Origin of the sequence: Arthrobacter sp. efr-133-TYG-120, assembly GCF_030209785.1 — a bacterium.
Taxonomy (GTDB): Bacteria; Actinomycetota; Actinomycetes; order Actinomycetales; family Micrococcaceae; genus Arthrobacter.
This window is the reverse complement of sequence record NZ_JARVRI010000014.1, coordinates 1-229,180: the sequence shown is the minus strand read 5'-3', so window position 1 is coordinate 229,180 and position 229,180 is coordinate 1. Positions and strand designations below refer to the sequence as shown.

General features: G+C 62.8%; 225 protein-coding genes, 1 pseudogene and 2 riboswitches (1 of these 228 cut by a window edge). Of the genes and pseudogenes, 89 read left to right on the top strand and 137 right to left on the bottom strand.

Features of this window, described 5'->3' with window-relative positions; translation table 11 throughout:
- The 6 genes from QRN51_RS09335 to QRN51_RS09310 all read right to left on the bottom strand — a co-directional run.
- Positions 1–6: the start of an L-serine ammonia-lyase gene (locus QRN51_RS09335; protein WP_284989608.1), read on the bottom strand. 1,425 nt of this gene lie to the left of the window's left edge; the window shows 6 of its 1,431 coding nt (coding positions 1–6); the start codon lies at positions 4–6; its stop codon lies beyond the left edge, outside the window.
- A gap of 222 nt (positions 7–228) precedes the next feature.
- Positions 229–1,566, bottom strand: a complete 1,338-nt coding sequence (gene glyA / locus QRN51_RS09330) for a serine hydroxymethyltransferase (RefSeq protein WP_284989607.1) — start codon at positions 1,564–1,566, stop codon at positions 229–231.
- Positions 1,563–1,946 (bottom strand): glycine cleavage system protein GcvH, encoded by a 384-nt coding sequence (gene gcvH, locus QRN51_RS09325; RefSeq protein WP_059388212.1) that lies wholly within the window; start codon positions 1,944–1,946, stop codon positions 1,563–1,565. The genes glyA and gcvH overlap by 4 nt, the downstream gene beginning before the upstream one ends.
- Positions 1,947–2,488: 542 nt before the next feature.
- Positions 2,489–3,622, bottom strand: a complete 1,134-nt coding sequence (gcvT, locus tag QRN51_RS09320) for a glycine cleavage system aminomethyltransferase GcvT (protein ID WP_284989606.1) — start codon at positions 3,620–3,622, stop codon at positions 2,489–2,491.
- A gap of 13 nt (positions 3,623–3,635) precedes the next feature.
- Entirely contained in the window at positions 3,636–6,506 is a 2,871-nt protein-coding gene (gene gcvP, locus QRN51_RS09315; RefSeq protein WP_284989605.1) for an aminomethyl-transferring glycine dehydrogenase, read from the bottom strand.
- 51 nt (positions 6,507–6,557) lie between these two features.
- A riboswitch (glycine riboswitch) is annotated at positions 6,558–6,665 on the bottom strand.
- A 1-nt stretch (position 6,666) separates the two neighbouring features.
- A riboswitch (glycine riboswitch) is annotated at positions 6,667–6,764 on the bottom strand.
- 190 nt (positions 6,765–6,954) lie between these two features.
- Positions 6,955–7,503, bottom strand: a complete 549-nt coding sequence (locus tag QRN51_RS09310) for a TetR/AcrR family transcriptional regulator (protein ID WP_284989604.1) — start codon at positions 7,501–7,503, stop codon at positions 6,955–6,957.
- An 82-nt stretch (positions 7,504–7,585) separates the two neighbouring features.
- Here QRN51_RS09310 and QRN51_RS09305 point away from each other — a divergent pair, with 82 nt between their 5' ends.
- Positions 7,586–9,127 carry an MFS transporter gene (locus tag QRN51_RS09305; protein ID WP_284989603.1) on the top strand — a complete coding sequence of 514 codons (1,542 nt, stop codon included), beginning with the start codon at positions 7,586–7,588 and terminating at the stop codon, positions 9,125–9,127.
- A 7-nt stretch (positions 9,128–9,134) separates the two neighbouring features.
- On the opposite strand, the gene QRN51_RS09300 is transcribed toward QRN51_RS09305, so the two are convergent.
- Complete coding sequence (locus QRN51_RS09300; RefSeq protein WP_284989602.1) at positions 9,135–9,968, bottom strand: sigma-70 family RNA polymerase sigma factor; 834 nt, start codon at positions 9,966–9,968, stop codon at positions 9,135–9,137.
- Between the two features lie 176 nt (positions 9,969–10,144).
- Between QRN51_RS09300 and QRN51_RS09295 the strand changes: the two genes are divergently transcribed.
- Complete coding sequence (locus tag QRN51_RS09295) at positions 10,145–10,744, top strand: hypothetical protein (RefSeq protein WP_284989601.1); 600 nt, start codon at positions 10,145–10,147, stop codon at positions 10,742–10,744.
- Positions 10,745–10,752: 8 nt separating this feature from the next.
- On the opposite strand, the gene QRN51_RS09290 is transcribed toward QRN51_RS09295, so the two are convergent.
- From QRN51_RS09290 to QRN51_RS09245, 10 genes are read right to left on the bottom strand one after another with little or no spacing between them, the layout of a single operon-like run.
- Complete coding sequence (locus QRN51_RS09290; RefSeq protein WP_284989600.1) at positions 10,753–11,001, bottom strand: carbon storage regulator; 249 nt, start codon at positions 10,999–11,001, stop codon at positions 10,753–10,755.
- A gap of 4 nt (positions 11,002–11,005) precedes the next feature.
- Complete coding sequence (locus tag QRN51_RS09285) at positions 11,006–12,025, bottom strand: hypothetical protein (RefSeq protein ID WP_284989599.1); 1,020 nt, start codon at positions 12,023–12,025, stop codon at positions 11,006–11,008.
- On the bottom strand, positions 12,003–14,048 hold the full coding sequence (locus QRN51_RS09280; RefSeq protein WP_284989598.1) for a flagellar biosynthesis protein FlhA: 2,046 nt from the start codon (positions 14,046–14,048) through the stop codon (positions 12,003–12,005). Before QRN51_RS09280 ends, QRN51_RS09285 begins: the two co-directional genes overlap by 23 nt.
- Positions 14,045–15,133 carry an EscU/YscU/HrcU family type III secretion system export apparatus switch protein gene (locus QRN51_RS09275; protein WP_284989597.1) on the bottom strand — a complete coding sequence of 363 codons (1,089 nt, stop codon included), beginning with the start codon at positions 15,131–15,133 and terminating at the stop codon, positions 14,045–14,047. Before QRN51_RS09275 ends, QRN51_RS09280 begins: the two co-directional genes overlap by 4 nt.
- Positions 15,133–15,891: a flagellar biosynthetic protein FliR gene (locus QRN51_RS09270; RefSeq protein ID WP_284989596.1), complete on the bottom strand. Its 759-nt coding sequence runs from the start codon at positions 15,889–15,891 to the stop codon at positions 15,133–15,135. The genes QRN51_RS09275 and QRN51_RS09270 overlap by 1 nt, the downstream gene beginning before the upstream one ends.
- 1 nt (position 15,892) lies before the next feature.
- The gene (gene fliQ / locus QRN51_RS09265; RefSeq protein WP_059388219.1) at positions 15,893–16,168 is read right to left on the bottom strand and encodes a flagellar biosynthesis protein FliQ; all 276 of its coding nucleotides are present in this window, start codon (positions 16,166–16,168) and stop codon (positions 15,893–15,895) included.
- The gene (fliP, locus tag QRN51_RS09260; protein ID WP_370872227.1) at positions 16,168–16,995 is read right to left on the bottom strand and encodes a flagellar type III secretion system pore protein FliP; all 828 of its coding nucleotides are present in this window, start codon (positions 16,993–16,995) and stop codon (positions 16,168–16,170) included. Before fliP ends, fliQ begins: the two co-directional genes overlap by 1 nt.
- A 44-nt stretch (positions 16,996–17,039) precedes the next feature.
- Entirely contained in the window at positions 17,040–17,552 is a 513-nt protein-coding gene (gene fliO, locus QRN51_RS09255; RefSeq protein WP_284989594.1) for a flagellar biosynthetic protein FliO, read from the bottom strand.
- The gene (fliN, locus tag QRN51_RS09250; RefSeq protein WP_284989593.1) at positions 17,553–18,296 is read right to left on the bottom strand and encodes a flagellar motor switch protein FliN; all 744 of its coding nucleotides are present in this window, start codon (positions 18,294–18,296) and stop codon (positions 17,553–17,555) included.
- Entirely contained in the window at positions 18,293–19,189 is an 897-nt protein-coding gene (locus QRN51_RS09245) for a flagellar motor switch protein FliM (protein ID WP_284989592.1), read from the bottom strand. Before QRN51_RS09245 ends, fliN begins: the two co-directional genes overlap by 4 nt.
- 150 nt (positions 19,190–19,339) lie before the next feature.
- On the opposite strand from QRN51_RS09245, the gene QRN51_RS09240 reads away from it, so the two are divergent.
- A complete protein-coding gene (locus tag QRN51_RS09240; protein WP_284989591.1) occupies positions 19,340–19,645 on the top strand; it encodes a hypothetical protein in 306 nt (101 codons plus the stop codon).
- Positions 19,646–19,667: 22 nt separating this feature from the next.
- Here QRN51_RS09240 and QRN51_RS09235 read toward each other — a convergent pair whose 3' ends face one another.
- The 10 genes from QRN51_RS09235 to QRN51_RS09190 form a co-directional block, all read right to left on the bottom strand.
- Positions 19,668–20,381, bottom strand: coding sequence for a GAF and ANTAR domain-containing protein (locus tag QRN51_RS09235; RefSeq protein WP_059388224.1), 714 nt, complete (start codon positions 20,379–20,381; stop codon positions 19,668–19,670).
- A gap of 9 nt (positions 20,382–20,390) precedes the next feature.
- Complete coding sequence (locus QRN51_RS09230) at positions 20,391–21,065, bottom strand: GAF and ANTAR domain-containing protein (RefSeq protein WP_059388225.1); 675 nt, start codon at positions 21,063–21,065, stop codon at positions 20,391–20,393.
- Positions 21,066–21,159: 94 nt separating this feature from the next.
- A complete protein-coding gene (locus tag QRN51_RS09225; RefSeq protein ID WP_059388226.1) occupies positions 21,160–21,570 on the bottom strand; it encodes a VOC family protein in 411 nt (136 codons plus the stop codon).
- A 66-nt stretch (positions 21,571–21,636) separates the two neighbouring features.
- On the bottom strand, positions 21,637–22,449 hold the full coding sequence (gene modA / locus QRN51_RS09220; protein WP_284989590.1) for a molybdate ABC transporter substrate-binding protein: 813 nt from the start codon (positions 22,447–22,449) through the stop codon (positions 21,637–21,639).
- Positions 22,446–22,856: a TOBE domain-containing protein gene (locus QRN51_RS09215; RefSeq protein WP_059388228.1), complete on the bottom strand. Its 411-nt coding sequence runs from the start codon at positions 22,854–22,856 to the stop codon at positions 22,446–22,448. Before QRN51_RS09215 ends, modA begins: the two co-directional genes overlap by 4 nt.
- Before the next feature lie 174 nt (positions 22,857–23,030).
- Positions 23,031–23,471 carry a helix-turn-helix transcriptional regulator gene (locus QRN51_RS09210; protein WP_284989589.1) on the bottom strand — a complete coding sequence of 147 codons (441 nt, stop codon included), beginning with the start codon at positions 23,469–23,471 and terminating at the stop codon, positions 23,031–23,033.
- 82 nt (positions 23,472–23,553) lie between these two features.
- Positions 23,554–24,351, bottom strand: coding sequence for an OmpA/MotB family protein (locus QRN51_RS09205; RefSeq protein WP_059388229.1), 798 nt, complete (start codon positions 24,349–24,351; stop codon positions 23,554–23,556).
- Positions 24,348–25,175, bottom strand: a complete 828-nt coding sequence (locus QRN51_RS09200; RefSeq protein WP_059388230.1) for a motility protein A — start codon at positions 25,173–25,175, stop codon at positions 24,348–24,350. The genes QRN51_RS09205 and QRN51_RS09200 overlap by 4 nt, the downstream gene beginning before the upstream one ends.
- Positions 25,176–25,178: 3 nt before the next feature.
- Positions 25,179–25,433, bottom strand: coding sequence for a flagellar FlbD family protein (locus tag QRN51_RS09195; protein WP_059388231.1), 255 nt, complete (start codon positions 25,431–25,433; stop codon positions 25,179–25,181).
- A gap of 89 nt (positions 25,434–25,522) precedes the next feature.
- Positions 25,523–26,272: an ABC transporter permease gene (locus QRN51_RS09190; RefSeq protein ID WP_284989588.1), complete on the bottom strand. Its 750-nt coding sequence runs from the start codon at positions 26,270–26,272 to the stop codon at positions 25,523–25,525.
- 217 nt (positions 26,273–26,489) lie between these two features.
- Here QRN51_RS09190 and QRN51_RS09185 point away from each other — a divergent pair, with 217 nt between their 5' ends.
- From QRN51_RS09185 to QRN51_RS09165, 5 genes are all read left to right on the top strand, one after another.
- On the top strand, positions 26,490–27,548 hold the full coding sequence (locus QRN51_RS09185) for an iron ABC transporter substrate-binding protein (RefSeq protein WP_284989587.1): 1,059 nt from the start codon (positions 26,490–26,492) through the stop codon (positions 27,546–27,548).
- A gap of 4 nt (positions 27,549–27,552) precedes the next feature.
- A complete protein-coding gene (locus QRN51_RS09180) occupies positions 27,553–29,163 on the top strand; it encodes an ABC transporter permease (protein ID WP_284989586.1) in 1,611 nt (536 codons plus the stop codon).
- Entirely contained in the window at positions 29,160–30,314 is a 1,155-nt protein-coding gene (locus QRN51_RS09175; protein ID WP_284989585.1) for an ABC transporter ATP-binding protein, read from the top strand. The genes QRN51_RS09180 and QRN51_RS09175 overlap by 4 nt, the downstream gene beginning before the upstream one ends.
- Before the next feature lie 201 nt (positions 30,315–30,515).
- Positions 30,516–31,430, top strand: coding sequence for a patatin-like phospholipase family protein (locus QRN51_RS09170; protein WP_284989584.1), 915 nt, complete (start codon positions 30,516–30,518; stop codon positions 31,428–31,430).
- Positions 31,431–31,882: 452 nt separating this feature from the next.
- Positions 31,883–32,455, top strand: a complete 573-nt coding sequence (locus QRN51_RS09165) for an MOSC domain-containing protein (RefSeq protein WP_284989583.1) — start codon at positions 31,883–31,885, stop codon at positions 32,453–32,455.
- Between the two features lie 8 nt (positions 32,456–32,463).
- Here the strand turns inward: QRN51_RS09165 and QRN51_RS09160 are convergent, their stop codons facing one another.
- Entirely contained in the window at positions 32,464–33,738 is a 1,275-nt protein-coding gene (locus QRN51_RS09160) for an MFS transporter (protein WP_284989582.1), read from the bottom strand.
- A 320-nt stretch (positions 33,739–34,058) separates the two neighbouring features.
- On the opposite strand from QRN51_RS09160, the gene QRN51_RS09155 reads away from it, so the two are divergent.
- Positions 34,059–35,537, top strand: a complete 1,479-nt coding sequence (locus tag QRN51_RS09155; protein WP_284989581.1) for an HNH endonuclease — start codon at positions 34,059–34,061, stop codon at positions 35,535–35,537.
- Positions 35,538–35,542: 5 nt separating this feature from the next.
- Here the strand turns inward: QRN51_RS09155 and QRN51_RS09150 are convergent, their stop codons facing one another.
- Genes QRN51_RS09150 through QRN51_RS09135 form a run of 4 tightly spaced genes read right to left on the bottom strand, consistent with a single transcriptional unit; the run spans position 35,543 to position 38,727 of the window.
- Positions 35,543–36,574 carry a sensor histidine kinase gene (locus QRN51_RS09150; protein ID WP_284989580.1) on the bottom strand — a complete coding sequence of 344 codons (1,032 nt, stop codon included), beginning with the start codon at positions 36,572–36,574 and terminating at the stop codon, positions 35,543–35,545.
- An 11-nt stretch (positions 36,575–36,585) separates the two neighbouring features.
- Complete coding sequence (locus QRN51_RS09145) at positions 36,586–37,260, bottom strand: response regulator transcription factor (protein ID WP_059388236.1); 675 nt, start codon at positions 37,258–37,260, stop codon at positions 36,586–36,588.
- Between the two features lie 5 nt (positions 37,261–37,265).
- The gene (locus QRN51_RS09140; RefSeq protein ID WP_284989579.1) at positions 37,266–37,919 is read right to left on the bottom strand and encodes a DedA family protein; all 654 of its coding nucleotides are present in this window, start codon (positions 37,917–37,919) and stop codon (positions 37,266–37,268) included.
- Positions 37,920–37,929: 10 nt separating this feature from the next.
- Positions 37,930–38,727 carry a phosphatase PAP2 family protein gene (locus QRN51_RS09135; RefSeq protein WP_284989578.1) on the bottom strand — a complete coding sequence of 266 codons (798 nt, stop codon included), beginning with the start codon at positions 38,725–38,727 and terminating at the stop codon, positions 37,930–37,932.
- 168 nt (positions 38,728–38,895) lie between these two features.
- Here QRN51_RS09135 and QRN51_RS09130 point away from each other — a divergent pair, with 168 nt between their 5' ends.
- Genes QRN51_RS09130 through QRN51_RS09120 form a run of 3 tightly spaced genes read left to right on the top strand, consistent with a single transcriptional unit; the run spans position 38,896 to position 41,489 of the window.
- Positions 38,896–39,681 (top strand): alpha/beta fold hydrolase, encoded by a 786-nt coding sequence (locus QRN51_RS09130; protein WP_284989577.1) that lies wholly within the window; start codon positions 38,896–38,898, stop codon positions 39,679–39,681.
- Positions 39,682–39,700: 19 nt separating this feature from the next.
- Positions 39,701–40,597, top strand: a complete 897-nt coding sequence (locus tag QRN51_RS09125) for a hypothetical protein (RefSeq protein ID WP_284989576.1) — start codon at positions 39,701–39,703, stop codon at positions 40,595–40,597.
- A gap of 49 nt (positions 40,598–40,646) precedes the next feature.
- Entirely contained in the window at positions 40,647–41,489 is an 843-nt protein-coding gene (locus tag QRN51_RS09120) for an IclR family transcriptional regulator (protein WP_084784417.1), read from the top strand.
- 145 nt (positions 41,490–41,634) lie between these two features.
- On the opposite strand, the gene QRN51_RS09115 is transcribed toward QRN51_RS09120, so the two are convergent.
- A complete protein-coding gene (locus QRN51_RS09115) occupies positions 41,635–43,131 on the bottom strand; it encodes a purine-cytosine permease family protein (protein ID WP_284989575.1) in 1,497 nt (498 codons plus the stop codon).
- A 135-nt stretch (positions 43,132–43,266) separates the two neighbouring features.
- A complete protein-coding gene (locus QRN51_RS09110) occupies positions 43,267–44,028 on the bottom strand; it encodes a FadR/GntR family transcriptional regulator (RefSeq protein WP_284989574.1) in 762 nt (253 codons plus the stop codon).
- Positions 44,029–44,121: 93 nt separating this feature from the next.
- Between QRN51_RS09110 and QRN51_RS09105 the strand changes: the two genes are divergently transcribed.
- The 4 genes from QRN51_RS09105 to QRN51_RS09090 all read left to right on the top strand — a co-directional run bounded on the left by QRN51_RS09105 (position 44,122) and on the right by QRN51_RS09090 (position 48,732).
- On the top strand, positions 44,122–45,000 hold the full coding sequence (locus QRN51_RS09105) for a carbon-nitrogen hydrolase family protein (RefSeq protein WP_284989573.1): 879 nt from the start codon (positions 44,122–44,124) through the stop codon (positions 44,998–45,000).
- A 10-nt stretch (positions 45,001–45,010) separates the two neighbouring features.
- Positions 45,011–46,360, top strand: coding sequence for an APC family permease (locus QRN51_RS09100; protein ID WP_284989572.1), 1,350 nt, complete (start codon positions 45,011–45,013; stop codon positions 46,358–46,360).
- Positions 46,361–46,397: 37 nt separating this feature from the next.
- On the top strand, positions 46,398–47,198 hold the full coding sequence (locus tag QRN51_RS09095) for a carbon-nitrogen hydrolase family protein (protein WP_284989571.1): 801 nt from the start codon (positions 46,398–46,400) through the stop codon (positions 47,196–47,198).
- 82 nt (positions 47,199–47,280) lie between these two features.
- A complete protein-coding gene (locus QRN51_RS09090; RefSeq protein ID WP_284989570.1) occupies positions 47,281–48,732 on the top strand; it encodes a purine-cytosine permease family protein in 1,452 nt (483 codons plus the stop codon).
- Between the two features lie 51 nt (positions 48,733–48,783).
- On the opposite strand, the gene QRN51_RS09085 is transcribed toward QRN51_RS09090, so the two are convergent.
- The 4 genes from QRN51_RS09085 to QRN51_RS09070 form a co-directional block, all read right to left on the bottom strand.
- A complete protein-coding gene (locus tag QRN51_RS09085; protein ID WP_284989569.1) occupies positions 48,784–49,641 on the bottom strand; it encodes an aldo/keto reductase in 858 nt (285 codons plus the stop codon).
- A 24-nt stretch (positions 49,642–49,665) separates the two neighbouring features.
- The gene (locus tag QRN51_RS09080) at positions 49,666–50,076 is read right to left on the bottom strand and encodes a (R)-mandelonitrile lyase (protein WP_284989568.1); all 411 of its coding nucleotides are present in this window, start codon (positions 50,074–50,076) and stop codon (positions 49,666–49,668) included.
- Positions 50,077–50,091: 15 nt separating this feature from the next.
- Positions 50,092–51,360, bottom strand: a complete 1,269-nt coding sequence (locus QRN51_RS09075) for an MFS transporter (protein ID WP_284989567.1) — start codon at positions 51,358–51,360, stop codon at positions 50,092–50,094.
- Positions 51,361–51,459: 99 nt separating this feature from the next.
- Positions 51,460–52,512 (bottom strand): NAD(P)-dependent alcohol dehydrogenase, encoded by a 1,053-nt coding sequence (locus QRN51_RS09070; protein WP_284989566.1) that lies wholly within the window; start codon positions 52,510–52,512, stop codon positions 51,460–51,462.
- A gap of 144 nt (positions 52,513–52,656) precedes the next feature.
- Between QRN51_RS09070 and QRN51_RS09065 the strand changes: the two genes are divergently transcribed.
- The 4 genes from QRN51_RS09065 (at position 52,657) to QRN51_RS09050 (ending at position 58,725) form a co-directional block, all read left to right on the top strand.
- Complete coding sequence (locus QRN51_RS09065) at positions 52,657–53,325, top strand: TetR/AcrR family transcriptional regulator (protein WP_284989565.1); 669 nt, start codon at positions 52,657–52,659, stop codon at positions 53,323–53,325.
- A gap of 7 nt (positions 53,326–53,332) precedes the next feature.
- Entirely contained in the window at positions 53,333–54,583 is a 1,251-nt protein-coding gene (locus QRN51_RS09060) for an FAD-dependent oxidoreductase (RefSeq protein ID WP_284989564.1), read from the top strand.
- A 147-nt stretch (positions 54,584–54,730) separates the two neighbouring features.
- On the top strand, positions 54,731–55,957 hold the full coding sequence (locus QRN51_RS09055) for a S53 family peptidase (RefSeq protein WP_284989563.1): 1,227 nt from the start codon (positions 54,731–54,733) through the stop codon (positions 55,955–55,957).
- Positions 55,958–56,556: 599 nt separating this feature from the next.
- Positions 56,557–58,725, top strand: coding sequence for an amylo-alpha-1,6-glucosidase (locus tag QRN51_RS09050; RefSeq protein ID WP_284989562.1), 2,169 nt, complete (start codon positions 56,557–56,559; stop codon positions 58,723–58,725).
- 30 nt (positions 58,726–58,755) lie between these two features.
- On the opposite strand, the gene QRN51_RS09045 is transcribed toward QRN51_RS09050, so the two are convergent.
- A complete protein-coding gene (locus tag QRN51_RS09045) occupies positions 58,756–59,427 on the bottom strand; it encodes an NAD(P)H-binding protein (protein ID WP_284989561.1) in 672 nt (223 codons plus the stop codon).
- Positions 59,428–59,540: 113 nt separating this feature from the next.
- On the opposite strand from QRN51_RS09045, the gene QRN51_RS09040 reads away from it, so the two are divergent.
- Positions 59,541–59,912, top strand: coding sequence for an ArsR/SmtB family transcription factor (locus QRN51_RS09040; RefSeq protein WP_284989560.1), 372 nt, complete (start codon positions 59,541–59,543; stop codon positions 59,910–59,912).
- Positions 59,913–59,971: 59 nt separating this feature from the next.
- Here the strand turns inward: QRN51_RS09040 and QRN51_RS09035 are convergent, their stop codons facing one another.
- The 5 genes from QRN51_RS09035 to QRN51_RS09015 form a co-directional block, all read right to left on the bottom strand.
- Complete coding sequence (locus tag QRN51_RS09035) at positions 59,972–60,847, bottom strand: amino acid ABC transporter permease (RefSeq protein WP_284989559.1); 876 nt, start codon at positions 60,845–60,847, stop codon at positions 59,972–59,974.
- Positions 60,844–61,524, bottom strand: coding sequence for an amino acid ABC transporter permease (locus tag QRN51_RS09030; protein WP_284989558.1), 681 nt, complete (start codon positions 61,522–61,524; stop codon positions 60,844–60,846). The genes QRN51_RS09035 and QRN51_RS09030 overlap by 4 nt, the downstream gene beginning before the upstream one ends.
- A gap of 35 nt (positions 61,525–61,559) precedes the next feature.
- Positions 61,560–62,399 carry a glutamate ABC transporter substrate-binding protein gene (locus QRN51_RS09025; protein WP_502870855.1) on the bottom strand — a complete coding sequence of 280 codons (840 nt, stop codon included), beginning with the start codon at positions 62,397–62,399 and terminating at the stop codon, positions 61,560–61,562.
- A gap of 26 nt (positions 62,400–62,425) precedes the next feature.
- Positions 62,426–63,154, bottom strand: coding sequence for an amino acid ABC transporter ATP-binding protein (locus QRN51_RS09020; RefSeq protein WP_284989556.1), 729 nt, complete (start codon positions 63,152–63,154; stop codon positions 62,426–62,428).
- Between the two features lie 375 nt (positions 63,155–63,529).
- A complete protein-coding gene (locus tag QRN51_RS09015) occupies positions 63,530–64,183 on the bottom strand; it encodes a GntR family transcriptional regulator (RefSeq protein ID WP_284989555.1) in 654 nt (217 codons plus the stop codon).
- 294 nt (positions 64,184–64,477) lie between these two features.
- On the opposite strand from QRN51_RS09015, the gene QRN51_RS09010 reads away from it, so the two are divergent.
- The 7 genes from QRN51_RS09010 (at position 64,478) to QRN51_RS23245 (ending at position 69,960) form a co-directional block, all read left to right on the top strand.
- Positions 64,478–65,695 (top strand): pyridoxal phosphate-dependent aminotransferase, encoded by a 1,218-nt coding sequence (locus QRN51_RS09010; protein WP_284989554.1) that lies wholly within the window; start codon positions 64,478–64,480, stop codon positions 65,693–65,695.
- Between the two features lie 3 nt (positions 65,696–65,698).
- Positions 65,699–66,250, top strand: coding sequence for a thiamine pyrophosphate-binding protein (locus tag QRN51_RS09005; protein ID WP_284989553.1), 552 nt, complete (start codon positions 65,699–65,701; stop codon positions 66,248–66,250).
- Positions 66,247–66,831 (top strand): thiamine pyrophosphate-dependent enzyme, encoded by a 585-nt coding sequence (locus QRN51_RS09000; protein ID WP_284989552.1) that lies wholly within the window; start codon positions 66,247–66,249, stop codon positions 66,829–66,831. The genes QRN51_RS09005 and QRN51_RS09000 overlap by 4 nt, the downstream gene beginning before the upstream one ends.
- A gap of 71 nt (positions 66,832–66,902) precedes the next feature.
- Positions 66,903–68,387, top strand: a complete 1,485-nt coding sequence (locus QRN51_RS08995; RefSeq protein ID WP_284989551.1) for an NAD-dependent succinate-semialdehyde dehydrogenase — start codon at positions 66,903–66,905, stop codon at positions 68,385–68,387.
- Positions 68,388–68,420: 33 nt separating this feature from the next.
- Entirely contained in the window at positions 68,421–68,705 is a 285-nt protein-coding gene (locus QRN51_RS08990; RefSeq protein ID WP_284989550.1) for a hypothetical protein, read from the top strand.
- Between the two features lie 28 nt (positions 68,706–68,733).
- A complete protein-coding gene (locus QRN51_RS08985; protein WP_284989549.1) occupies positions 68,734–69,741 on the top strand; it encodes a homoserine dehydrogenase in 1,008 nt (335 codons plus the stop codon).
- Between the two features lie 78 nt (positions 69,742–69,819).
- A complete protein-coding gene (locus tag QRN51_RS23245) occupies positions 69,820–69,960 on the top strand; it encodes an aldehyde dehydrogenase family protein (RefSeq protein WP_350224968.1) in 141 nt (46 codons plus the stop codon).
- A 306-nt stretch (positions 69,961–70,266) separates the two neighbouring features.
- Here the strand turns inward: QRN51_RS23245 and QRN51_RS08980 are convergent, their stop codons facing one another.
- On the bottom strand, positions 70,267–71,568 hold the full coding sequence (locus tag QRN51_RS08980; protein WP_284989548.1) for a glutamate-cysteine ligase family protein: 1,302 nt from the start codon (positions 71,566–71,568) through the stop codon (positions 70,267–70,269).
- Between the two features lie 169 nt (positions 71,569–71,737).
- Positions 71,738–72,151 carry a GFA family protein gene (locus QRN51_RS08975; RefSeq protein WP_284989547.1) on the bottom strand — a complete coding sequence of 138 codons (414 nt, stop codon included), beginning with the start codon at positions 72,149–72,151 and terminating at the stop codon, positions 71,738–71,740.
- A gap of 390 nt (positions 72,152–72,541) precedes the next feature.
- Here QRN51_RS08975 and QRN51_RS08970 point away from each other — a divergent pair, with 390 nt between their 5' ends.
- The 7 genes from QRN51_RS08970 to QRN51_RS08940 all read left to right on the top strand — a co-directional run bounded on the left by QRN51_RS08970 (position 72,542) and on the right by QRN51_RS08940 (position 80,513).
- A complete protein-coding gene (locus QRN51_RS08970; protein WP_284989546.1) occupies positions 72,542–74,008 on the top strand; it encodes an aldehyde dehydrogenase family protein in 1,467 nt (488 codons plus the stop codon).
- Between the two features lie 68 nt (positions 74,009–74,076).
- The gene (locus QRN51_RS08965; protein WP_284989545.1) at positions 74,077–74,463 is read left to right on the top strand and encodes a nuclear transport factor 2 family protein; all 387 of its coding nucleotides are present in this window, start codon (positions 74,077–74,079) and stop codon (positions 74,461–74,463) included.
- Between the two features lie 626 nt (positions 74,464–75,089).
- The gene (locus tag QRN51_RS08960) at positions 75,090–75,809 is read left to right on the top strand and encodes a TetR/AcrR family transcriptional regulator (RefSeq protein WP_284989544.1); all 720 of its coding nucleotides are present in this window, start codon (positions 75,090–75,092) and stop codon (positions 75,807–75,809) included.
- 439 nt (positions 75,810–76,248) lie between these two features.
- Entirely contained in the window at positions 76,249–77,043 is a 795-nt protein-coding gene (locus QRN51_RS08955; protein WP_284989543.1) for a gamma-glutamyl-gamma-aminobutyrate hydrolase family protein, read from the top strand.
- Positions 77,044–77,779: 736 nt separating this feature from the next.
- On the top strand, positions 77,780–78,661 hold the full coding sequence (locus tag QRN51_RS08950) for an ABC transporter substrate-binding protein (protein ID WP_284989542.1): 882 nt from the start codon (positions 77,780–77,782) through the stop codon (positions 78,659–78,661).
- Positions 78,658–79,770 (top strand): amino acid ABC transporter permease, encoded by a 1,113-nt coding sequence (locus QRN51_RS08945; protein WP_284989541.1) that lies wholly within the window; start codon positions 78,658–78,660, stop codon positions 79,768–79,770. Before QRN51_RS08950 ends, QRN51_RS08945 begins: the two co-directional genes overlap by 4 nt.
- A complete protein-coding gene (locus QRN51_RS08940; RefSeq protein WP_284989731.1) occupies positions 79,770–80,513 on the top strand; it encodes an amino acid ABC transporter ATP-binding protein in 744 nt (247 codons plus the stop codon). The genes QRN51_RS08945 and QRN51_RS08940 overlap by 1 nt, the downstream gene beginning before the upstream one ends.
- A gap of 722 nt (positions 80,514–81,235) precedes the next feature.
- Here the strand turns inward: QRN51_RS08940 and QRN51_RS08930 are convergent.
- The gene (locus tag QRN51_RS08930) at positions 81,236–81,862 is read right to left on the bottom strand and encodes a TetR/AcrR family transcriptional regulator (protein WP_284989540.1); all 627 of its coding nucleotides are present in this window, start codon (positions 81,860–81,862) and stop codon (positions 81,236–81,238) included.
- A gap of 94 nt (positions 81,863–81,956) precedes the next feature.
- On the opposite strand from QRN51_RS08930, the gene QRN51_RS08925 reads away from it, so the two are divergent.
- From QRN51_RS08925 to QRN51_RS08915, 4 genes are all read left to right on the top strand, one after another.
- Positions 81,957–82,340, top strand: a complete 384-nt coding sequence (locus QRN51_RS08925) for a nuclear transport factor 2 family protein (protein ID WP_284989539.1) — start codon at positions 81,957–81,959, stop codon at positions 82,338–82,340.
- 148 nt (positions 82,341–82,488) lie between these two features.
- Positions 82,489–83,568, top strand: a complete 1,080-nt coding sequence (gene namA, locus QRN51_RS08920; RefSeq protein ID WP_284989538.1) for an NADPH dehydrogenase NamA — start codon at positions 82,489–82,491, stop codon at positions 83,566–83,568.
- Between the two features lie 52 nt (positions 83,569–83,620).
- Entirely contained in the window at positions 83,621–84,163 is a 543-nt protein-coding gene (locus QRN51_RS23240; protein ID WP_350224966.1) for a winged helix-turn-helix transcriptional regulator, read from the top strand.
- Positions 84,164–84,187: 24 nt separating this feature from the next.
- Positions 84,188–85,117, top strand: a complete 930-nt coding sequence (locus tag QRN51_RS08915) for an NADP-dependent oxidoreductase (protein WP_284989537.1) — start codon at positions 84,188–84,190, stop codon at positions 85,115–85,117.
- Between the two features lie 550 nt (positions 85,118–85,667).
- Here the strand turns inward: QRN51_RS08915 and QRN51_RS08910 are convergent.
- Both QRN51_RS08910 and QRN51_RS08905 read right to left on the bottom strand, forming a co-directional pair.
- Positions 85,668–87,320: an APC family permease gene (locus QRN51_RS08910; RefSeq protein ID WP_284989536.1), complete on the bottom strand. Its 1,653-nt coding sequence runs from the start codon at positions 87,318–87,320 to the stop codon at positions 85,668–85,670.
- Entirely contained in the window at positions 87,280–87,492 is a 213-nt protein-coding gene (locus QRN51_RS08905) for a gamma-glutamyl-gamma-aminobutyrate hydrolase family protein (protein WP_284989535.1), read from the bottom strand. Before QRN51_RS08905 ends, QRN51_RS08910 begins: the two co-directional genes overlap by 41 nt.
- A gap of 466 nt (positions 87,493–87,958) precedes the next feature.
- Between QRN51_RS08905 and QRN51_RS08900 the strand changes: the two genes are divergently transcribed.
- Positions 87,959–88,189 (top strand): hypothetical protein, encoded by a 231-nt coding sequence (locus QRN51_RS08900; protein ID WP_284989534.1) that lies wholly within the window; start codon positions 87,959–87,961, stop codon positions 88,187–88,189.
- 67 nt (positions 88,190–88,256) lie between these two features.
- Here the strand turns inward: QRN51_RS08900 and QRN51_RS08895 are convergent, their stop codons facing one another.
- The 7 genes from QRN51_RS08895 to QRN51_RS08865 all read right to left on the bottom strand — a co-directional run bounded on the left by QRN51_RS08895 (position 88,257) and on the right by QRN51_RS08865 (position 95,824).
- Positions 88,257–88,943, bottom strand: a complete 687-nt coding sequence (locus QRN51_RS08895; protein ID WP_284989533.1) for a FadR/GntR family transcriptional regulator — start codon at positions 88,941–88,943, stop codon at positions 88,257–88,259.
- A 366-nt stretch (positions 88,944–89,309) separates the two neighbouring features.
- Positions 89,310–90,626, bottom strand: coding sequence for an MFS transporter (locus QRN51_RS08890; protein ID WP_284989532.1), 1,317 nt, complete (start codon positions 90,624–90,626; stop codon positions 89,310–89,312).
- Positions 90,627–90,760: 134 nt separating this feature from the next.
- Complete coding sequence (locus tag QRN51_RS08885; RefSeq protein WP_284989531.1) at positions 90,761–92,254, bottom strand: NAD-dependent succinate-semialdehyde dehydrogenase; 1,494 nt, start codon at positions 92,252–92,254, stop codon at positions 90,761–90,763.
- Complete coding sequence (locus tag QRN51_RS08880) at positions 92,247–93,164, bottom strand: alpha/beta fold hydrolase (protein WP_284989530.1); 918 nt, start codon at positions 93,162–93,164, stop codon at positions 92,247–92,249. Before QRN51_RS08880 ends, QRN51_RS08885 begins: the two co-directional genes overlap by 8 nt.
- Positions 93,151–93,567 (bottom strand): hypothetical protein, encoded by a 417-nt coding sequence (locus QRN51_RS08875; protein ID WP_284989529.1) that lies wholly within the window; start codon positions 93,565–93,567, stop codon positions 93,151–93,153. The genes QRN51_RS08880 and QRN51_RS08875 overlap by 14 nt, the downstream gene beginning before the upstream one ends.
- A 72-nt stretch (positions 93,568–93,639) precedes the next feature.
- Positions 93,640–94,968 carry an MFS transporter gene (locus tag QRN51_RS08870; RefSeq protein WP_284989528.1) on the bottom strand — a complete coding sequence of 443 codons (1,329 nt, stop codon included), beginning with the start codon at positions 94,966–94,968 and terminating at the stop codon, positions 93,640–93,642.
- A 178-nt stretch (positions 94,969–95,146) separates the two neighbouring features.
- On the bottom strand, positions 95,147–95,824 hold the full coding sequence (locus tag QRN51_RS08865) for a GntR family transcriptional regulator (RefSeq protein WP_284989527.1): 678 nt from the start codon (positions 95,822–95,824) through the stop codon (positions 95,147–95,149).
- A 151-nt stretch (positions 95,825–95,975) separates the two neighbouring features.
- Between QRN51_RS08865 and QRN51_RS08860 the strand changes: the two genes are divergently transcribed.
- The 8 genes from QRN51_RS08860 to QRN51_RS08825 are packed head-to-tail and all read left to right on the top strand — an operon-like array spanning position 95,976 to position 101,589.
- Positions 95,976–97,094 (top strand): alcohol dehydrogenase catalytic domain-containing protein, encoded by a 1,119-nt coding sequence (locus tag QRN51_RS08860; RefSeq protein WP_284989526.1) that lies wholly within the window; start codon positions 95,976–95,978, stop codon positions 97,092–97,094.
- Positions 97,091–97,843 (top strand): SDR family oxidoreductase, encoded by a 753-nt coding sequence (locus QRN51_RS08855; RefSeq protein ID WP_284989525.1) that lies wholly within the window; start codon positions 97,091–97,093, stop codon positions 97,841–97,843. Before QRN51_RS08860 ends, QRN51_RS08855 begins: the two co-directional genes overlap by 4 nt.
- Positions 97,837–98,748, top strand: a complete 912-nt coding sequence (locus QRN51_RS08850; RefSeq protein ID WP_284989524.1) for an NAD(P)-dependent oxidoreductase — start codon at positions 97,837–97,839, stop codon at positions 98,746–98,748. The genes QRN51_RS08855 and QRN51_RS08850 overlap by 7 nt, the downstream gene beginning before the upstream one ends.
- Positions 98,749–98,778: 30 nt before the next feature.
- A complete protein-coding gene (locus QRN51_RS08845) occupies positions 98,779–99,216 on the top strand; it encodes a carboxymuconolactone decarboxylase family protein (protein WP_284989523.1) in 438 nt (145 codons plus the stop codon).
- Complete coding sequence (locus QRN51_RS08840; protein WP_284989522.1) at positions 99,203–100,039, top strand: N-acyl homoserine lactonase family protein; 837 nt, start codon at positions 99,203–99,205, stop codon at positions 100,037–100,039. Before QRN51_RS08845 ends, QRN51_RS08840 begins: the two co-directional genes overlap by 14 nt.
- Positions 100,036–100,350, top strand: coding sequence for a putative quinol monooxygenase (locus QRN51_RS08835; RefSeq protein WP_284989521.1), 315 nt, complete (start codon positions 100,036–100,038; stop codon positions 100,348–100,350). Before QRN51_RS08840 ends, QRN51_RS08835 begins: the two co-directional genes overlap by 4 nt.
- A gap of 19 nt (positions 100,351–100,369) precedes the next feature.
- The gene (locus QRN51_RS08830) at positions 100,370–100,591 is read left to right on the top strand and encodes a hypothetical protein (protein ID WP_284989520.1); all 222 of its coding nucleotides are present in this window, start codon (positions 100,370–100,372) and stop codon (positions 100,589–100,591) included.
- A gap of 53 nt (positions 100,592–100,644) precedes the next feature.
- Positions 100,645–101,589, top strand: coding sequence for a zinc-binding dehydrogenase (locus QRN51_RS08825; protein ID WP_284989519.1), 945 nt, complete (start codon positions 100,645–100,647; stop codon positions 101,587–101,589).
- Between the two features lie 10 nt (positions 101,590–101,599).
- Here the strand turns inward: QRN51_RS08825 and QRN51_RS08820 are convergent, their stop codons facing one another.
- Both QRN51_RS08820 and QRN51_RS08815 read right to left on the bottom strand, forming a co-directional pair.
- The gene (locus QRN51_RS08820) at positions 101,600–102,325 is read right to left on the bottom strand and encodes a GntR family transcriptional regulator (protein WP_284989518.1); all 726 of its coding nucleotides are present in this window, start codon (positions 102,323–102,325) and stop codon (positions 101,600–101,602) included.
- 108 nt (positions 102,326–102,433) lie between these two features.
- Positions 102,434–103,486: an aldo/keto reductase gene (locus QRN51_RS08815; RefSeq protein WP_284989517.1), complete on the bottom strand. Its 1,053-nt coding sequence runs from the start codon at positions 103,484–103,486 to the stop codon at positions 102,434–102,436.
- A gap of 284 nt (positions 103,487–103,770) precedes the next feature.
- Between QRN51_RS08815 and QRN51_RS08810 the strand changes: the two genes are divergently transcribed.
- The 7 genes from QRN51_RS08810 to QRN51_RS08780 all read left to right on the top strand — a co-directional run bounded on the left by QRN51_RS08810 (position 103,771) and on the right by QRN51_RS08780 (position 112,909).
- Positions 103,771–105,306, top strand: coding sequence for an FAD-binding protein (locus QRN51_RS08810; protein ID WP_284989516.1), 1,536 nt, complete (start codon positions 103,771–103,773; stop codon positions 105,304–105,306).
- A 93-nt stretch (positions 105,307–105,399) separates the two neighbouring features.
- A complete protein-coding gene (locus tag QRN51_RS08805; protein WP_284989515.1) occupies positions 105,400–106,563 on the top strand; it encodes an iron-containing alcohol dehydrogenase in 1,164 nt (387 codons plus the stop codon).
- A 258-nt stretch (positions 106,564–106,821) separates the two neighbouring features.
- A complete protein-coding gene (locus QRN51_RS08800) occupies positions 106,822–108,351 on the top strand; it encodes an APC family permease (RefSeq protein WP_284989514.1) in 1,530 nt (509 codons plus the stop codon).
- Between the two features lie 559 nt (positions 108,352–108,910).
- Positions 108,911–110,440 (top strand): sugar ABC transporter ATP-binding protein, encoded by a 1,530-nt coding sequence (locus QRN51_RS08795; protein WP_284989513.1) that lies wholly within the window; start codon positions 108,911–108,913, stop codon positions 110,438–110,440.
- A complete protein-coding gene (locus tag QRN51_RS08790) occupies positions 110,437–111,426 on the top strand; it encodes an ABC transporter permease (RefSeq protein ID WP_284989512.1) in 990 nt (329 codons plus the stop codon). Before QRN51_RS08795 ends, QRN51_RS08790 begins: the two co-directional genes overlap by 4 nt.
- On the top strand, positions 111,423–112,442 hold the full coding sequence (locus tag QRN51_RS08785) for an ABC transporter permease (protein ID WP_284989511.1): 1,020 nt from the start codon (positions 111,423–111,425) through the stop codon (positions 112,440–112,442). Before QRN51_RS08790 ends, QRN51_RS08785 begins: the two co-directional genes overlap by 4 nt.
- Before the next feature lie 26 nt (positions 112,443–112,468).
- On the top strand, positions 112,469–112,909 hold the full coding sequence (locus tag QRN51_RS08780; protein ID WP_284989510.1) for a carboxymuconolactone decarboxylase family protein: 441 nt from the start codon (positions 112,469–112,471) through the stop codon (positions 112,907–112,909).
- A 235-nt stretch (positions 112,910–113,144) separates the two neighbouring features.
- Here the strand turns inward: QRN51_RS08780 and QRN51_RS08775 are convergent, their stop codons facing one another.
- Positions 113,145–113,561, bottom strand: coding sequence for an organic hydroperoxide resistance protein (locus QRN51_RS08775; RefSeq protein WP_284989509.1), 417 nt, complete (start codon positions 113,559–113,561; stop codon positions 113,145–113,147).
- Between the two features lie 153 nt (positions 113,562–113,714).
- Positions 113,715–114,977: an ABC transporter substrate-binding protein gene (locus QRN51_RS08770; protein ID WP_284989508.1), complete on the bottom strand. Its 1,263-nt coding sequence runs from the start codon at positions 114,975–114,977 to the stop codon at positions 113,715–113,717.
- Positions 114,978–115,336: 359 nt separating this feature from the next.
- Between QRN51_RS08770 and ahlD the strand changes: the two genes are divergently transcribed.
- Both ahlD and QRN51_RS08760 read left to right on the top strand, forming a co-directional pair.
- Complete coding sequence (ahlD, locus tag QRN51_RS08765; RefSeq protein ID WP_284989507.1) at positions 115,337–116,155, top strand: N-acyl homoserine lactonase AhlD; 819 nt, start codon at positions 115,337–115,339, stop codon at positions 116,153–116,155.
- On the top strand, positions 116,152–116,550 hold the full coding sequence (locus tag QRN51_RS08760) for an FmdB family zinc ribbon protein (RefSeq protein ID WP_284989506.1): 399 nt from the start codon (positions 116,152–116,154) through the stop codon (positions 116,548–116,550). The genes ahlD and QRN51_RS08760 overlap by 4 nt, the downstream gene beginning before the upstream one ends.
- Before the next feature lie 122 nt (positions 116,551–116,672).
- Here QRN51_RS08760 and QRN51_RS08755 read toward each other — a convergent pair whose 3' ends face one another.
- Both QRN51_RS08755 and QRN51_RS08750 read right to left on the bottom strand, forming a co-directional pair.
- Positions 116,673–117,713 carry an NAD(P)-dependent alcohol dehydrogenase gene (locus QRN51_RS08755; protein ID WP_284989505.1) on the bottom strand — a complete coding sequence of 347 codons (1,041 nt, stop codon included), beginning with the start codon at positions 117,711–117,713 and terminating at the stop codon, positions 116,673–116,675.
- A gap of 164 nt (positions 117,714–117,877) precedes the next feature.
- A complete protein-coding gene (locus tag QRN51_RS08750) occupies positions 117,878–118,987 on the bottom strand; it encodes an NADH:flavin oxidoreductase/NADH oxidase (RefSeq protein WP_284989504.1) in 1,110 nt (369 codons plus the stop codon).
- Between the two features lie 25 nt (positions 118,988–119,012).
- On the opposite strand from QRN51_RS08750, the gene QRN51_RS08745 reads away from it, so the two are divergent.
- Positions 119,013–119,519 carry an ArsR/SmtB family transcription factor gene (locus QRN51_RS08745; RefSeq protein WP_350224967.1) on the top strand — a complete coding sequence of 169 codons (507 nt, stop codon included), beginning with the start codon at positions 119,013–119,015 and terminating at the stop codon, positions 119,517–119,519.
- Between the two features lie 521 nt (positions 119,520–120,040).
- Here the strand turns inward: QRN51_RS08745 and QRN51_RS08740 are convergent.
- The gene (locus QRN51_RS08740) at positions 120,041–120,775 is read right to left on the bottom strand and encodes an NUDIX hydrolase (protein WP_284989502.1); all 735 of its coding nucleotides are present in this window, start codon (positions 120,773–120,775) and stop codon (positions 120,041–120,043) included.
- A 106-nt stretch (positions 120,776–120,881) separates the two neighbouring features.
- Between QRN51_RS08740 and QRN51_RS08735 the strand changes: the two genes are divergently transcribed.
- Positions 120,882–121,952 (top strand): SPFH domain-containing protein, encoded by a 1,071-nt coding sequence (locus QRN51_RS08735; protein ID WP_284989501.1) that lies wholly within the window; start codon positions 120,882–120,884, stop codon positions 121,950–121,952.
- Positions 121,953–121,961: 9 nt separating this feature from the next.
- On the top strand, positions 121,962–122,861 hold the full coding sequence (locus QRN51_RS08730; protein ID WP_284989500.1) for a diacylglycerol kinase catalytic domain-containing protein: 900 nt from the start codon (positions 121,962–121,964) through the stop codon (positions 122,859–122,861).
- A gap of 611 nt (positions 122,862–123,472) precedes the next feature.
- Here the strand turns inward: QRN51_RS08730 and QRN51_RS08725 are convergent.
- Together QRN51_RS08725 and QRN51_RS08720 are read right to left on the bottom strand one after the other, a co-directional pair.
- Positions 123,473–123,733: a type II toxin-antitoxin system Phd/YefM family antitoxin gene (locus QRN51_RS08725; protein WP_284989499.1), complete on the bottom strand. Its 261-nt coding sequence runs from the start codon at positions 123,731–123,733 to the stop codon at positions 123,473–123,475.
- A gap of 72 nt (positions 123,734–123,805) precedes the next feature.
- On the bottom strand, positions 123,806–124,069 hold the full coding sequence (locus tag QRN51_RS08720; RefSeq protein WP_284989498.1) for a hypothetical protein: 264 nt from the start codon (positions 124,067–124,069) through the stop codon (positions 123,806–123,808).
- A gap of 393 nt (positions 124,070–124,462) precedes the next feature.
- Here QRN51_RS08720 and QRN51_RS08715 point away from each other — a divergent pair, with 393 nt between their 5' ends.
- Entirely contained in the window at positions 124,463–124,639 is a 177-nt protein-coding gene (locus QRN51_RS08715; protein ID WP_284989497.1) for a hypothetical protein, read from the top strand.
- 118 nt (positions 124,640–124,757) lie between these two features.
- Positions 124,758–125,165 (top strand): hypothetical protein, encoded by a 408-nt coding sequence (locus QRN51_RS08710; protein ID WP_284989496.1) that lies wholly within the window; start codon positions 124,758–124,760, stop codon positions 125,163–125,165.
- A gap of 864 nt (positions 125,166–126,029) precedes the next feature.
- On the opposite strand, the gene QRN51_RS08705 is transcribed toward QRN51_RS08710, so the two are convergent.
- From QRN51_RS08705 to QRN51_RS08580, 27 genes are all read right to left on the bottom strand, one after another.
- Positions 126,030–127,076, bottom strand: coding sequence for a hypothetical protein (locus QRN51_RS08705; RefSeq protein WP_284989495.1), 1,047 nt, complete (start codon positions 127,074–127,076; stop codon positions 126,030–126,032).
- Positions 127,069–129,675 carry a hypothetical protein gene (locus tag QRN51_RS08700; RefSeq protein WP_284989494.1) on the bottom strand — a complete coding sequence of 869 codons (2,607 nt, stop codon included), beginning with the start codon at positions 129,673–129,675 and terminating at the stop codon, positions 127,069–127,071. Before QRN51_RS08700 ends, QRN51_RS08705 begins: the two co-directional genes overlap by 8 nt.
- A gap of 1,059 nt (positions 129,676–130,734) precedes the next feature.
- A complete protein-coding gene (locus QRN51_RS08695) occupies positions 130,735–131,586 on the bottom strand; it encodes a PIN domain-containing protein (protein ID WP_284989493.1) in 852 nt (283 codons plus the stop codon).
- Positions 131,587–131,845: 259 nt separating this feature from the next.
- Positions 131,846–133,189, bottom strand: coding sequence for a reverse transcriptase domain-containing protein (locus QRN51_RS08690; protein ID WP_284989492.1), 1,344 nt, complete (start codon positions 133,187–133,189; stop codon positions 131,846–131,848).
- 31 nt (positions 133,190–133,220) lie between these two features.
- Positions 133,221–133,784, bottom strand: a complete 564-nt coding sequence (locus QRN51_RS08685; protein ID WP_284989491.1) for an SLATT domain-containing protein — start codon at positions 133,782–133,784, stop codon at positions 133,221–133,223.
- A 726-nt stretch (positions 133,785–134,510) separates the two neighbouring features.
- Complete coding sequence (locus QRN51_RS08680) at positions 134,511–135,629, bottom strand: DNA methyltransferase (protein ID WP_284989490.1); 1,119 nt, start codon at positions 135,627–135,629, stop codon at positions 134,511–134,513.
- A 207-nt stretch (positions 135,630–135,836) separates the two neighbouring features.
- Positions 135,837–136,181: a helix-turn-helix domain-containing protein gene (locus tag QRN51_RS23235; RefSeq protein WP_350224965.1), complete on the bottom strand. Its 345-nt coding sequence runs from the start codon at positions 136,179–136,181 to the stop codon at positions 135,837–135,839.
- A gap of 468 nt (positions 136,182–136,649) precedes the next feature.
- Positions 136,650–137,108, bottom strand: coding sequence for a hypothetical protein (locus QRN51_RS08675; RefSeq protein ID WP_284989489.1), 459 nt, complete (start codon positions 137,106–137,108; stop codon positions 136,650–136,652).
- Positions 137,098–139,341: a hypothetical protein gene (locus QRN51_RS08670; RefSeq protein ID WP_284989488.1), complete on the bottom strand. Its 2,244-nt coding sequence runs from the start codon at positions 139,339–139,341 to the stop codon at positions 137,098–137,100. The genes QRN51_RS08675 and QRN51_RS08670 overlap by 11 nt, the downstream gene beginning before the upstream one ends.
- Positions 139,334–141,031 carry a hypothetical protein gene (locus QRN51_RS08665; protein ID WP_284989487.1) on the bottom strand — a complete coding sequence of 566 codons (1,698 nt, stop codon included), beginning with the start codon at positions 141,029–141,031 and terminating at the stop codon, positions 139,334–139,336. Before QRN51_RS08665 ends, QRN51_RS08670 begins: the two co-directional genes overlap by 8 nt.
- Positions 141,031–142,386: a site-specific integrase gene (locus tag QRN51_RS08660; protein ID WP_284989486.1), complete on the bottom strand. Its 1,356-nt coding sequence runs from the start codon at positions 142,384–142,386 to the stop codon at positions 141,031–141,033. The genes QRN51_RS08665 and QRN51_RS08660 overlap by 1 nt, the downstream gene beginning before the upstream one ends.
- 636 nt (positions 142,387–143,022) lie before the next feature.
- The gene (locus QRN51_RS08655; protein WP_284989485.1) at positions 143,023–144,195 is read right to left on the bottom strand and encodes a flagellar hook protein FlgE; all 1,173 of its coding nucleotides are present in this window, start codon (positions 144,193–144,195) and stop codon (positions 143,023–143,025) included.
- 39 nt (positions 144,196–144,234) lie between these two features.
- Complete coding sequence (locus QRN51_RS08650) at positions 144,235–144,660, bottom strand: flagellar hook assembly protein FlgD (protein ID WP_284989484.1); 426 nt, start codon at positions 144,658–144,660, stop codon at positions 144,235–144,237.
- A 16-nt stretch (positions 144,661–144,676) separates the two neighbouring features.
- Entirely contained in the window at positions 144,677–146,119 is a 1,443-nt protein-coding gene (locus QRN51_RS08645; RefSeq protein ID WP_284989483.1) for a flagellar hook-length control protein FliK, read from the bottom strand.
- A complete protein-coding gene (locus QRN51_RS08640; protein ID WP_284989730.1) occupies positions 146,119–146,805 on the bottom strand; it encodes a C40 family peptidase in 687 nt (228 codons plus the stop codon). The genes QRN51_RS08645 and QRN51_RS08640 overlap by 1 nt, the downstream gene beginning before the upstream one ends.
- Before the next feature lie 2 nt (positions 146,806–146,807).
- Complete coding sequence (locus tag QRN51_RS08635) at positions 146,808–147,233, bottom strand: flagellar FliJ family protein (RefSeq protein ID WP_284989482.1); 426 nt, start codon at positions 147,231–147,233, stop codon at positions 146,808–146,810.
- Positions 147,230–148,561 carry a FliI/YscN family ATPase gene (locus tag QRN51_RS08630; RefSeq protein WP_284989481.1) on the bottom strand — a complete coding sequence of 444 codons (1,332 nt, stop codon included), beginning with the start codon at positions 148,559–148,561 and terminating at the stop codon, positions 147,230–147,232. Before QRN51_RS08630 ends, QRN51_RS08635 begins: the two co-directional genes overlap by 4 nt.
- Entirely contained in the window at positions 148,558–149,172 is a 615-nt protein-coding gene (locus QRN51_RS08625) for a FliH/SctL family protein (protein WP_284989480.1), read from the bottom strand. Before QRN51_RS08625 ends, QRN51_RS08630 begins: the two co-directional genes overlap by 4 nt.
- Positions 149,162–150,190 (bottom strand): flagellar motor switch protein FliG, encoded by a 1,029-nt coding sequence (gene fliG / locus QRN51_RS08620; protein ID WP_284989479.1) that lies wholly within the window; start codon positions 150,188–150,190, stop codon positions 149,162–149,164. Before fliG ends, QRN51_RS08625 begins: the two co-directional genes overlap by 11 nt.
- Positions 150,187–151,806, bottom strand: coding sequence for a flagellar basal-body MS-ring/collar protein FliF (gene fliF / locus QRN51_RS08615; RefSeq protein ID WP_284989478.1), 1,620 nt, complete (start codon positions 151,804–151,806; stop codon positions 150,187–150,189). The genes fliG and fliF overlap by 4 nt, the downstream gene beginning before the upstream one ends.
- Positions 151,806–152,147 carry a flagellar hook-basal body complex protein FliE gene (gene fliE, locus QRN51_RS08610; protein ID WP_059388251.1) on the bottom strand — a complete coding sequence of 114 codons (342 nt, stop codon included), beginning with the start codon at positions 152,145–152,147 and terminating at the stop codon, positions 151,806–151,808. Before fliE ends, fliF begins: the two co-directional genes overlap by 1 nt.
- Positions 152,147–152,539 (bottom strand): flagellar basal body rod protein FlgC, encoded by a 393-nt coding sequence (locus tag QRN51_RS08605; protein ID WP_059388252.1) that lies wholly within the window; start codon positions 152,537–152,539, stop codon positions 152,147–152,149. The genes fliE and QRN51_RS08605 overlap by 1 nt, the downstream gene beginning before the upstream one ends.
- The gene (locus tag QRN51_RS08600) at positions 152,539–152,880 is read right to left on the bottom strand and encodes a flagellar basal body rod protein FlgB (RefSeq protein WP_284989477.1); all 342 of its coding nucleotides are present in this window, start codon (positions 152,878–152,880) and stop codon (positions 152,539–152,541) included. Before QRN51_RS08600 ends, QRN51_RS08605 begins: the two co-directional genes overlap by 1 nt.
- A 134-nt stretch (positions 152,881–153,014) precedes the next feature.
- Positions 153,015–153,311: a hypothetical protein gene (locus tag QRN51_RS08595; RefSeq protein ID WP_284989476.1), complete on the bottom strand. Its 297-nt coding sequence runs from the start codon at positions 153,309–153,311 to the stop codon at positions 153,015–153,017.
- A complete protein-coding gene (fliS, locus tag QRN51_RS08590) occupies positions 153,301–153,741 on the bottom strand; it encodes a flagellar export chaperone FliS (protein ID WP_284989475.1) in 441 nt (146 codons plus the stop codon). Before fliS ends, QRN51_RS08595 begins: the two co-directional genes overlap by 11 nt.
- 12 nt (positions 153,742–153,753) lie before the next feature.
- Positions 153,754–155,133 (bottom strand): flagellar filament capping protein FliD, encoded by a 1,380-nt coding sequence (gene fliD / locus QRN51_RS08585; RefSeq protein WP_284989474.1) that lies wholly within the window; start codon positions 155,131–155,133, stop codon positions 153,754–153,756.
- A gap of 117 nt (positions 155,134–155,250) precedes the next feature.
- A complete protein-coding gene (locus QRN51_RS08580; protein ID WP_284989473.1) occupies positions 155,251–156,117 on the bottom strand; it encodes a flagellin N-terminal helical domain-containing protein in 867 nt (288 codons plus the stop codon).
- A 300-nt stretch (positions 156,118–156,417) separates the two neighbouring features.
- On the opposite strand from QRN51_RS08580, the gene QRN51_RS08575 reads away from it, so the two are divergent.
- The 5 genes from QRN51_RS08575 to QRN51_RS08555 all read left to right on the top strand — a co-directional run bounded on the left by QRN51_RS08575 (position 156,418) and on the right by QRN51_RS08555 (position 161,775).
- Positions 156,418–156,918, top strand: a complete 501-nt coding sequence (locus QRN51_RS08575; RefSeq protein ID WP_284989472.1) for a flagellar protein FlgN — start codon at positions 156,418–156,420, stop codon at positions 156,916–156,918.
- Between the two features lie 76 nt (positions 156,919–156,994).
- Positions 156,995–158,434, top strand: a complete 1,440-nt coding sequence (gene flgK / locus QRN51_RS08570) for a flagellar hook-associated protein FlgK (protein WP_284989471.1) — start codon at positions 156,995–156,997, stop codon at positions 158,432–158,434.
- A 3-nt stretch (positions 158,435–158,437) separates the two neighbouring features.
- Complete coding sequence (gene flgL / locus QRN51_RS08565; protein ID WP_284989470.1) at positions 158,438–159,325, top strand: flagellar hook-associated protein FlgL; 888 nt, start codon at positions 158,438–158,440, stop codon at positions 159,323–159,325.
- The gene (locus tag QRN51_RS08560; protein WP_284989469.1) at positions 159,322–159,708 is read left to right on the top strand and encodes a flagellar assembly protein FliW; all 387 of its coding nucleotides are present in this window, start codon (positions 159,322–159,324) and stop codon (positions 159,706–159,708) included. The genes flgL and QRN51_RS08560 overlap by 4 nt, the downstream gene beginning before the upstream one ends.
- Positions 159,709–160,209: 501 nt before the next feature.
- Positions 160,210–161,775 carry an APC family permease gene (locus QRN51_RS08555; protein ID WP_284989468.1) on the top strand — a complete coding sequence of 522 codons (1,566 nt, stop codon included), beginning with the start codon at positions 160,210–160,212 and terminating at the stop codon, positions 161,773–161,775.
- 71 nt (positions 161,776–161,846) lie between these two features.
- On the opposite strand, the gene QRN51_RS08550 is transcribed toward QRN51_RS08555, so the two are convergent.
- From QRN51_RS08550 to QRN51_RS08505, 10 genes are all read right to left on the bottom strand, one after another.
- On the bottom strand, positions 161,847–162,392 hold the full coding sequence (locus tag QRN51_RS08550; RefSeq protein WP_284989467.1) for an AMIN-like domain-containing (lipo)protein: 546 nt from the start codon (positions 162,390–162,392) through the stop codon (positions 161,847–161,849).
- Between the two features lie 371 nt (positions 162,393–162,763).
- A complete protein-coding gene (locus QRN51_RS08545) occupies positions 162,764–163,066 on the bottom strand; it encodes a DUF4193 domain-containing protein (protein WP_059388261.1) in 303 nt (100 codons plus the stop codon).
- A gap of 144 nt (positions 163,067–163,210) precedes the next feature.
- Positions 163,211–163,387, bottom strand: coding sequence for a hypothetical protein (locus QRN51_RS08540; RefSeq protein WP_172465532.1), 177 nt, complete (start codon positions 163,385–163,387; stop codon positions 163,211–163,213).
- 56 nt (positions 163,388–163,443) lie between these two features.
- Positions 163,444–164,292, bottom strand: a complete 849-nt coding sequence (locus tag QRN51_RS08535; RefSeq protein ID WP_284989466.1) for a DUF6454 family protein — start codon at positions 164,290–164,292, stop codon at positions 163,444–163,446.
- A complete protein-coding gene (locus tag QRN51_RS08530) occupies positions 164,273–165,820 on the bottom strand; it encodes an inositol monophosphatase family protein (protein WP_284989465.1) in 1,548 nt (515 codons plus the stop codon). The genes QRN51_RS08535 and QRN51_RS08530 overlap by 20 nt, the downstream gene beginning before the upstream one ends.
- On the bottom strand, positions 165,817–166,896 hold the full coding sequence (locus QRN51_RS08525; RefSeq protein ID WP_284989463.1) for an ABC transporter ATP-binding protein: 1,080 nt from the start codon (positions 166,894–166,896) through the stop codon (positions 165,817–165,819). The genes QRN51_RS08530 and QRN51_RS08525 overlap by 4 nt, the downstream gene beginning before the upstream one ends.
- A gap of 31 nt (positions 166,897–166,927) precedes the next feature.
- Complete coding sequence (locus tag QRN51_RS08520) at positions 166,928–167,791, bottom strand: ABC transporter permease (protein ID WP_284989462.1); 864 nt, start codon at positions 167,789–167,791, stop codon at positions 166,928–166,930.
- Entirely contained in the window at positions 167,791–168,753 is a 963-nt protein-coding gene (locus tag QRN51_RS08515) for an ABC transporter permease (protein ID WP_284989461.1), read from the bottom strand. The genes QRN51_RS08520 and QRN51_RS08515 overlap by 1 nt, the downstream gene beginning before the upstream one ends.
- Positions 168,750–169,910, bottom strand: a complete 1,161-nt coding sequence (locus tag QRN51_RS08510) for an extracellular solute-binding protein (RefSeq protein ID WP_284989460.1) — start codon at positions 169,908–169,910, stop codon at positions 168,750–168,752. Before QRN51_RS08510 ends, QRN51_RS08515 begins: the two co-directional genes overlap by 4 nt.
- Before the next feature lie 172 nt (positions 169,911–170,082).
- Positions 170,083–170,901, bottom strand: a complete 819-nt coding sequence (locus QRN51_RS08505) for a COG4705 family protein (protein WP_284989459.1) — start codon at positions 170,899–170,901, stop codon at positions 170,083–170,085.
- Positions 170,902–171,019: 118 nt separating this feature from the next.
- Here QRN51_RS08505 and QRN51_RS08500 point away from each other — a divergent pair, with 118 nt between their 5' ends.
- A complete protein-coding gene (locus QRN51_RS08500; protein ID WP_284989458.1) occupies positions 171,020–171,334 on the top strand; it encodes a hypothetical protein in 315 nt (104 codons plus the stop codon).
- A 20-nt stretch (positions 171,335–171,354) separates the two neighbouring features.
- Here QRN51_RS08500 and QRN51_RS08495 read toward each other — a convergent pair whose 3' ends face one another.
- From QRN51_RS08495 to QRN51_RS08460, 8 genes are all read right to left on the bottom strand, one after another.
- The gene (locus tag QRN51_RS08495) at positions 171,355–171,672 is read right to left on the bottom strand and encodes an ArsR/SmtB family transcription factor (RefSeq protein WP_284989456.1); all 318 of its coding nucleotides are present in this window, start codon (positions 171,670–171,672) and stop codon (positions 171,355–171,357) included.
- Entirely contained in the window at positions 171,669–172,151 is a 483-nt protein-coding gene (locus QRN51_RS08490) for an SRPBCC family protein (protein WP_284989454.1), read from the bottom strand. Before QRN51_RS08490 ends, QRN51_RS08495 begins: the two co-directional genes overlap by 4 nt.
- Positions 172,152–172,217: 66 nt before the next feature.
- Positions 172,218–173,411 (bottom strand): virginiamycin B lyase family protein, encoded by a 1,194-nt coding sequence (locus tag QRN51_RS08485; protein WP_284989453.1) that lies wholly within the window; start codon positions 173,409–173,411, stop codon positions 172,218–172,220.
- A gap of 88 nt (positions 173,412–173,499) precedes the next feature.
- Complete coding sequence (locus QRN51_RS08480) at positions 173,500–174,171, bottom strand: response regulator (RefSeq protein WP_059388273.1); 672 nt, start codon at positions 174,169–174,171, stop codon at positions 173,500–173,502.
- The gene (locus QRN51_RS08475; protein ID WP_284989451.1) at positions 174,168–175,796 is read right to left on the bottom strand and encodes an ATP-binding protein; all 1,629 of its coding nucleotides are present in this window, start codon (positions 175,794–175,796) and stop codon (positions 174,168–174,170) included. Before QRN51_RS08475 ends, QRN51_RS08480 begins: the two co-directional genes overlap by 4 nt.
- Before the next feature lie 80 nt (positions 175,797–175,876).
- Entirely contained in the window at positions 175,877–177,259 is a 1,383-nt protein-coding gene (locus tag QRN51_RS08470; RefSeq protein ID WP_284989450.1) for an amidase, read from the bottom strand.
- The gene (locus QRN51_RS08465) at positions 177,252–177,428 is read right to left on the bottom strand and encodes a hypothetical protein (protein WP_284989448.1); all 177 of its coding nucleotides are present in this window, start codon (positions 177,426–177,428) and stop codon (positions 177,252–177,254) included. The genes QRN51_RS08470 and QRN51_RS08465 overlap by 8 nt, the downstream gene beginning before the upstream one ends.
- 8 nt (positions 177,429–177,436) lie before the next feature.
- A complete protein-coding gene (locus QRN51_RS08460) occupies positions 177,437–178,825 on the bottom strand; it encodes an amidohydrolase family protein (RefSeq protein WP_284989447.1) in 1,389 nt (462 codons plus the stop codon).
- 81 nt (positions 178,826–178,906) lie between these two features.
- On the opposite strand from QRN51_RS08460, the gene QRN51_RS08455 reads away from it, so the two are divergent.
- Positions 178,907–179,827 (top strand): polysaccharide deacetylase family protein, encoded by a 921-nt coding sequence (locus QRN51_RS08455; RefSeq protein ID WP_284989446.1) that lies wholly within the window; start codon positions 178,907–178,909, stop codon positions 179,825–179,827.
- Here QRN51_RS08455 and QRN51_RS08450 read toward each other — a convergent pair.
- The 15 genes from QRN51_RS08450 to QRN51_RS08380 form a co-directional block, all read right to left on the bottom strand.
- Complete coding sequence (locus QRN51_RS08450; RefSeq protein WP_284989445.1) at positions 179,817–180,506, bottom strand: maleate cis-trans isomerase family protein; 690 nt, start codon at positions 180,504–180,506, stop codon at positions 179,817–179,819. The genes QRN51_RS08455 and QRN51_RS08450 overlap by 11 nt on opposite strands.
- A 41-nt stretch (positions 180,507–180,547) precedes the next feature.
- Positions 180,548–181,165, bottom strand: coding sequence for a helix-turn-helix domain-containing protein (locus tag QRN51_RS08445; RefSeq protein WP_059388278.1), 618 nt, complete (start codon positions 181,163–181,165; stop codon positions 180,548–180,550).
- A 152-nt stretch (positions 181,166–181,317) separates the two neighbouring features.
- A complete protein-coding gene (locus QRN51_RS08440) occupies positions 181,318–182,058 on the bottom strand; it encodes an aldolase/citrate lyase family protein (protein ID WP_284989444.1) in 741 nt (246 codons plus the stop codon).
- Complete coding sequence (locus QRN51_RS08435) at positions 182,058–182,459, bottom strand: cupin domain-containing protein (protein ID WP_284989443.1); 402 nt, start codon at positions 182,457–182,459, stop codon at positions 182,058–182,060. Before QRN51_RS08435 ends, QRN51_RS08440 begins: the two co-directional genes overlap by 1 nt.
- Positions 182,460–182,488: 29 nt before the next feature.
- A complete protein-coding gene (locus QRN51_RS08430; RefSeq protein ID WP_284989442.1) occupies positions 182,489–183,412 on the bottom strand; it encodes a polysaccharide deacetylase family protein in 924 nt (307 codons plus the stop codon).
- 84 nt (positions 183,413–183,496) lie between these two features.
- Entirely contained in the window at positions 183,497–184,321 is an 825-nt protein-coding gene (locus QRN51_RS08425; protein ID WP_284989441.1) for an MBL fold metallo-hydrolase, read from the bottom strand.
- On the bottom strand, positions 184,318–185,058 hold the full coding sequence (locus QRN51_RS08420; RefSeq protein WP_284989440.1) for an MBL fold metallo-hydrolase: 741 nt from the start codon (positions 185,056–185,058) through the stop codon (positions 184,318–184,320). The genes QRN51_RS08425 and QRN51_RS08420 overlap by 4 nt, the downstream gene beginning before the upstream one ends.
- Before the next feature lie 29 nt (positions 185,059–185,087).
- Positions 185,088–185,762 carry a cysteine hydrolase family protein gene (locus QRN51_RS08415; RefSeq protein WP_284989439.1) on the bottom strand — a complete coding sequence of 225 codons (675 nt, stop codon included), beginning with the start codon at positions 185,760–185,762 and terminating at the stop codon, positions 185,088–185,090.
- 105 nt (positions 185,763–185,867) lie between these two features.
- A complete protein-coding gene (locus tag QRN51_RS08410; protein ID WP_284989437.1) occupies positions 185,868–187,460 on the bottom strand; it encodes an ABC transporter substrate-binding protein in 1,593 nt (530 codons plus the stop codon).
- Positions 187,461–187,533: 73 nt separating this feature from the next.
- Complete coding sequence (locus QRN51_RS08405) at positions 187,534–188,349, bottom strand: MBL fold metallo-hydrolase (RefSeq protein ID WP_269994770.1); 816 nt, start codon at positions 188,347–188,349, stop codon at positions 187,534–187,536.
- Between the two features lie 10 nt (positions 188,350–188,359).
- Entirely contained in the window at positions 188,360–189,184 is an 825-nt protein-coding gene (locus QRN51_RS08400) for an MBL fold metallo-hydrolase (RefSeq protein WP_059388287.1), read from the bottom strand.
- Between the two features lie 63 nt (positions 189,185–189,247).
- Positions 189,248–190,309 (bottom strand): ABC transporter permease, encoded by a 1,062-nt coding sequence (locus QRN51_RS08395; protein ID WP_284989436.1) that lies wholly within the window; start codon positions 190,307–190,309, stop codon positions 189,248–189,250.
- Positions 190,306–191,118: an ATP-binding cassette domain-containing protein gene (locus QRN51_RS08390; protein WP_284989435.1), complete on the bottom strand. Its 813-nt coding sequence runs from the start codon at positions 191,116–191,118 to the stop codon at positions 190,306–190,308. The genes QRN51_RS08395 and QRN51_RS08390 overlap by 4 nt, the downstream gene beginning before the upstream one ends.
- 2 nt (positions 191,119–191,120) lie before the next feature.
- Positions 191,121–192,011 (bottom strand): ABC transporter ATP-binding protein, encoded by an 891-nt coding sequence (locus QRN51_RS08385; protein ID WP_284989434.1) that lies wholly within the window; start codon positions 192,009–192,011, stop codon positions 191,121–191,123.
- Complete coding sequence (locus QRN51_RS08380; RefSeq protein WP_148667466.1) at positions 192,008–192,910, bottom strand: ABC transporter permease; 903 nt, start codon at positions 192,908–192,910, stop codon at positions 192,008–192,010. The genes QRN51_RS08385 and QRN51_RS08380 overlap by 4 nt, the downstream gene beginning before the upstream one ends.
- A gap of 272 nt (positions 192,911–193,182) precedes the next feature.
- Between QRN51_RS08380 and QRN51_RS08375 the strand changes: the two genes are divergently transcribed.
- From QRN51_RS08375 to QRN51_RS08355, 5 genes and pseudogenes are all read left to right on the top strand, one after another.
- Positions 193,183–194,160, top strand: a complete 978-nt coding sequence (locus QRN51_RS08375; RefSeq protein ID WP_284989432.1) for a branched-chain amino acid transaminase — start codon at positions 193,183–193,185, stop codon at positions 194,158–194,160.
- A gap of 33 nt (positions 194,161–194,193) precedes the next feature.
- Complete coding sequence (locus QRN51_RS08370; RefSeq protein WP_284989431.1) at positions 194,194–195,099, top strand: acetamidase/formamidase family protein; 906 nt, start codon at positions 194,194–194,196, stop codon at positions 195,097–195,099.
- Positions 195,100–195,132: 33 nt separating this feature from the next.
- Entirely contained in the window at positions 195,133–196,557 is a 1,425-nt protein-coding gene (locus QRN51_RS08365; protein ID WP_284989430.1) for a dihydroorotase, read from the top strand.
- Between the two features lie 185 nt (positions 196,558–196,742).
- On the top strand, positions 196,743–197,741 hold the full coding sequence (locus QRN51_RS08360) for an aldo/keto reductase (protein WP_284989428.1): 999 nt from the start codon (positions 196,743–196,745) through the stop codon (positions 197,739–197,741).
- Positions 197,742–197,977: 236 nt separating this feature from the next.
- Positions 197,978–198,355, top strand: a pseudogene (locus QRN51_RS08355) (MmyB family transcriptional regulator); the annotation flags it as partial.
- Positions 198,356–198,809: 454 nt separating this feature from the next.
- Here the strand turns inward: QRN51_RS08355 and QRN51_RS08350 are convergent.
- Positions 198,810–199,289: an SRPBCC family protein gene (locus tag QRN51_RS08350; RefSeq protein ID WP_284989427.1), complete on the bottom strand. Its 480-nt coding sequence runs from the start codon at positions 199,287–199,289 to the stop codon at positions 198,810–198,812.
- 207 nt (positions 199,290–199,496) lie between these two features.
- Here QRN51_RS08350 and QRN51_RS08345 point away from each other — a divergent pair, with 207 nt between their 5' ends.
- Both QRN51_RS08345 and QRN51_RS08340 read left to right on the top strand, forming a co-directional pair.
- Positions 199,497–200,120: a PadR family transcriptional regulator gene (locus QRN51_RS08345; protein ID WP_284989426.1), complete on the top strand. Its 624-nt coding sequence runs from the start codon at positions 199,497–199,499 to the stop codon at positions 200,118–200,120.
- Positions 200,121–200,272: 152 nt separating this feature from the next.
- Positions 200,273–201,496 (top strand): amidohydrolase, encoded by a 1,224-nt coding sequence (locus QRN51_RS08340; RefSeq protein ID WP_284989425.1) that lies wholly within the window; start codon positions 200,273–200,275, stop codon positions 201,494–201,496.
- A gap of 473 nt (positions 201,497–201,969) precedes the next feature.
- On the opposite strand, the gene QRN51_RS08335 is transcribed toward QRN51_RS08340, so the two are convergent.
- Positions 201,970–203,601 carry a phospholipase D family protein gene (locus QRN51_RS08335; protein ID WP_284989424.1) on the bottom strand — a complete coding sequence of 544 codons (1,632 nt, stop codon included), beginning with the start codon at positions 203,599–203,601 and terminating at the stop codon, positions 201,970–201,972.
- Between the two features lie 108 nt (positions 203,602–203,709).
- On the opposite strand from QRN51_RS08335, the gene QRN51_RS08330 reads away from it, so the two are divergent.
- The 3 genes from QRN51_RS08330 (at position 203,710) to QRN51_RS08320 (ending at position 208,261) form a co-directional block, all read left to right on the top strand.
- On the top strand, positions 203,710–204,567 hold the full coding sequence (locus QRN51_RS08330; protein WP_284989423.1) for a phosphatase PAP2 family protein: 858 nt from the start codon (positions 203,710–203,712) through the stop codon (positions 204,565–204,567).
- A gap of 127 nt (positions 204,568–204,694) precedes the next feature.
- Complete coding sequence (locus QRN51_RS08325; protein WP_284989422.1) at positions 204,695–206,755, top strand: phosphocholine-specific phospholipase C; 2,061 nt, start codon at positions 204,695–204,697, stop codon at positions 206,753–206,755.
- Positions 206,756–206,983: 228 nt separating this feature from the next.
- Positions 206,984–208,261, top strand: coding sequence for a hypothetical protein (locus QRN51_RS08320; protein WP_284989421.1), 1,278 nt, complete (start codon positions 206,984–206,986; stop codon positions 208,259–208,261).
- A gap of 293 nt (positions 208,262–208,554) precedes the next feature.
- Here the strand turns inward: QRN51_RS08320 and QRN51_RS08315 are convergent, their stop codons facing one another.
- A complete protein-coding gene (locus tag QRN51_RS08315) occupies positions 208,555–208,890 on the bottom strand; it encodes a cupin domain-containing protein (RefSeq protein ID WP_284989420.1) in 336 nt (111 codons plus the stop codon).
- A 284-nt stretch (positions 208,891–209,174) separates the two neighbouring features.
- On the opposite strand from QRN51_RS08315, the gene QRN51_RS08310 reads away from it, so the two are divergent.
- Positions 209,175–211,331: an amylo-alpha-1,6-glucosidase gene (locus QRN51_RS08310; RefSeq protein WP_284989418.1), complete on the top strand. Its 2,157-nt coding sequence runs from the start codon at positions 209,175–209,177 to the stop codon at positions 211,329–211,331.
- Positions 211,332–211,416: 85 nt separating this feature from the next.
- Here QRN51_RS08310 and QRN51_RS08305 read toward each other — a convergent pair whose 3' ends face one another.
- The 6 genes from QRN51_RS08305 to QRN51_RS08280 are packed head-to-tail and all read right to left on the bottom strand — an operon-like array spanning position 211,417 to position 218,124.
- Positions 211,417–212,460, bottom strand: a complete 1,044-nt coding sequence (locus tag QRN51_RS08305) for an NAD(P)-dependent alcohol dehydrogenase (protein ID WP_284989417.1) — start codon at positions 212,458–212,460, stop codon at positions 211,417–211,419.
- A 27-nt stretch (positions 212,461–212,487) separates the two neighbouring features.
- Entirely contained in the window at positions 212,488–213,468 is a 981-nt protein-coding gene (locus QRN51_RS08300; RefSeq protein WP_284989416.1) for a D-2-hydroxyacid dehydrogenase, read from the bottom strand.
- On the bottom strand, positions 213,465–214,583 hold the full coding sequence (locus QRN51_RS08295; RefSeq protein ID WP_284989415.1) for a tartrate dehydrogenase: 1,119 nt from the start codon (positions 214,581–214,583) through the stop codon (positions 213,465–213,467). The genes QRN51_RS08300 and QRN51_RS08295 overlap by 4 nt, the downstream gene beginning before the upstream one ends.
- Positions 214,580–216,127: an aldehyde dehydrogenase family protein gene (locus tag QRN51_RS08290; RefSeq protein WP_284989414.1), complete on the bottom strand. Its 1,548-nt coding sequence runs from the start codon at positions 216,125–216,127 to the stop codon at positions 214,580–214,582. The genes QRN51_RS08295 and QRN51_RS08290 overlap by 4 nt, the downstream gene beginning before the upstream one ends.
- Positions 216,128–216,144: 17 nt before the next feature.
- Positions 216,145–217,422 carry an NAD(P)/FAD-dependent oxidoreductase gene (locus tag QRN51_RS08285; protein WP_284989413.1) on the bottom strand — a complete coding sequence of 426 codons (1,278 nt, stop codon included), beginning with the start codon at positions 217,420–217,422 and terminating at the stop codon, positions 216,145–216,147.
- A 27-nt stretch (positions 217,423–217,449) separates the two neighbouring features.
- A complete protein-coding gene (locus QRN51_RS08280; RefSeq protein WP_284989412.1) occupies positions 217,450–218,124 on the bottom strand; it encodes a haloacid dehalogenase type II in 675 nt (224 codons plus the stop codon).
- A gap of 338 nt (positions 218,125–218,462) precedes the next feature.
- Here QRN51_RS08280 and QRN51_RS08275 point away from each other — a divergent pair, with 338 nt between their 5' ends.
- The 7 genes from QRN51_RS08275 (at position 218,463) to QRN51_RS08245 (ending at position 225,782) form a co-directional block, all read left to right on the top strand.
- Complete coding sequence (locus QRN51_RS08275; RefSeq protein WP_284989411.1) at positions 218,463–219,389, top strand: ABC transporter substrate-binding protein; 927 nt, start codon at positions 218,463–218,465, stop codon at positions 219,387–219,389.
- Between the two features lie 13 nt (positions 219,390–219,402).
- Complete coding sequence (locus tag QRN51_RS08270) at positions 219,403–220,335, top strand: amino acid ABC transporter permease (protein ID WP_284989410.1); 933 nt, start codon at positions 219,403–219,405, stop codon at positions 220,333–220,335.
- Positions 220,332–221,099 (top strand): amino acid ABC transporter ATP-binding protein, encoded by a 768-nt coding sequence (locus QRN51_RS08265; protein WP_284989409.1) that lies wholly within the window; start codon positions 220,332–220,334, stop codon positions 221,097–221,099. The genes QRN51_RS08270 and QRN51_RS08265 overlap by 4 nt, the downstream gene beginning before the upstream one ends.
- Positions 221,100–221,102: 3 nt before the next feature.
- Entirely contained in the window at positions 221,103–222,236 is a 1,134-nt protein-coding gene (locus tag QRN51_RS08260) for an FAD-dependent oxidoreductase (protein WP_284989408.1), read from the top strand.
- 79 nt (positions 222,237–222,315) lie between these two features.
- Positions 222,316–223,569 (top strand): aspartate aminotransferase family protein, encoded by a 1,254-nt coding sequence (locus QRN51_RS08255; RefSeq protein ID WP_284989407.1) that lies wholly within the window; start codon positions 222,316–222,318, stop codon positions 223,567–223,569.
- Between the two features lie 26 nt (positions 223,570–223,595).
- Positions 223,596–225,050 (top strand): NAD-dependent succinate-semialdehyde dehydrogenase, encoded by a 1,455-nt coding sequence (locus QRN51_RS08250; protein ID WP_284989406.1) that lies wholly within the window; start codon positions 223,596–223,598, stop codon positions 225,048–225,050.
- A gap of 39 nt (positions 225,051–225,089) precedes the next feature.
- The gene (locus tag QRN51_RS08245; RefSeq protein WP_284989405.1) at positions 225,090–225,782 is read left to right on the top strand and encodes a GntR family transcriptional regulator; all 693 of its coding nucleotides are present in this window, start codon (positions 225,090–225,092) and stop codon (positions 225,780–225,782) included.
- Between the two features lie 90 nt (positions 225,783–225,872).
- Here the strand turns inward: QRN51_RS08245 and QRN51_RS08240 are convergent, their stop codons facing one another.
- Both QRN51_RS08240 and QRN51_RS08235 read right to left on the bottom strand, forming a co-directional pair.
- Complete coding sequence (locus tag QRN51_RS08240; RefSeq protein ID WP_284989404.1) at positions 225,873–226,103, bottom strand: putative quinol monooxygenase; 231 nt, start codon at positions 226,101–226,103, stop codon at positions 225,873–225,875.
- 110 nt (positions 226,104–226,213) lie between these two features.
- Positions 226,214–226,417 (bottom strand): substrate-binding domain-containing protein, encoded by a 204-nt coding sequence (locus QRN51_RS08235; RefSeq protein ID WP_284989403.1) that lies wholly within the window; start codon positions 226,415–226,417, stop codon positions 226,214–226,216.
- Between the two features lie 9 nt (positions 226,418–226,426).
- Here QRN51_RS08235 and QRN51_RS08230 point away from each other — a divergent pair, with 9 nt between their 5' ends.
- Complete coding sequence (locus tag QRN51_RS08230; RefSeq protein WP_306963907.1) at positions 226,427–226,693, top strand: PfkB family carbohydrate kinase; 267 nt, start codon at positions 226,427–226,429, stop codon at positions 226,691–226,693.
- A gap of 604 nt (positions 226,694–227,297) precedes the next feature.
- Here QRN51_RS08230 and QRN51_RS08225 read toward each other — a convergent pair.
- Positions 227,298–227,552 carry a hypothetical protein gene (locus QRN51_RS08225; RefSeq protein WP_284989402.1) on the bottom strand — a complete coding sequence of 85 codons (255 nt, stop codon included), beginning with the start codon at positions 227,550–227,552 and terminating at the stop codon, positions 227,298–227,300.
- 252 nt (positions 227,553–227,804) lie between these two features.
- Between QRN51_RS08225 and QRN51_RS08220 the strand changes: the two genes are divergently transcribed.
- A complete protein-coding gene (locus QRN51_RS08220) occupies positions 227,805–228,848 on the top strand; it encodes a LacI family DNA-binding transcriptional regulator (protein ID WP_284989401.1) in 1,044 nt (347 codons plus the stop codon).
- Positions 228,849–229,180 lie beyond the last annotated feature (332 nt).

Genomic DNA, 229,180 nt, shown 5'->3' with positions numbered 1-229,180 from the left:
AGCCATTGTCGGATTCCTTAGTTAGTTGTGGTCGGGTTGGGGCGGGTGAGCGAAACGGCCGGTCTCTAGGCCTTTTGGGACCGGCATCCGGAAGCGTGCGTCTAAGGGAGCGTCACGTCCGCTCAGCGGGCGTCTTCGCGACCGAGCACGCGGAGGATGTCGGTTCCAACGGCCGGGGGTGAGCTGGCTCCGGAACCAACCCGGACACGGAGCCAGCCCCGGAGAACCTCAGCTGAGGTTCGCGACGCCCGGGTAGAGCGGGTGCGCGGCGGCGAGTGCCTCCACGCGGTGACGCAGGCCGGAGAGGTCCGCGCCGGCGTCGGCGATCAGTGCCTCGGCGATGATGTCCGCAACTTCACGGAACGCCGCTTCACCGAAACCGCGTGTGGCAAGGGCCGGGGTGCCGATCCGCAGACCGGAGGTCACCATCGGCGGGCGCGGGTCGAACGGAACCGCGTTGCGGTTGACGGTGATATCGATCGCGGCGAGGCGGTCCTCGGCCTGCTGGCCGTCGAGCTCGCAGTTGCGCAGGTCCACGAGCACCAGGTGCACGTCCGTGCCGCCGGAAATCACGGAGATCCCCTTGGCCGTGACGTCGGGCTGGACGAGGCGCTCGGCCAGGATCCGGGCACCGGCAAGCACACGTTCCTGGCGTTCCTTGAACTCTTCCGAGCCGGCGATCTTGAAGGCCACGGCCTTGCCGGCGATCACGTGCTCCAACGGGCCGCCCTGCTGGCCCGGGAAGACCGCGGAGTTGATCTTCTTGGCGATGTCGGCGTCGTTGCTCAGGATGATGCCGCCGCGCGGACCGGCGAGGGTCTTGTGCGTCGTCGACGTCGTGACGTGCGCGTGCGGGACCGGGGACGGGTGCAGGCCGGCGGCCACGAGGCCGGCGAAGTGCGCCATGTCCACCATGAGGTACGCGCCCACCAGGTCGGCGATGCGGCGGAACTCGGCGAAGTCCAGCTGGCGGGCATAGGCGGACCAGCCGGCCACGATCAGCGCCGGCTTGTGCTCGAGTGCCAGGCGCTCCACCTCGGCCATGTCGATCCGGTGGTCCTCTTCGCGGACCTGGTACGGGATCACGTTGTACAGGCGGCCGGAGAAGTTGATCCGCATGCCATGGGTCAGGTGCCCGCCGTGTGCCAGGTTCAGGCCCATGATGGTGTCGCCCGGCTTGATGAGGGCGTGCATCACCGAGGCGTTGGCCTGGGCACCGGAGTGCGGCTGCACGTTCGCGTACTCTGCGCCGAAGAGGGCCTTCACGCGGTCGATCGCAAGCTGCTCGATGACGTCCACGTGCTCGCAGCCACCGTAGTAGCGCTTGCCCGGGTAGCCCTCGGCATACTTGTTGGTCAGGACCGAGCCCTGCGCCTGCATGACAGCCACGGCGGTGTGGTTCTCGGACGCGATCATTTCCAGGCCCGAACGCTGACGGTTCAGCTCATCGTCGATCTTCGCCGCAATCTCCGGATCCAGCTCGGACAACACGGTGTCCAGGGACGGCGAAACTACCTGCTCGAACAGGGTGTTATCGGTACCTGCGGCCCCGGTTGCGGCGCTCACAGCTCGCCACCGTTCTTGGAAGCGTATTCCTCCGCGGAAAGCAGCGGACCGTCGGACTCGGCGGCCACCTTGAAGAGCCACCCCGCACCATACGGATCGTTGTTGATCAGTGCGGGATCGTCGACGACGGCGGAGTTCACTTCCGTTACCTCGCCCGTCACCGGGGAGTACAGGTCCGAGACGGACTTGGTGGACTCAACCTCGCCGCAGGTCTCCCCCGCAGTCACAGCGGCACCGACCTCGGGCAAGTCAACGTACACAATGTCGCCGAGGGCGTCGGTGGCCACGGCGGAAATGCCGACAGACACAAGGTTGCCGGCTTCGCGGGCAACCCACTCGTGCTCGTCGGAGTACTGGAGTTCAGGTGCAACTTTTGCCATGTTTTTTCCTTTGCGTTGGTCTAAATCTAATTGTGGTCGGGTTACGCGGCGGGGGCCGCCATCCTCTGCGTGCTGCTCCTTCGTCGCTTTGACGCACGCTGCCGGATGCCGCTCCCCCACCGCTAGAGGCTTGTTCAGTTTTCGGGGCCAACAGTTCCGGAAAAGAACGCTGGCCCTTTCGGGATTAGTAGGTGACCCTGGTTCCAGTAGGCCGATTCAGTTCCAGTGGGCCAACCTGCGGGAGGTAGCCCACCTTCCAAAAACCTAGGGCGATCGAACGCGACAGGTGCAGGTTCGCAACAGAGGCACCAAGGGTGAGCCGAGGTCCATACCGTTCGCCCTTCTGTTCGATAACCACCCATCAGTTCGATAACCAAAGGTGACGAGGACGGCCCCATCGGGACCGGCATCCGGCAGCGGGCGTCTAAGGGAGCGTCACGTCCGCTCAGCGGGCGTCTTTCGCGACCGAGCCCGCAGAGGATGTCGGTCCCGACGGGCAAAACGCAACCACGGTCACGCACCAATCGGAACCGTACCAGTGCCTACTTAGCCCGCTTATAGAACGGCAGGGTGACAACTTCGAACGGCTCGGACTTGCCGCGCAAGTCCACGTCCAGGGCCGTGCCCGGTTCGGCGTGTTCGACGTCGACGTAGGCCAACGCTACGGGGTAGCCGAGGGTGGGGCTGGGCTGGCCGGAGGTGACTTCGCCGACAACTGCGCCGTCCTTGAGGACCGGGTAATGGCTGCGGCCGGCGCGGCGGCCCAAGCCCTTGAGGCCAACCAGCTTGCGGCCGCTGGTGGAACCGGCGCCCTCAGCCTTCAGGGCTTCCAGGGCAGCGCGGCCTACGAAGTCGCTTTCCTTGGCGAGCGAGACAACAGGGCCCAGGCCCGCCGAGAAGGGGTTGCCGTCGCGGGAGAGCTCGTTGCCGTACAGCGGCATCCCGGCTTCGAGGCGCAGGGAGTCGCGTGAGGCCAGGCCGGCGGGGATCAGCTCGCCGTCCTCGGCAACGTCCGCGATTGCTTGCCACAGGGTGGCAGCGGCGTCGTTGTCCACGAAGATTTCGAAGCCGTCCTCGCCCGTGTAACCGGTGCGGGCGAGCAGCAGATCCGTGGTGTTCCCGGCAAAGGTGAAGGGCACCTCAACGGCGGCGTAGTACTTGAGCCCGGTGACGCGGGAGTGCTGTTCGGCCGGGACCAAGCGGAGGAGGATTGCTTCCGCTTTGGGACCCTGGACGGCGATCAGCGAGGTTGCCGCGGAGGCGTCCTCGACGACGACGTCGAAGTTGGCTGCCCGCTGCGCCAGCGCCTCGGCGACAACCTTGGCGTTGCCGGCGTTCGGAACCACCAGGAACTTGGCGTCGCCGCGGCGGTACGTGATGAGGTCGTCGATGATGCCGCCGTCTTCCTGGCAGATCAGCGAGTACTTGGCCTTGCCAACCGACATGGCGGAGATCTTGCCCACCAAGGCGTAGTCCAGGAAAGCCGCGGCTTCCGGGCCGGTGACCCAGACTTCGCCCATGTGGGAAAGGTCGAACAAGCCGGCGGCGTTACGTACTGCGTGGTGCTCGGCGAGTTCCGAGTCGTATTTCAGGGGCATCTGCCAGCCACCGAAATCGGTGAAGGAAGCGCCGAGCTTCTTGTGCTCTTCGTAGAGCGCAGTGTAGTTCTCAGTCATCGTGAGGAGTCCTTTAGTTCTCGAAGGCTTCGATCGGAGGGCAGGAGCAGACCAGGTTGCGGTCGCCTGCGGCGCCGTCGATGCGGCCTACGGGCGGGAAGTACTTGTCCTGCTTGAGGTGGTGGACCGGGAAGACGGCCTGCTCGCGGGAGTACTCACGGTTCCAGTCCGAGGAGACGACGGCGGCCGCGGTGTGCGGTGCGTGGCGCAGCGGGCTGTTCTCCACCGCGAAGTCGCCGTGGGCAACCTGGTCGATTTCCTTGCGAATGGTGATCATGGCTTCGATGAAGCGGTCAATCTCCCCAAGGTCCTCGGACTCCGTGGGCTCCACCATCAGTGTGCCCGCTACCGGGAACGCCAGGGTCGGTGCGTGGAAACCGTAGTCGATGAGGCGCTTGGCCACATCCTCGGCGGTGACGCCTGTCTTGGCCGTCAGTTCGCGCAGGTCAAGGATGCACTCGTGGGCCACGAGTCCACCTTCACCGGTGTAGAGGACCGGGAAGTACTCGTTGAGGCGCGAAGCGATGTAGTTCGCAGCGAGCAGCGCGGACTTCGTGGCCTCGGTGAGGCCTTCGCCGCCCATGAGCTTCACGTAGGCCCAGGAAATCGGCAACACACCCGCGGAGCCGTAACGCGAAGCGGAAATCGCCACGCCATGACCGTCCTCATGGGCTGCCTTGTTGGCATCGCCCGGCATGAAGGGTGCGAGGTGTGCCTTGGCCGCGACCGGGCCGACGCCGGGTCCGCCGCCGCCGTGCGGGATGCAGAAGGTCTTGTGCAGGTTCAGGTGGGAGACGTCGCCGCCGAACTTGCCCGGCTGGGCCAGGCCAACCAGGGCGTTCAGGTTCGCGCCGTCAACGTACACCTGGCCGCCGGCCGCGTGCACCGAGTCGCAGATTTCGCGGACGTCGGCGTCGTACACGCCGTGCGTGGACGGGTAGGTGATCATGATCGCCGAAAGGACATCCTTGTTAGCGTCGATCTTGGCCTGCAGGTCCGCGTGGTCGATCGTGCCATCGGCAGCCGTGGCCACCACGACCACTTTCATGCCGGCCAGCACCGCCGAGGCTGCGTTGGTGCCGTGGGCCGAAGCCGGGATGAGGCAGACGTTGCGCTGCAGGTCCCCGCGGGAGTGGTGGTAGCCGCGGATGGCCAGCAGGCCCGCGAGTTCGCCCTGGGAACCGGCGTTGGGCTGGATGGAGACCTGGTCGTAACCGGTGATCTCCGTCAGGTCAGCTTCCAGATCTTCGATCAGTTCGCGCCAGCCCTCGGTCTGGGAATCCGGGGCGAAGGGGTGGATCGAGGCGAATTCCGGCCAGGAGATGGCTTCCATCTCGGCGGTGGCGTTCAGCTTCATGGTGCACGAACCCAGCGGGATCATGGTGCGGTCCAGCGCCAGGTCACGGTCCGACAGCTTGCGGATGTAGCGCAGCAGCTGGGTCTCGGATCGGTGCGTGTTGAACACCGGGTGCTGCAGGAAGTCCGAAGAACGCTCGACGGCGGCCTCCAGCGCGAAACCCTCACCGGACTCAAGTAGCTCAGCACCAAACACCGCGACGACACCAAAAGCATCAAGGACGCCGCCGACAATTTCCTTCGTAGTGGTCTCGTCAACGGAGACACCAACAGTGTCGGCGTCGATGCCGCGCAGGTTGATGCCCTTGGCCTCGGCGGCTGCAACGATCTCGGCAGCCTTGCCCGGGACCCGGACGGTGACGGTGTCGAAGAAGCTGCCGTGCAGGACCTCAAGGCCCGCGGCCTTGAGGGACGCTGCCAGGGTGCGGGCGTGGTTGTGGGCGGTCTCGGCAATCGCCTTCAGGCCGTCGGGGCCGTGGTAGACGGCGTACATCGAGGACACGATGGCCAACAGTGCCTGCGCGGTGCAGATGTTGGACGTCGCCTTCTCGCGGCGGATGTGCTGCTCACGGGTCTGCAGCGCCAGGCGGTAGGCGGGAGTGCCGGCGTCGTCCTTGGAAACGCCCACCAAGCGGCCCGGCATGGAACGCTCGAGGCCCTTCTGGACCGCCATGTACGCGGCGTGCGGGCCGCCGAAGAACAGCGGCACGCCGAAGCGCTGGGTGGAGCCGACCGCGATGTCGGCACCCTGCTCGCCCGGAGGCGTGATCAGGGTCAGGGCCAGGAGGTCCGCGGCGACGGTAACCAGGGCGCCGCGTTCCTTGGCGGCGGCAATCACGGCGGAGTGGTCGAACACCCGGCCCGAAACGCCCGGCTGCTGCAGCACGATGCCGTTGATGTCGCCCTCGGGCAGGCCCCGGGACAGGTCAGCGATCTCCACCTCAAAGCCCAGCGCCTCGGCGCGGCCCTTCACGATGGCAATCGTCTGCGGGAGGCAATCGGCGTCGAGCACGGTCTTGCCGTCGTGGGCGGTCTTGTTCTTGTTGGCGCGTCGCATCATGAGGACCGCTTCGGCGACGGCGGTGGCTTCGTCCAGGAGGGAAGCGTTGGCGATGGGCAGGCCCACGAGGTCCTGGACCATGGTCTGGAAGTTCAGCAGCGCCTCGAGGCGGCCTTGGGAAATTTCCGGCTGGTACGGGGTGTACGCCGTGTACCAGGCCGGGGATTCGAGGATGTTGCGGCGGATCACCGGCGGAGTGACAGTGTCGTAATAGCCTTGGCCGATCATCTGCACGGCCGTCTTGTTCTTGGCCGCCAGCTTGCGCAGCTCGGCCAGGACCTCGACCTCGCTGAGGGCGTTCTGGAGCGTCAATGCGACATCCTGGCGGATGTCATTGGGAACCGCGGTGTCTACGAGCGAATCGACACTGTCGTAGCCAACAGACTTGAGCATGATGTCAATGTCGGCCTGGCGCCGGGCGCCGATATGCCGGTCAACGAACGTAGTGGAGGTTGAACTAACCGTCACGAAGGAACTCCATTAATAAGGCGGCGTGGGTACGCCACAGCTAATCGGGTTCCTCCCCGCTCTGTATTGGACCTGAGAGTTTCCGCGAAACCGTGCTTGTGGCACTGTTCCGCTTGCACCGTCGGTGAGCACGCGTCAGCGCACTGCTTTCCAGAGTTGCCTTGCCGCGGCGGTGCGTGGGCCTGAGAGATTCCTGGGGAGGATTTGCTCCTACGGCGCCTGCATCACATGCCTGCAGGACTCTCCCGCCGCAGATCAAAGGCGTATTCAGTTGTATGAATCGGATTGTGGTTGCCGGTGACGGCTGCCACAACTCCCAATTGTCCTATGGACTGCCCGCGTCCGCAAATGTGGTCACCGAGCCGACTGACTTTCCCAGCTGACTCGCACTAGATGTCGTTTTGGAGCCTCTAAACGACAACAACTGCGAGCCAGTTGGGCCGCGCCATTAGGCACGGAGGCGGTCGACGGCGGCCAGCAGCGCACCGACGTCGGCGCTCCTCGCGCTGGCCTTGACTTCCGTATCGCCGGCACCGCCTTCGAGCATTGCGTTGAAGTAAAGTCCATCGCCCATGTACCGGACAGCTTTGGCCATCTCGGGCCCCACTTCCTCCGCGAGCACATCGAGCCATTGTTGCTGGATCCCCGCGAAGCGCCTTCGGGTTTCTTCATGGGCTACTTCCGCGAGCCGCGTGGCTGCCACGAACACCCGGTCCAAGGGGGTGTCCGCCCACAGGGAAGACTTGATGAAGAACGCGGCCGCACCTTCGGGGGCCGCCTTCATTGCCGCGATGTCCAGCGCAGCCAGCCCGTCCATGCGTTCGAGCAAGGAGCTGATCATGGCTTCTTTGTTGGGGAAATGGTAGAGCAAACCGCCCTTGGAAACGCCGGCGCGCTTGGCGACGGCATCCAGGGTGGCAGCCCGCTCCCCTACCTCGATCAGCAGGGCTTCAAAGGCATCCAGGACAGCGTCCCGGGCAATAGGTTTTCGCGGCATGGTGTCCATCATCCCTTAGTTCGATGCGGCAGGTCGTTGAGTCAGATTGAAACTATACCGTCCAGACGGTACAGTTATCTTCATGTTCACGCCGTCCACTACCCAGCACCCCCGTACCTCTTCGATCCAATCCGCCCCGTGGCGCGATTGGGCTGCCTTAGCACTCCTGATGTTCCCGGTGCTGCTGGTGGCTGTGGACAATACGGCGCTGACGTTTGCCCTGCCGGAAATCGCCCGGTCGCTGGAAGTCGGGGGCGTGCAGCTGCTGTGGGTCGTGGATGCCTATCCGCTGGTGCTCGCAGCGCTTTTGGTGTCCATGGGAAACCTGGGAGACAGGATCGGCCGCCGCCGCTTGCTGTTGATCGGCAGCACAGGCTTCGCCGCGGTTTCCGCGGCCACCGCGTTCGCGCCGTCGGCTGAGTGGCTCATTGCCGGACGCGCCAGCATGGGCATCTTCGGAGCCATGCTCATGCCGTCCACGCTGTCCTTGATCCGCAACATCTTCCCGGACCCGAACCGCCGCCGGCTCGCCGTGGCCGTGTGGGCAGCGGGATTCTCCGGCGGCGCCGCGCTCGGGCCGATCTTCGGTGGTTGGCTCGTGGAGCATTTCTGGTGGGGAGCCGTGTTCCTGGTTGCCGTGCCACTTTTGCTGCCGCTGCTCGCCTTCGGCCCCTTCCTCATCCCCGAGTCCAAGGACCGCAATCCGGGAAAGCCCGACCTTCCCAGCGTCGTGCTCTCCATCTTCACCATGGCCCCGGTGGTTTATGGCATCAAGGAGGCCGCCGTGCACGGTTTTGGCCCCGGACCCGCGGCATTCATGGCGTTCGGCCTGGCCATGGGAATTGTCTTCGTCCGCAGGCAGCGCTCATTGGCATCGCCTATGTTGGACGTTCGGCTTTTCCGGAACAAGGTCTTCAGCACGGCCATCACGGCCAACGTCTTGTCCTTGTTCTCCATGACCGGCTTCATCTACTTCTTCGCGCAGCACTTGCAGCTCGTGGAAGGCCAATCCCCCATGCAGGCGGGGATCGCGATGGTTCCGGCACTGCTGGCCACCATCGTGGCGGGCCTGGTGGTGGTTCCGCTGGTCAAGCGGATCCGCCCGGGCCTGGTGGTGGCATCGGGCCTGGCACTGAGCGCAGTGGGATACCTGGTGGCCGCCCTGGGCAACCACAGCCAGGGGCCAGGGTACCTTTTGACGGCACTCCTGCTGCTGGCCATCGGGGTCGGCTCAGCGGAGACCATCTCCAATGACCTGATCCTCGGCGCGGTTCCCGCCGATAAAGCGGGTGCTGCATCGGCGATCTCCGAAACGGGTTACGAACTCGGATCACTGCTGGGCACAGCCGTGCTTGGCTCCATCCTGACCGCGTCCTACCAACACCACTTGTTGCTTCCTGGCGAATTGTCCGGCCACGCGGCCGAACGCTCGAGGGAGACGCTCGCCGGAGCCGTGGACGCGGCGGCCACGCTGCCCCAACCATTGGGCGATGCCCTCACCGCGGCGGCACGTGCCGCCTTTGAATCGGGGGTCCACATCACAGCGGCGATCGGGCTCGTCCTGATGGCGGGAGCGGCAGTCCTTGCCGCCGTCGTGCTCCGCCGCGTGCCGACCGCAAAGTAGGCGGAGGCTAGACGGCCCGGTTCAACGCAGCATCAGGCGAGCTGAAACTCCGGGTGATTCCGCCCAGGGTGGCGGTGGCGAGGGTGGAGAGGTAGTCGTGCCGGCGTCGGGCGGTAATGCGCGATTGGGGCTCGAAGGATTGCCCGGGATCGTCCGCGTAATGCGCGGACAGCCCGTCGCGCATGAGGCGGATACCCTCGGCGCGCTGTTGGGAGACCGCGGCGTGGGTGGACCCGAGTTCCTCGGCGAGTTCCTTGACGGTCCGCCCGCCGAAGTAGATCTCCTCGACGACGTAACGCATCTTCTCCGGCAGGGCCTCGACGGCGGCGCGAAGGTACTTGAGTCGCTCATCAGCAAGGACCGAATGCTCCGGGGAGATGGTCTCCGCCGCGACGGTGTCCACGACGACGTCGTCCAGCGGCGACAGGGTCCGCGCGGCATCGGCCAGGGCGGCTTCCACCACGCTTCGTTCGACACCCAGGGCCGATGCGGTCTCGGCGACCGAAGGCGTGCGGCCAAGGACCCCGGAGAGCGTCTCCTGGACCGACATGGTTTCCTTGATGCGTTTGCGCGCTGACCGGGTGGCCCAGTCGCTGGCCCGCATCTCGTCCGCGAAGGCTCCGACGATCCGGCGGCGCGCAAACGCGCCGAAGGGGACTCCGAGGTTCGGATCGAAGGAATCGGCAGACGTTATCAACGCCACGGACCCCACCGACGCGAAATCGTCGCGCGACAAATGAGAAGCTCTCGCGCAGAGCTCCGACACCAAATAGCCAACGAGCGGCAAATGCTGCAGCACCAACTCGTTGCGTTCTTCGCGATTCAAAATTAGTCCCCCCATGAGACCTGTTTATTGAGTTGCCAAGCCTGGTTCCAGGGGCTTCATGGGCAAGCTGCTGAGACGGTGCAACGTGCCGAAGATTACATGGAACAGACATGTATTCAGTGAACATACCATCTGGAAAATAACAATGCGTGTACGCTCATGAAAAAGATAGAAAAACAGGACTCGGAACCATGTTCCGAGTCCAAACCGGGGAATGGGGAACCGTGGGGGCGGATGAGCTTTCGGCGACGCTGTGGCGTGAGCGGAGACAGCTGGAACTGCTGTTGTACCGGCTTGAAACACAGCTGCTGCACGTTCGGGCAGGCAACTGGCATTGGTTGAAGTTCGCTGCCGCTGACGTGGAAAAGGTCCTGGAAAACCTTCGTTTCGACACGCTTGCCCGGAACATCGAATCGTCGGCCGTGGCTATTGAATGGCGGCTGTCGGCCAACGCCACGCTGCCGATGATCGCTTCAGTGGCCCCGCCCGGTGTCTGGCCGGAACTGCTGCAAGAACACCACCGTGAGCTGGTCCTGGTGCTCAAGCAAGTCGAAACAACCGCGGCGGCCAACGTCGAGGCTCTCCAGATGGGGCTGCAAGGGGCCGGGAACCCGCCGCTTGGCTCCGTTCAGCCTGGCGACGCAGCCCCGGCAGCGCCGGGAGCGGTCGCGTGTGCGGACACGGTGGATGACGTGATGCTGCTTGCGGAAAACGCCAATATCGAACGGGCCCTGGCCGTGACCAGGGATTGCTCGCTGCCGCTCCTCAGGGAGTTCCTGGGGCTGGAGTAGTACCCGGCCTAGTCCTTGCCCGGTTTCCGGACAGGCGGACGCAGCCCGGCGACGAGCTCCTCGGCTTCGGGGCCGGCCTGGGCAGCAGCGAGGTTGGCAGCGGCGATCGCCTCGACCACTTCGCGACGCTGGATGGACACCCCTCGGGGTGCCTCGATCCCGATCCGCACGCCGTCGCCGCGGCCTTCCATGACGGTGATGACAATGTCCTCACCAATCATGATCTGTTCGCCCGGCTTGCGTGTCAGTACCAGCATGCTCTCAATCTACCTTTCCGAGCACGGCAACGCGGGCGGGCTTGCCGTCCACCCACCCGATGGGGAGACCCAGCCCGTTGACCGTCTCGGGACTTCCGGTCTCCGACGCGCCGAAAACAGCAAGGGCGTCAACCGTGACTCCCTCGGCGGCAAGGGCTGCGGAGAGCGCCCGGACCCAGGCCGCCGTGTCTTCAGCCTTCCGCCCGGCGTCAACAACCAGCCACAACTGGTCTGCGGCGAGCGCCGCGATGTCCGCCGCATGCGTCACGGTTTCGCCCTGCCGGCCGAGACCGTACGCCACCAGCACGGTTTGGCCGGTGAGCACCGCTTGGGCGCGCGCCGCCGTCGCGCCCTGGCGCCCCGCCACGTGGAGGTGCCCGAAAGCTGTCAACGCTCCGGCTGTCCGGACGTCGGAACCGCCCTCGGCGATGGACACTTCCAGCGCTGGTCCCAACGCGTCGTCGCCGAGGCCAAGCAGGATGATCAGGTTGCCGCTGCCGGTAAGCGGCACGGGTACGGCCACAGGAACGAGGTGCCCGACGGCGGCCGCCGGCAACGCGGTCGGCAACCCTTGCGGTCCGCAAACCGGCGCCTGGAACTCCTTTCCTAACTGCTCCAACATCCCGGCAAAATCCGGGGAGGCCGTTGAAACGGCTGCCTCGGGCCGGTGCAGGTCCATCTCGGCCGCGTCGGCTTGCTCCAGGAGCGCGGCGATCGCGGGCCCCTGCAACGCATGCGCCTCCCCGCCCGCAGGGCCCTCCCCGCCCGCAGGGCCCTCCCAACTAACTCGCAGTTGTTGTCGTTCTGGGCCGTCAGAACGACAACTATTGCTAGCTAGTTGGGATGAACCCGCTGCCGGAACTTCGATCGTGGCCTCGTAGCGATTGGCCGCGAAGAGCCCTGCGATTCCGGGGTTGGTGACCTTCTCGGCGGCGACGATCCGAGCCCCGGGCCCGTACTGCTGCTCGGCTTTTTGGCGGATGGCGTCCAGGGATGCGCCCTTAAGCTTGTATTGCTTCGGCATGGCGGACCACCCCCACGGTTTCGATCTGGATGTTTGCGGACGTCACTTCGCGGTAGGACAACACGGGAACACCGCCGTCGGGAGCTGCCACGAGCCGCCGGACGGCGGGCCGCAGCGCCGGGGCGCACACCAGGACAGCTTGCCGTCCGGCATTTGCCGCGGCCTCCACCGAAGACTGCACAGAGGCCAGGACGGCATCCAGCCGGGCTTGGCTCATCACGATCTGGGTACCCCCTTCGGCCGGACGCATGTCCTCAAGCATGGACTGCTCCAGGAGCGGATCGATCATGATGACATTGAGCACCGTGCCGTCCAGGAACTTGGCCGCGAGCGCCGGGCCGAGGGATTGCCGGGCGGTTTCGACCAGGGCCTCGGGCTCGGTGGAAACCTTGGCACGGAGGGCAAGGGCCTCGTAAATGCGCGGAAGATCGTTGATGGGGACCTGTTCTTCGAGGAGGCCCTGCAGCACCCGCTGCACCTCCGCCAGGGACATCAGTCCCGGAATGAGCTCCTCGACGGCGGCCGGGCTCTGCTTGCGCACGCCTTCCGTCAGCACCCTGACGTCCTCGCGGGTCAGGAGCCTTGCGGCGTTGGCGGACACGATCGACGACAAATGGGTCACCAGCACGGAAACCCGGTCGATCACCGTTGCTCCGGTCATTTCCGCACTGTGGCGCATCTCGGTGGGAATCCACTTGCCGGCCAGCCCGAAGACAGGTTCCACGGTGGAGGTACCCGGCAAGGCGTCAAGGTAATCGCCGAGGGCCAGCAACTTGCCCGACGGCGCCGTGCCGCGTCCCGCTTCCACTCCGGCAATGCGGATGGCATAGGTGGACGGCGGCAGCTCGACGTTGTCGCGCGTGCGGACGGGTGGAATCACGATCCCCAACTCCATGGCGATCTTGTGGCGCAAGGAACGGACGCGGGCCAGGAGGTCGTCCGAGGCGCCGGAGACCATGTCAACAAGGTCCGGAGCCAGCAGGATCTCGACCGGGTGGACACGCATGTCCTGCATGAGCCGCTCGTTGGGGTCTTCTTCGGAGCTTAAGGTGGCCGCTTCCTTGGCGTCCTCCGCCTCGTTGTGCTTCTTCTGCTGCGCCTCGAGGCGCCTCGAGCCGAACAGCAGTGCAGCGCCCACCAGCAGGAAGGGCACGACTGGCATGCCGGGGATGAGCGCCATGGCGACGGCGGCCAGCCCCGCGATGAGCAAGGCGTTGGGCGACTGCATAAGCTGCGAGGAGGCCGTGCGGCCCATGTCTTCCTCGGCATTGGACCGGGTGACGATCATGCCCGTGGACACGGCCATGAGGAGGGCCGGAATCTGGGTGACCAGCCCGTCGCCCATGGTCAAGAGGCCGTAGGAATTCAGCGCGTCGCCGACATTCATGCCGCGCTGCAGCACGCCGATGGCAATGCCACCGACAAAGTTGATGATGATAATGATGATGCCCGCGATCGCATCGCCCTTGACGAATTTCGAGGCACCGTCCATCGCGCCGTAGAAGTCGGCCTCGGCGGAAACCTCGGCACGGCGTTTGCGGGCCTGGGCGTCAGTGATAAGGCCGGCGTTGAGGTCCGCGTCGATGGCCATCTGCTTGCCGGGCATTGCGTCGAGGGTGAACCTGGCTCCCACCTCGGCCACGCGCTCGGCGCCCTTGGTGACCACGACGAACTGGATGACCACCAGGATCAGGAACACCACGGCGCCGATGATCATGGAGCCGCCCACGGTGACCTTGCCGAAAGCGTCGATCACTTGCCCGGCGAATCCTTGTCCCAGCACCAGCCGGGTGGACGCGACGTTGAGCCCCAGCCGGAACAGCGTGGCCACGAGCAGCAACGACGGGAAGACGGAGAAGTCCAAGGGCTTCTTGACGAACATGCTCGTGAGCAGGATCAACAAGGCGAGCAGGATGTTGCAGACGATCAGGAAGTCCAGCAGCGGCGCGGGTACCGGAACAACTAGGAGCAGTACGATGCCCACGATTCCCACCGGCACGGTGAGCCTGGCGAATCTGTTCATGGCTGTGTCCTTTCTTGCGGCAAACGGTGCATTCCGCGTGCCGCTCCCCTGGCCTTGAGTGACATGACGAACGCCAGGACTCCCGCCACGGCCCGGTACAGCTCCACGGGGATTTCCTGGCCCAGCTCGCAGGCCGAGTGCAGTGCCCTCGCCAGCGGGATCTCTTGGACCATCGGAACCGATGTCGCCTCCGCCTCTTCCCTGATGCGGGCAGCGATCACCCCCGCTCCCTTGGCCACGACGCGCGGTGCCGCTTTGCCGGCGTCGTACTTCAGCGCGACGGCGACGTGCGTCGGGTTGACGATCACGACGTCGGCGTCCGCGATCGCGCTGATCATGCGGTTCCGGCTCATGCTCAATTGGCGCGAACGCCGCTGGGACTTGATCAGGGGATCGCCGTCGCTGTTCTTGTTTTCGTCCTTGATTTCTTTCTTGGACATGCGCGTCTTCTTGCGGTTGCGGCGCATGACCACGAAGATGTCCGCGGCAGCTAGGACCAGGCCCGCCAGCACGGCGAACTGGATCAACGAACCGATGCCCCCGACTGCTGCCGAAAGGATGCCGGACACCGGCAGTCCCCCGGCAGTGAGCAGCACCGGGATGAGCCCCTGCACAACGGCGTAAAGGACAAGTCCGACGACGGCGGTCTTGAGGAGCGCTTTCAGGCCGCCCCACAGTGCCTGGGTGCCGAAGATCCGCTTGAGGCCACTGAGGAGGTTGAAGTGCTCGAACTCGGCGCGGAACTTCTTGAAGTGGATGCCGCCCTGCAACGCGGATCCGGCGAGCACCACCACCATGACCACCCCGAACAGGGGCCCCAGCACTTGGGCCAGGGAACCGAACCCGGCGTCGAGCGCCGCGACGGCTTTGCCGGGCTCGGGGTTCGCGATGACTCCGCGGACGGTGAACAGTTGGTCAGCCGCAGCGTTGGAGGCACGCTCGATGGTGGACGGAATCATGGCCGCGGCGGATCCGACGGCGAGCCAGGCGGTGAGGTCCTGCGAGCGGGAAAGCTGCCCTTTGGACCGGACTTCCCGCATCCGTTTGTCCGTGGCTTGCTCGGTTTTCTCTTGTGAATCCGACATCAGCCCACCCCCATCAGTGTGTTCGCCGCTTGCTCGGCGAGCATGGCAACGAGGCGCGGCAGTGCCAGGAACAGGAACCCTGCAAGCCCGAGGGTGATGAGGACCTTGAGCGGGAAGCCCAGGGCAAAAGCATTCAGGGCGGGCGCTACACGGGTGAGGAGCCCCAGCCCGATATCGGCGAGTACCAACACCACAAGGAGCGGCCCGGCGATTTGCACCGCGGAGAGGAACATCCCGGTGACAGCCGAAATCATCGCGTGCACCGGCTGTGCCAAATCCAGTCCTCCAGCCAGCGGCAAGGCCGTGAAACTCCCGGTCAAGCCGCCGATCACCAGCTGGTAGCCGTCCGAGGCGAAAAGCAGGGCCAGGGCGGCCATCTGCATCAACCGGGTGAATTGGGCCCCGTTGATCATCATCTGGGGATCGAAGCCCTGGGCCATCTGGAAGCCGCTGAAGAGGTCTATCAGGCTGCCGGCCGATTGGATGGCCGCGAAGACGAGCAGAACGAGGAAGCCAAGGACCAACCCGGTCACGAGCTCAAGGACCGCGGCCGTGATGAAGCCGGCGGTGTCCTTGGAGGTGTAGCCGGCGGAGAGACGTTGGGAAACGGCCAGCCCCAATCCGATGCCGAGCATCCCTTTGATCCGCAGCGGAATAGTTTGGTGCGAGAAGGGCGGGGCCACCACCAGGAACGCCGTCATCCGGACGGAGGCCAACAAGAGGACCTCAAGCCAGGACTGGTTGAAGGGCAGCTCCACTTCACGCTCCGCCGATCAGCGCGGGTATCCGGGCAAAGAGCTCGTTGGTGAAGGAGACGGCCTCGGTGATCATCCAGTGCCCGCACACCACCAGGGCCACGGCCACGGCGACTGCCTTGGGCACGAAGGAGAGAGTGGCTTCCTGAAGCTGGGTGATGGATTGCAGGAGGGAAATCGCGAGGCCCACCACTAGCGCGGTCACCAAGGCGGGCGCGGCCAGCTTGGCCGCAAGAATCAGGGCCTGGAGGCAAATGTCCAGGACTGCGTTGGTATCCATCAGCCGCTCGAATAGCTCTGGATCAGGGCGGTGATCACCAATCCCCAGCCGTCCACCAGGATGAACAGCAGGATTTTGAAGGGCAACGAGATCATCACCGGCGGAAGCATCATCATGCCCATGGACATCAGCGCGGCCGAGACCACCAGGTCGATCACCAGGAACGGGATGAAAATGACGAAACCGATGATGAACGCTGCCCTGAGCTCGGAGATCATGAACGCGGGGATAAGGGTTTGTAGCGGGACCGATTGCGGGTTGGCCGGGTTATCCAGTTTGGCCGCCCGGGTCATGAGGGCAATGTCTTCTTGGCGGGTGTGGGCCACCATGAAGTGCTGGAGCGGCGCGGACCCCGCCGAAACGGCTCCGTTGAAGTCCAGTGTCCCGTTCAGGTAGGGCTGGATGCCGACGTTGTTGATCTCCGAGATCACGGGCCACATCACGAACAGGGACAGGAAGAGCGCCAGTCCGGCCAGCACTTGGTTGGGCGGGATGGACGGGAGGGACAAGGCGTTGCGGGTCATCGCCAGCACCACGAAGATCTTGGTGAACGAGGTCATCATGAGCAGCAGGGCAGGCGCGACCGAGAGCAGTGTGATCCCGATCAGGGTCACCACCGCTGTGGATGGCTTTCCATCGAGGCCGTTGATATTGATGCTGACGTTGCCGTTCGACGGCTGCGCCGGCGCGGTGGGAACCGCGGGCGCGGTGGGTGGCGTCGGGCTGACCGGTGCCGCATGTCCAATTGACGCGCCCAGCCACAGGAAGAGGGCTGTCAGCACCAGGACACAGAGCACCGCGGGAAGTGTCCTGCGCACGGCCAGCAATATCCTGCCGGTGCGTGGGGCACCGGCAGGCCCAAGAGTCAGGATCAATTCCGGCGTCCCCTGATGGCCTCGGCGGCCTGCCGCCAGGTGGAACCGGCAAGGATGGAGCCGTGCATGGGCTGTGTTTTGTCCGGTTCGCTGCGGCGGTGGATCTCGCTGCGGCGCGTGAGTGCGCTGCCTTGAAATGCAGCGGCTTGAAATGCACCGGCTTGGGGCCCGTTGTCCGCACGTGCCGCGCTACCGGCGTCGCGGAAGATGTCGGCAAAGCTCTCGGGTGCGGGAGCGGTCTCCGGAACCTCCACGGGGACGTCGCTGCTGTGCAGGACGTTGACCGCGTGCTCGGTGACACCCAAAAGGAAACGCTTGTCGCCGGCGTCGACCACCACTACGGAGGCCTTCTGTCCGACACTCTGCCGGCTGACCACCGTCAGCGTGGTGTTGGCCCGGCGTCGGCCCTTGGCCTTTCCTTTGAGAAGGCGGCGCTGCAGGACCCAAATGAACCCCAGCACCGCACCCAAGGCCACGAGCACGCGCAGCCCGAGGATGAGCGAATCCATCTAGTAGATTCCCTCGGCGACGTCCAGGATGCGGGTAATGCGCACGGCATAGTCCTGGTCCACGACGACCACTTCACCGTGGGCAATCAGCCGTCCGTTGAGGAGGACGTCCGCGGGTGCGCCGGCCGAGCGGTCCAGTTCGATCACTTTGCCCGGTTCCAGGGCGAGGGCGTCGCGCACGGACATACGGGTGCGGCCGATTTCCACGGTGAGGGCCATTTCGACGTTGCTGATCAGTCCGAGGCGTGACGAAACGGCACCCACCTGGGCGTTCCGTGCGGCGGCCGCGTCCTGGACGGTCCCGTGTTCGCGGACCCGCACGGCGAACCAGCCGAATGCCTGCCCGCCGTCGGACGCGGGAGATTGACGCAATTCAAAAACAGCGGTTTCGGAGTCGGACAGCAGTCCGGTGGCGTCTTCTTCACGCAACTCCCCCAGCACGCCGGCGTCGAACGCGTCAGCCGCGTGTTCAATCGCGGGGCGCAGTACGTCAACGACGGACACGACTCCGCCGGAGACGACGCCGTTCAACCCGCCGGCAGCGGCAAGGAAGGAACGGTCGGTGAGGATGAGTGCGAAGTCCGCGGTCACGGCGCCGACGAAAGTGGCAGTGATCGCGAGGGGTGCATATGGCGCAGCGGCTTGGGGCGGGACAATCCCGGAGACGCGCAGCGTTGCAAGGGTCGGCAGCTGCATCGCCAAACGCTCGGCCGCGGACTCGTGCAGGGTCAGGGTGATGCTCATCGCTGGTTCTCCTCGATTGTGACGATGACGGCGGCTGCACGGGAGCCGTTGCGGGCCGGTGCTGCGGTGGCCAGGCGGGTGCCGTTGATGGCGACGTCGAACGGCCGGTTCTCCAGGTGCGGCAGCGGAATGACATCCCCGACGGCGAGGCCCAGGATCTGCGCGGGCGTCACCGGGGTGGGGCTCAACTGGATGGCGACGTCCACCGGCACCTGGGTGACCTGGGCGCGGACAAGCGCCTCGGCGTCGCGGCTGTGGACAGTGGGATTCACGTCGCCAAGCCCGGAAAGGAGGATGTCGGCGGGAATCGCGAGGCTGGCTGCGGCAAGGCTTTCGCCCACCTTCACGGTGAAGGAGGCCACGATCATGAGCTCTGCCGGAGCCGCGGCTTGGGCGAACTGGGAGTTGTACTGGATAACGTCCATGCGCACAGGGGTGGTCAGCAGGGCGCCAAGGGAATAGCTCAGGTCCTCGAGTCCGTCTTCCACCATGCGGCTGATGAGGGACTGCTCGATCTGGGTGAACTTACGATCCGGGACCGCCGTCTCGCTGGCCCCGCCCAGCATGCGGGTGACCCAGGACAATGCCGCCGTGGCAGGAAACTGCATGACCAGCCGCGATTCGCTGCCCTCAATGCGGCACAGCACCATCGCCGTGACCGAAGGGAGGGATGCGGCGTATTCGTCGTAGCTCTGCATGATGAGCTGTTCAAGGGTCGCGGTGGACTTCACGCGGACCTTGGCCGTCAGCTGCGTTCCCCATTGGCGGGCGAACGTCTCGAAGGCGACTTCCAGGACGCGGCTGTGCTGTCGCGGCAAGGTGGTGGGCCTGCGGAAGTCATAGACGTCCACGGTGCGCTGCCGTCCCGCCGATTGATCTTCCTGTTCACTCACGGTTGCCACTATCGGCAAGGAAGGTGCAGGGGTAAGGGACTATTTATCAGAGCCTTTCCGCGTGATGGCATGTCGGATAGGCTAAGTGTGTTGCCCTGGACCCTGGCAGCGCCAATCGTCGGCGCACGCTCCAGGAGGACATCACACATCATGCCAGGCGACCCCAGCACCCGCACCTCCCACGCCCGGCGTCCCGCGGCCACAGCAGAGTCCGAAGCTTGGCGGGATTACCCGTTGGCGGAGATCGACGAACTCATCGCGGAGCTAAAAATAAAAGTGGCGCGCTTTACGTTCTTCCGGTCGATCCAATTCGGCGATGAGAATTCGGAACCCGGAAACGGGGCTGCCTTCGAATCGATGATGGATGCTCTCGAGGACATTTCGGCGGCAGCACTGGGCATCGAATTAGCGTCCCACCAGGAATTTCTCCGGATTCGCCCGGTTACCAGACCCTAGCTCGGCGGACGGTCTTTGCCGCCTATAGAGTCAGGGTCCGGTTGATGACACGCGCTGCCGTGTCATGCAGATTCTGGTTGTTGGCGCGTGCAAATGAGCGCAAGCGCCCGAACGCCTCTTCCATGTTGACTCCGGCAGTGTAGGCAATGACCCCCTTGGCCTGTTCGATGAGGACCCGGCTGTTCAGGGCGCGCTGAAGCTGTTCGTTGACAACCGCCGATTCGCGGATGGTGCGTTCCTGCAGGATGCCGATCGTCGCAACGTCCGCCAGCGCTTGGCCGATGGCAACGTCCTCGGGCGTCAGGGCGCCGGACCGTTCGCCGAATAGACCCATGGCTCCGATGGTTCTTCCTTGAACGCGCATCGGTACCGCGTGGACGGAACGGAATCCCTGCGAAAGGGCGGCCGCCCGGAATTCGTCCCATTGGCCGGTCAAGGACGCTATGTCCTCCACGACCACCGGCGTTCCTGTCCGGTAGCACTCAACACAAGGACCGGAGCCCGCCTGCAGCTGGAGTATTTCAACCAGCTGGCTTCGCTCGCTGGTGGAGGCCAGGACTTGCAGCTCGCCGTGAGGATCTGCAAGCAGCAACCCGGCGGCGGCGGCATCGAGCAGATCCACGGATGCCTCGACGAGCGCATGGAGCAAGTCCAGCACGTCGTAGTCAGCGACCAACGTGTTCGTGATCTTTACGAAGGCCGCGCTGACGCGCTCGGCGCGGCTTGTCGTCACCATGTCGCCATATTACTGCAGACCGCCGCTGCCGTGCGCGTCATTCCCCGGGGCAAAACTCAGGCGTCCCTGCAGCACTGCCTCGGCTGTTTCGCGCAATGTCAGCGCATGCGCGAACGCGTGTGCACGCATCAACAAAAGTGCATCGGCAGCGGAACTCCCTGATTGTGCCAGGACCATTCCCGTGGCCTGGTGGATCTCCCGCCGGGACATCAACGCCGCTTCCACGGCGGGGTTTGTGTCGGGCGAGTTCACCGACAGAACCCCTCGCAACAAATGCCATGCCGTTTGGCCGGCAAGGACCGATGCTGTCGCATAATCGGCGTAACTCAGGCTCCCCGGTTTCGTATTGTGGAGCTCCACAACCCCGAGCTCCAAAGCGCCCAGGGTCACCGGGAACACAAACAGCGCCGCAGCTTCGGTCTCCAGGACTGCTTTGCTGAAAACCGGCCACGAGTACGGATGCGAATTTCGCACATCGGGGACAAGAACCGGGAGCTTGGTGCGCAAGGCTTCCCACCTTGGACCTTCCCCCAAATCAAACTGCAGCTCATCAAGCTTGGCCGCCAGTTTGTCGCTAGCGCACACGAGGGTCTCCGACGCGGCCCCGCCGAACATGGACACGGCTGCACCGCTTACTGGTAGCTGGGTCAGAAACGGCGTACAGAGCTCAGCGCCAGCATCCATGGTGAGCCTCAGATCCCCGAATCTTCCTTTGCGGCAGAACCCGGTTGAACGCGGAACCGGAACAGCTGCTCTTCACCGCTAAGAATAGACCAAGCTACGCGGCCGGAGCCTGCGAAATCCTCACCATGTTGCCCGAAGGATCGCGGAAGGCGCAGTCACGGGGACCCCACGGCTGGTCGATCGGCTCCTGCATGACCTCCGCGCCGGACGCCCTGACCTTCTCGAAGAGCGTGTCGACGTCGTCGGAGCGGAAGACGATCGGCCCCAGGACACCCTTGGTGAGCAGCTCCTGGAGGGAGTCGCCGTCGGCCTTGGACCGGCCCGCATGCGGTTCGGATAGCACGATTTCAACACCCGGCTGGTCCTTGCTGCCGAGAGTCACCCACCGGAATCCGCCTTGCGCGACGTCGTTGAGCACCTCAAGGCCGAGGGCGTCCCGGTAGAAGGTGAGCGCTTCGTCGGGATCGTTGACAGTGATATGTGAGTACTGCAATGAAATAGTCATGGCAACGACGTTAGTCCGGGGCGTTGACGAGCGCTTCTTGAATCCTGCTCGCTTCTTTCCGGAGGGTCACGGCGTTCCGAAGCCGGCGTCGCCGAGCACCTTCTTGCCTTCGCTTCCCGTCACCAAGGCGATGAACGCGGCAGCCAGGTCCTTGTTCTTGCTGGTGCCAACGGTGCCGATCGGGTAGGTGTTGAGGGCCTTGTCCGACTCCGGGAAAGTGATGCCCTTGACCTTGTCCCCTGCGCCCTTGACGTCGGTGACGTAGACGAGTCCGGCGTCGGCCTCCCCTGAGGCGACCTTGCCCAGGACGTCAGTCACGGAAGACTCTTCACTGACGGGCTTCAGGGTTGTGCCGGTGGCCTTTTCGATGGTTTGGGCCGCGGAGCCGCAGGGTACCTGGCTGGCGCAGAGCACCACCTTGACGCCCGGCTTGGCGAGGTCCTCGAAGGAACTGATCGACGCCGGGTTGGACGGCGGGACGGCAATGGTCAGGACGTTGGTGGCGAAGTTCTTGGCCGTTCCGTCGAGCAGCTTGGCGTCGGAAAGCTTGCCCATGTTCTTCGTGTCAGCCGAGGCAAAGACGTCCGCCGGAGCGCCTTGGGTGATCTGGGTGACGAGGTCAGAAGACCCGGCGAAGCTCAGGGCCACTTTTGTACCCGGGTTCGCAGCTTCGAATTCGCTGGCCAGCTTGGTGAACGTTGCCTTCAGCGAGGCAGCCGCGTAGACCGTCACCGTGCCGGAGAGCTTTGGTGTTTCGCTTGCGCTGGCGGATCCGCCGTTTGCGGTGCCTGCGGGAGTGCTTGAACCGCAGCCTGTCATGCCGGCCGCGAGGGCGCCGGCGACGAGCACCGCGGCGAAAGGTTTGGGGATGATCCTCATATGGTGCTCTTTCCTTGGGGAGTTTCGATGATGACCGTGGTGGCCTTGACCACGGCTGTGGCGACCGAGCCGAGTTCGAGCCCGAGCTCGCGGACCGCTTCGCTGCTCATGAGGGAGACGACACGGAAGGGACCGCACTGCAGTTCCACTTGTGCCATGACCTTGTCGGCCGTGATGCCGGTGACCAGGCCGACGAAACGGTTGCGCGCCGAGCGGCCCACCCGGGTGGGATCCTCGGGCAGCTGGGCCTGGTCCCGCGCGACGTGGGCAAGTTCCAGCCCATCCACGGCCAGCCTGCCTGAATCATCCTTGACCGGAGTCAGGATGCCGTTCTCGGTCCAACGCCGGACGGTGTCGTCGCTGACGCCGAGGAACCGGGCCGCTTCAGATACTCGAATATTTGGCATGGCTTCAGAATAATCCTCAAATGCGGTGGTGACGCTATGAAACTTCCGCAAATCAAATGTGACTCGTATTTCCGGCGGCGCTCTGCCCGGGTTAGTGGACGTCCCGGACGCAGCAGAGGTCCCGCCCCATCGGGGCGGAACCTCTGCTGAAGTCGTGGCCGGCTACGGCCTGAGTCAGTCTGCGCCGACCGCCAGCGCTTCCAGACGCTTGCTGGCTTCGTTTCGGCTGGGCCGCGTACGTATCTTCGCGACGCACGCGGGCATGGCAGCCACGGCCAGGTGCTCGCGAGCGCGGTATGTGCTCGGCGGCACGCCGACGAGTTCAGTGAACCGCGAGCTGAAGGAGCCAAGTGACGTACAACCGACCTCCATGCACGCGTCGGTGACACTCATTCCGCCGCGCAGGAGCGCCATCGCGCGCTCGATCCGGCGGGTCATGAGGTAATTGTAAGGGGTCTCGCCATAGGCGGCGCGGAACTGCCGCGAAAAGTGCGCCGGTGACATGAACGCATGGCTGGCCATGGTGGGTACGTCGAGAGGCTTGGCGTACTCGCGGTCGATCAGGTCACGGGCCTTGCGCAAGTACGTGAGCCGGGCGATGTCTTCCGGGGTCATGCCACGAGCGTACCTCGGCACGCCCGTCACTTCCATGGTGCCCGACGCCGTCCCGTCACCGCCGCGACAAGCGCACCGGCCGCTATTGGCCGCCGGCCCTCGCCTTGAGCGCCTCGGGGATCAGGGCGCGGACCACTTCGGGCCGGTCCGAGAGGACGACGACGTCGACCCTGCGGTTGAGTTCCATCAGCGCCTCGGTGGAATCATCGTTGACCTGCCTGGCGGATCCGAAGGCAACGGCGCCGATGTGCCCTGGAGAAATTCCTCCATGGTCGACGAGGTACCTGAGGACGTTGACGGAGCGGGCGGAAGAAAGCTCCCACGTAGAGGGGTATGAGGTGACTCCGTTGGCCGCGTGGCCTTCCACCATGATTTCAAGGGCCGCCTTCGCCATGGTCGGGGCGATCATTCCAAGGACCTGGCTCGCGCGGGGCGTCAGTTCCGGCCGGTCGGGTTCGAAGAAGGTCTGCGATCCTACGAGTTTCACGGTGAGTCCGCGTTCGTTGATCTGGAACTGCACATTGGCTCCCAGCCCCGCGGCGTCGAGCTTGGACTTCATGTCGTCGCGCAAAGCGGTGAGCCGGGCCGCTTCCTTGAGTGCGAGGTCCAAGTTGGAGAATCCCTGGGCGTCGGCGCTGGTGTATTCCGGCGGAACGACCGTCCCGCTGGCGGTGTCCACCTTCTGGCTGGCCACCGTGCCGAACCCCGTGGCGAGAGAATTGCGGAGTTTGTCGAATTTGGCCTGGTCCACGGTGGACATTGCGAAGAGCACGATGAACATGCACATGAGCACCGTGACCATGTCCATATAGGAAGCCATCCAGCGTTCGTCGACGTGTTCTTCCGCCGGAGGTGAACCGCGGCGGCGCCGCGACCTCATGCGGCCTTGGACGAAGCGAATTTGCCGGGGCGGGCTTCGTCGTCGTCGCCCTTCTTTGCGGATTTCGCCTTGCCGAGGCGGTCCGGGGGAACCATGGCGCGGAGCCGTTCGGCGAGCAGGAGGGGCTGGGTCCCGTTCTGTACCGCCAGCAGGCCCTCCATCAGGAGGGTCATGCGTTCGATTTCGAGCTCGGACAGTCGCTTGAGCCGCGAACTGAACGGCAGCCAAATGAAGTTCGCGGACAACAAACCCCAAAGCGTGGCCACGAAAGCGGAGGCGATCATTGGTCCCAGATGATCGGGTGAGGAGAGGTTTTCAAGGACGTGGGTCAGCGATACCACGGTGCCGATAATGCCGATGGTCGGCGCGTAGCCGCCCAGGCTCGCGAAGAACTTGGCGGAGACGTGGTCGCTGCGCATCTTGGAATCGATCTCGTCCTCCATGAGGATGCGCAATTCTTCGGCATCGGTGCCGTCGGCGATGTTCTGGAGGGCCCGGGCCACGAACGGATCCTTCTCGTCCGCGGCCGCCTCTTCGAGGGAGAGAAGCCCCTCGCTCCGCGCCTTCTCGGCAAGGCTGATCAGCTGGTCGATACTGTCCTGCGGCTTGTCGGTCTTTCCTTTGAACGCTTTGGGGAGGTCCTTGAACGCCCGCACGGTATCGCGGAACGTGTTCCCGGCAAGACCTACGGCAAGGGTGGCACCGAAAACCAGGACCATGGGCGCGGGAAGCAGGAGGGCCATGAGATTGGCGTCTTCGAGGGTCACCATGGCGACCACCGAGCCGAAGGCCAGGAACAGGCCGATTATTGTTGAGGGATCCATGGCTTACCTTCCGTCCGGGTCCGGTGTGCGCACGAGGCTCAAGGGATAGCCCGTGACGGTGGGGAGGTCCTGTGCCCGCCGAAGAATATAGGCGCGGTAGTTCGCAATTAGTTCCACGACCTCCGCAAGGCTTTCGCGCACAACATAGGTAGCGCCGTCGAGGGTCACCAGATGGGTGTCCGGGCTTTCGTGGATCCGTTCAATGATGTCCGGATTCACGGCAAAGCTGGTGCCGTTCAGGCGGGTGACAACGATCATGGGCCGTTTCTGCTTTAGGTAGGGAGGCGCTTGTAGGAGTGCGGTTCAGTTCCTACTGTCGGCCGGAGGCTCGCTCCCGTTAGGCAGTGTCAGCGCAGCGTCGCTGGGCGCACGCGTACCGGTGCGAGGATTCCGATGATCATGACGGCGGTGATGGAACCTGCCGCCATGATCGCCGCGAGCACCACGATCTGGAAGCGACCTGCCTCAAAGGGAGAAACCCCGCCAAAAATCGCCCCGACGAACGCGCCGGGCAGGGTGACAAGTCCCGTCGTCTTGGTTTGATCGGTTGACGGGATCAGGGCCGAATAGACGCTCCGCCGGGCAAGATCAAGGGTTGCCTGCCTCGGGGTGGCACCGAGCGCGAGCCAACCCTCGACTTCCTCCCAGTGCTCGTAAACGGATTCCTTGAAGCGCCGGCCGGCCAGGACTGCGATGGTCATGCCGTTGCCAATGACGATCCCGCCGATCGCGAGCGCATAGCGGGGAGTGAACGCGATGGCTCCCGTCGCGAAAATGACGGCGAGCGTCATTCCGATGCCAGCGGCCATGGAGCCGCTGACCAAGCCCAAATGATGAAGGCTCCAGCCAATGCGTCGCGTGGCACTCATCGCGGCCACGGCAAACATCACCAGCAGGGCTACTGCGACCCATAGCGGGCTGGTGATCACACCGCCCAGAACAAAACTGATCGTGGCGAGTTGCACGGCTCCGCGAAGGATGGCCAGTGCGGGAGCGAAAGGGTGAGGGGTGCGGAACGCCAAGAGCAGTGCCAACGTGGCCGCCATCAGGACGCCGACGCCGAGGAAGGTCGGCAGGAATTCGGCGAGACCGGGCATGGAGCCAGCTTATCGACTGCCGCAAGGCACTCGCTCAACCGACGACACACCACCTCCGCGCATTAGGTCATGTAAATCTTGCGTAATACATGTGATTCCCGTCACAATGGGGCATTCTGGATGGAAGTTTAGGTATGGCTAACCTAAAGTTTCAAGCTGTGAGCCCGCACTTACTTCCCCCGGGCTCCCTTGGATTTGCTCGCAGAAAGAAGCCCTCATGAAGATCCGCGCACATGCGCTGGCCGGCATCGCACTCGCCGCCACTGCAGCCCTGAGCCTGGCCGCTTGCGGCAACGGCACCGCCTCCTCCGCAGCCCCCGAGTCCGCTGCTACTTCCACTAAAGTGGGTGGCGAAATCACCGTCTACAACGCCCAGCACGACACCCTGACCAAGGAATGGGTGGACGCGTTCACCAAGCAGACCGGCGTCAAGGTCACCATCCGCCAGGGTTCCGACACCGAGCTCTCCAACCAGATCATCCAGGAAGGCGCGGCATCCCCGGCCGACGTCTTCCTCACGGAGAACTCCCCAGCCATGGCCCAGGTTGAGAACGCCGGCCTCTTCGCGGACATCGACAAGGCCACTGTGGACCAGGTCCCGGCCGCATACCGTCCGTCCACCAACAAATGGACCGGCATCGCCGCCCGCTCCACTGTCCTGGTGTACGACAAGACCAAGATCAGCGACGACAAGCTGCCCAAGTCCATGCTGGACCTGGCCAAGCCGGAGTGGAAGGGCAAGTGGGCTGCTTCGCCGTCCGGCGCTGACTTCCAGGCAATCGTTGCCGCCCTGCTCGAACAAAAGGGCGAAGCAGTCACCTCCGAGTGGCTCAAGGGCATGAAGGACAACTTCAAGGCATACAAGGGCAACAGCACCGCCATGAAAGCCGTCAACGCCGGCGAAATCGACGCCGCCTTGATCTACCACTACTACTACTATGGCGACCAGGCGAAGACCGGCGAGAACTCCAAGAACGTCACCCCGTACTTCTTCAAGAACCAGGACCCCGGCGCCTTCCTGTCCGTCTCCGGCGGCGGCGTGCTGAAATCCTCCAAGAACTCCGCAGCTGCCCAGGCCTTCATCAAGTTCGTCACCGGCAAGCAGGGCCAGGAAGTCCTCAAGAACGGGACCTCCTACGAATACGCGATCGCTTCCAACGTCGACTCGAACGCTAAACTCGTTCCCATCAAGGATCTGCAAGCTCCCACGGTGGATCCGGCCAAATTGAACTCCGCAAAGGTCACCGACCTGATGACCAAGGCAGGACTGCTGTAATTCTGTGACCACTGATCTATCGGCTCGCATCTCCCCGGAAGTTCCCGAGGCTTCGGCGAGCGCGACGACGGCGGGCAGGGGCAAGCGCCCCCGCCCGCCTTTCGGCGTTTCTGCAATATCCCTCCTGGCCGTGCTGATCGCACTGTTTTCGCTCATCCCGCTGGGGTACGTCGCTTACATGACGGCCGCGACCGGGTGGGACACCGCCGTCGCACTCATCTTCCGGCCGCGCGTTGGCGAACTGCTCCTGAACACCGTCATGCTGGTGGTCTTCACGGTGCCGATCTGCCTGGTATTGGGAGTCGGTGGCGCGTGGCTCGTGGAGCGGACCAGGCTGCGAGGGCACCGCTGGTGGGCCGTGGCCCTGGCGGCCCCGCTGGCCATCCCGGCGTTCGTCAACAGCTATGCGTGGGTGACCGCCGTGCCCTCGCTGGAGGGCATCTGGTCCGGCGTACTCATCGCCACACTGTCGTATTTCCCGCTTGTCTACATTCCCGCGGCTGCGACCCTGGGGCGTCTCGACCCCGCGATTGAGCAGTCCGCGGCCTCCCTTGGCTTGGGACCGTGGGCCATCTTCTTCCGGGTTGTCCTGCCTCAACTCCGGATCGCGATGACCGGTGGCGCACTCCTGGTGTCGCTGCACCTGCTGGCCGAATACGGCGCGTTCGCGATGATCCGCTTCGACACGTTCACCACCGCGATCATGACCCAGTTCCAATCCACGTTCAACGGCACTGCCGGGAACATGTTGGCAAGCGTCCTGGTGTTCTTCTGCCTCATCCTGCTCCTGGCCGAAGTCAGGAGCCGCGGTAACGCACGCTATGCCCGTATCGGTTCCGGCGCGCAGGCCAAGCCGACCAGGCTTCCCTTGCACCACTACCAGCTTCCCTCCCAGCTCGCCCTGCTTGCGCTCACCGTTTTGGCCTTCGGATTGCCGATCTTTTTTGTCCTGCGCTGGGTAGTGGCCGGTGGCGCCCGCGTCTGGTCGGCCGACGAATTCCTTCCGGCTCTCCTCCAGACCCTCGCTTATGGCACGGTAGGCGCAGCGGCGACTATCGTCGTCGGCTTCCCCATGGCCTATCTGGCCGTGCGGCACCCCAGCTGGTTCAGCAAGATGCTTGAGCTCTCGAATTACGTCACCAGTTCCCTGCCCGGCATCGTGGTGGGCCTTGCCTTCGTCACCGTGAGCATCCGAATGGTCCCGGGCGTGTACCAGACCTCCGGGGTCCTGATTGCAGCCTATGTGCTGCTGTTCCTGCCGCGGGCCCTGGTAAACATCCGCTCCGGGCTGTCCCAGGCTCCCAAGGAGCTCGACGAAGCCGCACAATCGCTCGGCAAGGCCCCCCTGGTGTCCTTCCTGAAAGTGACGCTGCGCCTCACAGCTCCGGCCGCCGCCGGCGGGGCCGCGCTGGTGTTCCTCGCCATCGTCAACGAGCTGACCGCCACGCTGCTGCTGTCCCCCAATGGCACGCACACCCTGGCCACCGAGTTTTGGAGCAAGAGCAGCGAGATCGACTATTCGGGCGCGGCGCCGTATGCCCTGCTCATGATCCTGTTGTCTGCCCCCATGACGTACTTGCTTTTCCAACAGTCCAAGAAAGTAGCCGGACAGTGACCGAACAATCCCCCTCAAGGCTTCCGTCACCCCGCGTGGCGGCTTCGGTGGCCCCCACCACCAACACGCATCTGGACATCGCCGAGGTCACCAAGAACTTCGGCTCCCAGGCTGTACTGAAGGGCGTGAACCTCTCCGTGGCCAAGGGTGGGACCACCGCTATCGTCGGTCCATCCGGATCCGGCAAGACCACCCTGCTGCGCTTGATCGCCGGCTTTGAACACCCGGACACCGGCTCCATCAGCCTCAACGGAAACAAGGTGGCCGGGGACGGGATCTGGGTACCGGCCCACAAGCGGCATGTTGGCTATGTGGCCCAGGACGGCGCGCTCTTCCCGCACCTTACCGTGGGGCAGAACATCGCGTTCGGACTGGACAAATCAGCGCTCGACGGCGGCCGCCGCGCCGTGAAGGCCCGTGTCCAGGAACTGCTCGACATGGTTTCCCTCGATGCGGACATGGCAAAGAGGCGCCCCCACCAGCTTTCGGGAGGCCAGCAGCAACGGGTGGCGCTTGCCCGCGCCCTGGCCCGCGAACCGCAGCTCATGCTGCTCGACGAGCCGTTCTCAGCGCTCGACGCCGGCCTCCGCGTGGCCACGCGGCGCGCCGTGGCGAAGGTGCTGAACGAAGCCGGAGTCACCACCATCCTGGTGACGCACGATCAAGCCGAGGCCCTGTCCTTCGCGGATCAGGTGGCGATCATGCGCGGCGGGAAACTGGCGCAGATCGGCAACCCGTTCGTTGTGTACACCCGTCCCGCGGACCGGGCAACGGCCGAATTCCTCGGCGACGCAGTCATCCTCGACGCGTGGATGGAAGGCTCCCTGGCCACGTGTTCGCTGGGCGGCATACCCGTACGCCGTCCGCCGGCACAGGGCCTCGTGCAGTTGATGCTCCGCCCCGAACAGATCCGGATTGCTCCCGACGGTCCCATCCGCGGAGTCGTGGTCGACACTGACTACTTCGGCCCCGAGACCACCGTGCGGATCAAGCTCGCCCCGCGCGTTGCCGCCGCCGGCGCATCCTTGGCCTACCCGGGAGGTGGCGAAATCATCACCATCCGGCACTGGAACGCTTCCATTACCAAGCCCGGCACGGAACTGTGCCTCCGCGTGGTGGGCGAAGGCGTGGCGTTCCCTGTGGAGGATTAGGGGCGACGGCCGGCGCAGTGCCGGACCGTGGCGCGCCTCGGCGCATGCGTGCTAGCATCGTGGCGATCGTGATCAATCAGCAGGAGGTGAGTCCCATGAACGCAGTATCCGCAATGGGTGCTCCCCTGCAGTCCACGATCGCGCAACTGAACTAGTCGCCACCGGGAGCGCCAAACAGGCAATTCGCGAAAGGCGACTCCCATGAACACAACACCTTCTTTTCCTTTGCACTCCCGCGATCGGGCGCTGGTCCTCGGTGGCGGCGGATCGACAGGCAATGCCTGGCTGATCGGCGTCATCGCCGGCCTCTTCGATGCCGGGCTGGATGTGACCGACGCCGATCTGACCATCGGCACCTCGGCCGGATCAACGGCCGCGGCCCAGATTGCCGGCGCGACACCAACTCAACTGTTCGCCAACATCCTTGACGCCGTCCCCCCGCAACGGCCCGCTCCGGTCGGGTCCGGGCCGGGACGCGCATCGGCCAGGCCAGTGGTGAACCACCTCGAGCGGATCAACAAGATCATCGCCGATGCCCAGGATGTGGCTGACATGCGCCGGCGACTCGGCGCAGCAGCGCTCGACATGGATGCGGCGTCGGATGGCGCCTGGTCAACGCAATGGCGCACCACTGTCGCCACCCGGCTACCCAGCCAGCACTGGCCTGAACGGACAGTGCTCATCACGGCGGTCGATGCCCGTAACGGTGAACCGGTCGCGTTCGACCGCCATAGCGGCGTCGACTTGGTGGATGCAATCGCCGCCAGCTGTTCCAGCGGCTTGCCTTACAGGATCGGAGACAAGCGGTACCTCGACGGCGGCTATCGATCCAACGCCGAGAATGCCGATCTGGCAGCCGGATACGGACGGGTCCTGGTGCTCTCACCCTTCGGTGGCAGATCATTGCAACCGCTGGAGTGGGGCACGCATCTCGCGACGCAGGTCGACGAACTCCGCGCAGGCGGCAGCAGAGTCGAGACGATCTTCCCGGACAGCAACTCCGAGCACATGTTCGGCGCCAATGCCATGGATCTGTCGCTGCGTCCGCCCGCGGCCCAGGCGGGTTACGAGCAAGGCAGAGCCCTTGCCGGGCAGCTCTCCGAGTTCTGGAGTTGAGCGGATCGAAACCTACTGACGCTGCAGGCGTGACGACAACCGTTCATGCCTAGGAGGCCGACCGAGGCGGTCAACCGCCGCCTCGGTCATCTTCGCAGCTCAGTCCCGGCTACCTGAAATTGAGTGGCCGAAAGTCATAAATTGAGTAGCGACGGACTATGGATTCATAGCGTCCGTCTAGGCATCGCCTCGATCAAGGAAGCGTGTTTTGACTCCTAAAGGTGCTCGCGACATTCCTATTTCCCTGCTTCTATTTGCATTGGTAGCGGTTCTGCTATTCATAACGGCCGCCGGATATATGCAGCTCTGGTGGTCAATACTTGCTGGCATCGCGCTTGTTGGAACCGGCATCGGAGCTTTCGCTGATTTCCAGCGTCGCAAGAACTAGCTTTCAAGGTTTCAGATTAGAACTCCCGAGGTTACCGACTCCGGGACAGGCATAGCCTTATGGCATGACCGCAAGCTACAGATACGACGTGGAGATCCTGCATCTTCTTGTGTCATCGGGCCATGCCTACTTCGGCCGGGCACGCGATGGTGCCGCCGAGGTGCCCACCACGGATGCCGAGCAGGTCGACGTCGTAAGCGGCAAGGGCATCGTCGGTGACCGATTTTTCGGCAAGGCCGCGCACATGGATGCCGCAGTGACGCTGATAGCCATCGAGTCGCTCGAGGCGATGGCCGCTGAGCTGGGGGTCGCGCCTTTTGACCCGCTCCTCACGCGCCGCAATGTGGTCCTCAGGGGAGCCCACCTGGCTCCCCTGCTGGGCGAAGAATTTGCCTTGGAATCGCGGGGCGGCGTTGTCCGGTTCCGCGGCGGACGTCCGGCCCACCCCTGCGCGTGGATGGACCAAGTCCTGGCTCCGGGCGCGCACGCCGCCATGCGCGGGCGTGGGGGCGTGCGCTGCCAACCGCTTTCGGATGGCACCCTGCATCGTGGCACAGCTGTGCTAATTAGTCCCGTGCCGCTTGTTCCTGACAAGGCCGGCGAGGCCACGTTCCACGGGGCTTCGCGGCTTCCGTAGGTCCATTCTTAGGACTGCCGTGGTTCCGTTTCGGATGTGATGATCGCGGCGTTGGCCTGGTCGGCCAAAGAGCCCTGCCGACGACTCGCCAGGAGGAACGGCACCGCGATCAGCTCGATAACGCCGCTGATCGCGAGCGAGGCGGAGTAGCCGTAAACATCGGCGGCCCGGCCGAGCAGCGGCTGCACCACCACTCCACCGCTTGATCCCATCAGCGAGTCGAAGCTCAGCACTGTTGCCCGCTGCTTCGACGGGATCATGTCGTTCACGTAGGCCTGCCGTACCGGTGTGGCCGCCGAGTCGACCATGGCCCAGAACGTCAACAGCGCCAAGGCCACCCAGAAGACATTCGTGAACCCGAGCACCACCAGAATCGATGCGCTCACCACTCCACTCAGAATCAACACCGTAGTGCGTTTGCGAACGAGGCGCCGGATACGCGGTGCAAGCCATCCGCCCACCACCTGCGCCCCCGCCACGATTGCCGCTGCCAGCCCGGCCACCGAGTACGCGCGCGGGTCACCGAAGAGCTGAAGCAGGTACGGCTGCAGGGCATAGAACACATAGATCCCGACGCCGGCACTGAACGGCGCTGCCAACATCACGTACCGCACGGGTGGATTTTTCAAACCGTTCTCGATCGAGGCGTCGAGGACAGCACGGGTCGCCTTGAGTGGATGGGCAGAGCGCTCGGGGGTGAAGCCGACGTCGTGCATCAGCAAGAAGGCCACCACGAACATGGCGAGGAGCACGCCCACGCGAATCAGGAACGGGACTCCCAGGTTGGTGGCCTGCGCGATCACCCCGCCAGCCACTGAGCCCGCAAGCATGGCGGCACCAGACACCATCTGTCCCCGCCCGAGCACCGTCTCCAAGCCACCCTCATATCCAGTGAAGCGCAACGCGTCGACGAGCCAGGCCTCCACTGCACCCGAGAAGAAGGTGAAGCCCAAGCCGAGCAACACCGACACCACGGCCCACCACAAGAACGGGGCCGAAAGCTGCCAGAGCAGAAAGTAAAGGTAGGTGGATCCGGCCAGTGTCACCGTGCCAAGAAGGAACGAAACGCGGCGTCCCCAACCATCGGCCACCACTCCAGTGGGCACTTCGAAGACGACCATCCCGGCAGTGAAGAAGGCGTTTGCCGCAAAGGCCTCAAGATTGCTGAGTCCGGCATCCAGTAGGAAGAGGGTATTGATCCCCCAAATGAACGAGGCCGCAAGGGTATTGCCGAGGGTCAAGGTGAGGTAGACACTTTGGATCTTTCGGGCGGCGGGGTTCATTGGAACGACGGCCCCGCCTTGGCGAGGGGGAACCACGAGGCCATTCTCGTCCGCTTCGGATGCGCACGCCAGAGGCGGACGGGACGGGCTTGAGGGGAGCCCACCGCAAAGCACACCTCACGCCGGCGAAGCCGATCACAACGTCGCCCATCGGGTGATTATCGACGGCTGCGAGGTTGAGCCGGTGGCGGCGGAAGGAGACCCGGGAACCGGAATCCTTCCCGAGCAAATATGGAAAATTTCTGCTGATTTCCGGGATTTTTCGGTGGGCAGGTGTTCTTCGACCTAAGAATGTCAGTGGTCCCTGGGATGCTTTGGTTATGGCCGGAATTCGGGAAACCCAGCTGATGGGGACGGGCGCGCCAGTCGGCGGCGCAGGTCCGGATGCTGCTGTCTCGTGGGCCGAAATAAGAGACCTGCTCGGTGCGGTGGCCTCGCTCCGGCCAGGCGCCGACGGCGCTGAACTGATTGACCAGCTGCGGGCACTGGAGGATTTCAAGTCCGCGGCCGCGGCTGCGCAGGCCCGGATTGCCGTCTCCTTCGATGCGGCCCAGCGCAGCGCCGAGACGAACCTGGGCGTCCCCGCCGACGAGCGCGGCCGCGGCGTCGCAGCCCAGATTGCCTTGGCCCGGCGGGAATCCCCCGCCAAAGGACCCCGATTGCTGGGTTTGGCGAAGGCCCTCGTGACCGAGATGCCGCATACCCTGGCCGCGCTGGATTCGGGACAGCTGAACGAATGGCGCGCCACCCTGCTGGTGAAGGAAACAGCCTGCCTGTCCGCCGAAGACCGCTGCGCCGTGGACGAGGAGCTCGCCGCCGACACGGGAGTCTTCGACGGCGCCGGAGACAAGACCATCATCTCCGCCGCACGGGCCGCCGCCTACCGGCGGGACCCCCGCTCCGTCACCCAACGCGCCAGCCGTGCCGCGGCGGAGCGGCACGTGAGCCTTCGCCCGGCACCGGACACCATGACCTACCTGACCGCCCTGCTTCCCGTCGCCCAGGGCGTGGCCGTGCACGCGGCCTTGACCCGTCATGCAGACTCGCTGCGCTCCGGCGGGGACGCGCGGTCCCGCGGGCAGATCATGGCCGACGCCCTGGTCGAACGCACCACCGGCACCCCCGGCGGGATCAGTGGGGTTGAGGTCCAGCTCGTCATGACCGACCGCACCCTCTTCCATCGCGACAGCGAACCGGCGCGTCTCCCGGGCTACGGGATTGTCCCCGCTGCGTGGGCACGGGCAATGCTGGTTGGGAACGAGGGCCAGGCGGAACCCGGCCAGGCCGGTCCCGGCGGCCAGTCCGCGGACCGGGCCTTCAAGGTCTGGCTCCGGCGCCTCTACACAGCCCCCGGAACCGGGGACCTCGTCGCCGCCGATTCGAGAGCCCGGCTCTTCCCGCCAGGCATGAGGCGCTTCATCCAGGCCCGCGACGACACTTGCCGGACACCCTACTGCGACGCACCGATCCGCCACTTCGACCACATCATCCCCTGGCACGACGGTGGACACACCACTCTGGCCAACGGCGCGGGGCTATGCGAAGCCTGCAACCACACCAAAGAACTCCCCGGCTGGACAGCACAAACCGGAGCAGCAACAACCCAGCACGGGACACGGCATGTCCTGGACATCCGCACCCCCACCGGACACCACTACCGGTCAACAGCCCCGCCCCCGCCAGGAACCGGGCTATCCATGACCACGGCGGCGCCAGATTCCAGAAGCCACCGACGCAAGCTCCGACACCATGCAAAGGCGCTTAAATACGCCCAACCCGCCAAACTGCGGGCCGCCTAAGTAAGCTATGCCGAGCCGGACGACGTGTCTTTCGGGCCCGCATCTTTCGGCGCCGCATCTTTCGCAGCGAGCGGCAGGGTGATCCTCATGACCGTTCCCCGCGGCCCGCTGCGCTCAACCTCCACAGTGCCGCGGGCCCCGGTGATGATTTCACGGACCAGCGCCAAGCCGATTCCGAAGCTGCGCTGGCCTGGTGCGCCCTCCGGACTGTGTGTCCTCACGAAGCGGTCAAAGATCCGGGTCTGGTCCACGCCTTTGATCCCAGCCCCGGAATCCGAAACCGTGACCACTGCGCGGTTGCCGAGCACCGCCGTCGTGATCCCCACCTGGCCGCCAGCTGGGGTGTGTGCCAGCGCGTTGTCGGCCAGCGCGAGGAGGGCACGTCGGAAGCCATTGCTGTCAATGAGCGCGAAGGGGCGGTCCTTTTCCGTCAGGGTGACGCGGACGTTCTTCTCTCCCGCGAGCTGTTGCAAGCTCTCGACAACGGCACCCGCCACCTTGGCGAGATCGCTCGGCTCTGCGGCTGCGTCCGGAGGCGAGCCGGTGGCTGCGACAAGCAATTCGTTGACGATGCCGGTGAGGGTAGCTGTGTCATTTCGGATGCGGGCGAGCGCTTCCCCCGTTTTTGAGTCCGCGGCGGCATCGCGCTGGGCGAGCTGGACCCGTGCATCGAGGATGGCGAGGGGCGTGCGCAATTCGTGGCTGGCGTCCTGAACGAAACGTCGCTGCAGGGCAAGCGCTTCGCCAAGGGGCCTGATGGCGCTCCGCGCGCTGAGCCAGCCGATGGCACCGGCGAGGAGGATCCCCGCAATGCCGGCAACGATCATGGCCTTCAGGAGGTCCTTTGTGTCCAGATATGCGTAGACGGAGTCGGTTTCGCCTGGTCCCGGCAGCGTTGGATGCTGCGCCTGGTTGAAGAGGTAGATCGCGGCGGCCGCAAGCAGGCAAAGAACCAAAACCGCGCATGCCGCGCTGATCCGCACTGCGATCTTCAGGGAGGCTCTGCGGAGCGTCTCCTGGTCCGGGTTCTCAGTCATGGGTGTCGTTCTCAGTCATGGGGGTCGCCGATCTGGTATCCGAGGCCGTGGACTGTCCGGATCACCGTTTTGGAAATCTTGCGGCGCAAATGGTGGACGTAGGTGTCAATCACGCCCGGCTGGTCCGTGGGGTGGAACAAGGCGTTGATGAGGTCTTCACGGGTAAACACACGCTCGGGTTCGCCGGCCAGGATTTCGAGGAGCCCGGCCTCCTTCGCCGTCAGGGTGACGACGGAACCGTACACGGAGCGCACGGAGCGGGCACCGGCGTCGAACTCCCAATCCCCGATTCCCAGGGTCTGGGGCGGCAGCGCGTACGTTCGGGTGAGGGCTCGCAAGCGGGCGGCCAATTCCATGGCGTCGAACGGCTTGCTCATGTAATCGTTCGCCCCGGCGTCGAGGCCCCGGATCTTCTCGTCGGTGGCACCGAGCGCCGTCAGGATCAGGATCGGGGTGGCAATCCCCTTGGCACGAAGGGCCTTGATGAGTGCGATGCCGTCCATGACCGGCAGCCCCCGGTCAATGACCATCGCATCCCAACTCTGTGTCAGGGCGAGGTGGAGCCCGTCGCGCCCATTGACAGCCAAGCGGACAGAGAAGTCCGGCTCCAGGAGTTCGCTGATGAGCGGCCCCAGGGCGGAGTCGTCTTCGACCAAGAGGAGGGCCGGCCGCTCAGCTGTTGTCATGCTGCCTATTCTTCCCCGGCGTGCCCGTTCGCGGCGCCTACCTTGACGTTGCGCCGCTTTTTGAGCAACTCGACTCCCCACGGCAGGACGGAGACCAAAACCATGATTACGGCAATGGCGTCAATGTTGTTTGCGATGAACTCGTAGTGTCCCAGCCACGAGCCCAGGAGTGTCACGGAGGTCGCCCAAATGACGGCCCCGGCGATGTTCCACAGGGTAAAGGATTTGTAGTTGTAGCGCGCGATGCCTGCGCTGAGCGGCGCAAACGTCCGCACAATGGGGACAAAGCGGGCCAAGACGATTGCGGGGCCGCCGCGGCGCTTGAAGAATTCTTCGGCCGCATCCAAGTGGGCGGTTTTCAAGACCCGGGCGTCGTCCTTGAACCATCGCCGTCCGAACTTGCGCCCAAGCATGTAGCCGATCTGGTCTCCTGCGATGGCGGCGGCTGATACGACGGCGATCAACACAGGCAGTTCAAGCTGCAGTTGCTGGTGAAGCAGGCCCGTGGTGAACAGCAAGGAGTCACCGGGCAGGAAAGGGAAAAGGAGACCGGATTCGATGAAGACGATCAGCGCCACTACCCCCAGCGCCGCAGGGCCCAAGCCCTGGAGGAGGGTGGTGGGATCAAGGAATGCGGGCATGGCGGAAAGTACGTGCATGGGGTCCTCCTCAGGATCCGTGTGCTTGGGTTGGGGCTGCTCCCGAGGCGGCTGCCTCCGAGGCGCCTGCTTCTGATGCAACGCCAAACGGTAGCCGCGCGAAAACCCGCGGGGCGTACCGGTTCCAGAACCCGGCCAAGACGATCACTGCGGCGCTGGTGGCCAGGAATGACGCCACAACGTCGCTGGGGTAATGGACTCCGATGTAGATACGCGACCACGCCACCACCACGGCCATGACAGCACCGGCCCACGCAGTGATGACGCCCCACCGGCTTCCCCGGACCAGGAAGTACAGAGCGAAGGCGAGCGCTACGGCGAAGGCGGTGTGGCCGCTGGGAAAACTGTTGGAACCCGTTTCCGGAGCCAGGGGGTCGAAAAGAAGCGCGGGGTTGGGCCGGTGGCGGGCAACGATAAGTTTGAATACCTCGCTGGCAACCCAGCCCGAACATGCGAAGAGCACAAACATGACAGCCCGCACGAAGGACTTGCGGACCAGGCAAAGGTACAAGCCGATCACGAGGACAATGCAGACTCCCGCTACGGGGGCGAAGAGGACGTTCAAAGCCATGGCCGCGGTGGTCAGTGCGCCCACGTGATGGCGGCTGAGTTCCTGGTCAATACCGAATTCCCCAGTGGTCAGGCCTGCTACCGCCTGCACGCTGAAGCCAATGGCAAGGACGGCCGCGGCGAGGACAATGCCCCACAGGAGCCAGAACCTCGTCTGGGGAAGCAACGGCACACTGTGACGGACGACGGCGGAAGCGCGGCCTTCCGTGGAAGTGTTCTGCTTGGGGTGTGATCGCATGGTGTCTCCGGTTCGGGGTGACGGCCGTTGTGCGGCCTGTTTCCACTCTCCCGTGGGGCACTTAAGAAGCTCTTAAGAACTCCTGGACACGGCCCTTTCCCCTTGACCCGCACGTGGATGGGCCCCAGAGTTTAGGAACCTACTGTCCGCCACATCGAAGGGTCTGGGATGTCCGAATTTGCGATCTCGAAAGACGGTACCCGCATCGGGTATGACCAATACGGCGAAGGACCTGCCGTCATCCTGGTTGGCGGCGCGATGCAATTCAGGGGCTTCGACTCCAACACCATGGAAATGGCCAAGCTCCTGGCCGCCAAGGGGTTCACGGTGCTGAATTACGACCGGCGCGGCCGAGGGGAAAGCGCTGAGGCTCCGTCATTCAGCCTGAAGGACAACATCGACGATCTCGCCACGCTCATCGACATCGTGGGCGGCCAGGCCGCGCTCTTCGGGAGCTCTTCCGGTGGCTCGATTTCCCTGGCAGCGGCGGCAGCAGGCTTGCCCGTCACGAAGCTCGCGCTCTGGGAGACTCCGCTGAGCGAAGAACTCGGCGCCGGCGGGGCTGAATTCTTCGCCGGGCTCCAGGAACGGGTCGCCTCCGGCGACAAGGCCGGCACCATCGAGTACTACATGAAGGACATGCCGCCGGAGTGGCTGGCCGGAGCCAAGAACAGTCCAGGATGGCCCATCATGATCGAATTGGGCCCCAGCCTTTTGGCCGACGCCGAATCCCTCGCGTGGTCCCAGTCCGCGCCTCGGGCAGCGCTCTGGTCCGGCATCACCCAGCCCACCCTCGCGATAGTCGGCGAGCAGACCGTCCCGATCATGCCGAAAGCGGCCGACTCCATCGTGGCCAACATCCCGAGCGCCCGCAAAGCTACCATTCCAGGCGCCAACCACGGCTGGGAACCTAGCGTCATGGCCGACGCCTTGGCCGAGTTCCTCGCCGAGTAATACAGCACTCGCTTTCACCATGAACCTGGCCGGGATCGCCGTCGAGCTCTACACACTGGTTCCCTCGGCCTTCACGGCGGCCCGCACTGCGCGGGCCAAGGAAGCCAAGTCGGATGGGGATGCCGAACTGGCGAAACAAATCGCCCAGTTGCCCAAGCCTTCGACGGCGGCGTGGGCCGTCAACATGCTTGTCCGGCACGGCACCAAGGAATTCGCCGGCGTCCTGGAGCTTGGGGCCTCGCTCGGGCGAGCCCAGGAGCAGCAGGATCACGACCGTCTCCGCACGCTCGGCCAACAGCGCCCGCGCGTCCTGGGCGCCGCCGTCGAGCAGGCCCGGGCAGTGGCGGAAGGCCTCGGTGTCAAGGTCAGTGGCGCCGCCGCGATGGAGATCGAGGCCACGCTGAGGGCCGCCATGACGGATCCCGGCGCCGCCGCGGCGCTCCGCAGCGGGCAGCTTGTGCGTTCGCTCGCCACGAACGGATTGGAACCCGTGGATCTCTCGGGCGCGGTGGCGATTGCGGGCGCGCTTCCCGCGGTGGACGTCACCCAGGAAGAGCCCGACGACGGCGGGCGGCAACGGGGGCGGGCAGACTCACAGCGGGCTCGCGCCGACTCGGAGCGCGAACGCGAGAAGGCACAAACCGTACTCGCGGAAGCAGAGCGCAGTGCGGACAAGGCCGACCTGGAACTCGCGCAGGCCGAGCGCGAGAAGTCCGAGGCCTTGCGCCGGAGCGAGCAACTCGCCGTCGACGTCAAAGCCGCCAAGGACAAGCTGGCTGCATTGCAACAGGAGCTTGCCGCGACGGAGTGGGCGATCACCCTGGCTGAGCGGGACCGCAAGCTGGCAGCCCGGCTAGCCGAGCGGGAGCGCCGGGCCGCGGAAACGGCACGGGCCCGGTTGGAGGGACTTTCTTAGCGGGCGCAACGTCCGGTATACCGGACATTCCGAGGCGTATTCTAGGACAATGTACAGTCAATCGGTGCGGCCCAAGGCGCCGGCCGCGGCCCAGGTGCTGGCGGTTCTCAGATACGTTGCCGGACAGGCCGGCCCGGTCAGCGCGTCCATCATTGCGCGCGATGTTGGACTGCCTCGGTCCACCACGTATCAGCTCATTGCCTCCCTGATCGATGACGGCTTCCTGGTCCATCTTCCCGAGGAGCGCAAGTATGCCTTGGGAGTGACCGCCCATGAGTTGGGGACCGGGTATTCGCGGCAAGCTCCGATCCAGCGGATCGCCCGGTTCCCCCTGTCCCGGCTCGTCGCCCGGACCCGCCGGACTGCCCATCTTGCCGTGATGCACGGGCGCGACGTCGTTTACGTGATCGAGGAGCGGGCGCCGCGGCAAAGCCCCCTTGTCACCGACACCGGAGTCCGGCTTCCTGCCCACCTGACGGCCAGCGGCAGGGCGATGATGGCCCAGATGGACCCCGCCCAGGTGGCTGCGCTTTTCCCTGGGCCAGAGGCTTTCGCGGAGCGCCACAGCAAAGGCCCGCAATCCTTGCCCGCATTGCAGGACCTCTTGGCGCGGGCACGATCGCTCGGATACGCATGGGAGCAGGACGAGGTCACGGAGGGGTTTTCTTCTGTGGCGGTCGCCGTCCTCGACCGGCAACGCTATCCCGTGGCCAGCGTGACGTTGACGGTGTCGAACCGGGCGTTTCCCGGCGGAGGCACCCGTCACCGGGCCAAGGACGCCGAGACCCCGGAGGAAAGGGCGGTCCGCATCGAGGACGTCGCCCGCGAGTGGATTCCGGAAGTGACCAGGTGCGCGCGGGAAATTTCCCGCAGGCTGGGCACCCAAGCCTGACCCCGACGTCGTTCCCTCTGGTCGACTGGGACGCTCGCTCAAACATAGGACCAAATGCCAGGACGCTCGCTCACCAAAAGTGAGCGAGCGTCCGCCGAAAACACCCCAAAAGTGAGCGAGCGTCGGAGGGGGCACAGCCCAAAGGCTAGACTGCCGTGGTGTTCGACGCTGAGCCGGCTAGCGGCGCTATTGCCCCCGAGTCCGATTCCGCTGGGTCGGGTTCCGTCGGGTAGACCATCTCGGCCCGTGCGTTGGAGTTCCTCTTCGCCAGCGGGTAGAACACGATTGCCGTGACCACGAGGCCTACAAGCCAGGAGATGTCCGCCCCGCCGAGAAGCTCGGTCATCGGGCCGGTGTAGAGGGTCTGCGCCAAGAACGGGATCTGGACGACGATGCCGATCGCGTAGCTGAGCAGCGCTGTCTTGTTCCAACGGCCGTAGCGACCGTTCAGGTCGTAGAGGGCCGGAATGTCCACCTTCTCCTTGGAAACCAGGTAGTAATCCACCAGGTTTATGGAGCTCCAGGGGATGAACACCATCAGCAGGAGAAGGACGAAGTTCTTGAAGTTGGCGATGAAATCGGGGGAAGCAAGCACTGCGATGAGCACCGAGAGTCCGATAAAGCCGATCACGTAGGCGAACCGGGTCCATGACGCCACCGCGGACTTGCGGGTGAACGCCGTGACCGAGGTAAGCATGGTCATGTAGCCGCCATACGCGTTCAGCGTGTTGACGGTCAGTTTTCCGGTCACGATGACCAGGTAGATGACTACCGCGATCAGTCCGCCTCCACTCAGGTTCCCGAGGAAAGCGACCTGGCCGTCCAGGAACCGTGCACCCTTGGGCAATGCGAGGGCGGCGAAGAGAGCGCCCAGGGTCATGGACCACTGGGAACCAATCACCGTGCCGAAATAGGCCGACATGAAGGTCTTGCGTGCGGGGGTTTTGGAAGGCAGGTACCGGGAGTAGTCGGCGACGTACGGGCCGTAGGTCAGCTGCCATCCGGCGCCCAGCGAAATGGCGAGCAGGAAGGTGGGGAACTCGAAACTGCCGGCTCCCAAGAGTGCGCCGACGTCCTGGCTGGCCAACAACCTGATGCCCAGGTAGGTGAAGCCGAGGATACCGACGACGGTGGCAATGCGGCCCAACATGTGGATGTACTTGTAGCCCAGGGTCGCCACAACGATGGTCAGCACCCCGAAGACGATCATGCCCACGGCCGGGGTGCCCGTGTGGAGGATGAGACTGACTGCCTGTCCGGAGAGGACCGTACCGGTGGCGGCGAAGCCGAGGTACATCACGACCACCAGGACCAAGGGAATCACTGCCCCGAAGATCCCGAACTGTGCCCTGCTGGAAATCATCTGCGGCAGGCCGAGCTTCGGCCCCTGCGCCGCGTGGAGCGCCATCACAGCACCGCCCAAGAGGTTTCCGATCAGGAGGCCGATGATCGCCCACAGCGCATCCGCGCCGAACAGGACTGCCAAGGCGCCGTCGACAATAGCCGTGATCTGCATGTTCGCCCCGAACCAGAGCGTGAACTGCTGGCCAGGCGAACCATGGCGTTCATTTTCCGGGACAAAGTCGATGGAACGACGCTCAACGCGCGGCCCACCCGTTCCCGCTTTTCCTGTGGCCTGCATGCCTAATCCTCACTTTGACAACCGAAGTCCGATGTCCCCAACTGAGAATCAATCAGAGCATGCAAAGTGACAGTGATCACGGAAAGGGGGCGATCTTTAGTCCGATATCCCGGACGATAAGCCAAGAGCTGTTGTTCACCCGGATTGATGGCCGTCGCCGCCGGCGAGGCCCATGAACATCGTCTTGTGCAACACGTCCACGTGCCGCCGCGATACCTCCACCGCGCCGCGGTCGTCGCCGGCGCGCAAGGCGTTGACGAGCGCAATGTGGTCCCGATTGGACTCATGGAGAAACTCGATCGGGTACGGGATGAAGTATGCGTAGAGCTCCGCCAGCGCTTCGTTGTAGACGTCCACCGCAGCTCCCAGGCCCGAGCACGCCGCGACCAGCCTGTGAAACCTCTCGTCGGCCTGGTGATACTCGGACCAATTGCTTGATCCGGCCATCTCATGAGTCAGCCGCTCCAGCTCATCCAGCTGCGCTGCCGTGGCGTTGACGGCGGCGAAGTGGGTAACCGCGCATTCGAAGAGCAACCGACGGTCCACCAGCCGGTTCACTGCATGGGATTCGGCTGGCGACGCAGCGAGCTCTTCAAGGACGTTTTGCGGCGGCTCGTCGGCGACGAAGGTTCCGCCGCCGCGCCCCCGACGGCGGACAACGACCCCCTGGTCGGCCAGGCTCGCTAGGGCCCTGCGGGCGGTGATCGGGCTGACCGAAAGGCCCAGCGCGACGTCTTGCTGGTCGGGCAGCCTCTCCCCCGGCTGAAGCAGTCCCAAGGATATGGCCATGCCGATCCGCAACCGCACGGCGTCGATTGCGCTCCGGCGGTCGATTCCGAGCAAAGGGGCAGCATCGATGGGTGAGTCGCCGGTGGTGTCCTCGAGCTGACGGGTCATATCCGCTACTTTACGGGGCAAAATCCACCTTCCTTTTATTTGATCATTATGATCTAATATGAGGCGAGTCACAACGAGAACGTGGAGAAACCAGTGCAACGCATCCTTCCCCTCATCGCCGCCCAGGCGGCACCCCGACTGATCGGCGAACCGATCGAGGCCTTCGCTGCCGAAGTCGCCGCCGCCGTCGCGATCCAACCGCACAGCAAGCTCGTGGTCTTCCCGGAGCTGCACCTTTTCGGGGATTCCAACCCGGACCTGCAGCGTACGGAAGTGCTGCAGGACTCGGCCGAGCCGCTGGACGGTCCGCGCGTCAAGGAACTGCGGCAGCTCGCAGCTGACCTGGGGATCTGGTTGGTTCCGGGCAGCGTCTGCGAGCGCGGCCCCGAGGGGCAATTGTTCAATACCCAGCTGGTCCTTTCCCCCGAAGGCGAGCTCGCCGGCTACTACCGCAAGGTCTTCCCTTGGCGCCCCTTTGAGCCCTACGACCCCGGCGACCGGTTCACCACCGTCGACCTGGAAGGGATCGGCAGGGTGGGGCTAAACATTTGCTACGACGCTTGGTTCCCCGAGGTGACCCGTCAGCTGGCGTGGATGGGCGCCGAAGTGATCCTCAACGTCGTGAAGACCACGACGCCGGACCGCAAGCAAGAACTCGTCCTCGCCAAGGCAAACGCGATCGTGAACCAGGTCTTCATGGTCAGCGTCAACTGCGCGGGCCCTATCGGCAAAGGCCTCAGCCTGATCGTCGACCCCGAGGGAAACACGATAGCCGCGGCCGACGACGACGCGCCCACCCTTCTCTCCGTGGAACTGGACCTCTCCGCCGTCGAGCATGTCCGCACGCACGGGACCGAAAACCTCAACCGCCCCTGGTCCCAATTCCGCCCCGGCGAGCCGCCCATCGAGCTGCCTGTCTACCAAGGCCGCATCGACCCGACCACCTGGACCCCACGGTCCTCCAACTCCTAAGGAACCACCGGTGACAACGCAACCGAGCCTCACGCGCGCCCTGAAACTGCCCTCGCTGGTCCTGTTCGGGCTGGCCTACCTGACCCCGCTCATCGTGCTGGCGATTTTCGGCGTGATCGCCGAAACCACCGGCGGAGCATCCCCGTCGGCCTATCTGGTGGCCATGGTCGCCATGCTCTTCACCGCGCAGAGCTACGGACGCATGGCCGTTGCCTATCCGGTGGCCGGCTCCGCGTACACCTATATCCGGCGCTCCATCGATTCCCGGATCGGCTTCCTGGCCGGTTGGGCTGTCCTGCTGGACTACCTGTTCCTGCCGATGGTCATCTGGCTCATCGGCGGCTCGTACCTCACCGCGCAGTTCCCGGACATTCCCATCGGGGTCTGGATTGTCGCGTTCATCGCGATCACAACGCTGCTCAACGTGGTTGGCGTCAAGGTGGCTGACAAGGCCAACTACCTGCTGATGGCATTCCAGCTTCTAGTGATAGTCCTTTTCGTGGCCTTGTCCGTTGGAACCTTGGTCTCGACCTCCGGCGCGAGTGCCCTGGTCAGCTCCGCTCCATTCTTCAACGACACGTCGAGCTTCGACAAGATCACCGCCGGGGCCGCCATCGCGGCGTACTCGTTCCTGGGCTTCGACGCCGTCTCCACTCTCACCGAGGAGACCATCGAGCCGAAAAAGACCGTGCCGAAGGCGATCATGCTCGTCGCACTCATCGGCGGCGCGATCTTCGTCGTCGTGTCCTACACGACCCAGCTGATCCACCCCGGCGGGGTGTTCGACGATTCGGCGTCGGCGGCGTCGGACATTGCCCTGAAGATCGGCGGGCAGTTCTTCGGCGCAGTCTTCCTGGCCGGACTCGTGGTGTCCCAGTTTGCCTCCGGACTCGCGGCGCAAGCCAGCGCCTCACGATTGCTCTACGCCATGGGCCGGGATTCCGTCCTGCCGAAGAAAGTCTTCGGGGCGTTGAACAAGTCCTTCCACACGCCGGTATTGAACCTGGTCATCACCGGCGCGGTGGGACTCATCGCCATGTTCCTGGATGTCGCCACCTCGACGTCGTTCATCAACTTCGGTGCCTTCACCGCCTTCACCCTCGTCAATGTCTCGGTCATTGCCTACTACCTGCGCCAACGACGCTCGGGGAACCGGCTCAGCGTAATGTTCTACGTGGTCATGCCGGCTGTCGGAGCCATCATCGACGGTTTCCTGCTCTCCCAGCTCGATTCGAATGCCATCACGCTCGGACTGATCTGGCTCTGCGTCGGCGTCGGGGTACTCGGCATCATCACCAAGGGGTTCCGGAAGGCGCCGCCGGAAATGGTGATGGAGGAAAAAGAAGCCGCGCTGGTATGACGACGGAACACAGTAAACGGGGAGAAACGAGGACTGCGTGCGCATCACCCTAGCCCAGCTGGATTCCGGCACGGACGTCGGCCGCAACCTCGACCTCATCGCGGATTACTGTGCCCGGGCCGCCTACGAGGGCTCTGAGCTCATCGTGTTCCCGGAGTACTCGACGTACGAGAAAAGCCGGGTGGACCGGAGCTTCGTGGACATGGCCGAACCCCTTGACGGCCCTGTGGCTTCCACGCTCTGCGCGACGGCGGCACGCTACGGGATCGCCGTCGTCGCGGGTCTCCTGGAAGCGCCTGGTGACGGAGACGGAACTAAAGAACCGGACCGGGCATTCAACACCTTGGTGGCGATCGGTCCGGACGGTTCCCTCCTCGCCAGCTACAGGAAGATCCATCTGTTCGACTGCCAAGGATTCCGCGAATCGGAGTACATCAGACCGGCGCCGGAACCATTGCCCGTCACCTTTTCCTGCGGCGGCATGACGTTCGGGTTGATGACCTGCTACGACCTGCGCTTCCCCGAGTTGGCGCGCATTCTGGCCGACGCCGGGGCCGAGGCGCTCCTCGTCTGTTCTTCGTGGGTTCCCGGTACCGCAAAGACCGAGCAATGGGCCACATTGGCCAAGGCCCGGGCAATAGAGAACGGCGTGTACGTGGCGGCGGTCTCCCAGACTCCACCGGTATCCATCGGCTACAGCATGCTCGTGGATCCCCTCGGGACTGTCCTGCACAGCCTCGACACGGAGCCGGCCACCGCCACGCTGGACCTCTCCCCGGATGCCGTTTTGGCAGCCAGGGACCAGTTCCCCACATGGCGGCACCACCGGCTCCCCTAGGAATCTCGCGGCCTCTTCTAGGCCGCCCCACTCTGTGCTAAACCAAAGTCAAGATGCACCGATGCTCCGAAGGAGATGCACCATGAGCGCAACGACGGACAAAGGATCGAGCCGAGGGCTGGAGATCCGGTCGATCGACTATGTTCCACTGAACGAGCGCCACGGAAAGGTCTCGCACATCGGACCGCTGTGGTTCGTCAGCAATGCCCAGATCGCCACCCTGGCAGTGGGGTTGATCAGCATCACCACCGGCGGCAACTTGATCTGGTCGCTGCTCGCGATCGCCATCGGGGTGCTCGTCGGCACGCTTTTCATGGCCGCGCACTCCTCGCAGGGCCCCCAGCTCGGCCTGCCACAGATGATCCAGTCCCGGCCGCAGTTCGGCTACATCGGCGCCCTTCTGGTTTGGCTCTTCGCCTACCTCCAGTACGCCGGCTTCAACATCTTCAACACCATCCTGGCCGGCCAAGCGATCTCGGAGTCAGTCAACTTCGGGTCGCAAAACCTTTGGTTCTGGGTGGTCACCATTGTCGCCGTCGTCATTGCCCTGTTCGGCTACGACCTTATCCACGCCTTTGAGCGCTACCTGACGTACCTGACCATCATCATGCTGGCGTTGCTCACCATTGCAGCCGTGAAGCTGGCCATTCCCGCTGGCGCATACAACCTGGCTGACTTCCACATGGTGCCGTTCCTGGGCCAGCTGGGGGTCGCGGCCGGCTACCAGATTTCCTGGGCCATCTACGTCTCTGACTACTCCCGCTACCTTCCGCCGGCCAGCGGACGGGGCACTTTCAGATGGACGTTCTGGGGCAGCGCGCTCGGCGGTATTTGGGTGATGTTCCTGGGCGCGTACATCGGTGCGGCCGCCGGGGAGAACTTCGAAACCATCGGCTCGATCAAATCCACGGCCGACCAGCTCTTCGGCGGATTCGGTGGCATCGCCCTGTTCGTCGCCGCCCTGGGCTTGCTGTCCGTGACGGCCCTGAACATGTACGGCGGTTCGCTGACCTTGATATCGTCCATCGACAGCGTGCGGCAGATCCGGCCAACGCTAAGGCTCCGGATCATCACGATCTCCATCACCGCCCTCATTTCCGTGGTCTTGGCGAACCTGGCCTCGGCCGACTTCCTCGCCAACTTCAACGACTTCCTGCTGCTGGTGCTGTACTTCTTCATTCCGTGGACGGCTGTCAACCTCACCGACTACTTCATCGTCCGCAAAGGCCACTACGCCATCGCGGAGATCTTCAAGCCCGATGGGATCTACGGACGATGGGGCTGGCCCGGCATCATCTCCTACCTTGTCGGCTTTGTGGTGATGATTCCCTTCTTCTCGGCAGGCAAGCTCTTCGTCGGGTTCATCGCCCACGCCCTGGACGGCGCCGACATCTCGCTGTTTATCGGGCTCCCGGTCTCCGCAGGGCTGTATTGGCTAATGACCCGACGTATCGACGTCGAGGGAGAGACCCGCATGGCCAAGGAAGAGGCCGACGCCCTGGAGGCGGCCGCGCACGAACACCTGCTTCCGTAACTCCGCCGGACTAATGGGGTAGGAGTCAGGCAGTGGTCCAACCCCGGCGCCTCAGTTGATCCTGCGATTGCCGAGCCAGCTGACCATGGCGGGGTCGCGGTGGTCGAAGAAGAGGCTGGCCCCGGTGTCCAAGGCGGCGATCCGGCTCATCTGCTCGTCGGTAAGGGTGAAATCGAAGACGTCGAGGTTCTGGGCCATGCGTTCGGGCCGGACGGACTTGGGGATGACGACGACGTCGCGCTGGATGAGCCAACGGAGAACCACCTGTGCGACGGACTTGCCGTGCGCATCGGCGATGGTGCTGAGAAGCGGGTTGGTGAACAGGTTGTTCTTGCCTTCGGCGAAGGGTCCCCAGGACTCGATCTGGACACCGCGTTCGCGCATCATTGCCTGGTCGGCCGCGCGCTGGTGGAAGGGGTGGGTTTCGATCTGGTTGACTGCCGGGACGATCTCGTTGTGGTCGATGAGATCTACCAGCCGGTCGAGGTGGAAATTCGAGACCCCGATCGCGCGGGCAAGGCCGTCCTGGTGGAGTTCCTGCATGGCGCGCCACTCGCTGTAGTAGTCGCCCAACGGCTGGTGGATCAGGTACAGGTCGACGTAGTCGAGTCCGAGGCGGCGGAGTGAGTTGTCGAAGGCGCGCTTGGTGTCGTCCTGGACGCTGCCTGCCGGGGCGTGCTGGATCCAGAGCTTCGTGGTGATGAAGAGTTCGTCGCGGGCGAGGCCGCTGTTCTTGATGGCCAGGCCAACGGCCTCTTCGTTCAGGTAGGAAGCGGCGGTGTCCAGGTGACGGTAACCGGCGTCGAGCGCGGCTTCCACCGCGGCCTGGGTTTCCTCGTCCGGGATCTGGAAGACGCCGAAGCCGAGGATCGGCATTTCGACGCCGTTGTTAAGGGTGACGGTGTTCATGGGTTTCCTTCGCTTGGATGGGGGTTATCGGCTGATTTGGGCGTGGGCGGCTTGGTAGTCCTGTTCACTGACGGGCTCAAGCCAGGTGGCGCTCTCCCCGTTGTCGTGCTCCACCAGGGCCAGGTGGCACATCATCTTGTCCTGGGTGGCGCCGTGCCAGTGTTCCTCGCCGGGGGGCGTGTGGACCGTGTCCCCTGCGCGCATGAGGATCACCCTGCCGTCCCGGGTGGCAACGAACCCGGTGCCATCGGTGCAGTGCAGGGTCTGGCCAAGAGGGTGGGAATGCCAGTTCGTACGGGCACCGGGGGTGAAGCGGACCATCGCCGCCACGAGACGTGAGGGCGCCTCGCCGTTGTGGAGCGGATTGAGGTAGACGTCTCCCGTGAATCTCTCCGTAGGGGCTTTGACGGTCGGGGTGGGGGGAACGAGTTTCATGGCTTCTGCCTTTCGCTAGTGCCGTGATTGTTGTGCGTGCCGAAGCGGCAGGGACACCGCTACGAGGACCAGAAGGAGAAGGGCCGTGATACTCAGGTTGATGCGCAATCCTGCCATGAAGTCCTGACCGGCGAGTGCGGCACCGAAGATCGCGACGCCGAGGGAGCCTCCGAGCTGCCGGGCGGTATTGACCGCGCCGCTGGCGGTCCCCGCCAACTCCGCCGGCAGATGGTCCAGGATGAGGGCAATGATCGGCGGAACCGTGAAGGAACCTCCGACGCCGACGGGCACCATCAGGAACGCGACGAGCAGGGTCGGCGCATTGCCTGGCAGGAGGCAGAGGCTCGCCAGCCCCGCGGCCATCAGCAATTGGCCAGAGACGATCGCGACTATGCGCCCGAATCGCTCCGCGAACCTGGCCACGAGGGGATTCAGGAGGGCAACAAGCCCGGTCATGGGCAGGAACAGAAGCCCGGTCTCCAGGGCGCTGGCTCCGCGTTCCTGTTGGAAGTAGAGGCTCTGGAGGAAGACGACGCCGTAGAACGCCGCCATGGTGACCCCGGCGACAATCAGGGCCGTGGAGACTGCGCGTGAACGGAACAAGTCGAGCGGGATCATTGGGTGGCTTCCCCGTGCTTGTGCTGCCACGAATACGGCTGCGGATGCGACACATATGGCGAACGTCAACAGGATGTGGGGGCTAGGAGCCACTCGGGAGAGGACCAGCAGGGCTGCCACTCCCACCGGAAGGTTGACGAAGAAGATCAGTCTCCAGTCCAGTTGCGTGAGGATGCCCCCGAGCACGGGCCCGGCAGCAGCGGCGACCGAGCCGCCCAGGCCCCAGTACACGATTGCCCTTCCGCGACGCGCAGGATCGTGGAACGCCTCCCGGATGAGGGCGAGGGACGTAGGGGTAATCATTGCCGCACCGATGCCCTGCAGGACGCGTCCGGCGATGAGTGCAGGAAGGCTCGGGCTGAACCCGCATGCCATCGAGGCAACGGTGAAGAGAATCATGCCGATGCCGTAGGCGCGACGCGCCCCAACGCGGTCTGAGAAGGTCCCTGCGAAAAGCTGCAATGCCGAGAACATCAAGGTATAGCCGGTGACTATCCACTGCAGGCCGGAAAGGCCACCGCCGAAATCATTCCGGATCTCCGGCAGCGCGACGTTGACAATCTGGGCGTCCAAGGCGACCACGAAAAATCCGAGCATGGCAACCGCGAGAGATGCGCGCGGACGCGCCACGGCTTCCGGAAAGGATTTGACGGTAGTCACGGACATGGTGGCCTTCCAAGCAGGGAAACGGGGACTGATTCAAGAAAACCAGTCCCCGTGTCCGCGTGGGAGTGCCTGTTATAACGTGTACTGCCAGTGCCTGTTTCAGCTGCCTTGAGCTTCTTGGATGGTGATCGCGATTTTCCCCCGCACTTTGCCGGCGTCGAAATAGCGCATGGCGTCCGGAACCTGCTCCAGCGGATAGCTGCGGTCGACGGTCGGGGTGAGGGTTCCGGCGTCGATGAGCCCGGCAAGGTATTCGAGGTCTGCAACGCCTTGCGTCCCTATGACCATGGTGAGCCGCTGACCGATGAACGGGGACAGCGCGAGGGCCCTGAATTGCCTGTCGATACTGCCCGTCCAGGAGCCGCCTTCTTCGCCGCCGGTGATAACGGCCGTGCCGGTAGGCGTGAGCGCCTTGCGGAGGCGTGCCAGGGTGGGGTTCCCGGCAATATCCAGGATCAGATCGTAGTGTTTGGTGCCGTCGGCGAAGTCCTGCGTGGTGTAGTCGAGGACGTGATCGGCACCGAGCGAGCGCACCAGGTCCATTTTGGCGGCACTGCACACGCCCGTGACTTCAGCCCCGGCAGCTTTTGCGAGCTGCACAGCGTAGCTGCCCACTCCTCCCGAGGCACCAAGGATCAGAACCTTCTGTCCCGGCGGTATCCGGCCCGCGGCGCGAAGGGCCTGCAGCGCAGTGCAGGCGGAAACCGGGACCACCGAGGCTTGTTTGAAACTGATGTTCGCCGGTTTGAGCGCCAGTTGGCTTTCGCGGGCCGTCGCATATTCAGCGAAGGAGCCCTTCCCGACCCCGAAGACCTCGTCGCCGACGGCGAATCGGGTCACTGCTGCTCCGACCGCCGTGACCGTGCCGGCCAAGTCCATCCCGGGCACAGGATTTTTGGGGGCGCGGACGCCGAACGCCAGGCGCAGCGCGTAAGGCAGGCCCCGGGTTACATGCCAGGTCCCCCGGTCCAGTCCTGCAGCGTGGACCCGGACCAGCACCTCGTTCTCGGCAATCGTCGGTGTGGGGATCTGCGTCAGGTGCAGGACGTCGGCGGAGCCGTAAGCCTCCTGCACGATGGCCCGCATCGTAACCTCCGGCTTTTGCGAGCCGCCTGAAATCGGAGTCTCCGCAGCATGCTGACCAGCGGTCATGGCCGTTCCTTTCCAGTCATTTGGGGTGTTCAGCTACTTTTTCGTACGCTGTACCAAAAAGATTATCGTACAATGTACTAAACCGCTAGACCCCCTGCACTAAATCGCTGGAGTGCTGCACCAACTAGAGTCCAAGGAGTCCCGATGCCGGACACTGCACAGCCCCTCCCCCAGCGACGCCCTCCGTTGAGCCGCGAAAGGGTGCTCGGTTGCGCTGTGGATCTCGCTGACGAGTCAGGAATCGCCGCGCTGACCATCCGCTCGCTCGCCCAGAGCATGGGAACCAAGCCCATGTCGCTCTACTACTACGTGGCCAACAAGGATGAAATTTTGGATGGCATCGTGGACATGGTCTTCCACGAAATCGCATTACCCTCCCCCGCGGGCGACTGGCGGGAGGAAATGCACCGGCGGGCACACGAAGTGCGCAGCGCGCTCAAGCGCCATCCTTGGGCGGTCGGGCTGCTGGAAAGCCGCTCCGCCCCGGGCGAAGCGAACCTGCGTCACCACGAAGCGACCTTGGCGACCTTGAGGGCAGCAGGCTTTTCCGTCCAGATGACGGCCCATGCCTATGCCTTGCTCGATAGTTACATCTACGGATTCGCACTCCAGGAAGCCGCCCTTCCTTTTGACGGCAGGGACACCGCCGCCGAGATCACAGCGCCGATCGTTGAACGCTTTTCGACCGGGCAATACCCCCACATGATGGAGATCGCCACCGAACACGTCCTCAAAGCCGGCTACGATTTCGGGGATGAGTTCGACTTCGGGCTGAACCTCATCCTTGACGGCCTCAGCCGGTCGATGGGGTGAGCCAGGGATGTCCAGCGAATCCGAAACCACACCCGGCCCCGGCCTCGGCCCACGTTCTTGGGACACGCAGTGTTGCGTGGTCGGCGGTGGACCGGCTGGCATGATGCTGGGCTACCTGCTGGCCCGCGCCGGAGTCGAGGTGACAGTGCTGGAGAAGCACGCCGATTTCTTCCGTGACTTCCGGGGCGACACCATCCATCCTGCGACTACCGACATACTGGCCGAACTGGGATTGCTGGACGAGTTTCTGAGCCTGCCGCACACGGAGATACCGGAACTGCGTCTCGGCATCGACGGACAGACCTTCGGGCTGGTGGACTTCCGGCACCTGCCCTCCCGATGCAAGTTCATGGCGTTCATGCCGCAGTGGGACTTCCTGACCTTCTTGGCCACCCAGGCCATGCAATACCCCACCTTCCGACTGGAAATGAGTACCGAGGCCACCGGCCTACTCCGCCACGGTGAGCAAGTGATCGGCGTACGGGCACGCACTCCCCAGGGCGAAGTAGAGATCAGGGCGGATCTCACGGTGGCGTGCGACGGGCGGTTCTCCCTTATCCGGGAACACGCGGACTTGCCGCTAAGGGAGTTCGCAATGCCGATCGACGTGCTGTGGTTCCGCGTGCCGCGCAGCGAGGATGCGCCGCCGACCCTGGGCTATGTCGGCGGCGGGCAGATCGTGCTCGCAATCGACCGCGGCGACTATTGGCAGTGCGGCACGATCATCGGGAAAGGAACACTCCCGCAGGTTCAGGCCGCGGGGCTGGCCGCCTTCCGCGACCGGGTGGCACGTGCCGCACCGTTCTTGGCCGCCGGCCTGGCCGCGCTGACCGACTGGGACCAGATCAAGCTGCTGTCCGTGCGCTCCAATCGGTTGAGACGCTGGTGCGAGCCAGGCCTGTTATGCATCGGCGACGCCGCCCACGCTATGTCGCCGGCCGGAGCCGCCGGGGTGAACTACGCCATCGCCGACGCCGTCGCCACGGCCAATCACCTCGCAGTACCACTGCGCACGGGCACCATCGCCGTCGCCGACCTCCAGCGCGTGCAACGACGACGCGAACCAGCGGTAAGGATCGCACAGGCATTGCAGCGACAGCAGACACGCCAACTCGCTCGCCTTGCCCAAAACAACCCACCCGTCCAACTCATACGGCTCATCAGCCACACGCCACTGGTCAAACGCCTCTTGGGCCGCATTGTGGGCCTCGGTTTCCGTCGCGAACACACCCACAGCCCCCACCTCACCAACCACTAGCAATCGAACCGCAAATCTCCCCGGTGTCGCATGAGACCGCAGGGGTGGATGTGACATGGGTGACAATAGTGGCGTTTGGTGCGAAGCTTGTCACGCCGAGTTGACTATCCTGTCAAGTCGGATCTTATTGTTCCTCAGGGAGGTTTCGTGAAGAAGATCCTTAGCGTTTCCGGGACGTTGTTGCTGTTGCTGAGTGCGTTCTCAGCCACAGCACCGGCCGCAGTTGCCCAACCATCTCCGTCCGCCAACTGGCATGCGGAGAAGGTCTGCGCCGATGTCCCAGCCGGCAATGCGTCGTGTTTTGCGCTCAAGTACGTCGATGATTCGACGACTCCGGGCAAGTCGTCGCCGGGAGGACAAACCAAACCCGCTTCGAGCACGCCGCCCGCCACCGGCAAGACCCCCGCGGACATCCAGAGTGCCTACAACATCACAGGCCTCGCGTCTGGCGGCAGAACCGTCGCAATCGTGGATGCCTACGGCTATCCGAACCTGGAACGCGATCTCGGCGTTTACCGCTCACAGTTCGGCCTCCCGGCATGCACGGTCAGCAACGGCTGCCTCACCATCAAGGACCAAAACGGCGGCAACAAGCTTCCCAGGTTCAATTCCGGATGGGCCGACGAAACGGCCCTCGACGTCGACGCCGTCTCTGCAGCGTGTCCGGACTGCAAGATCCTGGTAGTGCAGGCGACAACAGCGAGCCTCAGCGACCTTGGGACAGCCGTGGCAACGGCCGCAAAACAGCCCGGCGTCGCGGCGATCTCCAACAGCTACGGCGGCGGGGATTCAGCAGACTCCAGCTACGGCACGTACTACAACCACCCGGGCATCGCGGTGACAGCGTCAACCGGCGACAACGGGTATACCGGCTCGTCCTACCCCGCTTCCTCGAGTTACGTCACCGCCGTGGGAGGCACATCGTTGGTCAAGAACTCCAGTGCACGCGGGTGGGGCGAATCTGCCTGGTCCGGCTCGGGATCCGGATGCTCAAGTGTCAATGCCGCGTTGCCAGCGGCTGCCACGTTCGGCACTGGGTGCAGCAAGCGCGCCTCGGCGGACGTCTCCGCCGTCGCGGATCCGCAGACCGGCCTGGCAGTGTACGCGCCGAGCAGCAGCACCACCTCGTCATGGGCCCAGTATGGAGGGACCAGCCTCTCCTCGCCCCTGATCGCGGCCATGTACGCGCTTTCCGGGAACACAGGCAGCTCCTCGGCACTGGCCAACTCTCTTCCGTACACGAACTCCGGGAAATTCAATGACGTCGCCTCGGGTTCAACGGGCACGTGCTCCACGAGCCAATGGTGCCTCTCCGGCACCGGATGGGACGGACCCACGGGCGTCGGCACTCCGAACGGGGTTGCCGGACTCTAAAAAGCAGTAACTGCCTGAAGGGTGGCCGGCGTCCAAGGATGCCGGCCATCCTTCTGTCTGTGAACGGGCAGTGTCACCACCTTTTCTGCCGGAAGCAGGGGGTGTCTCCCCCGTTAAGGGCATCGACGACTGTCTCCCTTGCCGGATAGAAGGAAAGGCAATCGCCGCGGCCGAGTTGTCTCCTTGTTCGGCGGCCTTGATTACTGTATAGGCCCAGCTGCACCATTTGCATCGGCGCAAATCCCACTAGGTCTTCAACGAAGCCCTGCGGACTGGCCGGGCCCATCGCCGGCGCCCCAATTCGAGGGAACTTCCATGCCGCAGCGTTCAGCGCCGTCGAGGCTTCCCCGCCGAAACCCGGACGATAGTGTCCGAATGAACGTCGGATCTCGAGTTCCTCGGTCTCACGGCACAGCGCCACTCGAGACATTCCTGCCAGCGGATTCGTTCGCAGCACGAATGTTTTCCGCGAGCCAACGCGGTCTATGGCACCGGAAGGCCGACAAGCGTAGCGTCTGAAACGACAACGAAGTCGGCGGCCGCAGTCGGGCCGGACCTGATTCGTTGCGTCGTGCCAAACCCTGTCGAAGGGATCCAACGTGGCGGGATGGAATGCCGAAACAGCGGCAGGTCCGATGGGGACCGGGTCGGTCACCTTGGTGGAGGGATCGTCCTTCTGTATCTCTTCGCCGAACGGAGACATCCAGCCAAGTCACCCGCATGGGGTTTTTGTTCAAGACACGCGAATCCTCTCCAGCTGGGGCCTGACTATCAACGGCCAATCACTGGAGCCACTGGCGGCGGAGACGAAGGAACCGTACCGGGCGCTCTTTGTCGGGCGCGTTCCTCGCACGGATGGCTACGCTGACAGTCCATTAATTGTTGAGCGGCTAAGGGAAGTAGGTGCCGGCCTCCTGGAACAAATCACCATCCGCAATTATTCGCTCAGTCCAGTCGAATGCCTGATCCAGCTGATCGTCGAAGCGGACTTCGCCGATGTATTCGAAGTCAAGGAAGCCAGGATCGAGCGACGCTGGGACGAAACCCGAAGGCCGGACGGCAATTCACTTACCATCCAGGCAGTCTGGGAGGGCGTCAGCAAAGGAGTCGTCATCACGGCCGTTGGCGCCGAAATTGAGGGAGGGGTACTGAGGTATCACGCGGTGGTGGAGCCTGGCGGTGACTGGAAAACCGTGCTCAAAGCAATTCCGTCTGGTGAGGGAACTGGTCGCGGGAATCTTTTTATGCATCCGGACCTTCGCGAACCGTCGCCGAGCGATTTACGCCGACGGGAGTGGGTCGCCAAGATCCCGGTGCTGCAGATGGGGAACCACTCGATTGAACGGACCTTGCAACGCAGCTACGACGATCTGGGAGCCCTAAGGATCGAGGATCCGGAACATCCGGAGCGAGTGGTTGTGGCTGCCGGAGCCCCGTGGTTTATGACCCTGTTTGGGCGGGACTCGCTATGGACCTCCCTGATGGCGCTCCCCGTGGACCCGTCCTTGGCATTGGGCACCTTGCAGACGCTGGCGGACCACCAGGGCACGATGGTGGACCCGATGACCGAAGAGGAGCCCGGCAAGATCTTGCACGAGGTCAGGCTCGACGTCTCGAGCAGCTTGGCACTGGGTGGCAAGTCCGCCTACTACGGCAGCGTCGATGCGACTCCGCTGTTCGTGATGATGCTCGGAGCGGTCAGCCGCTGGGGTTTCTCCCCCGATGCCACCGCTGCGTTGCTACCCCATGCGGACCGTGCGCTGGCCTGGATCCGGGACTACGGGGACAAAGACGGCGACGGGTTTGTCGAGTACGCGCGCCTCAATGACCAGGGCCTGATCAACCAGGGGTGGAAGGACTCGTGGGACGGCATCAATTTTGCCGACGGAACCTTGGCAGAGCCGCCGATCGCGTTATGCGAGGTGCAAGCTTACGTCTACGGCGCATACATGTCCCGGGCCTGGATGGCGTACGACGCCGGCGATGAGGCTCTAGGGGCCGAACTCGTGGACCGCGCAGTGCAGCTCAAGACACGATTCAATGAGCAGTTCTGGCTGCCCGAGCGCGGCTACTACGCCATCGCGCTGGACCGGGACAAGCGGCCGGTCGACGCCTGCGCGTCCAACATGGGCCACTGCCTGTGGTTTGGCATCGTCGACGAGGACAAGGCGCCGATGGTGGTTGAACGGCTGATGTCTCCGGAAATGTTCAGCGGTTGGGGAGTCCGGACTCTGGCCAGTGACATGCGAGCATACAACCCCGCGAGCTATCACAACGGATCCGTTTGGCCCCACGACAATGCGATCATTGCCATGGGCATGGTGCGTTACGGCTTCATTGAGCAGGCGCAGCGTATTGCGACCGCTATACTCGATGGCGCCGAATACTCAAACGGGCGGCTGCCGGAGCTATTCTGCGGCTTTGGCAGGGACCGACTCGCACAGCCTGTGCCCTATCCGACGGCTTGTTCCCCCCAGGCGTGGGCGGCAACCGCACCGATCGCGCTGGTGACCAGTCTGATGCGGTACGACGCACATGTTTCCCGTGGTGGCGTGTGGTTGGATCCCGTGCTTCCGAAGTCCTTTGGCGACCTGCACATCAGCAACGCACCGACGGGCCGCGGACCCATCACTATCGACGTCCTCGGAGACGCAGCCACAGTCCACGGCCTGCCCGAGGGCCTGACGATTCATCGCGGGCACCGGCCGTGGATGACTGAGCTGGTGGAGCAAGCCAGACAGCAGCGAAAGCCGGGCCGGGACGGCTAGGCTCACGCGCGCAGGAGGCCCGCGGTTGTCCTAATGCGAGTGCGGCCGGGCTCCATCAACGAGCTGGGCAACAGCCTCGGCCGCCAACGTGTGCCCATCGGTCAATTCCACAATTGTGCGGTTCAGAGCCGGGTTATGCAGTGCTGCATCAATGAACGCGGCCACGTTGTCCCGGTGTACGTCGCCGTATTCGATCGCGAGTCCGGCTGTGACTCGACCATCGCCCGGCTCATCGCGAAGAAGACCGGGGCGGACAATCAGCCAGTCTAAGTCGGTTCGGGTCAGATACACGTCTGCGGTTTTCTTTGTCCGCATGTAGTGCTCGAAGCGGTCGTTGACCAGCCCGCCACGCCCTGAGTCTGGGAAGGCTGACACAAGCACGAACCGCAGCACTCCCGCGCGGGCGGCAGCGTCAGCCGCCTTCTCGAGGCCCTTGCCATCGATAAGCGTCGTCTGGTCAAGGCCTGTCCCGTGCGCACCGGCAGAGAATACGACGGCGTCGTGCCCCTTGATCCTGTCAGCGAGCGTTTCAACGGAGTCGGCAATGAGGTCGCCGACGACGGGCGTCGCCCCAGTGGCTGCCACGGTGTCTATCTGGGCGGGGTTCCGGAACATGCCCGTGACTTGGTCGCCCCGCTCAACAAGCAACTGGGCCAAGCGGCGACCGACTCCACCGGCAGCGCCTATCTGGAGTACCCTCATGTTTCGTCTCCTATTCTGCAGTAGCGATACTACGTGATTCGACAATCATCGTAGTACGATAGATACCGTACTATATAATCGCTCCGCGAAAGAACTTCTTGGATAATCGAACCATGCGCACCTTGGACCACCCCACGCCCCATGAGATTCAGATCGACACTGTCCTGTCGGCACTGGCCGATCCGATTCGTCGGCGCATTGTGAACCAGTTGGCTAATGGCCACGACGACCAGGCGTGTATCGCTTTCGAGCTCCCGGTAAGCAAGTCCACCTCGACCCACCATTTCCGCGTCCTTCGCGAAGCAGGAATCATCGAACAGCACTATCAAGGCACGGCAATCCTGAACACACTCAGGTCCGAAGTGCTCGACGTGCTGTTTCCAGGACTGCTCGACGCCGTGATCCACGCTGAACGAGCCGTGGCGCGAAGGACAGACCTCCATAACGGCCCCGGCGTTTCAACGACAGACGCCACCGGGGAGTAGCCGTCGGCGTCGAGGCGTGCGGACAGACATGTTCCGCACGCCCCAACGCGGCTCCCCACCTACGTTTGCGGGACGAGAACCTTCTCAAGTGCCGGCTTGGCAACAGGCTTCCGGCCGCTGCGAAGGCGGTTCTCAAGGAAGGTTGCGAGTCGCGACAACCCAAGGTTGATGGCGATCATCACGAGCGCTATGACCATCAATGAAGGAATGTAGTTTGAGTAGGCCGAACCTGCCTGAATCCCTTGCCTTACGGCCTCGACGTACGTGATTTGGTAGCCGAGGGCGGTGTCCTTCAGCGCTACAACAAGCTGCGCAACGATTGCTGGCAACATTGCCGTTATTGCCTGCGGCAAGAGAACCATTCGCAGGGTTTGTCCATGGCCCAGCCCGAGAGCTATCGCGGCCTCTCCTTGTCCCTTGGGGATGGCTTTGATCCCGGCCCGTACGATTTCCGCGATGACCGCGCCGTTGCTGAGCGCCAGCCCTGTTACGACCGCAGCTACAGCGAGCTCGGTCGAAGGAAACAGCTCAGAATCAGCAAATAACTGGAAGCAAAAGAGCATGAGGACGAGAAGCGGAATTGCACGGAAGAACTCCACCACGGCGCCGCAGCAATTGCGCACAAGCCGATTCTCCGACAGACGCCCTACGCCTAGGAGAATGCCCAGAATGATGGCCAAGACAATGGAGAATGCCGCCGCCTGAAGCGTTCCCGCAATTCCAGGCAGAAGATACGTCAGCCACATCTCCGGCGTCAGGAAAGGCTCCCACTTTTCTGCGGCCAACTGCCCCTTTTCGGCAAGGGCAGACCAGACCCACCACCCGGTGCCCATCAGGCCCAGGACACATAGGACACTGACGGCAATGTTCAGCGCCTTACCTCTGGGGCCGGGGACGTCATAAAGAGTCCTCATGGTTGCTCCGGAGCCGCTCATCGTTTCACCTCAAACTTCTTACTTAGGTATCCGAAGGCCGCCCCCGTCGGAATGGTCAGGCACATGAAGCCGACCCCGAAGATCAATCCAACGATGATGAGGGCAGACGTGTTTTCGATCATTTCCTTCATGAGCAGCGCGGCCTCAGCCACGCCAATGACAGAAGCAACAGTTGTATTCTTGGTCAGCGCTATGAGAATGCTTCCCAACGGGGCGATGACGGCACGGAACGCCTGCGGAAGGACGATATAGCGCAGACCCTGCATGAAGCCCAGACCCAACGAACGAGCGGCCTCCGACTGGCCGGGCGGAACAGTGTTGACTCCTGCCCTGAGCGCCTCCGACACAAACGTTGCGGTGTAGAGGCTGAATGAAAGAACAGCCAGCCTGAAGGAGCTGTCCGTTATCGACGTAGGCGACTTCGGGTCCGCCAGGGTGATTCCAAGCTGCTGCGCCAAGCCGAACGACGCGAAGAGGACCACGAGGGTCAGCGGCGTGTTCCTGACGAGGTTCACATATCCGGTGGCGACGGTCCGCAGCGCCCATACCGGAGACAAACGCATGGCAGTGAGCGCTGTGCCCAACAGCAACGAACCCAACGCCGAAAGCACCGTCAGTTCAAGTGTGATCACAAATGCGGCGAGAAGCTGGTCCCCGTATTCGTTGAGGATATCCATTTTCTATGTCCAGTCTTGTCTGGCAGCTGCGGGAGCTAGTAGCGGTCAATGACGGGCTTAGCGGGCAACGCGTAGCCGGATGGACCAATGTTGGTTTCAAACGCTTTGGCCCAGGAGCCGTCATCGATCATCGACTGGATGGCATCGTTGATCTTGGCGCGGCCGGCGGTGTCGTCTTTCTTCAGACCGATGCCATAGTTTTCTTTGCTGAAGGTCTTGCCTACGAGCTTCAACTTCCCCTGGTTAGCCGCGGCAAAGCCAGCGAGTTGAATGTCGTCGGTCGTCATCGCGTCCACCGCGCCACTCTTCAGTGCTTCGACGCATGCCGAAGGCGTGTCGTACTCCTGCAGTTGAGCGTCTTTGCTGTAGTTTTTCTTGATGTTCTGGGCTGGGGTCGACCCAGTCACGGAGCACAGCTTCTTCCCGCCGTTCAAGGACTCCGGACCCGTGATGTCCGTGTTATCGGTCCGCACCAGGAGAGACTGGCCCGCAAGGAAATATGGTCCCGCGAAAGCCACTTTCTCCTTTCGCGCGTCATTGATGCTGTAGGTATTCACGACGTAATCCACCTGTCCGTTCTGGATCAGGCTTTCTCGCTGAGCAGGGGTGGCCTCCTTCCAAGTAATGGAAGATTCTGGGACACCCAGCTTGTTGGCTACGTACTTGGCGACATCGACGTCAAAACCCTTGAACGAACCATTTGGACTCTTAATGCCGAGACCCGGACGATCGAAGGAGATTCCGATCGTCAGATGACCGCTTTGGGCACTTGCTTCGACAGATTTGGGCTTGGAGGTCGCCCCGGAACAGCCGGCCACTGAGCCGGCAAGGATCAGAGCGACCGCAGGGACGGCAAGGAACTTGAGCTTCACAATGAACTACTTTCTAAAATTTGGGGAGGTCAGTGGCTGAGGATCTTGCCCAGGAAGTCCCTGGCACGCGCAGTAGACGGGCTGGCGAAGAAATGATCCGGGGTGGCGTCTTCAAGGATTTGGCCGTCCGCCATGAAGACCACGCGGTCGGCAGCGCGGCGGGCGAACCCCATCTCATGGGTGACGACGAGCATTGTCATGCCACCTTTGGCCAGGGACGTCATAACCTCCAGGACTTCGGTGACCATCTCCGGGTCGAGCGCCGAGGTGGGCTCATCAAAAAGCATCACTTTGGGTTCCATGGCCAACGCCCTGGCAATAGCAACGCGCTGCTGCTGACCACCCGAAAGCTGAGCGGGAAGTTTGTGTGCTTGGTTAGCAATGCCCACGCGTTCCAGCAGCGCCATGGCTCTGCTCCTGGCCTCGGCCTTCGACAACCTGCGCACCTTTAGCGGTGCAAGCATGACGTTTTCAAGGATGGTCTTGTGAGCGAACAGATTGAACGACTGAAAGACCATTCCGACGTCGGCGCGATATCGCGTGAGCGCCTTGCCCTCCTGGGGCAAGGGCTTACCGTCAACGGCGATCGTCCCGGATCCGATCGTCTCCAGCCTGTTGATAGTGCGGCACAGTGTCGACTTACCCGAGCCGGAGGGACCGAGCACGACGACGACTTGGCCTTGTGCGACCTCAAGGTTGACATCGCGAAGGACATGCAGGGGTCCAAAGTGCTTGTTGACCCCGCGAACTGAAATCATTGCGGTTTTCTCGTTGGCAGCTGCTTCAGAAGAGCTGTCAACTGCCTTTTGCAGTTCCATGGTTGCCATTCGTTCTAGGGAGGACATGCCAGCCAACAGGATTCGGCAGTTGCCTAACCCCGCGCTTCGCCTCAACGGCGATCGGCCTTGTCTGTGGATGTAGGCGGTTGCGATTCGCTGGAGCTGTTTGCGCTAACCCCAACACGCCCTGTGATCTAAGTTACGAAAATACGAATGTTAACATTTGTACTTGATGACACAGGGTTGGGCAAGTCCAACGTCAACAAGTCCTGGACAGAATTGAGCGCTTAGCCGTCACGATTCGGGGAAACGCTGCACTGGCAGCGAGTCACGGCCTCAGCTAGGGGCGAGCCTTCAACTCGCGTCTTCGGCCCTCTCCTGGCCGTTCAGGTCAGCCTTGATCCTCTCGAAGGCGGTCTGGATATGGTCCTGTACCAGCTCTTCAGCCTTCTCGGTATCCCGATCCCTAATAACCCTAAACATCTCCCAATGCTCAGGACCTATGCGGGTCCGGTAATCATCGTGTCCCTGTTGTCGATTCAGCAGGAGCAGCGCTATCTGCGACCGGAGACCAAGCCAGACTTGCTCCAATCTGTCATGGCCGGCACACGCGTAGATCGCATCGTGGAATGCTATGTCCGCTTGAAGCATCTCGCTCCGATCCCCCTTGGCCGCGATCCGCTCTATGTCTTCTGCCCGAGCCTGCAAAATCTCAAGGTCTCCGTCTGTCCGACCTTCGATGAGCCGCTGGACGGCCAGAAGTTCGATGACATACCGCAGAGAATAGATCTCCTCGAGATCCTTGTGCGTAAATACCGTCACTCGCGAGCCCCGGTGCCAGTCCCCCTGGAGCAGGCCCTCCTGTCGCAACAAGATGATGGCATCGCGTACCGGACCGCGGCTCACGGAAAGCGATGCGGCCATTTCCACTTCATTCAGCCTCGTCCCGGGCTCAATCTCTCCCGCCAGGATGGCGTCGCGGATCCGATCGGCAACATCTTGCGCCATGCCTCGACGTTTCAGGGGCGCCCGAAGGGTCCCGCCCTTGACATTTGTATTGGTGTCAGATTTCATAATGTTAACATTCTTGCAGTTGGAAGCTCGTTAGTCAGGTCATTCCAAGATTATCCCAGCCACGCAGGTTCAGTCCGGTGATCCGTTGCCGTTCGGCCCCAATCCTCCAAACACCTTTGGACAATTGGGGCCGAACGCAAGGTCGCTGGACTCGCCAACACCTTTGTACTGGCCGCTATAGGGCACCCCGCCAATCCGTATCCCACCCAAATTGGAGTACTCCCCATAATGAGCACCGTCACAGCCACCAGATTCAGCCGATCTGCAGAACGTCTGGCGGAGATCAAACCTTCTCCAATTCGAGCGATTTTTGATCGTGCTGCCGCTCTGGAAGCTTCGGGCGAGAAGGTATATCACTTTGAGATTGGGCGTCCGGATTTTGATACGCCGCAAGTCGCAAAGGACGCCACGTCCGCCGCGCTTGCGCGGGGCGAAGTCCACTACGGACCGAACGCAGGCACCCCGGAACTCCGCCGCGCCATCAGCGGGTACCTTCAGGACCGACGCGGGACCACCTACGATCCCGTCTCCGAAGTGATCGTCACGATCGGTGCCAACGAGGCGGTGTTCCTGGCCCTCATGGCCTTCTGCGGTCCGGGCGACGAAGTGATCGTGCCAGTCCCGGCCTGGGCGCACTACGAATCCTGTATCCGCCTGGCCGGAGCCACTCCGATCCCTGTCCGCTTGGACGCGGCCAACGATTTCCGGCTGGACATCGAGGCAATTTCTGCCGCGATCACAGAAAACACTCGGATGGTCATCCTTTGCACGCCGAACAACCCCACAGGCGGCGTTGCTACCCGACAGGAAATCGAAGCCCTCGCTGCGGTCTTGGAGCCGACCGACGCGCTGCTAATGTCTGATGAGATCTACGCCGACCTGGTCTACGGCGATGTCAAACACGAATCCCCTGCCGGGGTCGGATCCCTGCGCGAGCGGACCCTGGTGATCGGCGGCTTCGCCAAAGCGTTCGCTATGGATGGCTGGCGCCTGGGCTGGCTGGCCGGCCCTCGCGAACTCATCACCCCGGCCCTTCGGGTTCGCCAATACACCACCGTCTGCGCGCCCACCTTCCTCCAGCCCGGCGCCACCGCGGCACTAAACCACGCGGGACCCGACGCCGAGATGATGCGCGGCGAGTTCGAACAGCGCCGCGCGGCGGGGCTGGCCCTTCTGCAAGACATCCCCGGCGTCAAGGTAAGCCAGCCGGACGGAGCGTTCTACTTCTACCTTACGTACTCCCCCGACGTCGCCGAACCGGCCGAACAGCTGGCCCTGCGCCTGCTTGACGAACACAACGTTGCCGTCGTCCCCGGCACTGCGTTCGACCCCCAAGGCGGAACCCATTCCATCCGGATCTCCTATGCCTGCCACATCGAAGACCTCACCGAGGGCCTGCGACGCATCGTCCAGACCCTGACCGCCACAACCGCAAAGGGAGCTTGACCCATGTCTACGACTATTACCCAGGACCGCCATGCCGAGGTGGTGGCCGCGATCATCGCCCTTGCCCCCGACGGCGTCGCCTACGTCCCTTCCGCCTCCATCGCCCCGATCATCAACGGCGTCCTGACCGCCCAGGAAAACGGGGACCTGCCCCTGGTCTACCCCGTCTCCCGCGAAGAAGAAGCCATCGGCGTCATCGGCGCCTACCCCTTCACCAACAAATTCGGCGTCATCCTCATGCAGGACAACGGCTTCGGCAACGCCCTCACCGCCCTGACCACCTTCGCCGTGTCCTACCACCTGCCACTGCTCATCGTCGCCAACACCCGCGGCGGACTCGGCGAATACAACTCCATGATCCACTCCATCTCCGAACCCGTCCCCGCCCTGCTGGCCTCCACCAACATCCCCGTCTTCCGCATCGACCGCCGCAACACCGCCCAAGACTGGGGCGCCACCGTCGCCGAAGCCGGCAACCACGCCCGCATGACCTTCCGACCCGTCGTCGTCCTCATGGAATTCTTCGACCCCAAAGACGCAAAGGCAAAAGCATGAAACGCATCGAAGCCCTCAAAGCAATCGTCGACACCACCCCCGACGTCCCCGTCGTCGCGACCTGCGCCGCCACGTCCCGCGAGCTGGCCGCGGTCGAGGACCGGGATAACCACCTCTACCTCCTGGACGCCATGGGCCTGGCCATCTCCGTCGGCACCGGCATCGCCCAGGCCATCAACAACACCCCCGTCCCCCGCGCCGTCGTCATCGAAGGCGACGGCTCCCTCCTGATGAACCCCGGATCCGCCATCACCGCCGGCTACCTCGCCCCGGAAAACCTCGTCATCGTCCTGCTCGACAACGGCGTCTACGCCTCCACCGCCTCCATCCCCACCCAGGCCGTCACCATCGACCTGGGCCGCTTCGCCGAATCCGTGGACCTGAAAGTCCTCCGCGCCCGGACCCCCGAAGAACTCACCCTCGCCCTGAAACAAACCCTCACCGAACCCGGCCCCTGGTTCATCCACACCCGCACCGAACCCGGCAACGAACCCGGCACCCCCCTCCTCCTCATCGACCCCGTCGTCCACGGCCACCGCTTCCAAAACTGGCTCACCACAAGACTGAACGAAGCGTCCTAACCACATCCTTTCCTCCTGCCGGGCCCTACCGGCCCGGCAGGAACCCAGCCGCTGAAAGCACGAGAATTCCCATGGAACACACCACCACTACCGCTCCCGCACCCACCCCGGCCTTGGGGTTCCCGGAGAAACTCATGCCAATCGGCGGCGTCTGGGTCCCCTCCAGCACCGGGACCACCATCACCGTCTCCAACCCTGCCACCGAACAACCCATTGCCGAGGTTCCTTCCGCCACCGTCCAGGACGGCCTCGCTGCCCTCGACGCGGCATGCTCTGCCCAGGACGCCTGGGCAGCCACCCCGGCGCGAGAACGCGCCGACATCCTCGCCCGCACCTACCAGGGAATCATCGACCGCCGCGACGAGTTCGCCGCCCTGATCACCGCCGAAATGGGCAAAACCCTCCCCGAAGCGCAAGCCGAAGTGGACTACGGCGCCGGGTTCTTCCGCTGGTTCGCCGAATCCGCCGGCCGCCTGCACCTCGAGGGCCAGTACGGTCTCGAGCCCGGCGGGAACTACCGGATCGCCGTCTCCAAACGCCCCGTGGGACCCGCCCTCCTCATCACGCCCTGGAACTTCCCCCTCGCCATGGGCGCCCGGAAAATCGCCCCAGCCCTGGCCGCAGGCTGCACGACCGTCCTCAAACCCGCCGAACTAACACCGCTAACCAGCCTCCTGCTCGCACAGGTCATGGAAGAAGCAGGCGTGCCCGCCGGCGTCGTCAACGTCATCACGACCAACGATTCGCGCGGAGTCGTCGGCGCAATCATGGCCGACCCCCGGATCCGGAAGATCTCCTTCACCGGCTCCACCCAGGTCGGCCGCGCCCTGCTTCGGCAAGCAGCCGAAAACGTCATGAACACCTCCATGGAACTCGGCGGCAACGCACCCCTGATCGTGTTCGACGACGCCGATCTCGACCAAGCTGTCGACGGAGCCATTGTCGCCAAACTGCGCAACGGCGGCCAATCCTGCGTCGGAGCGAACCGCATCTACCTCCAGTCCGGCATCGCCGAACAGTTCACCCAACGCTTCACTGAGAAAATGGCCGCCACCCGGGTCGGCGACGGAGCGGAGCCCGGCGTGGAACTCGGCCCGCTCGTGGACGCCAAACAAGTGGCCAGTGTCTCTGCGCTCGTCACCGACGCCGTCGCCAAGGGAGCCACGCTCCTCACCGGCGGAACCATCCAGGAAGGAGCCGGCTACTACTACCCGCCCACCGTCCTCACGAACATCCCGGCCGACGCCGACATCCGCACCGAGGAAATCTTCGGCCCGGTCGCAGCGATCTACACCTTCGACACCGAAGACGAAGCCATCACCGAAGCCAACGACACCCCCTACGGCCTGGCCTCCTACGTCTTTACCCAAAACCTCTCCCGCGCCCTGCGCGTCGCCGACGCCATCGAGGCCGGGATGACCGGAATCAACCGCGGACTCGTCTCCAACCCCGCAGCACCCTTCGGCGGCACAAACCAATCAGGGCTGCACCGCGAAGGCGGAACCGAAGGCCTCGACGCCTACCAGGAAACCAAATACACCGGCATCCAACTCTAGTCAGGTCGGCCCAGCCACTTCGGAAGGTGAGCTATGAACACGATCCTTGTTTTCCTGATCATCGGTGCCGGGGTGGCAGCCGCCGCTTTGTGCACGCCAGGCCTTCGCGAACGCACAGGCGTTGGTGAAGCGATGTCCGTCGGGATGACAGGGTCCGTCTTTTCCGGTCTCGTCACTTTGAGCATCGGCGGCCACGATCTCTCCGGGCCGATCCCGGCAATTTGTTGCGGCGCCTCGGCGCTTGGCGCAGCCGTCCTGCTGTGGATCACGCTGTCAGCGGGGGAACCGCGCTCCACCTCACGGAGGGAGACCCGATGAAATTCAACATTCCGGTGCAGGAGGCTGCATGCGTCCACTTGGCGTAGCCATTACAGGGTTTGGGAACGTCGGTCGACATGTCGCGGAGATGCTCGAATTGCGCCGCCACGGATATCGTGAACGTTTCGGCGTCGACGTGCGGATTACCGGCGTTTGCGGGTCGGCCGCAGGTTTGGTGGATTCGAATGGGCTATCCGCGAAGCGCCTGCAAGAACGTCCAGCGTTCACGCCTGGGCTCAGCGGCGATCTCTTCATGTCCGCAGTGCGCGCCGACATACTCATTGATGCGGGCCCGAGCGACTACAGAACCGGCGGCGCATCGCTGACATACCTTCGCGCTGCACTCCGTCGACACATGCACGCACTGGTGGTCTCCAAAGGGGCCCTGGTGACCGATCTGAGGAACCTTCAGCACCTCGCCGCCGCGAACAGTGTGTCGCTTCGGTTCAGCGGAGCTGCCGCCGCGGCCCTCCCCACCGTCGATCTCATTGAACACAACCTCGCAGGAACCAAAGTGCTCGCAATCGAGGCGGTGCTGACCGGCACCACAAACTTCATCCTCAACGAGATGCTCCAAGGCGGCCTTGACATCCACGAAGCCCTCCGCTTGGCCCAGGAGAAAGGTATTGCTGAACCGGACCCTACTTTTGACATCGACGGATGGGACACAGCGAGCAAACTGATCATCATCGCCAACTCTGCGCTGGGCATGGACCTGCACCTCGATTCCCTTCCCAGGCAGGGCATCCGCTCCGTCTCAGACATCGACGTCGAGCAATGGAGAACCCGAGGGGTCGCGCCACGCTTGGTCGGTTTCGTCAATCGGCAAACAGGGCCCGTCCGGGCCGGGATCGAACTCCGCGAGTACCCTCAAAACCACCCGTTCGCCGGCCTCCAAGGCAGCATGAAGGCAATTCGGGTTCTCACGGAGGAAATGGGGGAACTCACTGTCCTCGGCGGGGCATCCAGCACACCTGCCACTGCTGCGGCCGTCCTCAAAGACCTCGACCACGTACTGTCCCGCATTACTGCTTAGCCGACGTCAACCCAGCGTTGAGATGTCGATGACGAAACGGTACCGGACGTCAGAGGCCAGCACGCGACCGTAGGGCTCATTGATTTCCACCAGCTCGTCTCGGACGCCGACACGCGCACCATAGAGATCTTCGGACCGGTCGCAGCGATTTACACCTTCGACACCGAGGACCAAGCCATCGCCGAAGCCAACAACGCCCCCTACGGCCTGGCCTCCTAGGTCTTCGCCCAGAATCTCTCACGTGGCCTGCGCGTCCCTGAGGCCGGCACGACGGGAATCAACCGCGGACAAGTCAGCAATCCCGCAACGCCCTTCGGCGGCACCACCAATCAGGGCTGTACCGCGAAGGCGGAACCTAAGGCCGCGACGTCTACCAGCAAACCAAATACTCCGGTATCCAACTCTGAGAGTCAGATGCCGGTCCAGAAAGGTCCACAGCCAGAGGGCTCCCGACGCACGGCACGCGCCAGGAGCCCTCTGCGTTCCTGCCGTCATCAGGCATCAAAGCTGCTTCTGCGCCCTGGTTCAGGCCCCGACGACGCAGCTTTCTTGGGCGCAGCCGTGGATGTGCTTTCCCCACTCGGATGGATGATCATCACCGGGTGATCGGCCCTGGATCGTCCAGCGCTCCAAGTACTCCTCCACTTGCTTGGCAAGGACGGCCGTTGCCGAGTTGCACTGCAGTTGTAAAGCTGCCAGCGTCAGCAACTTCACAGCAGCAACGGCAGTAATGGGGTTTTCGAGACCAAAACATGCTGCCTCCTCCCATGTTGGCGAGTCAGCGCAGATGTCTCTCGCGTGCTCGGCGATTCGTCGATCAGATACGAGTGCTGCGATCACGGCTGCTGGCACGGCCCACCAGCAACCCGGTTGAGCGTCAATGTATCGGACCTCAAAGTAGCCTCGGGGCCGTACATGCGGGAACAGGGTACTTAAGTGATGCTGGAGGTCTTCAAGACTAGCTGGGGGGAGATCGGCAACCGCCGTCCTCCCTTCCAGTAGCCAATCGCGGAAGGTAAGTCCCAAAGGGGCCTTCCAGCTGCCGTGCGGACGGCGAAGCATCATCAGTGGGGCATCCAGAGCCCATTGTGTATACGCGGCTGCGGGATCGCTCTGCCCTTCGGCATACGGGACGCCGGTTCGGGATCGGTCGAGCGCGAGCCACGCCGCGAGTCGCTTGCTCTTCCAGCCCGTTCGCCTGCCGCGGAACCATGAAGAGTTAGCGAACGTCGCGGCAAGTGTTGGCCCAAGCGCATACAAAAGATCCCAACGATCGCGCATCTCGGCGTCACTGGTGCCGGCCTCGATGTTGATCTGTAAGGAAGCTGTGGAACACATCATGATGGAACCGGCCTGTCCCCAAGGGCGAAAGTACTCTTCCATGGCACTGTAACGGGGTGCCTGAGTGATCCGCCTCGGTTCCCGGAAAGGGTCGACACCCGCACCAGTCAGGGCGAAGCCGAGTTCGGCAGCCCGCCCGCGTAGCAGGGCCATGCTCTGGTGCACAGACTGAATAGCTTCAGGGAGGCTGTCCTTCGGAAGCGAGCTGAATTCGAATTGGCCACCTGGTTCCAGAGTGAGGTTTCCATCGACCCTTGCGCTCTTGAGCCCTTCAAAGAATTCTCGGTAATCGCCGTCAGAAAGCGAGCCCTTGAGAGATGGATCTCCGGTGCGGCCGACCAGCAGTTCAAGTTCAAGTCCGATACGCCCGGCTGGGCCAGTGGTAAAGCATGATTGCTGAATCCGCTCCTCGGCTTCAGAGACTGTAAGCGGCTGCTCCGCCAGATTCACGCCTCGCGGGCCCATGCGGCTATCGATGGAAGTCACGGACTTTGGATCCTCTCGCCCGTTTCGATGGTTGCTGCGCCCGATGTAATCGGGCGCCGCTTGATGCGTCCGGAATGTAACTGGCGGACGGGAAAGGGTTGGGCGCGCCGCCCCCATACGCCGACACGCCCAACCCCAAAGGTGCGCGCGACCAGCGCGCGTGCTTCGGTCAGGACGGAATGTCGCCGTCATAGCGCTCCGCGCCCGGGAGTGGGGCAACCCACGGCTGGGCGGACCGGCACCAGACTTCCACCGTCGGCTTGAGCCACGAGGTGTCGTTCAGCGTCCCGGCCTTGACGAAGGCCAGCCCCGGCATTGCGTCGATTCGGCCGACGATCGGCGAACCGCAGTCCGAGCAGAACGTACGGTTGGTGTTGGTCTTGTGCTCAGAGCCGACCGTAATGAAGGTCTTGACCGAGTCTCCGGTGATTGTCAGTTTGTCGTCATCGACGCCGATGACGAGGGAGAACGCACCACCGGTCTGGCGCTGGCAATCGGTGCAGTGGCAGACCGCTGTGAACTTCGGTTCGCTTGCGATCGTGTACGTGACCTCGCCGCAAAGGCAGGCTCCTTCGAGTTTCATGTTGTGCTCCTTGTGCTTCATCGGAAAAGGGTTACTTGTGTCGGACGGCCTTTCGGAACGCTTCCGGGTGCCGATGGCGCGGTCCTTGACGTGGCGATCATGCAGGGCGATCCACGACTCGGTGCTGGACCAGTGGGGGAAACCACTGCCAACCCTGTCGTGGCGTCAATCACATCCTAAGCTGAAACAATATCGCATTTCATAATTTTCGAAAAGGCCTTGTTCTTGTGCCAAGTGCCGTCTAAAGTGAAACATGAATCTGTTTCAGTCTTCCTCCATCATTCCTTGAACCCCGGATCGTTCGATGCCTCGGCTCGGAACGAACGATCCGAGCGTTGGGAATGTCACCCAGAAATCCAGCAACACAAGCAGCACGACAGGAGAGAGTACATGGGAGTATCTATCGCGGAAGGTAAGAGCGCGATCAAACCCGCAGACTTCAATGCGCCATACGGACTGCTCATTGACGGCGAGATCGTCATGACAGACGAAGGCTTCGACGTTTTCAATCCAGCCAACAATAAAGTCCTCGCGAGTGCACCCCTGGGCACCCGGGACCACATGGAGCGGGCCATTGGCGCAGCGAAACAGGCCTTCCCGGCTTGGTCCGCGTTGTCCGCAGACCAGCGTGAAGAGATCATTGTTGACTTCTTCAATGCGCTCGAAGCGCAGAAGGAAGAATTCATCACCCTTCTCTCGCTTGAGCAAGGAAAGCCCCGTCACAACCAGGCCGCGTTCGAGGTCAACCTCGCCAACCCCTGGATCCCAAAGACAGCCAAGTCGAGGCTCGACATCAAGGTCCTTGAGGAAAATGACGATCACCGCATCGAGCTTCGCCGCTCCCCGCTCGGAGTAGTAGGTGCCATCATCCCCTGGAACTACCCCTACCTCCACGTCCTGTGGAAGACCGTGCCGGCGCTGATTACCGGCAACACGGTGGTTCTGAAGCCATCGCCGTACACGCCGCTTTGTGCACTGCGAATCGGTGAACTGGCGGCCCAGGTCTTCCCGCCCGGTGTATTCAACATAGTGACGGGCGGAAATGAGCTCGGGCAGATCCTGACCGAAAGCCCCGACGTCGGAATGATCACCTTCACGGGCTCTACCGCAACCGGGACCAAGATCATGTCCTCGGCCGCCGGCACCATCAAGCGGGTGACCCTTGAGCTCGGCGGAAACGATCCAGCGATCCTCCTTCCGGACGCAGACTGGCAAGACGCTGTGCCGAAGGTCTTCAATGCCGCGTTTGGAAACTCCGGTCAGTGGTGCATCGCGGCAAAGCGCATCTACGTACACCGCTCCTTCCACGAAGACTTCGTCAAGGCCCTCGTGGAATACGCAAAAACGCAGAAGGTCGGCGACGGAATGGATCCCACCAGTGATCTCGGTCCGGTCAACAACCGGATGCAATACGACAAGCTTCGCGACCTCTTCGAGGACACCCGCCGAAACGGATACGACGTGCCGCTAGGCGGCGTCATCGACGAAACACAAGACGGCAACTTCGTTCCCGTAACGATCGTCAACAACCCCCCGGAGGACAGCCGCATTGTCCAGGAGGAACCCTTCGGACCGATAGTGCCGGTCATCGCATACGACGACGTCGAAGACGTCATCGAACGTGCCAACGCCACAGTGTTCGGTCTGGGTGCCACCGTCTGGGGCCGGGACCAGGAACGTGCCCTCAAAGTGGCGGACCGGATCGAGTCCGGCAACGTGTGGATCAACCAAGGACAAAGCCACCCGGATCACGCCCCGTTCGGCGGACACAAGCAGTCCGGACTGAGTGTTGAGCATGGCGACGAAGGACTCGCGTCCCACACCAACAACAAGACTGTTGTGATCCGGAAGCGCTAACCAGCCCTTCCCACCAAGAAAACACCCACGGGCTGTCATCCAGACGCCCGACCAGCCAAGGAGTAACCATGCCGAAGAACCTAAAGGTCGTTCCTACTGAGGAATACGACCAGATCGTTGTCACCGTCCAGAAGTATGTTGAAGGCCTGCGAGTCGGCAGCCCCGAGGGCGTCGCCGAGGCGTTCCACGAGGACGCCACTATGTACGGCTTCACCAATGGCCAGCTTCTGGGTGGCCCCATCAAGAACCTCTACGACTTCGTCGCCGAGAACGGTACCGCTCCGGACGTCAAGACCCGAGTGGACATTATCGGCATCACCCAGACCACTGCCGTGGTAAAGGTCGACATGGAGAACGACGCCATTGGCGCCGACTACACCGACTTCCACACCCTGCTCAAGCAGGACGGCGAATGGAAGATCATCGCCAAGGTGTACCACCAGTACGAGAAGTAGGCGAGCACCCGCTGGGAGGCTCTGTGGCGGGCGTTGCCTGCGGCAGGGCCTCCTGTTCGTTGAATCGAGCCGTCACTGAAGGAGCCTAGCGCCTTGCATTTCCGCTCTCGCAACTCCGATGCCACGGCTCCACTCGAGCTGACCGCTGCCGAATGTCTCGCGGGCACGCCGCCCGAGCCATTGAACAGGGGCGCATTTGTGATGCCAGAATGCACCGCTGATCAGCCGACGAACGAGGAGATACAAGCTCGCGGGGTCATTAGGAGGCTTCGCTGAGGGTCACCGAGAAGCTGCGGACAACCGCGAAACAGCCGAAGACGTCCGAATCGGCGCCGTCGCTGGAGTCATCGCCGGTGCGAAAGCCTATGGGTTAGATAGTGCCTGCGCCGATCATCCGACGTCGAAAGTCGCGACGATGAAGGCGACCATAAGGGCGGCACCACACAGGGGTGCCGCCTTCAGTGCTCTCGTCAACCGAGCCTTGCCCCGCGGCTCACCCCTTTCCCATAGTATGAAACATGTGGTTCTAGAGCAGAGGCCTCGGAGATTCCAAACGAATCGCCCTCTGCGGCAGTCGGGGCACTGTAAAGGATCTCGGAGTCAGGCGGCGAAGGATGGTCGATTCGATGAATAGGAGCATTGGCGCTCTGAAGGACGGCAAGCAGGCGGAGCCCGCCGCTTCCGCTTCCGCCGATCACCCCAAGTCCCTGGCTGAGCTCATGGACGAGGCCGCATCCCAGGTCGGAGCCCACCGCTTTGCTCTTCAGAAGCGCAGTAAAGCCAAATTTGAACGGGTCATCCAAGCGACCATTGAGCTACTCGAAGAGGGCGGACCGGAGCTGGTCACCACCACGATGGTCGCGGCACGGGCCGGAATATCGGTCGGCTGGCTGTATAACTTCTTCGAAGGTCGCGAGGCGCTGCTCGAGGAGATCCTTGTGACGGGCCTCCGGGACCTCGACCGGCGGCTGGCAAATGTCGAGTTCGACCTCAGCGGGCCGAATTGGAAGGAGAAGGCGGAAGCCGGCGTCGAGGCCCACATTGAGTACTTCGCGGATCTTCCGGCTGTCCGGGCTCTGTGGTTCTCCTCGGAGTTCTCCGGTCGAATGATCGTGGCCAATCGTATGCACGACAATGAGCTTGCCGCTTTCCTTGCCCGTAGCATCACCGATGTTCGTCCGGACGCCCCAGATGTGCCGCTGGACATCGTCACCCAGGTTTTTGTCGGCATGCTCGACAAGGGTGTTGACCTGGCCTATAGGGAAAATCCGCGGATAGGCAATGACGCCCTGCTCCAAGAGATGAAGCGGTCCAGCATCGCATATCTCGCTACCTTCTTGCCCTGAGAGTCGGGGCCTGGGGCTCCTACGAGGCCCACTAAAGCTATTCGAACGGCGCCGCATTCCTGAGGCACTTGGAAGGGCCTCATCGAACCGTTACGGCCACTCGTCCACGAGAAGCTGGTCAAACTCCCTGCGCATCCTCGATGTGACGGCACATGGCTTCGCGTGCGGCCGCTCCTGGTCCTAGCCGGAAGGCGCGAGGCGCCACCCGGCGTACTTTGACAACCCTGCTCAAGTCTTCCGTCATGGGATGGCATTTCCGGATCGGCGCCGGCAGTCGCCCAGAACATTCGCAGGAAATACGCCGCCGGCGATGCCGCCTTGACACAACCACGCGGCAACGCCATTCTGTTTAAGGTATTTGGTTCATACCTAATACCGAATTGACTTTCTATCTAAGCAGAGCGAAGCAACCGCCGAGCCATCCCGTGAGGAGATCACATTGACCATCGCCGAGTCGACCATCCCCAGGATCGGGATTCCTATCCGCTTGTCCAGCCTCGGGTGCGGGTCCATGGATCCGCGCATGGAAGCCGCACAGAAGGTCTTTGACGCCGTGGTTGAGCTCATCCGCGAATCTGGTGCCGAACCGGTCGTGATCGCGCCCGGCACCACGGAGGAGCTTGACACCGTCTTTGGTACTTGCCAAGGCTTCATCCTCCCCGGCGGCGGCGACGTCGACCCAACGCTCTTCGGCGGGGCGGCCGACGAGGCAACCCTGTTCGGCGTCGACGCCGAACAGGACAGCCTCGATATCGCGGCCATCCGCTACGGGCTTGAGAACGCGCTCCCGGTCCTGGGAATCTGCCGCGGCCTGCAACTGCTGAACGTCGTCTATGGTGGCACCCTCCACATCGATCTTGAAGCTGGCAGCATTGCACACGCCGACAAGGAGGGCGCGAGCGGCATGGACTTCGCCGTCCACGAGGTCGAGCTCCTTCCCGGGAGCCGTTGCGCGGCGGTGTTCGGCGGCGTCGGCCGAATCAAGATCGCTTCTGCACACCACCAGGCCGTCGATGAACTGGGCTCCGGCCTGCGGATCTCGGCCCGTGCCGACGATGGCCTCATCGAAGCACTCGAGTCCGAGGACGAAGCCTGGGTGCTCGGAATTCAATGGCACCCCGAGGCGCCCATCCCCGTGACCGAACTTCGACTTCCCGTTTTCTCAGCATTGAAAGCCGAAGCGGAACGCGTGCTCGGCTCCACTGATAGCTTCCTTGAGCGCCAGGGGGCCTAGAACCATGAGCACCACTCCTCCGAGGACTTCGGCCCAGCCCCAGTAAGCAGGTCTGGATACTGTGGATGAACGCCCCCGGAGTTCCTAAAGGGCGAAGAGATGGCTGCGTTCGGTGAAGTTCGTGTGCGCGCCATTGCGGGGAGAGCAGAACACGCGGTGGTTCGCTACGCAGGTGGGCGCGGAGCGGCTTCTTGGCCGCTGCCTAGTCAATTCGCGTAATCGGTTGTTGGCTATTTCGCGGACCAGCTCGATGTTACAGATTAAGCGGAATTCCTAACGGATGGTGACAGCGAACGCGCATGCCCGGAAGATCCGCGGACTGTACGGATATCGTGAATTTGCCGGCGCGGCGCTCGAGGAACTGACCGGGCTCGAGGGCTCGCGTGCCCGCAATTGGCGGTTCCCCACGGTCAAGCCTGCCGCTGGGCGGGCACTACTCCGTCGCGCCTCAGCACCAACTCAAGGGCGCGCCATTTCGAAGACCTCAGCGCGCATAGGGTCAGGATCCGTCGCAACGCGAGGGCGCGAGGCGCTCGGCTGCATCGAGGGGCCATCCGTGAACACCGAGACCGGACCCAGAACTCCTTGACACCAGAAAGTGTGTCCTGTTTCATAGTTAAAGGTATTTGGACCATACCTAAAACCATAGCCCGGTTCAGGGCCGAACCGATCGCGGCCGGGCGTAGTCCACCCATGGGCTGCGGTTTGTTCCCCATCAGTCTCCTAGGAGGATCCAATGAAGAAGCGTTCCCTCGCCGCCGTCACCGTGACGGCCGTGACCCTCGCCCTCACCGCATGCGGCGGCTCCGCGAACTCGAGCGCGTCGGCAGGCTCAGGCAGCACGTCCGGTTTCGGTGACTGCAAGGTCACCGGTCAGCAGGCCAGCATCAAGCTCAAGACCCAGCAGCCCGATGTTCTGACGGTCGCTGTCGTGCTGCCCAACCCCGGGTGGTCCAACGGCACGAACCCGGATGCGGTCAAGAGCGGGTTCGAGTACTGCATGGCCGCGGACATCGCCTACCGGGCGGGCCTAAAGTCGGTCCAGCTGAAGAACTTCGCTTGGGACCAGTTCATCTCGGGCACGGCCTCGGGCTACGATATCGGACTCGCAACGGTGACGATCACGGACAAGCGCAAGCAGGTTTTCGACTTCTCACGCAGGTACTTTTCCTCGAACCTGGGCGTGGCCACCAAGAAGGACTCTAAGGTCACGGCCGACACTCTCCGTGACGCGAAGATTGGGGTCCTCCAGGGCAACGTGGGCGCGCAGTGGGTTGCCGACGTGCTCAAGCCCACCAAGCCCGCAGCAGTCTTCCAGTCCGCTCCCGACATCTTCACTGCACTCAGCGCCGGACAGGTGGACGCTGTCGTCACCGACACGACGATCGCCCTGACGAGCGTGAAAGAAACCGGTGGGGCTCTCGTCGTACCCGGGCAGATAGCCCTGGATCAGGGCTACGGGATCGTGCTGCCTCGAAGCTCGGAGAACACCACCGTGGTCGACAAGACTGTCGGCGACCTGGATTCCGACGGGACACTGAAGGCTCTAGGCGCTCAGTACCTTCAGCCGACGTTCGGAGTTGACCCTAACGCCGTCCCGTTCTGGAGCGTGAAGTGACTTCGGTTGCAGCTTCGCCGCTAGCCGCGGCCCCACGCTTGAGCCCGCCGCCAAGGAGCCGTGCACTTTCGTCGGCGTCGGCCGTGGTCGCGCTCGCCCTTCTCCTGTTCGTAGCGGCACTCGGCACCGCCGGGATGAACGGGACTGCACCGGGTACCACGCCATACACCGTCGGTTGGCTGTTGAGCACTGCCGGCGTGCTCGTTTCAGGCATCGTGTTGTGGATCGCAGTCCGCGCCTTCCGCCGGTCGTTCCGCGCCTCCCGCGAGATGAGTGAGGGGCGGATTCTTGACGCCCGGGCGAGCGCGGCAGCATCCCTTCAAGACGCTAAGTTCACCTTCGGGCTGGGTACTGCTGTCCTCATCGTCGTCGCCGGCGCAGTGATGATCACCATGAACGACGCGATCATCCAGAAGACATTCCTCCGCTGGGACTTCATGGCCGAAAGCGCCGGCGACATCTTCGCCGCATTCGGGCTGAACATCCGGATCGCGGTCGTGACCGAGATCTTCGTTCTGGCATTCGGTCTGCTTCTTGCCGTCGCCCGCCTGGTCCCCGGACGGGCCGGGCGCCCGGTGCGGGCAATCGCCATCGCGTACATCGACTGCCTACGCGCGGTGCCCGCCATCATCGTCATCTACCTGGTGGGTTTCGGCCTGCCTTTATTGAAGCTCCCGGTCTTGTCCGACCTTCCGCCTGAATGGTTTGCGATCATCGCGCTGACCCTGACGTTCAGCGCCTACACCGCTGAAACCTACCGCGCCGGCATTGAAGCGATCCACCCGTCACAGTGGTCCGCTTCCCGCTCGCTCGGGTTCTCCTTCGGGAAGACACTCCGATACGTTATCCTGCCCCAGGCCATCCGCGGCGTGATCCCGCCACTGCTCAGCCTGTTCATTTCCCTGCAGAAAGACACGTCGCTGGTAAACATCATCGGCACCATGGACGCCTTCAACCAGGCCAAGTTCTATTCCTCGGCAAACTTCAACCTCTCGTCCGTGACGGTCGTCGCCGTCCTCTTCATCATGATCACTATCCCGCAGACCCGCTTCGTCGACTGGATGCTCGAACGAGGCGCTTCCCGCCGTGGCCGAAAGAGAGGTAAGTGATGTCCTTCATCGAATTGGTCGGCCTGCACAAAAGCTACGGCGACCATACCGTCCTCCAGGGGATCGACCTACAGGTCGAGCAACATCAAGTCGTCACCCTGATCGGTGCCTCCGGATCAGGCAAGTCCACCCTGCTGCGCTGCATCAATGCCCTCGAGCCGATCGACGGCGGAGAGATCCACATTGACGGGGACGTGGTCAGCGGACCCGGCGTGAACGTCGACAGTCTGCGCCGGAGGGTAGGGATGGTGTTCCAGTCCTTCAACCTCTTCCCGCACATGACGGTGCTAGACAACATAGCCATCGGGCCCATCAAGCTCCAAGGAATCCGCCCGGATGTCGCGCGCGAACGCGCCCGCTCCCTGCTTGAGCGAGTCAATCTCGGGAACCGCGCCGACTATTACCCCGATCAGCTCTCCGGCGGCCAACAGCAGCGTGTGGCGATCGTGCGGACTCTGGCGATGGAGCCCAAGGCGGTGCTCCTGGACGAAATCACCTCAGCACTCGACCCGGAGCTGGTCGCCGAAGTCCTGAACATCGTCCGCGAGCTCGCCGCTGACGGCATGACCATGATGCTCGCGACCCACGAGATGCACTTCGCGCGCGAGGTTTCAGACCTGGTGGTCTTCCTCGAACAAGGGCGTCTCCTCGAAAAGGGACCGCCCGAGCAAGTTTTCGGGGACCCTATCGAGCCGCGCACGCGCGAGTTCCTTCGCCAAATCGTTGAGGCCGGGCGCCTCTAAACCTCGCCACGACACGATCGGATGGGTAATGTCAGTGCCGTGTGGTTCGCCGCAAGACCGAACCACACGGCCCGCTCAGAATGAGCCGATTCCACAACTTTGGAACGTTTCCTCCCGCAGGCATCAGTAACGAAAACACCGGGACGATCTTGGGCTGTTCGATGGCGACCAGCGCCCTCATCGGTCCTCGTCGCGAGGTCAACCGTCTGTAACGTGACTGCCAGAAGGTGCCCTCGGTACTGACTGCCGCCACGGAGGCGATCCCGAGAGCGCCTTTGAGGTATTTGTTTCCCGGGCGGGCGTGGCTGGACTTGACCTTACCGGCGGATTGATTGTGCCCGGACGGACACCTGCCCACGACGCGAGATGCGCCGCGACATCGGGTCATACCAAGCCGGCGCCGTGGGAGCCGCCGCGGACGGGAAGGATCCGCAACCCTGTGTCAGTCCCAGCCCGGCTTGCGTCGACCGATGGAATCCGCCGTATCTTAACCGGATACGTCGAGGGTTCCTATGCATCCGGTTCGTATCTCGGATTCCCTGCAAGGCGCGGGCGTTCTGATCAGAAAGTGGGGCTCGACGGGTGCGGCCAAGACGCATGGACGCTGTTGCGGGGTTCAAGGTTCGGGTGATCGAGCGAAGCAATTTTGGTAGCCATACTTGAGGGTCGGTTGTACCGACTGGGGACCGGCCTGATGGTAATCGCCCCCGCTCCCATATTTCCTATTCGGCTTCTGGGATCATGCGCAGCCCCGCCGCCACTTGCCTCCGCAACATGTCTGCTGGGACGCCGTCATGCGCTCGGAGCGCGAGCCCCTCAGAGAGGATATTGATGGCGTGCGCGAGTGCGAGAGTGTCGGTGCCCGCGGGGATCTGTCCGTCTCGGATACCGAAGTCGAGTTTGCCTTGAATACGGCGTACTCCCTCATCTCCGATAGCAGCGAGTGCGCGCGCGACGTCGGTTTCGCGGTCTTCCAAACTCACTGCGGAATGGACTACGAGGCATCCGAGATGGGCCCCCGGCGCCGATATCACGTCCACGTAGTCGTTGAAGAATCGACTGAATGCATCTACTACTTGCTGTTCTTGATCGAAGGCGTCCCACACTGGGTCCCAGAAGGTGCGCTCGTAGTGGTCAACGACGTCGATGAAAAGCTGTGCCTTGCTGCCGAACGCCGCGTACAGGCTCGGTGGGTTGATCCCGATGCCCGCGCACAACTGGCTCACCGAGGTCGCCTCGTAGCCGTGCTCCCAGAACATGTCCATCGCGGCCTCAAGGGCTTGCTTCTCGTCGAAGCCCCGGCGTCGCCCGCGCGTGGTGTCTCGCGGCTTCGCATTGGACGTGGACATAGGCACCTCACGGAGTTGACGACTTACTGTAGTGATCACTACAGTAGCATCTGTAGCGACCGCTACAGAATGAGATTGAACTCAAGGAGTGCTGGTGTCAGAGAAAACCTACGTCCAGGAATACAACGCTGTGCTGGAGGCGCTGTCGAAGTACATCGACGGATGCGCAAAAGCCGACGGCTCGATCATGCGGCCGGCCTTCCACGCCGACGCGGTGATGTTCACCACCGCCGAATCCGCGGTGTCGCGCGTGCCAATCCAAGCGCTGTTCGACGGGATCGAAAGCGACTTCAAGCCGTCGAACCCGAACTCGGCCGTCGCAACCGTGGACATCGTGGGCAATGTCGCCAGCGCGCGGGTGGATACCGACGACCTCGACGGGTTCCGCTTTAGCGACTTCTTCCACCTGCTCAAGGCGGACGGTGACTGGCAGATCGTGGCGAAGACGTTCTACACACACTCCACCCCCGCGAGCTGACGCCCGCCGGCATCGGGGCGAGCCCTTCGCGCCGCCCCGATGCCCCCCCTTCCGAACGGAAAAAACATAACCGTCCTGTTGGCATGCGCGATGCCTGGCACACGCTCAACTCAACAGCCCTTCGCTGGCATTAATCTAAGGAGCTTTCTTGTCTGCAACACTTCTCGAGCCCTACGCGATCCGTGGGGTGTCCTTCCGGAACCGCATCGCCATGTCGCCGATGTGCATGCATTCCGCGACAGCCCAGGGAGTCGCCACTGACTTCCACGTCGTGCACTACGGATCCCGCGCCCTCGGCGGTGCGGGCCTTGTCATGACCGAGACGGCAGCGGTCGCTCCCAACGGCCTGATCGGTCCTGGCGACCTTGGGATCTGGGACGACGCGCACATCCCGAACCTCCGCCGCATCGTGGACGCCGTCCACATGGTCGGCGGCCGGATCGGCATGCAGATCGGGCATGCCGGCCGACAGCTCGGTCTCCCCGAGCTGACTGCCGTCGCTCCCTCCGCGATCGCGTGGGGGCCGGACTCCCGCATCCCCGAGGAACTTACTCAAGACGGCATCACCGAAATCGTCGGTGCGTTCCGTACCGCCGCGGCGCGCGCGAAGAAGGCGGGGTTCGACGTCATCGAGGTGCACGCCGCACATGGCTTCCTCCTCAACGAGTTCCTCTCCCCCGTGTCAAACAAGCGCACCGACGAGTACGGTGGAGACCACGCGGGCCGCTACCGCATCGTCCGCGAAGTTCTCAACGCAGTCCGCACCGAATGGAGCGGCCCTCTGTTCGTGCGCATTTCCTCCACCGACTACGTACGGGGCGGCAACACCCCGGAGGACTTCATCGTCTTCGGCAGGTGGATGAAAGAGCAGGGCGTGGACCTCATCGACGCCTCCTCCGGCGGCAGCGCACCGGTCAAGGTTGCGGCGTTCCCCGGTTATCAGGTCCCCGCTGCAGAGCTTATCCGCCGGGAAGTCGGCATCCCCACTGGCGCGGTGGGGCTAATCCAGACGGGGCAGCAGGCTGAGGACATCCTTCGCAACGGCCGCGCTGACATGGTCTTCGTCGGACGCGAAATGCTCAAGGATCCATTCTGGGCACGCACCGCCGCGGACGATCTTCGGCATCCGATCCAACCGCCGGCGCAATACACGCGGTACGGCTCCGCATGGCAGCGCAGCCAGCCCCCGCTGCCCGCAGCACCGCTCCACGACACGGTCGCGGCGTAGGATTCACAGCGCTCGTGTGGCCCACCCCGGGAATAAGACGAACACGCCCGGAATGCGATTGACCGACGACCTTCCCGGGTGTGCCATGGAAGTGAACGTCGCAATCCTAGGCGGCAAATGGAAGGGCGTCATCCTTTTCCACCTGCTGGACGTTGTGATGCGGTTCAACGAGCTGCACCGGCAGATGCCGGGGATCAGTCCGAGACTGCTCACGAAGCAGTTGCGCGAGCTTGAGGAAGATGGACTCGCTGTGCGGACTGTCTACCCTGTCGTCCCGCCGAAGGTCGCGTACAGCCTCACCGACGAAGCGCTGACCCTCCCACCCTTGCTGCAGACCTTGAACACCTGGGGTCGCCAGTGGCTCGCCACCCGCGGGATCACCCCCGCAACGAATTGTCGGCACCCGCCGCGGAGCCCGCGGTCCTTTAGTCGCGCAGTTCCAATCGCTGCGGGGACGCATCGCATCTCGGAACCTAAGAGAAGACGTTCGCACCGGGCGTGGACGGGCCTTCCTCACCCGACGACTCGGCGTGCTGGCACGCGCCTTAAACCACCCAAAACCAGGGATGCCCCCATCCCTTGGTGCCACATATAGCTAGTCAATGGAGTTGATCTTTTCGTGAAAGCAGTTGGAGTCATCGAGTTCGGAGGACCCGAAGCCCTCGGCGTCCACCACCTTCCCGAACCCCACCCCGGCACGGGACAGGTGCGGATTCGCGTCCGCGCCATCGCCGTCAGCCCGACGGACGTCGACCTTCGCCGAGGCGGATACAACACCGCAGGGTTCGAACCCCCTTATATCCCCGGCATGGACGCCGCCGGCGTGATCGATGAAGTCGGCGCCAGCAGCACCTGGAAGGTCGGAGATGAAGTCATGGCAATCGCACTGCCGCTCTCGGAGCACGGCGGCGCGTACGCCGAATACCTCGTCGCCCCGGACGACTCCATCGCCCGCATACCCGCTGGCTCGACGCTCGAGCAGGCATCCACTGTGCCGATGAACGGACTCACCGCAACGCAGGTCCTCGAACTCGCGGCACTGCAGCCGGGACGAGTCATCGCCGTGACCGGTGCCGCAGGGACCCTCGGCAACTACCTCATCCAACTAGCCAAGGTCCAGGGCCTAACCGTGATCGCGGACGCAGCACCAAAGGACCTGGCCATGGTCCAGTCCCTCGGAGCCGACCACATCGTCGATCGAGGCGATAATCTCGCAGACCGCATCCGCTCAGTCTTCCCGGACGGGGTGGACGCAGTGGCAGACACAGCACTCCTCCACGAAGAAATCGTGCCCGCCCTGAGCGACGGAGGCGTGTTCATTTCAGTCCGCGGCTGGAAGGGCGAACCAACCCGTGACATGCGATTCGAGGCTGTCTCCGTGTCCGACGAGTACCACTCGCAGGCAAAGCTCGACGCGCTCCGACAGGCCGTCGAAGACGGAGCGCTATCCGCACGCGTCGCCGACGTCCTGCCCGCAGAACACGCCGACGAAGCCCACCGCCGCGTCGAAGCAGGCGGGTCTCGCGGCCGAATCGTCCTCACCTTCTAATCGACGGCCCCTTCCAGGGGTGGCCCGACTCGGCATCACGTAACGCGCACTGCCTGCCGCCGAACCTGACGAGGCGTTGAGCGACGAGCTGGCGCGCGTCTACCCCGAGGCAATTTTCGGCTCCTCGAGCGGCCATTCCCTCAAGTCACCCGCGTCCTGAAAATGAACCAGTTCGAAACCATCCCGGCGACGTCATCGAAGCCGCCCGAGCATCCTCGTCATCGGAAACCAACGACAAAGAGCGACCCCAGAACACCGCCAAAGAGCGCCGAAGTCCACAGCCGTCGGCGTTCTGCCATGTCCAGGTGCGTTGAAGTTCCGATACGCAATATCTCGTGCGGGTTCCTTCGTCGCCGTCCAGCGGCACCCCGGGGCCGATGACGGGCCGGGAGAACGCCCCGAGGGGCCCTAGTTCCAGCCAGAGCACCTGGGTGGCGTTGCGTTGCGGTTCCACGACCTGTTTGGCCAGCTCCGGTACCAAATGCCGACTCGGTCGGCGACGAAAATGCTGTAGATCGGCTCGGTGTTTTCGGTGGCCTCGGCGATCATCTCAGGACTCCACCGGAACGGTGTGTGGCTTCAGCTCGCCGTCGTCCGTCGACCCGATGTCCTCGGCGATCTGGGGGTAGCGGTTCATGTATCGAGTTCCCTCGACGACGCCCCACTGATAGAAGAGGAGTCCCCCTACGGCGACGATGACCGAATCCCAGGGTGCCGCGATGACTTGCGCCCCTAAGCTCCCGAGGTAGGTCATGAGATAGAGGAAGGCGAAGAAGACCAGCAGCCAGAGGCCGCCGCTGATCTCAGCGCGATCGTGCTTCTGGACGAAGAAGTTCACTGCATACCAGAGCAGGCCAATCGCAACGAGCGGAAGGGTTGCGGCGACTTGCGACCAGGGGACCCATGAGACCACGAGGCCGCCTGCCGCGAACGTGAGCGGAGCCAGGATGCCGACGCCCCGGATGCGAGTGGCCTGGGTCGTCACGCCGACGCGCCGAAACACGCCTGCTGAGATCGAGGCGATGCCGAAGGTAAAGGCCACCATGAGGCCGATGATCCCGATGAGCGCGTGCCAGCTGGGCATCGGGAGCAGGAAGGCGAGCCCGATGACGTAATTCGCCGCAAGGGCCCGGCGCGGAACACCCCACTTCGGGTCGACCTTTTGGAGCCAGGCGGGAAGGAAACGATTCTTGGCGAGAGCGAAGACGCTGCGAGCATTCGAGGCGACACCTACGATGGCCGCGCCAGACGGCGACACTGCCGCATCTGCGACGAGGATCCAGTAAAGCCACTGGATGCCGGCGATCATCGCGAGGTCACCGAAGGGCGAATCAAACTTCACCGCCGCCCAGCCTTGGATGACGCTCGAATGCGGGGCCGCGAGGAGGAAGGCAATCTGGAGGCCGATGTAGAGCACAATCGTGAAGAGGATCGTCGTGATCATCGCCGCGGGCACCGTCCGGCGCGGGTTCTTGGCCTCGCCGGAGAGCGTCACAATGACCTGGGCGCCGTTGTATGCGAACAGGATTCCCGCCGTGGCAATGATTCCGAGGCTGGCCGGGACGCCGAAGGGAGCGAAGCCGCCGCCATCCACGAAGTTCGACACGCCGCCCGCCTGGCCTCCGCCGATGAAGCCGCTGATCAGCAGCGCGACGACCGTCAGGACCGGTGTAAAGACCTTGATCGCGGTGACGATGTTGTTACTGCGCGACATGAGCTTTACGCCGAAGAAGTTCAAGGCCGTGAAGACGGCCATCAGGACGGCAGCGCTGCCGATGCCCACTGGCGTGAGACTTCCGTCGTGGTACAGGCCGGGCACGTAGGAGCTCGCGTACTGCATTACGCCCGCAGATTCGAGGGCGGGCACGCCGATGACTCCTGCCGTACTGCACCAGCCGATGACGGCGGCCGTAAGGCGCCCGTTGGAGTAGAGGGGGTATCGGGTGAGCCCGCCGGACTCGGGGCAGGTCATGCCGAGCTCGGCATTGACCAGGGCGAGAGCCAGCATGATCACGCCCCCGACCGCCCAAGCGACCAGCGACGCCGGACCAGCGGCCTGCGCCGCGTACATGGCCGAGAACAGCCAGCCGGACCCGATAACGCTACCGATCCCGATGGCGACGAGCGACCAGTAGCCAAGCCGACGCTGAAGGTTGCGGTCATCACCCGTCCGATGGGGGACGAAAGTGTCTGGCTCCATCATGATTTCTCCCTATCTGGTAGGTAGCTAGATTCAAAAAGTCGTTGCGTAAAGGTAAAGCCCAAGTGTCGCCCTCATTCGTCTCGATCGCCTCGACAACCGCGTCCGCCGCGACGGCGGACGCGCGGGGGCCAGGACCCAAGTCGTCGACGGCCTGGTGATGGCCGGACGTCACGTCGATCTGGGGGACCTAACGGAACGCGGCCGAGCAGCGGTTCCCCCGATGAGACTCACATGGTGGATTGAGAGTTCGTGGCTGCTCAAGACGGCCCTCTCGAGATTCTTCTCGGAACCAGCCTTGATGAGCACCAGCTCTGCGCCGACTGGCGGATGAGGTCTACCACGGCGTTAAAGATGGTGCGCGCCGCCCCAATTCGGGGATCGGACCTCATGGTTTCGGAATCAGCAAGGCGCATGGGAATCGCGATACAGGGGGTGCGCTGCTCAGCGATGGTCATTGAATTTCCTCTAAGTGTTTTCGATGCGGTCGCACACCCAGGGTTCGCCCCGAAGGACATCCGATGCGCTTAACTCTTGGTCTGCATCTAATACCTTTATCACCATGAGACAGCACGCGCTCGGGGGTGTCAAGATGCAAGCGACGAGGTTGCGGCCGGCATGGCTCTAAAGGTATGAGCTTCATGCCTAAAAGCAGGGGCAACCGACCTCGTACCCGAAGGACCAGCCCCCATGAGCGGATACCCACCCTTCATACCCGCCTGCCTCGTCCCGTCGTTCACGCCGGGACAAGGTACGTCCGTCGTCGTCTGGGCAACGATCTCGAACGGCGCCTGGCCGATGGGTCACCCGGGATCGACCGGATCTCGGCTGTCCTGTCCGTCGCCGCCGCGGCGGTGGGCGCCTTGCGTTAGCAGCGACCGCCTCGCCGCGGACCTAAAGTAGTCACCGCGCGCGGGGCGGGCAGCCCGGCAGGGGGCGTCAGGTGCCGAGCAGTCGGCGTAGCTCCTGCCGCGTGTTCTCGATATGGGCGCACATCACTGCACTGGCCCGCGCGGGATCGCCGTCCCTGATTGCCTCGAAGATGTCCTGATGCTGCTGGTGGTCCTCTACAGGGTCGGGGTGCCGCACGAGGTCCGCTGAAGTGAAGAACTCGCTCCGCGCCTGCCTGATCGCCTGCGCGAGACGCCTGCTTCGAGCCGCCTTCCCGACGGCGTCGTGGAACGTGGTGTCTGCGAGCCGGAACTCGGAGCGGTTCGAGGCTTCGGCCTGCTGCCGGATCGCCGTCTGCATGGCATCCAAGTCATCCTGTGATCTGCGTTCCGCCGCGAGGGCCGCGGCATGTGATTCGAGTGCCACCCTCATGGCTGTCAGGTCGTCAAGTTCGCCATCCTGCTCGAGCACGTCACGGCGCCATTCCGCGAGTGGCTGACTCAGGGCCGTGACGAAAGTCCCGCCGGACTTGCCCCGCCGGGACGTGATGTATCCGGCATCCTGGAGGTACTTGAAGGCTTCCCGAAGGCTCACCCGGGCCACGCCAAGGGATTCGGCGAGCTCCCGCTCCGGCGGGAGCTTGTCCCCCGGGCCGAGCTCGCCGCGCCTGATGAGCCCCTTGATGTGCTCTGCGATGCCTTGGGGAACGGAGACAGCGGTGACTTCGTTTGTCATAGGTCTCATCTTAAGGCCAAACCGTGGAAACACGTCCAAGGGAGAGGGGTTGCACGAGGCCAACCTAGTCGGCGGCGACGAGGCCTTCCGCCACTTTTCTCGCCTGAAAGTTCTGCACAGTGGCCTGCCCCTGGGTAAGTCTGGTCCTTTCCATTGCGCGAGCTCCGGGGCCATGGCGCCCGTCCCAGCCAGAAGGTCAATCCGAGTTTCGTCCACATCCTCGACTGGCGGTCGATCCCATCACCAAAGTAAGAACACGTCCACACGTTGGCCCACGCGCAGAGGTTCTGCAAGCATTCCTTACGACACCTTCGGCTTCGATCACGCCGTCGAAAATTCGCGAGTATTCGATGTCGAGGTCGCATGCTACCCCGTGTGGATGTCCCTCTTGAACGTCTCAGGCAGCCACTTGACCAGGATTGGCGTGGCAACCAGGGAGACAACCACCATGTACCACGCCGCTGACGTTGATGTTCCTGTAGCACTGGCAATCGCGGCCGCAATCAACGGGCCAGGTCCGGCGACGAATGCGAGTGCCAGGTTGTAACCGAGGGCGCTGCCGCTGGACCGTGTGGAAGCCGGGAACAACTCCACCAGCAGCACGACGTTGGTCACGCTGCACAGTGCCTGGCATGCCCCGAAGAGAATCAAACCGGCCACAATGGCAACGCCGTTGCCGGTTGCCATCAGTGAGAATGCCGGTATGGACAGGACCACAAATCCCACGGTTCCCAGGATATTCAGGCTGCGTCGACCGAACCGGTCGGACAGGAGACCTGCCAAGGGGCACATAAGCATGTATACGAACAGCCCAACACCGCTGAGCGATAGGGCTGACGCGCGATCCAAGCCTAGCGACGTCGTTAGGTGATTGTTCATATAGGTGGCCAGGTAGTAGATCCCCAGGCCCGAGACGCTGGAGAACGCGAAGGTAATCAGAATCGGCTTGAGGCCCTTCGCTCCCGCTTTGGCCAGGGGTGAGGCGGCCACCCGATCTTCGGACTTCAGGCCTTCAAAAACCGGCGTATCCCCGAGCTTCATGCGGATGTAGAGGCCCGCGATGGACATCGGTGCGGCGAGTAGGAAGGGAAGTCTCCACCCCCAACCCGACAGGTCTGATGGGGACAATACAGAGCTGAGTCCAAGAGCCACGAAGCTACCGACGATGAACGCGAGTGCCGCGGTGCCGGAGATGAGGCTGGCGTACAGGCCTCGCTTGTTGTCGGGTGCACTTTCCACGAGATATGCTGCGGATCCGCTCCACTCTCCGCCCGCCGCCATACCCTGCACGCAGCGCAACAGGACCAGCAGGATGGGCGCAAGGAGACCGGCTGCGGCGTACGTGGGAAGGAGCCCCATCACCGTCGTGGCGCAGCCCATGAGAAGCACGGACCAAACCAGTGCTGCTTTCCGACCGTGCTTGTCGCCGATGGGGCCAAGGATGAACGCGCCGAGGGGACGCATGATGAAGCCCACCGCGAAGACCGCAAACGCGCTGAGCAGGGACAGGATCGGCGTGCTCTCGGGGAAGAAGAGCTTTCCGATGGTGCTGGCGAAGAAACCGTAGACGGCGAAGTCGAACCATTCCATGAAGTTGCCGATTCCCACCGCGAGGGCCGTTTTCCGGCGGGTTGCCGGGGTCAAAACCGTGCTGTTGGCGACTGTTGTTGCGCTCTGTATCAAGACGAACCTCTTTGTTGACTTTTGTTTCGAGCATGGAATGACCCCCGCCCCTGTTGCGAGCAAAGGGCGGGGGCCAAGTGTGTGGAGCAGCGGGGCCGCACACGCTCTACGTGTGCTCGTGCGGCTCGCCGCGACTAGTCTGCGTACGGGTCGGGGATGCCGATGTACTGTGTGGTGGTGTATTCGGCGAGGCCTTCGGCGCCGCCTTCCCTGCCGAGGCCGGACTGCTTGACCCCGCCAAAGGGCGCTGCGGCGTTGGAGATGACGCCGGCGTTGAAACCGACCATGCCGAACTCGATCTGCTCGGCGACCCGGAGCATCCGGGCGTGATCACGGGTAAAGAGGTAAGACGCAAGGCCATACTCCGAGGCGTTTGCCAGGCGGATGGCTTCCTCCTCCGTGCGGAACGTTGTCACCGGGGCGACCGGGCCAAAGATCTCGCTCTTTAGGATCGTGGCGTCGTTGGGCACATTTGCCAGGACAGTGGGGGCGTAGAAGTAGCCCGCGCCGTCGAGCGGGGCACCACCCGTGGCAACCGTCGCTCCCTGTTCCACAGCCTCGGTGACGAGCGCGTGGATGTCCTTGCGCGCGCCGCCGTCGATCACGGGCCCGACGGCGGAACCCGGGTCCGTGCCGCGGCCCAACTTCAGAGCACCCATGGCGGCGGCGAACTTCGCCGTGAACTCCTCCGCCACCGAATCGTGGACCAGGAAGCGGTTCGCTGCCGTGCACGCCTCCCCCATGTTGCGCATCTTGGCAGCCATGGCACCCTGCACTGCCTTGTCTAGATCTGCGTCGTCGAACACGATGAACGGAGCGTTCCCGCCCAACTCCATGGACGTGCGCAGCACGTTCTCTGAGGCATCAGCGAGCAGCCGGCGGCCTACCGGCGTCGACCCCGTAAAGGAGACCTTCCGCAGGCGCGAATCCTTCATCAAAGGGCCGGAAATCGAAGACGCGGACGATGAGGCAACCACGTTCAGCACGCCCGCTGGCAGCCCGGCTTCCTGCATCACCTGGGCAAACAGTAGCGAGGTCAGCGGAGTGAACTTGGCGGGCTTGAGTACCATGGTGCAACCGGCCGCTACGGCGGGGCCGACCTTTCGCGTCGCCATCGCCAGCGGGAAGTTCCACGGCGTGATGAGGAGACACGGGCCTACTGGCTTGTGCTGGACGAGGATCTTGTTCTTTCCCTCTGGAGTGGTGAGATAGCGGCCGTAGTCGCGGACTGTCTCCTCGGAGAACCAGCGCAGGAACTCGGCCCCGTAGGTGACTTCTCCGCGGGCCTCGGCGAGGGGCTTGCCCATCTCCAAAGTCATCAGGAGCGCGAAGTCTTCGGCCCGCTCCGTCACCAATTCAAAGGCACGGCGCAAGATCTCGGCCCGTTCGCGCGGTGCGGTCCGCGCCCAGGATGCTTGCACGCCGTCGGCCGCATCCAAAGCCGCCATCGCGTCGGCGCTGGTCGCGTCCGCGATCTCCAGGAGCGTCTTGCCCGTCGCGGGGTCCTCGACGGCGAACGTGCCGCCTCCGGTGGCGGCCCGCCATTCTCCGTTGATCAAGAGGCCCGTGGGAACGGTCGAAAGCAGCAGGCGTTCAAGCTCAGGGGTAACCGTGGTGGTTTCATGCATGGCGGGTTCCTTCCAAGGCCAGGGAGTCGTTGTCCCGGCTTTCGTTATTCGTTGGGTGGAGCTCGTCGAGGATGGGCAGGAGGTGGGTTTTGAACAGCGGATAGTTTTCCGCCATCGGGAAGTGCCCAATCTCCTTCATAGCGCCGCCCTTAGCTCCCGGGATTTCAGCGATTGCGTCCGCGGTGTCAGCCGGTGTGCAGGCGTGGTCATATTCGCCAGTGAGGAGGTATACCGGGCACACGCTGGTGTCGATTTCGTGGCCGCGGCCGCGCAGATCGAGGTCTTGGGAGTAGAAGTACGTGTCTCCCCGGTAGATGCCAGGCCCGCCCTGGCTGTAGATCCACCACACTTCCCTCCGTGACACCTCAGGGCTTTGAGGGGCCATGAGGCTCGACGTCCAGGAGGGAACGGATTGCTGCGCGTTGATGTCCGGCCGGAGGGACCAGTCTTGGAAACGGCCGTTGACTTTGAGAGCCCCAGAGAGGCCAATGACTCCACCGAGTTCGTCTGCATGGCGCCTGGCCAATTCCAACACCAATGAGCCGGCCATCGAGCAGCCAATGACGGTGGGCTGCTCGAGATTCAGTGCCGCGGCGAAATCACGGACAATCGCGACGTAGGCATCGGCGGTCAGCAGGTACTCCTCTTCCCACCAGCCTTCCGGCGGCAGGGACCTGCCGTGCCAGGGGAGGTCGAAGGCCACAACCCGGAACCGGCTAGTGATCTCCGGGTCGTTTAGCAGGTGCCTGTACTGCCGGGAATCAGCGCCTGCGGTGTGGAGGCACAGCAGTACCGGACCGTTGCCGGCTTCCTCGAAGTAGATGCGTTGATCGCGGCCGGACGAATTGAGGTGGACATAGCGGCCAACAACGTCTTCGATCAGGACCGTTGGTGTCTCAGTGCTGGACATGAAGGGCCTTTCCGAGATCTACGAGTCGTGCGAGGACTCTCAGGTTGCGGACTAGTTCGACGGCGGAGCCGCCCACCGTCACGTCGGGGCTGTTCTTGGAGAGGGCGAGAAGGTCGTGCTGCAGGGGTTTTGGCTCCGGATCAAACACTTGCCCCCACCCGGCCTGCGTAGCCGAAATGACGATGTGATCCTGAGGGAGCTCGTCAGGCGGGACGGTTAGGAGGATGCCCTCGCGGAAGTTGAGAACCGCCCTCCAGTTGCCGGAGGAGATGGCATCAATCCAGAAGTCGCTGTATTTCCCTATGACCTGAAGTTCGCGATCGCCCTGCACGGCGTTGCCGAGGTGGGCGAACCACGATTCCGAAATGGTTGAACCTGTGTTGGGTGGGTTTATTGAAGTCATGAACAACTTTCTGCGTTCGGGCTGCGGATTCTTAGGACCAGGCGTCGCGGGCCAAGGGCGCCGCGGGACAGCTCAGATCGTTAGTTCGTCTACACGGACATTGACATTGTCCGATTTCCGACGGCTCCGCCGGGCCGTTGCGATGGCGATGAAGCCAAGTACAGCGGAGATCACCATGTACCAAGCAACCGAGTCACTGGAGTGGTACTGCTGAATGAGCAGCGTAGCGATGATCGGTACAGGAGCAGAGGTGACGATGCCGCCGAGCTGATACGCCAGCGACGTACCCGTATAGCGCACCTCGGTGGGGAAAAGCTCTGCCGTGAACCCCGAAATCACGCCATAGGAAACACCGTGGAGGATAGGCAAAGCGATAACCAAGGCCAGAAGGATGCCCCAGAAGGTTCCAGTGCTGAAGAGAGCAAAGACCGGGAACGCTCCGGCCCCTACGAGGACGCAACCTGTTAGGAGGACCTTCTTTTGGCTGTGCCTGTCGGCGAAGGTTGCAAAGAACGGCAGGGTAAAGACCTGAAGCGATGCGGCGATCATCAAGGCGACAAAGATCGTGCCGGAGGGAATACCGAGCTGCTTGGGGCCGTAGCTGACCAGGAACACGGTTGCAATGTAGAACGTAAAGTTGGGCGCGAAACCGCAAAGGATCCCGTGCATCAGGGAGCGCTTGTGGGACTTGAACACTTCCAAGGCCGGAACCTTCGGAGTTTCATTCTTCTCCTGAATTTCAAGGAATTCAGGAGACTCAGTGACTTTGAGGCGGATCCACAGACCAACAGCCACCAACAGGACGGACGCGATGAAGGGGATGCGCCAGCCCCAGGCCACGAGTTGCTCTTGCGGCATGAGGGCGATCAGGGCGAAGGTACCGCTCGAGAGAACCGTGCCTGCGGGAACGCCCGCCTGCGGGAAGCTGGCGAAGAAGGCCCGCTTGTTGGCCGGGGCGTGCTCAAGGGACATGAGCACTGCACCGCCCCATTCACCTCCGACAGCGAAACCCTGAAGGAATCGGCAGACAACAAGCAAGATCGGCGCCCAGATCCCGATTGTGGCGTAGTTGGGCAGCAAGCCAACCACGAGAGTTCCGAGGCCCATGGACAAGACGGACCACACCAGCATCTTCTTGCGGCCAATCTTGTCGCCGAAGTGGCCGAAGAACGCGCCGCCAAAAGGACGGGCAATGAAGGCCACGGCAAACGTGGCGAATGAGGCTAGCGTCCCGGCAAACGGGTCAAGAGTCGGGAAGAACTGGCTATTCAGCACCAGGACGGTGGCTGCGCCAAAGATGTAGTAGTCGTACCACTCAATGGTGGTGCCGATGAAGCTTGCCAAAGCGACCTTGGCCGGTGAAGGCGGCGACGCCAGTGTCGCGGCCGATGATGCGCCCATAACGCTCAACCTTTCAAACGGAGTTGGGAGACCGGCCAATTCGACCGGCACTAAGCGTAAGACCGTATTACGGTGTTACGAGCTTAGAGGGTGACTTGCCCCACGTCAACCGAGACAAGCCAAAGCGAAAGCCCCGCCCCGCCAAGGTGGCGGAACGGGGCTCTGAACAGAGGTTGGACTAGCCCGCGTGGAGCCTTCGCATCTCTCCCAATGCCGCCTCCGCGGCATTGCGAACATGCTCTTCGCAAGCAACGCGGGCTTCGTCCGGATCGCGGTTGACGGCCGCAGCCGCGGTAATGCGGGTCAGTTCCGCAATGGTGCGGCCTTCCCGGCCGGGTACTGCCAAGGAGAGTGTGCGAAGCATCTGCGTGCGAGCGTGCACACTCCGCAACATGCGGGCGATTTCGGCATTCCCGGTCCCGTCGAAGAGGACGTCATAGTACCTGTCCTTCGCAGCGAGTCGCTTGTGCGGGTCACCCGAGGCCACGGCGGCCTTGACTTCTCCGAGGCGGGCGACGAGCTCGGTGCACTGCGCGTCGCTTGCCCTTTCGGCAAAGAGGCTGCCCGCCAGCGACTCGAGTGCCCTCCGTACCTCGTAGAGACTCTCGGCGTCATGGATGCTCAGCGTGGCAACTTCAGGACCGCGGTTCGGAACCATGCTCACGAGCCCCTCGGACTCAAGTTGCCTCAGGGCTTCACGAACCACCGTCCGGCTGACGGCATACTTCTCGCACAGCACAGTTTCAACGAGACGCTCGCCTGGCCCAAATTCTTGGGCAACGATGGCGCGACGAAGTGCGTTAACCACTTCGGTACGAAGCGGCGCTGCGGTCCTTCGGATGGCATCGATAGTCATGACATTCCTTCTTGAGAGTTCCACCATCATACGCGAAAGAGACGAATGTGGGACTGGACACCTGCACTGGTATTACTGTAATACTGGATTTACGCGTAGTACAGCTCACAAGATTTATTCCGCCGGTGACGGCGGGGACTGGAGTAGGACGATGAAGTTCAGAGGAGCAGTTCTGGAGACAATCGGGGCACCGACCCCCTGGCAGGACTCCACCCCCATCAATGTGGCCGAGCTGACCCTCGACTCCCCCGGTCGTGGAGAACTGCTCATTCGCATGGAAGCGGCAGGCGTTTGCCACTCGGACCTTTCCCGAGTCAGCGGCGTACGAGAATGCGCAGTTCCCATGGTCCTGGGACACGAAGGCTCCGGCATCATCGAGGAACTCGGTGAAGACTGCGGCGAGCTGAAGGTTGGACAACGCGTCACCATGACCTTTATGCCGCGCTGCGGAGAATGCGCTGCCTGTACTTCCAGCGGCTGGGCACTGTGTCTTGAAGGCACCAAAGCAAATGCGGAAGGAACACTCCTTCACGGAGAGCGCCGCCTCCGTATCAATGGCCAGCCGCTTGACCACCACGGTGGCGTATCCGCATTTGCCGAGTACGCCGTCGTCGACAAGCACTCTGTGGTGCCGCTGCCCGACGGCGTGCCGGCCGATGTCGGTGCGCTTCTGGGCTGCGCTGTCCTCACCGGCGGCGGTGCCGTCATCAATGCGGCGAAAATCCGCCCGGGAGAATCCGTTGCCATCGTCGGGATGGGAGGCGTCGGCCTCGCTGCGGCGCTGGTCGCTAAAGCCGTTGGCGCCAGCGAAGTCACAGCAATCGACATGCTTCGGGCCAAGCTCGAGACGTCCCTGGAAATTGGCGCGACTGCCGCGTACACCCCGGACGAGGCCGCAGCTGCTGGACTGAAGTTCGACGCCGTCATTGAGTGTGTGGGCAACCCTGCCGCTCTCGCAGGGGCCATCAATTTGACGAAGCCGGGCGGGCGGACCGTCACCGTCGGCCTGCCCCGCCCCGACGCACGACTGGAGATTTCGCCCCTGAGCCTTGTCGTTGAGGCCAGGCAGCTCATCGGCTCCTACATGGGTTCAGGCATTCCGTCTGAAGACATCGCCCGGTACGCCCAGATGTACCTCGACGGCGTCCTGCCGGTGGAGAAGCTCATCTCCGGCACAATTGCCCTGGACGACATCAACCATGCCATGGATGAACTCCGCGAAGGCAAAGTCATCCGCCAGATCATTGATCTTAAGGGAAGGGCCTCGTGAATTTCAACGACCAAACTGTCATTGTCACCGGGGCCGGAAGCGGTATCGGGAGGGCAACAGCACTCCGATTCGCTGAACTTGGCGCCAACATTGCCATCGCAGACAAGAACGAAACGGCTGCAGCATCAGTAGCAGCCGAGGCAGGCGGCAAGGCCTTGGCCGTCACCGTAGACGTCAGCGACTCTGCCAGCGTTCGCGCGATGGTGCAAGCCGTTGTTGACAAGTTCGGAGGCATCGACGTTTTGTGCAATAACGCCGGCTTTGGTTTCCCCGGGAACGTCCTGGAGATTGATGAGGACAACTGGGACCGACTCATGTCTGTCAACCTCAAGGGCGTCTATCTCTGCTCCAAGTACTCAATCCCCGAGCTGGCCAAATCCGGTGATGGACGAATCGTGAACACCACCTCGTATACCGCCGGCGTCGGCATCCGTGACCGCGCCGCCTATGTCGCCTCGAAGGGCGGCGTGTCGGCGCTGACCCGCGCCATGGCCTTGGACCACGTGGATCAGGGCATCCGAGTCAATGCCGTTGCCCCTGGCACGGTGAACTCGCCCTACTTCGACAAGATGATCGCAGAGTCGGCGGACCCGCAGGCACTTCTGGATGAGCTCAACGGCAGGGCACCGATGCATCGCATGGGCCGCCCGGAGGAGATCGCCGAGGCGATCGTGTGGCTTGCAGCCAAGGAGTCCAGCTTTGCCACGGGCTCCGTCCTGACAATTGATGGAGGAACATCAGCATGGTAGCCACCGAATTGCATGCGTCCCTGTTCATTGGGCTTGGCAACATGGGCCGGCCGATGGCCATCAACTATGCTGCGGGGCGGGAGCTGTTCGTCTACGACACGAACCACGTCGCCGCCGTCGAAGTGGCCACCGTCACGCGGAGTACGGCACTGCCTGACCTGGAGGACATCCCAGCTCACGTCCGGACAGTGATCCTCATGCTTCCCAACAGCAGGATCGTCGAGTCCGTCCTGCGTACCAGCCCGGGGCTCCTGAAACGGCTGCCCGCGGGCTCACTCATCATTGACATGAGCTCCTCGGAACCGGAAAGCACGGCTTCCCTCGCGGCCGAAGCTGCCGCACTCGGCATCGACTACGTGGACGCTCCGGTTTCCGGTGGGGTCGCAAAGGCTAAGACCGCCAAGCTGGCCATCATGATGGGCGGCGAAATCACCGCCGTCGAACGCGCCAAACGGCACCTTCGCCATCTCGGCGAGTCCATCACGCACGTAGGCCCTGCCGGCACCGGGCACGCAGCAAAGGCCCTGAACAATCTCCTCTCGGCAACCAACTTGGCCGCTGCGGCCGAGATTCTGAGCATCGCGGCGACAGTAGGAATTGCCCCGGAGAAAATGCTCGAGGTCATCAATGGCTCAACCGGCCGCAGCCAGGCATCAGAGGTCAAGTACCCCCGCCACATTCTGACTGGAACCTTCGACTCTGGATTTGCGATGGACTTGATGCTCAAGGACCTGAAGATCGCGCGAAACCTCATTGAACAGCGGTCTTCGGAAGCTCCCATCGTCCTCACAGCGCAAGAAACCGCTGTCAAGGCCAGGGAACTGTTGGAAGGCCCGCAACCTGACCACACCGAATTTGTCCGTTACTACGAAAAACTCAACGGCACTCCGCTGCGCGCCGGCTGACCGGACGCAACAACTGAAAGGACCCTCAGCATGACCATCGATTCCCTCGACGAGCAGACCACCGAAGCCCAGGACTACATTGACGACATGGCCCGCAAGCGCGGCTACGTCCTCGATTATCACAAGGTCATGGCCAAGCATGATTTCCCGGTGCTACAGGCAGCGAACCACGTGGTTTCCGCCGCCTACCTGGACCAGCGCACCTTGGATCGCAGAACGAAGGAGCTCATCTTCATCGTCAGCCTGACGGTCATGCGTGCCTCCAAGGGCCACATCCAGAGCCACATCCGGGTTGCCCTTGACCTTGGCGTGACCCCGACGGAAATCCTCGAGGCCATCGAGATCTCGCTGCCGGAAGCTGGCGTCGTGGCCTTCCAGGCCGGCTTCGAAGCGTGGCGCGAGGTAGTGGGTGCTGACGGAATCGAACCGACTGTCGTAGCCCACGAGGGCGGCAGTGGCGCCGCCTGAGAACGACGGCGACTACCGGGTTGTCGCCGTCCGCGTCGGCACCCGGGCCACCGAGCGCAGCGACGTTTATCTCAATTACGGGCTGTACGGCGAGGACGACGGACCGGCCACCGTGGACTACTATTTCTGGGTCCTCCAAGGCAGTCACGGAACCGTGGTGGTCGATACGGGATTCCACGAGTACGCAGGTCGCAAGCGGAATCGAACCTTACTCCTGCATCCAGCCGAAGCCCTTGCCCGCCTGGGCATCGATCCAGCTGGTGTTGAGGACGTCATTGTCACTCATGGGCACTACGACCATATTGGCAACCTAGATCTCTTCCCTAACGCGCGGATCCATATGGCCGAGGCTGAGTACCGGTTCTGGATCTCTCCCACTGCCGGACACGTTCAGTTCTCTTTCTATTCCGAAGCCTCTGAAATTGACCAGTTGCGCAGCGCCGAAGCCGACGGGAGGCTCAAGCTGTTCACTGGCGAAGTTGCGCCGGCACCGGGACTGAGGCTTGTGGAAGTAGGCGGGCACACGCCAGGCCAGTCCATCGTCTACGTTTCCACTTCGGACGGCGAAGTGCTTTTGGCATCAGATGCCGTCCACTTCTACGAGGAGCTGGAACGGGATATGCCCTTCACCGCCATCAGCGACCTCCCCGCCATGTACGCGGCATTCGCCTTCATCCGGGAGGAAGCCACTTCCCGAGGACTCACCGTGGTTCCAGGCCATGACCCGGACGTCCTCACGCGTTTCCGCGCATGCGAGGAACTCCCTGCCGGGAGCGGAATAGCCATTGGCAGGACACCAAACACACCTAAGGAGAAACCATGACCAACCGCTTCAACGTCGTAGCCCGGTACCGGACCAAGCCCGGAACCACAGACAAAATTCTCAAGCATTTGGGAGAAATGGCGGCCGAGACCCGCAACGAGCCAGGCAACATCGCATACGAGTTTTTCCGCGGAGTCGAGGACGACCGAAAGATCGTCATTCTCGAGAGCTACCACACCCCCGAGGATTTCGATCTGCACCGCCAAACCCAGCACTTCCTCACCATCGGCGCTACCCAAATCATCCCGGAGCTGGAATCACGGACCGTCACCACTTTCATCAGCACAGATGGTCCCGCGGAAGCGCCCTAGACCCGAAGGTGGCCCAATCATGAAAGCAACCTCGCTAGTTGGCGAAGCGGGAATGAGCCAGAACTGGTCCGGTTTGCAACCCGGTCAGCAGGTGGCAGTGCAGGAGCCCGTCGGCGAGCCCTACCCAGCCATTGTCGATGCCATCACCGAGAATTTCGGCGTGGTCTGGATCGTTGCTGAGCGCCCATACAGGCGCAGGGCCTTTGACTACCGCGAAGGGGTCATCCTCACGCCGGCGTGAGGATGACCCACCTTTCTTCGGTCATTGCCCGCTCCGACTATCAAAGGTCTCAAATGAACCGCACCCGTAATTCAGAGTCAAACATGCGTGCGCTGGTCGTGAGCCCGGCAGCTCCCGGCCGGATCGACGTCCTCAACGTCGCGGCGCCCGTCCCCGCGCCGGGCGAAGTGTTGGTCGCTGTTCGCGCCTTCTCGTTGAACAGGGGTGAGATGCGGGCCCTTCGTACTGCGGATGCCGGCATCATCCCCGGTTGGGACTTCGCCGGAGTGCTTACGGAGGACATCGACGATCAGTTGAAGGAGGGCTCTCGAGTCGCTGGGATCGTAGAACAGGGTGCTTGGGCCGAGATTGTTGCCGTCCGGCGAGATTGGATTGCGCCCATTCCTGACGACGTGACTTTCGCTCAGGCGGCGGCCGTACCAACCGCCGGGCTGACTGCCTTACGTACTTTGCGGCTGGGCGCGGCCGGGATCGGCGACCGTGTTCTGGTCACCGGCGCCGGCGGAGGCGTCGGCCAGTTCTCCGTCCAACTTGCCGTCCTGGCAGGAGCGAATGTGACCGGGCTCGTTGCCAGGGCCAACGACGTGGCACGAATCGGTACGCTGGGCGCACACCATGTGGTGACAGGCCTCGAGCAGCTTCGCCAGCGATTCGACGTAATCATCGAATCCGTAGGCGGCGAAGTATTAGGAGAGGCGCTCTCCATGGTGGATCCACGCGGCAAGCTGGTTACCTTCGGGAATACGTCGGACGCACAAACCACTTTTAATGTCAGAGACGTTTACAACGGAGCCCTCGTGAAAATTCTGGGCTTCGAACTGTTCTTCGACCCGGTACCGTTCAGCCGAGACCTGGCTGTACTTCTAGGCATGACGGACCGCGGAGAACTAAACCCGCACGTGGTCGAGGTCCTTCCGTGGACGGCAATGGCGCACGCGCTTCAACGATTGGGCGACAGAGCCGTCGGTGGAAAGCTGATCCTCACAATCAGTGAGTGACCGGCGCTGCTCAGTGGGTGGCCAGGGCGGAGCGCCTGGTTTTCTTTGCAGCCACATTGGGCTTCTCGGTGGCAAAGCTGGCAATGGCGATGCTGGCGGCCCGTTCCACATGGGCCCGGCAGAGAGTGCTCGCAGCCGCGGCATCCCTGCGCCGGATCGCCTCTACGATTCCGTCAAGCTCCGCCACCGACTGTTCAAGCCGGCCAGGTGTTGAGATCGTACGTCGGCGAAGCATCGTCACCCGGTTGTTGAGCGTCTGCAGCATCTGGGCGAGGACCTGGTTGCCTGAGCCGGCGAAGAGCACTTCATAGAACCCGTTCTTGGCCTTGAGCAATTCGGAGGGGCTTGCTTCTATACCGGGTACACGGAGCGCATCAATAGTTCGGGAAAGCCGGTCAATGTCGTCTTCGGTGGCCCGCTCCGTGAAGCCGTAGGCAAGATGGCCCTCTATCAACTGCCGTGCATCGTAGATCTCGCGGGCGTCCTCTTCACTGATGACCGCAACGCTAGGGCCCTTGTGAATGACGTTTGTAATCAGTCCCTCGGCCTGCAATTGCTGAAGGGCCTCCCGCAGGAGGGTTCGGCTGACGCCCAGCTGGGCGCAGAGGTCCCGTTCCAAGAGTTTCTGGCCGGGGTAGAAGGAGCCATAGAGGATGGCATCCCGCAGTGCGACTTCTACGCGTTTCCGTAGCGAGGTGTCCTCGCGTTGTATCCGCAGGTCACTAGGTGCGTCCATCACTACCTCCATTGCCCGTGGAAACTTACTCTACTACGTGCGTTTGTGTAGTCGCCAGAATGACTGATGGTCAGACATAATTCGGTTCCGATATTGATCCTCGGTGGGCTAAAGGGCGGAGTCGCCGGTCCCGATACGGGAGCGGGTAGGTGCATTCTCCGGCAGCAGCCCCTGTTGCTTGAGCTCGGCCCAAAATTCCTGCGGAGCCTCGCTGGCTGCCGCGCGAATGTTCTGCTCTGCCTGCGCGACGTTTTGGGCTCCAAGAACCACCGACGCGACGGCGGGGTGCATTCCCACAAACTCGATGGCAGCAGCGGCCAGGCCCACGCCATGCTTGGCGCAGACGGCTTCGATGGCAGCGACCTTCTTGACGACGTCGGAAGGGACGGACTGGTAGTCGTACGTCATCTCTCCGCCCTTGGTGCCGGTCGCGAGGATACCCGAGTTGAAGACGCCACCGGCAATCACCGAAACATTGCGGTGCTGAAGCTCTGCGAAGTCGGCCACCAACGGTTCATGGTTTAGCAGCGTGTAACGCCCCGCGATCAGCGCGCAGTCGAGGTCAAATTCGCGGGCAACCTGGACCACCGATTCAGTTTCGTTCACGCCAAGGCCGATGGCGGAAACGGCACCGCTGCCGCGAAGCTCCTCAAGGGCTTTATAGCCGCTGTCGCGCAGTTGTTCGTGATAGATGCCAGCGTCATTTCCATGCCAGGCCCGGCCCACGTCGTGTACGAGAAGGACGTCAATGTAATCGAGGGCGAGACGCTGCTGACTGTCTTCGAACGACCGCATGATCCCGTCGTAGGTGTAGTCGTAGATGTCAAGGAACGGGAGGGGGTCCACCCAATCGATGCCGTAGGCCGTTTCCTTCGGCTGCACGCGGCTTGCAGGCTTCAGCACCCGGCCGACCTTCGTGCTGACCACCACGTCATCCCGGATTCCAAGCTCCCTCACGGCGTGACCAAGGTAGTACTCAGCCTTTCCGAAGCCATACATGGGCGCACAGTCGAAGTGGCGAACGCCGCCTTGAAACGAAGCTTCGACGACAGCCTCAAAGTCCCGGTAGCTGGCCTTAGTCCTGAATCCGGCCAACGGGACAGTGCCGAGGCCGAGCGAAGTAATGCGGACGTCGGATTTTCCAAGTTTGCGCGAATCCAATTCAACCATCCTGTTCACGAACCACTCTCCGGGTCACCGTTGCCATACGGGACCGGAGAGAGCTCGGTGCATCTCGAAGTGCGTATTACGATAATTCTGAAAATGTTTCGAGTTTCAGGTTATTGCAGAAAACGGGGCGCTTCAAGGGTCCAGTGGCGCCTATGTTTCCGGGTGATACCCCTACTCGGGCTGTGATGGTTGACACACCCCAACTCTCGATCCCATAATATCGCTTGGCAGTACTTTTGTACGACAAACATCAAAGATGATGGATGGAGACGGATATGTCCGAGTACGATCTGATAGTTATTGGCAGTGGGTTCGCAGGCGCGTCCGCTGCGCTGAGCTACTGCGAAAACGCGGCGAAGCACGGGAGGTCCGGGCGCGTTGCCGTTGTGGAGGTCGGCGCAGAAAGCGAGCGGTCCGGCGGATCGCGCTGGACGATGGCCTGGCTTCGTGTTTACGAAGACAACCGGCTTGATGCGGCATGGAAAGACAAGGTCATGGAAACGTCCAAAGGCCTCGCCGATCTGGACTACTGCCTGGCCCTCGAGCGCGAAGTGCCAGGCACCATGAAGTACCTGGAGGACCATGGCATCGAGATCTACCAGCACTGGGAGAAGGACGTCGCGCTCGAGTACGAAACCGACAAGAGCATAAAGTGGCCCGTGGGCGGCGGCCTGCAGATCGTCAACAACCTCTTGAACCACTACAAGAAGTTCGACGGCGCCGAAATCCTGTACGAGACGGAAGCGGTCAAGTTGAGTCTCTCCGATGAGGGACGCGTCAATGGAGTTGTCGTTCGCGGCAAGGACGGCCTGCTCCGCACGCTCAGTTCCAATGCTGTCGTAGTCGCCAGCGGCGGCTTCGAAGGCAACCCGGAGATGCTGACCCAATACTTGGGGAACAACGCGGTCGACATCAAACCCATCGTTCCCGGACTGGTCCGGAACAAGGGTGCCGGCATCCGGATGGCCATGGAAATCGGCGCCGATACTTCCGGCCAGTTCGATATGTTCCATTCCGAGGTGGTGGACTCCCGAACAGAGCGCCCCGACGCTGTGATCTGGGGCCACAACTACGGCATCTGCGTCAACCAAGATGGCCAGCGCTTCTTCGACGAGGGCGAAGATTACCTCTTCGCGCACTTCGAGCTTCTTGCCTACGAAGTCTGGAAGAACCAGAACCAGAAGGCCTACTTCATCACCGACAAGCCGGTCATGGACCGGATGCGTCCAGGTTGGGTGTACGAAACAACCGACCTGGAGCCGGAGGAGGGCGCAACGCTCGCCGAACTTGCGGTCAAGCTTGGCCTTGATCCCCAGGTTCTGGAAGCCACCGTACAAGAGTTCAACGCGGCAACGCCTGGGGGCCCGTTCCAGCCCGAAATCCTCGACGGTCTGGGCACTGCGGGCATCACTCCGCCGAAGTCCAACTGGGCCAACCGAATTGAATCCGGCCCGTTCTACGGCTACCCGTTGGAGGCAAGGATTACATTCACCTATGGCGGCCTGAAGGTCGACACCGAGGCCCGCGTAGTCTCCAGCGGTGGAGTCAAGATTCCGGGCCTCTATGCCGCAGGTGAAATCACCGGGTTGTTCTACCACGAGTACCCGCCGGCTACGTCGTCGCTGCGGTCAATGACGTTCGGTCGAGTGGCCGGTGCAAGTGTAGTCAAGGACCTGAACGCCGAGGTCGGAGATGGGTCCTCGGTTCCGTCGGCGACCGCGGCCGCGGAATCCGCAGACAACAGTTCCGCACTTCTGCCGCCGTCTGAGGCTGCTTCAAAGGCGGCAGAATCGGCCGCGGCCCGCGGCTAACAGAAGCCGGCACCAGTTGTTCCAAAAAAATAGCCGACGGCGCGTCCCTTGAGTATCTCCCAAGGGGCGCGCCGTCGCACGTGGAGGACAATCATGAGCACAATGAGGATCTTCGAAATGCCGCGTATTGAACGCGTGATCGAAGGCCCCGGGACGCTGTTCCAGATCCCGGCAGAGTTGAACGATCGGGGGCTTCACAAGGCCTTAGTGATCACAGGAAGAACTATCGGCGCGAGTGAGCCCTTTCGCACGCTGTTGGATAATCTCGGCCCGACAGCGGTCGCGGTCCATTCCAAAGTGGAGGCGCACAACCCGACCACCGGAATCATGGAGCTGATCAGGACCGCACGAGCCAGCGGAGCCGACGTCGTTATCGGCATCGGCGGTGGATCCGCCATTGACGCTGCAAAGCTCACAGCCCTCGGCATCAGCGAAGGAATCGAACAGCCGGACGAACTTCTCCGCTATAGCATTTCCCATGGACTGCCGCCCCTCGCGGGGAACCCGTTGCCGATCATCGCTGTTCCGACGACCCTGTCAGCGGCTGAATGGAACGGAGTCGCTGCCTTCGTGGATGAGTCGACGCGCCGTAAGGAGCTTTCGCGTTACCTCGAGCTGACACCCACAACTATCGTCCTTGACCCTGCTCTGTCTGCCCTGACCCCAAGACCACTGTGGACGACCACCGGGGTCCGGGCCATCGATCACTCCGTCGAGATTGCGTACGCGACCAATGCGCACCCGTTTACAACAGCGTTGTGCACTGCAGCGTTGGAAATTCTCGCAAGAGACCTCCCCCGCACCGCCCAGGACCCCCAGGATTTCGAAGCGGCCCTGCGGTGCCATCAGGCCGCATGGATGTCGCTCATTGGCGTGCACAACGTCCCCGTGGGGCTCTCCCACGCCATCGGACACCAACTCGGAGCCGCCGGAGTGCCGCATGGCGTGACATCCTGCATCACCTTGCCCCACGTCATGCGTTTCTTCGAACCCGCCACTAAAAAGCAACAAGCCGCCATGGCCGAGGTTCTCGCCAGGGCAAGGGAAAGCAGCGCCAAGCTCCCGGCCGCCGATGAAATCGAACTCCTGTTCGCGAAGCTCGGAGTGCCAACGAGCATCGGAGATTTCGACCTATCCCAAGTGGCACTGGAGAACGTCGTGGAGGCCACTATGGGCGAGGCTGAAGCCGTGATCCGGCAGGCACCTCGTCCGGTTTCCGCCGACGACGTGCGAGCCATCCTGAAGGAGGCCTACTAGGAGGCGCACATCATTTGGCCGCACCTCTTTACACTGCTTCAATTGAACCGTAATATGAAAGTGATTCAAGTCTCAGGTTACCGTGTACGTTCACACGGGTTACCTCGTTCCCCCGGCGCCGAGCCCGGGTCCATTTTCACAGCAATCCCCAACAAGACCCATCCTTTAGCGGCGCCTTTTCGGATTCAACCCCTTGCATTCCTGGCTTCCAGGACCTCTATTCCCGTTTCAAACCAGAACCTCCCCCCAAGGATTCCCATGCAACCAACCAGCGCTGTATCCGACGCCCCTTCAAGTGAGAAGGTGCATCGGCTCAAACCGGGCACGCTTGGCCTCACAGGCATCCTGCTCCTTGCCTTTTCGAGTGCCGCCCCGCTCGTGGGCTGCCTCGGCAACATTCCGCTAGCCGTCGCTTACGGCAACGGAATCGGCGCCCCAGCGGGCTTCATCGTCGCAGCGATTATCCTGATGTGTTTTGCCGTCGGTTACGTCGCGATGACGAGAAGGCTGAGTTCAACGGGTGGTTTCTACACCTTCATCAGCCGGGGCCTTAGCAAGTCTTTGGGCCTCGCGGCCGGACTGTCGTCGATGCTCGGCTACCTGTGCGTAGAAGTAGCGGTCCTGGGGGCGATCGGCTATTTCGGTGCCAGCACTTTTGAAAGCACGTTCCACATCCAGGTTCCGTGGCTCGTTACTGCAGGGGTCGCGCTTGTGTTGGCTGCTGTCGGGTCCTACTTCGATGTGAAGCTCTCAACGAGAGTTCTCGGTGTGCTGTTCCTCGCTGAGATCGTGATGCTCGGGATCGTCAACGCAGCGATCTTCTTCCAGGGCGGCCCTCAGGGCGTGAGCCTGGCACCGATCAATCCGATTAATGCCTTCGGTGGAATTGCACCCGGCATCGGCATCTTCTTCGCGTTCTGGTCCTGGCTGGGCTTCGAAGTCGTCCCCAACTATGCCGAAGAGTCGAAGAACCCTCGCCGGCTCGTTCCCCTCGCAACGTACCTGTCGGTCCTCGGAATCGGCCTGATTCTTTTCGTCACCGCATGGGCCACCATTACAGGCTTCGGTGTTGACAACGTCATTGCCGAAACCACAAAACAGCTCGGAGGTTCCTACATCGGACTTGCCGAAAAATATGTCGGGACTTGGGCTGCGGACTGCATCAACTGGCTGATCCTCACGGGCTGCTTCGCCTCGATCCTTGCCTTGCACCAGACGGTGTCCCGCTACGTCTATGCCATCGCCCGCGAGAAGGTGCTGCTGCCGGCATCCCTGGGCCACACCCACCCCCGCTACGGAAGCCCCCACCGGGCCGCCGTCGCAACCTTCGCCGGAGCCGCCTTCATCCTGGCCGCCTTCACCGCTTTCTACTTCGCCGCTCCGTCCGCTCAGACTTTCGCCAGCGGAGACTTCACCACCGCCGCCTATTCGGAGGTGTTCGGATGGTTCGCCATCGCGTGCACTTTTTGGGTAATGCTGAACCAGATCCTCTGCTCCGTCGCGACCATCAGGTACCACCGACTCCCTGAGCACCGCGAATACTCCCACTGGTGGCGCACGCTGGTCGCTCCGGGCATCGGAGCCGTCGGACTCACAGGCGCCCTCTACCTCCTCTGGAGCAACCTGACCACGCTCGGCGGTGACATCATTTGGGTGACGTTGATCCCGTGGTTCTGCGTTGGCTGGTTCGCCCTCAGTTTCCTGGTGGCATTGTGGCTGCGAACCAAGCGGCCGGTAGCGTACGAACGTCTCGGCAAGGTTCTCTCGACCAGCGCGGGAGATGCATGACAGGTCCCATTCTGTAAGTCCTTGTGTTCCTGAATCCAGGGCACAGTTGGCGCTCGTCCCAGGGGCTTCCCCGGACGGGCGCCTTCTGTTTTTGCGGGCTGACTTCGTTGCGCATCTGCGCGGGATCGCCAGCCATGATTATCCACGCTGGCGGCTCTTGGGCCCCCGTGCTGTGAATCACAGCAGACTATTGCGCCCCGGCTAAGTGGCTTCTATACTCATCAAACGAACGCATTATTGTCGTACAAAAAGTCATTACGACAACCTGCGGACTCGAAAGTGATGTTTCCGCACGAGGCCTAAACAAAGGCCCGAACGGTGCGCATCGCGCACCAATAACTCTCGGAGGAGTAGGTAATGGTCAACGAAGACCAGAACGTCGGCGCCACGCCACAGCGGCCCAAGCAAGGCGGCCCGCTGTGGCGGCCTGCTTTCAGCCCCGTTACTCAGGCCGCCCAGCAGTGGGGGTGCTGAGATGGCCAAACTTGAGCCGCGGTCCCCGCTTCGAAATGGCCCAACCGAAGCCGGGAGAGGCGGATCCAGGGTAACGATTAGTCATGTGGTCAAGTCCTTCGGTGAAACCAAGGCGCTTCGAGAGGCAACATTCTCCGCCTCCGCAGGCGAGATCCACGCCATTGTGGGCGAGAACGGCAGCGGCAAAAGTACCCTCGCGAAGATTATGTCCGGCATCGTCTTACCCGACGCCGGAAAAGTAACTGTCAACGGCCTTACCGTCTCGAGCCCGTCCGAGGCGCTGGGCAATGGCATTGCTACAGTCTTTCAGGAGGTGCTTGTTGCTGAAGGCGCGAGCATCGCTGACAACGTGTTCATCGGCACACAAGGGCTATGGCGCCCCCGGATGTCCCGGAAGGAACGGAACGGGCGTTCCGCTGAGCTGCTGGAATCTTTGATGGGGCATTCTGTGGATCCCACCGCCATGGTGGAGACGCTATCGCTTGCCGATCGCCAATGGGTCACCATAGCGCGCGCACTCATCCGTGCGCCCAAGGTCATCATCTTTGACGAATCGACGGCCGCCCTTGATCTTCCGGGGGCAGCCAGGCTCTATTCCGAAATGGAAAGATTGCGGTCCGACGGGGTGTGCGTCATCATCGTCACGCACCGCATCGCGGAACTGACTACTTTTGCTGACCGGGCCACGGTGCTCCGGGACGGAATCGACGTCGGCGTGCTAAGCGGCGACGAGATCACCGAAAGCCGCCTGATCGAACTGATGACAGGCGTCTCCGCCAAGGGCGGACTCGCGGCGGGCACACAGCATCATCAGCGGCTTTCCAACCATCCACAGGAAGATATCGTGCTTCGTGCCGAGGGCCTGGTGGCAATCCCAGGTGCCCGGCCGTCTGATTTCGAGCTTCGCAGCGGCGAGATCGTCGGCTTCGCCGGCTTGGACGGCCAAGGTCAGGCGGAATTCCTGCAGGCACTGACCGGAGTCCGTTCTGCCGCCGCTGGTACGGTGTCGGCTCTTTCGTCCGAAAGGGAAGTCCTCCCCATCACTTCACTGGCGGGCGGCATTGACGCCAAGGTCTCCTACATCTCCGGAGATCGCCGGAAGGAGGGAATCTTCCCTAACCTGAGCATCGCGGAGAACTTCGGCATGCCCCTGTACCGCCGCCACAGACGCAGAGGAATGATCGACCGGTCAGCGATAAGTGCAAAGTTCAAGGACATGTCCAGCACCCTGAAGCTACGGGCAGGAGCGCCATCGAACCCCATCACTTCACTCAGCGGCGGAAACCAGCAGAAAGTGTTGATCGGACGCGAGTTGGCCCAGCAACCGCGTGTTGTTGCCTTGAACGACCCCGCCCGTGGAGTCGATGTCAGGACGAAGCGGGAACTATACGCCCAGCTGGACACACTCGCGGGCACCGGAGCTGGAGTCATCTACCTGTCCACCGAAATCGACGAACTCATTGGCCTATGTGATCGGGTCGCAGTGTTCCGCGACGGCGCGTTGCTGGGCTGGGTCGTCGGGCAGCAAATAACTTCCGACCGGATCCTTGCGGGGATGTTTGGTCACTTGGAGTCCGATTTCGACGTCGAGAAAGCAATGGTGGAGCAATCATGAAGCCTCAAAGCCCATTCGGTAGGCTCACGAACCGCACGTCGTATGCCTTCGCAGCGTGGGGCCTGCTCATCGTTTTACTGATCGTGTGCGCAATTCGCGCACCCTACCTCTTTACCGCGAGCGGCATCGGGGGGCTACTGGTCTCTGCAGTACCGCTCGTTCTGATCGTCATGGGGTTAACCGTGACTGCCCTCGTGGGCAGCGGAGTCGATCTGTCCGCCGGACCACTGATGATCTTCATCAATGTCACCCTTGTTCGGGTCCTTTTCGATAATCAGATCGGCAGCCCGGCACTGGTAGTCGCATGGGCGCTCGGTATCGGCGTGCTCATTCAGGTCCTGCAGGCCGTGGTGATCACAGTTGCACGAATTGAACCGGTCATCGTCACGCTGAGCGCCTTCCTGGCGTTGTCCGGCATCAATCTGGTAATTCTCACGCAGCCGGAGGGGCAGGCTCCCCGCTGGCTGGCCGAATGGGGCGCGGGACGATCGGTTCTTGCCCCAATGACCATAGTGCTACTGGTGGCCATAGTGGGCTGGTGGGCGTTCTCGCGCTCTCCCTTGTTCACGAGCATCCGGCTGGTTGGCTCCAATCAGCGGACCGCCTTTGTCAGCGGTGTTCCAGTTGCACTGGTCCGGATTGTCGCCCACGGCGTTTCCGGGCTGCTCATCGGCGCCGGCGGTTTGGCCTACACCGGTCAGATTGCCTCGGGAAACCCAACCCAAGGCGGAACGTACACGCTTGCTGCCATAACGGCGCTTGTCTTGGGCGGCATCAGCCTCGCGGGCGGGCGTGGTGGCATCTTGGGTTCAATTCCAGGAGCCATTGCAGTCACCCTGATTTCCTTCACCCTGACGACCTTCTCGCTCGGGACGCTCGCCTCGTTCGTCGTGCAGTTGTCGTACGGACTCATCTTGGTACTCGCGCTGTTGATCAGTGTGATAATCCCTTCAGTATGGCGTAAACGCCAGGAGGCAAAGGCATGACAACCATCGAGACTGCACCCACAGAACGCAAGAGCACGATGCTCGGAAGAGTCTCGTCCCAGAAGAACATCATCCTCGGCTTGATTATGCTGGCTGGCCTCTTGATCGTGGGCGCCGCCACTGTCCAAGGCTTCCTTTCCGGCTCAAACATCCGGTCAATGCTCCTGTTGGGCGCATTCCTGGGCCTCGCATCGGTGGGCCAGACCTTGTGTGCGCTCCTTGGCGGCCTGGATCTGTCGATTCCATACCTCATCGGTTCCGCCAACATTGGAACCCTCTACATGATCAGCGCCGGCATCCCGGCTGGACTGGCCATCCTTATCGTTCTCCTTCTTGGCTTTGGAGTCGGCATACTTAACGGGCTCCTCAGCCTGCACCTCCAGAACCAGGCACTCATCGTGACACTGGGCGTTGGGTTCGCCACCGTGGGTGCAACCCAAATCCTGACCAGCGCAGGCGCGTCTAACGCCGGCGGCACCAGCGGCGTCGTGCCTGACTGGCTCGCCAATATCTCCTCCCTCGACGGTGAGACTTTCGGAATGCCCGTACCTCCCATCGTGGTCATCTGGATTCTTCTGGCGACCGCCCTCGTCCTCGTGATGCGATACACGTGGTTCGGTCGAAGCACCTATGCACTGGGTGGAAACCGGACAGCAGCGAGGCTGATGCTGATCTCCGAACCGCGCCGCTGGGTGACGGTGTACGCCATCAGTGGCCTCTTCTCCGCAGTCACGGGCGTTCTACTGCTGGGATTCACGGGCGGAGCCTTCGTCAGGGTGGGCGACCCGTACCTGTTCCTCACCGTCGCCGCCGTCGCGGTGGGTGGGACATCCCTCTTGGGCGGACGCGGTGGCTATGGCAGCACCTTGCTTGGTGTTCTAGTGCTCATCGCACTGACCTCCTTGCTGGTGGGTTATGGGCTGAACAACAATGCCCAGCAGTTCGTCCTTGGGCTACTCATCGTCCCACTGGTGGGTTTCTATGCACGCAACCCGCACATTCGCCAGCAAATCTAATGCGCCCAATGCCAAGGAAAATGACAGTGGATAAAGACCCGATAGCTACCCAACCGCCACAGCAGAGCAGACAGTGGCAAGCAGGAATCAAAGTGCGCCGGGAGGTTTTGGGCGATTCGTACGTCACCGAGTCCCTGGAACGCACAGCTGGTACGGAGAGCGAAGCACTCCAGACCCACATCACCGAAACGTTATGGGGGGCCGTGTGGACCCGGCCGGGTTTGGACAGGCGCAGCCGGAGCCTCCTGAACATCGGGATGCTCGTCGCCCTCAACCAACACCACGAACTTGCCGTACACGTGCGCGGCGGGCTCCGCAATGGGCTTATGCCTGTCGAAATCGTGGAGTCAATCATCCAAGCAACCGCCTACTGCGGCGCACCTGCCGGGCTCGCTGCCATGCGCGTGGTCCAGAAGGTCCTCGATACTGAGGCAGCTGCCGAAGCCGCTCCGAGCCGAGGCGCCTAACGCCCCGGTCGGTCGTTCCGACAGAACCGTAGAGCCGCCGTCGTACCGTGCAAGGTACGGCGGCGGCTCTTTGGCTTCGGGTAGGGGAACGGTTTGGAATGTCCGCGGGTCAGCCGCAAATATCGTCGCCTCCAGCCCAACCAAGGGTGCACAGTCGCGGCGGGGTGCAAAGCAACCGCCGAAGCCTGGATTAAGGCGCTTGTCACTATGCGTTAGAGACTCGCCTGCACGGTCTTCAGACTATTGTGAGCTCCACTTCTATGTTTCCGCGAGTGGCATTGGAGTAGGCACAGATCTGATGCGCCTCTGCAACGAGCGCCTCTGCGGTGGCACGGTCGAGCTTTGGAAGGGTGATTTCGAGCTGGGCTGCAAGACTATAGGCCCCGTTCGGTTGCTTCAGAAGGGTTACGTCGGCGACAACCTCTGAGTCCGATGTGTCAGCCTTCGCCCTCGTCCCGACCAGCTTAATTACCTGGTGGAAGCAAGCCGCGTAGCCGCCAGCGAAAAGCTGTTCCGGGTTTGTTGCGCCGCCGGCCCCACCAAGCTCTTTTGGGGTTCGAACCGGGGTGTCCAATAATCCGTCAGGCGATTGAACATGACCGTTTCGGCCATCTCCGAGCGCAACGGCTGTTGCTGTATACAGTTCGTTCATTCTTGTGTCCTTTTTCCTCATGACGGCACCTCCCCACCGCGGCGCGCCTGGCCTTGAAAACGGCCCCTCATTTTGTGGCAGCAGTGCGTTTACACCGGCACAAAGAAGTTCCGGACAGGAATCCTGCCCGGAACTTCTTCGCTTTCACTGGACTTATGGTTTCTTCCAGGTGAAGGGATCACTCGGGTTGGTGAAGAAAGCGTCAAGCTTCTTTCCGGTCAGCCACCCGTCGGCGGGCTCGAGCCAACCATCAGCGTTGGGGTCGCAGTTCGTTCCAAGCGTCTTCTTCACTTGGTCATAGCTGATAGGCGACACACTGAGCACGATGGACTGGATCTTTGGACCCTGCTGTTGAAGGATGCGCACCGCGGTTTCGATGCCGAGATCCATCTCGCCCTCGGGAGGCCAGATGTTGTAGCCCGTGGTTGCGAATTCAGGATGGTTGACCCAGTAGCAGGCCGCACCTGTCTCGCCGCCTATGTTGATGGGCACCACGGGTCGCCCTGACTGCTGGAGCGCCTGCAGGGCTCCGGTAGCCGACGCCGGCTGCGCGACAATGCCATCCAACTGGCCAGGGTGGGTCGCAAGGAACTTCTGGACCTCCGTCTTCGTCACCGGAGCCGACCACATGCCGTTGACAGAACCCACCTGCTTGATTCCCGGGTATTCCTTCAGCGCGTCTTGAACTCCGGATTCGAAGTCGATGGCATTCGTTGCGCCGGGAACGCCTTGGACGTCAAGAACATTGCCCTTGCCGCCTATCTTGTCGAACACGGACTTAGCGAAGACCTTTCCAGCCTCCCTATAGTTGGTGACAGCACTCACGCTGTAGGGGGAATCAACGTGCCCGCTCCAAGCGACAAAGGGGACGCCTTTGTCGTAGGCGTACTGAATCGATTGGTTGAGGGCCGTCTTGGCCGAGCAGCAGGCAATCAAAATGTCGACGCCTTGGTCGACGAGTTGCCGGATCTGCTGGTTCTGGACGGTGTCGTCTCCACCCGACTGAGCGACGATGACGTCCTTGATGAGTCCTGCCTTTTTGTATTTCGGCAAGACGTCATTCATAAGGTGGTTCATGGCGGTGGTTTGCCATGAGTTGCCGGCGTACGGACTTGCGTACCCGATGGTCCACGGTGGCGGTCCTTTTGGTTTCCAGCCCTCGACATACGGTGTCGGGCCGGTAAAAGCGTCTGCATTGACATACGCTTTCTGCGCATCCGCTGGAAGCGAGGATAGGGCGCTCTGCGATGTGGCCCCGGCACTGGCCGAGGACCCGGCCCCTGCAAAGTCGTTTCCGCTGCCGCATGCTGTAAGAGCCAACAAGCCGCAGAGGGCCAATGCCCACCCAGCGTGCCTCCGCCTTCCGCGACTGTTCAATCGACGCCGTGGTGCACGGGCCTGGTCTTCGTTGACCATTCTGCTACTCCTTTTTGATAGTCCGCTGCTGGGGCCAAAAATGACTCCCGGGTCCAACGGAGAATGCACGACGGCCGCTTTGTATTAATGACGAATGTACGACAATCATAACGAGCCGTTGGGTTGAGTATAGGAGTGAGGCATGCCACACGCAACAGTTTGTTGCCCCACTGGTGAACGCCGCCGACTCAAGCTTCGCCGCCCGGCCAGCGGTGCCCTCTCTGCGCCGGGCTGCAAGAGGCAGCACCATAGACGCCCGCCAACGTCAGATTGATGGGCTCTTGCATATTCTAGGATCGTCTGACATTCTGCCAAAATATAAGAATTGCTGAAGGCATCGACGACGATGGGAGCGCTTTGTGGCAGATCAAATGAAGGTCCATGTTCTTGAAACCGGAACCATGGAAGCCGATATGACGTGGCTACTCCTGAAGCCCGGTCGAATCATCGCTGACCGTCACGACAAGGAAATGAAGCGAGAATGGGGCGACATTCCTACTCATGCGGTCCTGATCGATCACCCAGAGGGAAAGATCCTCTGGGACACGGGAGTGCCGCGCGATTGGGAAAAACGTTGGCAGCCGAGCGGCTTCGTTGACTACTTCCCTGTCAAGGGCGATTCCGCCGGAGAATCCGACTACCTCGACTCGTCCCTCGCTCAAGTCGGGCTCGCCCCCGAAGACATCGACATCGTCGTCCTGTCGCACCTCCATTTCGACCACGCCGGAAACGCGCGCCTGTTCAACAATGGCAAAACCCGGATACTGGCGAACCGCAAAGAGCTCGAAGGCGTCCGCGGCATTACCGGAGATTCCCTCGGCGGCCACCTGAAGGTCGACTTCGACGGCTTGAACATCGAGGCAATCGACGGGGACACAACCATCGTGCCCGGGGTCAGCGTCATAGACACGCCCGGCCACACTTGGGGAACCATGTCCCTTATGGTTGATCTGCCCGAAGACGGCACCAAAATCTTCACCTCGGATGCTGTCTACCTCAGGGATTCGTTTGGTCCCCCAGCGGTCGGCGCAGCTATTGTTTGGAACAATCTCCTTTGGCTTGAGTCAGTCGAGAAAATCCGCAGGATCGCGGAGAAAACCAACGCCGAGGTGATCTTCGGGCATGATTCCGGGCAATTGAACGAGCTGCGACTCGCGCCGGCTGGGCATTACCAGTGATTCTCTACGATTTCCTCTGCGCCGGGGGGCATCGCTTCGAAGCCGGACTGACGTCGATGCTTTCGGAGAACCCATCGTGCCCGGCTTGCCAAGCCTCGACCCAGCGCCGACCTGCTGCCGTTCGGCTCCACGGCCGGGCTGATGCGGGGCCATCGCAGGCTGAACGTCCACGAAGCTGGGCGCAGACGAACGAAGGGGATCCGGAGACGGTTCGGGAGTGGCAGAAGGCCATCGAAAAGCGGGAAAAGCTCGAAGCTAAATACCCGGAACTGGCTGGTGACAACCGACCGGTCCTCGCTCATGAGGGCATCTTTGCCCGGAACCCACTGAGGGTGGGCGACGATCTCGGCGCGTCCATTTCCCAGGCTTCACGGGCGACGACCCTGGATCCCTGAGCCTCAGGCGGGGTTGGTTGCGAGTCGAAGCCCAGCCCTCGGGTGGAAAGGCAGGTCTTGACGGCGGCGAAAACCAGTAATGACCCGCAAGGAAATTCCTTGCGGGTCATTACTTCGTCCAGCTAGAGCGTGGACGTGTCGATGACGAAGCGGTAGCGGACGTCAGAGGCGAGGACACGTTCGTACGCCTCATTGATCTTGCTGGCCGGAATGACTTCGATCTCAGAACCCAGTCCGTGTTCGGCGCAGAAGTCCAGCATTTCCTGGGTTTCGCGAATACCACCGATCATGGAGCCCGCAAAGGAACGGCGGCCTGTGATCAGTGCGAACGCATTGACCGGCAGCGGCTCGGCTGGCGCTCCCACGTTCACCAGAGTGCCATCGAGGCTCAGCAACTGCAAGTAGGCGCTGATATCGATCGACGCACTGACCGTGTTGATGATCAGGTCGAAAGAGCCCGCGAGGGTCTCAAACGTCCTGGGGTCGCTGGTGGCGTAGTAGTAGTCGGCGCCTAGACGCAAACCATCTTCCATCTTCTTCAGCGACTGGGAAAGTACGGTGACCTCGGCACCCATGGCGTGGGCGATCTTGACCGCCATGTGGCCAAGTCCACCCAGTCCGACGACGGCGACTTTCTTACCGGGGCCGGCGCCCCAGTGTCGGAGCGGAGCGTAAGTGGTGATGCCTGCGCACAGGAGGGGTGCGGCGACGTCGAGCTCCAGTGCATCCGGGATCCGGACAACAAAGTCCTCGGTCACCACCACGTGGGTGGAGTAACCGCCTTGGGTGATGGTTCCGTCACGGTCCACGGCACCGTAGGTGCCGGTGTTCCCGGCCAGGCAATACTGCTCCTCGCCTTTAAGGCAATTGGCGCACTCTCCGCATGAATTGACCATGCAGCCGACACCGACACGGTCCCCGACTTTGTGCCGGGTCACTTCCGCCCCGACTTCAGTGACGATGCCGGCGATTTCGTGCCCCGGCGCGAGCGGATACGACTGCGGTCCCCAGTCGCCGCGGACAGTGTGGATGTCGGAATGGCAGATCCCTGCGTACTTGATCTCAATCAAAACGTCGTGAGGGCCGACGTCGCGCCGCTGGATTGCAGTGGGAACAAGGTCCTGGGTCGCGGACGGGGCCGCATAAGCGTTAACAGTAGGCATGATTCTCCTGGGTTGGTCACCAGTATTGGCGGGTGCGGAAATGATCAGATCGTTGACGTTAGTGTTGGCTTGCTGGTTCAGGGGGTGAACACGGCGCGGGCCGCAGCTTCGGGTGCGCTGGCCAACGAGTTGAGCTTGTTGACCGCCTGTCGTCGGCGGGTCCTTTAGTGCTTGCGTCGCTGCACGACGTAGCCATACTGGTCGGGCCAGCGGGGCTCAAGGCCAAGGGCATCGGCGGCTTGCTGCGGCCAGTACGGATTGCGCAGGAGTTCGCGGCCTAGGAAAACGGCGTCAGCCTGTCCCTCGGTAAGGATCTCCTGGGCCTGATGGGCGTCGGTAATCAGGCCGACGGCGCCGGTAGGGATGCCGGCTTGGTCACGAGCCTGAGCGGCGAACGGAACCTGGTAGTTCGGACCTGCCGGGATCCTGGCGTCACGGACCAAGCCACCAGTGGAAACATCCAGGAAGTCGACACCATGGGCGTGAAGCTCCTTGGCCAGGCGGACGGTGTCTTCGCTCGTCCAACCTTCGCGGAAATCGTCCTCATTCTCCGTTAGCCAGTCAGTGGCAGATACACGGAAGAAGACTGGCAGGTCCTCGGGCCAAACCGCCCTGACGGCGTCCACGACTTCGAGGGCAAACCGAATACGGTTTTCGAAGCTGCCGCCATAAGAATCGGTTCGCTGGTTGGACACGGGTGACAGGAAGGAGTGGATCAGATATCCGTGCGCTCCGTGGACCTCGACCACCTCGAAGCCCGCCTTCGCCGCTCGCTTGGCAGAGTCAGCGAAATCGGCGACCAGCTGTGCGATCTCCTTGACGGAAAGCTCCTGCGGAATAGGCAAGCCCTCGAAGGGCTCCGCGCTGGGAGCGACAGCCTGCCAGCCACCGACACCCTGGGTCATGTAGCTGTCGGATAACCACGCCTTATCCGTGGAGGCCTTCCGCCCGGCATGGGCCAGCTGGATGGCCGGCACAGCGCCGTGAGAACGGATCGCGGCGGCAACGCGTGAGAAGGACTCCTGCTGACGGTCATTCCACAAGCCCAGGTCCCACAGGCTGATACGTCCGTCGGGGCGAACGCCCGTTGCTTCAACCATAACCAGGCCGGCTCCGCCGGCAGCGCGGCTTGCCAAGTGTGTCAGGTGAAAGTCCGTGGGCACACCGGTCTCAGGCCCTTCAGAGGCTGCAGAATACATACACATCGGGGCCATCCAAACTCGATTCGGAATCTCCAGATCCCTAAGTTTCAATGGCGCGAAAAGACTGCTCAAGGGAAAGCTCCTTGTCTTGGGGCTGATGGAGGGCGAGCACCGGCGTCGTGCACCGACTTACAGTAATACGATAATCCTCGTAGTACGGATTTTGTCAAACTACGACGTTCATCGTACTTTTAAATGCACGCATCGACAGAGAAGGAAACCCATGCCGCCTAGGGAAGAATCAGCGGGAGCCGGGCGTTCGCTGAATCACCCGAAACCGGAAGAGATTCGTATTGAGAACGTGCTTCACGCACTATCGGACCCCATCCGATTGCGCATCGTACGAGAGCTGGCCGACAGGCACGAGGACATGGCCTGCGTGGCCTTCGGACTTCCAGTCAGTAAATCGACGTCCACGCACCACTTCCGTGTGCTCCGAGATGCTGGCGTCATTCGGCAGCAGTATCACGGCACGTCCCGCGTTAGTGCGTTGCGATGCGACGATCTGGAGACCCGGTTCCCTGGCTTGCTTGCCGCCGTGCTGCAGTCCGCGAATCGTGCGGTGGAGTTGGGGTCGACCCGCTCTAACGTGCCGCGCCTGTAATCAAGACCGGGAATCGACTACCAGCATCCGAATTCCCCCTTTGCGCGTTCGGCGACATATCCGGGATCATCAAAATGATAGACGCCGCGAAGCCCAGGCCCCGGGAACAAGGTGGATCGAGACGTGAGCCACAGGAGGGCATCACCTTCGGACCATGTGTCCCCCCTGACTACTTGGAAGAGGCGCTTGATCGTTTCCTCGGCTAGCGACAAGGGTTCGGGCGGCGCCGGGATACCAGGCGCGGACCCCATGGTGCCTCGCCCTGCCCAGCGGTCGCGGTCCCCGCCCGCTTGAATCCGGGTCAGGGCTTCAAGCAGGCCTGCATCCTCGATGGAGGACGGTCCTGGTTCGCCATTTCAAGATCGGCCCGCAGGTCAGCCACGAATTCGAAGAACGACTACTCACTGCCGCTGGCGCGCCATTTCTGGGCCCCACGGAACATGATCTGTGCTATCCATCCAACGCCTCGGGGCGAGATGAACTCTCCCAGTCGGCTGGTCTCAGCCACTTTGCGTGGAGCGTCAGTCGCGCGGACGCATGAGTGGCGGGTTGAGTACGGCCCGCGCCGGCTGACCAACCGAAAGACGGGCTGCCTCAGCGAGGCGGAAAAGCGCCGCGGGGCGCCCGGCATCCCCCGCTGTCATCCTTCCAGTGTCTTCCAGAAAGCCGGGCGTACCGGTGGCTTTACGGTGGAAATTCCGGGGGTCAAGACGCGTACCCCACACGGCTTCATACACGGCGCGGAGCTGCGCGATGGTGAATTCCTCCCCGCAGAAGGCTGCTCCAAGGGGCGAGTACTCCAGTTTTGATTTCGCGCGCTCCAGGGCGTCGGCGAGGATCCGCTCGTGGTCGAAGGCGAGCTTCAATTCACCATCCAGAACCTGGTTGACCGGGTACCAGGCGGCGTGTTCGGCGTCGCTCCCGGCGGACAGGACCGGGAAGTTGGGCGCGAGGAGCAGGTGGGCGACGGTGAGCACCTCCCCGCGCGGGTCGCGGTTCTGCGGGCCGTAACTTCCGAGTTGCTCGAGATGGCCCGGGATCTGCTCGACGCCGGTTTCCTCCGCCAGTTCCCGTGCCGCCGCCGTCACCAGGTCTTCACCGGCCAGCACGAACCCGCCCGGCAGGGCGAGAGCGCCGCGGAACGGCGTGATGCGGCGGGTGATCAGCAGAACATTCAGGACGTCCTCGGAAACAGTGAGGGCGACGACGTCGACGGTCACCGGAAAACGCGCGGGCGCCGGGTATGACTTGGGCATGGACCCATCCTAGGTAGTTATCGTCACCTTGACAATAAATCGGCATCGAGCTTATCGTTTCATTATCGTCAGATTGACGAGAATATTGAGCGGTTAGGAGAATCCCATGGCCAGCATCAAGCGCTACCCCTGGATCAGCCACTTCCTGGGCAGCCCCACCGGCTACGTCGTCCACTTGCAGAAAGGCACGGTCAGGCACCAGGGCGTGGGCCAGGCGTTCTGGTACCGTCCGGTGAACTCCGTGCTCAGCGAGGTCCCCGTCGATGACCAGGAACTGCCCACGCTCTTCCACGCCATCACCCGCGACCACCAGGACGTGAGCGTCCAGGCCAACGTGACCTACCGCTTCATCGACCCCGTCGCCGTGTCCACCCGGCTCGACTTCGCCCTCCAACCCGCCGGCCCCGGGCCAGGCACGGCGCAGGCGACGGGGAAGGAGCAGGTCGCCACGATCATCGGCCAGCTATGCCAAAGCCACGCGATCGACCAGATCGCCACCACCACCCTCGCCCAGGCCCTGGAACGCGGGGTCAGCCAGCTCCGCAGCGTGCTGACTGACGCCCTCCGTGCGGACGCCCGGCTGGCGTCCACCGGCATCGAGATCCTCGGGGTGCAGGTCCTTGCCGTCCGTCCGGAGTCCGACGTCGAACGCGCCCTGCAGACGCCGGTCCGGGAACAGCTCCAGGCCGAAGCGGACCGGGCGGTGTACGAACGCCGGGCCGTCGCCGTCGAGCGGGAACGGACCATCTCCGAGAACGAAATGGCCAGCCAGATCGAACTGGCCACCCGCCGCGAACACCTCGTCGCCCAGGAAGGCGCCAACGCACGGCGCGAAGCCGAGGAAAAGGCCGCCGCAGGACTCATCCAGGCCCAGGCCTCCGCCGAAGCCCAAGGCATCAACGCCACCGCCGAAGCCAACCAGATCCGGCTCGTCGGCGAGGCGGACGCGGCCCGCGAGGCAGCCACGATGGAGGTCTACCGCGGCATGGAACAAGCCACCCTGCTCGCACTGGCCCTGCGCGAGGCAGCCGGATCCCTGCCCAGCATCGGCAACCTCACCATCACCCCCGACCTGCTCAGCGGCGCCCTCGCCGGACTCTTCCAGAACCCGGCCGGCGACGCTGTCCCCGCCGCGGCCGGGGCGGCGTCCGGCAGTACCGGCCGGGCCGGGAAGTAGGCTACCGTCATGCCCAACCCCCGCCTCGTCATCGTCCACCGGCGCACCGAACTGCAGGAACTCCTGGACCGGCACGCCACCCGCGGGCAAGCCGAATTCTTCCTCCGCACCCGAGGCCGCACCATCCAGGAAGTCCAAACCCACCACGACCGGTTCACCGCGGCCCTGGGAACCATCCGAGCCGCGGTCCCGGCCGAATGGCGCCACGCCGACGTCGAACGCGCGGACCTCAGCCGCTTCCTGTTCACCACCGAGGACATCATCGCCGTCGTCGGCCAGGACGGACTCGTGGCCAACACGGCCAAATACCTCAACGGCCAGCCCGTCGTCGGGATCAATCCGGAGCCGGGCATCAACCCCGGCGTCCTCGTCCGGCACACCCCCGACGCAGCAACCAAACTGCTACAAGACACCGCCACCGCCAAGGCGGCGGAGCACCTGTCCTGCCAGGAACTGTCCACAGTGACGGCACGGCTCGACGACGGCCAGGAACTCTCCGGACTCAACGAGATCTTCATCGGGCACGCCTCCCACCAATCGGCCCGGTACCGGCTCACGGCCCCGGAAGGGCAGACCGAACGCCAGTCCTCCTCCGGACTGATCGTCTCCACCGGAACCGGCGCCACGGGCTGGTGCGCATCGATCGCCCTCGAACGCGGAGGACGCAACCTGCCCGCCCCGACGGATTCCCGGCTCGCGTGGTTCGTCCGCGAAGCCTGGCCCTCCCCGATCACCGGAGCCTCCCTGACCGAAGGCACCCTGGAAGCGGGACAGGCACTCCGGATCACTGTGGGCTCCGATCAACTCGTGGTCTTCGGAGACGGCATGGAAGAAGACCGCCTCACCGCATCCTGGGGCCAGGAAATCGCTGTCCACCTGGGCGAACGACCACTCAGGCTCGTGGCGTAAAGAAGCGTTACCGGCGCAACCCCTAGCGGCGCACCTGTCGACTGGCCCGGGATCGTTTCCGCCCGGGCGATCGTCCATGAGGCTTGCTTTCACTCGCCGTCAAGGGCCCCGGAAGTATAAAGAATATAAAAGGTATGAAAGGTATAAAGGCGTATAAAAGGTCCAACAGCGACAGGAGTGGATCCGCCCATCAAAGTGAGGGCAGCGGCGGCTGAAATTGCCGCACCGGATGAACGCTGCCAGCCGTTCACTCCGGGCCTGGACGGTCTGCCCGATGCGGCCATTGCCTCAATGACGTTGGCGGTGTCAGCGCCCGGTACGGTGTGGAGATCCACGCGGGGCCCGGCAGTGACCGACGCGAAGCAGGCACTCGAGGCGGCTGCGTTGATCGGGCACCCTAGGTGGCGTCAACGTCGTGACCGGACCACTGGGCGCACCGGTCCGAACAAGCCTTGGTCGGATTCGAAGCACAGCAGGTTCAGCCTTGGATTCTGAAGGCTTTCACCAGTGTGGACACCTGATCTAGGTACGTGAAACCGCGGCAAAGCGCTGCCCGGACGATCTTCTGGGCTGTCTTTTCGAAGTCTGCAGAGGTATGCAGTCTCGCTGGCTCAAATGCCAAGCTCTTTCCTTAGCTCACCGGCCGGGCGCGAGGGCCGATCGGCCTCAACCCAGGCTTTGGCTGCGGCGATGTCCTGGGCGGTTTCGTACGCTTCCAGCGCCTCGGCATCGCCGACGCTGATCACGACGGCGACCAAACGGCCGTTTCGGGTCACGCCGATTCGCTCACCGCCGTAGCTCACCCGTCCCACCACGTCGGACAGGTGGCTTCGAAGCCCCCGTGTGCTTATTTCTCTCGTCACGGCTTCCATGCGCCCCACGATACTCCGGCGTCTACTGCCCGATGGAGCGCTTGCAGCTGTCCACGAGATCCTTGCACCTGATCAATACCGGAGCCACGCGGCCTCGTCACCCACCGTGGTGAGGCTTGTCGCGATCTGCCGGAGCATCCTGTCAAAGGCGTCGGTGCACAGATGGTCGATTAGGGAACTCTCGGGCACAAGTACACGGGTTGCAAGGAAGGCCCCGCAAGCTTCCGCGCTCTGCATGGTCTGGAGAAGCAGTTGGTCTGCGGAAATGTCGTTGCCGATCCGCCCCGGCGGGACGGCAACCTCAGGCCGGATCTTGCTGATCGGAAAATTCGACACGGAAATCTCATCACTGGGAACACCGACAACGGTCGCCAATTGTGCAAAGCGCCTTTGCACAATTGACCTACCGGCTGCTATGGCGTTCGGTGAGACACAGCGGGACCACGGGACGCCAGCGGCCAATCGTTAAGCAGCGATCAGGGTCTAGGCTGGTGGGCATGGAAGACGTTGTCGTCGATACCGCCGGCGGCCGGAATGACCATGCGATGGTGGGTCGGATGTTCATCCCGATGACTCCGGATACTTTGCTGCCGCGGCTTCAGGGATTCGAGCCGTTCCTTCCAGGGTCACGGCCCGTGGACCTTCTCACCAACGGTGATGCTTCCCATTGCCGTTGGACGACTTCGGATCATTCGACAGGGTGTATTCCGCTGACGGGAGGCAAGATTAGTGGAGGAAAAACCATTCCTGACCAAGGACGACGTACTTCGCATCCGGGCCACTGTCGACGGGGACTATGAACGCGACGTGAAGAACCTCACCGGCGATACGACGGATGACCTCGGGCCCATCCAGGTCGCACCTCCGGCACCGGAAACCAAGACGCCGTCGGGCGAAGCCCCATAAGGATGCCGGGTAGACGGCCGACAGGCCGGGACCCTAGCCAGCCCGACCGGCGCTGGCAAACCGCAGCGGCTGCACATGCGGACTCCGGACTGCGGTCAGTCTTGGTTATGGTGTGATCATGGCCATGACGGACGAACACCGGCTGAGCTCGCGAAGGACCGCCGAGATCATCAGTCGCGAGCTGGCGAACGGAGACCTTGATTTCGCCTTCCGGATCATGGTCACCGCCATCGATGACTTCCGTCATGCATCACCGTCGAATCATGAGGATTTCCTGATAGCCCCGGGCTCCACCGGATCCCTGCGGTGGGACACGCTGCTTGCCGCGGTCATTGGCCGCGAATGCGATCGGCTCGGAATCCCCAAGCCTCCTTGGACGCAACCCAAGCCGCTAGAGGACGAGTGGGTGGTCACGGTCCTGCCGAACGCCACCGAGCGGTGGCTGGCCAGAATCAAGTCCGGCACCCCGGTCGAGTTCTCCCGCCTGGGCCTCTGGATCCATGCCCGCGATCTGGAGAGCAGGTAACGCGGCCCGTCTGCGTCAGGCCCTTTGCGCTGGCGGGGTGTCGATCCGGCGGTGACGATGACGTGCCAAATCGCGTTTCGTTAGGTCTTCGGCTCGGGTCCGCTCTTGGCCGGGAGCTACGCGCGGTCTAGCATGTGACACAGAGGGGCCGACGGTAGCCTATCCAATCGACCCTTCGGATGTGGAGCGTCACTAACGCCAGTAGTGGTCAATAATTCTGACCACTGAGGGCATCAGGGCCGAGATGAGCACCGCACAGGTTGTCAGCCAGCGGCGGGCTTTCTCGGCCCTTCCGGCGAGTATCCGGCTGGAGGTTCCTCACCATCTTCCAGTCTCGAGCCCGAAGTCCTGGAATCAGTTGCGGTTCGCTGCCCATCATGATGCCTTCGTTTCAGGTTTCCCGTGGGTAGCCAAGTGATTTCCTCGCGAAATAAAGGAAGATCGCCCCTGGATCCCGTGCGTCCGGGCAAACCCGGAAGGCCAGCTGAGCCGTGCCCCGCGCAAAGCCCGTCAGGCCAACCTGTTAATTAGCTCCTTACTTACCGCTACCGCCGCGCCCGGTTCTTCACCTGCAGGGGTGGCTTTCACGTCCGCCGCTCACGATGACCGTGGCGAAAAGCCAACCGGGAAATCGGACGAGCGAATCGGCGGCAAGAACCTCCGAATCCTCGACGGCCGTTCGGGCGTCGAACGCTGCAAATGCTGATTCACCTAAATGATGGCTTCAGATCAAACTGCCCGTTGACGGATCCTTCGCCCGGCGTCGCCGGCTCGGTCGTGCGGCAGCTCACCCGTCAGCTTGGGACGAACTTTCTCGTCGCAGGCCGTGGCATCGCTTAGGCTCGCTGAGAGTACGGCCAGGTGTCATTCCGTCCCCTTCGACTCCGGTTCAGCAGTTTGTGCGACTCGTTTGGCGTACTTCGGCAACAGGTAGGTGTTATGGGCATCCTCAACTGTGATTAGACCGGCGCGCAGGTCCTGCATTGCCGCAGCTAGATCGCGTGGCGAGGGAATTCCGGAAAGGGAGAATGCAAAGGCAGACTCCCCGTACAGCGATTTGTCGCTTGTGAACTGGTTGAGAAAGGCAATTGTGTCTTCTACGGTTTCAGCCCAGAAGCTCGCGAACCGCAGACGACGAAATGCCATATAGGGCGAAGTCACCGAATCGCCGAACGTTCCACGTGCATCCCAGCCAACTGGAGCCGTCGTTGAAGCTACCGCGAGGTTCTGAGTTTCCACCTGTTCCGAGAACGTGTATCCCTTCCAGCCGAGACGATCCGCGCCGCCGAACATCTTCACGTCGTCGACCTGTCTCAACTCCTTGATGGTCTTCCGCCACTTGGATCGGTTTGCTTGGCGCATTTCGGCCTGGCAGATGCGACCCCTTGGGATGGAAACTGGCGCGGCACTTTCCGCAGTCGCTACCTGCAACACGTCGCCCCGACCACTGCTGAGCACTGACCATCTCGGAAGGTAACCAAATGACGGCATTGATGTCCCTTGTTGGTCATCGACTTCCGCCCGCTGAAAACGACGCCGCGACTGCTGTGCGGTGTTGTGCTCCTCCGGAAGTAAATGCAACTCCAGCAGCATGCCCTTGCCGTCGACGGACTCTTCGAGCAGCCGGTCAACGAAGGAAAAGAAAGGATCGGTAGGGTCGCGATCGACGCCGCGATCATTGAAGTCGTTCAAGAGCGCGAAGAGCGTCTCCGAGGCGACCTCCATATCCGCACCCTGAGCTACCAGAGACACCTCGTAGGCGTAGCGCTGGTTCCGAATGTCATCCTTCAGCATCCCGACATAGAAGCCGTCTCGATCGAGCTTTTTACGCTTCGCTGAAAGGCGATCGGAGTAGTGGAGCATTGACGGGTACGCACTCACCCTTTCCGTCAGCGTTTCGGACCTACCCATCGGAGCCTTCCTTATCGAGGTCATAGTGACGGAGGTACTGTTCGACTCCGCTCGGAGCGGCGGCCCCTTTGCCGATAGCCTGAGGACGAAGCCAACGTGCGTAGAACATGCCCTCGAAGTGTCCGAGACGCACGGCCCGGAGAAGACGCAATGCGTCCTCACCTAGCGGAGGTAGCGAACTGCTGGTAACGAACTGATCGCCGAAGCCGCCCAAGTCGAACAGCCTGCGTGGAACGCCCAACTGGTCCAGAATCTGGTTGGCACGATTCTCGATGTTGGTACGTTCCACTCTCCCGGGTGTGAGGCTGTAGACGGAAGATTCGGAAGACAGGGTTGCAGCCGCACGGCCAAGGATCTGGGTGGCTTGATCGGCGTTGGAGAGCAGCTGCGACCAGCGCGTCCCGAACGGTGCGAAGATGCCGTCATTTTGCGTCACCTTCGAGAGTACGAGGGCAATGCCGCTGAGCTGCATGAATCTGACGTACGGCTCGGAAACGTAGGAGTTGATGACACCTTGGTCGTGGCGCCGCACAGTTGCAAGTAGGCGCCGGGTGGCTAGGTCGCCGGTCCAATACAGCAGGGAAACCTTCTGCTGAAGTTCGCCAAGATCACCGGGATCCCGGTCGAGGACGCGTCTGACCAGATTCTCATGCGCCGTGTAGTAAGCCCACCCGAAATGGTCGGGACTATCTGATTTGGGCGTCGAGTCAACTGTCGCCGCCAACCTAGCAATGGGCAACTCGAGCAGATTTCCGAGCGTCTGCGACCGTGCCTTGATGGCATCGATATTCGTATCCGGCCACCGGTCGTCTCGCTCTAGGTGAGATGACTCGCAGGTTGCAAGCAGTTTTCCGGCCGACTGAAGCGTCGTCTCGAGCTTTTGCGTCAGTTCAAAGGCGCGACTTAGCGCTGCGCCTGCCGCCCAGGTCTTCGACTTGCCAAGGTCGAGGACCCACGGCCAGATCTCGTTCTCCAAAAAGGTCAACAACTGCTCGAGCTCATCCATGGTCTCTGAGGCGAGGACCCGTGCAACAAGCTGCCGGAGGGCATTGTCAGGCGTCACTCGTTCGCCCTCAATGTTCATTTCCGTGGCCAACGCCATGCGCAGATCCGAGAGGATCTGAAGCAGAGTCTTGCCCGCCGCCGGTTGCCTCGTGTCGTTGACAATGAGTGTGGCCGCACCAGCCAGCACCTGCTTCATTCTCTTGAAATAGTCGATATAGCCCAGACACCCGTCGAGCGCCTCAAGTAGAACGAAGTCCGCGAGGTTGTGTGCGCTCACCTCGCCGGGAAGAGCAAAATGCTGCTCTCTCGACAAATGGCCAGCCACCGGATCTGAACGAGCCGTTGAGAGATCGATGGACCCCCTCTCTAGCGCGTAGTTGCTAAGGATAGTCATCGGCGCGAACGTCGTCGATGTGATCCACAGTCGGAGTTCTTCGAACTGACCGAGAGTCCCGATTATTCGCGAGAACGGAGGTAACCCTCGAAGCGCACTTTCGAGCGAGCGGATATCTCTGGCCGTCAGGAGTCGCTCGATGAGGTTGGCGATCCGGCGCTCGAACCAAAGCTCATCCACTACCTCGCTAGCCGCGAGCGTCGTGCCCGTTGCAAGTGCGATACCTACTTCCGAGTGAGACGAAAGAAACCAGTCCTTAGCTTGTAGGCGGGTTGGGCTCCAGTCAGGAAGGGCCCGGACGATGTGCTTTCGGCGCGCATAGCCTTCCCAGACCAGGCGAAGGTGACGAACGGCTACACCGATTCTTGGGTCGTAGCTTGCTTCAATCCCGCGATCACCAGCGCGTTCATGTTCCCTATCCAATATCAAGGTCACAAGGTCGTCGAGCGCGTCCAGGTTGTCGCGGATCTTTTCGTTCGCCCGCCGAATTCTGAGGTCCGATGTGCTCTTTCGATTCCCCAGAAGGTAGGCCCGATGCGTCCACCTATTAAGGTTCCTTCGGATCTGAGGGAAGAGGGACGTCGGCTCAAGCAGCACAAAAAGCGTCACCCAGATGCGTCCGAACGACAGCACAACAAGAGCGGCAGACAATCCCGAAACTACGAGAGTTAGGTGCGTCGCATCGAATCCCGCCACCTTTAGACCAAGCGCGAAGGCGGTGTAAACCACGGCCTGGGTGAAGAAGACCACGTACCACCGCGATTCCGGCTGGCGCACAATTTGGTCCCGGAGTTTGCGCGTCGCGTCCCTGTAGCTCGTCGACACGACGAACGTCACTGTGGCGAAGTAAACCGCCACGAAGATTCCGGCCACGCTGATGGCTGCTGTTGGCAGTGCTGCCGGGTCGACACCCGACGGGACTGGCGAGGTCAGCCAGTGGCCAAGGCCCCTAAACCACTCGGGGACTGAACCGCTCAAAGCATGCAACTGACCTTGAAGCCCGGTTACAGACTGCGTTACCAAGATTGCCGCCAATGGCACCATCAAGAGCAGAGCAGCCCCCGCGAGAGATCGCCCACCAAGGCTGAGCAAGCTCGAGAACTCGGTTAGGCGAGACATGGCGCCCACGCCAACTTCGGTCAGGTGAACCCTGCTCGATTTGCTGAATGCACGAAATCGCCAGTAACGCTTGGACTCCATTGCCCGAAGCCTGAAACGGAGGAAACGCGAACTCACCGGCATCTCAATGTACTCGCTCGGTAATCGCGTGGACTGGGCGTCACATCGGCCTCGCCAAAACTTGCTATGAAAGAGAGCCCCACCGGGCCAGACTTCTCCAACCACGGCCAACCGGGAATTAGAGCGGTTGCGTTTGCGGTGCAGGCCTCGTCACAAGGGCTGAATTGGGGTGCCGGCGACATATTCAAAACCTGGGTGAGGGGCATTCGTCGATTGTGCCACGAGGCCAGAGTGAAACCGTGTGGCTAAGCGGCCCGCGATCTATGGAATCCCTCTTTGGATGGCGGTTGCATCGGGGCCATCCGCGCGGGCGGCCGTTTGACGGACGGGCCTGGGCACCCTGTCTGCGGACCTTCCACCTCCGTGCATGCCGCGTCGGTTAGAGTCTTGCCATGACGGCTGGGGGTGCGGCCGTTGAGCCTTTGATACCTATCAAAAACTTCACGACGGACTCGGGGGCACACAGGTCATCAAAGTCCTGTCCATCGCTGTGAGGGCCGGGGTTACCCTCGGATTGCTGGGCGGCAACGGCCGGAGGCGCAATCTGATCCGAAACCTTGCCGCGCCCCGAGGCGACGACGCCACGCCCGTGGATGTGACTCTTTGTCACGTCGGCTCGCGAAATGGGGCCAAAGATAAACGTCCTACGGTGGCCCGAAATATTTGACACGATCAGCGGCACCGACGGCCGCGCTTCGGACGAGTTATGTCAGGGAACGAACACAACGGCATTTGGCGGTTTCTGCCTACCCACCAGCTGCCCACCCTGACGGAAGCGCATCCGGCGTAAATGTCCTCGATATTGAGCACTCCGCTAAGGCAACGGAGGGCTTGTGTGACCCGAAGCGCTTCTGAGCGTCGAGACTCTCGCCATCCGGGGCAGCGGATGGGGGCACGACGTCAAAAGGAACCGTCGGTTTTGACTTCAACCGCCGCCCAGCTCCTGCGCGAGACGGTCGAACTCAGCCGTAGTGTCTGGCTACAGTGCTGCCATGCCGCAGGCTGATGGAAAATGTTCGATCAGTCATAGCGGAGCTTTGTGGCCTTGAGTCCAAAGTGGCGGGCACGAAATGCCATTGCCGAATCATAGGTAACGACAAGTACTTCCCTTGAAAATGGCTGAAGGGTGAGTGCACGATCGATGATTTCGGAGTCTGCGTCATCCAGCGCACCGTGTTCCAGGTCGTTGTTGAGAAGCCGGATGTACACCGCGCTGCAGCCATCCGGTACCGAGCGTTTCGCCAAGTTGGTGACGGTGTCCGGCTGGAGGAGACCATCCAACGTCTTCAGCGCGGCACGTGCGCGGGTTCGTAGAGGTGTGGTTCCGTCTGCAGACTTCTGGTTGCTGAGTTTTTGGTTATCCAGCTCGTCAACCACGGCGATGGGAACCACCAGGAGCAGGTCTCGGTTCGGGTGCAAGTCAAGCCTTTCATTCCACGGAAATGCGCTTAACTGGTCGTGATGCTCGTGGAGGACATTGGTATCGAGCACGGCGACAACTGGGGCATCCAGGTTCTTCCAGAGGTCCAATTCCTGTTCGAGAGACTTGATTGCGGCGTCGAATTCGGTGATTCGTTCGCGGACTTCGGTTCTTATGACACTCACCAGAAGGCGGTCGGTCTCTTCGTTTACGCCAAGCACATCCATGCTCAGCAAGGTCCAGTAGCGATGGCTGGTCACGAGGTGTTCAAGTTGTGCCTGCCGAATTTGACCGCGAAGCAGTCGCGAAGCTTCATTGGTCCAGTAGATATAACGCTTGCGCCATTCAGACGGTTGATCGGGGCCGCTCTGGATGTTTTCCAATTCGCCGCGAAGGTGGCTCAGGGACGTCAAGACGCTCCCCGGTGAGGCAGTAGCGCGCAGGCCGGTCATGGACGCCATTATGCCCGATCACGCTGCGAGAGGATTGGGCCCGAGGGAACTTGCCAGAAACGGCCTCCCATCTTTTGTGGGGAGTGGCAGGGTGTACTCCTTGTCCACTCAGCTAAGCATAGAGCGTGTGTGGTGGTCACGAGTCCGGTGTCTTCTTTCGGAAAGGCCCGTAGCTCGCTGGCCATGTTTCGCGGCAATCCGGTGGCCGCCGCGCTGCAGAGAGGCTTCTTAGCCAGCCAACGATCTATCTAAGGACTGTTCATGACAGACCGGAAAAGTCCCTTTCCAGCTTATCTACGAGCCGTTTCACCTCTTTGCGAAACACCCGGTCCACCGCATCGTCTTTGAATGCCTCGGCTTGATCCATCCCAAAAACCTCGATCAGGACTCGTCGCTTCTGCTCTGGGGTGTAGTTGTTGAAGTTTGGGACGTACGGGTCATCGCCATCGTCGCCGGAAGTGATGGACCAGTAGGTTCGTGTGAATGTTTTGGGTTGGAAATCTGGGGGTAGACCGAATCGTCTGGCAAAATTCTGGACTGTGGCATCGAGGCTCTTGAGTATCGAGACGTCAGTTATTTGTGAAAAGTAGTGGAGCCACCCCCTCCTCTGATTATCAAAAATGCATCCCGTGATTACAAGGTTCAACTTCCATTGGCATTCCGACAGTGCTTTCGCCCGTGATGGATCTCCTGGCGGCATTCCGGCAGTTTCGTATTTGTATCGAGTGAAGACTCGGGCGATAGACGACTTCAGCTTGCTGACGCTTTCTGCCCTCACCGTGATCCGGTTTGGCGCGAAGACATAGCCCAGGTAGTCAAATGAGTGAGCGATAAGTCCGATTTTTGACTTTGAACCTGTCGGACGAGGTTCATGCACTGTCAGAGCGATTGCTGCGCAGGCGGCCGTGACTTCCCGGCAAATTGCCTCGGTGTCGCCCGAGGCGCAAAGGATGATGATGTCGTCGACATACCGGATGTACTTCATCGTTGCGACGCCGCAAAATTGATTGTCGATCCGCAGCATCGCAACCTCGGCAAGCAGGTTTGAAACAGGCAGACCCTGCGGGACGCCCCTGGTGGCCTGGCCGTCGAGCCTAGGTGCGCTGTCGGGAAGGGTCGGTGTCTCGATGGCGCCCTGAATCAGTGAGAGGATCTCAGGTTTTCGAACCTTCCTCCGGACGGCGCGCATGATTGCCTCGTGCGAAACGCTCGGGTAGAAGTTCTGTACATCGAGGCGGATGAAAGCGTCGAAACTGTTCTTTTCGAGGGATTTTCGTAGTTCTGCAACTTTCTGTTGCGCCACCTTCCCTTTGGTTTCGGGAAAGATCTCCTGAATAAGGAATGCAAGCGATTTGAGGACTATACGGTCTCGGGCCGCGGGGATGGACAGGATTCTCGGGTTGCGATGAGCACCCTTCGACATCAGGAGCTGCCGGTAGGAGGTGAAGGAATAGGTGCCTTTTCGTGTCTTGCGCGAAATCAGGCGACAGACGTCGTCGATATTTCCTTCCAACGCCGACGCGACGACGCCGTCCCGGCCCCTGGCCATTCCGTGACGGACGTTCGCCTCGTATGTCCTTCTGAGATTCAACGGCGCGGTCACTTCGCGGAAGACTCGACTCGCTGGTCGGTCACTAGCTCGCATGAACGACCCATAGGACGAAGGGCACGAGAACGAGAACCGGAATTATGAGGCTGATGAAGGGAACAGCGGAAAGTGCAAAGTCCGTGACTATAGCCCAAGAGACGGGGTGACTTTTGATCGCTCTCTGATAATCACTTTGGTTGTGATTTTCGGACTCATCCAATAGGTCGTTGTAACGATTGAGAAGCGCCCGAGCCTGGACGTCGCTCGGGTTTTCATCGCTCAGACGCAGGAGCTCTACTTCCGAAGAAAGCCTTTGGAGCCTGCGGTAGTTGTTGAAAAGGTCGCGGCTTCGCGCTCCGTAGTTCAGCCCCGCGACCACCAGGGAAATAACGAGAGACAAGACGGCCAGACAAACGAAGAGAGCCGGTCCGGCATCCCCATACATTCGCACGTTGGCCAAGAGGCCGACGGACGCGATGGTTGTGGCAACCGTGAGGGACAGAAGCGAGGTATTCCACGCTTTATCCCGGAGGGCCAGCCGCTGTGAGGCGTACATGCGGCCTTTGTAAGACGTGTATGACCGAGTTTCGAGTTTTTGTAGTGCCCCCACGCTCTCCCCATCCTTTTGAAGGTCCGGCCGCTCATCGGATGGTCCGAAGCGTCCTGCTATCAATCAATACCCGCACGCGAGCACACCCGCGAAGGTGAACGACATTCGTCGTTGGTTATCAGTTCTGCCCACAGTCTCGTGAGCAAGCGACCGGACCACGGAGAACTCTATAGCAAATGTCCCACCCTTCACCGGACTGCTCCTCCCGGTAATCGCGGCAACGCGGACATATTCGTCAACCTCGCCTCTCCCATCCACCCAAGTCAGAAGCCAAACAGCCACCATTTCGACCCGCCTCGAACCTGAATCTGTCATGTTTGGCGACCGCCGGGGTCGCCACCGATCTCCCAGTTGGCGTCTGGTTGTCCCTAAGCGGCGGTCCCGGTGAGAGGTTCTCTCTGCGCCGCACACATGGACGCCATGACGAAAACATGGACGCTGATTCAGCTGGTTTGCAAGGCCCTCTATGGGTGGGAGCTGCCCGATCTCCCGGTGGAGTCCGACGATATGGAAGTGCCGACCGGGAAAGAGTGGATGGACTTTCTTCGCTGTCTTTACTGGTACTCTCGGCCGCGCTTCCTTCACCGGAACGATCCGAAAATTCCCGGACCGATTAGCGAAGCCGAGTAACAAGCCATTTGACGAGGACCTTGGTACTTGACGTGTTCAGCCTGAAGCTCGCGTGAGGCGGCTATTGGTTCTTACCCGGTCTCACTGGGTTTCATCTCAAGGGAGCGAGGAAAGATTATCAGCCAAGACCACGGGCCGAGGCTGCGCTTGAACTCTTCCAGCCAACCTTGGGATCACGTAGTCGCGGATGGTGTCCGAATTTTCCTCGATCGCCAGCCACCGCCGTCCCATCTGCTCCGCCACCGCAGGGGTGGTCCCTGATCCAGCAAAACAATCGAGCACGATATCACCCGGTTCGGATGCGCACTCGATGATGCGGCGCAGAAGGCCTTCCGGCTTTGCATAGGGAAATGGGCTGGACGGGAAGAGCTTTGATTGTTGCTTCGCTCCGTCTTCGTTCGTTTCCATCTCGGAATCAAGCCGCCAGGACCACAGGTTGCTGATGAGCTTGGGGGCCCCGCCCCGGGCAATGTAGCTGGGACGGAAAGGTTTCCGAGGGATAAAGAAGTCGCCTCCCTTCGCGATCATCTCGTAAACCGACTCCGGCGAGTAACGCGATGGCAACATCAGACGCAGCGGCGTCACGTTTCGCCCGTTTGCCATGGTGACGTCTTCCTGGAGCCACGCGTCGATCCCTGGCGATGAATGATCCCCGGCTGCGTAAACACCGTCGGGGCCACCGAACCTGACTGCCTTTGGCGGAAAACAGATTTCCACACGTTTGTTCCCCCGGTGAGCGACAGGAACGCGTTTACCGCTTTCCGTTTTGCCTGATGTGAATGCCGCCAACTTGGCGCGGCACTTCCCATAGATCAGGAGGAAATCAGTAGTGGAAGCCAGCTGAGCGTGGCTGAAACTCGGACGTCTCGTCTTCTCCCACGTGATCGTCCCCACGAAATTGTCCTGCCCAAAAACCTCGTCTCCCTGTCGTTGAGCTGTTCCTAACTCGCTGGCATTCGTCTGGAGCCAGACTGACCCGTTCTCACAAAGCAGCTCCCGGACGCCCACAAGGACGTCTTCTATCAGAGCCGCCCATTCGGCTTTGGTCCTGTTGTCTCGATAATGCCCCCGGAATCGATGGGACCGCTGCGTATTGTAAGGCGGGTCCAGGTACGCGAGTTTCACCTGACCTGCCAACCCGTCCCGGGCCAGCTCTGGCAGTACCTCCCGTGCGTCACCTTGAATGACCGAACATACGGGTCCTTTGAAAGTCATTGAGCAATTCTGACTCAATTCCGCAGCGGAGATTTCCTAATGCTTGTCGGCTGACGACCCCGGTTTGCTCGACTCCGCCACTCTTCGCGCTGAGAGTGACAGCCGGCAAGCCAATTGACCGGACCGACACAGCTGGCGAGCCTGTTGAGGAAGAGCGGGTGTGCTCTGTCGCGGAATCGTGATCTCCGGCGCCAGATCTGGGGCGGATCATTTACCGTCCGGTGCGGTTGATGATCGGTTGCGAGTATTACTTCTTACTCTTCCGCGACGATGCGGTTCCACCGCTGGCGTGCTGGACGCAGGCGAGAACAAATCACTTATATCTACCCCTAGGACATCAGCCAGGTCCCAGAGTCGCTCATAAGCGAGGCTCTTCTTCCCCCACTCGATTCCAATAATCATGACCCGGCTCAAGCCCGCCTCTAAACCCAAGGCCTCCTGTGTGAGCTCCTGAGCTATCCGGAGCTCACGGATTCTCGATCCAACTTGTTTGCGGCGTTCTTGCCATTGATTCAACCGGGCGAGTGGGGTTTCAGAAGGTCTGATGGGCACACACCATGGGACTAAAATGAAACATGCTTGTCTGTATCACTAGTGATACATAACGGGAGACGAGACGCAGAACACAAAGAGCACGAAAGGCAATGCGATGGCTATCTCAGTCGTTCTCGATCTGACACAAGAAGTGTCGGTGCATGATCTCTGGCAGTTCCTCTCCCTTGTCCCTCAGTGGCACGACAGAGACAAGGACATCAGAGCCATGGATATTGCCGGGCTGGCAGTGCGAAGTCTGGAGATCGAGATAGCCCCTCCGCAAAGGTCCTAGGGAGCCGGCCACACTCAAATCCTGACAGATCCCAACGAGACCGCGCATAGGTCCATGGAGGTGAAAGATGAGTGCGGAACGGCCGTCATCCCGGGTAACCCACACGACTGATCAATCGATTATGGCCTGCCAATAGTCAGGACGCCGGCCGCGTAGAGACGCCGCACCGACGGCTCTGACCGTCCGCGCAGAATTCACGGGAGAGGGCGTAGTGGGCTGACTTTCTTACCAGACTCGGCCGCCGCCTGCGCGTCTAATTCTCGAACCCTCTCGTGTAATGCGAGGGCGTAGCGTCGAACGTGCTTCTGACTATCGGTGAGTTCGGCCACTTTGCTCCGCAACTGCTTGATGGTGGCATCACGGTCCTGCAGGTCCGACCTTAGTTTTGCGGCAAGGACCGGATCCCACCCGCCTGACCCCATGTCGGCCAAAACGCGCGGGAGTTCTTCGACGATGGCTGAGAGTAGGTCCGAGTAGTGATTCTGGGAGCTCCCATAGGAGAATCCGCCCACTTTGGCCATGCCGTTCCGAGTTGGAGCTCCGCCACGCTCAGACATCAGCGTGGCGGCTATCACGGCACGAAGCGGTACGGGGACGACTCCCCCGGCCCTCAGGATTTCGGTGATGGCGATTGCGAGTTCATTACTCTTCATTGTCGGCGCTCTCTTGGGCCAGCCGTTGGTAGCGGCCGGGCATGTCCTCGATGATGAGCGTCCGGAGCGCTTTGTCGTCCAAGTCCGCGAACTCCTTGGCAATCCCCGGGACGTCTGCCTCTATTTTGCGTCTCGCTCTCTCGAACACGCCCGTGAGGCCAACCCATCCCCTTCGACGCAATTCATTGCGCGCCCTTTGCGCGCGGGTCGTTGCTGAATTTCGGCAGGCGTAAGGACGACAGAGCTTGAATTCAGCTTCGCTTTCATTGCCGCAAAGGCCGCCTGGTCCGAATACGCAGATAGTTAGCTCGCCAACGGCTACGTTCGGGTTGGTCTTCGCTATCTGCCGCGCCTGTCGGCTCGTGACGGGACCGGTGACGAGCTCGTACGCGTTGGCCTTCTCCAGGACCGCGTCAAGGCGCCCTGAACCGTTTCCGGCCACATTCGCATCATCGATCCCGGCGTCGCTTGCGACATCGAGCAGGGCCTGCCCTACGGCCATTTGACGCGCCTCTTCGACGGACTGCGGATCAGCAATAAACACGGATCGGGGTAGGTGTCCTAGATACCCTTCCGCCACGGTGCGATTTGACCAATGGGCTTGGGCGGCGGCCAGGGCGTCGCCCCACGCCTGGCTGGCGTAGGCCTCAATTCCGGTGATACGCAGGGTACGGTGTGGGAGCCATGCGGGCATAGGCGGCAAAGGAACCACGACGCCGCGTTCAGAGAGATGGGCTCCAGTGGCGAGAATCTTCCTCAAATACGCGGAGGCGAGCTGAAGTGTGTCGGCGCTCTGTTCCCCTTGCGCTCGTCCCAGGCCCGGGTGCAGGAGCACTTCCTGCCCGGTTTGGGGGTGAATGCGGGGCTGAAGCCGGAGTGCTGCCTTGAGTCTGTGGATAATTTGGACGGCACGTATTACGTCGTCGCCTACGATCCAGTCCGCAGGCATCGGGGCGCTCCTGTTCTTAACCAGATATCCGCGCATGCGTGTGACTGCCACGTCCATATCGCCTCGTTCATATGTTCCGTCAACCAAACAATCGTGCGGAAGCGCGGCTAGCTCCCTGTCGCGGACGGTGGTCAGGAGGACGATGACCACTGTGCAGCAATAGGCAAGATTGCCCGTCCACGTGTCGAGCGAAGGACCGTACCGGGTTGGTGCCAAGCTATCTATCCACGGCACGAGGCGCCCTCCCGGTCCAGGCACCTTTGTGATGGGGAGATCGAACCCATCTTCAGATAGCGAGGCGCCCACCTTCTGCCGCAGCATCTCCAGCACCTTCTTCGCTTTCCCCACAGGATTGCGCAGGGCCTCGGGAGAACAGCCCGCGAGTTTGACGAAGGTCGCCCAGGCAGGAGTGACGGTCTTGCCTCTTAAGCTCGTTACACCTGGCATCGGACGGCCAGTCAGTTCCCATTCCATGAGAAGGTCCGTGACTGCCTCGATTTGTTCCTCTCGGGGCAGCCCGGTCCGGTCCGGAGCAGAGGCGAGTGTTTCGAGTCGAGACAAAATGTCTTCGGCGCAATGATCCATGACCCATAGGCACAGACCGAGGACTGGTCCGCACAGTTCCGGAGCCGGTCGTTCGACGTTCAGATCACGTTGGGGTACCCCGAAGACGCGGTCCGGTGTATGCCCGCCGAGGGGGCGCCCTCCGAACATGTCCGGGACGCCGAGTAATCCCCGGTATGACCATATCGACAAGAGGGGGCGGGCGTAGGCGGCCAGTGTAACGGGTGAGGCGTTGGGGTTTTCGGCAGCAAGGTGTTGCGCGAACGCTCTCCAGTCTTCAGGTCCGAGGCTGTCTCCGAAATACCGGTCGATCACAGTGAGGGACTTGGCGAGCCCGAGGACATAAGCGAAGGCACTGTGGAGCTTGAGGGGCTTTTCGGCGGCGGCGGGTTGGGCCATGACATCTTCTACGTGGAGACCTGATTCTCCGCTTTCGGCCAGTTTGGGGTTGAGCCGCAGGAGCGCCCAGTCTTTCACCGGGCCCCGCCAGCGTGGTGGAACTATCTCGAAGTCGAGCCAGTGGTCGGTTTGGTTTACCCGAGGGTAACCGACGAAATTCCACGCTGAATCGCCGTAGCGGATCGGTTCTTCGACGCTTTCTGCACCGGGGATAATGAGTCTCAAATCCAAGGAGTCGTCCAGAGTCGGTCGGGCTCCCTGCACGGGCAACGGACTGACGGAGGACTCGGTTTCGGTCATTTCTTCATAAAGTTCAGTCATTGCTCCGACCTTCCATGTACACGCAGGCGATCAACACCCTGCTCCTGGCAATCTCTTCATCAGGTATGCCGAGGACAAACTGTTGAGGAAACTGGGCCAGAGCCTTTCTTGCGAGCGAATTGAGCACTGGAGCTTCACTCCTAACCCATTCCTCGGGTTCGTATTTCCGGATGTCCTCAGTGAATTCCACCGTGGCAAGCAGACCCGGGACAATCTCGGGGGTTCTGTAGCCGTTGGGGCAGACGAAGCATGCGACCGGTCCGAGACCGCAGGGTTTGCTTTCGTCACTGGGGGATTGACCGTTGCTGGCGCACGCGGCGACTCCAACGTCCATAACGGCGTCCGCCTGGGCCAGTTGTTCGGCAGCGCTAACTTCATCGGGCCCCCTCAAAGTCGCTCCTACGGGTGCTGCGAGTCCTCCGATTGCCTTGGTTTTGGCGCGCCAATAGCCCGCCGCGCTGTCCTGGGTGTCGAGCACACCTGGAACAAGGATCACGTCCGGGACGGCGTCCTTGAGATAGATCCTGGCCATCGCCGGTTTCTGGCCGATGATGCTGTGACCCCGGAGTTTTCCCCGAAGCGTCGCGGCCTTTCGCAGGCATTGAAATGACAGCTTGATGGGGAGCGGAAGATCCGGGTTGGCACCGGTCCTAGCGGCACTCTTCCACCAGTCGTTTACGACTGAAGCGCCTACCACCGTTGAAGCACCGGTCGCAACGAAAAGTAATCGGTCAAAGTCAGCGTTGTGGTTGCGGAACATGCGGTCAACTCGTGTTGCTGCGGTGATGAACTCCAGAAGCCCGCCGTAACTGAAGAGTCCTCCCGCCGGGGAAGGGCTTCTCAGTATTTGATGGTTGCGGGCCTTAGCTCCAGTCACAAAGCTCCCCATATCACCCGATCTTTCGACCGAGTCGCTGGTATAGGACTGGATGGTTGCGAGGTTGGGGCCTTTGTCGTCGACCAGGGCGAGTAGCACCATGGCCGCTGCAAGATCCTTCCTTCGGACTATGAATTGCGGAGGGGTTTCCCGAGCTTGTTCTGGGACGAAACGTGCCGCGTCGGCGTGGAGCCAATCGACGGGCAAGTTCCCGAGAGCCGCCTGGACTGCCTCGCGGTGGCGAACGTACCAGTCGGCCACGAAGGAGCTCGCGATTTTCTCGATAGCAGCTGCCACTTCGGGTGTGTACCCCATAACGCGAGAGACATCGACCTTTAGCGACCGCCTGTAGAGGAAGTCTCGGAACCGCTCCCCATCGTGACGCAAATCGGACAGCGTGTCGGCAAGGAAAGTTCGAAGATTCCTCTGAGCGCTGCCGTCGTAGCCAGTCTCAATAACACCGTTCCATACCAAAGTGGTCGTGACCGTTGGTGCCGTCAGGTCCAAAATGCCGTGCTCTTCGTCAAGCCACCGAAGAAACTTCCGGGCCAGTCCGTGCATTCTGACCAACGTCGCAGATGATGTCCAGGTTCCTCCGTCGACGTGGAGGCAACCGAGGAGGCCATCAGTGAGTTGCCTGGCGGCGGGGGTGTCCCCGAGTGACCTTAACTCAATTGCGGTTTTGCTTCCGCGCGTCCGGACGACGATCCGGCCGTTGGGCGCAAGCTCTGCGGAAGTTATGAAGGAGACCGGAATGCCGCGATCGGCTGCGGTACGTCGCCGAGGGATATGTCGGTCGTTGCGAGTAGACATCAGGCCCTCCCGAGGAAGTCGTTGGCGCTATAGCGCAGAATCATCATGCCTACCTGTTGGATGTAGAGGGTTGTTGTGGCTTCGTTGATGTGGCCGAGTCCCATGCATGCCATCTGGACGGCGCTTCGGATGTCGACCCGGTGAGGTCTGCCGTGCATGTCCCGGCCAGGGCCAGTCGCGACTCCGAGCATGAACAATGCGGCGAGGTGAGTGGCGTAGGTGTGCCGGAGGTCATGGGTGTGGATGTGGGGGAATGACTTGTGGCTAGCTGTCGCGTTTGCTTCGGCAAGCTTGGAGATGTCACCCGTGAGCTCCTCGGCCGTTTTGTACGCCAGCGGTGAGCCTTTGCCGGCGGCGAGGAAGAGAATCGCTGGTTCCCCTTCTGGTGTGACTAGTCGTCGGCGCTCCTCGGCCGTCATTTCGTTAAAGAAGCGCCGTATTCCCTTGGTGTCGATAATCCCTTGGAACTTCGGACTGGGGGGCTCGGCAACCTGGATGGGATTCTCGGGTGTCCACCCCTTGAGAAGGAGACGGCGGGCACCGCCGGCGGGGTTGGCATAGTCGTAGACCCGTTGAAGGTGGGAACGAAAGGCCGGAAGGCGCGCTTCGCGGCCCGTTTTGCTGATCGCCCCAGGAAGCCGCATTTCGACCAGGTCGCCGGGTGTGCTTGGGTCGGGGAGTTCGTAGATCGTGAGGTGCGTCAGCGTGTCGGCGCGGGCTCCGCAGGCCAGGCCGAGGCTGACGAAGGCGGCGTCCCGTGCACCTGTCCTGTTGGTCGTGCTCAGTTGGCCGTCGTGTCCAATCCGCCATGCGGCGGCCAACAGTTCCGGGACCTGGGAAGGTTCGATGGGGGTCCCAGCAGCGCTGTTGCGGGGAACGTTGCGCCCTTCGCGCATGGAGGTCTTCTGCCCCCAGGGTGTGTGGATGACGTCGAGGGTGAATGGCAGCGGGATCCCATACGTCTCTCGGAGCCATTCGTAAAACGGCTTGATCGCGGACCGGTCACGATGCCATGTTGCGCCGGAAACTCGGGCGTCGCTGACAGTTCGGTGTTTGACATAGGCGACGATGTGTTTTCTCGTGGCCCCGCGCAGTGAGCAGTTCTTTTCAAGCAGGAACTCCGCAAGCACGCAGATCCTGTCCGCCTGCGCAGCTGATGTCTTTGTGCCGCCGGTTCGCTCAAAAACGTGGGCCAGCCACTCTGTAGCGTCGGATTCTATCAGACCGTCCACGGTCAGCACCGGCGAAAGGACGGGGCTCACTGGGATGGGAGGTTCTCCGAGCGCAAGTGCTACGACGGTTTCGTCCCACGATCCGCCGTAGACGACTTTGACCCTTGGGCTGTCGTCCGCCACTCTATCGAAGCGTTCGTGAGGTCGAGAGTGATCCCCCACCCGTACCCGCGCGGAATTCCGCGCCGCTGAAGTCCAGCTTCATTGCGTCGCACGACGGTATTCGGATATTTCGTTCGGAGTTGAATCCTTGGGTAACTGTCATTTCGGTCGTCCTTCCTCCCGGACACAAATTGTGTGGGAAATGCGGAAGGTGTGGTGACTCGCAGACTCAGGTTACTCGAGGTTTTTCAAAGGTCAAAAAACTGAGTCGGTCGAAGCTCATGAGCGATGAGTTAGCCGTCAGCGCTGTCTGACCACGGCTTGGACGTGACGGGCTAGCAGCGTCGCCTGGAGGCGCTCCTAAGCCATTCCACTCAAGCGCAGTGGTGTCACGTGAAGCTTCTCGTTCCTTGGGGCTGATCGGAGACGATAAGCAACGCGGTCAGTCCGCCGGAAGGAAATGCGATGCCGCATTTCCATCCGGGTGGATGTAGACCTTGGTCCGACGAAGCGTCGGGCTCGCGCACAGCCGTCTTAGCCGGTCCATCACATGCGTAAACACGCGATGCGACCTAGGAGACAGGCCCTCGTCCGGATGCATACGTAAACCGAGATCGTCCTCCCAGAAACTAGGAGACAAGCATGTTTTCCGGGATTTTAGTGCTTCAGGTTCGTCAGCTCCTGCAGGACCTCGTCCGACGTCGTGATGATGCGGGCGTTCGCCTGGAAGCCGCGCTGGGCAACGATCAGGTTGGTGAATTCCTGGGAGAGGTCAACGTTGGACATCTCAAGGGCCCCGGCAGTCAGGGTGCCGAGTCCGGCGTCGCCCGGGGCGCCCAACTGGCCTGCGCCGGAGTTGGCGGTAGCCACATACGTGGAGCTACCGGATTTCTCGAGGCCGCCGGGGTTGGTGAAACGGGCAAGGGCCACGCGGGCCAGAACCTGCTTGCTGCCATTGCTGAACGAGCCGATGAGTGAGCCGTCGCCGCCGAGGGTGAATGACTCCAGCTTGCCTGCCTCGGATCCGTTCTGGCTGGCGACCGTGAGTGTGCTCATGGCGGCGAATCCGGTAACAGTGGACATGTCCACCGAGATGCCGCCGACGGTCATGGCACCGCCCGAGGTCAGCGCACCGTTCGCGAACGTGAGCGTCGAGTTCCCCGTGGCGCCGTTGGCGTCGGCCCCGGCCACATCCCAGCCTCCCGCAGAGCGGCTGAACGTCAGAGTCAGGCTGCGGGAGGCGCCGTCGGCGTCGTACACCTTGACCTGGCGCTCCACGCTGGTCCCCACGGCCGCATCGGACGGCAGGTTGCCGTCCAGCGAGGCCTTGGTGGTGGCGACGGCGGCCGACGTCGTATTGGGTGAGAGGGCGATCGGGCCAACGGGACCTCCCAAGTTCACGGCGCCGTTGGCGGCAGACCAGCCCTGCAGGATCCCGCCGTCGGGGCTCACCAGACGGCCGGCCGCGTCCATGTCGAAGGCGCCCGCGCGGGTGTAGAGCTGCTGTCCGGCCTTGCTGGTGATGAAGAACCCGTCGCCGGAGATCATCATGTCAGTGGCCCGCCCGGTGTTCTGCGATGAACCCTGGCTGAAGTTGGTGCTGACTCCCGCCACGCGTACCCCGAGGCCGATCTGGGCGGGGTTGGTGCCACCGGTCTCGGCTTGCGGGGCGCCGGCGCCCTGGGTCATCTGGGAGAGCGTGTCCTGGAACTGCGTGGAGGAGGCCTTGAAGCCGGCCGTGTTCACATTGGCGATGTTGTTTCCCGTGACGTCCAGCATGGCCTGATGGGCACGGAGGCCGGAGATTCCGGAGTACAGCGAACGAAGCATGGTGTTGCCTTTCTTCGGGTGGTTCGAGGGTGTGGAGCGTCAGGCGGTTGGCGTGGCAGCGGCGGTCATCCCGCTGATGGAATCGAGCGGAACGTTCACTCCCCCGACCGCTACCGTGGGGGTTCCGGCCGCGAAGGAAACCGAACTCGCGACGCCGGAGCCCTTTGTCCCGTCGGCGAGCGCATAGCTGACGTTGTGCCCGATGATCTGTGCCGCGGCACTGCGCATCTGGAGCGAAAAACTCTCTTTGGCGTCCGCCGTGAGTTCCGTCATCTTCTCCATCATGGACAGCTGGACGGTCTGGTTCATCATCTGGTTGGTGTCCATGGGAGCGCTCGGGTCCTGGTTCTTCAGCTGAGTCACCAGGAGGGACATGAACATGCTCGAGTCCATGGTCTGCGCGGGTTTGGCTGCGGTGGTTCCGGGCTGGACTCCGTTGCTTGCCGCGATGGCTTGGATGGTCACTATTGGCTCTCCTTCATCAGACGAGAATGTCCAGGCTGCTGGTAATGCTTCGGGGAAGTACGACGGCGGTCCGCGCCTGGCGGAGCGACTCGCCGTCGCTGCCCCGTGGGAAGGCGGGACTTTCGGCCGGGCGCCGGTCACGGGGGTCCGAGCCGCCCGCCCCGGCATCGGCCGGAGCGTTGTGTTCGGACAGGTCGAGGCTCGCGCCGAAGCCCGATTCGCCGAGTCCACGCCGCAGTTCCGGCAGGATGCTGCGTATGGCCTCACGGCCGGCTTCTCCGGGGGCGAACAATTCGATCCGGACCCCTGCGCCTTCGATATGCGCCCGGACAGTCAACGGACCGAGGTCTTCCGGGGAGAGCTTCAGGGTCATCACGTGGGAGCCGGGCGCCGCCGATGCAAGCGAGAACAGCGGTGCGGACACTTGGGACAGCAGCTTCGCCGGGTCTGCCTGGAGAGTGGGCGTTGCCATGCCGGGAGCGGCTGTCGTAGGTGCCTCCTGAAGTGGCGGCGCCGGCTGCCCCACCAACGGAGCTCCCGCCTGAATCCCGGAGGGAAGCGCGGGTGCCGCGGCGACCTGCGTGTCCTGCCCAAGGACCGGTGGCGAGTCCCGCTGCGTCCCGGCTTTCCCAACGGGAAGTACGACGGCGGTGCCCGGCTCGCCTGCTTGGGCTGCGGTCGCGGTGACCCCGGTCTCAAGGCCGGCGGTCAGCGGGTTGATGGGCAGCGAGTTACCGCGGAGCGGGCCGGCGGGTAGCGCGACGGTTGGCTGCGGGCTACTGGGCAGGGCGCCGGGCATCTGGCTGGCATGCGCAGCGGCCGGCAACGGGCTGGCCGGCAACGGGCTGGCCGGGATCGGACCAGGCTGGGTTGGGCTCTGACCAAGGCTCCCGAGCGGCAGCGCAGCCGGCACAGCTGCGCGCACCCCCGTTTCAACCGGCGCCGCCTGGGTGGGGCCCGCGGTCATCCCGACTGTCAGTCTTGCTGCCGCCGACGTGCGTGCAACCGCTGTGGCCGGTACCGCGCTGTCAACCGCACCGTCTTTGGCCGACACAGTAACGCCAGTGCCGCTCGCCTGCGGAGCAGCGTTCCCGGCCGCCGCGAGTCCACCAGCAACAGCAGCGGCGGCGGCCGCATCAACAGCACCCGCCACGCCCGCAACAGCACCCGCCACGCCAGCCGCCTCAACCACACCCACAGCATCAACCCTGTCCTTGGCGACCTTCGACGCTTCCGGTTTGGCGGCTCCGGCGACCGGCACGGAACGGTCGTCGGCAGGCTTTTCCTGGGCGCCGCCGTCGGGGGTCTGTTGTGCGGTCCCGAGCGAGGTCTTCGCGTCGGACGCCAGCACGCCGTTCATCACGTCCTCGAAACCCGCAGCCCCGCCGGACTGCTGCATGGGCGAAGAGCCTGGAACAGCCGGACGCGGAACTGCCGCAACAGAGAGTGGCAACGGCATCACGAGCCTCCCGCGGGGACAATCCGGCGGATCGCAGTCAGATTGGACTGCTGTTCCCACGCATCGCGGATCTGGATGGTCTGGCCGGGAACAGGCGCGTCGATCGCTTTGCCGTTGCCGAGGTAGATGGAAATGTGTTCGCCGCCGAAACTCACCAACAGGTCGCCGGGCTTGGCTTGGGCCAAGGATGCCACGGGAGTGCCTTGCCGCATCTGGTCGCTGACGACGCGCGGCAGATCAACGCCGAGGTCCTTGAAGACGCGCTGCACGAAGCCTGAGCAATCCATGCCCACCGCCGGGTTCGTGCCGCCCCAGACGTAGGGCACGCCCACGTATTTCTTGGCGTCGGCCACCACGGCATCGCCCGTGACAGCGCCGGTGGCCGTGCCTGTACCGGCACTCGAAAGCGCGCCCGCGATGCCGGAGAGGGCGGCACTGCCGCCGAGCCCCAAGGAAGAAGCGAGCTGGTTCACGTCCGGCGTTGCCGATCCCCCGACGGCGGAGCTCAGCGCTTGCGCGAAGGACGCCGAGTCGGTGGAAGTGGCCGCGCCCGCGGCAGTGGAAGCGGTGGTGCTCGCGGCAGTGGAAGCGGTGGTGCTCGCGGCAGTTGCCTGAGGGCGGATGCCTTGGCTGAGTTGCTGCAACATCGACTCGATGCTCTGGATGCGCCCGATGGCCTCGGTCATGCTCACGAGGTGGCCTTCCGGTGCCACGCGGAGGACGCGATCTCATCCAGCACGCCTTGCTCAGCGCGCAGCGCCGAAGCCTCAAATGCGGCGCCGTGCCGGGTTTCGAGCTTCTCGAGTCCTACTGCGCGGCGCTTGGCTTCGGTATATTCCGCGCGGGCCGCGGCGGCTTCAGCCTCGGCACTGGCGGACAAGGCGTCAAGCTCGGCCAACATGCTTTGCGCGGACGCCCGGGCGGCCGCGATGGCCAAAAGAGATGCGGAGCTTCCGGCGCCTCCGGCGGACTCTGCCAGTTCCTCCCGGGCGGTGGCTCGGCGGGATCGCAAGGACGCGGACCGGGAGTTGGCACGGGCCAGTCCACTGGCGGCGGCATCCTGCTGCGTCTGGCGCAAGCGCAACAACCCGGCCAGGGAGAATTGACGGTTCACGCGGCTCCTTCGAGGCTTGCTGAGAGGCGGAAGAGTTCCGGCCAGGACTCGCTGTACGGGGTGGATTCGTCCATGCTTTGCTGCAGGAACCCGTTGATGGCAGCTTCGTGGTCCAGGGCCGCGTCAACCAAGGAATTGCTGCCACGGTGGTAGGCGCCGACGTCGATCAGGTCCTGGGCGCTGCGCCGCGCGGCGAGGACCCTGCGAAGGGATGCCGCGAGCGCCGTGCGATCGGCCGAGTTGACGTTGGAGGCCACACGGGACACCGAGCCAAGGACGTCCACCGAGGGAAAGTGCCCCGTGACGGCGAGCTTCCGGTCCAGGACCACGTGTCCGTCGAGGATCGAGCGGGCGGCGTCGGCGATCGGTTCGTTGTGGTCGTCGCCGTCCACCAGCACTGTGTAGATACCGGTCACGGATCCGGTCTCGGCGGTGCCGGCGCGTTCCAGGAGCCGGGCCAGGACGGAGAAGGTCGACGGCGGGTAGCCGCGGGTAGCGGGCGGCTCACCGGCGGAGAGGCCGATTTCGCGCTGGGCCATGGCCACGCGGGTCAGCGAATCCATCATGAGGACGACGTCCTTGCCGGCTTCGCGGAAGGATTCGGCAATCCGGGTGGCAGTGACGGCGGCGCGCAGGCGCATCAGGGCAGGCTCGTCGGACGTGGCAACGACCACCACGGAACGGGCCAGGCCTTCGGGGCCGAGGTCGTCTTCCAGGAACTCGCGAACTTCACGTCCGCGCTCCCCCACCAAGGCAATGACGGACACTTCGGCATCCGTTCCGCGGGCGATCATGGACAACAGCGAGGACTTGCCGACCCCCGAGCCCGCGAACAGCCCCATGCGCTGGCCTCGGCCAAGAGTGGCCAACGTGTCCAGGACGCGGACGCCGGTCTGGAGCGGAGTGTCCACCCGGGCACGGTGCATGGCCGACGGCGCCTCGTTGTCCAAAGGGACCATAGGACTCGCGGGCAACGGGCCTTTGCCATCGATCGGACGCCCGAGCCCATCGAGTACCCGTCCGAAGAGGCCACGGCCGGTGGGGACCAGGATCGGAGCGCCCTTGGAACGGGCCGGGTCTCCCGCGGCCACTCCGGTCAACCGTCCCAGCGGCATGCAGCGGACGGCGCCACTGACCGAGGCGACCACTTCGGCGTCGAGCCCGGGCGCCTCGCCCACGGTCACCAGGTCCCCCACCGCGCAGTCCAGTCCGGAGACCTCCAGGCCAAGGCCGAGGACGGACGTCACGGTACCCACGCGCTGTGGCGCAGCGGCGGCGAGGGCTGCGCGGAAGCGGCCTGCGTGCGGCCGGTAGTTGATGCCGCTCATGCGTCTTTCCCCAGCAGGGCTGCCTTGGCCCTGTGCACTGCGGTGCTGAGCCGGGCGTCGAGCCAACCCTGCGGATATTCCGCGATCGCGTCGCCCGGGTTCAGGGCGGGATCGGCCTTGAGTTCGACGCCGGCCACGTTCCCGACGTCGACGGCGGACAGCGCGGCCAGGTCCGCCGGGTGGAGGCGGACCGTGGTCACCGCTTGCACGTCTGAAACCGTTGCCAGAGCCCGGGCCAACGCGGCGCGGGCGGTACTATCGCCGGCGTTGAGTTCGTAACCCAGAATGGCTTCCGCAAGCTCCATCGCGCTGGCCGCCAACACGTCCTGCGCTTCCTCCAACACGGCACCGCGGTGCTGCCGGGACACTGCGGCCGCCGCCTCGAGCGCTCGGACAGCTTGCTCCACAGCCAGCTGCCCGGCGTCGAGCATTGCGCGGTGTTCGGCCTCGAATTGTTCGCGAAGGCGGCGCTGTTCCGCGGCTGCAGCCTGGATCCCGGCCGCGTAGCCCGCCGCGTGTCCCTGGGTGTATCCCCGGTCCTCTTTGCGCGACCTCGCGGCCGGTTGGATGTCCGGGAAGACCACCCTCTGGAATTCAGCCTCAGTAGACATAGTCGTCTTCCTCGCCGCGCCGGACCACGATGGCGCCTTCGGCTTCAAGCTCACGGATGGAACGGACAATCTCTGCCCGGGCTTCTTCAACCTGGGAGGCGCGCACCGGCCCGGCGGAAGCCATTTCGGCTTCCAGGATTTCGAGGTTGCGGCCGGACACGTTGGTGCGCACGGCGTCGAGAACCACGGCAGGGGCACCCTTCATGGCGACAGCGAGCACTTCGGCATTGACGCCACGAAGGATCTGCTGGATGTCGCGCCGTTCCAATTTCACGATGTCCACGAAGGTCAGCATCCGGGCGCGCACTTCCGTGGCCAGTTCCGGATCGAGGGTTTCCAGGCCTTCCAGCACGGAACGTTCGGTGTTGACGTCGGAACGGTTGATGATGTCGACGAGGGGCTGGATGCCGCCGACAATCTCGCTCGACTTCCTTTGTGACATGACGGCTCCGGCACGAACCTTGAGCGTCTCGGCCACGATGCCCACGGCCTCCGGCGAAGCCAATCCCATCGTGGCTATGCAACGGGCCACCTCACTACGTTGCACGTCGCCCAGTCCGGCCATGACCGCGGAAGCCTTGCCCGGCCGCAAATGCGCCAGGATCAAGGCGATGGTCTGTGGCATCTCGCCGTCGATGAGGGCCAACAGCTGGCCGGAATCCATCATCTCCAGGAATTCGAAGGACTTCCCGGCCATCGTGGAGGCGAGACGGTCCATGAAACCGGCCGCTTTGTCCGCACCGAAGGACGCTTCCAGGAGCCCGACGGCGAATTCCTGGCCGCCGCGGGCCGTCCGGCGTCCGCTGACCGCAAGGTCGTGGAATTCCGTCATGACGTGGTCTGCCACGGATGAGGAAACGCGGCGCAAGCGTACGATTTCGGCGGCGATGTCCTCGGCCTCGGATTCGGAGAACTGGGTCATGACGGACGCTGCGCTGGTAGGGCTCATCTGCATGAGCACCACCGCCACCTTCTGGGCGCCGGTCAAGCCGCCTACGTCCAACTCCCCCACCCTCATACGGACTGCCTTTCATCCATAAGCCCGCGCAGGTAATCGGCGGTCCGGGCGGGGTTCTCGGCAACCATGGCTTCAATCTGTGCCCGCCGCCGTTCGCCGTCGAGAGCCTCAGCGCCTGGCATCGGCAACGCCGGGACCGGATGAACCGGCGGCAGTTCGATCGCCGAGGTGGCGGGCGGTCCTTCGAGCGCCGGGGTGGAGACCGCTTCAGGCAGCATCTCGTAGTCAAGGCGTTCGCCAAGGTCAACCGGTTCGCGGTGCTGCCGGCGCCGCAGGAGGATCAGCACGAGCACGATCAGCGCTACGACTGCCAGCAGGATGCTGCCCGCGAGAATGAGCGTGTTCATCAAATCCGACTGTTGCTTGGCGTCGGCTTGCGATTTGGCCGCGCCCAGTGCCTGGGCCGCCGCGTCTGCGGCCGAGGTACTGAAGGGCAGCACTTCGACTGTCACCACGTCGCCGCGGGCGGGATCGACGCCGGCCGCGGAAGTGACGAGGGCCTTGACCGAGTTGACGTTGAGTCCGGCCGCCGCCGACTGGTTGATGGCCACCGAGATGGTCTGGCGTTTCACGGCGCCTTGCGGAATGGTGCGGTCTTCGGTGACTTTGTTGACGGCGTTGTTCTTGGTGGTGTCGCTGGAATCGAACGTTCCGTTGCCGTTGGTGCCGCCCGGCACGGCAATGTTGTCCGGGCCAAGGACACCGGAGGCGCCGCCGCCGGTTCCCGTGTACTTCTCGGTCTTGGTGGTCTCGCTGAGCGGAGCGGCATCCTTGGCGGTGGAGAACGTCTCGCTGCGCTGCTGCGCGGACTCGGCGGTCACGTCGGCCGCGACGGCGACGGTGGCGTTGCCCGGTCCCACAACCCTATCGAGTACAGCCTTCACCGAATCGGAGGTGCGCTGTTGGTAGTCGGCGGCTTGCTTGGAGGAGGAGCCCGTGGCTCCGCCTCCCACCGTGGAGAGGACGTTGCCCTGGGAATCCACCACGGTCACGTTCGTTGGCTTCAGGTTTTCGATCGCGGCGGACGTCAAGTGCACGATCGCCTGGACCTTATCGGCGGACAGGGTGATGCCCGGCTGTGTTTCCACGAACACGGATGCCGTCGCGTCCGGAGCCTTGTCAACGAACACCGTTTTGGCCGGAAGGGCCAACTGCACGGCGGCTGTCTTCACGCCGTCCATGGCCTGGATGGTGGTGGCGAGTTCACCCTCGAGCGCGCGTTTGTAGGTAACCGATTGCTGGAATTCGGACGAGGTTACGCCGAGCTTGTCGAGCAGCGAATAGCCGGTGGCCGCGGCCGCCGGAAGACCGGCCGCGGCGGCTTTCAGCCGTTCGTCGTTGACCTTGTCATCGGGGACGAGGATGGTGGAACCGCCGTTGCTGAGCTCGTACGGGACATTGTCCTTGCGCAGCTGCTCCACGATCCCGTTGGCATCCGTGTCCTTCAAACCGGAGAACAACGGCGAGTAGGACGGCTTGCCCAACCATGCTGACAGGGCCACTCCGCCGAGCACCAGGACGGCGATGCCGATGATGGCGATGGTGCGCTGCCCTGCCGTGAACCCCTTGAATCCATCGCCCATCTTGCGGAAGAAGGCGGCAATCTGTGGAGGCATCAGGCCTGCATCCTCATGATCTCGTTGAACGCGTCAACGCCCTTGTTCCGCACTGTGGAGACAAGCTCCATGGTGATCTGGGCGCGGGTGGCAGCGATTGTCGCCTTGTGGATATCGTCAAGGTTGCCCGTTACCGCGGACACGGCCAGCTGGTTCGACGTCGACTGCAGTGACTGGAGGTTGTCCACGGCACCAGTCAGCGCCGTCGCAAAGCCGTTGCCGTCCGAAGTTCCCGCGACTCCGGTTACGTTGCCGGCGCCGCCCAGGTAGCCGGTGCCGGTGACGCCCTGCACGGAAAGTCCCCCGCCGCCTTGAATTGCGCCGATCGGGTCCAAAGCCATCAGGATTTTCCTATCTCAAGCGCTGCCTGGTACGTCTCACGGGCCCGGTCGACCACTTGGGCGTTGGCCTGGTAGCCGCGTTGCGCCACAATCAGGGCACCCATCTGTTCGGCGAGGTCGATGTCCGGGTAACGGACATAGCCTTGGGCATCGGCAAGCGGATGGTCCGGTTGATACACGAGCCTGCCGGTCGCACTGCCTTGCGGAGTGCTCTTGACGTACACGCCGGTTCCATCGCTGCCCTCGGCGGCTTCGATGTAGCGGGCTTGGAACGCCTTGCCGCTGGTGCGGGTGGCGGTATTAATGTTGGCCAGGTTGTCCGAGACTGCATCGAGCCATTTGCGGTGGACAGTCAGGGCGGAGCCGGCAATCCCGATCGCGTCGAAAGTCATCAGCTGGTCCGCAGGGCCGTGCGTAGGGCGGTGAATTGTTCGCCGATGGCACGGGAGGCGAACTGGTAGCGCAGGACGGTGTCTACGTTCGAGAGGGTTTCGGTGTCCAAGTTGACGTTGTTGCCGTTGAGCTGGGTGGGTTCCTGGGACGTAGTGACGGAAGCCGTGGCCTGCCCGTCTCCGGCGCTCACCGAGGCCGCAAGCGCGTCTTCGAACTGGACCCTTTTGGCGTGGTAGTTCGGTGTGTTGATGTTGGCGATGTTGTTGGCGATGGTGCGCTGGCGCAATGAGAGCCCGTCCAGGGCGCTACCAAGGGCAACAGAAGTCACTGACTCGAACACGACGGCCTACCTTCGCGAATAGTATGAAGAGGCCGATCCGTGGCCGTGCATCGAGCAATCCCTGCTCAACTTCCACCATCGGCAAGCATGTGGCATCCGTTAGCCGATGAGGGATTGTTTTCAATACTTTCTCTTCAGCCCTGCACATCCAGGAACAGCGGGCGCGCGGAACTTTGGCTGTCCGGGACCGTGCTGAGCGCGTCCAAGTGGGCGAGGGCGTCGTTGCGGACCTTGCCGAGCATCGCCATCGACTCCAACTGCGCGTCCAGTATCCGGCGTGCTTTGTCCGCCAGCTCCTCAGGCAGCGGCCCGGCCTCGTCCGCGGCGGGCGGATTCCATGCCTCGGGCTCGCCGCCGGAGACGGCCAAGGCGATGTCCGCTTCAAGCCGGTCCAGGATTCCGGACCATGCCTGGACAGCATCAGCCGACACCGAGTGTGCCGTTCGTCCGTGCCGTCCCGGATACCGTCGCCCGGACAGGCAGCTGCGAAGCGGCGTCGTGCCAGCCTTGCCGGAGCGGTTCCAGGAGCACAATGCATTCTTTGGTCCGGTTGACGTCGCGGTAGATGTTTGCGCCGATCATCGCTTCCATCGCGTACTGGTAGATGCTCAGCAGCCCGGATGCCCCGTCCCACACATCGGTCTTCAGGGTGGAGGACAGCTCGGTGACGATCGACTGGGCATGCAACAGGTTCTCGCTTGCGACACCCCAGTTGGCATTCTCCTGGGCGAACTGGGCGCGGTTCAGGTCCAGGAGCAGCCGGTCATAAAGCATCGTGAGGAGCCTGGCGGGCGGAGCCGACAGGACGGCGTCGTCGTTGTACCGGGAAAGCTGGCTGGCGCGGAGGGCTGTGGAGGTCATGCGTTACGCTCCTTACTTCGTCGAGCTCGAGAGGCCGGCAATCTGGCCGGTGAGCCATGATTGCTGGGCGTTGAGTTGGCCAAGGGCAACTTCCATGGCGTTGTACGTCGTTTGCAGGGTCTGCCGCCTGGAGGCCAAACGCTGGTCCCAGTCGGAGATCTGGCTCCCGAGGTCGGTCACTTCGGATTGTTGCCCCTTGATCAGGGCGGTTACCGAACCACTGAACGGATCGGTAGCGCTGGTTGCTGCGTCGGACACGCGGGATGCAATGGTCTGGAGCGCTGCCTGCGTCCCGGCGGGATCCGAAGCCAAGGACGATTGGAGCTTGGCCGCGTCAAACGTGAAGTTTCCATCCCTGGTGACGTTGATTCCGTATTCGGAGGGAGACTTCCCGTTCACGGGCATGGACACGGCGGAGAAGACTTGGTCGTTGACCGAGCGGACGCCGCTGTTGCCGCTGAAGATGCCGCCACTGGCCGCGGAGGCGCCGTTGGCGTCGGTCGTCTGGGTCACGGCGCTGTAAATGGAGACGAAGCCGAGGACGTCATTGACGGCGTTCACCAAATCCCCGGCCTTTTTGGTGATCCCCGCGGAGTCACTGGCAATGTTCACGGTCACCGGTCCGGCAGTGACGGCGGAGGCCGCCACTGACACACCGGGAAGCAAATCAGTGAAGGTGTTGGTTCCGGACGTGATTGTCTGCGCTGCCGGAGTCCCCGCATACAGCGTCGCTTTGGCATCCTGGGCGGCCTTGACGACGGCGGCGGAGGGGTCAGCCATCAGGTCGGTCGCGGTGCCCGCGCTCACTTGCGCTGCCGTGCCCTGGTAGACGCTGTACGCTCCAGCCGCACCTGAAGTGGCCGCGGTCAGTTGAAGGCGACAGGTTCCGTTGCCTGCCGGGACCTTGACGGCCCGGGCCGGGCCGGACGCCGCGTTGATCGCCGTCACGACGTCGTCAAGGGAGGTAGATGCAGGCGTGATCTCAGTCTGTTTTCCCGTGGAGTCGACGAGCGTCAGGTGTGCCGGTGCACCCGAGCCGTCGGTGGGCCAGTTGCTCATGGCCGCGGTGACGTCCACTTGGCTCTGGGCCAGCTGGGTGACGGTGACGTCGATTGAGCCCGCGGTCGCGGAGGTGGTCGCCGTCGCAGTGATCGACGGGGAAGTCGTGGTGGCGCTAAACAGGTTCAAGGCGTTCACGGCCGAGTCGCCGCTTGCGAGGTCTTTCAGTGACGACAGCTTCGAGTTCAGCGATTGAAGCGTCGAAATCATTGTCTGGTCCGACGCAAGCTTCGTCTTCAGAAGTGTCTGCGGTTGTGCTTCCACCGCCATGAGCGAATCAATGATGGAGGTGGTGTTCAAGCCGCTGGCGAGGCCGTCGATCGAGCTTGCCACGTTTGGTCCTTCCGGATGTGTTGGTTACGTCGGCGGGGTCCGGACGCGAATGGCGGCCAGGGGTGTGTTCCCGTCCTGGCCGCCGTTCGCTGATTACCGGTCAGCTACCGGAAGGTCTTAGCGCAGGAGCGAGAGAACGCCCTGGCCGGACTGGTTGGCCTGGGCCAGCATTGCGGTGCCGGCCTGGGACATGATGTTGGCCTTGGTGTACTTGACCATTTCCGAAGCCATGTCCGTGTCCGTGATGCGGGACTCGGCTGCCTGCAGGTTTTCGCCGGAGACCTGGAGGGTCTTCGTGGCGTGCTCCAGACGGTTCTGGGTTGCACCCAGGTCGGCGCGCTGGGCGGAAACGGCCGCGATGGCCGTGTCAACGGCAGCGATGGTCAGCTGGGCGTTGGCGCTCGTGTCCACCTTGAAGCCTGCAGCACCCGCGGCGCCGGAGAGGCCGGTAGCGCCGGTTCCGACGGCGGTCGCGACGTCGCCGAGGTTGACGGCGATCTTGTCGTTGGCGCTGCCGCCGGTGCCGACCTGGATGTTCAGGGACGCGCCGCTGTTTCCAGCCGCACCCTTAAGCAGATCGATGCCGTTGAACTGAGTGGACTGCGTGAGGCGGTCCAGTTCCTTGCCGAGCGAGTCGCCTTCACCCTTGATCGCCGCACGGGAAGCGGTGTTGTTGGTGTCGTTCGAGCCCTGGACAGCGAGGTCACGCATGCGCTGGAGGATCGAGTGGACTTCGGTCAGTGCACCTTCAGTGGTCTGGATGACCGAGATGCCGTCCTGGGCGTTGCGGGCGGCGACTGCCGAGCCGCTGACCTGGGACTTGAGGCCTTCCGAAATTGCCAGGCCTGCTGCGTCGTCAGCTGCACGGTTGATGCGCAGGCCGCTGGAAAGCTTCTCCATCGACTTGGACACGTCGTTCTGCGTGCGGTTGAGGTTGCCGTAAGCGTTGTTCGCCATCAGGTTTGTGTTGATTGCCATGCCCATGATGTATTCCTCCATGATTGGGTCTGCTGGTACTTCCAGGCCGTCCGTGGCCTGTCACTTCTGGTTATCGGAACGGCGGTCCCCTTTGGTTAGCAAAACGCCGCAGGAAAATTTGCCACAGGCCTCAAGATCCGCCGCGCGTCGCTTGACTGGACAAAGCGAATAAATCATGCATAAACAACGCCTAACGCATGGGCCGCGGCAGCCGATAGTTGTTTTCAGCGCGGCGAAGGCACAGGGGAAGTGTTTTCCCGCGGCAACGCACCCGAAAAACCAACCCGGAACTGGAGTTGACCCGACATGGCCATCCATGAACTGTCGGCCCTGCTGTGGCGAGAACGTGAGCTACTGGATCTGCTGACATTCAAGCTGGAGGAAGAGCAACTGCTCCTCACGGCGGGCAAATCCCGTTGGTTGCCGCATGGCACCCGGGAAGTGGAGCAGGTCCTGGGGCACCTGTCCAAGGCAGGGCTTGCAAGGGCGGTGGAAGTGGCGGCCGTGGCAGAGCAATGGGGGTTGCCTGCCGAGTCTTCACTGGGCGAGCTGGTCACAGCGGCCCCGGAAGAGGCCTGGGCTGATGTCCTGTCCGCGCACCTGAACGCGATGCAGCAGCAAACCGCGGCCATCAAGGAGCTGCGTGATTCGAACGAGCAGTTCCTTCGCGCCGCCGTCCGCTCCACCCAGGAAACCATGGCGGACCTGAAACCGGCGGCCGGGACGTACGACTCCCACGGGCGGACCGGTTCCCAAAGCGGGACAGCAGACTCAACCCCGTCCCGCCTTTTCGACCAGCAATTCTGACCGAAACTCATCAAACGTAGACGGACACGCAAAGGCCGGATCACCTCAAGGCCCGGATCACCCAAAGGACACAGCAGTGAGCACATTCGGCGGACTCAATACGGCCTACCTGGGCCTCACCGCGGCGCAGCAGGGCATCAACGTTGCCGGACAGAACATCGCCAACGCCGGCACTGACGGGTACACCAGGCAGCGGATCGAGCAATCCGCCGTCGGCGCACCCGCGCGCACGGGCCTCTTCACGGCGGGTGCCCAGGCCGGTCAGGGCGTGTCGGTGGACGGAATCGCCCGCCTGGGCAACAGCTTCCTCGATGCCGGGGTTCGCTCCAGCGCGGCCCAGGCCGGTTACGCCGGCTATCGGTCCACCCAACTCCAGCAACTCGAAGGCTCGCTGAACGAGCCCGGGCCCGCCGGAATATCGACGGCGTTGCAGACCTTCTGGTCCTCGTGGCAGGGAGTCTCCAACCACCCAGGCGAAGCAGCCCCGGCCGGCGTGCTGCTGCAAGCCGGCACCACCGTTGCCAATGCGGTGTCGGCGGGATACAAGGCCTTGGATTCCCAGTGGACCCGGATACGAGGAGAAGCCCAAAGTACCGTCGCAACCCTGAACGATGCCGCAGCCCAGGTGGCCGGCTTCAACGCGACGATCCGTTCCGTCACAGCCTCGGGCGGCTCAGCCAACGAGATCATCGATGCCCGAAACAAGGTGGTTGAAACCATTGCTTCCTTGGCTGGCGGAACTGTCCGGGACAACGCCGACGGCACGGTGGATGTCTTCGTGGGCGGCAACGCCATCGTCTCGGGCACGTCGCACCGCGAGCTCACGCTGGGCGGCCAGGCGAGCATGGGCGCACCGGGCTCGACATTGGCGCTGGGAGGACCCGTCCAGTTGGAATGGGCCGATCGCCCCGGTGTGGCGGTTTCCCTCGACGGCGGAAAACTCGCCGGCGCCGTCTCCCTCCTTGCCCCCGCCACGGCGGGAGGCTCGGGAGGGGCCATCTCCGAGGCCGCCGCTTCCTACAACGCCTTCGCCACCAAACTCATGAACGACGTCAACGCCGTGCACCGCACCGGGCAGTCCACCACCGGCACCTCAAATCTCGATTTCTTCGCAACCACCCCTGGCGCCCCGGCGGCCCTGTCCCTCAGCGTTGTCCCGACGAGCGCCGCGGGAATCGCCACCGGCAGCCCCGGCTCCGGCGCCCTCGATGGCAAAATCGCCGACGCCGTTGCCCAAATCGGCACCGGGCAAGGATCCCCTGATGCCTTGTGGTCCGGAATCGTCACAGGGATCGGCACGGCGTCCCAATCGGCACAGCAGCATCAGCAGCTCGCCGATGCGGCGAGCACAGCCGCCGTCGGGCAGCGTTCCTCCGGTGCGTCCGTCAGCCTCGACGAGGAGAACATCAGCCTCCTGAGCAACCAGCACGCCTACCAGGCGGCTGCCCGGGCCATGACGGCCGTGGATGAAGCCCTCGACGTCCTGATCAACCACACCGGATTGGTGGGAAGGTAAGCCATGCTGAACCGTGTCACGAACCAAACGATGTCCGCGGCTGCGCAACTGAACCTGCAGGCCGGGCAGGCCAAGCTCGCCGCGCTGCAGGACAAGGCCAGCAACCTCAAGAACATCGCCAGGCCCTCCGACGATCCCGCGGCCACGGCGAACCTGCTCGCCACGAAAAGCCAGCTCAGTGCCGCCGGACAGTATTCGAACAACATCGACGACGGCAATGGCTGGCTGACCACCGCCGATTCCGCCCTCGGGCAGGCCACCAACATCCTCAACCGGGTCCGTGACCTCGCGGTCCAGGCTGCCAACGGTTCCCTGAACAGCAACGCCAAGGAGGCGATCGCCGTCGAAATCGAAGGCCTCAACAAGGACCTCCTGGCCCAGGCGAACACGCAGTACCTGGGCCGCAATGTCTTCGCCGGGAGTTCCGATTCCGCCGGCGCGTTCAGCAACGCCACGCCACCGGTCTTCAACGGAACGCCAGGCAGCACAGTGGAACGGCGGATTGACGCGACACAGACGGTGCGGGTAGACGCCGACGGCGGTGCGATCTTCGGTGACGGCGCCGGCTCCGTCTTCGCTTTGGTGAGCAACGTCGTCGCCGATATCCGCTCCGGCGCGGATGTCAGCGGGCGTTTGACGGCGATCGGCGACAAGATCAAGTCGGTTGTCAACGGACGCGCGGACGTCGGTGCCAGGCAGACCAAGCTCATGCGCGCCCAGGACTCCGTCGACGGACTAAAGGCCTCGCTGGACGCACAGCGCTCCGGAATTGAAGACGCAGACATCGGAAAGGTCGTCATGGACTTGAAGCTGCAGGAAACCAACTACCAGGTTGCCCTCGCGGTCACCGCCAAGACGCTCCAGCCCACGCTCATGGATTTCCTGAAATGAGCACCGCACAGGCTTTCCGGGCGTTGAGCTTCACCGCGCCCATGCCCGGGCTTGAAGCTTCCGGCGGCTTCGCCTTGCGGGGAATCGACGGCGCCCCCGGGCTCTACGCGATGGAGTCGGCGAGCCCGCGGATCCGGATGTTCCTGGCCGAGGCCGTCGTGTACGTTCCGGGCTACGCGCCCGCCATCCCCCGCTCGACACTGGACGATCTCGGCCTGGACCGGGCTGAGCTGGCAACCACGTTGGTGGTGGTCAACCCGAGCCCGGAGAAGACCACGGTAAATCTCGCGGCCCCGATCGTGCTGAACCCGGAAACCGGACGCTGCACGCAGCTTCTCCTCGATAGCAAGGAATACCCCCTCCGGGCCGAGCTGAGCTCCTAAGCAGCACGCCTCCCCCGGACGCTCGCTCACTTTTGGGTCCCTTCCGGCCGACGCTCGCTCAGATGATCTGAGCGGGCGTCACCGCTTTTGGCCCCATATGTGAGCGAGCGTCCCTTCTTGAGCCGCGGGGATCCCAGGATCGCGGGATCGCGGCTCGCTAAACCCGCTTGGCCTCCCCCGACGCTCGCTCACTTTTGGGCCGTTTCCGGCCGACGCTCGCTCACTTTTGGGCCGTTTCCGGCCGACGCTCGCTCAGAAGTTCCACTCCGAACCAAAATTGTTTGGTCAAACCACTTGCGCCAGGGCTTCTCCCCGTCCATACTAAATGAACGTCATTCATTTAGTGACTCCCGTCTCACCGGAGAACAGCCATCATGATCTGCACCACCTACCCGGGCGCCCCAACCTCCCCCGCCCGCCATCAGCTTCGATGACCCCGCAGACGGCTTTCACTGCAACACCCAGCAACAACCTTCGGCCCATCTAGAAAGAGCCAAGCACATGACTCAAATAACCCGCCCAAGCGCCAGGAAAACCGTGGAGGCCCACGATCCCGCCGGCACCGAGCACGGCATCAGCGGCAAAGGACTCAAGACGGGGCAGCTGGGGCTCCTCGCCGTCGTCGTCCTTGGTATTTCTTCCGTGGCGCCCGCGTACAGCCTGACCAGCTCACTGGGCCCGGCGGTCAACGCGGTAGGCCTGCAACTCCCCGCGATTTTCATCGTCGCCTTCATCCCGATGATCCTCGTGGCGTTCGCCTACCGGGAGCTCAACGCAGACTCGCCGGACAGCGGCACCACCTTCACATGGGCAACCAAGGCTTTCGGCCCCTTCATCGGATGGATGGGCGGCTGGGGGCTGCTTGCCGCGAACATCATCGTCCTTTCCAACCTGGCAGGCGTCGCGGTGGACTTCTTCTACCTCTTTCTCGCCCAGGTTTTCGGCAACCCCGATCTTGCCGACCTCACCTCCAACAAAGCCTTGAACATCGCCACGTGCCTGGCCTTCGTGGCACTGGCTGTCTGGGTCAGCTACCGGGGACTTCACGCTACCAAACTCGTGCAGTACGCCATGGTGGGATTCCAGGTAGTGGTCTTGGGCGTGTTCATCGTCATGGCCCTCACCCATGCCTCCTCCGGCGACACCCCGACGGCTATCGCCTTCAGTTGGGACTGGTTCGACCCCACGAAGATCAGCAGCTTTGAGCAGTTCGCTGCCGGCATGTCCCTCGCGGTCTTCGTCTACTGGGGCTGGGACGTCTGCCTGACGGTCAACGAAGAGACCAAGGGCGGCAAGGGTACTGCCGGCAAGGCGGGCACCACGACGGCGATCGCGGTGCTGGGTCTCTACGTCGCCGTAATCGTCGCAACCATGATGGTGGCTGGCGTTGGTGGGGACGGCATCGGGCTCAACAACCCGGACAACCAGTCCAATATCTTCGCCGCGTTGGCGTCCCCTGTGATGGGTCCTTTGGCCATCCTCATGTCTTTGGCCGTACTCGCAGGCACAGCGTCGTCCCTGCAGTCCACTATGGCCTCCCCCGCCCGAAGCCTTCTCGCCATGGGTCACTACGGCGCCCTTCCGCAGAAGTTCTCCTCCGTGAGCAAGCGCTTCGGTTCCCCCGGATTCGCAACCATCATGGCCGGGGCTATCTCCGGCGGGTTCTACGCGATCATGAAGGTTGTCAGCGAGAATGTCCTCAACGACACCATCCTGGCTCTGGGCTTGATGATCTGCTTCTACTATGGAATGACCGCCTTTGCCTGCGCTTGGTACTTCCGGCACAGCGTATTCAGCAGCGTCCGCAACTTCTTCATGCGGCTGCTTTTCCCGGTGATCGGCGGCGTGGTTCTGACCCTCGTCTTCATCCAGACGGCGGTGGACAGCTGGTCCCCCGACTTCGGCAGCGGTTCCGAGATTTTCGGCGTCGGCCTCGTATTCATCATCGGCGTGGGCATCCTGGCCCTCGGAGCGGTGGTCATGGTGATCATGGCCCGCGTCCGTCCCGGCTTCTTCCGCGGCGAAACCCTTCGCAAGGACACACCGGCCCTCGTGGTTCCCGAATAAGCCAGCAACTCTCAGCGTGGCAGAAGCCCTGTTCCGGCATCACCCGGAGCAGGGCTTCTGTTGTAGTTGCTTCACCACATGTGCGCGACGTCGATCACCAGCCGCGATCCCGTTCCCGGACCGGCCAGCGTGAAGACCCTGAAGGGGAGCCGGGCGCGGACACCCAGGCCAAGGCTCGTGTATCCCTCGAAGCTGCCCGCGAAGGCCACTTGCCGGAAAGTCTTGTAGTCCGAGACGTTCGTGAGCTCGTTCTTGTCGGCCGGGTTGTACGTGGCATTGCCGCTGGAACTATAGGCGGGGGCGTTGACCGTGACTTGCAGGAACGCATTGCCCCTCAGCTCGACGGGAAGTCCCGAGCCATCGTGGAGTACTTGTGGAACGTAGCGGATTGAATAGCCGGCAACGGCGCCATTCAGGTCGATCACCAGGCGGTCAAAGCACGGTTGCTGCCCCGTCCGGACATTCACCACTTGCGCTTGGGTCAGCGCGGGGTTTGACTTCGCCAACGATCCCCACGCGATCCCGCAATACGGGGCTGCCGACGCTTCCCCTGGAACCACTAGACCAAGCCCGGCGGCCACTACCAAAGCTGCCAACCACGCGTAAAACCTTCTCACTTGGGCCCACTCCCCTTGAATTCTTGAGCGATCCGATACCTCAAGCGTAGGAGCGTCCGGCCCCTTGAGAGAGCTTCGTATCCGCTTCGGCGCCCAACTGTTAACAGGCTTCGCGAAGGGTCACGAGGACGTAATTCAACGGTCTGCTTCCCGCGGTTTTCCGGGGTTTCGGCGCCGTCTCGCGCCTCTGTTCGTTATCACGGATAACGACGTCGGAGCGCTTGCCGGCATCGATTGCTCCGTAACTGTCGTTTTGAACGCTCAGAACGACAGTTACGGAGCAATCGATGGGCCTACGCATGCAAAAGCCCCGCCCGACTGGTTTGGGGATGCTGGATTCCAGTCGTGCGGGGCTGATTTGCGTGCGGGGTTTAGCCTTCGCAGTCGCGGCAGTACTTGAGGCCGTTCTTTTCCAGCGCGATCTGCGAGCGGTGACGGACCAGGAAACAGGATGAACACGTAAATTCATCGGACTGCTCCGGGACAACGATGACGGTTAGTTCTTCGCCGGACAGATCGGCGCCCGGAAGATCGATGCCCTCGGCTGTGTCGTTCTCGTCGATGTCGATGACAGCAGTCTGGGCACCGGAGCCGCGCGATGCCTGAAGGGCCTCGAGCGATTCGGCGGGAGACTCTTCTTCGGTCTTGCGTGGGGCGTCGTAATCGGTAGCCATTGGTGTGGTTCACTTTCGTTGCTGCATAGTGCCATTTCAGGCACCTCAGTGAAGCAGTTTAGGGCATAGTACACGCCGTCAACGAATAGTGTGTTCAACAAGACATTTGGCCACGTAAGAACCCCGGAATCCCGGGGGTTTTCGCTACTCTACGACGCGGATTTTCCGCGCTTGGGCGTCGGCAATGGCCACACCGCTGAGCGCCGGGAGCCAACCGTAGCGGGTGGTTTCAGTGGCTCCGGAGGCCCCCAGCTCGGCAGCGTCGTAGAAGTAGGCAGCTTCGATCCAGGCGCTCACCTTGGACATGATGGATACGATCATGCGGCCACGCTATCGAGGCCCGGTTCAAGACCCGTTTCCGCTCTGTCACAGCCGTGTTAAATGATCCTGTAGCTCAGTATCCGCGTGCCGCCGTCGTCGTCGCCGTCGTCGGGCGCCGCGTGAATCAGCAGCCCGGATTCATCCGCAGTGACGGTGACAGGGTTGCGGGTGATGACGTGACCGGCGCCGCTGAACACGCCGATGGGCACGTCCCACGTGATTCTTTGCCGCAGCGGTTCCACCAGGGCCAGCCCTCCGAGTTCAAGGACACCACCATCAACCTGCGGCAACAGGGAAATCCCGCTGCACAGCAGAAGTCCCGGACCGAGGAGCTGGGCATCCTGGTAGTCGACGAAGTGGCCAGGGTTCTCCCACTGATCCACCAGGCGGCCTTCCGTGTTCCAGGTGTAGAGCTGCCGGGAACCCCAGCTTCCGCCGAACACCAGGTCCATTCCGGGATCGCGCACGATCCAACCGATGTGGTCCTCCACCCGGAATCGCTCGCGGACCTCGAAGGTGCCCGGATCGATCGTATAGATGGTGCTTCTGCTCGCGGCCCGGTACTCGGCGACGGAAACCCAGACGTGGTCGCCGTCGAAATCGATACCCCCGGGGTGATACGCCGCGTCCTCGCCGACGGGAATATCGCGAAGCAGCCCACCGTCCGGCCCGAGGACGAACACGTGCCCGTTCCCCCGCCCCGGAGTCCGTAATGCCGGATCCGCCGCGGGGCGCGGCGCATCGAGGATCTCAACGGAGGACAAGAACGTCAGCCCCTTGGCGAAGGCCATGCCCTGCGGGTGGTGGGTCGGAAAGTCGAGGCTGAACTCCCCGACCAGCTTGAAGCGGCTCCGCCGGTCGAGTGCGGAAAGAGCGGCGAGAAGCTCAGTCCCCCGCATCGGCATGGGCCTGCCTCCACAGCTCGTAAAGCTCGGCGGCGTATTCCGGACGGGCCGCAAGGACCCCGCCGGTTTCCGGGAACGTGTCCATCTCGCCTTCGGAATTGAGGACGACGCCACCGGCCTCCTGAACAATGAGCGTCGCCGCCAGGTGGTCGATCGGGCTGAAGCACCCGATGATCGCCCCGGCACCACGCCCGGCAGCTACGCCCACCACCGTCATGGTCGCTGAACCCATGATCCGCATGATGCTGTGCCGCTCGCCCAGCTCCGCGAGCAGTTCCAGCATCCCGGGCCACGGCAAGTGCCCCGCGAGTTCGGTCGCCACCACGGTTCCGGCCAGGGCCGACGTCGGAACTCCCGCGGAAGCCAGCGATAGCGGCTTTCCGTTGAGCCACGCACCGTGACCGGCCCACCCCTCGAAAATCTCGCCACGCCAGGGATCTGCGACGACGGCGACCGCGGGCTTGCGGTCCACGGCCAAGGCAAGCGAGAACGCCGTCCACGGAATCTGGTTTACGTAATTGGTGGTCCCGTCGACGGGATCAAGGTACCAACACGGTGCGCCGGGCACGGCGACTCCGCCCATTTCCTCGCCAACCACCGTGTGGCCGGGAAGGCGGGCCGCAATCACTTCGCGGACGTGGCGCTCGACGGCGACATCGACTTCCGTGACCAGGTCGGCAGGGTGCGCCTTGGTTGAGACCAGGCCGCGATCGGCGTCGCGCATGTACCCGACGGCCCATTCGGCCAGCTCCAACGCGACTTTCCGGGACTCAAGGACCTCGTCTCCGGCCAGTCCCCCGGGAGCCTGGGCCGAAGTCCATGCCTGTGGGTCTTCGGCGATGGCGCTTTGCAACAGGTCCAGTTGGTTGCTCGTGATCGAGTCCACGCCGAGTCCCAATGCCCAGCGCATGGTTTCCAGGTTGTCCACGGTCCAGCACGCTACTTTGGCTCCCGCGGCGTGGATCTGTTCCACCATGCCCTTGCTGAGGACCACGTGCTCGGAATTGACGAACTCGGGACCCAGTTCGGCCAGCAACTCCTCCGGCGGGGCAGTCCTCTTGCTCCAAGGCAGCCAGATCCGGGCATCCTTATCGAGGGCGCGGATGATCCGCATCCCGTCCAGGTTCCCGCACCAGGCCACTTCGATGCCGCTTTCGCGTACGACGGCGGCAGTCGCCTTCGCGGGGCCGGGCTCGTCCATGTCGATGAGCAAGGTTGACCGGCTGTCGCGAAAGAGCTCAAGGGCTTCGGATAGCAGGGGAATACGTTCCTTACCGGCGCCCAGTTGCCTGATGCGGTCATACTCGACGTCTGCAACGTCCGCATCGAGGCTCCAGATCCTGAGCAGCGAGGCATCGTGGAGCAGGATCACCTGCCCGTCCTTCGTTACCCGGACGTCCACTTCCACGAGGTCCGCACCCGCGTCGATGGCTGACGCTATGGCGGGCAAGGTGTTCTCCAGATATTTGCTGGAGTCGCCCCGATGGGCCGCGGCCCGGGTCCTTTTGGTGTCAATCGTGTTGCTCACAGTGCGGCACCTGCCTCTCCTACCAGGCGTCCGTCCCGGAAGGTCATGGCCTTGCGGATCCCCGCATATGTCTGTTGGCCGGGCTGCATGAGCTCTCCGCTGACAAAGCTGCGGAGCCGGGCGTCGGCCCTGCGCACGTACACTTCCTGGAAGTGTCCGCGCGGGACCACCCTCTCGACGGTCGCCGGCACAGCACCTGCGAAGGGGGCGTCTGCCAGGATGACGTCCTCGGGCCGGATCCCGAGAATGTCCGGGCCCGCAGTGATGAGTCCGCCGTCGAGCGAGCCTTCCAAGCGATTCATGCTTCCGATGAAGGTGGCGACAAACTCGGTTTCCGGGCGGGCGTAGAGCGCTTCCGGGGTGCTGTATTGCTCGATCCGGCCTGCATTCATGACGGCGATGCGGTCCGACATGGACATCGCCTCTTCCTGGTCGTGCGTGACGATGACCGTGGTGATGCCCAGTTCCTGCTGGATCTTGCGGATGTCTTCGCGCACTTTGACACGTAGTTTCGCGTCCAGGTTGCTCAAGGGTTCGTCAAGGAGCAGGAGCTTGGGCTCCTGGACGAGTGCCCTGGCCAATGCCACGCGTTGCTGCTCGCCGCCGGAGATGCGTGCCGGTTTGGAATCCGTGTGGTGCAAAAGGCTGACCAACTCCAGGACGGCTTCCACCCTGCCCTTGATCTCAGCCTTGGACATTTTGCGGAGCTTCAGCGGGAAGCCGACGTTCTTGGCCACGGTCATGTGGGGCCACAGCGCGTAGTTCTGGAACACCATGGCGCTGGGGCGGTTCTCCGCGCCGAGGTGAGAGACCTCCTGGCCTTCCACCTCAATGGAGCCGGAGTCCGGCTCCAGGAAACCGGCGATCATGCGCAGCGTCGTTGTCTTGCCGCAGCCGGAGGGCCCTAGCAAGGACACCAGCTCGCCCTCCTTTACCGACAGATCGAGGTTGTCGATGATGGTGCGGCCGCCGAGGATCTTGTGGAGGCCGCGGATGGTCAGGCCACCGCCCGACGCCGGAGTGCCCGGCCTTGTTGTGCTGGCAGGTGGTTCAGTCAATGGTTCATGGATTGTCATGGGTTCTCTGTCTGACATTGAGCGCGATGCGCTATTTGATCTGGAAGCCTTCGGCGAGCTGGCCGCCGAGGATGTGCTTGTGCGCCGCGAGCATGAGGGCCACGGAGGGGATCGCCAGCAGGATCGAGAAGACGGCAGCCACCTGGGTGGGGTAGTTCAGCACCAGGCTGTACATCTGCGTTGGCATGGTCATGAAGGCCGGTGCACCCACCAAGTACGTTCCTTGTGCTTCGTCGAAGGACGCCAGGAAGGACATCACGGCCGCGACGATAATCCCGGGCAGTGCCATGGGGAGAGTCACGGAAGTGAACACGCGCAATGTGGAGGCTCCGGCGTCGCGCGCTGCTTCCTCAAGGTTCCGCGGCACGGCAGCGAACGCTGCCGCCGGAATCCACGTCATGAACACCACGGTGCCCAGCACGTGCACCACGAGGATTCCCAGCACCGTGTTCATCAGGTTCAAGGCGTAGAAGAGCGCAGCGAGGGTGACGAACAAGCCCATCTTGGGGAAGGCGTTGGTCGCGAACAGGCTGATCAGGAAGAAACGGCGTCCGGGAAAATCAAAGCGGGCGAAGGCGTACGCGGCGGGCAAGCAGATGATCGCAGACACAAGGACCGTCAGCGGGGCGAAGAACAAGGAGTTCTGCACCGCGATTCCGAGCGCGCCGTCGTTGACCACCACCTGCCACCAGCGCAATGTCCAGTCATCGGGAAGGAGGTTGGGGAAGGTCCAGTTGCCGGCGAAAGCACGAACGCCGAGCCAGAGCAGCGGGCCAAGGATGAAAACGATCATGAGGACCACGAACAGGCCCACCAGCGCACTGCGGACAATCGAGTCCAGCGTGAGCGGCCGGCGGGTGCGGGACCCAGCCGGGGATCCGGTAGGGAGAGCCATCAGACTTTCCCCTGTTCCTTGGCGGAACGGAAGTTCGCCCACACGTAGAGCGCGGCGATTCCGGAGGCAATCAGGAAGACAGTGAAAGCCATGACCGCCGACTGCTGTGGCTGGTTGAAGGCAGAGAAGTAGTTGGACATGTCCACTCCGAGCATGTTCGGTGAATTGGGCCCGGTGAAGTACGGGACCGTGAACGATCCAACAATTCCAATGGCCGTAAACGTCGTCGCGATGATGATGGGAACAGCGGCCATGGGAACGATTACCGAGACGATCGTGCGCAAGGAGCCGGCACCGGCGTCGCGGGCTGCTTCGATCATGGCGTTCGGCACGGACTGCAGTCCGGAGGAGACCATGAGCACCGCGAAAGGCAGGGAAGTCCAGACCGAGCCGATGATGACCGTGACCATGGTGAAGGCCCACACGGGGAAGTCAAGCCCGAAGAGGGCAAAGACGCTCCGGAGGAAACCGGTGCCGGAGTAGAAGGTCAGGATCGCCCACGAGGCGATGACCACCGGGATGAAGAGCGGCACGATCGCCAGTCCGGAAAGGAGGCGGGCCATTCGACCGCCTTTCAGCTTGAGGTAGAGCCCAATGCCCAAGGCCAGGAAGATGACCGTTGCCGTGCTGACCAGCGTCACGATGACGGTGACCAGGAGGTCCCCGAGGAAACGCTTGTTGGTGAACATCTCCTGGTACGCGGCCAGCGTTCCCCACCAAGCGTCCGCCTCGTGCACGTTCTGGCCAATGGTGGCGATGGTGTGGTTCAACCCGCCGGTCAGGCCAATGCTGAAGCCGAACGCGAGAACGATCGGGAAGCCGACGAAGATCGCGATCAACAGGATCGGCGGCAGTGCCATGAAAAACCCGACGGCGCGCTGGCCCAGGCGCTTGGGGCGCGTGGTACGAGCCGGCGGAACTGTTTGTTGCAGTTCCGCCGGCTTGTGAAGCGTGGTTGTCACTGGCCGGGAACCTTCTGGTCCCAGAGGTTGTTCAGGTCTTTGCCCATCTGGTCGAAGTAGCCCTTGCGCAGGTTGTTGGTGTCTGCGTCCTTGAACTTGTCCTTCACATCAGCCGGAAGTTTGTCCAGGCTGATGGCCGGGAATCCGGACATTTCCTTGATGATCATGGTCTGTGCCTCCGGCGAGAGGACGAAGTTTGCAAGCTTCAGCGCCGCTTCCTGACGGGGCGAGGACTTGGGAATGCCGAGGTAGGCGGCGCCGCCGGTGAACGACGGGTTGCTGATCTGGGTCGCCTTCACGGTGGACGGGATCTGGCCGTTGGTCAAGCCGGTGATGAACTGGTCAGACCACACCGGAGCCATGGAGATCTGTCCCTTGGCGAGCAGGTCAAGGGTCTGCTGGTTGCCGTTGGGGTAGACGCCGCCCTGGAAGACGGACGAGTTGAGGTCCTTCAACGTCGCGAAGCCCTGGTCCCAGTACTTCTCGAGATCCTTCTCGTAGCCCACCGTCATCTTGGCGCGGGCGTCGGCCGGAACGAACTTGTCCAAAACGGTGGCAACGAATGCACCGCCGGACCCACCGGACTTGGGCGAGTTGTAGGTGAACTTGCCCGGGTTTGCCTTGATCCAGGCGAGCAAATCGTCGAGGGTCTTCGGCGGAGTGGCAACCGTCTTGGTGTCATATGCGAGGAGCACCGCGGAGCCGCGGTACGGGATGCCACCGGTGCCGCCGGCCTTGATGACGTCCTGCGGGACATCGTTCAATGCCGGAATGGTCTGGGAACTCACGGAGGTCAGCAGATTGGCTGCGGAAGCCTTGGAAACGAAGCCGCCATCGACGAGGTCGAAGTCAGGTTCCTTGTTCTGCTCCGTGGCGCTGGTCAGTTTCGCCAGGGTCTGGGAATCGTGCTCGCCGTGCAGATCGAGGGTGACCTTCACGTTGTAGCCGGGGTTGGCCTTTTGGAAGGCGGGAACAAGGCTCTTTTCCCACAGGTTCTGGACGTTCGTGTCCCCGCTGATGAAAACGGTGATCGTCTTGTCCGGGGATGCGCTGGCGCCATTGTTCTGGGCCGTTGCGGTGCTGCTTTGAGCGCAGCCGGTCACAGCGGTGGCTGCAACAACGGCGACGGCGGCCGCTGCTAGAAAGCGGTTGGTCATGGTGTTCCTTCATCTTGAACCGAAAAGTCCCCCAAGGGCAGGAACTACCATCCAAGGGCAAGGTGAAGGAGTGGGTCATGGCCCATGAATCCGGGGTTAACCCGAGGAAGAATTAACGCAAATATGTCAGGACATACGAACAACAGCACGAAACGTTTTGCAGTGGATCGCCCTACTTGCGGGCTCGCTTCCAACCGATCGTCAGGAACGTGACCAGGACCGCTATCGCCGCGGCCAGGGCCAGGCTGACCGGGCCGGTTCCCCAGTCGAGTCCCCCTCGGTCAGGAGAAACAGCGGTCCAGTCGGAGAAGGACGCCCCCAATGGCCGGGTCAGGATGTACGCGAACCAGAAGGCCGGGATCGCCGCCAGCAGGCGACGCCAGCGGGCCAGTGCCGGGACAGCGATGACAACCGCGAACATGATGCCCGAGGCGAGGTAACCGAGGCCCAGCGAGTAGGCGGCCAGGTCCCCGGTAGCCGTGCCGAGGGCGAAGGTTGTCAGCACAGCGGCCCAGTAGAAAGCCTCCCGACGCCGGGTGGTGATGCTATGGATGGAAAGGGTCTTCTCGTTCCGGTGCCAGAGCAGGAAGACAACAGCGAGAGCCACGGTGAAGAAGAGGGTCGACGCCAGATAGGGGACGCCAAGTCCGACGTGGACAGCGTCCGCAGCCATGGTCCCAAACACACTGACCATCGCGACGGCGGTCCAGTACACCCAAGGGATGTAGCGGCGGACGCGGAACTGGAGGACCAGCGAAATTACCAACGCCGCAAATCCGAGGCCCAGAGCGATCTCGGGCTCAAAGCTGTGCACCAGGAAATCGGACGTGGTTTCGCCCATCCCGGTAGTGAGGATCTTCACTACCCAGAACAAGACGGTCACCTCGGGTACTTTCGAGGCGGAAGCTCGGGCGACGGCTTTCTGCAGTCGATCGCCAGCAGCTACGGTGTCCTTGGCCCGCGGGCTAGCGGTGAGTTCTTCGGGCATCATGGCCCCCATTGTTCAGGGCTTTCCCGAGCGTTTCCCGAATGTGACGCGTGGGGCCCTCGCCCTGACACGGTGACGAAGCCCCCAAGCCACCCCGCGCCATTCGCGGGATAATGGAACCATGGCCGATCAGGATCAGGATCCTTGGGATGAGTTCGACAGGCTCAAGCCCGCGGGACACGATCGCGTCCAGGGCTATCCGGGAGGAGAACCCTTGGGTTTTGGCTTCCAGACGGGCGTGCGGAGCGCAAGGGTGGCCTTTGGTTTCGCCGTCTACACTCTGGTCCTCGGAACCGTTCTGGTCTTCGTCGGAATCATCGACTTCATCGGCACCGGCGAGTTGCTGTGGCTCGGACTGATGGTGCTCATCGAGGCCGCCTTCATCTACGGATTCATCCAACTGGCGCACCAAGCGCGCAACCGACGCTCAACTTAGGCGCGCCCGTTGTCGAAGAATTACAGTCCCTCCGCGATCCGCTTGATCGCGGCCAGGCGGCGGTCCCACTCTGCGCCGATGCGCTCGAGGCTGCGTGCCGTCTCGCTCAGCTGTGAGCCGAGCACCCTGTAGCGCAGTTCGCGGCCCACGCGCAGCGATTCAACGAGTCCGGCTTCCTGCAGTACGGCGAGGTGCTTGGCGATCGCTTGCCGGGTGACCGGGAGCCGCCCGGCGAGGGCCGACGCCGATGCGTCGCCCTCGCCGAGGGCAGCCAGGATGCTCCACCTCGTCTCGTCGCCGAGTGCGGCGAACACTGGAACCAGGGTGCTCGCGGTCACGACCCACCCTCGACATAAGCGGCCAGTTCGTCGAGTTCCGAGTCCCAGCCCTGGCGGTGGCTCTCCATGTTGAACGCCGGATCGCTCGTCGTGTCGAAACCGGTCTCGACGACGGTGAGCTGCGTTCCGCCGTCGAGCGCTTCAAGCGTGAAGCGGAAAACGGTCGAACGTTCAGGATCGACCTCGGTGGGCTGGGTGCCGCGCGCGTCGTCGTTGCTCCAGCGGTAGGCAATCATTCGGGGTGGGTCGAGCTCCTCGATCCGCACCGGGAAGGCGCCGTATCCTTCGAAAGAGAAGACACCGCCGGCGCCGACGGCGACGTCGTCGAGGACGGCGGTCTGTCCGAACCATCGCGCGATGTGCTCGGCTTCGGTGATCGCGGCCCAAACCTTCTCGATTGGTGCTGCGATGGTGATGGTGCGCCTCACGGTGAACTCGCCGGCGTCGACGACGGAGGCCTGGTTTGCAGTCATAGTCATGATTCTGTTCCTTTCAGTCAGTTACTGCAACTACAGGGTTGCATTAACCTAAAGAAAGAGCAACCCCTAGGTTGCAGATCGAGGCTTGCCGCCGTCGCCAAGGGCGGATCTCTTGCGGCGTCCCGAGGCCACGATGAAGGCTGCGACGGCGATTGCCACTATCGCGGCGGCGCCGCCGATTGCAGTGATGATGCTCCAGGGGCTGACAGTACCGTCGTCGGATTGCGTTCCGGTAGTGGTGGCCGCAGACGCGGGCTTCGAGGCTGCAGAGGTTGTTGCGCCCGGAGCGATGGCGGAGTATCGGGACACCGAGCCGTCGCCGGTACCCTTGCCCGGGCTCGTCACGATGAGCGTCCCGTCCGGAGCCACAGCCAGATGGCCGGAGTTCTTATCAGTGGGAATGGAGGATCCCACAGCTGTTGCGCCCGGCGGGACGACGGACAGCACACGGTCCTGGACAGTGGTCACGTACAGGGTTCCGTCCTGCCCGACGGCTGCCTCTTGGGGGCCTCCCGGGACGAAGATACGGTATGCGACCGTATCAGTGTCCGGCTTGATGACAGCTACCCGATCGGAACTGATGTTGGTGACGTAAATTGTTCCGTCGGGCCCGGCCGCGATCCCGTGGGGGTTCTCGGTGTTGCCGGGTGTCGAACTAACCTGAATGGTCCGTGAGACGGCGCTCGCTCCGGAAGGAATGACCGAGACCGTCCCTGCGATTTGGTTCGCGACGAACGCGGTGCCGTCCTTCGTGACTGCGACCTCCACCGGCCCTGCTCCGACGGGTACTGTCCGGCCCACGGTCGATCCGTTCGGTGCAATGACCGACACGGTGTGCTCCGAGTGGTTCGGAACATAGATCGTCCCATCAGGTCCTGCGGCGATCAGATGGCTCCCCGGGGAAACCGGAATTCTCCGGGCCACGCCGCTCGCGCCAGCAGGAATAACGCCCACGTCGTACTGATTGCTGGCGCTGTCCCGTTCCGCGACGTACAGGGTGCCGTCCGGGGCCAATGCCAGGCCGGAGGTATATCCTCCCGTGGTGATAGTCCGGGAAGGCTTAGCGTCTCCGGGCGGTATCACACTGATGCCGCCGGCCGCTCCATAGTTGCCGACATACGCAGTGCCGTCGGAACCAACCACCACGCCAACGGGCACCCCGCTCACGTCCAGAACTTCCGAAGGTGCCGCCATCGCAGGCACAGCGCCCAGATAGGCGAACGCCGTCGCGGCCACGACGGCCAGGCTCCAAATTTTCACTCTTCTTCCCCCAAAATCCCCACAACGGCGCTGGACGCCGGCTCAGCGGAGCGTGCTCCGCGTCTGCAGCATATCCCGCCGCCGGTCCTCACCCCTTGCGCGGCAGATACGTGTTGACCGGGCGGCCGGTCGAACCGTAAGCCAAATGCAGGTCAACTAGTCCTTTGCGTTCGAGTTCGCTGAGATAGCGCTGGGCCGTCGGGCGGCTGATGCCGACGCTGCCGGCAATCTCCGAGGCACCCAAAGGCTCCGTGGAGTGAACCACCATGTCGAGGACTTTTTGCATGGTGGGCGGCAGGCGCCGGGGTGCTTTCGCAGGGGGAGCCGTCCGGCGCAGGCTGAAGAGCTGGTCCACGGTCGCCTGGTCGGCCACGGTCCGGGACTCCGCTTCCTGCCGCCAGCGCCGATAGGCCTCGAGTTGGGTTTGCAGCTGCTCGAAGCCGAACGGTTTGACGAGATAGTACACCGCTCCCCCGCGCATGGCGGCCCGCACGGTCTCAAGGTCCCGGGCGGCGGTGATCATGACGGCGTCGAGCTTTTCGCCGGCCCCCTGAAGGGACCGCAGTAAACTGATGCCGTCTTCATCGGGGAGGTAGACATCCAGCAGAAGAAGGTCCGGTTTGAGCCGCTGCACGGCTTCCCTGGCCTCCGCCGCGGTGTGTGCCTCGCCGACGCATTCGTATCCCTCGATTTTGGCTACGCGGCTGGCGTGGATGCGCGCTACGCGGAAGTCGTCGTCGACCACCAAGGTGCGGATCATTCGATCGATTTTCCTGTCATGGCCGGGGTTTCGGATTCCAAACGCGGTTCCGGTAACCAGATTTCAAAGCGTCCCCCGGGTCCGGGGAAAACATCCATGGTTCCTCCCGCACGGTGAACGATCCGGCTCACCAACGCAAGGCCTATCCCGCGGCGCATTCCCGGCCGCGGTTCTTTGGTGGTGAAACCGTCCGCGGTGATCGTGCCCACCAATTCTGCAGGAACACCGGGGCCATTGTCGGTCACGCAAATGAAAATGCCCGAGGAGTCGTCCAGTTGGATGGTCACCTCACGGGGTGTGGGTTGCTCCGCGAGGATCTCGACGGCGTTGTCCAGGAGGTTCCCTACGATCGTCAGCAGTGCTTGCGTTTCAAGGAACGGTTGGCGCAGTTGCGAGTCGTCAGTCACCGATATTTCCACATCCTGCTCGGCAGCCACGGTGATTTTCGCGAGCAGCAGCGCCGCGAGCTCCGGCGGCTCGATCCGCGAGCGCAGTCCTTCGCCAAGTGAGCGCGAGGTGTCCGAAATCCGCGATACGAAATTCCGCGCCTGGTCCACATCTCCAAGCTCCAGGAGTCCATCCACCACGTGGAGACGGTTGGCGTACTCATGCTCCTGTGCGCGCAAAGCTTCCATCAGGCCTTCGACCGAGCGAAGGTCGCGGACGAGGCCCTCAACCTCGGTACGGTCACGCAATGTGACCACCGAGCCTATGCTCCTTCCAGCCAAGGCAACGGACATCCGGTTCACCACCAGCAAGGCGTCCTCAGTGATCACGATCTGGTCGGTTCCGCTGATCTCACCCGTCAGGAGGGAACGAAGCCGTCCGGGCGGCAGAAGATCCTCGATCTTCTCTCCCAGCACGTTTTCTTCCAGATGTAGCAGGGAGCGTGCCTCGGAGTTGATGACGGTGACCCGGCCGTCGTCGTCGAAGCCGATCATCGCCTCGCGGATGCCGTGCAGCAAGGCTTCGCGCTCTTGCAGGAGGGACGCAATCTCCACCGGTTCGAGATCGAAGGTGACCCGCTTGATTCGGCGCGCCAGAAGGGCCGAACCCATGGCACTGATCACGAGCACCACGGCTGAATAGCCGGCGATCAGCAACACCTGCTTGGTGAGTTCGCTGCTTTCCGTGGTCTCCAGGATTCCCACCGAGACCTGCCCGACGACGGTCCCGTCCGCCGCGCGCACCGGCGCCTTGGCGTTGACTGAGTCGCCAAGGCTGCCTTTGTCTATTCCGACGTGGGTCTGCCCGTCAAGGACCGCGACGGGTTCTTCCAGGGTCTGCCCGATGAGGTTTGGATTCGGGTGGGAGTACCGGACACCTTTCCGATCGGTGACCACGACGTAGTCCGGCTGTGCCTGGGACTGGACCTTGCTCGCGATCGCCTGAATCGAGTGCGTGGGATCTCCGTCCCCCAGCGACGTCACGATTTCCGGCATTTGCGCCACCGTCGTGGCGATTCCCAGCGCCCGGAGCCTGTACTGGTCTTCGAGGGTCTGGTTGCTGATCTGGGTGTAAAGAAGCGCGCCCAGAGTGACTGTCACAAAGAGGATGCAGAGCAACCACACCAGAATCTGGGAGGCAAGGGGCCGGGCCTTCCAGCGCGCGCCGAAAAATCGCAAGCCACGCGACTCTGGATGCACTGCCAACCTCTTCCTACTCTCCTAGTAGCTTATGTGACAAAGTTCACGGCTACTACGGCTCAGCGGCGCACCGGCACCTTGGCATGCCACGAGGTATGTTTCTCATAGACGTGCGCGATGCCCAAGAGATCCGCCTCCGCGAATTCCCGTCCCAGGAAATGCATCCCCACCGGCTGTCCTCCGGCAAATCCGCACGGGATGCTGAGTCCGGGCATTCCGGTGAGGTTGGCCGGCGAGAGCATCATGAGCGCGCTGGAGAGGGAATCCTTCCCCGTTGAGCCGGTGAGCGAATGGGACATGTCAGCTTCGATCGGCGCGATGGACGGCAGCGTCGGGGACACCAAAGCCTGGACTCCTGCGTTGTCCATGGCAGTCCGCAGGGAGGCGCGAAGAGACGAGCGCACTTGATGCGCCAACTGGACGTCCTCGCGCGGCACCAAGGCGCCGGTTTCGATCATCACGCGGGTTCCGCGGAGATACTTGTCAGCGCTGCTGGCCAATAGTTCGCGATGGTGTTCAACCGATTCGGACAGCGAAATCGCCAAGCTCGCCGGCAGGGCCATCTTCAGTTCCGGGAGGGACACCTCAACAAGCTCCACCCCTAGTCCTTGCAAAACCATCAGAGCCTGTTCAAGGACCGCGGCCACTTCCGGAGCGACCTCCCACTCGGCCCAGGCGCCACGATCCACCGCCACCCGGGTCGGGGCCGGCATCGCCTCGGGGAGCACCATCTCCTGAAGGCGTGCCGCCGTCGCGGGCTCCAGCATGCCTTGGAGCAGCACCGCACAATCCGACACGTTTCGAGTGATCGGACCGATGTGGTCAAGAGTATGGCTGACGTTGAGAACGCCCGAACCGTCCACCAGTCCGGCCGTGGCTTTGAGGCCCACCAGCCCGTTCACCGACGCCGGATTCCGCACGGATCCACCGGTATCCGTGCCCAGGGCGCCCGGTGCGCTCCCGACGGCCACGGCCACTCCCGAACCGATGCTGGACCCGCCGGCGTAGCGCTCCGCCCCCCAGGGATTTTTCGACGGCGGGGTCCCTTGTCCGAAGGCGAACTCATGGGTCACCGTCTTGCCCAGGATCACTGCCCCGTTCCGCCGCAAGTGCCTCACCACACCGGCGTCGTCGGAAGCAACTCGGCCCCTGAGCGCCAGGGAGCCGCCTTCAGCCGGCATCCCGCGCACGTCGATGACGTCCTTCACGCCAAGCGGAATCCCGTGGAGCGGTCCGAGAAACTCTCCGCGCGCCGCGCTATTGTCCGCGGCGCGGGCCGCGTTTCGGGCGCCTAGCCGGTCGACGTGGACCCACGCATGCACTGAATCTTCGGTGGCCTCGAGCCGCCCGATGACGGATTCCACGAGTTCGGCCGCCGAAAGTTCGCCGCGGCGCAGGAGCCCGGACGCCTCCGTGATTCCCAGTTCCCATGCTTCAGTCATTCGCGCCACCTCCCCGGGCTTCCGGCAAACGTCGGGGGTCGAAATCGGCCCTCAACGCGGCCATGCCGCGCTGAAAGTCATTGAATGAGCGTTCGACGGCGGCCGCGTCCTCCCGCTGGATGGCCTCGCCAACCAGCTCGATGAGTCGCGCGGACTGCTCTGGAGTCAAGAGCCCGTTCACCGGTGCGCCGCCGGAGTCAGCCGACCGTCCCGCACCACGCAGACGCCGCCGACGAAGACGAACCGTACGTCGCGGAAGTCTTCGGCGCTGGCGACGACGACGTCGGCATCCCGTCCCGTTTCAATCCGCCCGCCGTTCGGCGCAATCCCCGGAATCAACCCGGTCACAGCGGACGTCGCCATGGCCACTGCTCCGGCCAAGGTTCTGTAGCCATGCTCGGCCACATCCTGCACGGCCGAGATCAATTCATCGTGGTGGCCCTCGTGGCCGTAGTCCGTGGCGAGGACATCTACCAGCCCGGGCTCCTGCAGCAGAACATCCCAGTGCTCCCGCGTGGTCACGGTCTGTTTGCGGTGCAGGAGGTCGAAAACCGAGACTTCGGCCGGCCAACCATGGTCCCTGCCGAGCTTGGCCAGCGCAAGCGCCTCCGCGGGGGTGTGCGAGGGGTGGTTGGCGTGCGAGGCAATGACACTCGCCTTCGACCCGCCTGCCGTGGCCCGTGGTGCCCCGTCCATGAGTTCGCGCATGACCCGGGCTGTCGCGGCTGCACTGTGCACAATCGCCGGGACGCCGAACCGAGCCGCGGCCTGGACGCCCTCCCGGATGCCGTTGAGTGCTGGCTCGATGGAAGGCAACACGGAATCCGCGATGATATTCCGCAATTCGACGAGGCCGATGTGTCCTTCCAAGCCGGCATCGGCGGCCGCGGCGCGCAGTTCGGCCATGTCGCAAGCCTCGGGATCGATGAAGCGGCCAAGGACGGCTTCCTTCATCCGCCGGGCCTGCGCCGAGTGCACGCGCACGCCGCTCGCCTTTTCGATGGCGCGGGGGATATAGCTCAGGTCCTGCCCTCCCCCGCCGAGGGTTTGTCCGCCGCCGAGCTCGCCGATCGCGATCGCACCGTCGTCGAGCATCTTCTCCACCGTGCTCTGGCCGGCCTGGGCGGGCAGTCCCCTGCCGTCAGCCAGTCGTGCGGCCCGCTCAGCCTCGGGCAAATACGTCGTTGCTCCGCGGACATGGACCGCATGGCGGCTGTCGGCTTCCCGGACATGGTCCATGGTGCAGAAACCGCAAAGGTTCAGCACTGTGGTGGTTCCCGCAAGAAGGTGGCGGTCAAGATTCGCCAGCCACTCGTCGTCGGGCAGCGCAGGGGCGCCGCTGGGCATGAGTGGCCCGGGAGTCACGCCGTGGACGTGGCTATTGATGAGACCAGGCATCACGACGCATCCGCCCGCATCGATCATCTCGCCGTCGAACGCTTGATCGCGATCCCAACGCTCGAGAACGTCGGCGACGCGACCGCGGCGCAGGATCACTGCTCCCGTTTCGAGCACCGTAGTGCCTGTGCCTGGCACTACGGTGCCACCGTGGATGAGCGTAGACATTCGACTCCCTATCGATTACGTTCATGATATCGAAGTATCTTCACTATAACCACAGAGAAAAAGCGCAGAGGAGATTCCACAGTGCCAGTCCCCTCCACCTCCCGGGATTTCGTGGGCTACGGCGAGCATCCACCGGAGTTCCGCTGGCCTGGGGATGCACGCGTTGCCGTGTCCCTGGTGATCAATGTCGAAGATGGAGCGGAGCGCAGCATCGCCCGCGGGGGCCCAGCGGACGATCTTGGAGCCCACTGGATCAAGCACCCCGCCCACCCCACGGTCCGGAACCTCACGCTGGAATCCGCTTTCGAATACGGATCACGGGCAGGCATCTGGCGCGTGTTGCGCATTCTGAGGCGCCACGACGCGAGGGCAACGGCTTTCTGCTGCGCCACGGCGCTTGAGCAAAACCCGCAGATCGCTGCTGCGCTCGTCAGGGACGGCCACGAAATTGCCGACCACGGTTACAACTGGGATACCCACGCCGGGCTCGCTCCCGAGGAGGAGCGCGCGCTCATTACCGCTTCCCGCGACTCCATCGCCCGGAGCACCGGCGTTCCGCCGACCAGCTGGTACTCCCGCGACGGACTCAACCCTGGCACGCGGGACATTCTCGCCGCCGCTGGATTCATGTACGAGTCCAATAGCTTCAACGATGACTTGCCGCACTCCGGAACCGGGATGGACAAGGCGGGGAAGGACGGAACAGGGTTGCCCGTGCTGCCCTACGCCGGTGACACCAACGACTCGGGCCTCTTCAGGCAGTTCCCCACGGCCACCGCGTTCGCGCGCCACTTGTGCGGCACGCTCGACATGATGCTCACTGACAGCCGGCACGGCCCGTCCGTCATGAACGTGGGCTTGCACCCGCGCCTCATTGGCCGGCCTGCCTACGCCGCCGCCCTGGATGCGTTCTTGTCCCACGCGGGCAAAAACCAAGCGTGGATTGCGACGCGATCGCAGATCATCCAGGCCTGGCTGCTGAAGACGAGCCCTAGGCCCTAGCGAGCAGCGCGCCCCAACCAGGGATCGGGCGCGCAGTTCCGGCCAGCCGGAGGAGATGCCACAGCGTGGCTGTTGCGCTGTCGACCACGGGCACGCCGAATTCGGATTCGAAGCCGGCCGCAAGATAGGCGGAGCGAAGGTTCGTCCCGATGCAGACCACCGCGTCGACGTCGGAACCATCGGAACCAAAGGCGGGCTGCATGAGCGCTCCGATTTCGGTGCTGGACATCCGCGAGATCTCCGGATTGGACATCGACGTCGCGGGCACCGAGGAACGGACTACTTCCAGGCCGCTGGCTGCGTACTCACGTTCAATGAGTGCCACGATGCCCGCGGGGCCGGGAAAAACGACGGCGACCCGGCCGGCGTCGAGCGCTTCCAGGGCGGCCACGAGCGCGAGGGACGCCGTGGTGGCTGGCGCGCCGGTGGCCTGCGTCAATGATTCGGCGAGTGCCCGGTCGCCTTCGAGGCCGGTCCAGGATCCCGACGTTCCATGGAACGCGATGGCATCCAGCTCAGCATCGCTGAGCAGTGACGGCGCGTCGCCGAGAACCGTCGCATCGATGCGGTCATCGAGGTCCGCCGGGAGCCGGAAGCGGCTGTAGTGGACGCCGACGTCGGGCGATCCGGCCAGGATGTCGGCTGTCAGGGACTCCGCGTTCGAGTTCGACGACGGCACGAGCATTCCCAAACGGGACGACGGGCCGGGCGGCCGGCTGATCAATGCGATTTGCCCAGCGACGGCGGCGTCGAGATCGCCACCATGACGGCCGCGGTGTCCGTGAGGTTGCTCCACCAGTGCGGCAGCGTGGCATCATAGGTCAGGCTGTCGCCCTCGCCCAAGGTGAACTCCTGCCCGCCAACACTCGCCACGAGCGTGCCGGTCTGGACCACGACGCACTCCTCACCCTCGTGCGAATGCGGAACCTCCGCGCCGTCGAAATGCGCGGGGATGGTCATGTTGATGACGCCAAGCTTCCGGTCCGCATCCGGCACGATCAGTTCCATGACGATTCCCTGCGAAGGAATCTCGATGCGGCGGCGATCGGCCCGGCGCACCAGCATGTGGTTCTGCGTCTCGCTGGGGTCGGTAAACATGCTCGCCAACGGCACACCGAGGGAATTGGCGAGGCGAAGGAGCGTGGCGAATGACGGATTACCGATGCCGCGCTCGATCTGGCTGATCAGTCCGGCGCTGACGCCGGCCCGGTCCGCCAATTCCTCGACTGTGAATCGCCCCGCACGCTGTTCCTTGAGCATGGCCCCCAAGTGGGTGATCCACAGGTTGCGGTGCAGAGTGTCATCGTCGTCGACTTTAACAACTTCCGTGCTTCCCAATACGGCTCCTCAGTGTTCCAGCACTCATCAGTATATCGAAGACTCGTCAACTAAACGAAGAATCCTGCCTGGATCCTCCGGCGTCGAGCCCTTCTTCATCGTCACAGCATGCCAGCATCGGCATCGCTGCAGAAGAACCACGCGGTTCATTTTCACAGGGAGTCACACCTCGTCACCCGGGTCTCCGGAGCGACGGCATCAGCCAGCTGCGCGATCATCGAGGCGAGCTCACGCTCCCAGTACACCGCGGCGCGATCGGCGCCCCGGGCGTGGACATCGCCGGCACTGGCAATGTCCGCGGCAGGAAGGCCCACGCTTTGGCCGGCGGCGCCGAGGACGTCGACGACGCGCTGGACAGACTCCTCAAGAGCGACCGCCCCGGGCCTCCCCTGTTTCATCAGTTCGCCGGCCAGGTCCGTGGGGCCAACCCAGCCGCCGTCGAAACACTCCAACGCGACGAAGTCTTCGACGGCGTCGACGGCTTCCACCGTCTCAAAAAGGACCGTCAGCCGGGGCTCCAGCGAATAGTCCGCACCAAACGCCGAGGCGAACGAAGCCTGTTTCGGCCGGAACCCATGAGGGCTGAACCTCGTCGCCCGATAGGCCCTTTCAAGTTCCTTCGGATGCCGCACCCTGGGGAGCACAATCTCGTCCACGCCCGTGTTCGCGAACGCCACCAAGGTCATGTCGTCGAGGTCGGGGACACGGACGGCCACCCGGGTGTTGGCGCCCGACAGTCGCTGGACCGCATCCGCGCATTGCTGCAAGGTCAATGTTGTCTGCTCTGCGTCGAGGACCACGAAATCCAGGTTTCGGTAGGCAACCACGGACAACAGCGTGGGCGTCGGCTCGGCCGTGATGAGTCCGACCTGCCGGACCAGCGACGCCGCCATCACTCGTCCGCCACGAACTGCCAGTCGGCGGGCTTGCTGACGCCGACAACAAGGTTGACGTCGTCGTCGCCGTCGTTGGTTATGCCATGGGTGGTGCCGCGGGGAATGTAGATGCCATCGCCAGGCTTGGCCCGGTACTCGGTGTCGCCCAGATGGACGAGGGGCTCGCCCGAGATGACCACGTAGAACTCGGAGGCATCGGGGTGGTGATGGCACAGGTGATGTTGCCCGGGGAGGATCCTGCCCCAACTGACGCAGAGGTCGTCGGAGCCGCTCAGGTCACGCGAGATGAGCGTAGAGACGAGCCCCTGGTCCCTTTGTCCGCGAAATCCCGTCTTCTCCAACGCCGTGAAGCCTTGCTCGTCCACGTTGTGGACCAAGCGCGAAATGTCAGTGGCCATTGGAGTCCGTCCTCCCGGCATCGACGTCGTCACGCGCGGCCTTCGTACGCTGGTTGGAGCTGACCGGCGGCAGGCGGGTTGGCGATCCACCACCGGGCAATTTCCTCCCTAGTGGCGAACCAAACGTCGTTCCGGGCACGGGCATACTCCAGGAAGCGCCTGACGCCCAAGGCCACGCTGGGCCGCCCCCCGATGCGCAAGTGCACTCCCACGGACATCATCCTGGGCACGGTTTCCCCTTCGATCAGAAGGCAGTCGAGGCTGTCCTTCAGTACATTGAAGAAGTCATCCGCTGTCCCGAGGCTTCCGGGACCCCAAAACCTCGCGTCGTTCGTGTCGCCTGAGTAAGGGACCACAAGGTGGCGGGATTCCCCGGCGGAGACAAAATACGGCAGGTCATCCGCGTAGGAATTGGAGTCATAGAGAAAGCCCTCGTCCTTGAGGATCGCACGGGTGTTCTCCGTGATTCCTTCGCGGACGTACCAACCCACCGGCCGGACACCCGAGACTCCCTCGATCGCCGCGACGCAGGCCCGGATTTCGGCCAGTTCCTCGGCCGGAGTCATTCCAACGGTCCCCCGCCATTTGTAGCCGTGCGCGCAAATCTCGTGTCCATCGCGCACGATCGCCTGGGCGGCCTCCGGGTTTCGTTCCAGGGCTACGCCGCACGCCATGAATGTCGCGGGCACGTTGAAGTCCCGGAGCAAAGCCAGAAAGCGCCAGATGCCTACCCTGCTGCCGTACTCGAAGAAGGATTCCTTCATCAGGCTCCGCCGGCCCGGGTCCGAAGACCATCCACCGAAAATCGTGACGTCTTCATCGCTTTCATCACCGGCTTCTATAGAGCTCTCCGCGCCTTCCTCGTAGTTGATGACCATGGAGATGGCCACCTTGGCACCATTCGGCCACGTCACGACCGGGGGGTTTTCCCCGTATCCAATGAGGTCTCGCATTGACTCACTCCTTGCCGTTCGTCGCTATCAATCGAAGCGTCGAATTCTAGAATTCATTATATTGAACTGAACTTCACTATACAATCAGCAGCCTTCCGCGTAGACCTTCCTGTGCGCGGCCAGTGACATCCTGAGCATTCCGTCGACGTCGTCGATCACGTTGCCGTGGGCCGGGCCGATCAGTTTCGTGGGAAGCGTGTCCAGTACCGCTTCGATCGCCTCGAAGGCATCACTGACATCCACGAACTTCGTCCAGTAGAGAGCCCTCCCGGTGCCATACGCCGCTTGGTCCACGGTGGGAGGTTCCGGCATCTCGCCCGACAACAGGCGGCATTGGCCGGGAAGGTGGACCGGTTCGTCATCGTCCTCTGCTTCCCCGTCTCCGCGCGCTGCGGGGACATCGTGGATAAAGGAGAAGCCGTCCGAAACGAACATCATCCGGGCGCCGTCGTCGTGGCCCCAGAGAGTGTTCTCCAGGTCCCGGATGAAGGCCGGCAGGAAGCGGAACTCCCGATTGCCAAGATCGATCCGGCTTCCGGCCGCCTGTGTCCGGAACCTGGAGCGGTATTCGGGGAAATGCAGGTGGTAGTCACGGACATCCCCCACTACGAGCGCCCCGGGATACTTGTCCAGCAGGGCAGGCAGGTTGCCGGCGTGCGGGATCTCGGGATGGGTCGGGAACACATAATCCAGGGGACGTTCACCGAGAACCAATTCAAGCTGGGCGAGAAGGAGGGCGCGGTGAGCCGGATCCCCCGTGTCCACCAAGAGCGTCGCTTTGGAGCCCACCACCAGGTAGGAGGAGACGTGATAGTGGACTTCCTGCCCCTGGGCGTTGGCCGACAGGCAGCCACCCAGCCAATAGGTTCCGTCGGCAAGCCATCGGAGTTCGACTGCGTCGTGCTTCACTGGACTCTCACTCTCTGGATCCCGACTTCCTCGATTGCCCGCGCCAGCTGCTGTGCCTGCTCAAGGCACAGGTCCCTGCCCACAAAGGGTGTCCCGTAGCCGGGCCCGACGGCGCGGACATCGCGGTCCCGGAAGATGTCGGCAACGTTCCTGGCGATCGGCCCGGTATCTGCCCCTGTGAACCAGCGGAATTTCCGGAGCCCCTCGCGGGTCTCCGGCTTGGCACTCCCGCCGTGCGTGAACGCATCCGAGGTCAGCAGCGCGCCCGATTCCGGATCGAACACCCAGAGGGTCGGCAGGAGCCGGAGGAGCGGCGACACGAGTTCGACGACGACGCCGTCCTGCACTTCTACGCGGATCGACGTCTCCGGATCCACGGCAATCCGCTTGGATTCGGCCTTCGAACGGGGCACGGTGATTCCGCCCGTGTACCAGACCGCGCCAACCGCAAAGTGTTCCTCGATGGCCGGGATGTTGAGGCAGCATTCCATTTCTGTCCTGGTGAGGACAATGGATAGTGGCTCTCCGGGTGACAGCAGCCGGTCGAGCTGTTCGATGATGCCTTCCTGGTGAAGGCGAATCCCGGTGTCCACCAGCACTGAACCGGACGGCCCCTTGATCAAGTAGCAGTTCACCGCTTGCGCACGCTGTACGCCAGGCGGGCACCAGCTCACGCGCTCATCCAGTTCGATGTCCCCGCCGAGCCGGTAGATCCGGCCGCTCAGCAAACCGCCCATTTTCACTCCTTCCCTTGGATCCGGATGGTTCAGGAGGCGCTGGCTGTCTCCCAGACAGCAATGGCTTCGTCGAGGGTGCAGACGTCGTGCCGGGCCCGCATGACGGTCAACGCGGCGTCGTGCACCACCGTGTCGTAGGCTCCCACCGCATCCTCGAGCAGCACGGCATAGAAGTCGTTGTGCACGGCGTCGCGCAGAGTCGCTTCGACGCAGCCACCGGTGGAAACGCCCACGAGCGCCACCGACTCAATCCCCTGGCTGCGCAGCAGCAAGGCGAGTTCGGTGGCGATGAAAGCGCTGGGACGTCGCTTGGTGATCACGACTTCCCCGTCTTCGGGCATGCAGGGTTCGCAGAATTCCGTCGCGGGGTCGCCTTTGGCACTGAGCTTGCCGAGGTCAATGGGGCGGCCGTTCGCAGCGGTATAGAGGGCACGCAGCCAGGCCGCCGGCGAGCTTGCGCCGTCGGGAAGGTTCTCGACACGAATGTGGAAAATCGGCACCCCATTGGCACGGGCCGCGGTGATGGCCCGCCCGCATTTTTCGACGACGGACGGCATCATGCTCATGTCATGCCCGGAATCCCCAATTGCGCCACCGTGCGAAACAGCTCCCACCTGCATGTCGATGACAACCAGTGCAGTAGTGGCGGGATCGAGCAGTTCCTCGAGGGTGTCGCGGACGGGTTTGCCACAGATTTCAATCATGGTTTCTTCCTTCAAGCGGATCCGGGGTCACAGCGGATCTGGGGTCGGTTGAGTCCTGGCCGGCGGTCGCCCCGCCGGCCAGAACCATGTGCTTCTTGGGATTTGCTACTTGCCCAGACCGGCGAAATAGACCTGGTCGTTGGTGAGCGGTACCGCACCCGTCAAGGTGTCTTGCTTGACGATCAGGTTCCGGACCTCCACCAGGGAGAGGATCGGGGCGCCCTGGTCCACCAGTCCGGCCATCTTCTTGAGCAGGGCCGTCCGCTGGTCCGTGTTCGTGCTCGGGGTGGCGGCCAGCTGGGTCCGGGCGGCATCGAATTCAGGATTGGACCATCCGGTGCTGTTGCTCGGAGCTCCCGTGGAGTAGAACGCGTAGGTGTAGAACGCGGGGTCTGCGATGACGATCGGCTCGGAGTACAGGACGGCCTGGAAGCGTCCGTCGATGAGCGCCGAGGAGAAGTCGGTCGGGCTCGCAACGTTCAACAGCTGCACCGTGATGCCCACCTTTGCCAGCATGGATTGGATGAGGACGGCTGAACTCTTCGCGACGGGACCCGGGCGGCTCACGCTGTAGCTGAGTGTCAGGGGGAATCCGTTCGCGTACTGGGTCTGTGCCAGCAGCTTCTTGGCCCCGTCGGGGTCATATTTGTAGGTGGGCGAATCCTTCACCGCGGGAAAGATCGAGCCCGCCGGGTCCGCGAGGCCGGCGTAGGCACCCTTGGCCAGGGCGGCCCGGTCGATCGCCATGGAGACTGCCTGGCGAACCTTCTCGTCTGCCAGCGGACCGGTCTTCGTGTTGAACATCATGGTGTCGCGTGTCTGGCTGGTGCACTTGAGGACACTTACCCCACTGACACCGGTCATGGAGCTGTATTGGTCATATTCGAAGCCGTTGGCAATCTGGGCCTCGCCGGTCTTCACCAATTGGGTCCGGGTCGCGGTGTCGGGAACGGCCTTGACCACAACCCGCTTTACCGAGCCTCGATCGCCTCCCCAGTTCGGGTCCGCGGTCACCGTCAGGGACGTCCCGGGAGTAAACTCCTCGAGCTTCCACCCGCTGTAATCGGCCAGGTTCTTCGAGAGCCACTTGTTGGCCGTGGGGTCATCCGGCGTGACGTGAAGTTTCGCTTCCTTGCTGTCGTGGATGTAGAAGAGATTGTTCTGCAGTGACTCGAGCGTGTATGACGTCATGCCGAGGGTGTTGAGTTCAACAGTGCGGTCATCGATCACGGTGACGAGGTTGTCCACATTGAATCCGCTGCTCTTGAGCGTCCCCTTCATGACGGGCTGCCGCACCATCCCGATCGCGAGGCTCCATTTCACGTCCTCGGCCGAGAGGGTGTTTCCAAACTGGCTCGTCAGCTTCCGCAGCTTGACGATGACCCCCTTGCCGTCCGGGGCGGCAACCGCGCTTTCGGCGAGCCGGCCGGTCACCGCGGTAGACGGCGTCGAGCATGATTGGTCATCAGTTGCGCCGGTCTTGTACTCCAGCAACTGGGAACCGAGTCCGCTGAGCACAACGTGTGATGCACTGCCGCCCCACGGGGCAGGGGTGAGGCTGTCCGGGAGGGCGCCGACCGCAATGACGACCGACTCCGGCTTGGCCACCGCCGCGGTGGGAGTGGCTCCCCCGCATCCGGTGAGCGACACAGCTGCCGCTGCTGCGACCCAGCCGAGCAATAAACGCGAATTCTTCATAAGCCTGGTTCCAATTTCTGTACAGAGGGAAAGGACGTGTTACGAGTAGTGCGCTGCTGATGTGGGCAGTGGATTAGTAACGGTAGGCGTGCTTGTGGCCGGCCCGGATGATGGGCGCCACCTCCGGAATATTGGTGATCACGTTGCCGTGGGTGGGCGCTACGATCTTGACCCCAAGGTCATCCATCAGCTTGCCGACCCGGTCGTAAACCTGGTCGGCGTCGTTGGCGAATCTGGCCCAGTACAACGCGCTGCCGGTAAAGAAGGCTGCGTTCTCGACCGCGATGGGTGCCGAGAGTTCATCTGTTGTCAGGCCACATTCGCCGGGGAGGTGCACCGGATCCTCATCATCGAGTTCCGGGCGGTGCATGTAGCAAAAACCGTCGGCCGTGAAAAGCACGCCCGACTTCGGTACGAAGCCCCATTGGGTATTTGGCAGGTCCCTGATCATGGCCTCGACGATCACGAATTCATACCCGCCGCCGAGATCCACTTTGTCCCCGGGAACCCGGGCATGCAGGTTGGGCACGATCTGCGGGTAGAAGAGGTGGTAGTCCCGGATGTCGCCGACAACCTTGATATCGGGGTACTTCTCCACGAGGCGCGGAAGGTTTCCCGTGTGCGGAAGCTCCGGATGCGTCGGGAAGACGTAGCTCAGCGGTTTGTCCCCGAGCAATCCGTCAAGGGTTTCCGAAATGATGTTCCAGCTGGAGGGGTTGCCCGTATCAATGAGGATGGACGACTCGGTCCCTTGTGCCAGGTACGTGGAGGTGTGCCCGTGGATAACGCGGTCCTGGAGGTGGAACGGCAGGCACGAACTCATCCAGGTGACGCCGTCGGCTACCTCGCGCGGAAGGTCGCGGCTCATGGTTTCTACTAGTTCTTCCATCGGGATTCTCCTATGCCTTTTCCGGTGTCAGCGCGGCGAGCATGAAATCAAGGTGCCGGCGGACGAGCTCGCGCCCGCGGATCACGCAACCGCGGGAAGGGGCGATGGTCTCTGGGGCCAGGGTCTCGAACTTGTCCGAGAGCCATTCCCGGAGCGGCTCGCACGTGGCCCGCGGGATCCACTCGTATTTCGCGTAGAGGTGCTCGGCGACCTGCTTGGCCGTGGTGGTGTCCTGGGCGATCGAGTCGATGATGCGGGAACCGTCCGGGCTCGTCATGGTGCCGTGGGTGAAGGTGTCGGAGGTGAAGATGGTTCCGGTATTCGCGTCCCAGCCCCAGAAGGTCGGGAGGAGCCGCAGGAGCGGCGACTCGATGGTCAAGTGACGGCCCGGCGCCACCTCGATCTCTGGGGTGCGGGCCATGGAATCTCCGCCCTCTCCCTTCTGGTCGATCTGCTGCCGGCGTCCTCGGAGCGCAAGCCGGCTGAGGTCATCGAAGGCATCGAAGGGGTTGATGGCGCCGCCGGTGAAGAGGCGTTCGATGTCGAACTTCCCGGCAATGGGTTCCAGGTTCGAAACGCAGTCCATCTCGCTCCGCGTGAAGAACATGGAGAGCCGGCCGTCGTCGTCGAGCAGTTCAACCAGGTCATCGAGGATTTCCTGGCTGTGGACTGCGAGCCCGGTGTCGACCAACAGTCGGCCGGACCCTTCGCTGAGGAGATAGCAATTCGACGGCTGGAAGCCGGTTGCCCCGGCCGGTACCCAGCTCACGCGGCCATCGAGCGGAATGGTTCCACCGAGGGCAATAACTTTATCTTCATGAACTTTAGTGAACATGTCTTCAATCTATTGAAGTCGGGAGACGTCTGTCAAGACTTCTCGGGGGCGGCTGAGGGCTTCTTAGGAGATGGTTGCCGGCGTTGCGCGCAGGCGCTTCTGACGGCGTCCTGCCACGGCTTTGCTGCGCGTACGGGGGTCCAGAAGGGTGATCAAGGCGTCGAGAACGACGTAGCCGAGCAAGCTTGTGGTTCCCATGATGAGGACAAAACCTTGAATGACGGGCACATCGCCTTTGAGTACGCCGTCGAGCGACCAACCACCCACTCCTGGCCAGGAAAAGACACTTTCCACAATGGCCGCTCCGCTGAGGGACGCGGCAAAGAGAAGTACCAAGTAGGTCATGAGTGACCCGCGGATGTCACTGAGGGCATATCGGAAGACCTGGGTGGGACGCAGTCCGCAGGCCCTCGCGAACTCGATTTGTGGTGATTGGAGCACCTGCAAGAGTCCCGAGCGCACCGTCTTTCCAAACGGGGCAGCAAAGAACAAACCCATCGTCACGATAGGAAGGACAGCGCGGCCGAGGATTGACGAAAACGTACCCCATTGGCCGGCAACTATGGCGTCGAGGGGAATGGATCCCGTGACGCGCGGCGGAGTGATCTGCGCACTGGAGAGCATGCCGATCGGTGCGGGCGCGATGCGCAGTTGTTGATAGAAGACAAACAGCAACACGAGGGCCAGCACGAATTCCGGCATGGCCATGAGGATGGATATCCAGAACGTGAAGGCTTTATCGGCAAAACGCCGGTAGCGATAAGCCGCGAACGTTCCACTCGCCATGCCGATGATGAGGGCCAAGGCGAGCCCCGGCACCATATAGATCAAGGTATTCGGGAGCCGGGTCAGGATTTCGCTGGACACCGAACTGCCCGTGAAGAGGGAATGGCCAAGGTCCCCGCTCAGGGTCCTGGACATGTACCCGAGGTAGCGTTCCCAGAAAGGCAGGTCCAGGCCAAGTTCCGCGTGGATACGGGCGACGTCTGCCGGGGTTGCGTATTCACCCAGAAGGGCCACCGCGGGGTCGCCGGGAAGAAGGGACACGAGGCCAAAACTGAGGGTGATGAGGCCACACAGCAATAAGGCAGCAACAAGGAGCCTCGAAATGATGTAGCGGATCATGAAATCTGCCCCCGGGAATTCGTAGAGCCAACGACGGCGGAATAGGGAACTACCGGCAACGCGGCGGAAATCAGCGATTGGGTATAAGGGTGCTGCGGAGCCATCAAGACATCTCGGGTGGGACCAGTTTCGACGATTTTTCCGCGGTGCATGACAGCCACCGTGGAACAGAAGTGCCGGACCGTTTCGATGTCGTGGGAAATGAAGACGTACGTGAGGCCGCGCGAAGCCCTGAGGCGCGCGAGGGTGCGCAGGATAGAGGCGCGGATAGTCAGGTCCAACGAGGACGTTGGCTCATCCAGGACCACCAGGCTGGGATTCGTGACCAGGGCGCGTGCGATGCCCACGCGCTGCTGCTGTCCCCCGCTGAGGTTCGCCGGGCGCCGGTCCATGAAATCGGCCGAGAGGCCCACCTCTTCCAAGGTTGCCAGGACGCGCAGCCGCCGCTCGGCACGGTCGCCCATCCGGGCGACGATGAGCGGCTCCTCGACGATCTGCCGGATCGTCAGGCGCGGGTTCAATGACGCGAAGGGTTCCTGGAAGACGATCTGCCAATGGCGGCGCTTCCGGCGGAGTTCGCCACGGCCAAGGGCCAACACGTCCTGCCCCTCGATAACGACGGATCCGGAATCCGGCTCGGCGAGCCTCAGGATCAAGCGGCCCAGGGTCGACTTGCCAGAACCGCTTTCGCCGATGACGCCGAGCGTCTCGCCGGCTTCCACGGACAGCGTGATTCCATCTACGGCGCGTGCTTCCCCATGGGGAGTACGGAAGATCTTCGTGACATCCACGAGTTCAAGGAGCGGCATTCTCAAGACCTCCGGGCTTCGGACAATTGGACCGTGGAGGGGTTAGGCGCTTCCGGCTCCGCGGTATCCGGAGCTTCGGCGTCCCCTGGAACGAATTGCGTCTCATCTTCGGGACGCACCACCGAGTTGAGCAGGGAGATCGTGTAAGGATGCCGCGGACGGACAAAAACGTCCTCAACGAGTCCTTGTTCCACGATATTTCCGCGATACATGACAAGGACGCGGTTGCAGTAGGAGGCCACCACCCCGAGGTCATGGGTCACGATCAGCATCGAACGGCCGCTCTCGACCGTCAGCCGGCGAAGGGTGTCCAGGACCTGGCGCTGGACGGTGAGGTCCAGCGCCGTCGTCGGCTCATCGGCGATCACCAGCTGCGGGTTGAGGTAAAGCGCCATGGCGATGACGACGCGCTGGGCCATGCCGCCGCTGAGTTCGTGCGCGTAACCGCGCATCACGCGTTCCGGATCGCGGACTCCCGTCGACTCCAAGAGCTGTAGTGCACGGCTGCGCTCGGAGGCATCAACCTTCACTCCGTGCGCCTTGGCGATATTGGCGAACTGCTTTTCGATGCGGGTCACCGGGTTCAAGGCGCTGAACGGATTCTGGGCGATGAATCCGATCTCCTTGCCTCTGATTTGGCGCATTTCCCGCTCGGGCAGGTCCAGGAGGTTGCGGCCGGCGAAGTTGACGTTGCCGGCAGACACCTTGCCCGGCGGCATCAACAGCTTCGTGATGGAGCGGACCACGGTCGATTTGCCCGAGCCGGATTCACCGACGATCCCGACAATCTCGTTGTCCTGCACCTCAAAGGAGACGCCATGCAGCGCCCGGACCACACCCCGGGGAGTGTGGAACTCGGTTTCGAGTTCCCGGACTTGGAGGGTCTTGTTCATCGGGTGTGCTCCACTCGTTCCATCTTGTCCTCAATGGCACCGGCGATGATGTTGAGAGAACCGATGACCAGGAGGAGGGCGAGCGCCGGAAAAGCCACGGCCCACCATTGGCCCCGGATGAGCATGCTCACGCCGTCGTCGATCATCGCGCCCCAGCTTGGCTGGGGCGGTTTGACCCCGACGCCGAGGAAGTTCAAGGCGGCAATCGTGCTCAGGGCGCCGGCAGTGGTCAGCGTGGCCTGCACGAGGATCACACCGTAGGCGTTCCTGAAGATGTGGTTGAAGGCCACGCGGATGGGCGAGCATCCGATGGCCACCGCCGCCTCGACGTACCTCGATGAGCGGAGCGAAATCGCCGCCGCACGGGACAAGCGTACGAAGCGCGGAGCCGCAACCAGGGCGATGGCGAGGATGACATCGGTGGCACCGCCGCCCATGAGCTGGATGGACACCACGGCTATCACGATGATGGGGAGGGCGGCGAAGGCATCGACTACGCGCATGATCGCCTCGCCGGCCACGCCGGTGGTAGCGAAGAGGCCCAAGGGAACGCCGATGACAAGGGCAATGGCCGTCGCCGCGAGGGATATGGGAAGGTCGAGCCTCGCCGATTCAATCGTCCGGGAGAACACATCCATGCCGTTGCCGTCCGTGCCGAACCAATGAACGGAGTTGGGGGCCAGGGCCATGGATTCTACGTCCGGCTGGAGGGGGTTTTGGGGAAGGTGGAGAAAAATCGCCGCGAGCGGGAGTCCCACAATGAAGGCGGCGGCGACGACGGCAAGGACCGCCCCTGATCGCTTGTACGCCCAGGCCCTGCCTTGCTTGGCCCAGCCCGACGCACGTCCGCCCAGGGACCTCACTGGAGTCCGGGACTCGGCTGTCGTAGTTTCACTCAATTGGCACTCGATCCGGTTGACGGGTGTAGGTGAAAGCCTTCTTTTGACTGGCGCATGCGGGGCTCCAGCCACTCGACATCCTGCCGAGAATTTGCATATCGAAGTTTCATCACTTTATTGAAGTCTATGATTGTGTGTCAATGGTCACTGTTGACAGGACCATCAAGCGTCTTCATTATGGTGACAACACCAACAGTAAGATGAAGACGGATGTCAACCTTGGTGTGAAGCCGAGCCCTGATCTGTTTTCCGAAGACGATTTGGAGACAACAATGACCAATCTGAGTAAATCGGCAACTGTGACCGACACCAAAGAGCCCGCATTCGAGCCCAGCGTTCGCTACCTGCTCCGTGACGGTGAACTGGTGGAATACGCGGATGCCAAGCTCCATGTCCTGAGCACCACGTTGAAGTACGGCGTCGGCGTCTTCGAAGGGTTCCGCGCCTACTGGAGCGATGAGGACCAGCAGCTCTACGCCTTCCGGGTGGCCGACCACATGCGCCGCTTGATTGACTCGATGCGGGTGGTGGAAATCGACGGGCCGCGCGACATCGGCGTCTTGAGTGAACAATTGCTCGGCCTGGTGCGGGCGAACGAGCTACGCGGGAACCTCCACATGCGCGCACAAGTATTCGTCGACTCGAGCGACGGCAAGCCGGAGGACACCGGCCCTGTCTCCGTATTCATGGCGGCCATCCCCATGGGCAACTATTTCGGTGCCAGCGGACTTGACGTGCAGATCAGCAGTTGGGCCCGCTTGTCCGACCGCTCCATGCCGCCCCGCGTCAAATCGATCGCCAACTACCAAAACGGGCGCCTTGCCATGCTGGAGGCCCGGCGCAACGGGTACGACGCAGCCCTTCTGTTGACCGAGGACGGCCATGTTGCCGAAGGCGCCGGCTACAACGTGTTCATGGTTCGCCAAGGCCGGCTGTGCACTCCCCCCGCAACGGACAGCATCCTCGAGGGGATCACCCGCGACAGCGTGCTACATCTGGCACGAAACGTCCTCGGCGTCGACGTCGACATCCGCCCGATCGACCGCACGGAACTCTACTCGGCCGACGAAATCTTCGTGTGCGGCAGCGCCGCCGAAATCAACCACGTTTCTTCCGTGGACCGCACGCCCATAGGCGACGGTACTGCGGGTGAACTCACCCGCCAGCTGCAGCACGCGTACCGGCAGGCCGTCGTCGGACGGGTCGCCGCCGATCAACAGTGGGCACAGCCCGTCTACCCCACCGCATAGCTTCACCCCGCCGACTCAAACGAAAGGGGCAGCATGCTGAACATGCTCCACGCAAGCCATGAATCGGCGTCGGGATCCTTTGACCGCGACGCCGCCCCCGTGATCGAAGTAAGCCAGGGCGAGCAGTTCTCCCTCGGCGCCCGGAGCCTACTGACAGGCGGCCTGTTCGAAAGCACCGGGGAGTACGAGAAGTTGTCGATCCCCGTGACCGGGCCGGTGGCAGTGCGCGGCACCAATCCCGGGGACACGCTCCGTATTGACGTCCACGAGATCCGGATAGCGGACCGGGGCGCCATGGTGACGCTCCCCGGGCGCGGCGGTTTCACCGGCGGACTGGGGCGGTCCGGCCGGGTGGTCGACATTGTGGACGGGAGCGTCCGGTTCGACGACGACATCCGGATTCCCATCCGGCCCATGATCGGGAAAATCGGCGTGGCACCGGCCGATGGGAATCCCAACTCCAGCACCGTCGGGTCGCACGGCGGCAACATGGACTGCAAGGACGTCACCGCCGGTTCCGCCGTCATCCTGCCCGTGCAGAGCGCGAACGCCTTGCTCTACGCCGGCGACCTTCATGCGGTACAGGGCGACGGCGAGTGCTCCCTTACCGCCGTCGAGGTCGAGGGCAGCGTTGTCCTCTCCTGCCACGTCTTGCCCGGGGTCACCGTCAAACGGCCGGTGGTCTTGTCCGGAGGTTCCGTCATCACGATCGGCGACGGCGAGACGCTCGACGACGCCGCGCGGCTGGCGCTCGACGACATGCTCGAACTCCTGCAGGCGGACCGGAAATGGACCCGCGAGAAGACAGCGATGCTGATGAGCGCGGCCGCAGACGTTTCCGTGTCCCAGCTCGTCAACGCCCGTGCCTCGGTCAAAGTCTCCCTCGCCGCCCGCTTCTTCACCTCCGCACCGTTTTCCCTTGAACCTCACCAACACTGAACCGTCACCAACACTGAAAGGCGCGACCCCCTGATGCTTGATCTCGTTCTCACCAACGGCTTGGTCGTTACCCCGTCCGGCGCCAAAACCCTGGACATCGGCATCGCGGGAGGCAAGATTGTGTCCCTCCGCGAGACCGGCCTCGGACCCACGGAGGAAGCAACACGTACGGTCGATCTCCGCGGCCAACTGGTTGTCCCCGGCGGCGTGGACCCGCATGTCCACACCAATTCCGTCCTTCCGACGGCGGCCGAAAGCGGAATCAAGTGTTTTGGCCCCGACCGGGTGAGCGAGGGCGCCATCTATGGCGGCACCACCACCCTGGTGGACTTCGCGCATTGGCAACCCGGCGATGAGCTCTCGGAGTCCTTTGCCCGCAAATCGGCCGAATGGGCCGGGTCAAGCTACACCGACTACGCCTTGCACGGCACGTTCAAGGAACCGGAGATTCCATTCGAGGTACTCGAACAGATCCCCGACGCCGTCGCGGCCGGCCATGGCAGCTACAAGGTCTGGATGACCAACACCACCCCAACACGCCCCAAGCAGAAGACAGACCTCGGCAACATGTGGGGGCTCATGCAACAAACAGCCCAGGCCGGGGCAATGCTCGCGGTGCACGCCGAGGACGACGACATTGTCATGTACGCCTACAAGCAATTGCAGCGCGAAGGCAGGATCGGGCTGGAGAACATGCACCACGCCCACAACAACCTCTCGGAAAAGTTGTCCTTCCAGCGGGTCATCACCCTCGCGGAGCACGTTGGTGCGCCCATCTACCTCATGCACGTCAGCGCCCGCGAAGGCGTGGACGCCATCCGCGAGGCACGCGGGCGCGGCCAAGCGGTGTACGGCGAGATCCTCCCGCACTACGCGTACTTCACCGCGGAAGACTACAAACAGAAGAACGGCGCGATTTATCACACCTACCCTTCCTTGAAGTCGGAAACGGACCGCGACTCCATGTGGGAATCGTTGCTCGAAGGCTCACTCAGCACCCTGGCAACCGACGGCGTGTGCACCGACCTTGAGGTGAAGACCCGCGGCAAGACCATTCTTGACGCCACGGGCGGTCATGCCGGCGTCGAAATGCGCATGGCCGTCGCGTACACCGAAGGGGTGGCCAAACGCGGTCTTGACCTGACCCGCTTTGTTGACATCACCTCGGCCAACGCGGCGAAGATCCTCGGCCTGTACCCGCAGAAGGGCGTGATCGCGGTGGGCAGCGACGCCGATCTGGCGGTCCTGGACACCACAGTGAAGAAAGCCATCCATGCCGAGGACCTGCACGAAGCCGACTACACCCCGTGGGACGGCTACGAGGTGGCGGCGTGGCCGAGCATGACGGTCCTGCGCGGGCAGGTCATGGTTGAAAACCGGGAATTGAAGGCAGAAGCCGGTGGCTCGCTGCTCAAGCAGCATGTCTCGAGCGACGTCCGGAACCGGCCGGCCTGCTGACAAGCAGCCCCCGACGGCGGCGGCTCACTTGGGCCCCCGACGGCGGCGGACCGCCGCCGTCGGGAGCTCCGCGCTGAGAGAGGTACTGACAGGGACTCCCTGACAGTACCGACGCGTCCCTAGTGTTGACGGCAAGGCTGGATCTTGTTTCACGACACAGGATTCACGACACAGGAGGACGAACGATGGAAAAGCGCACACTGGGCACCCACGGCTTGGAGGTCTCCGCCGTCGGACTGGGCTGCATGAGCATGACAGGTGGATACAGCGACAAGCCGGACCGGCAGGAAATGATCTCGCTGATCCGTGCCGCCGTGGACCGGGGTGTGACATTCTTCGACACTGCCGAAATCTATGGCCCGTACGCCAACGAGGAGCTCGTGGGCGAAGCGCTCGCTCCGTACAAGGGCCAAGTGGTGATCGCCACCAAGTTCGGGTGGGACATCGATCCCGCAGAACGCAAGCCGAGCGGGCGCGTGAGCAGCCGCCCGGAGGTGATCAAGGAGGTGGTGGACGGCTCTTTGCGCCGGCTGGGCGTCGACGCAATCGACCTCTACTACCAGCACCGGGTGGATCCCGACGTTCCTATCGAAGACGTGGCAGGTGCGGTCAAGGAACTAATCGAGGCCGGCAAGGTGAAGCACTTCGGCATGTCCGAAGCGTCTGCCGGAACCATCCGCCGGGCGCATGCCGTCCAGCCCCTGAGCGCCGTCCAAAGCGAATACTCCCTCTGGTGGCGCCGCCCCGAGGAAGAAGTGCTGGCCGCGTGCGAGGAACTGGGCATCGGCTTTGTGCCCTACAGCCCGCTCGGCAAGGGCTTCCTGACGGGAACCATTACCGCGGACACCAGTTTCGACGCCGGCAACGACATCCGCAGCACCATCCCCCGGTTCGCGCCGGATGCGCTCCAGCACAATGCCGCCGTCGTCGAGTTGCTCGCGAACATCGCACAACGCAAGGGTGCCACGCCCGGTCAGATCGCCTTGGCCTGGCTCCTGGCACAGAAGCCCTGGATCGTCCCGATCCCCGGAACGCGCAAGCTGCACCGCTTGGAGGAAAACATCGGTGCCGCCGCCGTCGAATTGTCAGCCGCGGAACTGGGCGAAATCGAGGACGCCGCCTCCAGGATCCAGGTGCAGGGCGGGCGCTACAACGACGCCGCGGAACGGATGACCAACCTCTAGGCGTACGCATGGTGCCACGCTTCCGGATGCTGTGAGCCGGACAAAAATGTCACAGTCCAGGCACAGCATAGGTATACAGGGGCCAAAGCGTGGGGTTCGAGGATGGGATACAGCTTCGAACCCCTCGGAGTTGAACCTCTAAGGAGCAACATCGTGAACAAAGTCCGGAAAATCGCCGTAGGCGCCGCCTTGCTTGGCGCCGTCGCGGGCGGCGGAGCCCTCACCGCCATGGACGCAACTTCTACATCGATTGGGAGCAAGGCGCGAACGACATTGTGGCCACCCTGCGCAGTTACGCCGGACGGCAGCCACACAACAAGGGCCTAAGTGATCTGGTCGGCGAGCTCGCTACCCGGAGCGAGGAATTCCGCACACGCTGGGCCGCCCACAACGTCCGCTTCCACCGGACCGGCATCAAGCGCATGCATCACCCGGTGGTCGGGGATCTCGAACTCAGCTACGAGGCAATGGAACTGCCGGCCAACCCCGGGTGGACGATGTTCGCCTATACGGCGGAACCAGGGTCGGCGAGCGACGAACGCCTGAAACTGCTCGCGAGCTGGGCGGCCACCACCGCAAGCGAACTGGCGGCGCCGGCGTCGATCTCGGACTGAGCCCGGTGTGGGTAGGACCGCCAATCCTAGGAAAAGCAGGGAGCGGCCTAGCTGCTGACATCGTCTTCCGGAGCGCTTAGCGTCTTTAACAGGACCTTGAACGACGGCGGTTCCGCCTTGAGCATTCGGGTTTTTCCAGCCGCTAACTGATTACAGTCCAGGGCTCCACGTTTTAGATGAGAAGAAGATGACTATGGATTTTTCGTTGATGATGGCCTGCGCGGTCATTGGCCTCGTGAACAATGACAGCCGAAGTGCTTTGCCGGGGGCACCTGTTGTTCCGGCACGCCCGGCAAGGCGCCTGCGGCTGGCTCGGCTCCGCGGTTGGCTCGCAACCGCACTCCACCGGGTGGCGTGGGGAATCGAGCCTAAAGTGCCAGCGTTCGTGGAGCCTTGCCGGTGAGGTGTACGGAAGGATCCGAGCTGTAGAAGACGACGAATTGCATTGTTTGCCTTAGCTGTCGAGTTCGGCGCTGTCGGATTCAGTGCTGCCGAGTTCGGCCAGGGTCTGGCCGAGCCGCGGAAGCACATGGTTTCGCCAGCCACCGCTCATGATGCGGTGCGATGCCACGTGCGTCGGCTCGTCGGGATTGAACCCGTCATGGACAAGCGACAGACGGGTGCCCGTGTCTTCCGCGGCGATCGACCACGTCACGGTGCTGTTGAGGCTGTTTCCGGAGTTCGCGTCCCGCCACGAAATACGCAGTAGCTTCTCCGCTTTCACGTCAAGGACTTCGCTGGCCACCAAGCCGCTGAAGCCAACTGCCGGAACGGGAATCCCGCGCATCTGGAACTGATGCCCGACGATCGCTTGGAAGTCGTTTTCCATCAACCAGCGGGCGATCAGCCTGGGTTCCGTCAGCGCACGCCAAACCTTGGCGGGCGAATGCGGCAGGAATTCTTCGACCTCGATGGTCGTCAGTTGTTCGCTCATCTGTTGTCCTCAATCTCGTTAGCGACCATCCTAAGTTCCGAGTGGGCAATCGGCAGAGCGATCGGGTATCCCCGGCCTGCGTCGCAGACCAAGTTCGAACAAAATCCAGCTCTTGTTTAACGACAGTCAGCGATATATCGTTAAGTATCGCAGAACAAACTGCGAGCCTGAGGGCAACCCACAAAACACTGAAAGGACGATGCCGTTATGAAAGGCATTCACGACAATAAACACACAGATTGCGGTCCGGATATGGAACGTTTCGGACGCGGCCGCAGCCGTCGCGGTCCCCACGGACACGGCGGATTCGGGCCGGGCCGCGGATTTGGGCCGGGCCGCGGTTTCGGACCAGGCTTCGGACCAGGATTTGGTCCCGGCTTTGGTCCCGGGGGCCCGCGTCGGGCCAACAAGGGCGACGTTCGTTTCGCGATCCTCTCCCTGCTGGCTGAAGCGCCATCCAATGGATACGGACTCATCAAGACAATCGCCGAGAAGACGTCCGGATCGTGGCGCCCAAGCCCGGGTTCCGTCTATCCGACCCTGCAGCAGCTCGTTGACGAGGAACTCATTGCGCCCGTCGGCGAAGGCCGGCGCACCGAGTTCACACTCACCGATGCCGGGAAGGCGTACGTAGCGGAGCATGCTGAGGAGCTGGAAAATGCGTGGAACATCGATCCGGAGGGTTCAGGACCCGCGTTCCACCAGAGCGTGGCAAAGCTCATGGGAGTCATCCATCAATTCCGTTTCGCCGCAACAGACGAACAGCGTACGGCGGCTATGGAAAAGATCGACGAAGCCCGGCGAGCGCTGTACCACATCCTCGCTGACTAGTACCGCCCCTTCCGAAGCCGCGACGTGGAAGTAATCCCGCTCGCGGCCTCGGAATGTACACTCCCCCCGGTTCGGTTTCCGGGTCTATGCTTGGTTTCCCGGTTGCGCGGGTTCGCCCAGGCGCCCGAACTGCTACTGAGAGCGATGGGTCCATGAGCGGTTGCGAAGCAGTCCTTGCAGGCCTTGAAGGAGAACTCGCCTGGATCCGGGACACATATATGGACCTGCACAGACACCCCGAGCTGAGCCTCGAGGAGCATGGGACCTCCAGGGTCGTCGAGGGGAAACTCGCGGGGTTCGGCTATGCCGTAGCGCGCATCGGGGGCACCGGCGTCGTCGGCATCCTCGCAAATGGGGACGGCCCAACGGTGCTTGCCCGCGCGGACATGGACGCGTTACCGGTCACCGAGGCGACGGGGCTGTCTTATGCGTCGGCCGTGGACGGTGTCATGCACGCATGCGGGCACGACTTGCACGTGGCTGCGCTGCTCGGCGCGGCCAAACTCATGGCCGACGGCCGGACAGCCTGGTCCGGGACGTATATCGCACTGTTCCAGCCCGGCGAGGAGATCGGGGCCGGGTCCCAAGCAATGCTCGACGACGGACTCGTCGCCAAAGTGCCGCGGCCGGACGTCGCCTTCGCGCAACATGTGATGCCGATCCCGGCAGGGATGGTAGCCACCACGCCGGGCCCCGTCCTCTCCGCCGCGAACTCGCTCAAGATCACCGTGTATGGGAAGGGCGCGCACGGCTCAATGCCGCACATGTCGGTCGACCCCGTGGTGCTTGCCTCCTCGATCGTGCTCAGGCTGCAGTCCATCGTCTCGCGGGAGACGAAACCGGGGGACTTCGCGGTTGTCACAGTGGGGGCGCTCAACGCCGGGACGACGTCCAACATCATCCCCGACCGCGCCACACTCCTGCTCAACGTCCGCACTTACGATACCCAGGTCCGCGCGTCCGTCCTCGCGGCCATTGAGCGGATAGTCTTTGGCGAGTGTTCCGCCGCGGGATCACCGCAAGACCCGGATTTCGAGTACTACGATCAGTTTCCCCTCACCAGCAACGACGCGGCCGTGACAGAGACGGTCCGGGCCGCATTCGCCGCCCACTTCGGGGAAGACTCAGTGGGTACCGCATATAGGCAGACCGCGTCAGAGGACTTCAGCCGCATTCCGGACGCCTTCGGGGTCCCATACACGTTCTGGCTCCTAGGCGGCGCGGACCCCGAAACCTACCGGGCCGCCGTCGAACGCGGGACAGTGGCCCGGGACATACCGGCAAACCACTCTCCACTCTTCGCGCCCGTGATCGATCCGGCCCTGTCCATGGGCGTCCAAACCCACGTGGTCGCAGCGCTGTCCTACCTGGCTTAGGAGTACCACTGCCACTCGGGCGGTGCCCAGCCCGAGGGAACCTGATGGTTGTCCTTTGTACCGCATCGTGGACAGCTGTAGCTTGCCGACGGCGGCCGCAATCCGCTGCCATCGGCCGCATAGACCGCCGGAACATATTCATGGAATGTCAACGGAAACCCCGGGCCGCACCGCCCGCAAGCCGGCACCCTTGGCAGCGCTGCGGGTATACAGGGACGATGGGTGGCAATTCGATGTCCAGCACGAGCAAGCGTCATGTTTCTCCCTCACGTCTTCATCGGTCGGGAATCGGCGTCGGCCAGATCCCCGAATTCAAAGTTCATTCCCGAGCGCCCACATCGTGTTGATGAACCCAGTCGGGCAGCCGGCGGGTAGTGGGTCAAACCCTATGCCAGGATTCCCAGAAGGGCCATGGGCAAGCCGGAAGAGATGGTTCGCAATCAGTTATGCCGGGCCGCTTCGGCCCAGCTTGCCTAGAACCGGCTAGTGCCGCGCAGCCGGCGGGGGCGGCCGTCCGGGTCCACGACGAAGCGGCTGATCGGATCCGCCCAGAGGCGTTGGAGGAAGGACACGGGTTCCGGGGTGTGGTGCCGCACGTTCCCGGTCGGACGGGGCGAACGGCGCCCGGTTTCATGCCAGTGGTCGAGGGCGTCGGCGCTGGCTTTCCACAGCTTGAGCCCCGCCGCCGGGTCGTGGAGTTGGGGATCGTCCTCCTCCAAGCCCAGGTGTTCGGCCCAGAGTTGGAGGCGGAGCCCGCGGGCCAGCGGCCGATGAGCGTCGTGGCCGGCGCCAATGTCGTGGCCGCTGTCGGCGCCGGGCGACTCTCCGTTGCCGGCGGTGGCGTCGAATACGGCGCAGGTGAGCTCGCTATCGGTGGTCCAGGACCGGCGGTTGAAATTGTCCGAGCCGCAGGTGAACCACATGTCGTCGATGATGCAGATCTTGGCATGGACGTAGATCGGAGTTCCCGAGCTGTTCTCCAGGTCGAACACTCCGACCCTGTCGGGTGCCGTCTGGTGCAACATCCTCAGGGCGCGAAGTTGACCGATCCGGCTTGCCGGCCCTACCAGGGGGCCGTCGGAGTCGGGGTAGCGGGGAACGACGGCGATCACGTTCAAGTCGGGGTTCCGCTCGAGGGCCCCGGCGATTCCGGCTGCAACTTCTGTCGACCACAAGTACTGGTCCTCGATGTAGATCAGCGAGCGGGCGCGAGCGAAGGCTTTTGCGTAACCGAGGGCAATGCTGCGTTCGCCTTCGGGTGCAAACGGGAACGGGGGACGTTTCACGCCGTAGGTGCGCAGTAGCTGCACTGCATGAGGACCGGCCGGTGGTGGCGGCGGGGCGGCAGCCGGGAGCGGTTCGGGGTGCCGGGGCATGCGGGCCAGGCGTTGCTGCAGTATCCGGTACGGGGTACCGCGGTCCAAGTGATGGGGGTCGTTCCACCGTTCAGCGAACACCGCGAGCACATCCGCAACCACGGGGCCACGCAGCTCGAGTGCGGCATCGTGCCACGGAGGCCGTTTCCCGTATCTGGGATCCATGGTTACCGCTTGCGGGTCTCCCCCATGGTCGGCGTCGTCCCGTCGGCTGTGGGAAAGGTCGATCCCGCCAATGAACGCGACATCCCGCGAAGGATCGTCACGACGGCGGATGACGAACAACTTCTGGTGGTGGGAGCCGAACATTCGGACGCGCTGATCCAAAAGCACTTCTCCGCCGGCGTCGTTGATCTTGCGGCTAAGAAGCTCGTTGGATCGGCCGCTCATCGGAGCCGATACCCGCTCTCCATGGGATCTCCAGACAAGGCCCCGCACTTCCACCCCCGAGCGTGCCAACCCCGCTAGCAGATCCCCGATCGTCGGTCCGTCCGCCAGTAGCCGCTCGTCGGCGTCGCCACGCCAGTCGGTGAACCACACCCGGTCTCCCGCCTGAAGCGCGGTCAACTCCTCATGCAGTCGGGCAAAATAGCTCGCTCCATGAATCAGGGGCCGCACGAGGTTGCCCTCCGACCATGCCGGAGCCCCGGCAACGCCCGCGTGCACGTCCGTGGCCAGATTCCCCCGCTCAGCACGGCTCAGGAACCAGCTATCAGCATCATTGTCCACTCCGTGCTCCTTCCCGGCGCCCGAGGCCAATCCTCTGGATCCGGACTTCAAACAGCCTAGAAGGTAACCTTACTGATCAAATCCATGCACGATGTGAGGCGGAAGACAATGGGCGTTCACCCCGAAGGCACATCGGACGAAGATTCAGCCGGAGGCAAAAGCGAGCTCAGCGACGACCGGTTTGTCGGCGACGCTGACCTGGCCCGGTGGAAGACCCCCGCCGGAAGGTGGCTCGCCTCCCGCGCACAACGCCTCAGCGCCCGTCTCGGCGCGTACGGTGCGCTGATCCTGGTCCTCGCTGCGGGAGCCGTCGTGGCATCACTGCTGGCCTTCGCGACCGGCGAGGTGTACGAGGCAGTGACGGAAGCAGATGGCGTGGCCGCCCTGGACCACCCGGTCCTGGAGGCGGCGATGACCTTGCGCAGCCCAGCACTCGACGCCGCCGCCACTGCCTACACCGATCTAGGCGGAGGAATCGGGATGCCGATCCTGGCCGCGATCGCCACCTCCGTCCTGGTCCTCCGGCGCCGCTCCTGGACCCCTGCGATCCTCATTGTCACTGCGGCTGCCGGCTCCCTGCTCATGACAATCGCTGGCAAGCAGCTCATCGGCCGTGCCCGGCCGCCGCTCATCGACGCCGTGCCGCCCTACGAGTATTCCCCCTCGTTTCCCAGTGGGCATTCGCTGAACTCGTTCGTCATCGCTGGAATCATCGCCTACCTGGTCATCCTGCGTTGCCGCTCCCGCCGGGCCCGAGCCTGGACCGTGACCGCCGCGGCCCTCTTCGCCCTGACCATCGGCCTCAGCCGGGTGTTCCTGGGCCACCACTGGCTCACGGATGTCCTGGCGGCCTGGACCCTCGGTGCCGCCTGGCTGGTCCTGGTCATCACTGCCCACCGCCTTTATCTCACCGCCCGAAAGACTGAAAAGCTCAGCCACTCCCCGGGCGGGACTCCAAGCGGATGAACGCCGGTTCCGGTGCAGCGGCCACATGTTGCCCCAAAATTTGCCTTTCCGGCACTTAACTTTTGCCTGGCGCTGGAAGAGTCGGTCGGGGGTTTTCGTCAGCTAAGCCAAGCACTGGGAGCAGCTCATGTCAGGTCTCAACCGTCGGCGTTTTCTTCAACTATCCGGGGCCAGCGCAGCCACCGCAGCAATCGCTGAGATGCTCGGCGAGAGCATCGCTCGCGCCGCGACGATCCCGGCCAACCGTGCCACCGGCTCGATCAAGGATGTCGAGCACGTCATCGTCTTCATGCAGGAGAACCGTGCCTTCGACCACTACTTCGGCACGCTCAAGGGTGTGCGTGGGTTCGGAGACCCGCATCCGGCCATCCTCCCGAGCGGAAAGGACGCGTTCGCGCAGAACAACGGGACGCGGGACATCCTCCCGTACCACCCAGCCGCACCGAATCTCGGCATGCAGTTCATGGAAGACCTCGACCACTCGTGGAAGCTCACCCACGAGGCCTTCAACGTAGGCAAGTACGACAAGTGGCTCCCCGCCAAGTCCGAGGCCACCATGGCGTTCTACGAGCGCGGCGACGTCCCGTTCCACTTCGCCCTCGCGGACGCGTTCACCATCTGCGACCAGTACCACTGCTCGCTGCTTGGCCCCACGGACCCCAACCGCTACTACATGTTCACGGGCTGGGACGGCAACGACTACAAAGCCGGCGGCCCCGACCTGTGGAACGCCGAGGTCGGCTACTCATGGAGCTCATACCCCGAGGAGCTCGAGAAGGCCGGCGTGAGCTGGAAGGTGTACCAGGACGTCGGCGACGGCCTCACGGCTGCGGGCTACTGGGGCTGGACGGGCGACCCTTACATCGGCAACTACGGCGACAACTCGCTCCTCTACCTCACGCAGTACCAGCACTCGAAGCCCGGCAGCCCGCTCCACGAGAAGGCGCTGACCGGCACGAACGCGAAGGCCGGCGACGACCTGTTCCGGATCTTCCGCGAGGACGTCGCGGGCGGGAAGCTCCCGCAGGTCTCTTACGTCGTGGCCCCCGAGGCGTACACCGAGCACTCGAACTGGCCCCCGAACTTCGGAGCCTGGTACACGGCGAACATCCTCAACATCCTTACCTCCAACCCGGATGTCTGGAGCAAGACGGCCGTGTTCTTCATGTACGACGAGAACGACGGCTTCTTCGACCACGTCGTCCCGCCGCACCCCAACACCTCGCAAATCCCGGGCGCATCCACGGTTTCGACCGAGGGCGAGTGGTACGACGGCCGGATGACGTTCTCAGGCATCGCCGACGTCCCGGGCCATTACGGTCTCGGCGTGCGCGTGCCGATGCTGGTCGTCTCGCCGTGGAGCATGGGCGGATGGGTGTGCTCGGAGACGTTCGACCATACGTCGATTGTGCGCTTCCTCGAGTCGCGCTTCGGGGTGAAGTCCCCCAACATCTCGCCGTGGCGCCGCGCAGTGTGTGGTGACCTCACGAGCGCGTTCGACTTCACGGCGAACGGCGGTGCGGCCCCGGCCCTGCCCGACACCTCGGCATTCAAGCCCACGGACCACAACCGGCACCCGAGCTACGTGCCGACGCCTCCCGCAGTCAACTCGATGCCGGCCCAGGAGAAGGGCACGCGCCCGTCGCGCCCGCTCGGATACGCGCTCGACGTCGAGGTCTCGATGTCGAGCGGCAAGCTCTCCGCCCGCTGGCCGAACGCCGGGGCGATCGGCGCACACGTGCAGGTCCGCTCGAATCTCCTTCCGGCGGGCCCGTACTCGTACACGATCGGCTCGGGTGCGGCCCTCGACGCCGCGTGGGCGCTTGGCGCCGAGTACGACGTGCAAATGCATGGCCCGGCAGGTTGGTACCGCCGTTTTGCAGGCACGACGGCGGCCGCGGACATCCGTGCGACCGTCACCCGCGACGGCGTGTCCGGCCACGCGCAGTTCCGGATCGAGAACACCGGCACGGCCGCGGCCGCCCTCACGCTCACCGACGCGTATGGCGCCGGGTCGCAGGCCCTCGGTCTCAACCCAGGCCAGGCCAAAACCGTGGTGATCCCGACGCAGGGCGGCTGGTACGACCTCAAGATCACCGCCGCGGCGGATCCGAAGCTCGTTCGAGTCCTCGCGGGACGCCTCGACGACGGCCGGGCGCTCACCTCCGATCCGCAACTGGGCAGATAACGGGCGGTCACCCGAAAGCGGCAACGTGCCCACCTTCGTCTGGATCGGTCCCAACCAGTTCTAGATCGGTCAACATTAGACCAGATCACGGTGTCGGCCCCTCGCAGATTATGCGATAGTTTGCCGTAAGAACGGGGGCACCATTCGCGGCGGGGGGAACGGAATGACCTACATCTGTGGACACACCTCAGCTCGGGCTCCAGGCGATGTTCCTGCCGAGATGCCCGCATGAAGGCCGGCACTCTCCAGGAGTCGATGATGGAAGCGGCCGCTGACCGCTGGCTCAGCGCTTCCGACTTAGTCGCCGCCGCACGGAGCACTGGTGTTCTTTCGGATCATCGACGGGCCAGGGAACTCACCCTCGAAGCGATCAAAGAGCTGGTTGCCGAAGAATTATTGGTCGCGGGAGCATTCGGAACCGGCCGGTATATGCCTTGGACGCTGACAGGCACGGATGCGGCGCGCAAGGTCGAGGGCGAGTGGAACACGAGCGCCATGTCCCGCACATGGTTCACGGCAAAGGCCAACCTGACTTCGTCCGAGCTCGGCGATCTTCCACAGAGAACCCCTCGCCACTCTGCACGCGAAACCGCCGAGGATCCGCTGGCGGTCACGGGCAGCGAGGCGACGGGACCCTGGGTCCAGGTCACCAGGGAAACCCGCATAGCGGCGACCATCCCGCCAGACTCCGCGCCTCCGGCATGGAAAGGAAGCTGGCTTCGCAGGAGGCTTTGGCTCAAACGAGCCGCCGCCGTGTTCGTCATCGCATCGGTCTCAGGCTGGCTCGGATGGGCCGTCATCGCGGGGATCAAACACACACTCGCCAGCTACACCAAGATCGACGGGACAGTCACGGCACAAACCGATACCTCGGCACGCCGCGTTTCCTCGTGTCAACTGGACGTGGACTACTCAGTCGGCGGCCGCCAACTGCATAGCGTCGCCAAAGTCAACGCGAACTGCCATACTCTGCCGGGCCCGGGGTTCCCGACAACTATCGACGTCGACACAACCGATCCCCAAGACATATGGATCGACGGCGCGAACGATGCGAACCATCCCGATCCGTCGGCCATGGCCATATTTCTGCTAACACTGCCGCCCGCAATCGCCCTCGTACTCAGGAACGAGCTCGGAGACTATGGCAGAATCCGGAAACTGCTCGCCCCTGGAGCCCAGTGGCGGCAGGTCGAGGTCACCGTCACACGGAAAACCGCCGGTCGAGAGGGCGTCATTATCCGGCTCGAAGGAAAGGACCCCGCAGGAAACCGGCGCTCGTTCTATATCTTGTCCCGATTTGTAAGCCCGATCGGCCACGCCAGCAAAGGCGACAAAGCCAGCCTCAAGCTCATCGCGGACGGCGAGGGGCGGGCGCTCATCCAGAGACCCGACACCGGCCGAATACGCGTTGCGCGCATCAGCAGATCGAGTTGGCCACTAGGTTGGGGCGACCGGCTATTGGTCGGGCGCACCGCGAAATTGGTAACGCGCAAGTCAAAGCTTTAGCCCCGGACGCTATTGCGTGCTTCGAAACTAGTGGTTTTCGCACGGATTCTAGGGGTTTTTGCGGGCACCGGGGCAAGGTCCCGCCTAGACGCCCAGCCCTCGTCAAAGACGAGATCGCCAGCCGAAGCCCGTAGGGATGGCCACGGCAAAGTGGACTTCGCTGTTCCGGGGCTACGAGATAATCCCACGCGTCCCGACGAGCAGCAGATGCCCTATGGCGTTGCCCGCCGGCGCCCCCGGAACAGTTGCTCCTGTCCCGGGGGCGCTTTTCCGGTCGACCAGGCCGCGGCTACTTAGGCGGGAAGATCGATCACAACCCACATCTTCCGGAGGGTCTCGTGAATCGTCCAGGTGCCCCGCCACCCTGCAGGCGTGACGAACAAGGAACCCGGACCGACTTCGAAACTGTTTCCGTCTTCTTCCGTGATGGTCGCTGAGCCGCTCAGTATCTGGCAGATCTCGTCATAGCCTGGCCGGGTGCTCGCGAACGTTCCTGGAGTGACTTCCCAGATGCCGGTCTTCAGCCCTTCGCGGGCCCAAAGACGCAAAGACACCTCCGTCTGCCCCGGGGTGCTGGAAGTTGCTTTGGGGCTATGCTCGCCGGGGTTTATTGTGTTTGCATCGCTCATGACAGTGGCCTTGACCATCGTTACTCCTTCTGGGACTGCGCCCTTCGAAAGTGCCCCCGTCTTCGGAAGAGCACAAACTCAATCCCAACAATTGTCAACAATTGTCAACAATCGACGATAGTGCTGCAGTGAAAATAGTTGTGTCCGCAGTCATGCGCACCTGCCTCGACCGGTCTGGCCCGCATGCGCGCGCAGGAGTACCGTCGGTGTGAGCATGTAGCAGGGACCACGGCGCCTGACGAAAGGCCGAGGCTTCCTGGCAGGGGTTCTTGAAGGAGCCAACAATGGCTGGATGGAATGCTGACACGGCGGCCGGCCCGCTCGGCGCCGGGACGGTCACCCTCGTGGAAGGTACGTCGTTCTGCATCTCATTGCCCAACGGGGACATCCATCCGGATTCGCCGCACGGCGTTTTCGTCGAGGACACACGCATCCTGTCACGTTGGAACCTGACCATCAACGGCCAGTCGCTGGAGCCCCTGGCAGCCCAGACCAAGGAGCCTTACCGGGCCGTTTTTGCGGGCCGTGTTATCCGGTCGGACGGATACGGGGACAGTCCGCTTATCGTTGAGCGCATTCGTGAAGTCGGCGTTGGAATCCTGGAACACGTCACCGTGCACAACCACTCCACGGAGCCAACAGAATGCTTGATCTCGTTCCGGGTAGATTCCGATTTCGCGGACGTGTTCGAGGTGAAGGAAGCCCGGATCCAGCGCCAATGGAGCGAATCACGCGAGCTGGGCGAACACGAACTCACCATCCGTGCAAGTTGGCAGGACATCCGCAAGGCCGTCGTCATCAAGTCCGAAGGTGCGGATGTCGTCCTGGATGCGCTGACGTATCGGACCACCATCCCGCCGCGTGGCCAATGGAGAACGGTGCTCACTGTCGCGCCAGTCCATGACGGAATGGTGCCGGCGGCAAGTGTGGTTCACCCCGCCGTCGGCGAACTCTCACGCAGCGACCGCCGCAGACAGGAATGGGTGGCCAAGATTCCCGTTCTCCATATGGGCAACCACTCCATCGAACGGACGCTGCGGCGGAGTTACGACGACCTTGGCGCCCTTCGCATCGAGGACCCCGCCCACCCGGAGCGGATCGTCGTGGCAGCCGGTGCTCCATGGTTCATGACGCTGTTCGGCCGGGACTCGCTCTGGGCCTCGGAAATGGCCATGTCCGTTGATCCATCTTTGGCGCTTGGCACACTGCAGACATTGGCGGACCGGCAAGGGGCAGTGGTCGACCCGGTGACAGAGGAGGAACCCGGCAAGATCCTGCACGAGGTGAGGCTCGACGTCTCCAGCAGCCTGGCCCTGGGAGGCAAGTCCATCTACTACGGCAGCATCGATGCGACGCCGCTTTTCGTGACGGTCTTAGGCTCGGTCAGCCGTTGGGGCTTTGCCAAGGACACCATCGCCGCCCTGCTCCCCCACGCGGACAGGGCTTTGGACTGGATCCGGAACTACGGAGACAGGGACGGCGACGGCTTCGTCGAGTACGAGCGCCTCAACGATCGGGGTTTGATCAACCAAGGCTGGAAGGACTCCTGGGACGGGATCAATTTCGCCGACGGAACCCTCGCAGAACCGCCAATCGCGCTCTGCGAAGTTCAGGCTTACGTCTATGACGCATACATGGCACGAGCTTGGATTGCCTACGACGACGGAGACGCAGCTTTGGCGACCGAACTCGCCGATCGGGCTGCCCGGTTGAAGGCACGGTTCAATGAGCAGTTCTGGATGCCCGATCGTGGGTACTACGCCATAGCTTTGGACGGCAACAAACGGCAGGTGGATGCCTGTGCCTCGAACATGGGGCACTGCCTTTGGGTCGGCCTCGTAGACGAGGACAAAGCGCCGCTGGTCGCCGAACGGTTGATGTCCCCCGAGATGTTCAGCGGCTGGGGCGTGCGAACCCTGGCCAGCGACATGGGCGCCTACAATCCTGCCAGCTACCACAACGGCTCCGTCTGGCCGCACGATAATGCCGTGATTGCCGCCGGCCTGATGCGCTACGGATTCGTCGAGGAGGCTCAACGGATTGCCTCCGCCCTGTTTGAAGCCGCTGACTACTCGGAGGGCCGCCTTCCGGAACTTTTTTGCGGATTCAGCCGGGACCGGTACAGCGAACCCGTGCCCTATCCGACTGCATGCTCGCCCCAGGCGTGGGCAGCGACTTCACCCATCCAACTAGTGACGAGCCTGATGAGATACGACACCCATGTTTCCCGCGGCGGGTTCTGGATGGACCCGAAGCTGCCGCCTTCCTACGGCGACCTGCATATCAGCAACGCGCCAATGGCGGGCGGCCGGGTAACCATCGACATTGCAGATTCGGTTCCCACCGTGCAGGGACTTCCACCTGGGATGGTCTTTCATCGAGGGCATCGCCCATGGCTTGCCGAACTGGTGGCCCAGGCCGGCCTGCACCGAAAAGGGTAGCGCGATGGGCTTCGGTCTGCGAGCGGCGAGTTGCGCCGGTTTCCGAGAGGCAGGCGTCTGGAATACCCAGGACCTTTACGGAAAATCAGAATGTCGCTGCGTCAATGACAAAGCGGTACCGCACCGCACTGTCAATGACTCGGTCAAAAGCCTCGTCTATTTCGCTGGCTGGAATCACCTCCACCTCGGCGCCGAGCCCGTGGGCGGCACAGAAGTCGAGCATTTCCTGCGTCTGCCTGATGCCGCCCATCTTTGAACCGGCCAGATTGCGTCTAAAACTCGCCAGTGACCATGCCCGTTGTGTTAGTGGTTTCGAGGGCAGCCCCACGATGACCAGGGTGCCGTCCAAGGCGAGCAAGGAAAGGTACTGATCGATGTCGATGTCCGCGGATACGGTACTGATGATCAGGTCGAAATAGCCTTGGTGGCGCGCGAAAGTGGTGGGATCCGACGTCGCGTGGCAGGCCGCCGCCCCGAAGCGGAGCGCGTCCGCTTGCTTCCTGAGCGATTGGCTGAGCACCGTCGCCTGCGCCCCCAGCGCCGTTGCGAACTTGATGCCCATGTGGCCGAGCCCGCCCATGCCGATAATGGCCACCCGCTTTCCCGGGCCCGCACCCCAATTGCGGAGGGGCGAGTACATGGTTATCCCGGCGCACAGTAGTGGTGCGGCTGCTTCGAGCGAAATGCCCTCGGGAATCCGCAAGACATAATTCTCGTCCACAACGATGCTATTGCTGTAGCCGCCAGCAGTGGGCCGGCCGTCCCGGCCCACTGAGTTGTACGTACTCGTCGATCCCGACAGGCAGTGCTGCTCCTCGCCTGCGAGGCAGTTGACGCAGTTCCGGCATGAATCCACGAAACAGCCCACACCTACCCGGTCACCCACGGCGTGGCGCGTCACTTTGGCTCCGACAGCTTCCACAATTCCGGAGATCTCATGTCCTACGACGACCGGGAAGTTGACACTTGCCCAGTCGCCTCGCGCAGTGTGGATGTCGGAATGACAGATGCCGCAGAACTTGATGGCAATTCTGATGTCGAACTCACCCGGATCGCTGCGTTCAATGAAACCGGGTTGCAGTGCGGACGTAGCCGAATTGGCGATATACGCGTTGGCAATAGTGGGCATGTAGCGGCTCCTTAAACGCCTTCTGGATCAGGAAACAGGGACAAATCCGAGGGTCTTGTCCACCACGTTCAACAACGGTTCGCTTTTGACGAACCGTCCCAGATTCTCCAAGAAGAGCCTGCTGAGGTCATCGAGATAGTCTTCAGCGTCACCGCTCATGTGAGGGGTGATGATGACGTTCTCCATGCTCCAGAGCGCGTGTCCCCCGGGTAACGGCTCCGGGTGCACGACGTCGAGGGCGGCACCGGCGATCGAGCCCGATGCCAGTGCTTCAGTCAGGGCGCCGGTGTGGACAAGTTCGCCACGGCCGACATTGATCAGGTGCGCCGACGTTTTCATGGACGCAAGCACGTCGACGTTCATCAGTCCCCGGGTCTCCGCAGTCAGCGGAGCGGCGAGCACAACATAGTCGTAGTCATGGACGATGCCGGGCAGGTCTTGGGAAGAGTAGATCCAGTCGAAATCATCGTCCCCGGGACGAGATGTGCGTCCTGCACCGCTGACCTCCATGCCCACGGCACGGAACAGGCGCGCGATTTCACGTCCAATCGATCCGATGCCCACCACCAGCGCATTTTTGCCATGGATCTTTTGCGTGGTTCTGTGCTGCCAGCGTTGTTGCTGCTGGAGCTGGAACGAACCCTGCGCATCCTTGGCCAAATCCAAAACGAACCCGAGTGCAAATTCGGCAATGGCCCTGCTGAGCACACCCCGGGAGTTCGTGTAGACAACGCCGCTTTGGACCAACTCCTCGAAAAGCAGCTGGCTGACGCCTGCCGCCGAGACATGGACCCACTTCAGCGACGAGGCGGCAGCCCAGTTCTCCTTCAAGGCAGGTGAGAACGAGTGCCACTGGTACAACACGTCCGCGCCGTCCAACGCCTTAGCAAGCCCGTCGGCCTTGGTAAGGCGGACATCCGCCAGCTCCTCGATCTCCTGTAGCCGGGGCGGCAAAGCCTCCCGGTACAGGACCGCGACGACGGGCCGCTTGCGTTCCGTAGCTGTCATGACGACGCCGTTGCTGCCGGCGGCGTGTTTCCCGTCGTGGCGTCCATCGCGCCAATGGTGTCGATGACGTCAATGGCGGCCAGGACGGCGGCGGTGAATTCGGAGGTCGAGGACGGTCCTCCGACATCGCGGGTACCCAGGCCGTCCCGTAGGACGGACTCGAAGGCCAACTGGAGGTGCTCGGCAGCTTCCGGGTGCCCGAGGTGTTGGAGCATCATTGCTCCGGACCACATCTGGCCTACCGGGTTGGCCAGTCCTTTGCCTGCAATGTCCGGTGCTGATCCGTGGACGGGTTCGAAGAGGGAGGGAAAGTCACCTTCGGGGTTGAGGTTGGCGCTCGGCGCAACGCCGATGGAGCCGGTGACTGAGCTGCCCAGGTCCGAGAGAATGTCGCCGAGCAGGTTAGAGGCAACAATGACATCAAAGGTCCAGGGTTTCAGGACCAGATGCGCGGACAACGCGTCGACAAGTTCGCTGGTGAGCGTCACGTCGGGGTAGAGGCGGGTTGTCTCTTCCACCACTTCGTCCCAGAACGGCATGGTGTGGATGATGCCGTTGCTCTTGGTTGCCGAGGTCAGTCGGCCCTTCCGGGAGGATGCGAGCGATGCGGCGTAGTGCGCGGCCCGCGATACTCCCAGGCGGGTGAAAATGGTTTCCTGGACCGCGGTTTCATGCGGCAGCCCGCGATAGGCGCGGCCGCCGACCTCCGAGTACTCCCCCTCGTTGTTTTCACGCACGATGAGAATATCGATCGGTTCCTTGGACGCCAGGGGTGACTTCACGCCGTCGAGCGTCTTCACTGGACGGAGGTTGATGTATTGCTGGAATTCGCGGCGAATCGGAATCAACAGCCCCCAGAGGGATTCAGCGTCCGGTACGGACGGCGAGCCCACAGCGCCCAGGAAGATCGCTTCGTGCGCTGACAGCTGTTCGAGCCCGTCAAGTGGCATCATGCGCCCGTGCCCGGCGTAGTAGTCCGATCCCCAGTCGAAATAGGTGAATTCAAGGTTCAACGAGTGGAGTTCAGCGATTCGTTTAAGGCATTCGATGGCCGCCGGGACAACTTCCTTGCCGATGCCGTCGCCCGCGATCACCGCGATTTTGTGGGTGGTCATGATGCATTCCGTTCTGCGGTCGTCAACTGCTGCCACCCGGTGGCCGGCTCGGCCAGTTTGATGATGGTGCTTTTGGGTTCGGTCATCTCACGGACGGCGTGCTTGACGCCTTCACGCCCAACACCGGATTTCTTGAACCCGCCGAAGGGCATGGAATCGATCCGGACGTCGCTGGTCTCATTGATCACCACCGCCCCCACATGGAGCTTCTCGGCAATTGCCAAGGCCAGATCGATGGATTCGGTGAAAACGCCCGCCTGGAGCCCGTACTCGGAATCGTTGGCCCCGCGGATGGCGTCGGAAGCTTGGATAAACGGCATGATGCTGACCACCGGGCCGAACACTTCCTCGCGGATGACCCGGCAGTCCGCCGGCACGTCGGTGAGAACCGTTGGCTGGTAGAAGGCGTTGTGGCGCTGCCCGCCCACCTGGACGGTGGCGCCCGCAGCTTTGGCCTCTTCCACCCATTCTTCCACCCGGCGTGCCTCCGTTTCGGTGATGAGGGGGCCGATGTCCGTGCCGCGATCGAACTTCGCCCCGAAGCGGAGCGCCTTGGTCCCGGTGACCACGTGTTCGAGGACCTCGTCGAACAGCGAAATGTGGACGTAGACGCGCTGGACCGAAAGGCAGTTCTGGCCGGCCACTCCGAACGCACCGGCAACGATTGCCTCTGCGGCTTTCGCTGGTTCAGCGTCGGCGCAGACGATCGTGGCGTTGTTGCCGCCCAGTTCCGAGAGGATCTTCTTGGCACCTGCGGCGGCAGCGATCCGGTCCGCCGTCTTTGGGCCGCCGGTGAAGGAAATGAGGTCCACCTGCGGGTCCGTCACGATCGCCTCGGAGACTCCAGGTCCGGCGACAATCGCCGCGATGCGTCCTGCAGGGACACCGGCTTCGAGCAGCAGCTGGACGAAGGCCAGGCCGGTCAGCGGCGTTCGGCCCGAGGGCTTAAGTACGACGCCATTGCCTCCGATGAGCGCTGGCCCCAGCTTGTGTGCCACGAGATTGAGCGGATCATTAAAGGGCGTGATGGCGGCGACGATTCCCACCGGTTTGCGGTTGTACCATCCGATCTTGTTTGCTCCGGCCATGCTGTCCTCGAAAGCGAGGGTTTCTCCACGGAGTTCGCTGGACGCAGCAGCGGAGAGCCGCAACGTTTCGGTGCAGCGGCTCACCTCACGTTCGGCCTCGTTGATGGTCTTGCTGCTTTCTGCGGCAATGAGCTCCGCGAAGCGAACAGACTGCTCGGCCAGAAGCACCGCCGCACGTTCCAAAGCCTCGCGGCGGGCCCGGAGGGGCCATTCACCGTCCTGCAGGTGCCGATGAATGTGGGCTACGGCCCGGCGTACATCCTGTGGGGTCGAGGAACACACCTTTCCCAGGAGGACACCGTCTTCGGGATCCCGGACCTCCAGGATCATCTCGGCTCTCTCCCAACGGCCTTCCAGGAATGCGCCACCCGGTAGCGCGGCTATGCTTGCCCGCCTGTAGGCCGTTTCTTCCGCTGTTTTTGGGCACGCTTCAGCGACGGTTGTTGACGAACTCATAGGAAACCTTCTCTTGCCTAGCTGAATCGGTCGATAATCTTCGCGGCTCCGCCAATGAAGGGCAGGAACCACGGCGGGCCGAAGTGGCCGGGCACGGGCGGGTTCTTAAGGTCTTCCCACACGTTCGCCTGCTTGTCACCGGCCATGTAATGGGCCATCTTCTTGCCCATGTGGGCGGCCATTTGCACGCCGTGGCCGCTGTAGCAGAGCGAGTAGAACAGGCCATCGTGCACGCCGGCGTGGACCATCTGGTCCATGGAGAGGTCCACCAAGCCGCCCCAGGTGTAGTCCACCTTCACGTTGGCAAGGTACGGGAAGAGCTCAGTCATCGCCTTGTGCAGGATCTCGCCGCTCTTGACGTCCGAATCCGGGCTGGACAGCGCAAATCGAGCACGTCCGCCGAAAAGGAGCCTGTTGTCCGGGGTGATCCGGAAGTAGTACGTCAGCATCTTGCTGTCCGATGCCTGCCGCCTGTGCGGAAGGATGCGGTTCACCACGTCCTCCGGCAAGGGCTCGGTGACAATGATGAAGCTGCCCACCGGAATCACGCGGCGCTGAAGCCACGGTGTGACATTGCCTGTGTAACCGCTTGTGGCGACCAGAACCTGCTTGGCCCGGGTGATGCCGCGGGTGGTGTGTACGTCGTGGACCGTTCCGCTGACCTTCTTGAGCTCGGTCACGCCCGCATTCTCGCAGATCTGGGCTCCGGCGTTGGCTGCGGCCCCGGCGAGGCCGTGAACGAACTTGCCCACGTGGAGCCCGGCGCCCAGGGGATCCATCATGGCGCCTTGATAGAAGTCGGTGCCGATCTCGCTGTGGATCTCGGACTTCGGAATCAGCGTGACATGGTGGTCCACGAGCTTGGCCAGCAGCTCCTGGGACTTCCGGAAGCCCGCGTTATGCGACTCGTGGTAGGCCAACGAGAGCTTGCCAAAGCGGTTGAAGTCACAGTCGATGGCATAGTCATGGACCAGCTTCTCGATGCTGTCGATGGCGTCGTTGTACTCGCGGAAGTATTCCACGGCCCGGTCCTCGCCATAGCGCTTGACTGCGGTGCTGAAGCCGATGGCCAAACCCGTGGTCGCCATTCCTCCGTTTCGGCCGGACGCACCCCAGCCCACAGTGTGGCGTTCGAGGACCGCGACGCTGGCGCCCTGCTGTGCGAACTCCAGCGCGGCGGATAGGCCGGTGAAGCCGGCCCCGATAATCGCCACGTCGACATTTTCCGGCACTGGCGTGCTGCGATAGTCGCCGGATGGTTCGGCTGTGTCCAGCCAGTAAGGAATGAGTTTCACGGAATGGCCTTTCGCCTCGAAGTCGGTCTAGAGACCGAGGTGCTCGTTGATCTCGTCCAGGGACTTGGCAACGTTGAGGTCGTAGCCCGGGCCAATGGGGTCATAGCCACGGTCCAACAGCCAGAGGTTGCGGAAGCCCATGTCGTGCATCGGGTGCACGTCGTAGCGGGTGTGCGAGGAGATGTGAAGGAAGTCCTCGGGCTTGGCGTTCAGGTTATCGAGCATGTACTCGAACGCCTGGTAGCGCGGCTTGTAAGCCTGGGCCTGCTCAGCGGTCAGCACGGCGTGGAAGTTTGCGCCGAGCTTGGGAATGCTGATCTCCAGGAAGCTGTCGTCCGCGTTGGACAAAGCCACCAGCTTGTAGTTGTCGCCCATGAGCTTCAGCGGGGCCGGCACGTCATCGTGGGCACCAAAGCTGCGTATCGCGTCGGCGAACACTGCGCCCGCGCCCGGGGTCGGACCAATGCCAAAGTACTTGCACACGCGGTCGAAAGAGCCTTGAAGGATCTGCTCGTAGGGCTTGTAGTCGCCAAGAACCTCGTCGAAGCGGTACCCGCGGAACACCTTTTTGAACGCAGGCCACTGCTCTTCAGGCAGGCGGCCATCCAGCAGGCGGCGGGTAGTGGAATCGGTATCCCAGTTGATCAGCGTGCCGTAGATATCAAAGGAGATGTACTTCGGCCGGAAGTTGGTGTCTGCCATGTTCGGTTCCGTTCTTTGTCAGGAAGTGGAAGCGGCGCCGTGCCTGCGTATTGGAGGTTTCGGGAAGCGCGCGGTGAGCGGGGAACGGGTCCCCGGCAGGCTGGAAGATCCTGCCCGATAACTCGACCCTAGGCTCCAAAATTGTAAATTGTCAACAGTTCAATCAGAAGAGACGGCCCTGGTCGCTCCAGCCCTCAATTCAAAAAAAGTTGCTGTAAATTGTTGACAATCTACTTTTGATGAAGTTGCATTGCATTAGACGGCGGAGAGATCCAGATCACATTCCTCCCCCTCCCGGTGACAACCCCGAACTGACTACCCCTTCGAAGGGAAGCATTATGAAGACTCGAACCAAGGCACAAACTGCAACGGCAGCACTGGCCGTACTGCTCGCGCTGACCGCCTGCGGAAGCACCGCCACGAGTGCCCCGGCACCGGACAGCTCCAAGACCTCAAACACCACCGATATTTCCCAGGCCGTCCAGCCTGATGCAGCCGCGGTCAAGCTGCTGCCGCAGTCCTATAAGGACAAGGGCGAGCTGACGGTCGCAATGGACCTTCACTACCCGCCCACCACCTTTCTCTCGGACGACAACAAGACCCCTATCGGCCTGAATCCGGATATTGCCCGCTTGGTGGCCAAGAAGCTCGGGCTGAAGCTGAAGTTTGAGAACACTGTGTTTGACACCATCATTCCCGGCATTGACGGTGGCCGCTACGACTTCACTATCACCACGATGTCCCCCACGCCCGAGCGGCTGAAGGTCCTGGACATGATCGACTACTTCAAAGACGGCAATTCAATTGCAGTGAGTGCAGGCAATCCACTCAAGCTCACCAATGAAACCCTGTGCGGCAAGAACATTGCCGTCACGGCCGGCTCGACGGGCCAGCTGAAGCGCCTCCCGGCCCTCTCTGAGCAAACCTGCACCTCCAAAGGGCAGCCAGCCATCAACTCCGTGACGCTTCCCAACGTCCAGGAGGCGCTGACCCAGCTGGCGTCCAAGCGCATCGACGGCATCCTTTACGACACCACCTCCCTCGCATGGGCCGGGAAGCAGCAGCCGGGCATGTTCACTCTCCTCACCCCCCAGATTAACGTCGGCGCCAGCGACCTGACGTCAGTCGGCCTTAAGAAGGGCTCGCCACTGACCCCCGCGCTCCAGGCTGCCGTCCAATCGGTCCTGAACAGCCCGGAGTACAAACAGTCGCTCTCGAACTGGGGCCTCGAATCGGGTGCCATCACGGATGCGAAGCTCAACTAGGAGGGTTACTCCCATGGTGCAAACCATCAGTCACGGAAGCGGGAACAAGATAGATAGGACCGATCCGGCGCTCAAGCCCAGGCTGCGGCGGCGGGGCGTCTTCGAATACGTGGCTTGGGTGGTGTGCGGCCTGATCGGCGCGGGCGTCCTCGTCTCCGTATCGACCAACCCCAATTTCAAGTGGGATGTGGTCGCCAAGTACTTCACCTACGAAACGATCATCAATGGGCTAATGCTCACGATTTTCCTCACCGTCGCCAGCATGTTCCTGGGCACCCTCCTGGGCCTCGGGCTGGCGATCATGAGATCCTCCCGGATTAAGCCGGTCGCCCTCACGGCGGGTGTCTACATCACGTTGTTCCGTGGAACGCCGGTCCTGGTGCAGCTGATCTTCTGGTTCAACATCGCGGCGCTCTACCCGAACCTGACAATCGGCATCCCGTTCACCAACATCAGCACGGCTGTGGACGTGAACGCGGTCATGGGGCCGATCACAGCGGCTCTGATCGGGCTTAGCCTCAACCAGGCCGCGTACATGGCGGAGATCATTCGCGGCGGTTTCTCGGCCGTCGGCAAAGGCCAGATCGAGGCCGCCGACTCGCTCGGCATGAGCGGCGCAACGAAGATGCGCAAGGTCATCATCCCCCAGGCCATGCCCTCGATCATTCCCGCCACCGGCAACCAATTCATCGGCATGTTCAAGGAAACATCCCTCGTCAGCGTGCTGGGCGTCGCAGAGCTCCTCCAGAGCGCACAACTGATCTACGCCCGCACCTACGAGACCATCCCGCTGCTGATCGTCGCCAGCCTGTGGTACCTCGTGATGACGCTGCTGCTGAGCTATCCGCAATCCCTGCTCGAGAAGAGATACTCCCGCGCAACCTCCAGCCTTCCCCGGAAGGCCAAGAAGATTGTGCTGACAGAACCGGAAGGTGTTGCCCGATGAGTAACGACGGCACCATTCACGCCCGCGGAATCCGCAAGTCCTTTGGCTACAAGACCGTGCTGCAGAACATTGACCTTGACATCGCCTGCGGCGAAGTCTGCTGCATCATCGGCCCGTCCGGCTCCGGGAAATCCACCCTCCTGCGCTGCATCAACGGTCTCGAGACGGTCGACTCGGGGGTCCTCAAGGTAAATGGTGAAGACTTCGGATACTACGAGACCGACACCGCCTACCACGCCTTGAGCCCGAAGAAAGTCGCCGCGCAGCGCACCAGGGTGGGCATGGTTTTCCAGCAGTTCAACCTCTTTCCCAACATGACGGCCCAGGAAAATGTCATGTCCGGTCCCGTCCTGGTCAAAGGTACCCACAAGAAGCAGGCGGCCGAGCGAGCCCAGGAGTTGCTGGCGAGCGTCGGCCTCGGCGCTTTCGGCGACCGCTATCCGGCCCAGCTCTCCGGTGGACAACAGCAACGCGTAGCCATCGCACGGTCCCTGGCCATGGATCCGGAAATCATGTTGTTCGATGAACCCACCAGCGCTTTGGACCCCGAAAAGGTGGGCGAAGTCCTCGCCGTCATGCAGGACCTGGCCAAGAAGGGCATGACGATGGTGGTCGTGACCCATGAGATGGGCTTCGCCCGGGAGGTATCGGACACCTTGCTCTTCATGGACGAAGGCGTCATCGTCGAACGCGGCGCCCCGAGGGAAGTCCTTGCCAACCCGAAGGAACGCCGAACGCAAGCCTTCCTGAAGCAGGTGCTCTAAGCCATGGACGGAAAACTGGCCGTAATCGGCCTGGGCAGCATCGGCAGCATGGCCCTGTGGCAGGCATCCCGCTTGACCGATTCCGTCGTCGGGTTCGAAGCCCAATCACCCGGCCACGCCCGAAGCGCGGTAGGAGGGGACACCCGACTCTTCCGCATGCTCTATCGCGGAATACCCGACTACTACCCCATCCTGCGGCGATCCCGCACGCTCTGGACCGAACTCGAGGCGGAATCAGGCCAGGACATCCTGATGCGCTGCGGCGGGCTATCTATCGGGACGGTTGATGGCCCCTACATCGCCGCCCTACTCGAAACGACCCGGGTCAACGGGGCCGAGCATGAGATCTTGAGTCGAGACGCCATGGCGGAACGGTATCCGCAGCACAACCTTCGGCCTGATGACTGCGCCGTGTTCGATCCGCATGCCGGCGCCCTGCGCACTGACCGTGCGGTGACGGCGGCAGTTGCCGCTGCACAGGCAAACGGGGCAACAGTGGTCACCGACACATCGATCGACAGCATCCAGGAAACTGACGACGGCGTGGTCGTCACCGCGGGCGACGAATCGTGGACCTTCGAAAACGTGATCGTCGCGTCCGGCGGCTGGTCCCAAAAGCTCATGCCCGAATATCTGAAAGCGGCAACCGAGACACGGCGGATATTCCTGTCCTGGTTCGTGGCTAGAGACGCGGCGGAATTCTCCCCGGAGCGGTTCCCCGTCTTCATCAGGATTTCCGGAGACCGCTCCATGTACGGCGCGCCGAGCGTCGACGGAGTGACGGTAAAAGCCACCTTGGATGGTCGCGGTGCGCCGACACCGGCGGCTGACTCAGTGCCGAGGGACCTCACCGCGGCGGAGATCGCGGAAACAACCGAGACGGTACGTGAGTTCTTCCCTGGCCTTTTTCCTAACATCGTTCGCTCGGACGCGTTCCCGGACCTCTACACCGCGGACTTCCAGCCTTTGCTGGGCTTCCTCGACAATTCCAGCAGGATCTACGCCGCAACTGGATTCTCCGGTGCCGGATTCAAAATGGCGTCCGGATACGGAGAGATCGCAGCCAGCGAAGCCCTTGGCAAGCGCTACTTTGACGGGCTGGACTTCGTTCGGCCCCACAGGTTCGAAAAGATTTAGGCGCTTCTTATGGGTTCCCTGGGTGAACTCCGGATCGCGTATTGTTGACAATCTACAGTTACTAGGAAAGTATGAAGCCATGGCAGCACTTAGCCCTATCCTCAAGCAGGCAACTCCCGTAGTCGTCGACTACGCACTCGGGAGCTGGATCCACGCGACCGACGGCAAGAAGTACCTCGATTTCACCACGGGAATTGGTGTCACCAGCACTGGCCATTGCCACCCTGATGTGGTGGCCGCAGCCCGCGATCAGGTGGGCAAGATTGTCCACGCCCAGTACACGACTGTGATGCACAAGCCCCTTCTGGAATTGACGGAACTCCTTAGCAGCGTCCTGCCCGAAGGATTGGACAGTGTCTTCTACGCGACTTCCGGATCAGAAGCCGTGGAAGCATCCATCCGTTTGGCCCGCATGGCAACCGGCCGCCCCAACATCATCTCCTTCCAGGGAGGCTTTCACGGGCGGACGGTGGCTGCGGCGTCCCTGACCACCGCCGGAACCAAGTTCCGCTCAGGATTCTCCCCCCTGATGGGCGGCGTGCACGTAGCTCCCTTCCCGCATTGGTACCGGTACGGATGGGATGAAGCCACGGCTGTCGAGTTTGCCCTGAAGGAACTGGACCACCTCCTTCTGACTATCAGCACCCCGGCTGACACGGCTGGCTTCATCATCGAACCCGTCCTCGGTGACGGCGGATACATCCCCACGCCTGTTGCCTTCCTCCAAGGACTTCGGGAACGGGCAGACCGGCACGGCATCGTGCTCATCCTCGATGAAGTCCAGGCCGGCGTCGGCCGGACGGGCAAGTTCTGGGGGCACGACTGGGCCGGGATACGGCCCGACGTGGTCATCACCGCAAAGGGCCTCGCAAGCGGCTTCCCGATTTCGGCAATTGCCGCGTCGGCGGATTTGATGGGCAAGGCCTGGCCTGGTTCCCAAGGTGGTACCTACGGTGGAAACGCCGTCGCAGCAGCAGCCAGTGTCGCCACCTTGGGTGTCATTCAGCGGGAAAACTTGGTGGAAAATGCCTTGCTGCGAGGCGACGAACTGAGGGCAGGGCTGGACGCGCTGCAGGCAGAATTCCCGGGAATCGGCAACGTGCGCGGACGCGGCCTCATGCAGGGTGTCGAATTCACCGCCGAAGGCAACACTCCAGACGCGGCAACCGCACTCGCGGTCCAGCAGGCTGCCATCAAGGAAGAGCTCCTGCTGCTCACCTGCGGCCCGCATGGCAACGTCATTCGTCTCATCCCCGCGCTGAACGTCAGCAGCGATGAAATCCAGGCAGGCCTGTCCAAGTTCACGCAGGCGCTCAAGTCGGCCACTTCCTAGTTCCCCTGATCACTGAAAGAGCGAATATGAACCCCTCATTTGATCCCACCACTCTCCAAACGGATTTGTTCATTGACGGAAAATGGCAAAGCGCCACTGACGGCGCCACCTTCCCGGTAGAGAATCCCGCCACGAACGAAGTCATTGCCCACGTCGCCGACGGCGGTCCTGAAGACGCCGCCTTGGCCATCGACGCCGCAGGTCGCGCGCAAGCCGAGTGGAGCAAGTCCACGCCGCGTCAACGGGCCGATATCCTGCGACGCGCCTTCGATCTGGTCGTTGCCAACACCGACCGGCTCGCGGCGATCATGACCGCCGAAATGGGAAAGCCCCTCGCCGAGGCAAAGGGCGAAGTAGCCTATGGCGCCGAGTTCCTTCGCTGGTTCTCGGAAGAGGCCGTAAGGATCGGCGGCGACAGCACCACCTCCGTGGACGGAAATACGCGCATCCTCATCACCAAGGAACCAGTCGGTCCGTCGGTATTGGTCACGCCTTGGAACTTCCCGCTCGCCATGGGAGCGCGCAAGATCGCCCCCGCAGTCGCCGCGGGGTGCACCATGGTGTTCAAGCCGGCCGAGCTGACGCCGTTGACCTCCTTGGCTTTGGTTGCCATCTTCAAGGAAGCCGGACTTCCCGACGGCGTGCTGAACGTCGTGACGACGTCGAGCGCTTCCGGCGTGGTACGGACCTGGACGGACAGCGGCATCGCCCGCAAGATCAGCTTCACCGGTTCCACCGAGGTGGGCAAAATCCTCTTGCGGCAAGCCGCTGACAACGTCATGCGCTCTTCCATGGAACTCGGCGGGAACGCACCGTTCATCGTGCTCGCCGATGCCGACATCGAGAAGGCCGTGGATGGGGCCATGAAGGCAAAGATGCGAAACATGGGCGAAGCCTGCACGGCCGCAAACCGCTTCTTTGTCCATCGCTCCGTCGCGGAGGAGTTTGGCGAGAAGTTCTCCAAAAAGATGTCAGAATTGCAGGTGGGCAACGGCGCTTTGGCAGGCACGGAAGTGGGTCCGCTCATCGAACAAGCGGGGTTGGACAAAGTGGAGTCTCTTGTTGCCGACGCTGTTTCCAAGGGTGCACGGGTGCTGACTGGCGGAAGCCGCCCGGAAGGTCCCGGCTACTTCTACTCCCCCACTGTCCTGACGGATGTGGCGCTGGAATCCGAGCTGATGACCACGGAGATATTCGGACCGGTAGCAGCCATCACTCCCTTCGACAGCGAGGACGAAGTACTGCGCATGGCCAACGACACCGCATGGGGCCTGGTGGGCTACGTGTTCACCGAAAGCATGGACAAGGCCATGCGGTTCTCAGCGGAACTGGAGGTCGGAATGGTCGGCCTCAACACCGGCATAGTGTCAAATCCCGCCGCTCCTTTCGGAGGCGTCAAGCAGTCGGGCCTGGGACGTGAAGGCGGAAAGATCGGTATCGAAGAATTCCTGGAATACAAGTACACCGCGATAGCGGTCTAATAGATTCAATTTGGCGAAGTATGAAATGAGGGGATGTCAATGGCGGCACCGGAGGGAATGTTCGTATTGGAGGGCCGGCCCACGGCGCAGCTGATCGCTGACCAACTCCGAGAGCTCATCGTCCAAGGGGCTTTCAAGCCTGGTCAGCAGGTGAACGAATCTGCCCTGGCTAGCCAGCTCAACACGTCAAGGGGGCCGCTCAGGGAAGCTCTGCAACGCCTGTGCCAGGAAGGCATCCTGGTCAGCAAGCGTAACCGCGGCGTTTTCGTGCTGGAGCTTTCAAACGAAGACATCAAAGAGATCTACGCCGTACGCGAGGCAGTGGAGCTGGCCGCCGCCAACACTCTCCTCGACTCTGGTCCCGACCAGATCATGGATACCTGCCGAGAGCTCAAAGGCATCATCAAGAACATGGCAAAGCAGGTTGCGGCGTCGGACTGGCAGGCGATCGCCAGGCTCGACATGCAATTCCACACCGCTTTCGTTTCAGGCACGGGGAATACTCGGCTGATCCGGATTTACGAGACACTCGCCGCGGAGTCCCGTATGTGTATCCTCAGCCTGGAAGTCGCATATCCCCGCATAGACGTGCTCGTACAGGAACACCAAGACATCCTGGACCTTCTTGAGGCGCGCGACCAGAGCGGACTTCAACAAGCCATCAAGCGACACATGCAGAAAGCAGTCGAGGACCTCACATCGACACGGCAGCCAAGTGGCGCTACAGCCTAAATCTTGCTAATTCCACACGCACTACGGGCCCGGTTCAAAGTCAACCGGGCCCGTATGAGCAGGACGCAGGCTCCGTGGACTGTGCCGGCGCTACTGACTCGCCTGGAGCCAGGTCAGTTCCGAGCCGTCGCCCTCGATGAGGCTCGCGAGTTCTTCGTTGAATTTGCGTCCGTAGGGGGCGCCGATGTGCTCCTCGAAAGCGGCCTGGTCGCAGTAGACCTCGAAGACGAAGTACTCGTTGGGCCGGGATTCCCTGGTGTAGGGCCAGAAGACCACGTTTCCCGGCTCGGCGCGGACGTGTTCGGTGAGCTCGCGCATCATTTCCGCGACCCTGGCTTCACAGCCGGGCTTGACAGTGAATTCTTGCGTACAACGTTTTGGTCATGTCGACTCTCTTCGGTTTGTGGTTGTTGTTTTGTCTGATCCGGCAATCAGTCCGACGGCAGGAGTTCGCCCGAGCCGCGCACGATCAGCTCCGAGGGGACAACCCAGGTGCTGGGCTGGCTTTGGTCGCCGTCGATCCTGGCCAGGAGCCTTTCGGCGGCGAGTTTTCCGATGCGATCGGGGTTCTGCGCGATCACCGTGATGCCCTGATCCATCATGTCCGCGAGGGCGAAGTCGTCGAAACCGACCAAGGCCACTTTGTGGCTCGCGCCCGATTCCTTCAGTGCCCTCATGGCGCCGAACTGGCCGTCATCACCTCGGGTTCTTCCGGCTCCCTGCTCTCCACCGCCGCCACGCAACTGAGCATCCCCGCAGTCGCAACACAAGTGGCCGATACCATCGGCGCCGGCGACTCCTACATGTCCGCACTGATCCACGGGCTCCTGAACCGCACCGGCGAAGGCCTCGCCCCGTCCGTGCTCGAAACGATAGGCCGAAGCGCCTCAATGGCGGCAGCGATTACCTGAGTCGTCCCGGCGCCAACCCGCCCACCTGGGAGGAGCTCGACGTGGAACTCACCCAGCGGCGATCCGGTGATCCCTCCGCGCCCGTAGCCCAAACTGCCTGAGCACCTCTGTACCCGGAGATCCTGGGCAGGCACGGCTGATGCGTCCTTGTGCGACGCCGATGGCGACGGGATCCCGGACGGGTCGAGGTCATGACCTGCAGCACGAGCGCGTGCGGGCACTCGCACCGAAGCTGATCGGAGCCCCCTGTCGGATTCGAACCGACGACCCCCGCTTTAGTCTCAGGCGCCTATGTGCGCTTTGAGACTGGTGGTTTTCTCCCGGATTCTTGGGGTTTTGCAGTCAACGACAGGCGATGATTTGTCATTGGTTGCCGCTCATTAAGGTGAGTTAAAGGTGAGTCGGTTGCAATTGCGGTCGCCCGTAAAGCCCATCAGCCCCCAACTGATCCTTCATGGCCGACGGTCTCCGATGCCGCATGACCTTTGCTGAGCCTGAAGAACTATTCGTCCAGCGAGTTGTTTTCCAGCTCATCCCCCCAAACTGCCAGAGGTGGATTGACAAAAGCACGGTCTTGGCAGTGCGAACGCAGTCTCGGAGAACGTCATCCCTGCCGGGCGGAAAGGACCTCTTTCGCTCGCTTCAGATAGGTGCGTGCGCGGGCCTCCCACCACTGCACGGGGTCTTCGGCAAATTTGAAGCCTGCCGGCAGTTCCATGACGATTCCCATTGTCAGGGTGCATCCTGTTGGCGTCGGTTCAAGCGCGTAGGTGGATCGGCTGTTCGTCTTGTCGGGGGTGACAGACCTTGTTGCAGCCCACCTCGGGGTCTCCTCACCGATGACTTCGATGATGGACACGGTTCCGTCGCGTCCGATGGCGCATTGCTGCTCCCCTATCCCGGTGGGTGTTCCGGGGACGGTGAAGGCACGTTGTGCGTCTGAGAGGAGGACTGCGCTCTCGGCGTCGAACCGGGAGATCCGAGTCGGGGCGATACATCATTGAGGACACTAAGCAGCGCGTAAGGTTAAGCACGCACGAAAGCCGTTGTTTGGGGGGCTCAAGGGATAGGCGGGAGAACGGTTGTGGTAGGACCAACGAGAAGCCGTGAGGTGGGGACAGCGTCCAGTGGACCGTCCATACGCCGAAAACCCAATATCAATGACGTAGCACAGGTCGCCGGCGTCTCCTATGGGACCGTTTCGCGGGTCCTCAACAACGCTCCGGACGTTAACGCCGCAACACGCGAACGAGTGCTGCAAATCATCAAAGACATCGGCTACCGTCGCAATCGAACGGCCAGGGCGCTTGTTACGAGCCGCTCGACGGCTATCGGTATCCTCACTGACGGCTCGCCGCGGTTCGGTCCGGTCGGCACGCTCATGGCCCTGGAAAACGTTGCACGGCAGAAGGGCTACTCCACAACTGTCGTAACGGTCGAGGGCCCCTACGAGGACTCCATGCAAAAGGCTCTCGACACACTGGATGACATCGGGGTGGACGGAATCATCGTCATCGCACCGCTCGTGTCAATGGCCGCAGCCGTCTGGAATGCATCGGTCCGAGTCCCGGTTGAGATGATTGCGGCGGGAGCGTCATCGACCCCCAATGTCTTCACCTATTCGGAGAACCAAGAGCTGGGTGCGCGTATGGCCACCCAGCACCTGATAGACCTTGGCCACACCGATATAGCCCACTTAGCGGGCTCGATGGAGTGGTTCGACGGACGAGTGCGCAAGCGCGGCTGGGAAGCGGCGTTGCGCGACTCCGGGCTCCCCCCGGGGCTGTGCCTCGAGGGAGACTGGAGCCCGAGATGGGCGTACGAAACGGCGATGCGGCTCGTCGATGAAGGGCGGGTTCCCCAAGCGATCTTCGCCGCCAGCGACCACACTGCCCTGGGCGTCATCCGGGCCTTCGCCGAGCGCGGCGTCCACGTGCCGGATGACGTCAGCATCGTCGGCTTCGACGACATCGAAGGATCGGACTACTTCCTGCCACCTCTTACGACCGTGCGGCAGGACTTCAACGCACTCGCACTCGCCAGCACCGAGGTGCTCCTGGGCGCCATAGAAGGCCGCGAGGTGGACCGCGCGCCTGGCCAGCCCAAGCTCATAGTCCGCCAGAGTTCCGCGCCCGCAGTTTCCCCTGTCGCTTAGACGATATGAAGTGGAACGGGTTACCTGCCCGTCCGGGGCGGTCCATTATCGGCCGGGATGTCCTGCAGCGCCGGCTTGAGGTGATTCGGGTGCCCTGATGCGGGGACGGGCGCTGCAGGACCTGGTCCCGGCGGTGATGGCCCTTATCCCGGACGGTCAGGTTCAGCCGGGAGGATGAGGGGCCGGGGCCTTCTGTTTCACAAGTCCGTGGGTTGCCATTGGCGGCTCCTGTGGCCTGCGAGGGTCCTTGGGGGTGCAATGGTAGTGCCACATGTGAGGTTTGGGAGGTCCCGGCTATGTTTGAGCTTACTTTCATTGGTCTGGATGTTCAC

Bases quoted from the DNA above. Each gene is read 5' to 3' on its own strand.
- gcvH (WP_059388212.1), bottom strand. From the start codon at position 1,946: ATGGCAAAAGTTGCACCTGAACTCCAGTACTCCGACGAGCACGAGTGG.
- gcvT (WP_284989606.1), bottom strand. From the start codon at position 3,622: ATGACTGAGAACTACACTGCGCTCTACGAAGAGCACAAGAAGCTCGGC.
- QRN51_RS09310 (WP_284989604.1), bottom strand. From the start codon at position 7,503: ATGCCGCGAAAACCTATTGCCCGGGACGCTGTCCTGGATGCCTTTGAA.
- QRN51_RS09305 (WP_284989603.1), top strand. From the start codon at position 7,586: ATGTTCACGCCGTCCACTACCCAGCACCCCCGTACCTCTTCGATCCAA.
- QRN51_RS09300 (WP_284989602.1), bottom strand. From the start codon at position 9,968: ATGGGGGGACTAATTTTGAATCGCGAAGAACGCAACGAGTTGGTGCTG.
- QRN51_RS09295 (WP_284989601.1), top strand. From the start codon at position 10,145: ATGTTCCGAGTCCAAACCGGGGAATGGGGAACCGTGGGGGCGGATGAG.
- QRN51_RS09290 (WP_284989600.1), bottom strand. From the start codon at position 11,001: ATGCTGGTACTGACACGCAAGCCGGGCGAACAGATCATGATTGGTGAG.
- QRN51_RS09285 (WP_284989599.1), bottom strand. From the start codon at position 12,025: ATGCCGAAGCAATACAAGCTTAAGGGCGCATCCCTGGACGCCATCCGC.
- QRN51_RS09280 (WP_284989598.1), bottom strand. From the start codon at position 14,048: ATGAACAGATTCGCCAGGCTCACCGTGCCGGTGGGAATCGTGGGCATC.
- QRN51_RS09275 (WP_284989597.1), bottom strand. From the start codon at position 15,133: ATGTCGGATTCACAAGAGAAAACCGAGCAAGCCACGGACAAACGGATG.
- fliQ (WP_059388219.1), bottom strand. From the start codon at position 16,168: ATGGATACCAACGCAGTCCTGGACATTTGCCTCCAGGCCCTGATTCTT.
- fliO (WP_284989594.1), bottom strand. From the start codon at position 17,552: ATGGATTCGCTCATCCTCGGGCTGCGCGTGCTCGTGGCCTTGGGTGCG.
- fliN (WP_284989593.1), bottom strand. From the start codon at position 18,296: ATGAGCATCACCCTGACCCTGCACGAGTCCGCGGCCGAGCGTTTGGCG.
- QRN51_RS09240 (WP_284989591.1), top strand. From the start codon at position 19,340: ATGCCAGGCGACCCCAGCACCCGCACCTCCCACGCCCGGCGTCCCGCG.
- QRN51_RS09235 (WP_059388224.1), bottom strand. From the start codon at position 20,381: ATGGTGACGACAAGCCGCGCCGAGCGCGTCAGCGCGGCCTTCGTAAAG.
- QRN51_RS09230 (WP_059388225.1), bottom strand. From the start codon at position 21,065: ATGGATGCTGGCGCTGAGCTCTGTACGCCGTTTCTGACCCAGCTACCA.
- QRN51_RS09225 (WP_059388226.1), bottom strand. From the start codon at position 21,570: ATGACTATTTCATTGCAGTACTCACATATCACTGTCAACGATCCCGAC.
- modA (WP_284989590.1), bottom strand. From the start codon at position 22,449: ATGAGGATCATCCCCAAACCTTTCGCCGCGGTGCTCGTCGCCGGCGCC.
- QRN51_RS09215 (WP_059388228.1), bottom strand. From the start codon at position 22,856: ATGCCAAATATTCGAGTATCTGAAGCGGCCCGGTTCCTCGGCGTCAGC.
- QRN51_RS09210 (WP_284989589.1), bottom strand. From the start codon at position 23,471: ATGACCCCGGAAGACATCGCCCGGCTCACGTACTTGCGCAAGGCCCGT.
- QRN51_RS09205 (WP_059388229.1), bottom strand. From the start codon at position 24,351: ATGAGGTCGCGGCGCCGCCGCGGTTCACCTCCGGCGGAAGAACACGTC.
- QRN51_RS09200 (WP_059388230.1), bottom strand. From the start codon at position 25,175: ATGGATCCCTCAACAATAATCGGCCTGTTCCTGGCCTTCGGCTCGGTG.
- QRN51_RS09195 (WP_059388231.1), bottom strand. From the start codon at position 25,433: ATGATCGTTGTCACCCGCCTGAACGGCACCAGCTTTGCCGTGAATCCG.
- QRN51_RS09190 (WP_284989588.1), bottom strand. From the start codon at position 26,272: ATGCCCGGTCTCGCCGAATTCCTGCCGACCTTCCTCGGCGTCGGCGTC.
- QRN51_RS09185 (WP_284989587.1), top strand. From the start codon at position 26,490: ATGAAGATCCGCGCACATGCGCTGGCCGGCATCGCACTCGCCGCCACT.
- QRN51_RS09170 (WP_284989584.1), top strand. From the start codon at position 30,516: ATGAACACAACACCTTCTTTTCCTTTGCACTCCCGCGATCGGGCGCTG.
- QRN51_RS09165 (WP_284989583.1), top strand. From the start codon at position 31,883: ATGACCGCAAGCTACAGATACGACGTGGAGATCCTGCATCTTCTTGTG.
- QRN51_RS09160 (WP_284989582.1), bottom strand. From the start codon at position 33,738: ATGAACCCCGCCGCCCGAAAGATCCAAAGTGTCTACCTCACCTTGACC.
- QRN51_RS09155 (WP_284989581.1), top strand. From the start codon at position 34,059: ATGGCCGGAATTCGGGAAACCCAGCTGATGGGGACGGGCGCGCCAGTC.
- QRN51_RS09150 (WP_284989580.1), bottom strand. From the start codon at position 36,574: ATGACTGAGAACCCGGACCAGGAGACGCTCCGCAGAGCCTCCCTGAAG.
- QRN51_RS09145 (WP_059388236.1), bottom strand. From the start codon at position 37,260: ATGACAACAGCTGAGCGGCCGGCCCTCCTCTTGGTCGAAGACGACTCC.
- QRN51_RS09140 (WP_284989579.1), bottom strand. From the start codon at position 37,919: ATGCACGTACTTTCCGCCATGCCCGCATTCCTTGATCCCACCACCCTC.
- QRN51_RS09135 (WP_284989578.1), bottom strand. From the start codon at position 38,727: ATGCGATCACACCCCAAGCAGAACACTTCCACGGAAGGCCGCGCTTCC.
- QRN51_RS09130 (WP_284989577.1), top strand. From the start codon at position 38,896: ATGTCCGAATTTGCGATCTCGAAAGACGGTACCCGCATCGGGTATGAC.
- QRN51_RS09125 (WP_284989576.1), top strand. From the start codon at position 39,701: ATGAACCTGGCCGGGATCGCCGTCGAGCTCTACACACTGGTTCCCTCG.
- QRN51_RS09120 (WP_084784417.1), top strand. From the start codon at position 40,647: ATGTACAGTCAATCGGTGCGGCCCAAGGCGCCGGCCGCGGCCCAGGTG.
- QRN51_RS09115 (WP_284989575.1), bottom strand. From the start codon at position 43,131: ATGCAGGCCACAGGAAAAGCGGGAACGGGTGGGCCGCGCGTTGAGCGT.
- QRN51_RS09110 (WP_284989574.1), bottom strand. From the start codon at position 44,028: ATGACCCGTCAGCTCGAGGACACCACCGGCGACTCACCCATCGATGCT.
- QRN51_RS09090 (WP_284989570.1), top strand. From the start codon at position 47,281: ATGAGCGCAACGACGGACAAAGGATCGAGCCGAGGGCTGGAGATCCGG.
- QRN51_RS09085 (WP_284989569.1), bottom strand. From the start codon at position 49,641: ATGAACACCGTCACCCTTAACAACGGCGTCGAAATGCCGATCCTCGGC.
- QRN51_RS09080 (WP_284989568.1), bottom strand. From the start codon at position 50,076: ATGAAACTCGTTCCCCCCACCCCGACCGTCAAAGCCCCTACGGAGAGA.
- QRN51_RS09075 (WP_284989567.1), bottom strand. From the start codon at position 51,360: ATGTCCGTGACTACCGTCAAATCCTTTCCGGAAGCCGTGGCGCGTCCG.
- QRN51_RS09070 (WP_284989566.1), bottom strand. From the start codon at position 52,512: ATGACCGCTGGTCAGCATGCTGCGGAGACTCCGATTTCAGGCGGCTCG.
- QRN51_RS09065 (WP_284989565.1), top strand. From the start codon at position 52,657: ATGCCGGACACTGCACAGCCCCTCCCCCAGCGACGCCCTCCGTTGAGC.
- QRN51_RS09060 (WP_284989564.1), top strand. From the start codon at position 53,333: ATGTCCAGCGAATCCGAAACCACACCCGGCCCCGGCCTCGGCCCACGT.
- QRN51_RS09045 (WP_284989561.1), bottom strand. From the start codon at position 59,427: ATGAGGGTACTCCAGATAGGCGCTGCCGGTGGAGTCGGTCGCCGCTTG.
- QRN51_RS09040 (WP_284989560.1), top strand. From the start codon at position 59,541: ATGCGCACCTTGGACCACCCCACGCCCCATGAGATTCAGATCGACACT.
- QRN51_RS09035 (WP_284989559.1), bottom strand. From the start codon at position 60,847: ATGAGCGGCTCCGGAGCAACCATGAGGACTCTTTATGACGTCCCCGGC.
- QRN51_RS09030 (WP_284989558.1), bottom strand. From the start codon at position 61,524: ATGGATATCCTCAACGAATACGGGGACCAGCTTCTCGCCGCATTTGTG.
- QRN51_RS09020 (WP_284989556.1), bottom strand. From the start codon at position 63,154: ATGATTTCAGTTCGCGGGGTCAACAAGCACTTTGGACCCCTGCATGTC.
- QRN51_RS09015 (WP_284989555.1), bottom strand. From the start codon at position 64,183: ATGGCGCAAGATGTTGCCGATCGGATCCGCGACGCCATCCTGGCGGGA.
- QRN51_RS09010 (WP_284989554.1), top strand. From the start codon at position 64,478: ATGAGCACCGTCACAGCCACCAGATTCAGCCGATCTGCAGAACGTCTG.
- QRN51_RS09005 (WP_284989553.1), top strand. From the start codon at position 65,699: ATGTCTACGACTATTACCCAGGACCGCCATGCCGAGGTGGTGGCCGCG.
- QRN51_RS09000 (WP_284989552.1), top strand. From the start codon at position 66,247: ATGAAACGCATCGAAGCCCTCAAAGCAATCGTCGACACCACCCCCGAC.
- QRN51_RS08995 (WP_284989551.1), top strand. From the start codon at position 66,903: ATGGAACACACCACCACTACCGCTCCCGCACCCACCCCGGCCTTGGGG.
- QRN51_RS08990 (WP_284989550.1), top strand. From the start codon at position 68,421: ATGAACACGATCCTTGTTTTCCTGATCATCGGTGCCGGGGTGGCAGCC.
- QRN51_RS08985 (WP_284989549.1), top strand. From the start codon at position 68,734: ATGCGTCCACTTGGCGTAGCCATTACAGGGTTTGGGAACGTCGGTCGA.
- QRN51_RS08975 (WP_284989547.1), bottom strand. From the start codon at position 72,151: ATGAAACTCGAAGGAGCCTGCCTTTGCGGCGAGGTCACGTACACGATC.
- QRN51_RS08970 (WP_284989546.1), top strand. From the start codon at position 72,542: ATGGGAGTATCTATCGCGGAAGGTAAGAGCGCGATCAAACCCGCAGAC.
- QRN51_RS08965 (WP_284989545.1), top strand. From the start codon at position 74,077: ATGCCGAAGAACCTAAAGGTCGTTCCTACTGAGGAATACGACCAGATC.
- QRN51_RS08960 (WP_284989544.1), top strand. From the start codon at position 75,090: ATGAATAGGAGCATTGGCGCTCTGAAGGACGGCAAGCAGGCGGAGCCC.
- QRN51_RS08950 (WP_284989542.1), top strand. From the start codon at position 77,780: ATGAAGAAGCGTTCCCTCGCCGCCGTCACCGTGACGGCCGTGACCCTC.
- QRN51_RS08940 (WP_284989731.1), top strand. From the start codon at position 79,770: ATGTCCTTCATCGAATTGGTCGGCCTGCACAAAAGCTACGGCGACCAT.
- QRN51_RS08930 (WP_284989540.1), bottom strand. From the start codon at position 81,862: ATGTCCACGTCCAATGCGAAGCCGCGAGACACCACGCGCGGGCGACGC.
- QRN51_RS23240 (WP_350224966.1), top strand. From the start codon at position 83,621: ATGCGATTGACCGACGACCTTCCCGGGTGTGCCATGGAAGTGAACGTC.
- QRN51_RS08910 (WP_284989536.1), bottom strand. From the start codon at position 87,320: ATGATGGAGCCAGACACTTTCGTCCCCCATCGGACGGGTGATGACCGC.
- QRN51_RS08900 (WP_284989534.1), top strand. From the start codon at position 87,959: ATGCCTAAAAGCAGGGGCAACCGACCTCGTACCCGAAGGACCAGCCCC.
- QRN51_RS08895 (WP_284989533.1), bottom strand. From the start codon at position 88,943: ATGACAAACGAAGTCACCGCTGTCTCCGTTCCCCAAGGCATCGCAGAG.
- QRN51_RS08885 (WP_284989531.1), bottom strand. From the start codon at position 92,254: ATGCATGAAACCACCACGGTTACCCCTGAGCTTGAACGCCTGCTGCTT.
- QRN51_RS08880 (WP_284989530.1), bottom strand. From the start codon at position 93,164: ATGTCCAGCACTGAGACACCAACGGTCCTGATCGAAGACGTTGTTGGC.
- QRN51_RS08875 (WP_284989529.1), bottom strand. From the start codon at position 93,567: ATGACTTCAATAAACCCACCCAACACAGGTTCAACCATTTCGGAATCG.
- QRN51_RS08870 (WP_284989528.1), bottom strand. From the start codon at position 94,968: ATGGGCGCATCATCGGCCGCGACACTGGCGTCGCCGCCTTCACCGGCC.
- QRN51_RS08865 (WP_284989527.1), bottom strand. From the start codon at position 95,824: ATGACTATCGATGCCATCCGAAGGACCGCAGCGCCGCTTCGTACCGAA.
- QRN51_RS08860 (WP_284989526.1), top strand. From the start codon at position 95,976: ATGAAGTTCAGAGGAGCAGTTCTGGAGACAATCGGGGCACCGACCCCC.
- QRN51_RS08850 (WP_284989524.1), top strand. From the start codon at position 97,837: ATGGTAGCCACCGAATTGCATGCGTCCCTGTTCATTGGGCTTGGCAAC.
- QRN51_RS08845 (WP_284989523.1), top strand. From the start codon at position 98,779: ATGACCATCGATTCCCTCGACGAGCAGACCACCGAAGCCCAGGACTAC.
- QRN51_RS08835 (WP_284989521.1), top strand. From the start codon at position 100,036: ATGACCAACCGCTTCAACGTCGTAGCCCGGTACCGGACCAAGCCCGGA.
- QRN51_RS08830 (WP_284989520.1), top strand. From the start codon at position 100,370: ATGAAAGCAACCTCGCTAGTTGGCGAAGCGGGAATGAGCCAGAACTGG.
- QRN51_RS08825 (WP_284989519.1), top strand. From the start codon at position 100,645: ATGAACCGCACCCGTAATTCAGAGTCAAACATGCGTGCGCTGGTCGTG.
- QRN51_RS08820 (WP_284989518.1), bottom strand. From the start codon at position 102,325: ATGGACGCACCTAGTGACCTGCGGATACAACGCGAGGACACCTCGCTA.
- QRN51_RS08810 (WP_284989516.1), top strand. From the start codon at position 103,771: ATGTCCGAGTACGATCTGATAGTTATTGGCAGTGGGTTCGCAGGCGCG.
- QRN51_RS08805 (WP_284989515.1), top strand. From the start codon at position 105,400: ATGAGCACAATGAGGATCTTCGAAATGCCGCGTATTGAACGCGTGATC.
- QRN51_RS08800 (WP_284989514.1), top strand. From the start codon at position 106,822: ATGCAACCAACCAGCGCTGTATCCGACGCCCCTTCAAGTGAGAAGGTG.
- QRN51_RS08790 (WP_284989512.1), top strand. From the start codon at position 110,437: ATGAAGCCTCAAAGCCCATTCGGTAGGCTCACGAACCGCACGTCGTAT.
- QRN51_RS08785 (WP_284989511.1), top strand. From the start codon at position 111,423: ATGACAACCATCGAGACTGCACCCACAGAACGCAAGAGCACGATGCTC.
- QRN51_RS08775 (WP_284989509.1), bottom strand. From the start codon at position 113,561: ATGAACGAACTGTATACAGCAACAGCCGTTGCGCTCGGAGATGGCCGA.
- QRN51_RS08770 (WP_284989508.1), bottom strand. From the start codon at position 114,977: ATGGTCAACGAAGACCAGGCCCGTGCACCACGGCGTCGATTGAACAGT.
- QRN51_RS08755 (WP_284989505.1), bottom strand. From the start codon at position 117,713: ATGCCTACTGTTAACGCTTATGCGGCCCCGTCCGCGACCCAGGACCTT.
- QRN51_RS08745 (WP_350224967.1), top strand. From the start codon at position 119,013: ATGGAGGGCGAGCACCGGCGTCGTGCACCGACTTACAGTAATACGATA.
- QRN51_RS08740 (WP_284989502.1), bottom strand. From the start codon at position 120,775: ATGCCCAAGTCATACCCGGCGCCCGCGCGTTTTCCGGTGACCGTCGAC.
- QRN51_RS08735 (WP_284989501.1), top strand. From the start codon at position 120,882: ATGGCCAGCATCAAGCGCTACCCCTGGATCAGCCACTTCCTGGGCAGC.
- QRN51_RS08730 (WP_284989500.1), top strand. From the start codon at position 121,962: ATGCCCAACCCCCGCCTCGTCATCGTCCACCGGCGCACCGAACTGCAG.
- QRN51_RS08725 (WP_284989499.1), bottom strand. From the start codon at position 123,733: ATGGAAGCCGTGACGAGAGAAATAAGCACACGGGGGCTTCGAAGCCAC.
- QRN51_RS08710 (WP_284989496.1), top strand. From the start codon at position 124,758: ATGGCCATGACGGACGAACACCGGCTGAGCTCGCGAAGGACCGCCGAG.
- QRN51_RS08705 (WP_284989495.1), bottom strand. From the start codon at position 127,076: ATGGGTAGGTCCGAAACGCTGACGGAAAGGGTGAGTGCGTACCCGTCA.
- QRN51_RS08700 (WP_284989494.1), bottom strand. From the start codon at position 129,675: ATGGAGTCCAAGCGTTACTGGCGATTTCGTGCATTCAGCAAATCGAGC.
- QRN51_RS08695 (WP_284989493.1), bottom strand. From the start codon at position 131,586: ATGACCGGCCTGCGCGCTACTGCCTCACCGGGGAGCGTCTTGACGTCC.
- QRN51_RS08680 (WP_284989490.1), bottom strand. From the start codon at position 135,629: ATGACTTTCAAAGGACCCGTATGTTCGGTCATTCAAGGTGACGCACGG.
- QRN51_RS08675 (WP_284989489.1), bottom strand. From the start codon at position 137,108: ATGAAGAGTAATGAACTCGCAATCGCCATCACCGAAATCCTGAGGGCC.
- QRN51_RS08670 (WP_284989488.1), bottom strand. From the start codon at position 139,341: ATGACTGAACTTTATGAAGAAATGACCGAAACCGAGTCCTCCGTCAGT.
- QRN51_RS08665 (WP_284989487.1), bottom strand. From the start codon at position 141,031: ATGTCTACTCGCAACGACCGACATATCCCTCGGCGACGTACCGCAGCC.
- QRN51_RS08655 (WP_284989485.1), bottom strand. From the start codon at position 144,195: ATGCTTCGTTCGCTGTACTCCGGAATCTCCGGCCTCCGTGCCCATCAG.
- QRN51_RS08645 (WP_284989483.1), bottom strand. From the start codon at position 146,119: ATGCCGTTGCCACTCTCTGTTGCGGCAGTTCCGCGTCCGGCTGTTCCA.
- QRN51_RS08640 (WP_284989730.1), bottom strand. From the start codon at position 146,805: ATGACCGAGGCCATCGGGCGCATCCAGAGCATCGAGTCGATGTTGCAG.
- QRN51_RS08630 (WP_284989481.1), bottom strand. From the start codon at position 148,561: ATGAGCGGCATCAACTACCGGCCGCACGCAGGCCGCTTCCGCGCAGCC.
- QRN51_RS08625 (WP_284989480.1), bottom strand. From the start codon at position 149,172: ATGTCTACTGAGGCTGAATTCCAGAGGGTGGTCTTCCCGGACATCCAA.
- fliG (WP_284989479.1), bottom strand. From the start codon at position 150,190: ATGAGGGTGGGGGAGTTGGACGTAGGCGGCTTGACCGGCGCCCAGAAG.
- fliF (WP_284989478.1), bottom strand. From the start codon at position 151,806: ATGCCTCCACAGATTGCCGCCTTCTTCCGCAAGATGGGCGATGGATTC.
- fliE (WP_059388251.1), bottom strand. From the start codon at position 152,147: ATGGCTTTGGACCCGATCGGCGCAATTCAAGGCGGCGGGGGACTTTCC.
- QRN51_RS08605 (WP_059388252.1), bottom strand. From the start codon at position 152,539: ATGACTTTCGACGCGATCGGGATTGCCGGCTCCGCCCTGACTGTCCAC.
- fliS (WP_284989475.1), bottom strand. From the start codon at position 153,741: ATGACCTCCACAGCCCTCCGCGCCAGCCAGCTTTCCCGGTACAACGAC.
- QRN51_RS08580 (WP_284989473.1), bottom strand. From the start codon at position 156,117: ATGGGCATGGCAATCAACACAAACCTGATGGCGAACAACGCTTACGGC.
- QRN51_RS08575 (WP_284989472.1), top strand. From the start codon at position 156,418: ATGGCCATCCATGAACTGTCGGCCCTGCTGTGGCGAGAACGTGAGCTA.
- flgL (WP_284989470.1), top strand. From the start codon at position 158,438: ATGCTGAACCGTGTCACGAACCAAACGATGTCCGCGGCTGCGCAACTG.
- QRN51_RS08560 (WP_284989469.1), top strand. From the start codon at position 159,322: ATGAGCACCGCACAGGCTTTCCGGGCGTTGAGCTTCACCGCGCCCATG.
- QRN51_RS08555 (WP_284989468.1), top strand. From the start codon at position 160,210: ATGACTCAAATAACCCGCCCAAGCGCCAGGAAAACCGTGGAGGCCCAC.
- QRN51_RS08545 (WP_059388261.1), bottom strand. From the start codon at position 163,066: ATGGCTACCGATTACGACGCCCCACGCAAGACCGAAGAAGAGTCTCCC.
- QRN51_RS08540 (WP_172465532.1), bottom strand. From the start codon at position 163,387: ATGATCGTATCCATCATGTCCAAGGTGAGCGCCTGGATCGAAGCTGCC.
- QRN51_RS08535 (WP_284989466.1), bottom strand. From the start codon at position 164,292: ATGCCGATGCGGGGGACTGAGCTTCTCGCCGCTCTTTCCGCACTCGAC.
- QRN51_RS08525 (WP_284989463.1), bottom strand. From the start codon at position 166,896: ATGACAATCCATGAACCATTGACTGAACCACCTGCCAGCACAACAAGG.
- QRN51_RS08520 (WP_284989462.1), bottom strand. From the start codon at position 167,791: ATGGCTCTCCCTACCGGATCCCCGGCTGGGTCCCGCACCCGCCGGCCG.
- QRN51_RS08510 (WP_284989460.1), bottom strand. From the start codon at position 169,910: ATGACCAACCGCTTTCTAGCAGCGGCCGCCGTCGCCGTTGTTGCAGCC.
- QRN51_RS08505 (WP_284989459.1), bottom strand. From the start codon at position 170,901: ATGATGCCCGAAGAACTCACCGCTAGCCCGCGGGCCAAGGACACCGTA.
- QRN51_RS08500 (WP_284989458.1), top strand. From the start codon at position 171,020: ATGGCCGATCAGGATCAGGATCCTTGGGATGAGTTCGACAGGCTCAAG.
- QRN51_RS08490 (WP_284989454.1), bottom strand. From the start codon at position 172,151: ATGACTATGACTGCAAACCAGGCCTCCGTCGTCGACGCCGGCGAGTTC.
- QRN51_RS08480 (WP_059388273.1), bottom strand. From the start codon at position 174,171: ATGATCCGCACCTTGGTGGTCGACGACGACTTCCGCGTAGCGCGCATC.
- QRN51_RS08470 (WP_284989450.1), bottom strand. From the start codon at position 177,259: ATGACTGAAGCATGGGAACTGGGAATCACGGAGGCGTCCGGGCTCCTG.
- QRN51_RS08460 (WP_284989447.1), bottom strand. From the start codon at position 178,825: ATGTCTACGCTCATCCACGGTGGCACCGTAGTGCCAGGCACAGGCACT.
- QRN51_RS08440 (WP_284989444.1), bottom strand. From the start codon at position 182,058: ATGGCGGCGTCGCTGGTCCGGCAGGTCGGACTCATCACGGCCGAGCCG.
- QRN51_RS08435 (WP_284989443.1), bottom strand. From the start codon at position 182,459: ATGGCCACTGACATTTCGCGCTTGGTCCACAACGTGGACGAGCAAGGC.
- QRN51_RS08430 (WP_284989442.1), bottom strand. From the start codon at position 183,412: ATGCGAGACCTCATTGGATACGGGGAAAACCCCCCGGTCGTGACGTGG.
- QRN51_RS08420 (WP_284989440.1), bottom strand. From the start codon at position 185,058: ATGGGCGGTTTGCTGAGCGGCCGGATCTACCGGCTCGGCGGGGACATC.
- QRN51_RS08415 (WP_284989439.1), bottom strand. From the start codon at position 185,762: ATGATTGAAATCTGTGGCAAACCCGTCCGCGACACCCTCGAGGAACTG.
- QRN51_RS08410 (WP_284989437.1), bottom strand. From the start codon at position 187,460: ATGAAGAATTCGCGTTTATTGCTCGGCTGGGTCGCAGCAGCGGCAGCT.
- QRN51_RS08405 (WP_269994770.1), bottom strand. From the start codon at position 188,349: ATGGAAGAACTAGTAGAAACCATGAGCCGCGACCTTCCGCGCGAGGTA.
- QRN51_RS08400 (WP_059388287.1), bottom strand. From the start codon at position 189,184: ATGTTCACTAAAGTTCATGAAGATAAAGTTATTGCCCTCGGTGGAACC.
- QRN51_RS08395 (WP_284989436.1), bottom strand. From the start codon at position 190,309: ATGATCCGCTACATCATTTCGAGGCTCCTTGTTGCTGCCTTATTGCTG.
- QRN51_RS08390 (WP_284989435.1), bottom strand. From the start codon at position 191,118: ATGCCGCTCCTTGAACTCGTGGATGTCACGAAGATCTTCCGTACTCCC.
- QRN51_RS08385 (WP_284989434.1), bottom strand. From the start codon at position 192,011: ATGAACAAGACCCTCCAAGTCCGGGAACTCGAAACCGAGTTCCACACT.
- QRN51_RS08375 (WP_284989432.1), top strand. From the start codon at position 193,183: ATGACCAATCTGAGTAAATCGGCAACTGTGACCGACACCAAAGAGCCC.
- QRN51_RS08370 (WP_284989431.1), top strand. From the start codon at position 194,194: ATGCTGAACATGCTCCACGCAAGCCATGAATCGGCGTCGGGATCCTTT.
- QRN51_RS08365 (WP_284989430.1), top strand. From the start codon at position 195,133: ATGCTTGATCTCGTTCTCACCAACGGCTTGGTCGTTACCCCGTCCGGC.
- QRN51_RS08360 (WP_284989428.1), top strand. From the start codon at position 196,743: ATGGAAAAGCGCACACTGGGCACCCACGGCTTGGAGGTCTCCGCCGTC.
- QRN51_RS08350 (WP_284989427.1), bottom strand. From the start codon at position 199,289: ATGAGCGAACAACTGACGACCATCGAGGTCGAAGAATTCCTGCCGCAT.
- QRN51_RS08345 (WP_284989426.1), top strand. From the start codon at position 199,497: ATGAAAGGCATTCACGACAATAAACACACAGATTGCGGTCCGGATATG.
- QRN51_RS08340 (WP_284989425.1), top strand. From the start codon at position 200,273: ATGAGCGGTTGCGAAGCAGTCCTTGCAGGCCTTGAAGGAGAACTCGCC.
- QRN51_RS08330 (WP_284989423.1), top strand. From the start codon at position 203,710: ATGGGCGTTCACCCCGAAGGCACATCGGACGAAGATTCAGCCGGAGGC.
- QRN51_RS08325 (WP_284989422.1), top strand. From the start codon at position 204,695: ATGTCAGGTCTCAACCGTCGGCGTTTTCTTCAACTATCCGGGGCCAGC.
- QRN51_RS08320 (WP_284989421.1), top strand. From the start codon at position 206,984: ATGAAGGCCGGCACTCTCCAGGAGTCGATGATGGAAGCGGCCGCTGAC.
- QRN51_RS08315 (WP_284989420.1), bottom strand. From the start codon at position 208,890: ATGAGCGATGCAAACACAATAAACCCCGGCGAGCATAGCCCCAAAGCA.
- QRN51_RS08310 (WP_284989418.1), top strand. From the start codon at position 209,175: ATGGCTGGATGGAATGCTGACACGGCGGCCGGCCCGCTCGGCGCCGGG.
- QRN51_RS08305 (WP_284989417.1), bottom strand. From the start codon at position 212,460: ATGCCCACTATTGCCAACGCGTATATCGCCAATTCGGCTACGTCCGCA.
- QRN51_RS08300 (WP_284989416.1), bottom strand. From the start codon at position 213,468: ATGACAGCTACGGAACGCAAGCGGCCCGTCGTCGCGGTCCTGTACCGG.
- QRN51_RS08295 (WP_284989415.1), bottom strand. From the start codon at position 214,583: ATGACCACCCACAAAATCGCGGTGATCGCGGGCGACGGCATCGGCAAG.
- QRN51_RS08290 (WP_284989414.1), bottom strand. From the start codon at position 216,127: ATGAGTTCGTCAACAACCGTCGCTGAAGCGTGCCCAAAAACAGCGGAA.
- QRN51_RS08280 (WP_284989412.1), bottom strand. From the start codon at position 218,124: ATGGCAGACACCAACTTCCGGCCGAAGTACATCTCCTTTGATATCTAC.
- QRN51_RS08275 (WP_284989411.1), top strand. From the start codon at position 218,463: ATGAAGACTCGAACCAAGGCACAAACTGCAACGGCAGCACTGGCCGTA.
- QRN51_RS08270 (WP_284989410.1), top strand. From the start codon at position 219,403: ATGGTGCAAACCATCAGTCACGGAAGCGGGAACAAGATAGATAGGACC.
- QRN51_RS08265 (WP_284989409.1), top strand. From the start codon at position 220,332: ATGAGTAACGACGGCACCATTCACGCCCGCGGAATCCGCAAGTCCTTT.
- QRN51_RS08260 (WP_284989408.1), top strand. From the start codon at position 221,103: ATGGACGGAAAACTGGCCGTAATCGGCCTGGGCAGCATCGGCAGCATG.
- QRN51_RS08255 (WP_284989407.1), top strand. From the start codon at position 222,316: ATGGCAGCACTTAGCCCTATCCTCAAGCAGGCAACTCCCGTAGTCGTC.
- QRN51_RS08250 (WP_284989406.1), top strand. From the start codon at position 223,596: ATGAACCCCTCATTTGATCCCACCACTCTCCAAACGGATTTGTTCATT.
- QRN51_RS08245 (WP_284989405.1), top strand. From the start codon at position 225,090: ATGGCGGCACCGGAGGGAATGTTCGTATTGGAGGGCCGGCCCACGGCG.
- QRN51_RS08240 (WP_284989404.1), bottom strand. From the start codon at position 226,103: ATGATGCGCGAGCTCACCGAACACGTCCGCGCCGAGCCGGGAAACGTG.